Source organism: Microbacterium sp. Nx66 (genome assembly GCF_904066215.1).
GTDB classification, from domain to species: domain Bacteria; phylum Actinomycetota; class Actinomycetes; order Actinomycetales; family Microbacteriaceae; genus Microbacterium; species Microbacterium meiriae.
The window spans coordinates 2,030,977-2,257,913 of the sequence record NZ_LR880474.1 but is presented as its reverse complement, the minus strand read 5'-3'; the positions used below and the strand labels follow the sequence as shown (position 1 = coordinate 2,257,913).

General features: G+C 69.9%; 209 protein-coding genes, 3 tRNA genes, 3 rRNA genes and 1 riboswitch (2 of these 216 only partly in view). Of the genes, 162 read left to right on the top strand and 53 right to left on the bottom strand.

Translation table 11 applies throughout. The features are described 5' to 3' along the window. From pheT to argH, 11 genes are all read left to right on the top strand, one after another. A protein-coding gene (gene pheT, locus MICNX66_RS10745; RefSeq protein ID WP_187661874.1) for a phenylalanine--tRNA ligase subunit beta crosses the window boundary here: on the top strand, positions 1 to 1,385 show its 3' portion. Its footprint begins 1,162 nt before the window's first position; the window shows 1,385 of its 2,547 coding nt (coding positions 1,163-2,547); the start codon falls outside the window, past its left edge; its stop codon occupies positions 1,383 to 1,385. A 58-nt stretch (positions 1,386 to 1,443) separates the two neighbouring features. Beyond that, entirely contained in the window at positions 1,444 to 2,163 is a 720-nt protein-coding gene (locus MICNX66_RS10740) for a DUF402 domain-containing protein (protein ID WP_187661873.1), read from the top strand. A gap of 225 nt (positions 2,164 to 2,388) precedes the next feature. After that, positions 2,389 to 3,360: an NAD-dependent epimerase/dehydratase family protein gene (locus MICNX66_RS10735; RefSeq protein WP_187661872.1), complete on the top strand. Its 972-nt coding sequence runs from the start codon at positions 2,389 to 2,391 to the stop codon at positions 3,358 to 3,360. A gap of 7 nt (positions 3,361 to 3,367) precedes the next feature. Then, a riboswitch (TPP riboswitch) is annotated at positions 3,368 to 3,461 on the top strand. Continuing rightward, positions 3,453 to 4,301, top strand: a complete 849-nt coding sequence (thiM, locus tag MICNX66_RS10730) for a hydroxyethylthiazole kinase (protein WP_187661871.1) — start codon at positions 3,453 to 3,455, stop codon at positions 4,299 to 4,301. (Overlaps the previous riboswitch by 9 nt.) Next, complete coding sequence (locus tag MICNX66_RS10725; protein ID WP_187661870.1) at positions 4,298 to 6,445, top strand: bifunctional hydroxymethylpyrimidine kinase/phosphomethylpyrimidine kinase; 2,148 nt, start codon at positions 4,298 to 4,300, stop codon at positions 6,443 to 6,445. Before thiM ends, MICNX66_RS10725 begins: the two co-directional genes overlap by 4 nt. Before the next feature lie 239 nt (positions 6,446 to 6,684). Then, positions 6,685 to 7,782 (top strand): N-acetyl-gamma-glutamyl-phosphate reductase, encoded by a 1,098-nt coding sequence (gene argC / locus MICNX66_RS10720; RefSeq protein ID WP_187661869.1) that lies wholly within the window; start codon positions 6,685 to 6,687, stop codon positions 7,780 to 7,782. Further along, positions 7,779 to 8,936: a bifunctional glutamate N-acetyltransferase/amino-acid acetyltransferase ArgJ gene (argJ, locus tag MICNX66_RS10715; RefSeq protein ID WP_187661868.1), complete on the top strand. Its 1,158-nt coding sequence runs from the start codon at positions 7,779 to 7,781 to the stop codon at positions 8,934 to 8,936. The genes argC and argJ overlap by 4 nt, the downstream gene beginning before the upstream one ends. Further along, positions 8,933 to 9,850: an acetylglutamate kinase gene (argB, locus tag MICNX66_RS10710; RefSeq protein ID WP_187661867.1), complete on the top strand. Its 918-nt coding sequence runs from the start codon at positions 8,933 to 8,935 to the stop codon at positions 9,848 to 9,850. The genes argJ and argB overlap by 4 nt, the downstream gene beginning before the upstream one ends. After that, a complete protein-coding gene (locus MICNX66_RS10705; RefSeq protein ID WP_187661866.1) occupies positions 9,847 to 11,052 on the top strand; it encodes an acetylornithine transaminase in 1,206 nt (401 codons plus the stop codon). Before argB ends, MICNX66_RS10705 begins: the two co-directional genes overlap by 4 nt. Further along, positions 11,049 to 11,978, top strand: a complete 930-nt coding sequence (gene argF / locus MICNX66_RS10700; protein WP_187661865.1) for an ornithine carbamoyltransferase — start codon at positions 11,049 to 11,051, stop codon at positions 11,976 to 11,978. The genes MICNX66_RS10705 and argF overlap by 4 nt, the downstream gene beginning before the upstream one ends. After that, positions 11,978 to 13,405 (top strand): argininosuccinate lyase, encoded by a 1,428-nt coding sequence (argH, locus tag MICNX66_RS10695; RefSeq protein ID WP_187661864.1) that lies wholly within the window; start codon positions 11,978 to 11,980, stop codon positions 13,403 to 13,405. The genes argF and argH overlap by 1 nt, the downstream gene beginning before the upstream one ends. Before the next feature lie 22 nt (positions 13,406 to 13,427). On the opposite strand, the gene MICNX66_RS10690 is transcribed toward argH, so the two are convergent. Then, positions 13,428 to 14,012: a DUF1349 domain-containing protein gene (locus MICNX66_RS10690; RefSeq protein WP_187661863.1), complete on the bottom strand. Its 585-nt coding sequence runs from the start codon at positions 14,010 to 14,012 to the stop codon at positions 13,428 to 13,430. Between the two features lie 59 nt (positions 14,013 to 14,071). Between MICNX66_RS10690 and MICNX66_RS10685 the strand changes: the two genes are divergently transcribed. The 4 genes from MICNX66_RS10685 to MICNX66_RS10670 are packed head-to-tail and all read left to right on the top strand — an operon-like array spanning position 14,072 to position 17,680. Next, positions 14,072 to 14,716 carry a SatD family protein gene (locus MICNX66_RS10685; RefSeq protein WP_187661862.1) on the top strand — a complete coding sequence of 215 codons (645 nt, stop codon included), beginning with the start codon at positions 14,072 to 14,074 and terminating at the stop codon, positions 14,714 to 14,716. Further along, entirely contained in the window at positions 14,713 to 15,501 is a 789-nt protein-coding gene (locus MICNX66_RS10680) for a hypothetical protein (protein WP_187661861.1), read from the top strand. Before MICNX66_RS10685 ends, MICNX66_RS10680 begins: the two co-directional genes overlap by 4 nt. Positions 15,502 to 15,553: 52 nt before the next feature. Then, on the top strand, positions 15,554 to 16,855 hold the full coding sequence (tyrS, locus tag MICNX66_RS10675; protein ID WP_187661860.1) for a tyrosine--tRNA ligase: 1,302 nt from the start codon (positions 15,554 to 15,556) through the stop codon (positions 16,853 to 16,855). A 12-nt stretch (positions 16,856 to 16,867) separates the two neighbouring features. Continuing rightward, positions 16,868 to 17,680, top strand: coding sequence for a DUF4184 family protein (locus MICNX66_RS10670; protein ID WP_187661859.1), 813 nt, complete (start codon positions 16,868 to 16,870; stop codon positions 17,678 to 17,680). Positions 17,681 to 17,689: 9 nt separating this feature from the next. Here MICNX66_RS10670 and MICNX66_RS10665 read toward each other — a convergent pair whose 3' ends face one another. Next, positions 17,690 to 19,027, bottom strand: coding sequence for a CoA transferase (locus MICNX66_RS10665; protein ID WP_187661858.1), 1,338 nt, complete (start codon positions 19,025 to 19,027; stop codon positions 17,690 to 17,692). A gap of 592 nt (positions 19,028 to 19,619) precedes the next feature. Between MICNX66_RS10665 and MICNX66_RS10660 the strand changes: the two genes are divergently transcribed. The 20 genes from MICNX66_RS10660 to MICNX66_RS10565 all read left to right on the top strand — a co-directional run bounded on the left by MICNX66_RS10660 (position 19,620) and on the right by MICNX66_RS10565 (position 42,640). Then, positions 19,620 to 21,142: ribosomal RNA gene (locus MICNX66_RS10660) — 16S ribosomal RNA — on the top strand. Between the two features lie 415 nt (positions 21,143 to 21,557). Beyond that, a 23S ribosomal RNA gene (locus MICNX66_RS10655) occupies positions 21,558 to 24,659 on the top strand. Positions 24,660 to 24,770: 111 nt separating this feature from the next. Next, positions 24,771 to 24,887: ribosomal RNA gene (gene rrf / locus MICNX66_RS10650) — 5S ribosomal RNA — on the top strand. The 16S, 23S and 5S rRNA genes sit together here, the layout of an rRNA operon. A 1,443-nt stretch (positions 24,888 to 26,330) precedes the next feature. Next, a complete protein-coding gene (locus MICNX66_RS10645) occupies positions 26,331 to 27,152 on the top strand; it encodes a hypothetical protein (protein WP_187661857.1) in 822 nt (273 codons plus the stop codon). Next, positions 27,152 to 28,201, top strand: coding sequence for an HAD-IIA family hydrolase (locus tag MICNX66_RS10640; protein WP_187661856.1), 1,050 nt, complete (start codon positions 27,152 to 27,154; stop codon positions 28,199 to 28,201). Before MICNX66_RS10645 ends, MICNX66_RS10640 begins: the two co-directional genes overlap by 1 nt. 49 nt (positions 28,202 to 28,250) lie before the next feature. Beyond that, positions 28,251 to 28,430 (top strand): hypothetical protein, encoded by a 180-nt coding sequence (locus MICNX66_RS10635; RefSeq protein ID WP_187661855.1) that lies wholly within the window; start codon positions 28,251 to 28,253, stop codon positions 28,428 to 28,430. Further along, entirely contained in the window at positions 28,427 to 29,224 is a 798-nt protein-coding gene (locus tag MICNX66_RS10630; RefSeq protein ID WP_187661854.1) for a TlyA family RNA methyltransferase, read from the top strand. Before MICNX66_RS10635 ends, MICNX66_RS10630 begins: the two co-directional genes overlap by 4 nt. Further along, the gene (locus MICNX66_RS10625) at positions 29,221 to 30,141 is read left to right on the top strand and encodes an NAD kinase (protein ID WP_187661853.1); all 921 of its coding nucleotides are present in this window, start codon (positions 29,221 to 29,223) and stop codon (positions 30,139 to 30,141) included. Before MICNX66_RS10630 ends, MICNX66_RS10625 begins: the two co-directional genes overlap by 4 nt. After that, entirely contained in the window at positions 30,138 to 31,820 is a 1,683-nt protein-coding gene (gene recN, locus MICNX66_RS10620) for a DNA repair protein RecN (protein ID WP_187661852.1), read from the top strand. Before MICNX66_RS10625 ends, recN begins: the two co-directional genes overlap by 4 nt. A gap of 26 nt (positions 31,821 to 31,846) precedes the next feature. Next, positions 31,847 to 33,541: a CTP synthase gene (locus tag MICNX66_RS10615; protein ID WP_187661851.1), complete on the top strand. Its 1,695-nt coding sequence runs from the start codon at positions 31,847 to 31,849 to the stop codon at positions 33,539 to 33,541. After that, complete coding sequence (locus tag MICNX66_RS10610) at positions 33,534 to 34,130, top strand: NUDIX domain-containing protein (protein ID WP_232089047.1); 597 nt, start codon at positions 33,534 to 33,536, stop codon at positions 34,128 to 34,130. Before MICNX66_RS10615 ends, MICNX66_RS10610 begins: the two co-directional genes overlap by 8 nt. 2 nt (positions 34,131 to 34,132) lie before the next feature. Beyond that, positions 34,133 to 35,035: a site-specific tyrosine recombinase XerD gene (gene xerD / locus MICNX66_RS10605; RefSeq protein WP_187661850.1), complete on the top strand. Its 903-nt coding sequence runs from the start codon at positions 34,133 to 34,135 to the stop codon at positions 35,033 to 35,035. Between the two features lie 164 nt (positions 35,036 to 35,199). Continuing rightward, positions 35,200 to 36,033 (top strand): ParA family protein, encoded by an 834-nt coding sequence (locus tag MICNX66_RS10600; protein ID WP_164498181.1) that lies wholly within the window; start codon positions 35,200 to 35,202, stop codon positions 36,031 to 36,033. Next, positions 36,017 to 36,886, top strand: a complete 870-nt coding sequence (locus MICNX66_RS10595; protein ID WP_187661849.1) for a segregation and condensation protein A — start codon at positions 36,017 to 36,019, stop codon at positions 36,884 to 36,886. The genes MICNX66_RS10600 and MICNX66_RS10595 overlap by 17 nt, the downstream gene beginning before the upstream one ends. After that, positions 36,876 to 37,499: an SMC-Scp complex subunit ScpB gene (gene scpB / locus MICNX66_RS10590; protein WP_187661848.1), complete on the top strand. Its 624-nt coding sequence runs from the start codon at positions 36,876 to 36,878 to the stop codon at positions 37,497 to 37,499. The genes MICNX66_RS10595 and scpB overlap by 11 nt, the downstream gene beginning before the upstream one ends. Next, positions 37,496 to 38,293: a pseudouridine synthase gene (locus MICNX66_RS10585; protein ID WP_187661847.1), complete on the top strand. Its 798-nt coding sequence runs from the start codon at positions 37,496 to 37,498 to the stop codon at positions 38,291 to 38,293. The genes scpB and MICNX66_RS10585 overlap by 4 nt, the downstream gene beginning before the upstream one ends. Further along, the gene (locus MICNX66_RS10580) at positions 38,290 to 39,426 is read left to right on the top strand and encodes a prephenate dehydrogenase (protein WP_187661846.1); all 1,137 of its coding nucleotides are present in this window, start codon (positions 38,290 to 38,292) and stop codon (positions 39,424 to 39,426) included. The genes MICNX66_RS10585 and MICNX66_RS10580 overlap by 4 nt, the downstream gene beginning before the upstream one ends. Next, positions 39,419 to 40,117: a (d)CMP kinase gene (cmk, locus tag MICNX66_RS10575; protein ID WP_187661845.1), complete on the top strand. Its 699-nt coding sequence runs from the start codon at positions 39,419 to 39,421 to the stop codon at positions 40,115 to 40,117. Before MICNX66_RS10580 ends, cmk begins: the two co-directional genes overlap by 8 nt. Before the next feature lie 40 nt (positions 40,118 to 40,157). Then, positions 40,158 to 41,630, top strand: a complete 1,473-nt coding sequence (der, locus tag MICNX66_RS10570) for a ribosome biogenesis GTPase Der (protein ID WP_232089245.1) — start codon at positions 40,158 to 40,160, stop codon at positions 41,628 to 41,630. Positions 41,631 to 41,692: 62 nt separating this feature from the next. Next, positions 41,693 to 42,640, top strand: a complete 948-nt coding sequence (locus MICNX66_RS10565; protein ID WP_187661843.1) for an NUDIX domain-containing protein — start codon at positions 41,693 to 41,695, stop codon at positions 42,638 to 42,640. 178 nt (positions 42,641 to 42,818) lie between these two features. Here MICNX66_RS10565 and MICNX66_RS10560 read toward each other — a convergent pair whose 3' ends face one another. The 5 genes from MICNX66_RS10560 to MICNX66_RS10540 all read right to left on the bottom strand — a co-directional run bounded on the left by MICNX66_RS10560 (position 42,819) and on the right by MICNX66_RS10540 (position 46,463). Then, positions 42,819 to 44,258 carry an HNH endonuclease signature motif containing protein gene (locus tag MICNX66_RS10560; RefSeq protein ID WP_187661842.1) on the bottom strand — a complete coding sequence of 480 codons (1,440 nt, stop codon included), beginning with the start codon at positions 44,256 to 44,258 and terminating at the stop codon, positions 42,819 to 42,821. 39 nt (positions 44,259 to 44,297) lie between these two features. Beyond that, a complete protein-coding gene (locus MICNX66_RS10555; RefSeq protein ID WP_187661841.1) occupies positions 44,298 to 44,672 on the bottom strand; it encodes an RNA-binding S4 domain-containing protein in 375 nt (124 codons plus the stop codon). Then, positions 44,672 to 45,340 (bottom strand): lysoplasmalogenase family protein, encoded by a 669-nt coding sequence (locus MICNX66_RS10550; RefSeq protein ID WP_187661840.1) that lies wholly within the window; start codon positions 45,338 to 45,340, stop codon positions 44,672 to 44,674. Before MICNX66_RS10550 ends, MICNX66_RS10555 begins: the two co-directional genes overlap by 1 nt. 62 nt (positions 45,341 to 45,402) lie before the next feature. Further along, positions 45,403 to 45,858: a hypothetical protein gene (locus MICNX66_RS10545; protein WP_187661839.1), complete on the bottom strand. Its 456-nt coding sequence runs from the start codon at positions 45,856 to 45,858 to the stop codon at positions 45,403 to 45,405. Next, complete coding sequence (locus tag MICNX66_RS10540; protein ID WP_187661838.1) at positions 45,855 to 46,463, bottom strand: GNAT family N-acetyltransferase; 609 nt, start codon at positions 46,461 to 46,463, stop codon at positions 45,855 to 45,857. The genes MICNX66_RS10545 and MICNX66_RS10540 overlap by 4 nt, the downstream gene beginning before the upstream one ends. A gap of 108 nt (positions 46,464 to 46,571) precedes the next feature. On the opposite strand from MICNX66_RS10540, the gene MICNX66_RS10535 reads away from it, so the two are divergent. Then, positions 46,572 to 46,648: transfer RNA gene (locus tag MICNX66_RS10535), tRNA-Pro, on the top strand. Positions 46,649 to 46,748: 100 nt separating this feature from the next. Here MICNX66_RS10535 and MICNX66_RS10530 read toward each other — a convergent pair. Further along, positions 46,749 to 47,387, bottom strand: coding sequence for a TetR/AcrR family transcriptional regulator (locus MICNX66_RS10530; protein WP_187661837.1), 639 nt, complete (start codon positions 47,385 to 47,387; stop codon positions 46,749 to 46,751). Between the two features lie 72 nt (positions 47,388 to 47,459). Between MICNX66_RS10530 and MICNX66_RS10525 the strand changes: the two genes are divergently transcribed. The 12 genes from MICNX66_RS10525 to MICNX66_RS10470 all read left to right on the top strand — a co-directional run bounded on the left by MICNX66_RS10525 (position 47,460) and on the right by MICNX66_RS10470 (position 61,088). Continuing rightward, positions 47,460 to 48,503 (top strand): agmatine deiminase family protein, encoded by a 1,044-nt coding sequence (locus MICNX66_RS10525; protein ID WP_187661836.1) that lies wholly within the window; start codon positions 47,460 to 47,462, stop codon positions 48,501 to 48,503. Then, complete coding sequence (locus tag MICNX66_RS10520) at positions 48,500 to 50,221, top strand: amidase (RefSeq protein ID WP_187661835.1); 1,722 nt, start codon at positions 48,500 to 48,502, stop codon at positions 50,219 to 50,221. Before MICNX66_RS10525 ends, MICNX66_RS10520 begins: the two co-directional genes overlap by 4 nt. Further along, the gene (locus MICNX66_RS10515; protein ID WP_197971839.1) at positions 50,218 to 51,321 is read left to right on the top strand and encodes a C45 family autoproteolytic acyltransferase/hydolase; all 1,104 of its coding nucleotides are present in this window, start codon (positions 50,218 to 50,220) and stop codon (positions 51,319 to 51,321) included. Before MICNX66_RS10520 ends, MICNX66_RS10515 begins: the two co-directional genes overlap by 4 nt. A gap of 19 nt (positions 51,322 to 51,340) precedes the next feature. Continuing rightward, a complete protein-coding gene (locus MICNX66_RS10510; protein ID WP_187661834.1) occupies positions 51,341 to 52,984 on the top strand; it encodes an amidohydrolase in 1,644 nt (547 codons plus the stop codon). 69 nt (positions 52,985 to 53,053) lie between these two features. Continuing rightward, on the top strand, positions 53,054 to 54,517 hold the full coding sequence (locus MICNX66_RS10505; protein WP_187661833.1) for a purine-cytosine permease family protein: 1,464 nt from the start codon (positions 53,054 to 53,056) through the stop codon (positions 54,515 to 54,517). A gap of 162 nt (positions 54,518 to 54,679) precedes the next feature. After that, positions 54,680 to 55,033, top strand: a complete 354-nt coding sequence (locus tag MICNX66_RS10500) for a hypothetical protein (RefSeq protein WP_187661832.1) — start codon at positions 54,680 to 54,682, stop codon at positions 55,031 to 55,033. 37 nt (positions 55,034 to 55,070) lie between these two features. Next, positions 55,071 to 58,139: a hypothetical protein gene (locus MICNX66_RS10495; RefSeq protein WP_187661831.1), complete on the top strand. Its 3,069-nt coding sequence runs from the start codon at positions 55,071 to 55,073 to the stop codon at positions 58,137 to 58,139. Then, the gene (locus MICNX66_RS10490) at positions 58,129 to 58,581 is read left to right on the top strand and encodes a DUF6389 family protein (RefSeq protein WP_187661830.1); all 453 of its coding nucleotides are present in this window, start codon (positions 58,129 to 58,131) and stop codon (positions 58,579 to 58,581) included. Before MICNX66_RS10495 ends, MICNX66_RS10490 begins: the two co-directional genes overlap by 11 nt. Positions 58,582 to 58,640: 59 nt before the next feature. Then, the gene (locus MICNX66_RS10485) at positions 58,641 to 59,546 is read left to right on the top strand and encodes a LysR family transcriptional regulator (protein ID WP_187661829.1); all 906 of its coding nucleotides are present in this window, start codon (positions 58,641 to 58,643) and stop codon (positions 59,544 to 59,546) included. Positions 59,547 to 59,657: 111 nt separating this feature from the next. Next, entirely contained in the window at positions 59,658 to 60,443 is a 786-nt protein-coding gene (locus MICNX66_RS10480) for an SDR family NAD(P)-dependent oxidoreductase (RefSeq protein WP_187661828.1), read from the top strand. A 115-nt stretch (positions 60,444 to 60,558) separates the two neighbouring features. After that, complete coding sequence (locus MICNX66_RS10475) at positions 60,559 to 60,876, top strand: sugar ABC transporter ATPase (protein WP_187661827.1); 318 nt, start codon at positions 60,559 to 60,561, stop codon at positions 60,874 to 60,876. Next, positions 60,876 to 61,088, top strand: coding sequence for a DUF2188 domain-containing protein (locus MICNX66_RS10470; protein WP_187661826.1), 213 nt, complete (start codon positions 60,876 to 60,878; stop codon positions 61,086 to 61,088). Before MICNX66_RS10475 ends, MICNX66_RS10470 begins: the two co-directional genes overlap by 1 nt. A 14-nt stretch (positions 61,089 to 61,102) precedes the next feature. On the opposite strand, the gene helR is transcribed toward MICNX66_RS10470, so the two are convergent. Continuing rightward, positions 61,103 to 63,232: an RNA polymerase recycling motor ATPase HelR gene (gene helR, locus MICNX66_RS10465; protein WP_187661825.1), complete on the bottom strand. Its 2,130-nt coding sequence runs from the start codon at positions 63,230 to 63,232 to the stop codon at positions 61,103 to 61,105. A 125-nt stretch (positions 63,233 to 63,357) separates the two neighbouring features. Here helR and MICNX66_RS10460 point away from each other — a divergent pair, with 125 nt between their 5' ends. Then, positions 63,358 to 63,942 carry an NADPH-dependent FMN reductase gene (locus tag MICNX66_RS10460; RefSeq protein ID WP_187664183.1) on the top strand — a complete coding sequence of 195 codons (585 nt, stop codon included), beginning with the start codon at positions 63,358 to 63,360 and terminating at the stop codon, positions 63,940 to 63,942. Between the two features lie 15 nt (positions 63,943 to 63,957). Here MICNX66_RS10460 and MICNX66_RS10455 read toward each other — a convergent pair whose 3' ends face one another. Then, positions 63,958 to 64,821, bottom strand: coding sequence for a DUF72 domain-containing protein (locus tag MICNX66_RS10455; protein ID WP_187661824.1), 864 nt, complete (start codon positions 64,819 to 64,821; stop codon positions 63,958 to 63,960). 84 nt (positions 64,822 to 64,905) lie between these two features. Here MICNX66_RS10455 and MICNX66_RS10450 point away from each other — a divergent pair, with 84 nt between their 5' ends. Continuing rightward, positions 64,906 to 65,121 carry a hypothetical protein gene (locus MICNX66_RS10450; RefSeq protein ID WP_187661823.1) on the top strand — a complete coding sequence of 72 codons (216 nt, stop codon included), beginning with the start codon at positions 64,906 to 64,908 and terminating at the stop codon, positions 65,119 to 65,121. 387 nt (positions 65,122 to 65,508) lie between these two features. Beyond that, positions 65,509 to 65,889, top strand: coding sequence for a hypothetical protein (locus MICNX66_RS10445; RefSeq protein ID WP_187661822.1), 381 nt, complete (start codon positions 65,509 to 65,511; stop codon positions 65,887 to 65,889). Between the two features lie 33 nt (positions 65,890 to 65,922). On the opposite strand, the gene MICNX66_RS10440 is transcribed toward MICNX66_RS10445, so the two are convergent. From MICNX66_RS10440 to MICNX66_RS10430, 3 genes are read right to left on the bottom strand one after another with little or no spacing between them, the layout of a single operon-like run. After that, positions 65,923 to 69,378, bottom strand: a complete 3,456-nt coding sequence (locus tag MICNX66_RS10440) for an error-prone DNA polymerase (RefSeq protein ID WP_187661821.1) — start codon at positions 69,376 to 69,378, stop codon at positions 65,923 to 65,925. Continuing rightward, a complete protein-coding gene (locus tag MICNX66_RS10435) occupies positions 69,378 to 70,913 on the bottom strand; it encodes a Y-family DNA polymerase (RefSeq protein ID WP_187661820.1) in 1,536 nt (511 codons plus the stop codon). The genes MICNX66_RS10440 and MICNX66_RS10435 overlap by 1 nt, the downstream gene beginning before the upstream one ends. Beyond that, positions 70,910 to 71,695 (bottom strand): hypothetical protein, encoded by a 786-nt coding sequence (locus MICNX66_RS10430; protein WP_187661819.1) that lies wholly within the window; start codon positions 71,693 to 71,695, stop codon positions 70,910 to 70,912. The genes MICNX66_RS10435 and MICNX66_RS10430 overlap by 4 nt, the downstream gene beginning before the upstream one ends. 129 nt (positions 71,696 to 71,824) lie before the next feature. Between MICNX66_RS10430 and MICNX66_RS10425 the strand changes: the two genes are divergently transcribed. From MICNX66_RS10425 to MICNX66_RS10400, 6 genes are all read left to right on the top strand, one after another. Beyond that, complete coding sequence (locus tag MICNX66_RS10425; RefSeq protein ID WP_187661818.1) at positions 71,825 to 72,295, top strand: prepilin peptidase; 471 nt, start codon at positions 71,825 to 71,827, stop codon at positions 72,293 to 72,295. Positions 72,296 to 72,342: 47 nt separating this feature from the next. Next, on the top strand, positions 72,343 to 72,558 hold the full coding sequence (locus MICNX66_RS10420; RefSeq protein ID WP_187661817.1) for a response regulator: 216 nt from the start codon (positions 72,343 to 72,345) through the stop codon (positions 72,556 to 72,558). Further along, entirely contained in the window at positions 72,551 to 73,162 is a 612-nt protein-coding gene (locus MICNX66_RS10415) for a CYTH domain-containing protein (protein ID WP_187661816.1), read from the top strand. Before MICNX66_RS10420 ends, MICNX66_RS10415 begins: the two co-directional genes overlap by 8 nt. Positions 73,163 to 73,224: 62 nt before the next feature. Then, positions 73,225 to 74,382: a type III polyketide synthase gene (locus tag MICNX66_RS10410; RefSeq protein ID WP_232089045.1), complete on the top strand. Its 1,158-nt coding sequence runs from the start codon at positions 73,225 to 73,227 to the stop codon at positions 74,380 to 74,382. Then, positions 74,379 to 75,104 (top strand): methyltransferase domain-containing protein, encoded by a 726-nt coding sequence (locus tag MICNX66_RS10405; protein WP_187661815.1) that lies wholly within the window; start codon positions 74,379 to 74,381, stop codon positions 75,102 to 75,104. Before MICNX66_RS10410 ends, MICNX66_RS10405 begins: the two co-directional genes overlap by 4 nt. Continuing rightward, positions 75,091 to 76,212, top strand: a complete 1,122-nt coding sequence (locus MICNX66_RS10400) for an FAD-dependent oxidoreductase (RefSeq protein ID WP_187661814.1) — start codon at positions 75,091 to 75,093, stop codon at positions 76,210 to 76,212. The genes MICNX66_RS10405 and MICNX66_RS10400 overlap by 14 nt, the downstream gene beginning before the upstream one ends. A 52-nt stretch (positions 76,213 to 76,264) precedes the next feature. Here MICNX66_RS10400 and lpdA read toward each other — a convergent pair whose 3' ends face one another. Then, positions 76,265 to 77,662: a dihydrolipoyl dehydrogenase gene (lpdA, locus tag MICNX66_RS10395; protein WP_187661813.1), complete on the bottom strand. Its 1,398-nt coding sequence runs from the start codon at positions 77,660 to 77,662 to the stop codon at positions 76,265 to 76,267. Positions 77,663 to 77,671: 9 nt separating this feature from the next. After that, positions 77,672 to 78,322: a copper resistance CopC family protein gene (locus MICNX66_RS10390; protein ID WP_187661812.1), complete on the bottom strand. Its 651-nt coding sequence runs from the start codon at positions 78,320 to 78,322 to the stop codon at positions 77,672 to 77,674. Positions 78,323 to 78,422: 100 nt separating this feature from the next. Between MICNX66_RS10390 and MICNX66_RS10385 the strand changes: the two genes are divergently transcribed. The 3 genes from MICNX66_RS10385 to MICNX66_RS10375 all read left to right on the top strand — a co-directional run bounded on the left by MICNX66_RS10385 (position 78,423) and on the right by MICNX66_RS10375 (position 80,236). Continuing rightward, positions 78,423 to 78,905 carry an FHA domain-containing protein gene (locus MICNX66_RS10385; RefSeq protein ID WP_187661811.1) on the top strand — a complete coding sequence of 161 codons (483 nt, stop codon included), beginning with the start codon at positions 78,423 to 78,425 and terminating at the stop codon, positions 78,903 to 78,905. Further along, entirely contained in the window at positions 78,905 to 79,591 is a 687-nt protein-coding gene (gene ftsR, locus MICNX66_RS10380; RefSeq protein WP_187661810.1) for a transcriptional regulator FtsR, read from the top strand. Before MICNX66_RS10385 ends, ftsR begins: the two co-directional genes overlap by 1 nt. 99 nt (positions 79,592 to 79,690) lie before the next feature. After that, positions 79,691 to 80,236 (top strand): MerR family transcriptional regulator, encoded by a 546-nt coding sequence (locus MICNX66_RS10375; RefSeq protein WP_187661809.1) that lies wholly within the window; start codon positions 79,691 to 79,693, stop codon positions 80,234 to 80,236. Between the two features lie 68 nt (positions 80,237 to 80,304). Here MICNX66_RS10375 and MICNX66_RS10370 read toward each other — a convergent pair whose 3' ends face one another. Beyond that, a complete protein-coding gene (locus MICNX66_RS10370) occupies positions 80,305 to 81,117 on the bottom strand; it encodes a ParA family protein (RefSeq protein ID WP_025105105.1) in 813 nt (270 codons plus the stop codon). 92 nt (positions 81,118 to 81,209) lie between these two features. On the opposite strand from MICNX66_RS10370, the gene MICNX66_RS10365 reads away from it, so the two are divergent. The 3 genes from MICNX66_RS10365 to def all read left to right on the top strand — a co-directional run bounded on the left by MICNX66_RS10365 (position 81,210) and on the right by def (position 86,694). Continuing rightward, positions 81,210 to 84,617 carry a pyruvate carboxylase gene (locus tag MICNX66_RS10365; protein ID WP_187661808.1) on the top strand — a complete coding sequence of 1,136 codons (3,408 nt, stop codon included), beginning with the start codon at positions 81,210 to 81,212 and terminating at the stop codon, positions 84,615 to 84,617. A gap of 65 nt (positions 84,618 to 84,682) precedes the next feature. Then, positions 84,683 to 86,203, top strand: a complete 1,521-nt coding sequence (locus tag MICNX66_RS10360) for a MinD/ParA family ATP-binding protein (RefSeq protein WP_187661807.1) — start codon at positions 84,683 to 84,685, stop codon at positions 86,201 to 86,203. Further along, the gene (gene def, locus MICNX66_RS10355) at positions 86,203 to 86,694 is read left to right on the top strand and encodes a peptide deformylase (RefSeq protein ID WP_187661806.1); all 492 of its coding nucleotides are present in this window, start codon (positions 86,203 to 86,205) and stop codon (positions 86,692 to 86,694) included. The genes MICNX66_RS10360 and def overlap by 1 nt, the downstream gene beginning before the upstream one ends. A gap of 91 nt (positions 86,695 to 86,785) precedes the next feature. On the opposite strand, the gene MICNX66_RS10350 is transcribed toward def, so the two are convergent. Then, positions 86,786 to 88,618 carry an AMP-dependent synthetase/ligase gene (locus tag MICNX66_RS10350; RefSeq protein WP_187661805.1) on the bottom strand — a complete coding sequence of 611 codons (1,833 nt, stop codon included), beginning with the start codon at positions 88,616 to 88,618 and terminating at the stop codon, positions 86,786 to 86,788. 151 nt (positions 88,619 to 88,769) lie between these two features. Between MICNX66_RS10350 and MICNX66_RS10345 the strand changes: the two genes are divergently transcribed. After that, positions 88,770 to 89,459, top strand: a complete 690-nt coding sequence (locus MICNX66_RS10345) for a lysophospholipid acyltransferase family protein (protein WP_187664181.1) — start codon at positions 88,770 to 88,772, stop codon at positions 89,457 to 89,459. Positions 89,460 to 89,505: 46 nt separating this feature from the next. Beyond that, the gene (locus MICNX66_RS10340) at positions 89,506 to 90,846 is read left to right on the top strand and encodes a class II 3-deoxy-7-phosphoheptulonate synthase (protein WP_187661804.1); all 1,341 of its coding nucleotides are present in this window, start codon (positions 89,506 to 89,508) and stop codon (positions 90,844 to 90,846) included. Between the two features lie 60 nt (positions 90,847 to 90,906). Here MICNX66_RS10340 and pknB read toward each other — a convergent pair whose 3' ends face one another. Beyond that, complete coding sequence (gene pknB, locus MICNX66_RS10335; RefSeq protein ID WP_187661803.1) at positions 90,907 to 92,862, bottom strand: Stk1 family PASTA domain-containing Ser/Thr kinase; 1,956 nt, start codon at positions 92,860 to 92,862, stop codon at positions 90,907 to 90,909. A 76-nt stretch (positions 92,863 to 92,938) separates the two neighbouring features. Continuing rightward, positions 92,939 to 94,081, bottom strand: a complete 1,143-nt coding sequence (locus MICNX66_RS10330; RefSeq protein ID WP_232089044.1) for a LysM peptidoglycan-binding domain-containing protein — start codon at positions 94,079 to 94,081, stop codon at positions 92,939 to 92,941. Positions 94,082 to 94,210: 129 nt separating this feature from the next. Here MICNX66_RS10330 and MICNX66_RS10325 point away from each other — a divergent pair, with 129 nt between their 5' ends. Further along, positions 94,211 to 94,567 (top strand): Rv2175c family DNA-binding protein, encoded by a 357-nt coding sequence (locus MICNX66_RS10325; protein WP_327036728.1) that lies wholly within the window; start codon positions 94,211 to 94,213, stop codon positions 94,565 to 94,567. Positions 94,568 to 94,576: 9 nt separating this feature from the next. On the opposite strand, the gene MICNX66_RS10320 is transcribed toward MICNX66_RS10325, so the two are convergent. Further along, a complete protein-coding gene (locus MICNX66_RS10320) occupies positions 94,577 to 95,602 on the bottom strand; it encodes a polyprenyl synthetase family protein (RefSeq protein ID WP_232089244.1) in 1,026 nt (341 codons plus the stop codon). A 162-nt stretch (positions 95,603 to 95,764) separates the two neighbouring features. Here MICNX66_RS10320 and MICNX66_RS10315 point away from each other — a divergent pair, with 162 nt between their 5' ends. The 25 genes from MICNX66_RS10315 (at position 95,765) to MICNX66_RS10195 (ending at position 122,419) form a co-directional block, all read left to right on the top strand. Then, positions 95,765 to 96,139 (top strand): DUF3040 domain-containing protein, encoded by a 375-nt coding sequence (locus MICNX66_RS10315; protein WP_187661800.1) that lies wholly within the window; start codon positions 95,765 to 95,767, stop codon positions 96,137 to 96,139. A 262-nt stretch (positions 96,140 to 96,401) separates the two neighbouring features. Beyond that, a complete protein-coding gene (gene mraZ / locus MICNX66_RS10310) occupies positions 96,402 to 96,833 on the top strand; it encodes a division/cell wall cluster transcriptional repressor MraZ (RefSeq protein WP_025105095.1) in 432 nt (143 codons plus the stop codon). 103 nt (positions 96,834 to 96,936) lie between these two features. Next, positions 96,937 to 97,875, top strand: a complete 939-nt coding sequence (gene rsmH, locus MICNX66_RS10305; RefSeq protein WP_071329847.1) for a 16S rRNA (cytosine(1402)-N(4))-methyltransferase RsmH — start codon at positions 96,937 to 96,939, stop codon at positions 97,873 to 97,875. Beyond that, positions 97,872 to 98,444 carry a hypothetical protein gene (locus MICNX66_RS10300; RefSeq protein ID WP_187661799.1) on the top strand — a complete coding sequence of 191 codons (573 nt, stop codon included), beginning with the start codon at positions 97,872 to 97,874 and terminating at the stop codon, positions 98,442 to 98,444. Before rsmH ends, MICNX66_RS10300 begins: the two co-directional genes overlap by 4 nt. A gap of 26 nt (positions 98,445 to 98,470) precedes the next feature. Beyond that, positions 98,471 to 100,240, top strand: coding sequence for a peptidoglycan D,D-transpeptidase FtsI family protein (locus MICNX66_RS10295; protein ID WP_187661798.1), 1,770 nt, complete (start codon positions 98,471 to 98,473; stop codon positions 100,238 to 100,240). Positions 100,241 to 100,267: 27 nt separating this feature from the next. Further along, entirely contained in the window at positions 100,268 to 101,680 is a 1,413-nt protein-coding gene (locus tag MICNX66_RS10290) for a UDP-N-acetylmuramoyl-tripeptide--D-alanyl-D-alanine ligase (RefSeq protein WP_187661797.1), read from the top strand. Further along, complete coding sequence (gene mraY, locus MICNX66_RS10285) at positions 101,677 to 102,783, top strand: phospho-N-acetylmuramoyl-pentapeptide-transferase (RefSeq protein ID WP_025105090.1); 1,107 nt, start codon at positions 101,677 to 101,679, stop codon at positions 102,781 to 102,783. Before MICNX66_RS10290 ends, mraY begins: the two co-directional genes overlap by 4 nt. Beyond that, entirely contained in the window at positions 102,773 to 104,308 is a 1,536-nt protein-coding gene (gene murD / locus MICNX66_RS10280; protein WP_187661796.1) for a UDP-N-acetylmuramoyl-L-alanine--D-glutamate ligase, read from the top strand. The genes mraY and murD overlap by 11 nt, the downstream gene beginning before the upstream one ends. Continuing rightward, positions 104,277 to 105,482: a putative lipid II flippase FtsW gene (gene ftsW / locus MICNX66_RS10275; protein ID WP_187661795.1), complete on the top strand. Its 1,206-nt coding sequence runs from the start codon at positions 104,277 to 104,279 to the stop codon at positions 105,480 to 105,482. Before murD ends, ftsW begins: the two co-directional genes overlap by 32 nt. Then, the gene (locus MICNX66_RS10270) at positions 105,479 to 106,555 is read left to right on the top strand and encodes a UDP-N-acetylglucosamine--N-acetylmuramyl-(pentapeptide) pyrophosphoryl-undecaprenol N-acetylglucosamine transferase (protein ID WP_187661794.1); all 1,077 of its coding nucleotides are present in this window, start codon (positions 105,479 to 105,481) and stop codon (positions 106,553 to 106,555) included. The genes ftsW and MICNX66_RS10270 overlap by 4 nt, the downstream gene beginning before the upstream one ends. Positions 106,556 to 106,597: 42 nt before the next feature. Beyond that, positions 106,598 to 107,998 (top strand): UDP-N-acetylmuramate--L-alanine ligase, encoded by a 1,401-nt coding sequence (gene murC, locus MICNX66_RS10265; RefSeq protein ID WP_187661793.1) that lies wholly within the window; start codon positions 106,598 to 106,600, stop codon positions 107,996 to 107,998. A gap of 3 nt (positions 107,999 to 108,001) precedes the next feature. Then, positions 108,002 to 108,925, top strand: coding sequence for an FtsQ-type POTRA domain-containing protein (locus MICNX66_RS10260; RefSeq protein ID WP_187661792.1), 924 nt, complete (start codon positions 108,002 to 108,004; stop codon positions 108,923 to 108,925). 163 nt (positions 108,926 to 109,088) lie between these two features. Beyond that, positions 109,089 to 110,243 carry a cell division protein FtsZ gene (gene ftsZ, locus MICNX66_RS10255; RefSeq protein ID WP_187661791.1) on the top strand — a complete coding sequence of 385 codons (1,155 nt, stop codon included), beginning with the start codon at positions 109,089 to 109,091 and terminating at the stop codon, positions 110,241 to 110,243. Between the two features lie 2 nt (positions 110,244 to 110,245). Continuing rightward, positions 110,246 to 110,947: a YggS family pyridoxal phosphate-dependent enzyme gene (locus tag MICNX66_RS10250; RefSeq protein ID WP_187664179.1), complete on the top strand. Its 702-nt coding sequence runs from the start codon at positions 110,246 to 110,248 to the stop codon at positions 110,945 to 110,947. A 43-nt stretch (positions 110,948 to 110,990) separates the two neighbouring features. Continuing rightward, positions 110,991 to 111,464 (top strand): cell division protein SepF, encoded by a 474-nt coding sequence (locus MICNX66_RS10245; RefSeq protein WP_187661790.1) that lies wholly within the window; start codon positions 110,991 to 110,993, stop codon positions 111,462 to 111,464. Between the two features lie 3 nt (positions 111,465 to 111,467). Further along, positions 111,468 to 111,767 (top strand): YggT family protein, encoded by a 300-nt coding sequence (locus MICNX66_RS10240; protein ID WP_187661789.1) that lies wholly within the window; start codon positions 111,468 to 111,470, stop codon positions 111,765 to 111,767. Positions 111,768 to 111,948: 181 nt separating this feature from the next. Continuing rightward, on the top strand, positions 111,949 to 112,548 hold the full coding sequence (locus MICNX66_RS10235; protein ID WP_187661788.1) for a DivIVA domain-containing protein: 600 nt from the start codon (positions 111,949 to 111,951) through the stop codon (positions 112,546 to 112,548). 9 nt (positions 112,549 to 112,557) lie between these two features. Then, a complete protein-coding gene (gene lspA / locus MICNX66_RS10230) occupies positions 112,558 to 113,130 on the top strand; it encodes a signal peptidase II (protein WP_283398736.1) in 573 nt (190 codons plus the stop codon). A 2-nt stretch (positions 113,131 to 113,132) separates the two neighbouring features. Continuing rightward, entirely contained in the window at positions 113,133 to 114,053 is a 921-nt protein-coding gene (locus MICNX66_RS10225) for an RluA family pseudouridine synthase (RefSeq protein WP_187661787.1), read from the top strand. Positions 114,054 to 114,106: 53 nt separating this feature from the next. Next, positions 114,107 to 114,688, top strand: coding sequence for a GNAT family N-acetyltransferase (locus MICNX66_RS10220; protein ID WP_187661786.1), 582 nt, complete (start codon positions 114,107 to 114,109; stop codon positions 114,686 to 114,688). Between the two features lie 74 nt (positions 114,689 to 114,762). After that, positions 114,763 to 118,281 carry a DNA polymerase III subunit alpha gene (gene dnaE / locus MICNX66_RS10215; RefSeq protein ID WP_187661785.1) on the top strand — a complete coding sequence of 1,173 codons (3,519 nt, stop codon included), beginning with the start codon at positions 114,763 to 114,765 and terminating at the stop codon, positions 118,279 to 118,281. A gap of 67 nt (positions 118,282 to 118,348) precedes the next feature. Next, a complete protein-coding gene (locus tag MICNX66_RS10210) occupies positions 118,349 to 119,584 on the top strand; it encodes a hypothetical protein (RefSeq protein WP_187661784.1) in 1,236 nt (411 codons plus the stop codon). A 1-nt stretch (position 119,585) separates the two neighbouring features. Beyond that, on the top strand, positions 119,586 to 120,890 hold the full coding sequence (hisD, locus tag MICNX66_RS10205) for a histidinol dehydrogenase (RefSeq protein WP_187661783.1): 1,305 nt from the start codon (positions 119,586 to 119,588) through the stop codon (positions 120,888 to 120,890). Positions 120,891 to 120,900: 10 nt separating this feature from the next. Continuing rightward, a complete protein-coding gene (nrdR, locus tag MICNX66_RS10200; protein ID WP_187661782.1) occupies positions 120,901 to 121,371 on the top strand; it encodes a transcriptional regulator NrdR in 471 nt (156 codons plus the stop codon). 10 nt (positions 121,372 to 121,381) lie between these two features. After that, the gene (locus MICNX66_RS10195; RefSeq protein WP_187661781.1) at positions 121,382 to 122,419 is read left to right on the top strand and encodes a quinone-dependent dihydroorotate dehydrogenase; all 1,038 of its coding nucleotides are present in this window, start codon (positions 121,382 to 121,384) and stop codon (positions 122,417 to 122,419) included. Here the strand turns inward: MICNX66_RS10195 and MICNX66_RS10190 are convergent. Next, positions 122,394 to 122,966: a DUF3043 domain-containing protein gene (locus MICNX66_RS10190; RefSeq protein ID WP_060921218.1), complete on the bottom strand. Its 573-nt coding sequence runs from the start codon at positions 122,964 to 122,966 to the stop codon at positions 122,394 to 122,396. The genes MICNX66_RS10195 and MICNX66_RS10190 overlap by 26 nt on opposite strands. 45 nt (positions 122,967 to 123,011) lie before the next feature. On the opposite strand from MICNX66_RS10190, the gene MICNX66_RS10185 reads away from it, so the two are divergent. From MICNX66_RS10185 to MICNX66_RS10165, 5 genes are all read left to right on the top strand, one after another. Beyond that, complete coding sequence (locus MICNX66_RS10185) at positions 123,012 to 124,415, top strand: dipeptidase (protein ID WP_187661780.1); 1,404 nt, start codon at positions 123,012 to 123,014, stop codon at positions 124,413 to 124,415. 66 nt (positions 124,416 to 124,481) lie between these two features. Then, complete coding sequence (gene erpA / locus MICNX66_RS10180; protein ID WP_187661779.1) at positions 124,482 to 124,844, top strand: iron-sulfur cluster insertion protein ErpA; 363 nt, start codon at positions 124,482 to 124,484, stop codon at positions 124,842 to 124,844. 139 nt (positions 124,845 to 124,983) lie between these two features. Then, positions 124,984 to 125,880, top strand: a complete 897-nt coding sequence (ctaC, locus tag MICNX66_RS10175; RefSeq protein ID WP_187661778.1) for an aa3-type cytochrome oxidase subunit II — start codon at positions 124,984 to 124,986, stop codon at positions 125,878 to 125,880. 3 nt (positions 125,881 to 125,883) lie between these two features. Further along, complete coding sequence (gene ctaD / locus MICNX66_RS10170; RefSeq protein ID WP_187661777.1) at positions 125,884 to 127,617, top strand: aa3-type cytochrome oxidase subunit I; 1,734 nt, start codon at positions 125,884 to 125,886, stop codon at positions 127,615 to 127,617. Between the two features lie 3 nt (positions 127,618 to 127,620). Next, positions 127,621 to 128,055, top strand: a complete 435-nt coding sequence (locus MICNX66_RS10165; RefSeq protein ID WP_025105064.1) for a cytochrome c oxidase subunit 4 — start codon at positions 127,621 to 127,623, stop codon at positions 128,053 to 128,055. Between the two features lie 64 nt (positions 128,056 to 128,119). Here MICNX66_RS10165 and MICNX66_RS10160 read toward each other — a convergent pair whose 3' ends face one another. The 7 genes from MICNX66_RS10160 to ctaE form a co-directional block, all read right to left on the bottom strand. Then, positions 128,120 to 128,539 carry a rhodanese-like domain-containing protein gene (locus MICNX66_RS10160; protein ID WP_187661776.1) on the bottom strand — a complete coding sequence of 140 codons (420 nt, stop codon included), beginning with the start codon at positions 128,537 to 128,539 and terminating at the stop codon, positions 128,120 to 128,122. A gap of 77 nt (positions 128,540 to 128,616) precedes the next feature. Further along, positions 128,617 to 129,144 (bottom strand): GNAT family N-acetyltransferase, encoded by a 528-nt coding sequence (locus tag MICNX66_RS10155; RefSeq protein WP_187661775.1) that lies wholly within the window; start codon positions 129,142 to 129,144, stop codon positions 128,617 to 128,619. After that, positions 129,141 to 129,428, bottom strand: a complete 288-nt coding sequence (locus MICNX66_RS10150; RefSeq protein ID WP_187661774.1) for a Rid family hydrolase — start codon at positions 129,426 to 129,428, stop codon at positions 129,141 to 129,143. Before MICNX66_RS10150 ends, MICNX66_RS10155 begins: the two co-directional genes overlap by 4 nt. A gap of 78 nt (positions 129,429 to 129,506) precedes the next feature. Further along, positions 129,507 to 131,321 (bottom strand): cytochrome bc1 complex cytochrome b subunit, encoded by a 1,815-nt coding sequence (gene qcrB, locus MICNX66_RS10145; protein ID WP_187661773.1) that lies wholly within the window; start codon positions 131,319 to 131,321, stop codon positions 129,507 to 129,509. Next, complete coding sequence (gene qcrA, locus MICNX66_RS10140; protein WP_187661772.1) at positions 131,318 to 132,394, bottom strand: cytochrome bc1 complex Rieske iron-sulfur subunit; 1,077 nt, start codon at positions 132,392 to 132,394, stop codon at positions 131,318 to 131,320. The genes qcrB and qcrA overlap by 4 nt, the downstream gene beginning before the upstream one ends. A gap of 36 nt (positions 132,395 to 132,430) precedes the next feature. Beyond that, the gene (gene qcrC, locus MICNX66_RS10135) at positions 132,431 to 133,231 is read right to left on the bottom strand and encodes a cytochrome bc1 complex diheme cytochrome c subunit (RefSeq protein WP_187661771.1); all 801 of its coding nucleotides are present in this window, start codon (positions 133,229 to 133,231) and stop codon (positions 132,431 to 132,433) included. A 20-nt stretch (positions 133,232 to 133,251) separates the two neighbouring features. Next, positions 133,252 to 133,905, bottom strand: coding sequence for an aa3-type cytochrome oxidase subunit III (gene ctaE / locus MICNX66_RS10130; RefSeq protein WP_101845082.1), 654 nt, complete (start codon positions 133,903 to 133,905; stop codon positions 133,252 to 133,254). 192 nt (positions 133,906 to 134,097) lie between these two features. Here ctaE and trpD point away from each other — a divergent pair, with 192 nt between their 5' ends. Beyond that, positions 134,098 to 135,168: an anthranilate phosphoribosyltransferase gene (trpD, locus tag MICNX66_RS10125; RefSeq protein WP_187661770.1), complete on the top strand. Its 1,071-nt coding sequence runs from the start codon at positions 134,098 to 134,100 to the stop codon at positions 135,166 to 135,168. Between the two features lie 2 nt (positions 135,169 to 135,170). Further along, positions 135,171 to 136,157, top strand: a complete 987-nt coding sequence (locus MICNX66_RS10120; protein WP_187661769.1) for a PHP domain-containing protein — start codon at positions 135,171 to 135,173, stop codon at positions 136,155 to 136,157. Positions 136,158 to 136,169: 12 nt separating this feature from the next. On the opposite strand, the gene MICNX66_RS10115 is transcribed toward MICNX66_RS10120, so the two are convergent. The 3 genes from MICNX66_RS10115 to MICNX66_RS10105 all read right to left on the bottom strand — a co-directional run bounded on the left by MICNX66_RS10115 (position 136,170) and on the right by MICNX66_RS10105 (position 138,447). Beyond that, positions 136,170 to 137,120 (bottom strand): 5'-3' exonuclease, encoded by a 951-nt coding sequence (locus tag MICNX66_RS10115; protein WP_232089043.1) that lies wholly within the window; start codon positions 137,118 to 137,120, stop codon positions 136,170 to 136,172. 32 nt (positions 137,121 to 137,152) lie between these two features. Further along, entirely contained in the window at positions 137,153 to 137,653 is a 501-nt protein-coding gene (locus MICNX66_RS10110; protein WP_187661768.1) for a hypothetical protein, read from the bottom strand. 257 nt (positions 137,654 to 137,910) lie between these two features. Then, complete coding sequence (locus MICNX66_RS10105; protein ID WP_187661767.1) at positions 137,911 to 138,447, bottom strand: hypothetical protein; 537 nt, start codon at positions 138,445 to 138,447, stop codon at positions 137,911 to 137,913. Positions 138,448 to 138,682: 235 nt separating this feature from the next. Between MICNX66_RS10105 and rpsA the strand changes: the two genes are divergently transcribed. From rpsA to MICNX66_RS10070, 7 genes are all read left to right on the top strand, one after another. Continuing rightward, a complete protein-coding gene (gene rpsA, locus MICNX66_RS10100; protein WP_187661766.1) occupies positions 138,683 to 140,137 on the top strand; it encodes a 30S ribosomal protein S1 in 1,455 nt (484 codons plus the stop codon). Positions 140,138 to 140,280: 143 nt separating this feature from the next. Then, positions 140,281 to 141,129 (top strand): ABC transporter ATP-binding protein, encoded by an 849-nt coding sequence (locus tag MICNX66_RS10095; protein ID WP_187661765.1) that lies wholly within the window; start codon positions 140,281 to 140,283, stop codon positions 141,127 to 141,129. After that, positions 141,126 to 142,166, top strand: coding sequence for an aliphatic sulfonate ABC transporter substrate-binding protein (locus MICNX66_RS10090; RefSeq protein ID WP_187661764.1), 1,041 nt, complete (start codon positions 141,126 to 141,128; stop codon positions 142,164 to 142,166). Before MICNX66_RS10095 ends, MICNX66_RS10090 begins: the two co-directional genes overlap by 4 nt. Positions 142,167 to 142,267: 101 nt before the next feature. Then, positions 142,268 to 143,020 (top strand): ABC transporter permease, encoded by a 753-nt coding sequence (locus MICNX66_RS10085; protein WP_232089242.1) that lies wholly within the window; start codon positions 142,268 to 142,270, stop codon positions 143,018 to 143,020. A 2-nt stretch (positions 143,021 to 143,022) separates the two neighbouring features. Next, entirely contained in the window at positions 143,023 to 145,017 is a 1,995-nt protein-coding gene (gene acs, locus MICNX66_RS10080; protein ID WP_232089042.1) for an acetate--CoA ligase, read from the top strand. Continuing rightward, a complete protein-coding gene (locus MICNX66_RS10075) occupies positions 145,014 to 146,318 on the top strand; it encodes an O-acetylhomoserine aminocarboxypropyltransferase/cysteine synthase family protein (RefSeq protein WP_187661761.1) in 1,305 nt (434 codons plus the stop codon). Before acs ends, MICNX66_RS10075 begins: the two co-directional genes overlap by 4 nt. Beyond that, positions 146,315 to 146,887, top strand: coding sequence for a CoA-binding protein (locus MICNX66_RS10070; protein ID WP_187661760.1), 573 nt, complete (start codon positions 146,315 to 146,317; stop codon positions 146,885 to 146,887). Before MICNX66_RS10075 ends, MICNX66_RS10070 begins: the two co-directional genes overlap by 4 nt. 25 nt (positions 146,888 to 146,912) lie before the next feature. Here MICNX66_RS10070 and MICNX66_RS10065 read toward each other — a convergent pair whose 3' ends face one another. The 3 genes from MICNX66_RS10065 to MICNX66_RS10055 are packed head-to-tail and all read right to left on the bottom strand — an operon-like array spanning position 146,913 to position 148,551. Continuing rightward, the gene (locus MICNX66_RS10065; RefSeq protein ID WP_187661759.1) at positions 146,913 to 147,446 is read right to left on the bottom strand and encodes a hypothetical protein; all 534 of its coding nucleotides are present in this window, start codon (positions 147,444 to 147,446) and stop codon (positions 146,913 to 146,915) included. Then, positions 147,443 to 147,958, bottom strand: a complete 516-nt coding sequence (locus MICNX66_RS10060; protein WP_187661758.1) for a signal peptidase I — start codon at positions 147,956 to 147,958, stop codon at positions 147,443 to 147,445. Before MICNX66_RS10060 ends, MICNX66_RS10065 begins: the two co-directional genes overlap by 4 nt. 35 nt (positions 147,959 to 147,993) lie before the next feature. Continuing rightward, positions 147,994 to 148,551 carry a hypothetical protein gene (locus MICNX66_RS10055; RefSeq protein ID WP_187661757.1) on the bottom strand — a complete coding sequence of 186 codons (558 nt, stop codon included), beginning with the start codon at positions 148,549 to 148,551 and terminating at the stop codon, positions 147,994 to 147,996. Positions 148,552 to 148,677: 126 nt separating this feature from the next. Here MICNX66_RS10055 and coaE point away from each other — a divergent pair, with 126 nt between their 5' ends. The 3 genes from coaE (at position 148,678) to MICNX66_RS10040 (ending at position 151,777) form a co-directional block, all read left to right on the top strand. Further along, the gene (coaE, locus tag MICNX66_RS10050) at positions 148,678 to 149,277 is read left to right on the top strand and encodes a dephospho-CoA kinase (protein WP_187661756.1); all 600 of its coding nucleotides are present in this window, start codon (positions 148,678 to 148,680) and stop codon (positions 149,275 to 149,277) included. Between the two features lie 71 nt (positions 149,278 to 149,348). Next, the gene (gene uvrB / locus MICNX66_RS10045; RefSeq protein WP_187661755.1) at positions 149,349 to 151,421 is read left to right on the top strand and encodes an excinuclease ABC subunit UvrB; all 2,073 of its coding nucleotides are present in this window, start codon (positions 149,349 to 149,351) and stop codon (positions 151,419 to 151,421) included. Between the two features lie 11 nt (positions 151,422 to 151,432). After that, on the top strand, positions 151,433 to 151,777 hold the full coding sequence (locus MICNX66_RS10040; RefSeq protein ID WP_187661754.1) for a TfoX/Sxy family protein: 345 nt from the start codon (positions 151,433 to 151,435) through the stop codon (positions 151,775 to 151,777). 10 nt (positions 151,778 to 151,787) lie between these two features. On the opposite strand, the gene MICNX66_RS10035 is transcribed toward MICNX66_RS10040, so the two are convergent. After that, the gene (locus tag MICNX66_RS10035; protein WP_187661753.1) at positions 151,788 to 152,030 is read right to left on the bottom strand and encodes a hypothetical protein; all 243 of its coding nucleotides are present in this window, start codon (positions 152,028 to 152,030) and stop codon (positions 151,788 to 151,790) included. 45 nt (positions 152,031 to 152,075) lie between these two features. Between MICNX66_RS10035 and MICNX66_RS10030 the strand changes: the two genes are divergently transcribed. From MICNX66_RS10030 to MICNX66_RS09955, 16 genes are all read left to right on the top strand, one after another. Further along, positions 152,076 to 152,519: a MarR family winged helix-turn-helix transcriptional regulator gene (locus tag MICNX66_RS10030; RefSeq protein WP_187661752.1), complete on the top strand. Its 444-nt coding sequence runs from the start codon at positions 152,076 to 152,078 to the stop codon at positions 152,517 to 152,519. A 63-nt stretch (positions 152,520 to 152,582) separates the two neighbouring features. After that, positions 152,583 to 153,335, top strand: a complete 753-nt coding sequence (locus MICNX66_RS10025; protein WP_187661751.1) for a DUF4129 domain-containing protein — start codon at positions 152,583 to 152,585, stop codon at positions 153,333 to 153,335. Continuing rightward, positions 153,332 to 153,805, top strand: a complete 474-nt coding sequence (locus MICNX66_RS10020) for a hypothetical protein (protein WP_232089041.1) — start codon at positions 153,332 to 153,334, stop codon at positions 153,803 to 153,805. The genes MICNX66_RS10025 and MICNX66_RS10020 overlap by 4 nt, the downstream gene beginning before the upstream one ends. After that, positions 153,802 to 154,773 (top strand): AAA family ATPase, encoded by a 972-nt coding sequence (locus MICNX66_RS10015; RefSeq protein ID WP_187661749.1) that lies wholly within the window; start codon positions 153,802 to 153,804, stop codon positions 154,771 to 154,773. The genes MICNX66_RS10020 and MICNX66_RS10015 overlap by 4 nt, the downstream gene beginning before the upstream one ends. Continuing rightward, positions 154,770 to 156,077: a DUF58 domain-containing protein gene (locus MICNX66_RS10010; RefSeq protein ID WP_232089040.1), complete on the top strand. Its 1,308-nt coding sequence runs from the start codon at positions 154,770 to 154,772 to the stop codon at positions 156,075 to 156,077. Before MICNX66_RS10015 ends, MICNX66_RS10010 begins: the two co-directional genes overlap by 4 nt. After that, positions 156,074 to 156,649, top strand: coding sequence for a hypothetical protein (locus MICNX66_RS10005; protein ID WP_187661748.1), 576 nt, complete (start codon positions 156,074 to 156,076; stop codon positions 156,647 to 156,649). The genes MICNX66_RS10010 and MICNX66_RS10005 overlap by 4 nt, the downstream gene beginning before the upstream one ends. A gap of 9 nt (positions 156,650 to 156,658) precedes the next feature. Beyond that, positions 156,659 to 159,547, top strand: coding sequence for an excinuclease ABC subunit UvrA (gene uvrA, locus MICNX66_RS10000; protein WP_187661747.1), 2,889 nt, complete (start codon positions 156,659 to 156,661; stop codon positions 159,545 to 159,547). Beyond that, a complete protein-coding gene (gene uvrC, locus MICNX66_RS09995; protein ID WP_187661746.1) occupies positions 159,547 to 161,451 on the top strand; it encodes an excinuclease ABC subunit UvrC in 1,905 nt (634 codons plus the stop codon). Before uvrA ends, uvrC begins: the two co-directional genes overlap by 1 nt. A gap of 35 nt (positions 161,452 to 161,486) precedes the next feature. Further along, entirely contained in the window at positions 161,487 to 162,359 is an 873-nt protein-coding gene (gene rapZ, locus MICNX66_RS09990; protein ID WP_187661745.1) for an RNase adapter RapZ, read from the top strand. Between the two features lie 63 nt (positions 162,360 to 162,422). Then, a complete protein-coding gene (gene whiA, locus MICNX66_RS09985; protein WP_187661744.1) occupies positions 162,423 to 163,400 on the top strand; it encodes a DNA-binding protein WhiA in 978 nt (325 codons plus the stop codon). A gap of 155 nt (positions 163,401 to 163,555) precedes the next feature. Continuing rightward, positions 163,556 to 164,182 (top strand): superoxide dismutase, encoded by a 627-nt coding sequence (locus tag MICNX66_RS09980; RefSeq protein ID WP_025105027.1) that lies wholly within the window; start codon positions 163,556 to 163,558, stop codon positions 164,180 to 164,182. A 115-nt stretch (positions 164,183 to 164,297) separates the two neighbouring features. Further along, positions 164,298 to 165,308, top strand: a complete 1,011-nt coding sequence (gene gap, locus MICNX66_RS09975) for a type I glyceraldehyde-3-phosphate dehydrogenase (RefSeq protein ID WP_025105026.1) — start codon at positions 164,298 to 164,300, stop codon at positions 165,306 to 165,308. A gap of 10 nt (positions 165,309 to 165,318) precedes the next feature. Beyond that, positions 165,319 to 166,533 carry a phosphoglycerate kinase gene (locus MICNX66_RS09970; protein ID WP_187661743.1) on the top strand — a complete coding sequence of 405 codons (1,215 nt, stop codon included), beginning with the start codon at positions 165,319 to 165,321 and terminating at the stop codon, positions 166,531 to 166,533. Then, the gene (gene tpiA, locus MICNX66_RS09965) at positions 166,524 to 167,315 is read left to right on the top strand and encodes a triose-phosphate isomerase (protein ID WP_187661742.1); all 792 of its coding nucleotides are present in this window, start codon (positions 166,524 to 166,526) and stop codon (positions 167,313 to 167,315) included. The genes MICNX66_RS09970 and tpiA overlap by 10 nt, the downstream gene beginning before the upstream one ends. A gap of 80 nt (positions 167,316 to 167,395) precedes the next feature. After that, complete coding sequence (secG, locus tag MICNX66_RS09960) at positions 167,396 to 167,644, top strand: preprotein translocase subunit SecG (RefSeq protein WP_025105023.1); 249 nt, start codon at positions 167,396 to 167,398, stop codon at positions 167,642 to 167,644. Then, positions 167,644 to 167,997: an RNA polymerase-binding protein RbpA gene (locus tag MICNX66_RS09955; protein WP_025105022.1), complete on the top strand. Its 354-nt coding sequence runs from the start codon at positions 167,644 to 167,646 to the stop codon at positions 167,995 to 167,997. The genes secG and MICNX66_RS09955 overlap by 1 nt, the downstream gene beginning before the upstream one ends. Positions 167,998 to 168,053: 56 nt before the next feature. On the opposite strand, the gene MICNX66_RS09950 is transcribed toward MICNX66_RS09955, so the two are convergent. Then, positions 168,054 to 169,283, bottom strand: coding sequence for a hypothetical protein (locus MICNX66_RS09950; RefSeq protein ID WP_187661741.1), 1,230 nt, complete (start codon positions 169,281 to 169,283; stop codon positions 168,054 to 168,056). Positions 169,284 to 169,354: 71 nt separating this feature from the next. Beyond that, a tRNA-Gly gene (locus MICNX66_RS09945) sits at positions 169,355 to 169,428 on the bottom strand. A 94-nt stretch (positions 169,429 to 169,522) separates the two neighbouring features. Between MICNX66_RS09945 and MICNX66_RS09940 the strand changes: the two genes are divergently transcribed. The 11 genes from MICNX66_RS09940 (at position 169,523) to clpX (ending at position 179,475) form a co-directional block, all read left to right on the top strand. After that, positions 169,523 to 169,596 (top strand) — tRNA-Pro (locus tag MICNX66_RS09940). Between the two features lie 60 nt (positions 169,597 to 169,656). Further along, positions 169,657 to 171,135: a trigger factor gene (gene tig / locus MICNX66_RS09935; protein WP_187661740.1), complete on the top strand. Its 1,479-nt coding sequence runs from the start codon at positions 169,657 to 169,659 to the stop codon at positions 171,133 to 171,135. Positions 171,136 to 171,207: 72 nt separating this feature from the next. Then, entirely contained in the window at positions 171,208 to 171,702 is a 495-nt protein-coding gene (locus MICNX66_RS09930) for a tetratricopeptide repeat protein (RefSeq protein WP_187661739.1), read from the top strand. Positions 171,703 to 171,783: 81 nt separating this feature from the next. After that, the gene (locus tag MICNX66_RS09925) at positions 171,784 to 172,371 is read left to right on the top strand and encodes an ATP-dependent Clp protease proteolytic subunit (RefSeq protein WP_025105018.1); all 588 of its coding nucleotides are present in this window, start codon (positions 171,784 to 171,786) and stop codon (positions 172,369 to 172,371) included. Between the two features lie 17 nt (positions 172,372 to 172,388). Further along, complete coding sequence (locus tag MICNX66_RS09920) at positions 172,389 to 173,030, top strand: ATP-dependent Clp protease proteolytic subunit (RefSeq protein WP_025105017.1); 642 nt, start codon at positions 172,389 to 172,391, stop codon at positions 173,028 to 173,030. A 153-nt stretch (positions 173,031 to 173,183) separates the two neighbouring features. Continuing rightward, positions 173,184 to 174,119 carry a sugar-binding transcriptional regulator gene (locus tag MICNX66_RS09915; RefSeq protein ID WP_187661738.1) on the top strand — a complete coding sequence of 312 codons (936 nt, stop codon included), beginning with the start codon at positions 173,184 to 173,186 and terminating at the stop codon, positions 174,117 to 174,119. Next, the gene (deoC, locus tag MICNX66_RS09910; protein WP_187661737.1) at positions 174,116 to 175,117 is read left to right on the top strand and encodes a deoxyribose-phosphate aldolase; all 1,002 of its coding nucleotides are present in this window, start codon (positions 174,116 to 174,118) and stop codon (positions 175,115 to 175,117) included. The genes MICNX66_RS09915 and deoC overlap by 4 nt, the downstream gene beginning before the upstream one ends. A gap of 53 nt (positions 175,118 to 175,170) precedes the next feature. Beyond that, positions 175,171 to 176,613: an aldehyde dehydrogenase family protein gene (locus MICNX66_RS09905; protein WP_187661736.1), complete on the top strand. Its 1,443-nt coding sequence runs from the start codon at positions 175,171 to 175,173 to the stop codon at positions 176,611 to 176,613. Continuing rightward, entirely contained in the window at positions 176,610 to 177,461 is an 852-nt protein-coding gene (locus tag MICNX66_RS09900) for an aldehyde dehydrogenase family protein (protein ID WP_187661735.1), read from the top strand. The genes MICNX66_RS09905 and MICNX66_RS09900 overlap by 4 nt, the downstream gene beginning before the upstream one ends. A 103-nt stretch (positions 177,462 to 177,564) precedes the next feature. Then, a complete protein-coding gene (locus tag MICNX66_RS09895) occupies positions 177,565 to 178,089 on the top strand; it encodes a hypothetical protein (RefSeq protein ID WP_187661734.1) in 525 nt (174 codons plus the stop codon). Positions 178,090 to 178,206: 117 nt separating this feature from the next. Next, entirely contained in the window at positions 178,207 to 179,475 is a 1,269-nt protein-coding gene (clpX, locus tag MICNX66_RS09890) for an ATP-dependent Clp protease ATP-binding subunit ClpX (protein ID WP_187661733.1), read from the top strand. Positions 179,476 to 179,540: 65 nt separating this feature from the next. Here the strand turns inward: clpX and MICNX66_RS09885 are convergent, their stop codons facing one another. The 3 genes from MICNX66_RS09885 to MICNX66_RS09875 are packed head-to-tail and all read right to left on the bottom strand — an operon-like array spanning position 179,541 to position 183,051. Continuing rightward, positions 179,541 to 180,038 (bottom strand): GyrI-like domain-containing protein, encoded by a 498-nt coding sequence (locus MICNX66_RS09885; RefSeq protein ID WP_187661732.1) that lies wholly within the window; start codon positions 180,036 to 180,038, stop codon positions 179,541 to 179,543. Between the two features lie 19 nt (positions 180,039 to 180,057). After that, positions 180,058 to 182,109 (bottom strand): M3 family metallopeptidase, encoded by a 2,052-nt coding sequence (locus MICNX66_RS09880; RefSeq protein WP_187661731.1) that lies wholly within the window; start codon positions 182,107 to 182,109, stop codon positions 180,058 to 180,060. A 9-nt stretch (positions 182,110 to 182,118) separates the two neighbouring features. Continuing rightward, positions 182,119 to 183,051, bottom strand: a complete 933-nt coding sequence (locus MICNX66_RS09875; RefSeq protein ID WP_187661730.1) for a LysR family transcriptional regulator — start codon at positions 183,049 to 183,051, stop codon at positions 182,119 to 182,121. Between the two features lie 81 nt (positions 183,052 to 183,132). On the opposite strand from MICNX66_RS09875, the gene tdh reads away from it, so the two are divergent. Genes tdh through MICNX66_RS09855 form a run of 4 tightly spaced genes read left to right on the top strand, consistent with a single transcriptional unit; the run spans position 183,133 to position 186,239 of the window. Then, positions 183,133 to 184,176: an L-threonine 3-dehydrogenase gene (gene tdh / locus MICNX66_RS09870; protein WP_187661729.1), complete on the top strand. Its 1,044-nt coding sequence runs from the start codon at positions 183,133 to 183,135 to the stop codon at positions 184,174 to 184,176. Then, positions 184,176 to 185,354: a glycine C-acetyltransferase gene (locus MICNX66_RS09865; protein WP_187664176.1), complete on the top strand. Its 1,179-nt coding sequence runs from the start codon at positions 184,176 to 184,178 to the stop codon at positions 185,352 to 185,354. Before tdh ends, MICNX66_RS09865 begins: the two co-directional genes overlap by 1 nt. Before the next feature lie 55 nt (positions 185,355 to 185,409). Then, entirely contained in the window at positions 185,410 to 186,024 is a 615-nt protein-coding gene (locus tag MICNX66_RS09860) for an ArsR/SmtB family transcription factor (protein WP_187661728.1), read from the top strand. Next, positions 186,021 to 186,239, top strand: coding sequence for a hypothetical protein (locus MICNX66_RS09855; protein WP_187661727.1), 219 nt, complete (start codon positions 186,021 to 186,023; stop codon positions 186,237 to 186,239). Before MICNX66_RS09860 ends, MICNX66_RS09855 begins: the two co-directional genes overlap by 4 nt. A gap of 85 nt (positions 186,240 to 186,324) precedes the next feature. Here the strand turns inward: MICNX66_RS09855 and MICNX66_RS09850 are convergent, their stop codons facing one another. Together MICNX66_RS09850 and valS are read right to left on the bottom strand one after the other, a co-directional pair. Next, a complete protein-coding gene (locus MICNX66_RS09850) occupies positions 186,325 to 186,534 on the bottom strand; it encodes a hypothetical protein (RefSeq protein ID WP_025105004.1) in 210 nt (69 codons plus the stop codon). Continuing rightward, on the bottom strand, positions 186,534 to 189,128 hold the full coding sequence (gene valS, locus MICNX66_RS09845; protein WP_187661726.1) for a valine--tRNA ligase: 2,595 nt from the start codon (positions 189,126 to 189,128) through the stop codon (positions 186,534 to 186,536). The genes MICNX66_RS09850 and valS overlap by 1 nt, the downstream gene beginning before the upstream one ends. Positions 189,129 to 189,286: 158 nt before the next feature. Between valS and MICNX66_RS09840 the strand changes: the two genes are divergently transcribed. Continuing rightward, positions 189,287 to 190,336: a P1 family peptidase gene (locus MICNX66_RS09840; protein ID WP_187661725.1), complete on the top strand. Its 1,050-nt coding sequence runs from the start codon at positions 189,287 to 189,289 to the stop codon at positions 190,334 to 190,336. A 96-nt stretch (positions 190,337 to 190,432) separates the two neighbouring features. Here the strand turns inward: MICNX66_RS09840 and MICNX66_RS09835 are convergent, their stop codons facing one another. The 8 genes from MICNX66_RS09835 to MICNX66_RS09800 form a co-directional block, all read right to left on the bottom strand. Beyond that, positions 190,433 to 191,245 (bottom strand): serine hydrolase, encoded by an 813-nt coding sequence (locus MICNX66_RS09835; protein ID WP_187661724.1) that lies wholly within the window; start codon positions 191,243 to 191,245, stop codon positions 190,433 to 190,435. Further along, positions 191,242 to 192,075, bottom strand: a complete 834-nt coding sequence (locus tag MICNX66_RS09830; protein ID WP_187661723.1) for a serine hydrolase — start codon at positions 192,073 to 192,075, stop codon at positions 191,242 to 191,244. Before MICNX66_RS09830 ends, MICNX66_RS09835 begins: the two co-directional genes overlap by 4 nt. Next, positions 192,072 to 193,034, bottom strand: a complete 963-nt coding sequence (locus MICNX66_RS09825; protein ID WP_187661722.1) for a S66 peptidase family protein — start codon at positions 193,032 to 193,034, stop codon at positions 192,072 to 192,074. The genes MICNX66_RS09830 and MICNX66_RS09825 overlap by 4 nt, the downstream gene beginning before the upstream one ends. Further along, positions 193,031 to 194,680, bottom strand: a complete 1,650-nt coding sequence (locus MICNX66_RS09820; RefSeq protein WP_187661721.1) for an ATP-binding cassette domain-containing protein — start codon at positions 194,678 to 194,680, stop codon at positions 193,031 to 193,033. Before MICNX66_RS09820 ends, MICNX66_RS09825 begins: the two co-directional genes overlap by 4 nt. A gap of 1 nt (position 194,681) precedes the next feature. Continuing rightward, complete coding sequence (locus MICNX66_RS09815; protein WP_082758500.1) at positions 194,682 to 195,596, bottom strand: ABC transporter permease; 915 nt, start codon at positions 195,594 to 195,596, stop codon at positions 194,682 to 194,684. Beyond that, a complete protein-coding gene (locus tag MICNX66_RS09810; RefSeq protein WP_101845193.1) occupies positions 195,593 to 196,636 on the bottom strand; it encodes an ABC transporter permease in 1,044 nt (347 codons plus the stop codon). The genes MICNX66_RS09815 and MICNX66_RS09810 overlap by 4 nt, the downstream gene beginning before the upstream one ends. Before the next feature lie 72 nt (positions 196,637 to 196,708). Beyond that, complete coding sequence (locus tag MICNX66_RS09805) at positions 196,709 to 198,514, bottom strand: ABC transporter substrate-binding protein (protein ID WP_232089039.1); 1,806 nt, start codon at positions 198,512 to 198,514, stop codon at positions 196,709 to 196,711. Positions 198,515 to 198,828: 314 nt separating this feature from the next. Then, positions 198,829 to 199,977, bottom strand: coding sequence for a M20 family metallopeptidase (locus MICNX66_RS09800; RefSeq protein ID WP_187661719.1), 1,149 nt, complete (start codon positions 199,975 to 199,977; stop codon positions 198,829 to 198,831). Positions 199,978 to 200,070: 93 nt separating this feature from the next. Here MICNX66_RS09800 and MICNX66_RS09795 point away from each other — a divergent pair, with 93 nt between their 5' ends. The 11 genes from MICNX66_RS09795 (at position 200,071) to MICNX66_RS09745 (ending at position 211,947) form a co-directional block, all read left to right on the top strand. Further along, positions 200,071 to 200,847, top strand: a complete 777-nt coding sequence (locus MICNX66_RS09795) for a GNAT family N-acetyltransferase (RefSeq protein WP_187661718.1) — start codon at positions 200,071 to 200,073, stop codon at positions 200,845 to 200,847. Further along, entirely contained in the window at positions 200,844 to 201,533 is a 690-nt protein-coding gene (locus MICNX66_RS09790; RefSeq protein ID WP_187661717.1) for a MurR/RpiR family transcriptional regulator, read from the top strand. Before MICNX66_RS09795 ends, MICNX66_RS09790 begins: the two co-directional genes overlap by 4 nt. Next, positions 201,530 to 202,678 (top strand): o-succinylbenzoate synthase, encoded by a 1,149-nt coding sequence (gene menC / locus MICNX66_RS09785; RefSeq protein WP_187661716.1) that lies wholly within the window; start codon positions 201,530 to 201,532, stop codon positions 202,676 to 202,678. The genes MICNX66_RS09790 and menC overlap by 4 nt, the downstream gene beginning before the upstream one ends. Before the next feature lie 31 nt (positions 202,679 to 202,709). After that, on the top strand, positions 202,710 to 203,597 hold the full coding sequence (locus MICNX66_RS09780; RefSeq protein WP_187661715.1) for an aminotransferase class IV: 888 nt from the start codon (positions 202,710 to 202,712) through the stop codon (positions 203,595 to 203,597). Continuing rightward, positions 203,581 to 204,711, top strand: a complete 1,131-nt coding sequence (locus MICNX66_RS09775) for a dipeptidase (RefSeq protein ID WP_232089038.1) — start codon at positions 203,581 to 203,583, stop codon at positions 204,709 to 204,711. Before MICNX66_RS09780 ends, MICNX66_RS09775 begins: the two co-directional genes overlap by 17 nt. Then, positions 204,708 to 205,421 (top strand): type 1 glutamine amidotransferase, encoded by a 714-nt coding sequence (locus MICNX66_RS09770; RefSeq protein ID WP_187661714.1) that lies wholly within the window; start codon positions 204,708 to 204,710, stop codon positions 205,419 to 205,421. Before MICNX66_RS09775 ends, MICNX66_RS09770 begins: the two co-directional genes overlap by 4 nt. After that, positions 205,418 to 206,944: a serine hydrolase domain-containing protein gene (locus MICNX66_RS09765; protein ID WP_187661713.1), complete on the top strand. Its 1,527-nt coding sequence runs from the start codon at positions 205,418 to 205,420 to the stop codon at positions 206,942 to 206,944. The genes MICNX66_RS09770 and MICNX66_RS09765 overlap by 4 nt, the downstream gene beginning before the upstream one ends. Positions 206,945 to 207,028: 84 nt before the next feature. Next, the gene (locus MICNX66_RS09760; RefSeq protein ID WP_187661712.1) at positions 207,029 to 208,642 is read left to right on the top strand and encodes an ABC transporter substrate-binding protein; all 1,614 of its coding nucleotides are present in this window, start codon (positions 207,029 to 207,031) and stop codon (positions 208,640 to 208,642) included. A gap of 46 nt (positions 208,643 to 208,688) precedes the next feature. Next, positions 208,689 to 209,633, top strand: coding sequence for an ABC transporter permease (locus MICNX66_RS09755; protein WP_187661711.1), 945 nt, complete (start codon positions 208,689 to 208,691; stop codon positions 209,631 to 209,633). Further along, complete coding sequence (locus MICNX66_RS09750; protein ID WP_187661710.1) at positions 209,630 to 210,442, top strand: ABC transporter permease; 813 nt, start codon at positions 209,630 to 209,632, stop codon at positions 210,440 to 210,442. The genes MICNX66_RS09755 and MICNX66_RS09750 overlap by 4 nt, the downstream gene beginning before the upstream one ends. Then, positions 210,439 to 211,947 (top strand): ATP-binding cassette domain-containing protein, encoded by a 1,509-nt coding sequence (locus MICNX66_RS09745; RefSeq protein ID WP_187661709.1) that lies wholly within the window; start codon positions 210,439 to 210,441, stop codon positions 211,945 to 211,947. Before MICNX66_RS09750 ends, MICNX66_RS09745 begins: the two co-directional genes overlap by 4 nt. Here the strand turns inward: MICNX66_RS09745 and MICNX66_RS09740 are convergent. After that, positions 211,937 to 212,578, bottom strand: coding sequence for a pentapeptide repeat-containing protein (locus MICNX66_RS09740; RefSeq protein WP_187661708.1), 642 nt, complete (start codon positions 212,576 to 212,578; stop codon positions 211,937 to 211,939). The genes MICNX66_RS09745 and MICNX66_RS09740 overlap by 11 nt on opposite strands. A gap of 390 nt (positions 212,579 to 212,968) precedes the next feature. Between MICNX66_RS09740 and MICNX66_RS09735 the strand changes: the two genes are divergently transcribed. The 5 genes from MICNX66_RS09735 to ndk all read left to right on the top strand — a co-directional run bounded on the left by MICNX66_RS09735 (position 212,969) and on the right by ndk (position 219,759). After that, the gene (locus MICNX66_RS09735) at positions 212,969 to 213,820 is read left to right on the top strand and encodes an endonuclease domain-containing protein (RefSeq protein ID WP_232089037.1); all 852 of its coding nucleotides are present in this window, start codon (positions 212,969 to 212,971) and stop codon (positions 213,818 to 213,820) included. A 312-nt stretch (positions 213,821 to 214,132) separates the two neighbouring features. Next, a complete protein-coding gene (gene ileS, locus MICNX66_RS09730) occupies positions 214,133 to 217,579 on the top strand; it encodes an isoleucine--tRNA ligase (protein WP_187661707.1) in 3,447 nt (1,148 codons plus the stop codon). Continuing rightward, on the top strand, positions 217,576 to 218,928 hold the full coding sequence (locus MICNX66_RS09725; protein ID WP_187661706.1) for a bifunctional folylpolyglutamate synthase/dihydrofolate synthase: 1,353 nt from the start codon (positions 217,576 to 217,578) through the stop codon (positions 218,926 to 218,928). Before ileS ends, MICNX66_RS09725 begins: the two co-directional genes overlap by 4 nt. After that, a complete protein-coding gene (locus MICNX66_RS09720; RefSeq protein WP_232089036.1) occupies positions 218,925 to 219,341 on the top strand; it encodes a DUF4233 domain-containing protein in 417 nt (138 codons plus the stop codon). Before MICNX66_RS09725 ends, MICNX66_RS09720 begins: the two co-directional genes overlap by 4 nt. A gap of 1 nt (position 219,342) precedes the next feature. Continuing rightward, on the top strand, positions 219,343 to 219,759 hold the full coding sequence (gene ndk, locus MICNX66_RS09715; protein WP_071329548.1) for a nucleoside-diphosphate kinase: 417 nt from the start codon (positions 219,343 to 219,345) through the stop codon (positions 219,757 to 219,759). A 67-nt stretch (positions 219,760 to 219,826) separates the two neighbouring features. Here ndk and MICNX66_RS09710 read toward each other — a convergent pair whose 3' ends face one another. Beyond that, positions 219,827 to 220,438: a vitamin K epoxide reductase family protein gene (locus MICNX66_RS09710; RefSeq protein ID WP_187661704.1), complete on the bottom strand. Its 612-nt coding sequence runs from the start codon at positions 220,436 to 220,438 to the stop codon at positions 219,827 to 219,829. A 282-nt stretch (positions 220,439 to 220,720) separates the two neighbouring features. Here MICNX66_RS09710 and MICNX66_RS09705 point away from each other — a divergent pair, with 282 nt between their 5' ends. Beyond that, complete coding sequence (locus MICNX66_RS09705; RefSeq protein WP_187661703.1) at positions 220,721 to 223,288, top strand: Rne/Rng family ribonuclease; 2,568 nt, start codon at positions 220,721 to 220,723, stop codon at positions 223,286 to 223,288. On the opposite strand, the gene MICNX66_RS09700 is transcribed toward MICNX66_RS09705, so the two are convergent. Continuing rightward, positions 223,250 to 223,519, bottom strand: coding sequence for a DUF4031 domain-containing protein (locus MICNX66_RS09700; protein ID WP_187661702.1), 270 nt, complete (start codon positions 223,517 to 223,519; stop codon positions 223,250 to 223,252). The two genes, MICNX66_RS09705 and MICNX66_RS09700, sit on opposite strands and share 39 nt — an antisense overlap. A gap of 213 nt (positions 223,520 to 223,732) precedes the next feature. Here MICNX66_RS09700 and rplU point away from each other — a divergent pair, with 213 nt between their 5' ends. From rplU to MICNX66_RS09675, 5 genes are all read left to right on the top strand, one after another. After that, positions 223,733 to 224,041 (top strand): 50S ribosomal protein L21, encoded by a 309-nt coding sequence (gene rplU / locus MICNX66_RS09695; protein ID WP_187661701.1) that lies wholly within the window; start codon positions 223,733 to 223,735, stop codon positions 224,039 to 224,041. A gap of 18 nt (positions 224,042 to 224,059) precedes the next feature. Then, on the top strand, positions 224,060 to 224,317 hold the full coding sequence (gene rpmA / locus MICNX66_RS09690) for a 50S ribosomal protein L27 (protein ID WP_025104972.1): 258 nt from the start codon (positions 224,060 to 224,062) through the stop codon (positions 224,315 to 224,317). Positions 224,318 to 224,416: 99 nt separating this feature from the next. After that, a complete protein-coding gene (obgE, locus tag MICNX66_RS09685; protein ID WP_187661700.1) occupies positions 224,417 to 225,916 on the top strand; it encodes a GTPase ObgE in 1,500 nt (499 codons plus the stop codon). After that, positions 225,913 to 226,698 (top strand): glutamate 5-kinase, encoded by a 786-nt coding sequence (proB, locus tag MICNX66_RS09680; protein WP_187661699.1) that lies wholly within the window; start codon positions 225,913 to 225,915, stop codon positions 226,696 to 226,698. The genes obgE and proB overlap by 4 nt, the downstream gene beginning before the upstream one ends. 9 nt (positions 226,699 to 226,707) lie before the next feature. Next, positions 226,708 to 226,937, top strand: the 5' end (the start) of a protein-coding gene (locus MICNX66_RS09675; RefSeq protein ID WP_187661698.1) for a glutamate-5-semialdehyde dehydrogenase. 1,024 nt of this gene lie beyond the right edge of the window; 230 of the gene's 1,254 nt are visible here — the first part of the coding sequence; the start codon lies at positions 226,708 to 226,710; its stop codon lies beyond the right edge, outside the window.

Below are 226,937 nucleotides of genomic sequence, written 5' to 3'. Positions count from 1 at the left end.
CCCGCCGCGCAGCAGACCTCATGGTCGAGCTCGCCGGCGGCACGCTCACGGAGGAGGGCGGAGCGCTCTTCGCCGAGGTCTTCGTCGCCGAGATCGAGCTCCCGCGCGGCTTCGTGCAGGGGCTGATCGGCGTCGACTACACCGACGACGAGATCACCGGCGCGCTGACGACGATCGGGGCCGAGGTCAGCCCTTCGACAGGCTCAGGGACCCAGGCCGAAGGCTCAGGGACCCAGGGTGACTCCGGGTGGACGGTCATCCCGCCGACCTGGCGCCCCGACCTCACCGACAAGTGGACACTCGCCGAGGAGGTCGCCCGCATCCACGGGCTCGACCGCATCCCCTCCGTGCTGCCGACGCCGCCGTCCGGCCGCGGTCTCACGGCACATCAGCAGGGGCGTCGCCGCGTGGTGAACGCTCTCGCCGCCGCAGGATTCGTCGAGACCCCGGCGTTCCCGTTCACGACCGAGGCGCAGAACGATCTGCACGGCTCCGCGTCCGGTGAGCACCTGCCCAGCATCCGCCTCGCGAACCCGCTCGACGGGCAGGTGCCGTTCCTACGGCGCTCACTCATCCCCGGTCTGCTGCAGACCGCGCACCGCAACATCTCGCGCGGGCTCACCGACCTCGCGCTGTTCGAGACGGGCGCCGTGTTCGTCCCGGAGCCGGGCGTGGAGTACGGCACCGCCGAGGTCCCGCCGCTCGGCGTCCGGCCGTCGGATGAGGTGCTCGCCGCGCTCGACGCCTCCATCCCGCCGCAGGAGCGCCACGTCGCGGTGCTGCTGACCGGCAACGTGTCGCCGCGCCAGCCGGGTCGTGCCGCCGAGGCCGCCGGGCTCGTCGAGGCGCTCGACGCGGTTCGCGTGATCGGGGCCGCGGCGGGCATCGAGCTCGACGTCGTGCAGACGCAGCGCGCCGCGCTCCACCCCGGACGCACCGGTGCGCTCGTCGCCGCCGGCGAGGAGGTCGGCTACGTCGGCGAGCTGCATCCCGCCGTCGCCGAGGAGGCTGACCTGCCGGGTCGCGCCACCGTGCTGGAGCTCGACCTCGACCGGCTGCTCACGCTCGCCGGCGGACGCATCGTGGCGGCATCGCTCTCCACGTTCCCGGCCGCGACGCAGGACGTCTCGCTCACGCTCCCGGCCGAGGTGCCGGCGGGCGAGGTCCGCGCGGCTCTCGCGGAGGGCGCGGGTGCACTGCTGGAGTCCGTCCGGCTCGTGGACGACTACCGCGGCGAGGGCGTGCCCGAGGGATCGAAGTCGCTGACGTTCGCCCTGCGCTTCCGCGCCGACGACCGCACGCTGACCGCCGCGGAGGCCTCCGCGGCGAAGATGGCGGGCGTCGCCGTGGCCGCGGAGCGCTTCGGCGCCGCCCTCCGCGACTGACCGGGAGAGCGCACGGCCCCTTCCGGGGAGCCGTGCGCTCTCGCGATAGCGTGGCCGGATGACGAGCCTCCTCCTGCAGCCCACGCCACCCTCGGTCCCCGCCGGAGCGCGATCGCTCGGGGAGGGGCCGTTCCTCTCGCCGGGTGCGCAGCTCGACTGGCACTACCGCAAGCCGGGGTGGACCACGGGGGAGGCAGCGACCGTCACCCCCATGCGCGTCGTCCGTGACGATGAGCGCGGTCTCGTCGCGTGGCTTGCCGCCGGGACGCAGCAGGAAGGCCAGGGCACGCGGGACGGGGAGCGCATCCGGACCGTCCCGCTCGATCGGCGGTGGCGGGAGCCCCGGCGCCGGATCGTCGAGGAGTGGTGGGGCAACGGCATCCTGCGCATCGCGCCCGCGGGGGTGCCGTGGTCGGTCTGGCTGTTCTGGAGCGCGGCCACCGGGACGACGTGGGACTTCGCCGGCTGGTACGTCAACCTCGAGAACGCGCACCTGCGCACCGACAGTGCCACCTACACCTCCGATCACGTCCTCGACGTCGAGATCGCACAGGACGGGCGCGTGGCGATGAAGGACGAGGACGAGCTGGTCGCCGCCGTCGACCAGGGGCGGCTGACCGCCGCGCAGGCGGCGCAGATCGAGCGGCACGCGGTCGCGGCCATCGCGTCTTTCCATGCCGGCGACTGGCCGTTCGATCGGGAGTGGATCGACTGGCGACCGGACCCGTCCTGGAGCATCCCGGTGTTGGACGGCCTCGACGAGATCGTCGTCCCCTAACCGCTTCGGGGCCGCCCTCCGCGACGGCGCCGAGGCCGCGCGGGATCAGGCGTTCGCGCGGCATCAGGCGACAGCAGTGCCGGTGGCCTGTGTTCGCGTGATGGCCTGTGCTCGCGTGGTGGGCTGCGCTCGCGTGACGCCTGTACTCGCGTGACGGCCTGTCCTGCCGCTCCGCTCTGAGCGGAGGCCCTTCCCCCGAGTCGTCGATCCTGATGACATGGGCACATGACGGATGTGCTGATCCTCGGGGGAACCGGATGGCTGTCGGGGCGCATCGCCGCGCACGCACTCGGGGCGGGAGCGACGGTGACCTGCCTGGCCCGCGGCGGTCGGCCGGCACCGCCGGGAGCGACCCTCGTTCTCGCGGACCGCGATGAGGAGGCCGCCTACGACGTGGTGTCGCGCACGGACTGGGACCACGTCGTCGACGTCTCCTCCCGCGCCGATCATGTCTCCGGGGCGGTCCGTGCGCTTGGCGACCGTGCCGCTCGGTGGACGTACATCTCGTCGATGTCGGTGTACCGCGACGACGAGACGGTCGGGACCGACGAGTCGGCATCGCGGCACCCGGCGGCGCAGGCCGGTGAGGACGACGACTACGCGCGACAGAAGGTCGCGGCGGAGGATGCCGTGCAGGCGGGCGTCGGCGATCGCGCACTCCTCGTCCGGCCCGGCCTCATCGTCGGCGACGGTGACCCGAGCGATCGCTTCGGCTACTGGGCGGCGGCGTTCCTCCGTGCCCTGGATGAACCGGTGCTGCTTCCCCCGCTCGAAGGGCGCACGACGCAGGTCATCGACGTCGAGGACGTCGCTGCGTTCGTCGTGTCCGCCACCGTCACCGGTGCCGTGAACGCGATCGGCGACGTGCGCGACCTGGAGGACGTGCTCCGGACGGTGCGCGCGGCCGCGGGGCACGCTGGGCCGGTCGTCGTCGGCACGGAGGAGCGCCTCGTCGCCGAAGGCGTTGCGTACTGGGCGGGGCCGCGCTCGCTGCCGCTGTGGCTGCCGCCCGAGATGCGCGGATTCATGACCCGCTCGAATGCGCGGTACCGGCGCAGCGGGGGCCCGCTCCGCCCCCTCGACGAGACGGTGGAGCATGTCGTAGCGGACGAGCGCGAACGGGGCGTGGACCGGGAGCGCCGCGCCGGACTCACGCGGACGGAGGAGCGGGCGCTGCTCGACGCCCTCGCTCGCTAGACTGCGAGGCAGTGACACGGGGTGCCGCATCCGCGGCTGAGATCACACCCGTCGAACCTGATCTAGTTCGTACTAGCGAAGGGATGTCGCCGATGAGCGATCCTGTGCGTCCGCAATCCGTCCTCGACCTCGCCGTCACGGCGGGAAGGCTGCGGAAGGAGGTCCGGGCCACGCCGCCGTTGACGCACTGCATCACGAACGCCGTCGTGACGGGGTTCACCGCCAACGTGCTGCTGGCGCTCGGGGCGGCGCCGGCCATGGTCGACATCGTCGGCGAGGCCGAGCCGTTCGCCGCTGCCGCCTCGGGGCTTCTCATCAACCTCGGGACGCCGACCCCGGAGCAGCGGGCGGCGAGCAGGGAGGCCGTGGCGGGAGCGCTCGCCGCCGGCACGCCGTGGGTACTCGATCCCGTTGCGATCGGCACCCTCCCGGTGCGGACGGCGCTCGCGCACGAGCTCGCCGCGCTGCGCCCCACCGCCATCCGCGGCAACGCGTCGGAGATCCTCGCGCTGGCCGGACACAGCAGTGGCGGCCGCGGTGTCGACGCGACGGACGGGACCGAGGCGGCTGCTGCGGCGGCCCGCGAGCTCGCCCACCGGTACGGTTCCCTGGTCGCCGTCTCGGGCCCGGTCGACCTCCTCACCGACGGGGAGCGGGTGATCCGCATCGCCAACGGGCATGAGCTCCTCACACGGGTGACCGGCGGCGGGTGTGCCCTGGGCGCGGTGATGGCGGCGTTCCTCGGGGTGGCCCGTGGCTCCGCGACAGATGCGCTGACGGCGGTGGCCGCGGCGACCCTCGTCTACACGGTCGCAGCCGAGCAGGCAGCGGAGATCTCCCGCGGACCGGGCAGCTTCGCCGTCGCACTGCTCGACGCCCTGTCCGCCGTGACTCCGGCGGACCTCCGCGCCCGCGCCCGCGTCGAGGAGGAGGCCCGATGACCGTCGACCTGTCCCTGTACCTCGTCACCGATCGGGCGCTGTGCGGCGCACGCGGGGTGGTCGCGACCGTGCGAGAGGCCGTCGCCGGCGGCGTCCGCATCGTGCAGCTGCGCGACAAGGAGGCGACGGACGAGGAGACCGTCGTGCAGCTCCTCGCCCTGTCCGCGGCCATCGACGGTCGCGCGCTGCTCGTTGTGAACGATCGCCTCGATGCGGCCGTCGAGGCCCGTCGTCGCGGTGCCAGGGTGGACGGGGTGCACCTCGGCCAGGCGGATGCCTCGGTGCTCCGCGCGCGCGAGCTTCTCGGCCCGGAGGCGTTGATCGGGCTCACGGCGAACACCTCCGCGCACCTCGACGAGGTCGCCGCCCTGCCGCCGGGCACGGTGGACTACCTCGGGGTCGGCGTCATCCGCCCCACGCGCACGAAGCCCGACCATCCGGCGCCGCTCGGCATCGACGGCTTCGCCGCATTCGTGGCGCGCAGTCCGCTGCCGTGCGTCGCGATCGGTGGGGTGGACCTGGAGGACGCGGCGGCGTTGCGTGAGGCCGGCGCGTCCGGCATCGCGGTGGTCTCGGCGCTGTGCGCGGCAGAGGACCCCCGGGCCGCCGCCGCGGCCTTCCGGCGACACTGGTTCGCACGGGCGGTGCCGCACGTGCTCAGCATCGCCGGCAGCGATCCGTCCGGAGGTGCGGGCATCCAGGCCGATCTCAAGGCGATCGCCGCGAACGGGGGCTACGGCATGGCAGCCCTCACAGCCCTGACCGCGCAGAACACGCAGGGCGTCCGCGCCGTGCATGTCCCTCCCGCGGAGTTCCTGCGGGCGCAGCTCGACGCTGTCGCCGACGACATCCGCATCGACGCCGTGAAGATCGGCATGCTCGCGGACGGGGAGGTGATCCGCACGGTCGCCGCCTGGCTCCGGACGACGCAGCCCCCGATCGTCGTGCTGGACCCCGTCATGATCGCCACCTCGGGAGACCGACTGCTCGATCCCGACGCAGAGCGCGAGCTGCGGGGCCTGCTCTCCCTGGCGACCGTGGTCACCCCGAACCTCGCCGAACTCGCCGTCCTCGCGGGGCGCGAGGTGGCGGGCTGGGCGGACGCGCTCGCCGCGGCGCAGGAGCTGTCGGCCGATACGGGGACCGCGGTGCTGGTGAAGGGTGGGCATCTGCCCGGGGACGAGGCACCGGACGCCCTGATCGACACGGCAGCCGGTACGCACGTGGAGTTCCCCGGGGCGCGCATCATGACGGAGAACACCCACGGCACCGGCTGCTCGCTGTCCGCGGCTCTGGCCACACGACTGGCGCGGGGCGACGATCCCGCGACCGCGGTCCGCGCCGCGCGCGCCTGGTTGCGGGAGTCCCTCCGCGCGGCGGACGACCTGGAGATCGGGCGAGGACACGGCCCGATCCATCCCTTCGCGGGACTCTGGGCACGCGGCGGGGTCGAGACCCGGTCGACGCCGGAGGAGGTGGCCGTGGCCTGGTGGGATGAGACTGCCGCGATCCGCCGCGACATCGATGCGCTGCCCTTTGTGCGTGCGCTCGCCGACGGGACGCTCGACCGCGATGCCTTCGTCTTCTACCTCGCGCAGGACGCCCTGTACCTTCGCGAGTACGCCAGGGTGCTCGCGGAGGCGTCGCGCCTCGCCCCGACCCCGGACGAGCAGGCGTTCTGGGCCGAGGCAGCGCACGGCGCGATCCGCGGCGAGCTGGAGCTGCACGCGTCGTGGCTGACACCGGAGACCGGCGTGAGCGGCGCCACCTTCGCCACCGAGCCCGCCCCGGCGACGATCGCCTACCTCGACCACCTGCGCTCGGTCGCGTTCGGCGGCGACTACGCCGCACTGATCGCGGCCGTGCTGCCGTGCTTCTGGCTCTACACCGACCTGGGGGAGCGACTCCATGCCGGAGCGTTCGGCGCGGCGCCCCGCGACCCCCGGCATCCCTACGCGTCGTGGCTCGCGACCTACGCGGATCCGGCCTTCGCGGAGGGCACGCGGCAGGCCGTCGCGCATGTCGCCGCTGCGGCCGCGAGGACCGACGACATCGGCCGGGAACGGATGCGGCGCGCCTTCCTCACCTCGAGCGCACACGAACGCGCCTTCTTCGCCGCACCGGTCGCGCGCGCTGTCGTGTGACGCCCGGGATTTGCGGTGCCGGACGCGCTCGCGCTATCGTCGCCGCATGCCTTCGGTCGCCACCGCTCCTTCGACGCTCGTCCCGAGCGTCATCGCCGTGCGCCGACGTCGCGGCCGCCGATTCTAGGCGACCCCGCCCTTCTGCCTGCGTCCGCGCGGCGGTCGAGTGCCGGTGTCGCCGCCTCCGGCCCCGCCCCCGGTCCCGAGATCGTCGAGGACCCGACCGTTAAGGTAGAAGCATGACGTATTCCGTCGCCGTCTCCGGCGCCTCCGGCTACGCAGGCGGCGAGATCCTGCGCCTCCTGGCCGCACATCCCGACGTCGAGATCCGCACCGTCACGGCGCACTCGAACGCCGGACAGCCCCTCGTCGCCCATCAGCCGCACCTCCGCTCGCTCGCCCACCTCACGCTGCAGGACACCACGCCGGAGATCCTCGCCGGACACGACATCGTGTTCCTCGCCCTCCCGCACGGCCAGTCCGGACAGTACACGGACGCCCTCGGCGACACCCCGCTCGTGATCGACGCCGGGGCCGACCACCGACTCACCTCCTCGACGGAGTGGGACGCCTTCTACGGCGGGGCGTTCCACGAGCCCTGGACGTACGGCGTGCCCGAGCTCCTCGTCGGAGGGGGCAAGCAGCGCGAGGCGCTCCGCGGCGCGACCCGGATCGCCGCACCCGGCTGCAACGCCTCCACGGTGAGCCTCAGCCTGGCCCCCGGTGTCGCGGCCGGCGTGATCGACCCGGGCGACATCGTCTCCGTCCTGGCCGTCGGCCCGTCCGGGGCGGGCAAGAGCCTGAAGACGAACCTCCTCGCCTCCGAGATCCTCGGCTCCGCCAACCCGTATGCGGTGGGCGGCACGCACCGCCACATCCCGGAGATCCGACAGGCGCTCGCCGCCGCCCGCCCTTCGACAGGCTCAGGCCCTTCGACAGGCTCAGGCCCTTCGACAGGCTCAGGGACCCAGGACATCCGGATCTCGTTCACCCCGGTCCTCGTCCCGATGTCGCGCGGCATCCTGGCGACCTCCACGGCGCCGATCGTCGAAGGGGTGAGCGACGCCGAGATCCGCCAGGCGTGGGAGAGCGCCTACGGCGACGAGACCTTCGTGCAGCTGCTCCCGGAGGGCACCTTCCCCCGCACCGCTGATGTTCTCGGGGCGAACACGGCCTTCGTCGGCCTCGCGATCGACCGCGCCGCGAACCGCGTGACGGTGGTCACCGCCGTCGACAACCTCGTCAAGGGCACCGCCGGAGCTGCCGTCCAGTCCATGAACATCGCGCTGGGGCTTCCCGAGACCCGCGCCCTCTCAGTGAACGGAGTCGCCCCGTGAGCGTCACCGCCCCCGCAGGATTCGAGGCGGCCGGAGTCGCCGCCGGACTCAAGTCCACCGGCAAGCCCGATGTCGCCGTCGTCGTCAACCGCGGCCCCCGGAAGGTCGGGGCCGCCGTCTTCACGAGCAACCGCGCCAAGGCCAACCCCATCATCTGGTCCCAGCAGGCCGTCGCGGACCGCGTGGTCGAGGCCGTCGTCCTCAACTCCGGCGGGGCGAACTGCTTCACCGGCAGCTTCGGGTTCCAGACGACCCACCAGACCGCGGAGAAGGCGGCCGAGCTGCTCGGCATCAGCGCGGGCGACGTGCTCGTCTGCTCCACGGGGCTCATCGGGACGGGCGACGAGGTCTTCCGCGAGAAGGTCCTCGCCGGCACCGCGCAGGCGATCACCGAGCTGAGCTCGGACGGCGGGGAGAGCGCCGCGCACGCCATCATGACCACGGACACGGTTGCGAAGACCGCTGTGGTGACCCGCGACGGCTGGACAATCGGCGGCATGGCGAAGGGCGCGGGCATGCTCGCCCCGGGTCTGGCGACGATGCTCGTGGTGCTCACCACCGACGCCGTGCTCGAACCGCTCCAGGCCGACGAGGCGCTGCGTCGGGCGACGGGACGCACGTTCGACCGCCTCGACTCGGACGGCTGCATGTCGACCAACGACCAGGTGACGCTGCTCGCCAACGGCGCCTCCGAGGTCGCCCCCGATCTCGACGACTTCGCCGAGGCGCTCACCACGCTCTGCCAGGAGCTCGCGGTCAAGCTGCAGGGCGACGCGGAGGGCGCGAGCCACGACATCACGATCGAGGTGCAGCACGCCGTCTCCGAGCAGGATGCCGTCGAGGTCGGCCGCTCGGTGGCCCGCAACAACCTGTTCAAGGCCGCCATCTTCGGCAACGACCCGAACTGGGGACGCGTGCTCGCGGCGATCGGCACCACGGCCGCGCAGTTCGACCCGTACGACGTCGACGTGTGGATGAACGGCGTCCGCGTGTGCACCGCCGGTGGCCCGGACCGCCCGCGCGAGGAGGTCGACCTGACGCCGCGAGCGACGCACCTGATGATCGACCTCAAGGTCGGGGAGGCCACCGCCACGGTCCTCACGAACGACCTCACCCACGACTACGTGCACGAGAACAGCGCCTACGCCTCATGACCGACATCCAGGACACCACGCCGGACATCGCGGCCCAGAAGGCGACCACCCTCATCGAGTCGCTGCCGTGGCTGAGGAAGTTCCGCGACCAGATCGTCGTCGTCAAGTACGGCGGCAACGCGATGGTCTCGGACGAGCTGCAGGAGGCCTTCGCCCAGGACATCGCGTACCTCCGCTACGTCGGCGTGCAGCCGGTGGTCGTGCACGGCGGTGGGCCGCAGATCTCCGACATGCTCCAGCGGCTGGAGATCCCCAGCGAGTTCAAGGGCGGGTATCGCGTCACCAACACCGAGGCCATCGGCGTCGTGCGGATGGTGCTCACGGGCCAGGTGAACCCGCAGCTCGTGTCGAAGATCAACTCGCACGGCCCCATCGCCACCGGCCTCAGCGGTGAGGACGCCGGGCTCTTCGGCGGCCGCCGCCGCGGTGTCTTGATCGACGGCGAGGAGGTGGACCTCGGCCGCGTGGGCGACGTGGTCCAGGTCGACCCGACGCCGGTGCTCGATCATCTCGCCGCAGGGCGGATCCCGGTCGTGTCGAGCATCGCGCCCGACCTCGACCACCCGGGGCAGTCGCTCAACGTCAACGCGGATGCCGCGGCTGCTGCGCTCGCCGTGGCCCTCGGTGCGCGCAAGCTCGTCATCCTCACCGACGTGCCGGGGCTGTACGCCGACTGGCCCAACCGGGACTCGCTCGTGTCGCATCTGACGTCGGGCGCGCTCGTGGAGATGCTGCCGCGCCTGGAGTCGGGCATGATCCCGAAGATGCGCGCATGCCTCGATGCGGTCGAGGGTGGCGTCGACGCGGCCGCGATCATCGACGGACGGGTCCCGCACTCGGTGCTCGTCGAACTGTTCACCAGCAAGGGAATCGGGACCGAAGTGGTCCTGGGAGAGAAAGGGGCGACGGCATGACCGTCTGGCAGGACGACGCGGCACGTGATCTCGTGCTCAACGCGGGGGAGCGCCTCGCGCTGCTGACCCGCGGCGAGGGCTCGTACCTGTGGGACGCCGAAGACCGACGCTACCTCGACTTCCTCGCCGGCATCGCGGTGACCTCCCTCGGGCACGCGCACCCGGTGTTCGTCGATGCGGTGTCGCGGCAGGCCGCCACCCTCGCGCACGTCTCCAACTACTTCGCGACCCCGCCGCAGCTCGCGCTCGCGGCCCGGCTCAAGCGCCTCGCCGGCGCGGGGATCGACGGTCGGGTCTTCTTCTCGAACTCGGGTGCCGAGGCCAACGAGGCCGCGTTCAAGCTCGCCCGTCTGCACGGCGGCGCGGAGCGTCCCCGAATCCTGGCGCTGGAGAACGGCTTCCACGGCCGCACGATGGGCTCGCTCGCGCTCACGGCCAAGGAGTCCATGCGCGCGCCGTTCGCTCCGATGCCCGGAGGGGTCGAGCACATCCCGGCCACGATCGACGCGCTGGAGGCCGCGATGGATGACCGGGTCGCCGCCGTCATCGTGGAGCCGATCCAGGGTGAGGCCGGCGTCGTCGAGCTCCCCGAGGGCTACCTCGCCGCCGCGCGCTCGCTGACCCTCGCACACGGAGCCCTGCTCATCGTCGACGAGATCCAGACAGGGGCAGGACGGACCGGCGCCTGGTTCGGGTTCAGCCACGAGGGCATCACGCCCGACGCCATCACGCTCGCGAAGGGCATCGGCGGCGGGTTCCCGATCGGCGCCCTCGTCACCTACGGCGCCGCGAGTGCCCTGTTCACGCCCGGCTCGCACGGCTCCACCTTCGGCGGGAACCCGCTCGCGACGGCCGTGGCGGACGCGGTGCTGGCCGAGATCGAGCGCGCCGACCTCGTCGACAACGCCGCGCGCCGCGGAGCCGAGCTGCGGGAGATCATCCTGGGCATCGACTCCCCGCTGATCGAGGGCGTCCGCGGCCGCGGACTCCTCGTCGGCGTCGCGCTCACCCAGCCCGTGGCGGGTGCGGTGGTCGCCGCCGCCCAGGACCGCGGTCTCATCGTCAACGCCGCCAACCCCGAGACCGTGCGCGTCGCGCCGGCACTCACCATCGGCGACGCGGAGCTGGCGGAGTTCCGCGAGCTGTTCACCGCCGCTCTCTCCGACGTCCACTCCTCCGCCACTGGAAAGGTCCCCGCATGACCCGCCACCTGCTGCGCGACGACGATCTGACGCCCGCCGAGCAGGCGGAGATCCTCGATCTCGCCCTCGAGCTCAAGAAGGACCGCTGGGCGGACAAGAGCCTCGCCGGCCCGCAGACCGTCGCCGTGATCTTCGACAAGTCGTCCACCCGGACGCGCGTCTCGTTCGCCGTGGGCATCGCCGACCTCGGCGGCACCCCGCTCATCATCTCCACCGCGAGCAGCCAGCTCGGCGGGAAGGAGACGCCGTCCGACACGGCGCGCGTCCTCGAGCGCCAGGTCGCCGCGATCGTGTGGCGCACGTACGCGCAATCGGGCCTGGAGGAGATGGCCGCCGGCACCCGGGTCCCCGTGGTCAACGCACTGTCCGACGACTTCCACCCGTGCCAGCTCCTCGCCGACCTGCTGACGATCCGCGAGCACAAGGGCGATCTGAAGGGCCTCACGCTGACGTTCTTCGGCGACGGCCAGAGCAACATGGCGCACTCCTACGCGCTCGCCGGCGTCACGGCGGGCATGCACGTGCGCATCGCCTCTCCGGAGGATTACGCGCCGCGCGCCGACGTGATCGAAGCGGCCGACCGCCGCGCCGGGGAGACCGGCGGATCGATCACGCTCTTCACCGATCCGGTCGAGGCGGCCGCGGGCGCTGACGTCGTCGTCACCGACACCTGGGTATCGATGGGCAAGGAGGAGGAGAAGCTCGCGCGGATCCGCGACCTCGGCGGCTACAAGGTCACGCCGGAGACGATGGAGCTCGCGCACGACGACGCGATCTTCATCCACTGCCTCCCCGCCGACCGCGGCTACGAGGTCGACTCCGCCGTCATCGACGGTCCGCAGAGCGTGGTCTGGGACGAGGCGGAGAACCGTCTGCACGCCCAGAAGGCCCTGCTGGTCTGGCTCCTCGGGAAGAAGGACGCGTGATGGCCGGCTCGCACGAAGGCACCAACGAGGGCGCGCTCTGGGGCGCGCGGTTCGCCACCGGTCCGTCGCCGGAGCTCGTCGAGCTGAGCCGTTCGACGCACTTCGACTGGATCCTCGCGCCGTACGACATCGCGGGTTCCCACGCGCATGCCACGGCGCTGGCCGCGGCGGGGTACCTCGAACCGGATGAGGCCGCCCGCATGCACGAGGGCCTCGACGCCGTAGCGCGCAAGGTCGCCGACGGCACCCTGCAGCCGCTGCCCACCGACGAGGACGTGCACGGTGCGCTCGAGCAGGCGCTGATCGGCGAGCTCGGTCCGGAGCTGGGCGGACGCCTCCGCGCCGGACGCAGCCGGAACGACCAGATCGCCACTCTCGTGCGGATGTACCTGATCGATCACGCCCGGGTGATCGCCCGTGACCTGCTGCGCGTGATCGATGCGCTCGTGGCGCAGGCCGAGGCACACCCCGACGCGATCCTGCCCGGACGCACGCACCTCCAGCACGCGCAGCCGGTGCTGCTCGCCCATCACCTCCAGGCTCACGCGTGGCCGCTGGTGCGCGAGCTCGAACGTCTCGTCGACTGGCGCCGGCGTGCCGGTGTCTCGCCGTACGGCGGGGGAGCGCTGGCGGGATCGACGCTGGGCCTCGACCCCGCCCTCGTGGCGACGGAGCTCGGTCTCGACCGGCCGGCGGAGAACTCCCTCGACGGGACGGCCGCGCGGGACGTCGTCGCGGAGTTCGCGTTCATCGCGGCGATGACGGGCGTCGACCTCTCCCGACTCTCCGAGGAGATCATCCTCTGGAACACCCGCGAGTTCGGCTTCGTCACCCTCGACGACGGCTACTCCACCGGATCCAGCATCATGCCGCAGAAGAAGAACCCGGACATCGCCGAGCTCGCGCGCGGCAAGTCCGGGCGTCTCATCGGCAACCTGTCCGGCCTGCTGGCGACGCTCAAGGGCCTGCCGCTCGCCTACAACCGCGATCTGCAGGAGGACAAGGAGCCGGTCTTCGACTCCGTGCAGACGCTCGAGGTCGTGCTGCCGGCGTTCGCGGGGATGGTCGCGACGCTGCGCTTCCACACGGAGCGCATGGCCGAGCTCGCCCCCCAGGGGTTCTCGCTGGCGACCGACGTCGCCGAGTGGCTGGTGAAGCGGCGGGTGCCGTTCCGCGATGCCCACGAGATCTCCGGAGCACTCGTGCGCGCCTGCGAGGAACAGGGGATCGGGCTGGAGGACGCCTCCGACGAGCTGCTGCGGTCGGTGTCGCCCCACCTCGTCCCCGCGGTGCGCGAGGTGCTCACGATCGAGGGATCCGTCGCGTCGCGCACGGGCGTCGGCGGCACCGCGCCCGAGCGGGTGGCCGAGCAGCGCGCGGAGCTCGTCGCCCGCGCGCAGGCCGCCGCGCACGCGCTCGGCCTGTAGTCGTTCCGGCGGCGACCGCGCCTCAGTGCAGGTCGCCGTCGGCGGCCGAGCGCTCCCACCGGGTGAACCGGACGGTCAGGCCCGCCCGGGTGGGTGCTGCGAGGAACGGTCCTGCGGAGACGGCCGTGTCACCGGCGAAGGGAGCCACCCTGACGAGTCGCCACGGTCCGTCGTCCGCGCGGGCCCGCACGATCATCGCGTCCGCCCAGCGGCTGACCCGGACGGTGATCTCGCTCTCGCGCCAGTCGTCGACGTAGCCGACCGACCAGTCCGAGCGGCCGGCGGTCACGACGGCGCCCAGGCCGAGGTGGCCGTCGGCGAACTCGACTCCCGCCTTGATCCAGTGCTCGTCATCGGCGCGGACGAAGAGGCCCGCCTGGTCGAACTGCCCCTCCCACGGCGCGCGGAAGGCGACCTCGATCGCTTCACCGACCTCCAGCGGGGCGAGCAGTGCATGCTCGGAGTCGTGCACGAAGCCGTACGCGGTGTGACGCCAGGCATCGCTGCCCTCGATCGCGGTGGCGTCGAGATGCCCGTCGATGCGCGTCAGCGCGGGGGCGTGGGTCCAGGTGCCGTCGGTCCAGTCGATGATGCGTGAATCAGGCATATTTCCTATCTATAGCCATATGAGGCATAAACCTCGGATATTCGTGTTACGGTTATCCCATGGTCATCGCCGTGATCGCCGACATCGTGGGTTCCCGAGAGCTCGGGGACCGGAGCGCCGCACAGCGTGCCCTCGACGAGACCATCGCGCAGGTCGAACGCGACCGTCCGCTGGCGGTCCAGCCGCTCACGCCCACGGTAGGGGACGAGCAGCAGGGCGTCTACCGCGAGCTTCCCGACGCGCTCCTCTCCCTCCTCATGGTCCAGCTCCGGCTCCCTGAGGGCCTCGCGTTCCGCTTCGGCGTCGGCATCGGCGAGGTCCGACCGGTGGCGTCGGTGCACGGTGAGCTGGCCGACGGCCCCGGGTGGTATGCGGCGCGCGCCGCGATCGAGACCGTGCACGCCCGCGAACAGCGCGCCGTGCCGCGCACGCGCACCTGGATTGTCGGAGCCCCGGGCCAGGATGAGGTCATGGAGACCGTGATCGCCGCGTCCAACGCGTATGTCCTCGCGCGCGACGAGCTCGTCGGGGCGATGAGCACGCGCGAGCGCCACCTCACGTACGGGCGCCTGGTCGGCCGGTCCCAGCAGGAGCTCGCCGCCCAGGAGGGCATCTCGCAGCCGAGCGTGTCCAAATCGCTGCGGAGCGCGGGAGCCGCCGCTGTCATCGAGGGTGTGGCCGCGCTCCGGGGGGAGACCGCATGATCCTCGCGGGCTTCGTCCTCCTGGCCGTCGGCGCGACCGACCTCGTCCGCCAGTTCGTGCCTCGGCGGTGGATCGGCTACGTCGTGGCCGCGGCTGTGGTCCTCCTCCTCGGCATCGGCGGGGACGCGCTGCTGCCGGCCCTCCTCGGACTCGGTGCCGGAGCGCTGTGGGCCTGGAGCATGCCGGACGAGGGGCCGTCCCGTGCCGGGTTCTGGCCGGCCGTCGCGCTGGCGGCCCTCAGCATCGGCGCCGTGGTCTGGGGCGGATCGAGGAATGCCGCCGGTCTCATCGGCGAGCTCTGGACGCTCCGCTCGCCGTTCGGCGAGGTGCCGTTCGATCTGGCTGTGCTCGCTCTCGGCGCCGGTGTCTTCCTGCTCGAATCCGCCAACCTCGTCGTCCGCGCGGCTCTGGACGGCGAGCACACCTGGCGCCCCGCGGAGGTGGCGGAGCCGGTGCCTCCGGTCATCGCATCCGCACCGACCGACCAGCCTGCGGCCGATGCCCCTGCGGTGTCCGCCGTGATCCCCGCCGATCCGCGCCACGGCTTCAAGGGCGGGCGGCTCATCGGCCCGCTCGAACGCGTCCTCGTGATGATCCTCACCCTGGCCGTGGCGTACCCCGTGCTCGCGGCCATGCTCGCCGCCAAGGGCATCGTCCGCTTCCCGGAGATCTCCCGCGACGGGGAGACCGGGGCCCGCGCGGAGTACTTCCTCGTCGGCAGCCTCGTGAGCTGGGTCATCGGCCTCGGCGCCGCGTTCCTCGTGTGGTGGGCCGCGCACAGCTGACACCCCTCCGCGCGACGCAGCGGGGCGGTCGTCCGCTGCTAGCCTGGAGCGCGTGTCAACTCCCGCTCTGACGACCGCGCCGCAGGCGATCGACCCCACGTTCGAGAACGTGTGGGACGAGATCGTGTGGCGTGGCCTCGTCCACGTGTCCACCGACCAGGAGGCGCTGCGCGCCCTGCTCGCGGGAGATCCCGTCACGTATTACTGCGGCTTCGACCCGACGGCGCCCAGCCTGCACCTCGGGCACCTCGTCCAGCTGCTCCTGCTCCGCCGCCTCCAGCTCGCCGGGCACAAGCCGCTCGGTCTCGTCGGTGGGTCCACCGGTCTGATCGGCGACCCGCGGCCCACCGCGGAGCGCACGCTCAACACCCGCGAGACCGTCGCGGAATGGGTCGATCGCCTGCGCGGGCAGGTCGAGCGCTACCTCAGCTTCGAGGGCGAGAACGCCGCCCGCATGGTGAACAACCTCGACTGGACGGCGCCGCTCTCCGCGATCGACTTCCTCCGCGAGATCGGCAAGCACTACCGCGTCGGCACCATGCTGAAGAAGGACGCGGTGGCCGCGCGCCTGAACTCCGACGCCGGCATCAGCTACACCGAGTTCAGCTACCAGATCCTCCAGGGGCTCGACTTCCTCGAGCTCTACCGGCAGTACGACTGCGTGCTGCAGACGGGCGGCTCCGATCAGTGGGGCAACCTCACCAGCGGCACCGACCTCATCCACCGGGTCGAAGGGGCGTCCGTCCACGCGATCGGCACCCCGCTGATCACCAACAGCGACGGCACCAAGTTCGGCAAGAGCGAGGGCAACGCGATCTGGATCGACGCGGAGCTCACGAGCCCGTACGCGTTCTACCAGTTCTGGCTCAGCACGGCCGATGCCGACGTGATCGAGCGCCTCAAGGTGTTCACGTTCCTGACCAGGGCCGAGATCGAGGAGTACGCGGAGCTCGTGGCGACCGAGCCGTTCCGCCGTGCCGCCCAGAAGCGCCTCGCGCTCGAGGTCGTCGCGACGGTGCACGGCGTCGAGGCGACGGCGGCCGTGATCGCGGCGTCCGAGGCGCTGTTCGGGCAGGGCGACCTGACGACTCTCGACCCGGCGACCTTGCGCACGGCGCTCGACGAGCTTCCGCATGCGACGGTCGCAGCCGGAACTCCGGTCGTCGACGCCCTCGTCGCCACCGGTCTCGTGTCGAGCCTGTCGGAGGCGCGCCGCGCCATCGCGCAGGGCGGCGTCTCCCTCGATGGGGAGCGGGTGGAGGACGACTCCGCGACCGTGCAGGGCACCCTGCCCGGCGGTGTCTCGGTGCTGCGTCGCGGGAAGAAGACCCTCGCCGGCGTCTTCCTGGGCTGACCCCGGCCTCGTATGCCGTTCACTCCGAGCCACGCGATCGTCGCGCTGCCGTTCGTGCGCACGCCGCTCGTCCCCGCGGCGATCGCGATCGGAGCGATGACGCCGGACATCTCGCTGTTCCTGCGCAACGTCGGCCTCAACTACGGCTTCCTGCACGATCCGGTCAACCTCGTGTGGACGACGCTGCTCGCTCTCGGGCTGTTCCTCCTCTGGCGCGTCCTGCTGCGCCCGGCGACCCTGGAGCTGCTGCCGGGATGGGTGTCCGTGCGGCTGCCCGCCGGCTGGGGGGCGACCGGATACCGGGCGGCGATCGAGGCGCTGAGTCGCGATGACCGCCCGCGGTACGCGGGCTGGCGACCGCTGTATCCGTTCCTGCTCGTGTTCTCGACGATGCTGGGCGTGCTCTCGCACATCCTCTGGGATGCGTTCACGCACGACTCGCGGTGGGGCGTGGATCTGCTGCCCGCGCTCGCGGACTCCTGGGGTCCCTTCGACGGCTACAAGTGGCTCCAGTACGGCTCGAGTGCCCTCGGCCTGCTGGGCCTGGCGATCTGGGCTGCACTGCGGCTGCGCCGCGCGACGCCTCGAGCGGACGCGCGCCGAGTCCTTCCGACGTTCGTGCGGGTCGCGTGGTGGCTCTCGCTGCCGGTGATCCTCGTGATCGCGTGGGTCGGCGGTCTGCTCGCGTTCGGTCCGCTGTCCGCCGAGTTCACGGTGCAGCATCTCGCATATCGGGTGCTGCCGCCCGCCTGCGCGGTGTGGGGCGTGCTGACCCTGGTCCTCTGCGTCGTACTGGCGGTGCGGCGGCCGCGCGCTGCGGTCTGATCCCGCGCCTCACCAGTGCGGCGCGTCCGTGCCCCACCCGTGCGGGGCATCGAACGCCAGGCCGGGGAGTGCCGGGGCGGCCGTCACGATCGTTTCCCCGTCGACGTCGAAGCGGGCCAGGTGGCCGGATGCGTCCACCTCGGGGAGCGCCGACGCGCGGGGCGTCCGCGGCATCCCGAGCAACTCGGCGGCGATCCGACGCAAGGAGGTCCGCACGACTCGCGAGTGCCCGTCGCGGTGGCGGAGCAGTTGCGTGAGGGCGGCGGCGAGGAGGTAGCCGGCGCTGTGGTCCAATGCCTGAGCCGGAAGAGCGCCCGGCCGACCGCCGTCGCCCTCGATCAGTGCGATGCCGCTCTCCGCCTGGACCAGGCTGTCGAAGCCGGCGCGCTCGGGGTGAGACGTGCCCCAGGCGCTGAGCTGGGCGACGAGCAGGCCCGGATACCGTGCGGCGAGCGCGTCGGGGGAGAGGCCCAGGCGCTCCAGGGCCGCAGGACGATAGCCGAGCACGACGGCATCCGCGGTCTCCAGGAGGTCGTGCAGCGCAGCGCCTCGGGCATCGAGCAGCGCGGTGCGCTTGCCGTGACCGGTGTCGAGATGCTGCCACGGAAGCTCGGGGAGGTGCGGCGGGTCGATGCGGAGCACGTCCGCGCCGAGGAGCGCGAGGGTCCGGGTGCACACCGGACCGGCGATCACCCGCGTGAGGTCGAGGACGCGGACGCCGGCGAGGGGAGCCTGCCCCGCCGCACCGGGCGACGGGAGACGTCGGTCCTTCCCCCGTCGTCGGCCGATCGCCTCCGTGATCGCGACGTCCACGACGGGCGTCCGCCGCAGAGCCTCATCGGCCGCGCGGTCCTCAGGGCGGACGGCCACGGCGAGACCTCCGGCTTCGGAGATCCGGCGGACGGCCTCCGCGGTGTGCAGCGTCTCCAGCGTGCGGGCCACGGCCTCCGCTCCTGCCCTGTCGTCCAGGTCCAGCGCGGTGCGAAGCGCGCGGGCGTGGTGCGGGTAGTTGCCGTGTGTCCGGACCCATCCGTCCGCGCTCGCCCAGAACCCGGAGAGGGGCGCCCACACGGGAGGGGGAGTGCCGCCCACCTCCAGATACCTGTCGCTCCGGTAGGCGACGGCGACGCGGACGGGGTCGACGCGCGTGAGATCGATACCCGCGGCGAGGGCCACTGCTGCGACGCTGACGAGAGCGAGATCGCCGGTCGCCGTGCGCGAAGAGAGCGGGACGCCCCCGAGGGCACGGAGGGCCGGGTCCGCCGGGGCCGGCGACGCGTCCCCGCCCGCCTCGGTCACGACGCGGGCGAGCAGCTCAGCGGCGGAGGTGGGACGACCGGAGACCATGGCGAGATGCTACTCCCGGCCGCGAAGTGGCCGGAAACCCTGGCTGATCCGGGGGAATCAGGCGCATGAGGGCCTGCGACACGCCCGGGGGAGTGCGCCCGATTTGCCAGACCCCCGGAATCCACGTAACTTATTACTTGTTCGCCCCACAGGGAAGCGGAGAAGCCCAGAGCTTCACCCCCCTCAAGCGGAGAACCACTCCCAATCCTCTCTCACTTGAGAGATCAGACGCTTGCGTCTAGGATGGGAGATCCACCCCTTCTGCGGCTGTCACAGGCTGCGCAGCTGATCCGAGATCCGCACGGCGCGCCGATTTGACAAGCGGGTCGGGATGGCTAAGATAGAGAAGTTGCCCTGCGGGCCTGGTCGTGATGGCTGGGTCGTGGGAGCATCCGATCCTTGAGAACTCAACAGCGTGCACTTGTCAAATGCCAAATTATCCTCGTCTAGCTTCGGCTGGGTGAGAATTCCTTTGGATCAAAGACCAACCTCCTTGTGGGGTTGGCAACGGATAGTCAGCAATGATTTATCTCTTTGGTCAGCATCAAACTCGCTGCGTTCCGGTTTTTCCCCGGTTCGTATGCAATTTCTTTTTACGGAGAGTTTGATCCTGGCTCAGGATGAACGCTGGCGGCGTGCTTAACACATGCAAGTCGAACGGTGAACACGGAGCTTGCTCTGTGGGATCAGTGGCGAACGGGTGAGTAACACGTGAGCAACCTGCCCCTGACTCTGGGATAAGCGCTGGAAACGGCGTCTAATACTGGATATGTGACGTGACCGCATGGTCTGCGTTTGGAAAGATTTTTCGGTTGGGGATGGGCTCGCGGCCTATCAGCTTGTTGGTGAGGTAATGGCTCACCAAGGCGTCGACGGGTAGCCGGCCTGAGAGGGTGACCGGCCACACTGGGACTGAGACACGGCCCAGACTCCTACGGAGGCAGCAGTGGGGAATATTGCACAATGGGCGAAAGCCTGATGCAGCAACGCCGCGTGAGGGATGACGGCCTTCGGGTTGTAAACCTCTTTTAGCAGGGAAGAAGCGAAAGTGACGGTACCTGCAGAAAAAGCGCCGGCTAACTACGTGCCAGCAGCCGCGGTAATACGTAGGGCGCAAGCGTTATCCGGAATTATTGGGCGTAAAGAGCTCGTAGGCGGTTTGTCGCGTCTGCTGTGAAATCCCGAGGCTCAACCTCGGGCCTGCAGTGGGTACGGGCAGACTAGAGTGCGGTAGGGGAGATTGGAATTCCTGGTGTAGCGGTGGAATGCGCAGATATCAGGAGGAACACCGATGGCGAAGGCAGATCTCTGGGCCGTAACTGACGCTGAGGAGCGAAAGGGTGGGGAGCAAACAGGCTTAGATACCCTGGTAGTCCACCCCGTAAACGTTGGGAACTAGTTGTGGGGTCCATTCCACGGATTCCGTGACGCAGCTAACGCATTAAGTTCCCCGCCTGGGGAGTACGGCCGCAAGGCTAAAACTCAAAGGAATTGACGGGGACCCGCACAAGCGGCGGAGCATGCGGATTAATTCGATGCAACGCGAAGAACCTTACCAAGGCTTGACATATACGAGAACGGGCCAGAAATGGTCAACTCTTTGGACACTCGTAAACAGGTGGTGCATGGTTGTCGTCAGCTCGTGTCGTGAGATGTTGGTTAAGTCCCGCAACGAGCGCAACCCTCGTTCTATGTTGCCAGCACGTAATGGTGGGAACTCATGGGATACTGCCGGGGTCAACTCGGAGGAAGGTGGGGATGACGTCAAATCATCATGCCCCTTATGTCTTGGGCTTCACGCATGCTACAATGGCCGGTACAAAGGGCTGCAATACCGTGAGGTGGAGCGAATCCCAAAAAGCCGGTCCCAGTTCGGATTGAGGTCTGCAACTCGACCTCATGAAGTCGGAGTCGCTAGTAATCGCAGATCAGCAACGCTGCGGTGAATACGTTCCCGGGTCTTGTACACACCGCCCGTCAAGTCATGAAAGTCGGTAACACCTGAAGCCGGTGGCCTAACCCTTGTGGAGGGAGCCGTCGAAGGTGGGATCGGTAATTAGGACTAAGTCGTAACAAGGTAGCCGTACCGGAAGGTGCGGCTGGATCACCTCCTTTCTAAGGAGCATCTGACGCTTCGGCGTCCAGAACCCAGATCGAAGGCATACGTTCTTCGCTGGGAGCTCATGGGTGGAACATTTGACATGGCATCGAGATCTGATCTCGGGACTAGTACGCCGCTTCGGTGGTTGGAAGGTTCTGGGTGAGGGGACCGGTGCCTGCACGCTGTTGGGTCCTGAGGGACCGGATGCGGATCCTTCGGGGTCTGGTCTGAACCTCTGGACCTCTTTCTGTTTGTCCCTGTGGGGGCAGGTGGATGGGGGTTCCGCCCGTACTTTGAGAACTACACAGTGGACGCGAGCATCTTGCAGCCGGCTTTCGAGCTGGTTGCACAAGATGATCTTAAAGATCATTAGTCAATTTCTGATTCCATCTTCGGATGGGGTCGAGTTTTTGATTCAAACTCATGTGATTTCAAGTCTTTAAGAGCAAACGGTGGATGCCTTGGCATCTGGAGCCGAAGAAGGACGTAGCAATCTGCGATAAGCCTCGGGGAACTGATAAGCAAGTTTTGATCCGAGGGTGTCCGAATGGGGAAACCCCGCTGGGCGGCGTGCCGACCTAGTGACTCCCGCCTGAATATATAGGGCGGGTAGAGGGAACGTGGGGAAGTGAAACATCTCAGTACCCACAGGAAGAGAAAGCAACCGCGATTCCGTTAGTAGTGGCGAGCGAAACCGGATCAGGCTAAACCGAGTGTGTGTGATATCCGGCAGGAGTTGCATATTCGGGGTTGTGGGACTCACCAGTCAGTTCTGCCGAGCTGGCGACGTTACAGAAGCGTATAGACGAACGGTCTTGAAAGGCCGGTCATAGAGGGTGCCAACCCCGTAGTCGAAATGCGTGTTCTGGCGTGGAGAGTATCCCAAGTAGCACGGGGCCCGTGAAATCCCGTGTGAATCTGTCAGGACCACCTGATAAGCCTAAATACTCCCAGATGACCGATAGCGGACAAGTACCGTGAGGGAAAGGTGAAAAGTACCCCGGGAGGGGAGTGAAATAGTACCTGAAACCGTTTGCTTACAAACCGTTGGAGCACCCTGGTAGGTGTGACAGCGTGCCTTTTGAAGAATGAGCCTGCGAGTTAGCGATATGTGGCGAGGTTAACCCGTGTGGGGTAGCCGTAGCGAAAGCGAGTCTGAATAGGGCGATTCAGTCGCATGTCCTAGACCCGAAGCGAAGTGATCTATCCATGGCCAGGTTGAAGCGACGGTAAGACGTCGTGGAGGACCGAACCCACTTAGGTTGAAAACTGAGGGGATGAGCTGTGGATAGGGGTGAAAGGCCAATCAAACTTCGTGATAGCTGGTTCTCTCCGAAATGCATTTAGGTGCAGCGTTGCGTGTTTCTTGCCGGAGGTAGAGCTACTGGATGGCCGATGGGCCCTACAAGGTTACTGACGTCAGCCAAACTCCGAATGCCGGTAAGTGAGAGCGCAGCAGTGAGACTGTGGGGGATAAGCTTCATAGTCGAGAGGGAAACAACCCAGACCACCAACTAAGGTCCCAAAGCGCGTGCTAAGTGGGAAAGGATGTGGAGTTGCTCTGACAACCAGGAGGTTGGCTTAGAAGCAGCCACCCTTGAAAGAGTGCGTAATAGCTCACTGGTCAAGTGATTCCGCGCCGACAATGTAACGGGGCTCAAGCACGCCACCGAAGTTGTGGCATTGACATTATTGGTAGGCCTTCGTGGTCCAGCCGTGTTGATGGGTAGGAGAGCGTCGTGTGGCCAGCGAAGCGGCGGTGGAAACCAGCCGTGGAGGCTACACGAGTGAGAATGCAGGCATGAGTAGCGAATGACGTGTGAGAAACACGTCCTCCGAAAGACCAAGGGTTCCAGGGTCAAGCTAATCTTCCCTGGGTAAGTCGGGACCTAAGGCGAGGCCGACAGGCGTAGTCGATGGACAACGGGTTGATATTCCCGTACCGGCGAAGAACCGCCCAAGCTAATCCAGTGGTGCTAAACGTCCGAGCCTTCACATCGTCACCTTCGGGTGACACCGTGGAGGGGAGCACGTGACCCCATGCTGGTGCGGTTAGCGTATTAACAGGTGTGACGCAGGAAGGTAGTCCAAGCCAGGCGATGGTTGTCCTGGTGCAAGTGCGTAGGCCGAGTCGTAGGCAAATCCGCGACTCATACAGGCTGAGACACGATGCGGATAAAAAGTGGATGATCCTATGCTGCCGAGAAAAGCATCGACGCGAGGTTCTAGCCGCCCGTACCCCAAACCGACTCAGGTGGTCAGGTAGAGAATACCAAGGAGATCGAGAGAATCGTGGTTAAAGGAACTCGGCAAAATGCCCCCGTAACTTCGGGAGAAGGGGGCCTTCGACGTATTAGGACTTGCTCCGAAAGCGTTTGGAGGCCGCAGAGACTAGTGGGTAGCGACTGTTTACTAAAAACACAGGTCCGTGCCAAGTCGCAAGACGATGTATACGGACTGACGCCTGCCCGGTGCTGGAAGGTTAAGAGGACCGGTTAGCCGCAAGGCGAAGCTGAGAATTTAAGCCCCAGTAAACGGCGGTGGTAACTATAACCATCCTAAGGTAGCGAAATTCCTTGTCGGGTAAGTTCCGACCTGCACGAATGGCGTAACGACTTCCCAACTGTCTCAACCGCGAACTCGGCGAAATTGCATTACGAGTAAAGATGCTCGTTACGCGCAGCAGGACGGAAAGACCCCGTGACCTTTACTACAGCTTGGTATTGGTGTTCGGTGTGGCTTGTGTAGGATAGGTGGGAGACTTTGAAGCGGTGACGCCAGTTACCGTGGAGTCATTGTTGAAATACCACTCTGGTCACTCTGGATATCTAACTTCGAACCGTAATCCGGTTCAGGGACAGTGCCTGGTGGGTAGTTTAACTGGGGCGGTTGCCTCCCAAAAAGTAACGGAGGCGCCCAAAGGTTCCCTCAACCTGGTTGGCAATCAGGTGGCGAGTGTAAGTGCACAAGGGAGCTTGACTGTGAGACTGACAGGTCGAGCAGGGACGAAAGTCGGGACTAGTGATCCGGCAGTGGCTTGTGGAAGCGCTGTCGCTCAACGGATAAAAGGTACCTCGGGGATAACAGGCTGATCTTGCCCAAGAGTCCATATCGACGGCATGGTTTGGCACCTCGATGTCGGCTCGTCGCATCCTGGGGCTGGAGTAGGTCCCAAGGGTTGGGCTGTTCGCCCATTAAAGCGGTACGCGAGCTGGGTTTAGAACGTCGTGAGACAGTTCGGTCCCTATCCGCTGCGCGCGTAGGAAGTTTGAGAGGATCTGACCCTAGTACGAGAGGACCGGGTTGGACGAACCTCTGGTGTGTCAGTTGTTCCGCCAGGAGCACCGCTGATTAGCTACGTTCGGGATGGATAACCGCTGAAAGCATCTAAGCGGGAAGCCGGCCTCAAGATGAGACTTCCATACCTTCGGGTGAGAGGCTCCCAGCCAGACTACTGGGTTGATAGGCCAGATGTGGAAGCACGGTAACGTGTGCAGCTGACTGGTACTAATAAGCCGATGACTTGATAACACACCGTTTGTTGGTGCTTGCGTCCACTGAGTGGTTCTCGATGTACGGTCGAGAACTACCTTCAACAATGATTCATCATTGCTTTAGGTTTGATTGAAACATCAATAGTGTTTCGGCGGCCATAGCGTGAGGGAAACGCCCGGTCACATTCCGAACCCGGAAGCTAAGCCTCACAGCGCCGATGGTACTGCAGGGGGGACCCTGTGGGAGAGTAGGACACCGCCGGACTCCTTTTAGTCGAAATGGCCACCCATCGTTGGGTGGCCATTTTGCGTTTACGAGCGAAGAGAACAGAGAACAGGGAGCACCATGCCGGAAGAGGAAGAGCGCCGTCCACGTCGCAACGACGGGAACCAGCGCAACGAACGTCCTTCCGGAGGTCGCCCTGTGTACCGCGACGGCGGTTCTCGTGCCGACTCCGGCGACCGAGGCCCTCGGCGGGAGGGTGGCTACAGCCGTGATGGTGGTGCCCCGCGTCGTGAGGGTGGCTACAGCCGTGATGGTGGTGCCCCGCGTCGTGAGGGTGGCTACAGCCGTGATGGTGGTGCCCCGCGTCGTGAGGGCGGTTACAACCGTGATGGTGGTGCCCCGCGTCGTGAGGGTGGCTACAGCCGTGATGGTGGTGCCCCGCGTCGTGAGGGTGGCTACAGCCGTGATGGTGGTGCCCCGCGTCGTGAGGGCGGTTACAGCCGTGATGGTGGTGCCCCGCGTCGTGAGGGTGGCTACAGCCGTGATGGTGGTGCCCCGCGTCGTGAGGGTGGCTACAGCCGTGATGGTGGTGCCCCGCGTCGTGAGGGTGGCTACAGCCGTGATGGTGGTGCCCCGCGTCGTGAGGGCGGTTACAGCCGTGATGGTGGTGCCCCGCGTCGTGAGGGTGGCTACAGCCGTGATGGTGGTGCCCCGCGTCGTGAAGGTGGTTACAGCCGTGATGGTGGTGCCCCGCGTCGCGAGGGCGGTTACAACCGTGATGGTGGTGCCCCGCGTCGTGAAGGCGGTTACAACAACCGTGATGGTGCGCCTCGTCGCGAGGGCGGCTACAACCGTGATGGTGCGCCCCGTCGCGAGGGCGGTTACAACAACCGTGATGGTGCCCCGCGTCGCGAAGGCGGTTACAACAACCGTGATGGTGCGCCCCGTCGCGAGGGCGGCTACAACCGCGATGGTGGTGCCCCTCGTCGCGAAGGCGGTTACAACAACCGTGACAGCGCCCCGCGTCGCGAAGGCGGCTACAACCGCGACAGCGCTCCGCGTCGTGAGGGTGGGTACAACCGTGATGGTGGTGCCCCGCGTCGCGAGGGCGGGTACAACCGCGATGGTGGTGCCCCACGTCGTGAAGGTGGTTACAACCGCGACACTGCCCCGCGCCGTGAGGGCGGGTACAACCGTGACGGTGGTGCCCCCCGTCGCGAAGGCGGGTACAACAATCGTGACAGCGCTCCGCGCCGCGAGGGCGGATTCGACCGGGAGCGGGGGAGTGACCGGTCTCGGTCCTTCCCGCAGCGCGGCGGTGCGGGGCGGGAGCGTCCTGCCAACGCGGCGAGCGAGCGTCCGCGGTTCGACGAGCCCCGCGTCCCGGAGGATGTCACGGCGCGCGACCTGCACCCCTCCGCGCGCAACGAGCTGAAGACGCTCAGCAAAGAGAACGCGGAGTTCGTCGCTCGGCATCTGGCGATGGCTTCTCGGCTGATCGACGAGGACCCGACTCTGGCGCACGAGCACGCACTCGCAGCGTCGCGTCGTGCAGGGCGCATCGCGATCGTCCGGGAGACCCTGGGCATCACCGCCTACGCGACGGGTGACTTCGCCCTGGCCCTGCGGGAACTGCGCACCTATCGCCGGATCTCCGGCAAGGACGACCAGATCGCCCTCATGGTCGACAGCGAGCGAGGCATCGGACGTCCCGACCGCGCCCTCGAGACCGGCCGCGCCGTGGACCGATCGGCTCTGACCACCCCCGTGCGCGTGGCTCTCGCGATCGCGATGTCGGGTGCCCGGCTGGACCAGGGTGACCTGGAGCTGGCCCTCGGGGAGCTCGAGATCCCGGAGCTCAACCCGGATCGCGCGTTCGAGTGGAGCCCCGCGCTCTTCGCCGCGCGCGCTGCCGTCCTGGAAGATCTCGGACGCACGGACGAGGCGGAGTTCTGGGCGCACCGCGCCGAGGTCGCCGCGGAAGCTCTCGGTGTCGATGAGGCCGGCGACGAGGAGCTCTACGTCGAGGACGGTCTCGTCGAGGACGAGTTCTCCGACGAGCACGCTGTCTCCGTCGAGGATGTTGTGTCCGACAAGGAGGAGTACTCCGCCGACGACACCGTCACCGACTCCGACTCCGAGGAAGAAGAGGCTCTCGACGCGGAGACCGGAGACGACTCGTCCTCCTCCGACACGAACGAGCCCGCCGAGCCGTCCATCGAAGACGAGGTGCGCGAACTGCTCGGCGAGGACGACGAGACGGAGGACGACTCGCCCTCCGCATCCGAGAAGCCGGAGGCGTAGTGGGGCTCTTCACACCCAAGGCACGGAGGTCTCGAGCGGGACGGACGCCTCTCGAGGGCGTGGACACCGTCCTCGCCGATCTCGACGGCGTCGTCTACGCCGGTCCGGGGGCTCTGCCGCACGCGGTCGAGAGCCTGAACGCCGCGGCGCAGGCGGTGCGTCTCGGCTACATCACCAACAACGCTTCGCGCACGGACGCCTCCGTGGCCGCGCATCTGACCAGTCTCGGGCTCGACGTCGCTCCGCAGGACGTCGTCACGAGCCCGCAGGCCGCGATGCGTCTGCTGTCCGGGATCGTTCCCGCGCCGGCGACCATCCTCGTGGTCGGCGGCGACGGGCTCGTCGACGAGGTGCAGAAGGCCGGGTACACGGTGACGCGCAGCGCCGAGGACGCTCCGCAGGCCGTGGTCCAGGGGTTCGCGCCCGAGGTGGCCTGGACGGACCTCGCCGAGGCGGCGTTCGCGCTGAAAGTCCCTGAGGACGAGGGCGGCATCCCCTGGATCGCCACGAACACGGACTGGACGATCCCGCGCGAGCGCGGCGTCGCCCCCGGCAACGGCACCCTCGTCTCCGCCGTGCACACCGCGATCGGTCGCCTGGCGACGGTGGCGGGCAAGCCAGAGACCCCGATCTTCGAGGAGGCGCTCGCCCGCTTCGGTGCCGCGAAGGCTCTGTTCATCGGCGACCGCCTGGACACCGACATCATGGGCGCCAGCCGCGCCGGCATCGAGTCCGCGCTCGTGCTGACCGGCATCGACCGTCCCAAGCACGTCCTCGCCGCGCCGGAAGGTTCACGCCCGACCTACATCCTCGGTGATCTGCGCGGTCTGCACGAGCCGTATCCCGAGCCCACCGTGACCGACGGCGTGTTCGACGTGAACGGTGCCGCCGTCCGCGTCCACGGAGCGGACGTCGAGATCGTCGCCGAGTCCGGCGAGCAGCTCGACCTCCTCCGCGCCGGCGCCGCGGCCATCTGGGCGTCCGGTACGCCGGTGTTCGTGCTGCGGGTTCCCGAACGGCTGTACGCCGACCCGTTCCACCGCCCCTGAGCCACGCGTGGCGCCGTCGGCCGTCGGCGGCGCCGCGTACAGTGGAAGCGTGAGCGACGAGACGACGACCAGCGCGCCGACGGACGGCCTGTGGAGTCGTCTGCGCCTGATCGAAGGACAGCCGCTCTCCGCACGCGCGGACTTGTACTCGGCCCTGCACGATGAACTCTCTCGACGGCTCGAGAGCGGATCCCGGCTGGAACAGCGGGAGACTCCGGGACCACGATGACGCGACTCGACGCCGCCCTCGCCTCCCGAGGACTCGCCCGTTCGCGCACGCACGCCGCCACCCTCATCGCCGACGGTCTCGTGAGCGTCGACGGTCGCCCGGTCGTCAAAGCCTCGACCGCGGTCGGCGAGGAGAACACGATCACGGTGGCCGGCGCCGACCACTACGTCAGCCGCGGCGCGCACAAGCTCATCGCCGGGCTCGACGGCTTCACCATTCCCGTGCAGGGGCGCCTCGTGCTGGACATGGGAGCCTCGACCGGCGGCTTCACGCAGGTGCTGCGGGAGCGCGGCGCGCGGCGCGTGCTGGCTGTGGACGTCGGTCACGGCCAGCTCGCCCCGTCGATCGCGGCAGACCCCGGTGTCACCGCGGTCGAGGGCTTCAACGTGCGGCACATGACCCGTGACAGTCTCGCCGCGGCGACGGGGGAGTCCGCCTCGCCCGACCTGGTGGTGGGCGACCTCTCCTTCATCTCGCTCGAGCTCGTGCTCCCCGCGGTGGTCGCCGTCGCGGCGCCGGGTTCCGATGTCCTGCTGCTCGTCAAACCGCAGTTCGAGGTCGGCCGGACGGCGGTGCGCGGCGGTCTCGTCACCGACCCCGCCACCCGTGCCGATGCCGTCGCCCGGGTGGCGTGGAGCGCGTGGGACGCGGGGATGGGGATGGCGGGGATCGTCTCTTCCCCGATCCTCGGAACCCACGGCAATGCGGAGTATCTCGTCCACCTCGTGCCGGGCGGCGGCAGCAATCCGACAGAATGGATGGACACCATCAACCGGCTGGCAGGGGGACGATGAACGAGCGCAGGATCCTGGTCGTCGCCCACGCGGGTCGCGTCGACACCGTCGCGGCCGCCCGCCGGGTGATCGACGCCCTCCGCGGCGCGGGAGTGCGCCCCGTCCTGGCGGCCGACGACCACGCGGAGCTCTCCGCGGTCGATGCGTTCTTCGCGGACGTCGAGGTGCTGGATGCCTCCGCCGGTCCGGCGTCCCTCGAGCTCGCGATCGTGCTCGGCGGCGACGGCACGATCCTCCGTGCGGCGGAACTCGTCCGCGACAGCGGTGCCCCGGTGCTCGGCATCAACATGGGCCACGTCGGCTTCCTCGCGGAGATCGACCGGGACGACATGGACGACGCGATGCGCCGCGTCATCGCCCGCGACTACGAGGTCGAGGAGCGCCTGGCGCTGTCGGTGCGGGTGAAGGACGCCTCGGGCGACGTCGTCTTCGAGACCTGGGCTCTGAACGAGGCGACCGTCGAGAAGGCGAGCCGGGAGCGCATGATCGAGGTGGTGCTCGAGATCGACGGGCGGCCGCTGTCGAGCTTCGGCTGCGACGGCATGGTCGTCTCCACCCCGACCGGCTCGACCGCCTACAACTTCTCCGCCGGCGGCCCGGTCATCTGGCCGACGGTCGAGGCCATCGCCGTCGTCCCGCTGTCGGCCCATGCCCTCTTCGCCAAGCCGCTCGTGGTGAGCCCCGACGCGGCCGTGGCGATCGAGATGCTGGAGCGGACGGACGGCTCCGGCATCCTCTGGTGCGACGGCCGTCGTTCCCACGACCTTCCGCCGGGTGCCCGCGTCGTCGTCCGTCGTTCGTCGCGCCCGGTCCGCCTCGCGCGACTGCACCCCACCGCGTTCACGAATCGTCTCGTCCGCAAGTTCCAGCTGCCCGTCGAGGGATGGCGCGGACAGGAACGGAGGAGCGAGGCATGATCGAGGAGATGCGCATGCAGGGGCTCGGCGTGATCGCCGATGCCGTCCTGCCGCTCGGGCCCGGCTTCACGGCCATCACCGGCGAGACCGGAGCGGGCAAGACCATGGTGGTCACCGGTCTCGGCCTGCTTCTCGGACAGCGCGCCGACTCCGGCGCCGTGCGCAAGGGCGCGGCGCAGGCGTCGGTGGCCGGTGTGTGGATCGTGCCGGAGACCGGTGAGGTCGCCGACATCGTCGCCGAGGCCGGGGGAGAGCTGGAGCCGGCAGGCGCCGGGACTGCGGAGCTGTACGTCTCGCGCACCCTCAGCGCCGAAGGCCGCAGTCGTGCGAGCGTCGGCGGCCGCGCCGCACCGGCGGGTGTGCTGTCCTCGCTCGCCGACGAGCTCATCGTGGTGCACGGACAGTCCGAGCAGCTGCGGCTGCGATCGGCGGCCGCGCAGCGCGACGCCCTCGATCGCTTCGGCGGCGAGGCCATCGCCCGGGCGCTGGAGGAGTATCAGGCCGCGTTCGAGCACTGGCGCACGCTCGACGCCGAGATCGTCGACATCACCGCGAACCGCGACCGGCGCGCCGAGGAGGCCGCCCGGCTGCGGGAGGACCTGGCCCTGATCGAAGCCACCGCTCCCGAAGAGGGTGAGGATGAGGAGCTGACGGCCCGCGCCGAACGCCTCGCGAACGCGGAGGAGCTGCGGCTCGCGGCCGCCCTGGCCCACGGCTCCCTCTCGAACGAGGAGGGCGAGCCCGATGCGTCGGCGCTGGTCGCGGAGGCACGCCGGGCGATCGAGCGCGTGTCGGACCCGAAGCTCGCCGAGGTCGCCGAGACCCTGGCCGACATCGGCTACCGGATCGCCGACGCCGCCGGCGTGCTCTCCGGCTTCCTCGCCGACCTCGACGAGTCCGGCCCGCACGAGCTGGCAGCCGTCGAGGAACGCCGGGCCGCGCTCGGCGTCCTCATCCGTCAGCACGGTTCGCTGGCGGAGGCGCTGGCACTGTGGCAGACCGGTTCCGCACGGCTGGCCGAGCTCGACGATGACGGGGAGCGTCTGGAACGCCTCACCGCCGAGCGCGACGCGGCCAGGGCGGAGCTCGACGCCCGCGCCGACGCCCTCACCGCCGCCCGGAGCGAGGCCGCCGTCCGGCTCGGCGAGGCCGTGACCGCCGAGCTCCACGCGCTGGCGATGCCGGACGCACGCCTGGAGGTGTCCGTGGCGCCTGGTGCCGAGAGCACCCACGGGCGCGACGACGTCGCCATCCTGCTCGCGCCGCATCCCGGTGCCGAACCCCGCTCCGTCGCCAAGGGCGCGTCCGGCGGCGAGCTGTCGCGCGTGATGCTCGCGATCGAGGTCGTCATCGCGGCGACCGACCCGGTTCCCACCTTCGTGTTCGACGAGGTCGACGCCGGCATCGGCGGTGCCGCGGCCATCGAGGTCGGTCGGCGACTCGCCCGACTCGCCGAGAAGTCGCAGGTGATCGCCGTCACCCATCTCGCGCAGGTCGCCGCCTTCGCGAACAACCACCTGACCGTCGTGAAATCGAACGACGGCGCCGTCACCGCCTCCAGCGTGCGGCGGCTCGACGGGGAGGAGCGCGAGGCCGAGATGGCCCGTCTGCTCTCCGGACTCGCGGATTCCGATGCCGCACTCACCCACGCCCGTGAGCTTCTCAGCCTCGGCGTCTGAACGAACTGTTAGGATAGAAGCCCGTGATGAACTCTTCTTCTGCGGGGCCCAAGAACGACACGACCAAGCACATCTTCGTGACTGGTGGTGTCGTTTCGTCTTTGGGCAAGGGGCTCACCGCGGCCAGCCTGGGCAACCTCCTGACCGCCCGCGGACTCCGCGTGGTCATGCAGAAGCTCGACCCGTATCTGAACGTCGATCCGGGCACCATGAACCCGTTCCAGCACGGCGAGGTCTTCGTGACCGACGACGGTGCGGAGACCGACCTCGACATCGGTCACTACGAGCGCTTCCTCGACATCAACCTGTCCGAGGCGGCCAACGTCACGACCGGTCAGATCTACTCGCAGGTGATCGCGCGGGAGCGCCGCGGCGAGTACCTGGGCGACACCGTGCAGGTCATCCCGCACATCACCGACGAGATCAAGCGCCGCATGCGGCTGCAGGCCACAGAGGACCCGCGTCCCGACGTGATCATCACCGAGGTCGGCGGCACGGTCGGCGACATCGAGTCGCAGCCCTTCCTCGAGGCGGCCCGCCAGCTGCGTCACGAGCTCGGTCGCGACAGCGTGTTCTTCGTGCACGTCTCGCTCGTGCCGTTCATGGGGGCGTCCGGCGAGCAGAAGACCAAGCCGACCCAGCACTCGGTCGCCGCGCTCCGTCAGGTCGGCATCCAGCCGGATGCGCTCGTGCTCCGCAGCGACCGCCCGGTGAGCGCGAGCAACCGCAACAAGATCGCCCTCATGTGCGACGTCGATGTCGAGGGTGTCATCAACACCGTCGACCTGCCGAGCATCTACGACATCCCCTCCACCCTCAACGAGCAGGGCCTGGACTCCTACATCGTGCGCCGCCTCGGTCTCGACCAGAAGGCCGACGACGTCGACTGGACGCGCTGGAACAAGGTGCTGCACGCGGTGCACAACCCCAAGCACGAGGTCACGATCGGTCTGGTCGGCAAGTACATCGACCTGCCGGACGCCTACCTGTCCGTGACCGAAGCCCTCAAGGCCGGCGGCTTCGCGCAGGAGACCAAGGTCAACATCCGCTGGATCCCATCCGACCTCTGCGAGACGCCCGAGGGCGCGCAGGAGCAGCTGGCCGAGCTCGACGGCATCTGCGTGCCCGGCGGCTTCGGCATCCGCGGCATCGAGGGCAAGCTGGGCGCGCTGAAGTTCGCCCGGGAGCAGGGGATCCCGACCCTCGGCCTGTGTCTCGGCCTGCAGTGCATGGTCATCGAGTACGCCCGCGACGTGGCCGGTATCGCCGGAGCCTCGTCCAGCGAGTTCGATCCGGACACCGCGGAGCCCGTCATCGCGACCATGGCCGAGCAGATCGAGATCCTCGACGGCGGCGACCTGGGCGGCACCATGCGGCTCGGTCTCTACCAGGCCGCTCTCGCCGAGGGCTCGCTGGCGCGCGAGGTCTACGGCGCCGCCGAGGTGTCCGAGCGTCACCGTCACCGCTACGAGGTGAACAACGCCTACCGCGATCGCCTGTCGGAGGCCGGTCTGGTGTTCTCGGGCCTCAACCCGGAGCTGGATCTCGTCGAGTACGTCGAGCTGCCGCGCGACGTGCACCCGTACTACATCGCCACCCAGGCGCACCCGGAGCTGCGTTCGCGTCCGACCGACCCGCACCCGCTGTTCCGCGGTCTCGTCGGCGCGGCCATCGCCCGGCACCGCGCGAGCGAGCTGTTCGACGTGCCCGTCGATGAGTGAGCAGGGGATGGGCGCGACGGACGAGTCGCTGCGCGACGAGTCCTTCGAGCCGGAGGTCCTGAGCAGCGACCTCGTCTACGAGGGCTACGTCTGGGACGTGCGCTCCGACCGGGTCCGGTACGGCGACGGCGAGATCGTGCGGCAGTACGTCGCCCATCCCGGCGCCGTCGCGATCCTCGCGCTGGACGACGAGGGGCGGGTGCTGCTCATCCAGCAGTACCGCCACCCGATCCGCCACCGCGACTGGGAGCTGCCGGCGGGCCTCCTCGACATCGAGGGGGAGGAGCCGATGGTGGCCGCCCGTCGCGAGCTCGCGGAGGAGGCCGACCTCGTCGCCGCCCACTGGGAGCCGCTGGTGTCCTCGTGGACGACGCCCGGCGGCAACGACGAGCTCATCCGGGTGTTCCTCGCGACCGGGCTCTCGGCCGCCGAGACCGCGCACGACCGCGAGGACGAGGAGGCGGACATCCGGCTCGCCTGGGTGCCGCTGGAAGACGCCGTCGCGGGAGTGATGGCAGGACGCCTGCGCAACGGCATCCTCTCCATCGGCGTGCTGGCCGCGGCGCAGAGGCTGCGCGACCGAGGCTGAGGATGCTGCTCGATCGCGCTCTCGACGCGTATCTGCGTCACGTGACGATCGAACGCGGCCTGAGCGCGCACACGGTCGGCGCCTACCGGCGGGACCTCGAGGGCTACCGGGACTGGCTCACGGCGGAGGGGATCGACGACACCGCGGACATCACGTCCGTGGTGGTCGACCGTTTCGTCGCCGACCGTGCCTCGGCGGAGCCGCCGCCCGCGGCGACGAGCCTGGCGCGCCTGCAGTCCTCGGTGCGCGGCTGGCACCGGTTCCTCGCCCGGGAGGGCATCGAGGCGGACGATCCGACCGGACGCCTCCGCCCGCCGAAGACCCCGCGCCGGCTCCCGAAAGCCCTCACGATCGACCAAGTGGAGCGGCTGCTCGCCGCGCCGTCGGCCGAGGAGCCGCTCGGCATCCGGGACAGGGCGCTGCTGGAGCTTCTCTACGCGACGGGTGCCCGGGTGTCGGAGGCGGTCGGGCTCGACGTCGACGACATGGCGCACGGCGAGGTGCTGCGCCTGCGGGGAAAGGGCTCGAAGGAGCGCATCGTCCCCGTGGGGTCGTATGCCCGCGCCGCGGTCGACGCGTATCTCACCCGGGTCCGCCCGGGCCTCGCGGCGAAGGGACGTGCGTCGGCCCGGCTCTTCCTCGGCGCGCGGGGCGCTCCGCTCTCGCGGCAGAGCGCCTGGCTGGTGATCCGTTCCGCCGCGGAGCGCGCGCAGCTCACCGCCGAGGTCTCCCCGCACACCCTGCGGCATTCGTTCGCGACCCACCTCCTGCAGGGCGGTGCCGACGTGCGCGTGGTGCAGGAGCTGCTGGGGCATTCCTCGGTCGCGACGACGCAGATCTACACCCACGTGTCGGTGGACGCCCTCCGCGACATCTACGCGACCTCGCACCCCCGGGCACGCTGATCCCGCGCGGATCCGCGCCTCCTCCCGAGGCGGCCCGCCGCGCGCCGGGACGGCCGGGGAACGCATGGCCGCTACAATCGAGCAAGCACGAAGGAGCAGGAGAACCGGTGGCTGAGAAAGCGGCGAAGTCCAGGGCGAAGGCACAGAAGGCCGACGACACTCCCATGGGACCCACCGGCCGTCCGTATCAGGGCTTCCCGATCCCGGCGCCGCTGAAGTCGCACGGCCCCGCGCGCATCATCGCCCTCTGCAACCAGAAGGGCGGCGTCGGCAAGACGACGACGTCCATCAACCTCGCCGCCGCCCTCGCGGAGTACGGTCGCAAGGTGCTCGCGGTGGACTTCGACCCGCAGGGCGCCCTGTCCGCCGGTCTCGGCATCCAGACGCACGACGTGCCGACGGTCTACGACCTCCTGCTCGACACGAAGCGCGACGCCCACGACGCGATCGTGCACTCGAACGTGCCGGGTCTCGACGTCCTCCCCGCGAACATCGACCTCTCGGCCGCGGAGGTGCACCTCGTCAACGAGGTCGCCCGCGAGACGATCCTCGCCCGCGTGCTCCGGCAGGTGGCGGGGGAGTACGACGTCATCCTCATCGACTGCCAGCCGTCGCTGGGCCTGCTGACCGTGAACGCGCTGACGGCGGCGCACGGCGTCATCATCCCTCTCGAGTGCGAGTTCTTCGCGCTGCGCGGTGTCGCGCTCCTCATCGAGACCATCGACAAGGTGCGCGATCGCCTGAACCCCTCCATCGAGATGGACGGGCTGCTGGCGACCATGTACGACCCGCGCACGCTGCACTCGCGCGAGGTGCTCGAACGCGTCGTGGAGGCGTTCGGCGACGACGTGCTGGAGACCGTGATCGGCCGCACCGTGAAGTTCCCGGACGCGTCGGTCTCGGGTGTCCCGATCACCGAGTTCGCTCCGGAGCACGCGGCCGCACAGGCATACCTGCGGCTGGCCAGGGAGCTGGTCGCCCGTGGCGCCGTCGCCTGACGAGCTCGGAACCGCTGAGGGCCCGGCACTCGCCGACGCCGTCGACGCTGCGGAGGCTTCCTCCGCCGACGACGCCGGTTTCCGGGTCTCGCTGTCGAACTTCGACGGCCCCTTCGACCTCCTGCTGACCCTCATCTCCAAGCACGAGATGGACATCACCGAGGTGTCGTTGAGCGCCGTCACCAACGAGTTCATCGCGTACCTCGCCGACCTCGAGGACGAGGAGGAGCTGGACCAGGCGTCGGAGTTCCTCGTCGTCGCGGCGACCCTCCTCGACATGAAGGTGGCGGGTCTGCTGCCGCAGGGCGAGCTCGTCGATGCCGAGGCCGTGGCCCTGCTCGAAGCGCGCGATCTGCTCTTCGCCCGTCTGCTGCAGTACCGCGCGTTCAAGGAGGTCTCCGCGTGGTTCGCACGGTGCCTGCAGCGGGAGGACCGCCGCCACGTGCGCGCGGTGCCGCTGGAGGAGAAGCACCGGAAGCAGACACCCGAGCTCGTCTGGTCGCTCACGACCGACGACTTCGCGGCTCTGGCACTGCTGGCCTTCGCACCGAAGGAGATCCCGCACGTCGGGCTCGACCACCTGCACGCGCCCCTGGTCAGCATCCGCGAGCAGGCCGCGATCGTCGTCACGCTGCTGCGCGGCACCGAGTCGCTGAGCTTCCGCGAGCTCGTCGCCGGCGTCACCGAGCCGGGCATCGTCGTGGCCCGCTTCATCTCGGTGCTGGAGCTGTACCGGCACGCGGCGCTGTCCTTCGAACAACTGGAACCGCTCGGGGAGCTGACGCTCCGTTGGGCCGCCGACTCCTGGTCGGACGAGACACTCGCGACCCTGGGGGCCGACTATGACCGATGACATGACCGAGACGGAAACCGGGCTCCGCGAGGAGCCCGACGCCGTGACGGGTGCCGAGTTGCCCCTCAGCGAGCGCGTGGAGGCGATCCTCTTCATCGTCGACGAGCCGATCGGCCTGGTGGCTCTCGCCGCGGCGGTCGGCGCGCCGGTGCCCGCCGTCCGGCAGACGGTCGAGTCGCTGGTCGAGGACTACGACGGCCGGGGCGCGGGTCCGCGGCGCGGCTTCGAGCTGCGGGAGGTCGGCGGCGGATGGCGGCTCTACGTCCGCGAAGACCTGGATCCGGTCGTGGCGGAGTTCGTCGGCGGCCAGGCTCCGGCCCGGCTCTCGCAGGCCGCGTTGGAGACGCTCGCGGTGATCGCCTACAAGCAGCCCGTCACCCGCAGCCAGGTCGCCTCGATCCGCGCGGTCAACGTCGACTCCGTGGTCCGCACGCTCCTCGCACGAGGCCTGATCACCGAGCTCTTCGCCGACTCCGAGACCGGGGCGATCAACTACGGCACGACCGATGCGCTCCTCCAGCATCTCGGCATCAACTCTCTGGATGAGCTTCCGCCGATCTCGCCGCTCCTCGATGACGGCGCCGACGGCTTCGACGAAGGGACGGTCCGATGACCACCGACGCCCACGATTCCGCAGCCCCCGAGGGCGTCCGACTGCAGAAGGTGCTGGCAGCCGCCGGCGTCGCGTCCCGTCGGGTCGTCGAGCAGTACATCGTCGAGGGGCGTATCCGCGTGAACGGCCAGGTGGTCACCGAGCTCGGCCGCCGCATCGACCCGGAGCGCGACCTCGTCGACGTCGACGGCACCGCGGTGCAGCTCGACGTGTCCAAGCGCTACGTGATGCTGAACAAGCCGACGGGCGTGGTCAGCAGCATGCGCGACGAGAGCGGCCGTCCGGATCTCCGGCGCTTCACGAAGGACTACGAGGAGCGGCTCTACAACGTCGGGCGCCTGGACGCCGAGACCAGCGGCCTGCTGCTGCTCACCAACGACGGCGAGCTCGCGCACGTCCTCGCGCACCCGTCCTTCGGCGTCACCAAGGTCTACATCGCGAAGGTGGAAGGGACGGTGACGGCGCAGACCATCTCGAAGCTCACGAAGGGCATCGAGCTGGAGGACGGCCCCATCGCCGCCGACAGGGCCCGCCTGCTGGACACATCGGCGGGCTCGAGCCTCGTCGAGCTCACGCTGCACTCGGGACGCAACCGGATCGTGCGTCGCATGATGGCCGCGGTCGGTCATCCGGTCACCGAACTGGTGCGGCGGCAGTTCGGTCCGCTGCACCTGGGAACCCTCCCGGCGGGCCGGACGCGGGAACTGAGTAAAATCGAACTCGGCGCGCTGTTGACCCTCGCGCGCCGGGAATCCGGTGTCGCCGAGGCGCCAGGCGAGCAGGAGAGCGAATGACCCAGACGACGAGTGCGCCCGCGGCGCGGAAGGCCGGTGCCGTCGCGCCGCGCCTGTCCGGCACCGTGCGCATCGTCGGCGCCGGGCTGCTCGGTGCCAGCGTCGGCCACGCGCTCCGCGCGAAGGGCATCGACGTCGTCCTCACGGATGCGTCCCCCGCGCAGCTGCGCCTCGCCGTCGACTACGGCGCCGGACGCCTTCCGCAGGATGACGACGCCCCGGTGCTCGTCGTCGTGGCCGTGCCGCCGGATGTGACCGCCGACGTGATCCAGGCCGAGCTCGAGCGCTACCCCGACGCCGTCGTGACGGATGTCGCGAGCGTGAAGCTGGAGCCGTTCCGCACGCTCCGTGACCGCGGTGTGAACCTCGCCCGCTACATCGGCTCCCACCCGCTCGCCGGCCGGGAGCGCGGCGGGGCGATCTCGGCGCGAGCCGATCTGTTCATCGGACGGCCGTGGGTCGTGTGCCGCGACGAGGACACCACCGCGCGGGACCTCGCGCTGGTCGAGGCGCTGGCTCTCGATGTCGGCGCGATGCCGCTGGAGATGACCCCCGAGGAGCACGACCGCTCCGTCGCCCTCACCTCGCACGTGCCGCAGGTCGTCGCGAGTCTCCTCGCCGGGCGTCTCGCCGGGGCCGAGGAGGGCGCGCTCCGCCTGGCAGGGCAGGGCGTGCGGGACACCACGCGCATCGCCGCGTCCGCTCCCGAGCTGTGGGTGCAGATCCTCGGCGCCAACGCCGGTCCCGTGGTCGAGATCCTCGACGCGCTGGCGACCGATCTGAGCGAGGTCGCCGATGCGCTGCGCGCTCCGGGCGCACCGGGTGCCCGTCGCGTGCTCGCGGAGACCATCCGTCAGGGCAACGACGGCGTCGAGCGCCTCCCCGGCAAGCACGGACAGAACCGACGCTTCGAGACACTGGTCGTCATGGTCGACGACACCGCCGGTCAGCTGGGGCGCCTGTTCGGCGAGCTCGGCGAGCTGGGCGTCAACGTCGAGGACCTGCGGCTGGAGCATTCTCCCGGCGCGCAGTTCGGCCTCGCCGAGATCAGTGTCGACCCCGCGGCGCTGCACGGCGCGATCACCGGGCTCCAGGAACGCGGCTGGCGCATCGCAGGGAACACCAATGACTGACACCTCCACCGTCTCCGCCACGAAGTTCATCGCCATCGACGGTCCCGCCGGGTCCGGCAAGTCGAGTGTGTCCAAGGCGATCGCGCGTCGCGAGGGCTTCGGCTACCTCGACACCGGGTCGGCCTACCGGGCTCTCGCCTGGCACGTGCTCGATCGCGGCGCGGACACCGACGACGCGGAGGCCGTGCGCGCCGCGGCCGCCGACTTTCCCGTCCGCCTCGGCCTCGACCCGGATGACCGCACGGTACGTGTCGGCGACGTGGACGTGACGGAGGCGATCCGCGAGCCCCGCGTGTCCGGCGCCGTGAGCGGCGTGGCGCGGGTGCCCGAGGTGCGCACCCAGGTCAACGAGCTCTTCCGGGCACTGGTCGCTGAGGCGCCGTACCCGGCCGTGGTGGTCGAAGGCCGCGACATCACGACCGTCGTGGCACCCGATGCGCCCGTCCGCATCCTGCTGACCGCCGCACCGGAAGTGCGTGCCGCCCGCCGCGCGGGCGAGCTCGCAGGCGAGAACGCCGCCGCCGTCGCGGACGCCCTGCACAAGCGCGACGCCTCCGACAGCGCGGTCGTCGACTTCCTCAACGCCGCGGAAGGCGTGGAGGTCGTCGACTCGACCGCACTCGATTTCCCCCAGACCATCGACGCCGTTCTCTCGGTGATCGAACGACTCCGAGGAGCACACCGTGGCTGACGACGAATACGAAGGCGGTCCCGACCAGCTCGCCGAGAAGATGGACCAGCTCGACGAGCAGCTGGCCGAGCAGCGCGCGGAGACCCTGCGCGCCGGCCTCGCCGACTACGAGCTGGACGACGAGGACGCGGAGCTCCTCGCGGGCATCACCCTCGGCGAGGACGGCATCCAGTACAGCCCCGCGCTGCCCGTGGTGGCGATCGTCGGGCGGCCGAACGTCGGCAAGTCCGCGCTCGTGAACCGCATCCTCGGCCGTCGCGAGGCCGTCGTGGAGGACACCCCCGGTGTCACCCGCGACCGCGTCACGTACAAGGCCGAGTGGAACGATCGTCGCTTCACGGTCGTCGACACCGGCGGCTGGGAGCCCGACGCCCGGGGCATCGATCGGTCCGTCGCGGCACAGGCCGAGGTCGCGATCGACCTGTCCGATGTCGTGCTGTTCGTCGTGGACGCCATGGTGGGCGCCACCTCGACCGACGAGCACGTCGTGAAGCTGTTGCGCAAGAGCGGCAAGCCGGTCTTCCTCGTCGCCAACAAGATCGACGACGGGCGTCAGGAGCCGGAAGCGGCCGCCCTGTGGAACCTGGGTCTCGGGGAGCCGCACCCGGTCTCCGCGATCCACGGTCGCGGTGTCGCGGACCTGCTCGATGCCGTGCTGAAGAAGCTCCCCGAGGTCTCCGCCGTCGCGAAGCAGGAGATCGGCGGCCCGCGCCGTGTCGCGATCCTGGGGCGCCCGAACGTCGGCAAGTCCTCGCTGCTGAACAAGGCCGCGGGGGAGGAGCGCGTGGTCGTCAACGACCTCGCCGGCACGACCCGTGATCCGGTGGACGAGGTCGTGGAGCTCGGCGGCAAGATGTGGCGCCTGGTCGACACGGCCGGCATCCGTCGCCGCGTGCACATGGCGCAGGGTGCGGACTTCTACGCGTCGCTGCGCACCTCCGCCGCGCTGGAGAAGGCCGAAGTGGCCGTCGTGGTGCTCGACGTCTCCGAGACGATCAGCGAGCAGGACGTGCGGATCATCGACCTCGTTCTCGAGTCGGGCCGCGCGCTCGTCCTGGCGTTCAACAAGTGGGATCGCCTGAACGACGACGACCTGGAGAACGCCGACCGCCGCCGCTACCTGGAGCGCGAGATCGAGCAGGACCTCGCGCATGTCGCGTGGGCCCCCCGCGTGAACATCTCGGCGAAGACCGGCCGTCACCTCGACAAGCTGGTCCCCGCGCTCGAGACGGCGCTGGAGAACTGGGATCGCCGGATCCCCACCGGCAAGTTCAACGCGTTCCTCGCCGAGCTCGTCGCCGAGCACCCGCACCCGGTGCGCGGCGGGAAGCAGCCGCGCATCCTCTTCGGGACCCAGGCCTCGACCCGTCCGCCGACGTTCGTGCTGTTCACGACAGGTTTCCTCGACCCGGGCTACCGCCGGTTCATCCAGCGCCGCCTGCGGGAGCTGTATTCGTTCGAGGGCACTCCGATCGTGATCAACATGCGGGTGCGCGAGAAGCGTCAGCGCTGACTCGTTGCCGCGCATGTCGCGGCGGTGGCGCCGGAGCCCCGATGCTGTGAAAAGCTGAGGGGGTGACTGTCGTACCTCCCGCCGCCGGTGAACCGCGTCGCCCCGAGGGGCCTCGCGATCCGGGCGACGCCTGGGTGGTCGCCGACACGGGCGAGCGGTACTGGGGGCGCTTCGGTGCCGCAGGTCTCCTCGCCGTCGACGCGGAGCGCGGCATCCTGCTGCAGCATCGCGTCGCGTGGAGCCACTTCGGCGGCACCTGGGGTCTGCCCGGGGGAGCGCTGCACGAGGGTGAGGCGGCCATCGTCGGTGCCGTGCGCGAGGCGCAGGAGGAGGCGGGAGTGCCGGATGGTGCGATGCGGCCCCGCTTCACGAGTGTGCTCGATCTCGGCATCTGGTCGTACACCACCGTCGTCGCCGATGTGCGGACGCCGTTCGACCCCGTGATCAGCGACCCGGAGAGCGTCGCGCTGTCGTGGGTACCCGTCGAGGACGTGGACGCGCTGCCCCTGCACCCCGGCTTCGGTGCGGCGTGGCCGATGCTGCGGGCTCAACTGTCGGCGCATCCGGTGGTCGTGGTCGACGCCGCCAACGTCGTGGGGTCGGTCCCGGACGGTTGGTGGAAGGATCGCGCCGGAGCCGCGGCACGACTGCGCGATCGTCTGACGGGCCTCTCCGTGCCCGCGGACGACCTCGGACTCGCGGGGGATCACTGGTTCCCGGAAGTATCGCTCGTCGTGGAAGGTCGCGCGCGGGACATCGCCGAGGCCGCTGCGGCGGGATCACCCGCGCACGCCGCGGCCGCAGAAGCCGGAGTCGCGAGCTCGGCCCTGGACGTCGTGCGCGCGGAGGGCGCCGGTGACGACGCGATCGTGGCCGAGGTCGAACGCCGGGTCGCGAGCGGTTCGCCGGTTCTCGCGGTGACCAGTGACCGCGAGCTGCAGTCCCGCGTCGAGGCTGCCGGGGCCCAGGTGCGCTCGAGCGGCTGGCTCCTTCGTCTTCTCGACGCGTAGCGCGAGACGCGGGCGCTTCGCTCCGCGGATCCAGGTACTCGTGCAGTGCTGGGGCCTGGCACGGCTTGGTCCGACGTGGCGTGGCTTGGCGTGGCAGGGCTTGGCGCGGCCCGGCTTGGTTTGACGTGGCCTGCGTCACCGCTCGCGAATGACCCGCTGTCGTGATGACCCGCGAAGGTCAGACGAACGCGACCCGACGCGGGGCGTGATCGGTGTGGACCGCGCCGAGGGGACTTCGCCATTCGAGAACCCCGCCGGGATGCTGACGTACCGTCCAGCGCTGAGGCTCCGGGACATCGGGGTGCTTCAGCACATGGTGTCCGCGGCAGAGATGCGCGAGGTTGTCGACGCGGGTCGGGCCGCCCTTCGCATGATCCCGGGTGTGGTCGATGTCGCAGCGGTGTACCGGCTGGCGGCATCCGGGGAACCGGCAGTGCTGATCGCGGGCGCGGAGCAACCGGCGCATGCTCTCGGTCGGGCTGTAGGCGTCCGTTTCGACGACCTGCCCGTGTGGGTCGAGGAACAAGCGCGTCCATCCGCCGTCTCGTCCGGCCAGAGCGCGGGCGATATCCGGGTGGAGAGCACCGTGCCCGTCCAGTTCGCCGGGACGGTCGTCGAGTCCGGCGAGGGTTGTCGCCGCCACGGTCACCTGCAGGCGCCCGCGTACGCCGGCGAGGCCTTCGCCCTCGACGGCGCTCGGATCGGCGGTGAGGAGGAGATCGGTCAGAAGGTCGGCCTGCACCTGGCTCCAGGTGCGAGTGTCGGAGGGGGCCGATCCCGCCTCGGGGTCGAGGGCGTACGTGTCGCCGTCGGCGCTCGGGATCGTAGTCCCCGCCCGGGTGTCATCGCACGGGCGATCCGTTTCGACGCTGTGAGCAGTCAGTAGTTCGTGGTTCGCAGGAGCCAGGGGATGCGTCGCTTCGTCCGACCCCGCATCAGGCGCGGGAACCGCAGCGCGCGCCCGGAGCACCGTGCGGGTGAGCTGACTCAGCCGGTCGGCGATCGCCACCGCCGCCCACTCCGGGAGGATCGCCGTCAGGACCGCGAGGCCGTCGTCGACCGTTCGCACTGTGACGCAGCGCTCGTCCGCCGCTCGGCGGTGTCGCTCCGTGATGGTCTCGCCGACGAGAGCGGAGGCGACGCGGCGGGCATGCACCCGCGTGCGCGCCGCGGTCTCGGCTTCGGCGACGACGAGCACCGCCGTCTCGAACAGCGCCATCGTCTCCGGCGCGACGACGCGGTTGCGGATGGCCTCGTCCACGATGGCGCTCGCCCGTGCGACCTCCCGGACGTGTGCGGAGCTCAAAGTTCCCTCGTGGAAGGCCTGCCGCACGCGGGGGAGCGCCGTGCTCAGCGCAAGAGCGTCGGCGAACGCGAACTCCATGGTGCCGGTGGAAACGCGCCCCGCCGCGGCGAACTCGGCGACCATCGAGCGGTGGATGGCGTCACGGTGGTGCGAGGCTGAGGCGACGTCCTCGTCGTGGAAAGCGATCTGCGCGACCAACAGCTCCGCGGCCTCTGCCTCCAGCGCCGCGATGCGCCGGCGGGTCTCCGCCCAGGCGTCTCGCACGCGTCGCCGCTCCTCCAGGTCGAGGGGTGCGGTCGTGAGGTTCGTCATACTTCCATTTTAGAACGTATGTTCGAATCAAGGAAGGGTTCAGTCCTGTTGTATATCGCCTCGTCCGCGAAGGCGATCGATGTCTCGACGTTCCCGCTTCGTAGGTCGTCCGGCGCCGCGGTCCCGGACGCCGAGGGCTGCCTGCGGCTCGCGTTCCGGCGTTCGGTCTTCGTACGCGAGGGCGGCCAGCGGCGCGCCCACACGCTTGACGAGGATCTGGCGCACGATCAGGATTCGATCGAAGCCCGCGATGCGGATGCGGAGCTCGTCGCCCACGCGAACTGCCTGCGCGGCCTTCGCCTTGTCGCCGTTGACGCGCACATGCCCCGCGCGGCATGCGGTGGTCGCCGCTGACCGGGTCTTGTAGACGCGCACCGCCCAGAGCCAACTGTCCACCCGCGCGCTGTCGACCATCAGGCGGCCCTCCGCTGCAGGGAGACGAGCGCGCCCGCGACGATCAGCCCCTGGCCGAGCGTGTATGTCAGCATCACGGCGGGGCTGCTCCAGGCCGGGAGGGCGTCGGGGAGGAAGAGTCGGAAAGCGAGGATCGTGTCGCTCGCCAGGAAGAACGCGCCGCCCGTCACGACGAGCGGATGGCATCGTGCGGCGAACGCGGCGGTGCCCGCGAGGAGCAGGCCGTACAGCGCGACCCCGATGAGGAGCGGGCCCGTGTGCGGGCCGAGAAGGAGGATCATCGCGAGCCACCAGAGGGCATAGATCGCTGTCCACCACGGCAGGCGGCGGCGCGCCAGGTGGCGGGCGAAGAGGACGATGTAGGCGATGTGCGCGAGGCCGAAGAAGCCCAGCATGAGCGGAAGCTCGGGTGCCGCGGGGAACAGCGCACCCGCGCCGTCACCCAGCCAGGAGAACAGCAGGGCGACGAGGAGGAGGGCCACCGTCACGGGCGGGTGGATCCGTCGCGCCGCCACCAGGACCGGCACCGCGAGCAGCGGCATGAGCAGCAGCTTCGTCGGAGCCGCGAGATCGTGGTCCATTGCGAGAAGCACGACGTGCAGGGCGGAGACCACGGCGTACGGGACGAACGCCCACACGATCGCGGGAGGGAGGGTGCGGCGCTGCATCCCTCCATCGTATGACCGGAGGGGCATGTCGTCTCGAAGGCGGTCGATCGGACCGGCCCGACTCAGGACTCGACGGTGACCGTGGCCACAGCACCCTCGGCATCGAGGTGCACGGCGGGCCAGTAGCCCTCCGGGAAGTGCTCGCCGCAGGAGTCCGTGAAGTGGAGGACGACGGTGCCGTCGCCGGAAGCCTCGATGGTTTCGAGGTCCAGGTCGGCCGCTGCCTCGTCGAGCTCGGTGGGGTCCGGATCGCCGGTGCTGAACGTCGTGACCACGGCGTCCGAGGCGACGCGGCGGAGGTCCGGGAGGGCGGCGACGACCGTGCGCAGCCGCGGGAGCAGTGGAGCGACATCGCCTGGCGATGCGCCCTCGAGCATCAGCTCGTAGGTGCGGCCGTCGACTTCGACGCTGCCGACGAACCAGTTGTGGGTGAGGACGGAACCGTCGTCGAGTTCGGAGGTCGCCCGGTGGAGCGGTCCGAGGTCGGGATCATCGAGAGAGGAGTTCGCGGCGCTCATGCCTTCACGCTATCGCCCTGGTTCGGTGTGATTTCCAGGGCGACGAGCACGCGCCCCGGCTTCATCACCGCCTTCTCCGTGAAGCCGGCGCGGAGGAACGTCCCGAGTGTGCCGTGGTACAGATCGTTCGCCCGCTGCTTCTCGCCATGGGTGTCGACGGGATACCCCTCGATGAGGCGGGCGCCCGACTCCCGGGCGAACGCGATCGCGGCGTCGAGCAGCTCCGCGTTGAGCCCGGTGCCCCGATGCTCCCTGCGGACGACGAAGCAGGTGACCGCCCACACGGATTCGTCGTCGAACGGCTCGGTGCTCGACGCGGCGATCATGCGGGTGCGGGGGATCCGGGCCTGAGGGGTGCGCGGTCCGATCCGGATCCAGCCCGCGGCCTCGCCGTCGACGTACGCGACCAGTCCCGGAGGGGGACCCTCGTCGATCTCGGCGCGGAACATCTCGGTGCGCTGAGGCGTGGTGGTCTGATTCCAGTCCTTGTTCGGCAGCACCGGCCAGATGCACTGGCAGCTCGCCCCGTCACCGCCGCCGGTGAGCGCGTGCTGCACGTCATCCCAGTGGGCGGTCGTCGCCAGCGCGGTCGTGATCGTCGACATGCAGGCGACGGTACAAGCAGCTTCCGACACCCCGCAACGCCTCGGTTCGCGAGAGGGCCGCGGGTGCGGCTAAGATAGGGGAGTTGCCTGCGCGAGAGTGCAGAACAACGGGCTGTGGCGCAGCTTGGTAGCGCACTTGACTGGGGGTCAAGGGGTCGCAGGTTCAAATCCTGTCAGCCCGACCATTTGGGGGGCCGGGATCTCGCAAGAGGTTCCGGCCCTTCTGCCTTCCCGGGATCGCCGAGGGCACGAAGAGGGCACGCCTTATGTGGCCCTCCGCGGCCGTCAGCGCGTGGGAAGGAGCTCCGCGATCGTCCCCGGGGCCGCGCCGACCAGCGTCTCGCAGGCCTGTGCCAACCGAGCGGCGAACAGCGCGGCGTCGGTACGGCGGGTCAGCGCATGCGCTGCGATGCCGTCGATCATGGCGAGGATCTGCCAGGCCACGGCATCGGTGTCGTCGGTGCGGAACACGCCGGAGCGCCGGCCCTCCTCGATGAGCTGCGCGATGAACGACTGCCAGGCGCCCATCTGTTCGTCGATGGCCACCGACAGCGCCGTGCTGCCGCGGCCGAGGGACCAGGCATCCACCCACACGAGCGTGATGTCGTCATGATCGATGCTGAGTACCGTGGAGATCATCCGCGCCATCCGTGCCGCCGGCTCGCTCTCGGTCTCGGCCTGGGTGCGGACGTCGTCCAGTTCGGAGGCCGTCAGCTCGCGGAAGGTGCGCGCGACCAACTCGTCCATGCTGGATGCGTAGTGCGAGACGAGCCCCGGCGCCACCCCTGCCATGCTGGCGACCGCCCGCAGCGTCAGCGCGGACAGTCCCTTCTCCCTGGCTATCGCCATCGCGGCGTCGTTGATCTCGCCGGCGCGCTGCTCCGGCGTCTTCCTGGTCCGAGGATGCGTATCGGGTGTTGACATGGTGCCTCCAGTGTAGGAACATTCCTGTATTGGTCATGTGACCAACAAGCCGTTGTCGGCAAAGGAGATGACATGGGCTGGCGGATGCCGCACGAGGGCGAACGGCACGAACGCACCTGGATGGCGTTTCCGCGCGTGGGCGTCACCCTGGGCGACGGTGCTGCCTGGCGCGACACGGCGTACCGCGCGTGGACCGACGTCGCGCTGGCGATCGCCGAGTTCGAACCGGTCACGATGGTCGTGGACCCGACCGAGATGGCGCGGGCGCGGGACATGCTCGGCTCGGCCGTCGAGATCGTCGAGTCGCCGCTGGACGAGTTCTGGATGCGCGACTTCGGCCCGACCTTCGTCCTCGACGACGATCGGCCAGGCGTCCTCGGCGCAGTCGACTGGATCTTCAACGGCTGGGGTGCGCCCGCGTGGGCCGAGTGGCAGGTGTCGGCCGGCGTCGCACGCATCGTCGCCGCACACGTCGGAGCCGAGCACATCAGTTCGGTGCTCGTGAACGAGGGCGGCGGTATCCACGTCGACGGCGAGGGCACGGTGCTGCTCACCGAGACCGTGCAGCTCGACCCGAACCGCAACCCCTACGCCGACAGAGGCCGCGTCGAAGCCGAACTCGGACGCACGATCGGCGCGACCACAGCCATCTGGCTGCCGCGAGGCCTCACGCGCGACTACGACGAGTTCGGCACCAACGGACACGTCGACATCGTTGCCGCATTCGCCGCTCCGGGCCGGGTGCTGCTGCACCGTCAGGACGACGCGGGACACCCCGACCACGTCGTCACGCGGGAGCTGAAGGCGTTCCTGCAGGACCAGACGGATGCCGCGGGTCGCCCGCTCGAGATCATCGACGTCCCGGCCCCCGAGACCCTCCGCGACGACGAGGGCTACGTGGACTGGAGCTACATCAACCACCTCGTGGTGAACGACGCCGTGATCGCCTGCGGGTTCGGCGAGGACGCCGCCGATGCCCGTGCGCGGGACATCCTCGGAGCCGCGTACCCCGGGCGACGGATCGTGACCGTCGACGCGCGCCCGATCTTCGCGCGCGGCGGCGGCATCCACTGCATCACTCAGCAGCAGCCGGCCACGAGCGAGGTTCCCGCATGATCGACGTGGTCGAAGCATCCATCGCGGACCTGCGGCGAGCGCTCGAGACCGGTGCGGCTACCAGCGTCGCGCTGGTGCAGGCCTATCTCGCGCGCCTCGACGCGTACGACGCACCCGGCACCGAGACCGCCCTCAACGCGGTCGTCGTCCGCAACCCCGACGCCCTCGCTGAGGCCGCGGCGTCTGATGCCCGCAGAGCGGCCCGGCACTCGCTCGGCCCGCTGGACGGCATCCCGTACACGGCCAAAGACAGCTACCTCGTCGCAGGGCTCACCGCGGCATGTGGTTCCCCGGCGTTCGCGGATCTGGTCGCGCAGCGGGACGCGTTCACGATCGAACGGCTCAGGGCCGGCGGGGCGATCTGCCTCGGCCTGACCAATATGCCGCCGATGGCCAACGGCGGGATGCAGCGCGGTGTGTACGGACGGGCGGAGAGTCCGTACAGCGCCGACTGGCTGACCAGCGCATTCGGATCCGGCTCCTCGAACGGATCGGGCACCGCGACCGCCGCGAGCTTCGCTGCCTTCGGACTCGGCGAGGAGACCTGGTCGAGCGGTCGGGCACCGGCGTCGAACAACGCCCTCTGCGCATACACGCCCAGCCGCGGCGTCATCTCGGTGCGCGGCAACTGGCCGCTGGTGCCCACGATGGACGTCGTGGTGCCGCACACCCGTATGATGGCCGATCTCTTCGAGGTGCTCGACGTGATCGTCGCCGACGACGCCGACGTCCGCGGCGACTTCTGGCGCGCCCAGCCGTGGGTGCGTATTCCTGCCGCATCCGAGGTGCGTCCGTCGTCGTACCGAGACCTCGCCGCGGCCGACCCTCGTTCCGTTCTCGCCGGCCGCCGCTTCGGTGTGCCGCGCATGTACGTCAATGCCGATCCGGATGCCGGCACCGGCACCACCATCGGAGGCGCGACCGGGCAGGGCATCGTGACCCGGGCGTCCGTCATCGACCTCTGGGAGCAGGCGCGCCGAGACCTCGAAGACGCCGGCGCCCACGTGGTCGACGTCGACTTCCCGGTCGTCACCAACTACGAGGGCGACCGCGCCGGGGCGCCGACCCTGAGCACCAGGGGACTGGTGTCCGAGCGGTTCCTGCGCTCCGAGATCGAGGATCTCTCCGCCTGGGCGTGGGACGACTTCCTGCGCGCGAACGGCGACCCCGCGCTCGATCGGCTCGAACTCGTCGATGGCGCGCGCATCTTCCCGCATCCGGGAGGTGCCCTCCCGGATCGCTACACCGGCTTCGATGACGAGATCGCCGGGTATCCGGCCCTCGTCCGCGAGCGCCCGTACGCCTCATTCACCGACATCCCGCATCTCGAGGAGGGTGTGCGCGGGCTCGAGGAGACCCGCCGCGTCGACCTCGAGGAGTGGATGGACGCGCTCGGCCTCGACGCCGTGATCTTCCCCGCCGTCGCCGATGTCGGCCCCGCCGACATGGACGTGAACCCGGCATCCGCCGACGCGGGGTGGCGCAACGGCGTGTGGGTCGCGAACGGCAATCTCGCGATCCGTCATCTCGGCATCCCGACCGTCACGGTGCCGATGGGCACGATGGCAGACATCGGGATGCCGGTGGGTCTGACCATCGCGGGCCGCAGCTGGGACGACACCGCCCTGCTGCGCCTCGCCGCCGCGTTCGAGGCGACCGGCGATCGCCGCACCGCGCCGCCGCGCACTCCCGCTCTTCCCGGAGAGGAACTCTCGTGACGTCGCCCTTCCCGCGCCCGGAGCGGCGCCTGCAGATCACGGCCGATGCCGCGGATCCGCTCCGGCGCGGCGCCGAGCGAGGCATGCAGCTGCGCGCGACTCTGCCCGGCACGATCGCCGCGTATGATCGGCTCTTCCGCCTCGGCGCCGTCGACGAGAAGACCGTGCGCGACGACGCCGAGCGGCTGCTCGACGCGGTCGACGCCCACCGTCCGGCGCTGCGCGCGCAGATCGAGGGCATCGCCGCCGGTGCGGACGTCGAGATCTGGCGCGTCGCAGCATTGAACGGCCGCACGGAGATCCTGTCCCGCAGCGTCGCCGTACCGCCAGGAGAGTGCTCGACCATCGTGCGCTCGATCCGCGATGCGGACGGCCGCGCGCGCACCCTCGGCGTGCAGACGTGGGACTGGCACATGGAGATCGCGCCGTACTGGCACACGATCATCTCTCGCGGCGGTGTCCACGACTATGCCGGGCTCACCGAATGCGGCATCCTCGGCAAGATCGGCGTGAACAGCGCCGGCGTCGCGCTGCACTTCAACATCCTGGGGCATCGGTCCGACCGGCCCGAGGGCATCCCGATGCATGTGCTCGCCGCTCTCGTGCTCGAGGAGGCCTCCAGTGTCGCGCACGCCGTCGAACTGGTGCGCGAGGCGCCGGTCACGAGCTCCGGCTCGTTCGCGCTCTTCGACGCCGCGGGCGACGCCGTGCTGCTCGACATCAGCCCCGAAGGCGTGTTCTCCGCGCCCGCGATCACCGAGGGCACCTGGCTGCGCACGAATCACTTCCTCACCGAAGAACCAGCGGCGCACGAGAAGACCTGGCTGTACCAGCCCGACTCCGGTCAGCGCTGGGACTTCCTGCGGGGCCGACTGCTGTCGGCCGGCGCACTGACGGATGCCGAGCAGCTGCGCGCGATGCTCGTGACCGGCGACGGCGAGCCTCCGGTGACCTGCCTACCCGACCTCGCGCTTCCGATGGGACAGCGGTGGGCCAGCCTGGCCACTGTCGTGCTCGACCCCGTCGGTCGTCGGGCCGACGTGCTCGACGGCACTCCGGCTGAAACCGCCACCCGCCCGCATCTGACGCTCGCGCTCTGACCCGATCGAAGGGACCACCATGACCGACACCGCCACCGTCTATCGCAACGCCATCGTCTTCGACGGGCTCGCGGATGCTCCGGTGCAGTCCGCGTTCGCCGTGCGCGGCGATCGCATCCTCGCTGTCGGCACGGAGACGGAGGTCCGCTCCGCGGCAGGAGAGGGTGCCGCGGTCGTGGACCTTGACGGGGCCTTCGTGATGCCCGGTGTCATCGAGGCGCACGCGCACCTGGCGATGTTCGGCCACGCGCAGGGCAAGGTGCAACTCCGCGACTGCACCTCGGTGGCACAGATCCAGCAGCGGCTGCTCGAGGCACGGGCGATTAACCCGGACGCGACGATCATCGAGGGTGTCAGCTGGCTGTTCGACGCGCTGCCTGATGGCGTCACCCAGCCGACCGCGGCGATGATCGACGAAGTGATCGACGACATCCCGGTCTTCCTCGATGCGAACGACCTGCACAGCACCTGGGTGAACACAGCCGCGCTGCGCGCAGCAGGCATCGACCGCGATACCGTCGACCCGACCGGCGGCCAGGTCGTGCGGGACGAGGACGGAGAGGCGACCGGGTTCCTGCTCGAGACCGCGGCCATGGATCTGCTGGCGGAGTATCTCGACGGCATCCGGACCGAGGAGGAGGTCGACCGCCACCTCGACCTCGCCTTCAGCGCGTACCTGGCGGCCGGCGTGACCGGCGCCGCCGACATGGGGATGACAGAGCAGTCGATCGCGGCGCTGCGGCGTCGGCTCGACCGCGACGGTCGGCTGCCGTTCCCGGTCACCGCGCACTGGTGGCTGAGCTCCACCGGCGACCCGGCCGCCGATCTCGCGCAGGTCGAGCGTGCGGTGCAGCTGCGCGACGAACTCGCAGCCACGGGCACGCCGTGGCTGAAGGTCGTCGGGGTGAAGTTCATCCTCGACGGCGTGATCGACGCGTGCACCGCCGCGATGGTGCGTCCGTATGCCGACGGCTCGAACGCCGACCCGATCTGGAGCCGCGAGGCTGCGACGCCGGTCGCGATCGCCGCCGACCGCGCCGGCCTGCAGCTCGCGATGCACGCGATCGGAGACGCGGCGAGCGCACTCGCCGTCGACCTCGTCGAGGCCTGTGAGCGCGAGAACGGCACCGGCACCGGCCGCCGGCCGCGCATCGAGCATCTGGAGTCGGTCGCGCCCGAGACGGTCGCACGGATGCGCGCGCACGGCATCGCCGCCTCCATGCAGCCGGTGCACTGCGACCCCGCCATCCTGGACAACTGGATGGCGATGCTCGGTGATCAGCGCGCTCACGACGGCTTCCCGTGGAACTGGTTCCGCGACGTCGACGTTCCCGTCGCGCTGGGCACCGACGCCCCCACCGCACCCCACGAGGCGCTGCACAACCTGTTCATCGCGATGTCCGGGCGATCCTCGATCGACCGCACGCTGCCGCCGTACCACCCCGAGCGCGCGTTCACCGCCGCGCAGGCAGTCGCGGCGGCGACGTCCGGCGCGGCCTACGTCGGCGCGATCGACGACGCCTACGGCCGGATCGCGCCCGGTTTCTTCGCGAACGTCGCCGTGCTGGACATCGACCCGCTGTCCGCGCCGACCGACGACCTGCTCACCGGCGCCGTGCTGCTCACCCTCGTGCACGGCGAGGTCGCCTACCGGCGCCCATGAGCTTCCGCTCCTGAATCCCGAACGCCCCCTGCACTGACGCAGGTGGGTGCCCGTCCTGGAAGGACCGTCATGTCCGACACATCCGCCATCCCCGCTCCTGGTGCCGTCGCGCCCGGATCCGAGTCCGAGTTCATCGACTCCGCGAACACCCCCGAGACCCGAGGCATCGAACTCATCGACGACGCCCAACGGCACGGGAGAGCGCGCGATCTGTTCTTCGTCTGGAGCGCACCGGGCGTCAGCGTGCTGAACATCACGGTCGGCGCGTCGATGACGCTCGTGCTCGGCCTGGAGATCTGGCAGGCGCTGCTCGTGATTCTGGCGTCGAGCGTGCTCGCTCTGCTGCCGGGCATCGTCGCCATCTCCGGACCGGCAGCCGGCACGTCCGGCTCAGTGGTCCAGCGTGCGATCTACGGCATCCACGGCAACAAGATCGTCATCGCGTTCTACGGCTGGTTCATCTCGGGGGTCTTCCTCGCGCTGAACTGGGTGGCGGCGTCGTTCATCGGCGGCGAACTGCTCGTGCGGTGGGGCTTCCCCGATCCGATCGCGGCATCGATCCTGGTGGCGGTCGTGGTCTCGACGATCACCGTGATCGTCGCCGTGTACGGTCACGCCCTCATCCTGAAGGCCTACCTGGCGATCTCGATCGGGCTGTTCGTGATCTTCGCACTCGTCATCGGCTTCATCGCCCCCGCGCTGGATTGGGGGTTCGCGCAGCCCGAGCCGCTCAGCGGGCTGCCGCTGTGGGTGAGCGTCACGATCGCGTTCGCGCTGATGGCATCGTCGCCGCTGTCGTTCAGCAACAGCGCCGACATGGCCCGTTATCTGCCACGCGACACCACAGCGTCCGGCATCATCGGCGCGACCGCGCTGGGACAGCTCTTCCCCGCGGTGCTCATCACCGCCTTCGGCGTCGTGCTGGGCGGTTCCATCGGGCCGGACAGTCTCGCGAACGGCATCGAGTACTCCCTGCTCGAGAAGCTGCCGGTCTGGCTCGCCCCGCTGTTCGTGCTCGGCGTCCTGGTGAACTGCATCTCGCTCAACGGCATGACGACCTACACGGCCAGCATGGCACTGCAGTCGATCGGCGTGCCGATCCGCCGCATCCCCTCCGCGATCCTCATCGGTGCGCTCGGCTGCGCGTTCACGATCGTGCTCGTCGTCGCATCCGACCTGATCAGCGCCGTCAACCTGATGCTGCAGTTCCTGCTGATCATCTCCGTGCCCACGATGGGCGTCTACGTCGCCGACATCGTCCTGCGCCGCAACCGCTACTCCGGGACCGACCTGTTCGACGAACGTTCCGGCGGTAGGTTCTGGTATACCCGCGGCTTCGGCATCCCGGGTCTCGTCTCCGTGGTCGCCGGTGGCTTCGCCACCGCGATGTTCCTGTCGACGACGGTGTGGACCGGCCCGCTCGGCGCGGCGCTGGGCGGGCTCGACCTCTCGGTGCCGATCGGACTCCTGGTCTCGATCGGCCTGTACGCCGTGCTCGCAGGACGGACGGTGCGCACGCAGATCGGCGGCTGAGACCGGGGGTCTCCGCGGGTGCTCTCTTCGGCCACCCGCGCCAGATCACGTAGTGCCAGCAGCCCGACCGAGAAGGCCCGGAGACCCGCACGAGTCTCCGGGCCTCCTGCATCCCCCGTCAAGGGGGTACAGCACCGTCACTCCGCGTCCTAGCGTTCCCCCATGGCTATCGAACTGAACCGACCGGCGCTGAAGCTCGCGCGTTCCCTCGTCCGCGACGGCAAGGTCGTGCGGGATGAACGCGACGACTGGTCCGAGGCAGCGCCGAGCGCAGAGGACGAGAACCGCTTCATCGACGAGCACGGATGGACGGAGTTCTCCCACTGGCACCTCGGCATCGACAAGAGCGAGAACCCCGAGACGAAGAAGGCGTACAGCTTTCCCTTCGGCGACTTCCAGAAGGTCCGTCGCTCCGGCGTGATCTCGGGTGAGAGCCGCGCCGGGCAGTACGACCACACGGAGATCAGGGACGAGCTGCGGAAGCTCCTCGAGCTCATCGACTCCGAGGACGCCTGACGCCACGCGTCCGTATGCTCGTCCCAAGGCTGTTTCGATGACGACGGGGTGGGGCATGGTCGACGACACCGGCAGGGACGACGCGGACACGAGCGACGAGACGGAGGAGGACCTCCCGTACTACACACCGCCGTTCGGCAGGGAAGAGGTCCCCGGGTTCCTCGACCGGCTTGTCGCCCACCTGCTCGCGGGAGAGACGCGGGAGGCCTTCACGTTCGAGGGGGTGGAGGTCGAGGAGTCGCAGGGGGTCTGGCTGCTCCCGCTCGGCGGCTACGACCCCGACGCCGACGAGTCGCTGCAGCCGAACCCGCCCGCGGACCTCGTGGTCCCTGAGGGCGGATTCGCCGCCTACGCGGAGGAGTGGACGGAGGGCGTGCGCCGGACGCTGCACGAAGCGTGGGGCGCGCCGATGGTGCGCAAGCCGTCGCTCGTGGGGGAGAACCAGGATCCGGAGGGCATCCTCGACGTCGTCCTCGTCTCGGTCGGCATCCCGGAGGCGGAGATGTGGGACCGCGGCGATCTGTACTGCGTGCTGGTCACGAACTGGGACGCCGAACCGCGGCAGAGCATGCTGCGCCAGGCGATGGTCGTGCTGCCGCGGGAGTACGCCGTCGGCAGCCTCAGCGCGCTCCTGCCCGAGGAGGACATGCACAACGACCTCCTCATGAACGGCGAGCATCCGCTCGAGCTGCGGCGCCGCGCCTGGCTGCTGAGCACACTGTTCGGCGCCGGGGAGGTGCGGCTGCGCGACGTCGACACCCCGGCGTCCCGCTTCAGCCTGCAGTCTCGCAGCGGGGTGACGACGGTCTGGACGTTCACGGACGACGGCCGCATCCTCGTCCTCATCCAGGACCCGACGTCGACGTTCGCGGACGAAGCGCCGGCGCAGTTCCTCGCCGAGGTGGCGCAGCAGCACGGTGGCGAGGCGGCGGACGTCGTGGACTCCTCCGAACGGGAAGCGGATCTGGCGGAGGCGTGGCTGATTCTGGCCGCGCGCATGCTCGACAGGGTGCCGGACGACCTCCGTGCCCTCATCGCCGCCCGTGGCGAGGACGCCCGCGGCGCGGTCGCGGAGCACGACCTGGAGTTCCGCATGCTCGGCGACGAACCTGTGCCGGTCATCACCGGCGCGGTGTGGTTCGACGGAGCGCACTGGTGCGTCTCGCCCTCGCTCATGGAGATCGGCCGCCGCAACGACTTCGGCATGGACGACTTCGGTTTCGGCGCCGCGGTGCGGCAGCCGTATCGCCTCGGAGGCGCGCTCACCCTCGACGAGATGTCCCGGGAGGGCGACGAGCGGCGCGCCTGGTTCGAGCAGGTCTTCGCCGCGTGCCCGTACCCGGAGCAGGACCGCCCGTCCGACACGGACCGCCTCGGCTACGCGGTACCGACGAGCGGCGACCATCACGACCTCGTGGCGGACATCGAGCGCGTCACCAGAGCGTGGTGGGAGCGCTCGCCGGAGGACGCCGACTGGGCGGATCGGACGTTCGAGATCGGCGGACGCGGGCTCCGCGACGACCACGGTCGGGCGCTCCGCGTCGTGCTCGCCTCGGGGGAGCGCTGGACGGTCGATGCACTCCAGGCCTGGGCAGACGACCTCATCCGCATCATGGGCGAACGGTGGGGAGCGGCGGGGGAGATCCACGCCCGCAACGAGAAGACCGGAATCGATCGCCGCAGCCCGCTCACCCGTGTCATGCGCGCCACCGGACTGCTCACCGCGCCGCTCTGGTGGGTGAACGGCCACGCGGTGGCTGTCGTCGCCGGGACACCCGACCCCTCGTACGGCGACGACCCCGAAGTCATCATCGTCATCGCGCGACCGGACGCCGTGCTCGACCTCGCGCGGGGGAGCAGTCCCTGGGAGCTCCGCATCCGCTCCCGGATCATCTCCGACGTCTCCGCCCTCGTGGGTGGCGCCCCCGCGTCCGAACCCGTGCCGTGGAACGGCCCGCCGCTCGCGGGCGCATCCCTCGTCCCCGATGCGATGCGCGGCGGCTTCCGCACCGGCGACCACTTCTGGACGTGGCACTTCACCCACGACGGGCGCGGCCTCCTCCTGTCGCATCCGACGGGTCCCGACGCCGCCGCGCGACCCGAGCCCACCTTCGAGGAACAGCTTGCCCTGTTCGGCGGGGTGCCCGACGACCTGCTGTCGCTCGTGGTGGACCGAGACCAGGGAGGGTTCTTCCCAGTCGTGCATCGCGAGGCTTCGGCCCCTGGCCCCGCTGAGACCGGCGGCCTCCTCCCCGGCGCGACGACCCTGCCCGCCGTGCACGCCGTGTTCTGGCGAGATGACGTCGACTGGCGCGCCTCGGAAGGGATGCTGCGACGGGTGCGCTCTGCCCTCGACCCGGACGACGTGGACACGACGAACCCCCTGGAGACCATTTACGCCGAAGCCCTGGGGGTGCCGCAGCTCCAGTGGGCGCTGCGGATGGGGGACCGCATGGGGCCGCCGACCCTGCTGGATGCGCCGTACGCGAGCTTCGTCTTCGATCGGGTGCCCGAGCGGGAGGAGATCGAGCAGGTCTACGCGGGCCTCGGGGTGTTCCCCGATCTCGCACTCACGGGCACGCTCAACGATCTCCTCGACGTCGTCGTCGATGCTCCGGGATACCGGTTCCTCCTCGACGCCGCGCTCAGCAACCCGCATGCCGACCGCCGCCGCGAACTCGCGCTCTGGCTCTTGGACCAGCGCCTCGACGCGTCCTCCTCCCTGTCGTTCCTGAGCCCGGTCAACGTCCTCTTCGCCAACCCCACGCTGGACGCGGAGGACGAGCCGGTACTGCGACGCCTCCTCGAGAAGGGCGCGATCCCGGGCCCGACACCCGTCGCGACGCTCCCGGAGGGTCATCCGTTCGTGCAGCTGCTGGATCGCGACATGGAGGAGACCGCGCTGGCGCCGCTGGTGCGGACCCTCCTCGTGCACGGCGACGTCGACCCCGCGACGCCGGCTCTCCCCGACGGCCGCAGCTTGCTAACTTCGCAGCCGGCCCCTTCCCGCACGGACGGTCGAGGGACGCGCTCGCGTCGGCGATCCGCGAGATCGCCGTGGGCAGGAACCTCGACACCGAGACGGAGCCGGAGCGATGAGCGCTGAGCCCGGAGCGCGCGGGGATGATGCGGAATCGTACGCCCGTGCCCTGCGCACCGTGCTCGACACGGAGAGCGAGCGCGTCGCCGCCGCCCTGGGGGACCTGCACCGAGCCGCCGTCGAGGCGGAGAACGGTGTGGAGGCGATCCTCATCGACGTCTTCGTCGACCAGGACGGCGAGGGCCCGTTCGACGTCTGGGCGCGGTTCGAGGGGGCTGACGCCTTCGCGCTGGACCGACGTCTCGACGAGCAGCGCCATCTGTTCGGGGTCGAGTGGACCGCGGACGGCTGGGAGCCCGCGGTGCCCTCGCGCCCGCGCCGGTGGACGCGGGATCGCCTGGAGGAAGCCGTCCTCGTCATCGTCGCCGAGTGGATCGAAGGCCTCCTCCCCGCGGACGCGAAGGAGGGCCTCTTCTGGGTCGGAGCGCCGGACCTCGGCTACGCCTGACCGCGCGCGGGTTGCCGCGAACGGCCCGACCGCCCGTCGCGCGGTGATAACGTCGGGCTATGAGTGACCGCGTGAGCGTCGAAGCCCTCCGCTATGCCCAGGCCGTCTCGGAGACCCACTCCTTCGGTGCCGCCGCGCGTGCCTACGGCGTGACGCAGCCCGCTCTCTCGACCGGTATCTCCAAGCTCGAGGATCGTCTGGGAGAGCGCCTGTTCGAGCGCTCGCCCCGCGGAGTCGTCCCGACGGCCTTCGGTGCGCACCTGCTCCCGGTCATCGACCGCGCGCTCCTCGCCGTGGACCAGGTGGCCGCCGAGGCCGCGCGCTGGAACCGGTCGGCCGACGCACGGGTGCGGGTCGGCGTCTCCCCGCTCATGAACCCGGCCATCGTCGCTCGTGCCTACACGGCCGTGTGTGCACTTCCCGCTTCTCCGGCGCCGCGGCAGCTCGTCCTCCGCGAGGCGAACGTCGCCGACCTGCGGCGCGAGCTCTCCGCCGGGGAGCTCGACCTCATCCTCGTCCCGTCCGTCGCCCCCATGCCGCGGTTCCGGCACCGTATCGTCGACGCGGAGCCCGTGGTCGTCGTCGACCAGGAGCCGTCGCCGGACGGCCCCGTGGAGCTCAGCGACCTGACGGACGCACCCCTGATCCTGATGCCGGACACGTGCGGGCTGACGACCTTCACCACCGATCTCTTCGCTGCGAACGACGTTCCGCTGAGCGCCTACGACGGCGAGGCCGCGACCTACCGTGTGCTCGAGGAGTGGGCCAAGCTCGGCCTCGGCACGGCGGTGATCCCGCGATCGAAGCTCGCGTCCCCGGACGCGCCGCACCGCACGCTGCGTGAACGCGGCATGGACGTGGAGATCTTCTACGAGGCCGTCTGGGATCCTTCCTCCCCGCTCGCGGACGACCTGGCCGAGCTCACCGCCGCGCTCTCGCTGGATCCCGCCGCCGTCCGGTCATAAGCAGTCGTTATCACTCCATCATGCGCGCTCGTCTACTGCGGCGGGCTCTCGCTTCGTAGCGTGGAGACGAGACGGCTCTCGCCGTCCATGACGGAGAGGAGGAGCCGCACAATGGCCGAGCTCGACAGGGAATTCACCGGACGCACCGCGATCGTGATCGGGGGCACGAGCGGGATGGGTCTCGCCATCGCCGAGCGGATCGGACGGGAGGGCGCGACCGTCGTCCTCGTCGGCCGGCGCGGGGAGAAGCTGGAGGCGGCGCGGGCGTCTCTCGTCAGCCACGGCATCGACGCCATCACTGTGCAGGCGGACCTGACGGACCCCGCGAGTGTGGCGGCGCTCCGCGCCCGCCTCGCCGCGGAGCACGCCGACGCCGATCTCCTCGTCAACGCGGCGGGCGTCTTCGCGCCGAAGCCGTTCCTCGAGCACACCGAAGCCGACTACGACGCATATCTGGACCTCAACCGGGCGACCTTCTTCGTCACCCAGACGGTGGTCTCCGGCATGGTCGCGCAGGGCCGCGGCGGAGCCGTCGTCAACCTCGGTTCCATGTGGGCGCACCAGGCCATCTCCGCGACGCCGTCGTCGGCGTACTCGATGGCCAAGGCCGGCCTGCACTCGCTCACACAGCACCTGGGGATGGAGCTGGCGTCGCACGGCATCCGCGTGAACGCGATCGCCCCGGCGGTCGTGCGCACCCCCATTTACGAAGGCTTCATCCCGAAGGACGAGGTCGACGAGGTGGTGTCGAGCTTCGACGCCTTCCACCCGCTGGGCCGCGTGGGGACCCCGGAGGACATCGCCGAGGTCGCCGCGTTCCTGCTGTCCGACCGGGCCGGCTGGGTGACCGGAGCGGTCTGGGACGCGGACGGCGGCGTGATGGCCGGGCGCAACTGAACCCGCCCTCTCCCGACGCTCCGGGAACCTAGCTGCTCGGCGAGGTCTCCTCAAGCCCCTCGATGACAGCGGCTCCGGCGGGAAGACTGGGGCCAGCCCGATCGAAGGAGGAGATATGGAATCGACACCCGACGACGTCGGCGGTCAGCCGCTGCGCGACGGCGACGCGACCACCGAGGCCGACCCGAGCAACGATCCCGCTCAGGCGGAATGGGAGCGCACGGAAGCCCTCGACGAGGGTGCGACGCCGGAGGAGTTGGACGCGACCACCGCGACGGGCCGTGATCCGGACGAGATCCCGGACCCCGACGACCAGGTGCCGGCGGCGGACCTGCCGGGTTCCGCGCCGCAGCCGGAGAGCCAAGGGGAGGATCCGGTCCTCGCCGATCTCGGCGAAGAAGGCCAGGGCGACCTGGGACCGGGGGACGTCTGATGGCCATCACGTCGATCGTCACCCGCTCGAAGAACGGCCAGTGGGTCAACGAGGTGGAGGGCGCGCCGGAGCTCTCCCGCAGCTACACCAGCCGCGATGAGGCGATCGAGGAGGGTGAAGCGCTCGCCTCCGAGCACGGCGCCCGCCATGAGGTCGAGGAGAGCGAGCCGACCGGCACGATCACCGACGGCGGCGACCCGGACGACGTCTGAGACCGGACGGTCTCTCAGCGGAGGATGACGAGTTCGCGCGTCGTGCGGGTCATCGCCACATAGCGGTCGACCGCCCCCGTGCGCCCGGAGCCGAAGGCCTCCGGGCGCACGAGGACCACGAGGTCGAACTCCAGCCCTTTCGCTTCCTCCGGCGTCAGCGCGCGCACCCGGGGGCGCGGCACGGCACTCTCGTCGCCGATGACGGCGGCGACGCCCTCGGGGTTCGCCGCTGCCCACGTGTCCAGCACCGCGTCGAGCTCGGCCACCGCGCCGTAGCGGACCGGGATGCTGCTCTCCCGCACGGAGGTCGGGACGTTCGCGTCGGGCAGAGCCTCGCGGATCGTCGGTGCGGCCAGCGCCATGACCTCGGCCGGAGTGCGGTAGTTCACCCGGAGCGAGGAGACCCGCACGTTCCGCAGGCCGAGACGTTCGAGGCGGGCGGACCACGACTCGGTGAACTCCCTCCGCGCCTGGGCCCTGTCGCCCACGACGGTGAAGCTGCGGGAGGGGCACCGTGCGATCAGCATGCGCCACTGCGCATCGGTCAGCTCCTGGGCCTCGTCGACGACGATGTGACCGAAGGGGCCGGCGAGTTCGTCCGGCGGGAGCGGGGGAGGCACGTCCGCTCCGGCGAGAACGTTGCGCGCATCCTGACCTCGCAGGATCGACATCACCTTCATCTCGCTGTCGTCGCTCGCGACGAGGTGCTCGACCACCGCCGACATCTGCTCCTGCGCCGCGGCCGCCGCGCCCTGCCGACGGTGCTGCTCGCGGACGACCTCGGGATCGCCGATCCGGCGGTGCGCGGCGTCGAGGAGGGGAAGATCGGGATCGGTCCAGGGCGCCCCCTCGGCACGGTGCAGCAGGGCGAGCTCCTCGGGCGCGAGGTCGGGGGCGCACTGCGCGAGCAGCGTCGGGGACGCCCAGAGCGCGGCGACCACCGCTTCCGGCGCCAGCAGCGGCCACGCCCGTACGAAGGTCCCGGTGAGCTCGTCGTCCTGCCGCAGCCACCGGCGGATCGAGGACTCCGGAACGTCCTCGCCGTGCACCTGGTCGACGAGCAGTTCCAGCAGCTCCTCCCACACCTCGTCGCGGGCCTCGTTGAGCGGGGAGGCGGGATCGGCCGCGGCGAACAGCTCGCCCCAGTCGTCTCGGCTGATCCACAGATCGGCCCACGGCGTCTCGATGCGGAGCGCGTGCCTCGGTGGCCGGGTCAGGACGGCGACCGCCGCCTCGATCACCTGGTCCGGGTCGAGGCCCTGCTTCAGCTCGGCCACGCGGGGGTCCTGCTCTGCGACCGCGCCCGCGCCCTCGGGTGTGAGGTCGCGCAGGGTGCACAACCGCACCGTGTCCTCGCCGAGACTCGGCAGCACGTCCTCCACATAGCCGAGGTACTGCGGGTTCGGACCCACGAGGAGCATGCCGCCGGCGCCGTTCGTCAGCCGCGGCTCGGCGTACAGGAGGTGCGCCGCCCGGTGCAGCGCGACCACCGTCTTCCCGGTGCCGGGCCCGCCGTCCACCACGAGAGCGCCGGGGGAGGGGGCGCGAACGATGGCGTCCTGATCCGCCTGGATCGTCGCCAGCACGTCCCGCATCCGCCCGGTGCGGTGCGCCTCCAGGCTCGCGAGGAACGCGGACTGATCGTCGAGGGATGCCGCACCGTCGAGACCCTCCGGCGACAGGGCCTCGTCCCAGTAGTCCGTGATCCGGCCTGCGTTCCATCGGTACCGTCGCCGGGAGATGAGTCCCCGGGGGTCCTCCCAGGTCGCCGCGAAGTACGGTTCGGCTGCCGGAGCCCGCCAGTCGACCAGCAGACGGGTGCCGTCCGCGTCGGACACCCCGGCGCGCCCGATGTACACGGGCGGGCCCTCCGCAGGGGTCATCCGCCCGAGGCACATGTCGATGTCGAAGCGCTCCCGCAGGCGCAGGGTCGCACTGAGCCGTCGGATCTCGAGGTCGCGGTCGACCGCCGTCACACCGGCGTCCGCGGCCTGCCGACGGACGAGGGCGAGACGAGCGGTCAGGGCGTCCCGCTCCCGGGACAGCGCGGCGCCGAGACGCCGGAGGTGGGCACGATCGACGGCGATGAGGGCATCCGCGGATTTCGCCGCGTGGTCGTCGGGCAGGGTGAAGGGGTCGAGCACCGGAGGTCTCCTTCGCGAGAGCGGGCGGGGGCACGCGAGCCGTCGATTCTGCCTCGCGAGGGGGGCCTTGTGGCAAGCCCCCACCCCGGCGATATCCTGGAAGTGCAGGGAGACGAGGGGACCTCATCATGACCCATCGGATCGGCTACCTCATCGGCAGCCTCGCATCGGACTCGATCAACCGCGTCCTCGCCACGGCGCTCGTGCGGCTCGCCCCGCCCGACCTGGAGCTCGTGGAGATCCCCATCCGGGACCTCCCGCTCTACAACCGCGACGACGAGCTCGAACCCGTCGCCGCTGTCACCGCGTTCAAGAGTGCCGTCGAGGGGGCGGACGGTCTGCTGCTCGTGTCGCCGGAGTACAACCGCTCCATCCCCGGTGCGCTGAAGAACGCCATCGACTGGGGTTCGCGGCCGTGGGGGCACAACTCCTTCGCGCGGAAGCCCACCGGCATCATCGGCGCCTCGACCGGGGCGATCGGCACCGCTGTCATGCAGTCGTCGATGCGGAGCGTGCTGAGCTTCCTCAACGCGCCGCAGCTGAACGCCCCGGAGGCGTACATCGCGTTCCGGCCCGAGGTGTTCGGTGCCGACGGCACGGTGCACGACGCCGACACCGAGAAGTTCCTCGCGCACTACATGGAGGAGTACGCGGCGTTCGTCGAGCGGGTCCTCTCGCTCACCGCGCCGGGTCACGTCGGCGATCGGTAGGCCGTGCTCGCCGCGTCAGGAGGGCATGTCCGCGACGAGGGTGCTCAAGGCCATGGCGTCATGGGGCGCGTGCCCGCGGGCGTCGTTGTCGAAGTACACGTAGACGTCGCGCGGCTTCCCGTCGTCGGCTCCTGAGCCGTCCGCCCATCCGCGGATGAGGGCCGCCCACTCCCGCAGCTCCGCGTCCGTGTACCCGCTGTGATAGAGCATCTGCGCACCGTGGAGTCGGACGTAGACGAGGTCCGCGGTGAGGACGTCGAAGCGAGGCCACTTCCCGGCGGTGTCGGCGACGACGAGGGAGGTGCCGTGCTCCTGCAGAAGACGCAGGCTCGACGGATCGGCGAACGAGTCGGAACGCGGTTCGAGGGCGTACCGGAGTGGGCGGTCGGCATCGATCTCCAGCCACGCCCGGTCCTGCAGCCGCTCGTCATGACGTCGAGCGAGCGCGAGGGCCTCCGCCGTCGTCCGGGGAAGGGTGTCGAGGAACGACTCCAGGAGCTCGGCGTCGAAGCGTTGACGCTCGGGGAGCTGCCAGAGGATCGGTCCGAGGCGGGGACCGAGGGCGAGGACCCCCGACGCGAAGAAGTTCGCCAGCGCCTGCTCGACGTTCCGCAGCCGGAGCATGTGACTGACGTAGCGCGAGCCCTTGACCGCGAACACGAAGTCCTCGGGAACGCTCGCCGCCCACCGCCGGTAGCTGTCCGGCCGCTGCAGGGAGTAGAACGAGCCGTTGAGCTCGACCGTGGGGAACAGCGATCCGATGTGTTCGAGCTCTCGTCGCTGCGGCAGGCCGCGCGGGTAGAAGTCGCCGCGCCACCGGGCGTACCGCCATCCGGAGACGCCGATGCGGACCCGGCCTCCACCGCCCGTCCGCGTCATCGCCGCCTCCCTCGGGTCAAGCCCCTTGCCGCTGTCATCCGGCGTCGGCAAGCTGGAGACATCCACACCGAAGGAGGAGAAGCCATGTCCCTGAATGACCATCCGATCGACGATGTGAAGCCCGAAGCCGACCTGCAGGAGCAGGAGCGCCTCGCCGCGGAGACTCCCGAGGACCCGGAAGCGCCGACCCCCTCGGCACCGGAGCCGCACCCCATCGAGGCGGATCCCGCGGATGCCGCGGAGCAGCGGATCGAGGTGCCCCTGGACGAGGACGGCCTCGACGAGCCCGCCGACGACTGACCGCCTCCGGCGGTGTGCGCGCCGGAGTGGCGTCGGAGACTGCGGAGAGGCGTCATGGTGCACGACCGTAGTCCGGCGGGCGCGCGCGTTCGCCGGGGTTGACGCTCGGCGGGACGGCGGCTAGCCGCGGGGTATGCCCTCTCGACGGGACCGCCCCAACTCGGTGCTGCCGAGAGGGCTCACCGTCCTACCCGGACGGTTGGGGAGGCGGCGAAGTCTCGCTGTCTCTACGGCTGATCCCCCAGAGATTCAGCCGGTAGCCCCCGCTACGAGAGCAGGATATCCCTTAATCTCCTTGTCCGCCATTTGGGGGACAAAGATTTCTTCGAAAATTCTGCGCGGCTCCGATCCCTGTCGCCGATGCCAGCCGTTCCGTAGGGTGGGGGCATGGACAGGATGCTCGTCTTCGCCGGTCAGGTCGCGCTCCCGGTCGGGCACCGGGTCGAGGTCTCCGAACTCGTCGACCCGCAGACGGAGGAGCCGGTCGTCCTCTCGCTGCTCGACCTCGATACCGGTATCCGCTACCGTCGCGCCGAGGAGCCGCGGGCCGAGGTGACGCACTGGATCGGTCGCGTCCTCGACTGCACGGTAGCGGTGGGCGTCGCTCCGCGGACGTCGCTGCTCCTCGATCCCATCGGGCCCTCGGCCAGCGGCGCGGGCATCGCTCTGCGGGGCGCGGACGAGGCGGTCAACGCGGCCAAGGCCGAGGCTGATCGTTGGGGTGGATCGGATCGGCCCCCGCCGGAGGAGACCGAACGCTTCTGGTGACGGCCGGAAGCCGGGGCCCCTCGCGCACCGGGGTCATCGGAAGTCCCGCGAGCGGTGCATGACCCCCGTGCGGAGGTCTTCGAAGGCGTCGGCGAGCACATTGACGACCCCCTCCGGTGAGCGCTCGAGGATGCCGCGGATGATGAGCGCGGGGGACTCTCGGGCGATGCGACCGAACCGTCCCCAGACCCCCGTCGAGCAGATCACGTTCACCAACCCGCTCTCGTCCTCGAGGTTGACGAACGTGACGCCGGCGGCGGTGGCGGGTCGTTGTCGATGGGTGACGAGACCGGCCACCTCGACGCGTCGTCCGGTCTCGTGGCGCTGCAGGTCCGCGGCGGTCAGGACGCCGCGAGTCCGGAGGTCGCCGCGGAAGTGCGTCATCGGGTGGTCGTCGGTCGAGATGCCCGTGGCCCAGAGATCGGCCGAGAGGCGCTCGTAGCTGGTCTGGTCGGCGAACAGCGGCGGCTGCACCGCCATCGTGGTCCCCGGGAGGAACCGGGCGCGGTCTTCCGCGGCGGCCCCGGCGAGCCAGATGGCCTCCCGGCGCTCCAACCCGAGGCAGGCGAAGGCTCCGGCGGTGGCGAGGGCCTCCACCTGTGCGGCCGTGGCATCGGTGCGACGCACGAGGTCGTGCAGATCGCGGTAGGGACCGTGAGCCTCCCGTTCGGCGACGATGCGCTCCGCCATCGGCACCCCGATCCCGCGGATGCCGCTGAGGCCCAGACGCACCGCGAACCGTCCGTCCCTGCGGTGCGTCGCGGACTCGTCCGGTGCGTTCCTGTCGAACCGGTGCACGGGCGGCTGCGGGTCGGCCAGGCAGTCGTCCCTCCCGGTCGTGCCCGCCGCGTCCGGGGTGAGGGGTTCGAGGGTCTCGGTGGCGCCGGAGAGATGCAGATCCGGGCGGCGGACCTCCACGCCGTGCCGACGGGCATCCGCCGTGAGGGTCGCAGGGGAGTAGAAGCCCATCGGCTGCGAGCGCAGCAGACCCGCGAGGAAGGCTGCCGGGTAGTGCAGCTTCAACCACGAGCTCGCGTAGACGAGCAGCGCGAAGGACAGCGAATGGGACTCGGCGAACCCGAAGTTCGAGAACGCCTGGATCTGCGCATAGATCCGGTCGGCGGCCTCGTCGACGAGCCCGCGGCGGGCCATCCCCGCATACAGCTTGTCCCTGACCTTCTCGATCTTCTCCAGACCTCGCTTCGACCCCATCGCGCGGCGCAGCAGGTCGGCCTCATCGGCGGTGCAGTCGCCGACGGCCGTGGCCATCTGGATGAGCTGCTCCTGGAAGATGGGGATGCCCAGAGTCCGCGCGAGGATGTCCTCGAGGTCGCTGTGCGGGTACGGGATGGGGAAGTCCTCCGGGGGCTCGCCCCTGGCCTCCCGCTCCCGGTTCGCCTCGTCCACCCTGTCCTTCGCCATCTTGCGCCGGACGAACGGGTGCACGGCGCCGCCCTGGATGGGCCCGGGGCGGATGAGGGCGATCTGGATGGCGAGGTCGTAGAAGCGTCGCGGCTGCAGCCGGGGGAGCAGCCCGATCTGCGCGCGGGACTCCACCTGGAAGACGCCGATCGAATCGGCCCGGCAGAGCATGTCGTAGACGCCGGCCTCCTCCTTCGGCAGGGTCTCCAGCGTCCACTCCTCGCCCGTCGCCTCCCGGACCAGGTCGAAGCAGTGCTGCAGTGCCGCGAGCATGCCCAGGCCGAGGAGATCGAACTTCACCAGCCCCATGAAGGCGGCGTCGTCCTTGTCCCACTGGATGACGGTGCGGTCCTCCATGCGGGCGTGCTCGACCGGCACCACCTCACCGACCGGCCGGGCGGTGAGCACCATGCCGCCCGAGTGGATCCCCAGGTGCCGCGGAGCCTTCAGCAGCTCGGCCGCGTAGTCGAGCACGGTGTCGGGGATGTCGTGCCCCTCGACGGGTTCGAGTCCCGACCCCCAGCCGTCCACCTGCCGCGACCAGGAGTCCTGCTGCCCCGGCGAGTGCCCCAGGGCTCTGGCCATGTCGCGGACCGCGTTCTTCGGGCGGTACTGGATGACGTTCGCCACCTGAGCCGCCCGCTCCCTGCCATACTCCCGATAGACCCACTGGATGATCTCCTCCCGCCGCCGCGAGTCGAAGTCCACGTCGATGTCCGGCTCCTCCGTGCGGGTGGTGGCGAGGAAGCGCTCGAAGGGGAGGCGGTAGAGGATCGGGTCGACCGCGGTGATGCCCAGCAGATAGCAGACCGCGCTCGCCGCAGCGGAACCCCGGCCCTGGCAGAGGATGCCGCGTCGCCGTGCTTCCGCCACGATGCCGTGCACGATGAGGAAGTACCCGGGGAAGTCCTTCTCCTCGATCACGTCGAGTTCACGGGCGATGCGCCGACGGCCGTCTTCGTCCAGCCGCGGATACTTCGACGGGACCGCCTCCCAGACCAGGTGCCGCAGCCAGCTCATCGGGGTGTGCCCCGACGGCACGTCCTGGCGGGGGAGGGCGGGACGCGCCATCCGGAGCGGGAAGGCCGAGGCCGCGGCCAGCTCCAGACCGTGGGAGATCGCGCCGGGGTACCGTCGGAAGCGGGCGGTCATCTCCGCCCCGCTGCGCAGATGCGCACCCCCGTGGGCCGGCAGCCAGCCGTCGAGCTCGTCCATGCTCCGGACCGCGCGGACCGCGGCCACCGCTTCGGCGAGAGGGGCCTGGTCCGGGCGGGCGTAGTGCACGTTGTTGGTCGCCACGACGGGCAGCCGCATCCGACGGGCGAGGTCGGCGAGGGTGTCGTTGCGCCGGGTGTCCAGCGGATCGCCGTGGTCGAAGAGCTCGACGGCGATGTTGTCGCGCCCGAAGAGGTCGACGAGGTGACGCAGCGGCGCAGCGGCGTCTCCGGCCTCCAGCCCCTGCCGTACCGCCCCCTTGCGGCAGCCGGTGAGGATCGTCCAGTGCCCGTCGGCGGTCGCTGCCAGCTCGTCGAGGTCGTAGACCGGGCGCCCCTTCTCCCCGCCGCGCAGCTGGGCCGCGGTGATCGCCCCCGACAGACGGTGGTATCCCTCGAGGCCCCGGGCGAGCACGAGCAGATGCGTGCCCGGCGGATCGGCGGCCCCCTGCGGAGCGGAAGGGAGGTCGAGGGAGAGTTCGGCGCCGTAGACGGTCTGCAGGCGCAGCTCCATGAGCTCCGCCAGCTCGGCGAAGCGGGCGGCACCGTAGAACCCGTCGTGGTCGGTGAGGGCGAGCGCGCTCAGGCCGAGACGTTCGGCCTCCGCGAGCAGGTCGTCGGGGGAGGACGCCCCGTCGAGGAACGAGTAGGACGAGTGCGCGTGCAGCTCGGCATAGGGCACCGCCTCCTCTGGCCGCTCCGGGAGGGCCGGGGGGACGAGCTTCCGCGGGCGACTCACCGGCCCGGGATCCGGTCGGAGTCCCGGGGGTGCGGAGGCCGCTTCGGGGATGGGTTCCCCGCTGAGAGTGCGTTCGAGCTGATCCCAGGTCAACGGCGGATTGTGCCAGCCCATCAGCGGTACCTCCCCTCGGCCCACCAGCGCTCGCCGGCCAGGAAGACCAGCCAGGCGCGGTCGCGGTCGTCGACGATCTGGAGCCGGTGTCCTCGTTTGCCGCCGCCCGTGCTCCAGCGCCGTTCGTGCACGGGCCACGGGCCGGCCCAGGCCTGCACGGTCGCCCCGTCGATGCGGGCGGGATCGTGCGTGAGGGCGCCGCGGTCATCGACGTCGATCGTGCTCCCGTCCGCCGCGACGACGCCGATGGGACGCGGGGGCCGGAACACCTCGGAGGGGAGGGGATCCGGGAGGCTCCCCGGCCAGGGGGACCGCGGATCACGCGGAGGCACCGGACGCTCGCCCCATGGCGTGAGCACCTGGCGGTCGGCGAGCCAGCGCCCTCCGGAGAGGGCGGCGGTGACCACGCCCTGATGCCCCAGCATGGTCTGCACCCGCGAGACCGCGTGGTGCAGCCGCTCATCGGTACCCGAGCCGAAGAGCCCCGGTTGGTGGTGGGCGGCGTCGTCCACGGCGACGGGGAGGAGGCGGGCGGCCACGATGCCCCCGAATGCCCTCGCCTCATCGACGGGTTCGCGGGCGGTCAGGGCGGCCAGCGCCTCCAGCTGCCAGCGCACGCGGTCCACGAGGTCGGCGGCGTCGAAGCTCGTCGGATGCAGCCAGGTGCGGGAGTGGACGACGCCGTCGTCGTCGGTCAGGTCGATCCGCACCTCGGTGCACACGAGGGATGCATCCGCCAGGGCGAGCATCACGGCATCGGCGGTCTGCCGCACGGCGAAGGCCACCTGGTCGGTGCCGCCGAGAGGGGACTCGAACTCGATGGTCCTGGCCAGTTCGGGATCCGGCGGCCGAGGGGCCAGCGGGCGGGAATCGGCGCCGGCGGCGAGGGCCTGCAGGCGGGCGCCGTGCTCGCCGAAGCGGTCGCGGACGTCGAGAGGGGCGAGCGCGGTGAACTCGCCGAGGGTCCGCACGCCGAGGCGGAGGAGGAGATCGCTGATCTGCTCGTCGCGGAGTACCTGCACGGGATAGGGGGCCAGGAACTCGCGGGATCCGCCGGGCGGGACGACGGTGCAGGCGGCGGCGCCGCGGGCCGCGATCTCGGCGGTGAAGGGGCCGTCGGCGACGCCGACACGCACCTCGGGGAAGCCGGCCGCAGCGAGGACCGCGGACAGCGCCGCCGCCGCTTCGGCCTCTCCGCCGTGATAGCGGGCGATGCCGCGGGCGCGCAGGATCGCGAGGCCGGGGCGCAGGAGTGTGACGCCGGGGGCGTGCTTCTCGATGAGCTGCAGCACCGGGACGAAGGCGCGCTCGTCCTTCTCGGCGTCGTGGGGGAGGACCTGCAGCGAGGAGAGCAGGCCCTGGGCGACGCGGCGGCGCTGCCCGATGCGGACGCCGTGCGCCCGCGCCGAGGCGGTGCAGGCGACGACCGTGTTCGCCTGCACCAGGGCCGTCGGCGGATGCGGCCCTCCGCCCAGCACCGCCCGCAGTGGCCAGTCGGGGAACCAGAGCACGAGGACGCGGAGAGGAGCGTTCATCCCGCCTCCGCCCAGAAGAGGAGGTCGGAGGACGCGGACGCAGCGCTGTCCGTCGGGGAGGAAGCGAGCGGCGGCAGGGCGGTCAGCTCCGCGGCCGCGGTCTCCACGGCTCCGTGTCCGCCGGGAAGTCGCACGCGCACGCTCGAGGCGCGGGGGCTGTGCCTGGTCCGCGCGGTGACCGTCACCGTGCAGTCCGAGAGCAGCCCCCACCCCTCGCCGAGCCCGCGCCAATCAGGGTCGTGCAGTCGGATGGTCCCCTCGCTCTGCGCCCAGCGCCCGGCGCCCGGTTCCTCCGCCACGAGCAGTGTGGCCCCGCGGTCGCGCAGGCGGGCACTCAACCGGGAGACATCGGCGTCCCGTGCCCTCGTCGTCGGCTGCACGACGATCAGGGGCACCACCTCGGCCAATGCGGACGCCGCCGCGAGCCAGCGGTCTCCCGGGTCGGGGACGAGGATCAGCCGGCTCAGATCGATGCCGTAGGCGGCGGCGGCCTCGACCCCGAGGGTGGGCATGCCGATCACCGCGCACCAGTGGCCCCGACCGGAGGAGGCGCTGAGCAGCGCGAGCACGAGGGCGGGCGAGGGGGAGACGGTGTACGAGGTGCCCGTCTGCAGCCCTTCCTCCGGCAGCAGCGCCGCGAAGGCGGGATCGAGGGGGAGGAGCGTGTGCTCGCTGCGCCGTCGCTGCATCCGGCTGATCTCGCGGCGCAGTCGCAGCACCTCTCCGGCGCGGGTGTCGCTGGTCGGAGAGAGCGCGGTCATCGCATCGAGCCCGATCCCCATGTATCCATCCTCGAAGATATGTACGAATAAAGCAAGTGATGAGACTGACGCTAGTTCGTACATCCGACATCGCCGCCTGGTTGTCCACAGGGCGCTCCGCGCCGTCCCGGATCTCCCTACCCTGCCGGGATGGACATCCGTCTCGCCCTCCTCGGTCTCGTGCACGGCGCCCTCCTCGGGATCGGCATCCTGCTCGCCGTGATCGACGTCCGCACGCACCGACTGCCGAACCGCATCGTGCTGCCCACCCTGGCCCTGCTGGTCGTGGCGGTCTCCGTCGACGCCGTCGTCACCGCAGACGCGGCGCCGCTCGGCCGGGGCCTGCTCGGCTCCCTCGTGCTCGGTGGCTTCTACGCCGTGCTGCGGATGATCAGCCACGCGGGCATGGGAGGAGGAGACGTGAAGCTCGCCCTCGTGATCGGACTCCTCCTGGCGTGGCACGGCTGGGGCGCGTTCCTCCTGGGCGCGTCGTCCGCCTTCGTACTCGGGGCGGTCTTCGCGCTCGTGCTCCTCGCCGCGGGACGGGCCGACCGGAGGACGCGCATCGCCTTCGGGCCGTGGATGATCGCGGGGGCCGTCCTCGGAGTCCTCGGCGGCTGACCGTGCAGGTCGCACCGAATGGGGGAGGGCGGCGCTACCCTGGGCACATGGCACTCGCACGACTTCACGGCGGCCCGCTGGACGGGCAGATCATCCCCCTCGACGACGACGCGGACGACAAGCTGATCGTCCCCTACAGCGAGACGCAGGTGGTCTACAACCGCCGCGGCGAGCCGCAGAACACAGGCGAGGGCGACGGCCCCACCGAGGTCGACTACTGGTTCGAGGAGGCCCTCGAGGACCTCACGCTCGAGGATGACTGAGCCCTCTCGCACCGTCGAGGTCGAGCGCAAGTACGACGTCGACGAGGGGACTCCGCTGCCGGACTGGGCGGCGATCCCCGGTGTCGATGCCGTCTCGCCTGCCGAGCACCGTGCCCTCGACGCCCGCTATCTGGACACCGCGGACGGCGCGCTGGCCCGTGCTGGTGTCGCCCTGCGTCGTCGCTCCGGCGGACCGGACCAGGGGTGGCACATCAAGGGTCCGCGGCAGGGTGACGGCCGGGTCGAGCAGGGCTGGCCCCTCGGCGACGAGGAGATCCCGACGGCGGTGCGCGAGGCGATCGCCGCCTGGACGACCGCGCCGTTGGAACCTCTCGCCCGTATCGAGAACGACAGGACGGCGTACCTCCTCACCGGACAGGACGGCGTCGTGGCGGAATTCGTCGACGACCACGTCCAGGCGACCGACCTGCGCACCGGGGCGCGACGTGCGTGGCGCGAGTGGGAGGTCGAACTCGGGCCCGCAGGCCCCTCCGACGACGCCGGCCGCACGGCGTTCTTCGCGGCGATCGAAAGCGCCGTGCGCGCGGTCGGCGGCCGAGAGGCGAGCTCCGACTCGAAGCTCGCCCGCGCCCTCGGCTTCTAGGCCGCGGACTCTCCGGATGCAACCCCTTTCCGTGTCCGGCTCCGGGGTGGTTGAGTGACGACATGAGTCGACCGCCCGTGCTCCGATCGCTGCAGACGATCGTCCCCGAGACCGTCCTCGTGCAGGAGCAGGTACGCGACGTCTTCGCCGCCCAGCCCGATCTGGGACGGCTGGCGCAGCGCATCGTGGCGACGTCGTTCAACGTCTCCGGCATCGACACGCGGCACACCGTCATCGCGGAGCTGGCCGATGACGCCGACCAGGATGAGCCCTTGTTCTACGATCGCGCCTCCGGACGGCTGCTGGCGCCGGGAACGAAGGCGCGCAACGACGTCTACACGCGTGAGGCCTCCCGTCTCTTCGCCGAGGTCGCGCGCCGCGCCCTCGAGGCGGACCCCGACCTGGACCGGGCGGACGTGACGCACGTCATCACGGTCTCCTGCACCGGCTTCCATGCCCCGGGCCCCGAGTACGAGATCGTGCGCGGGCTCGGCCTGTCCGATGCCGTCCAGCGCTATCACCTCGGCTTCATGGGGTGCTACGCCTCGATGCCGGCCCTGCGCGCGGCCGCACAGTTCTGCGCGGCCGATCAGAACGCGGTCGTCCTCGTCGTCAGCGTCGAGCTCTGCACGCTGCATCTGCGCTCTTCCGAGGATCCGGACACCATCGTGGCCTCCTCCCTGTTCGCGGACGGGGCTGCCGCCGGGATCGTGACGGCTCGGGACCTGCCCACCGCCGTCCCCGCGCTCCGGCTGGACGGCTTCCACACCGCGATCGTGCCGGAGGGCGTGGACGACATGGCCTGGACGATCGGCGACTCGGGCTTCGAGATGATCCTCTCGACCGCCGTCCCACAGATCATCGGGGAGTCGATCATCGGGGCGCTCACGCCGCTCTACGGTCGCGAGGACGACCTGGCGGAGGCCTTCGCCGCCGGCCGGGTGGGCGAGCGGGTGCGCCACTGGGCGATCCACCCCGGCGGGCGCAGCATCCTCGACCGGGTACAGGAGCGGATGGCCCTGAGCGACGTGCAGTTGCGACCCGCGCGCGAGACGCTCCGGGAGTACGGGAACATGTCGAGTGCGACCGTGCTGTTCGTGCTGAAGCGCGTCCTCGAGCAGGAGGGCGCGGATCCCGGTGACCGCGTGGCGGCGATGGCCTTCGGCCCAGGGCTCACCGCCGAGAGCGCGCTGCTGACCGTGGTCGCGCCCGCACCGTGAGCCTGGACCTGTCGGCGCGTGCCGTCGACCTCGTCGAGCTCATGGACGACCCCGACGCGGATGAGGAGGCGCTCGGTCGCACGTATCGGCGCTTCAGCGCCGTCAACGCGGTCGTCTCGCGCCCCGGACGGCTGTATCGGCGGGACATCCGTCCCCGGGCGGCGGCCGGGCGTGTGCTGCGCATCCTCGACATCGGCGCCGGTGGTGGCGACCTGTGCCGCGATCTGGTCCGGAGACTGCGTCGCGACGGCCTCCGCGCCGATGTCACCGCCCTGGACGCCGACGAGCGTGCGATCCGCTGGGCCTCGGCACACGACGACGGTGCAGGGATCCGCTATCGCCACGCGTTCTCCGGGGACCTCGTGGCGGCGGGCGACACCTATGACGTCGTGCTCTCCAACCACGTCCTCCATCACCTCGACGCCGCAGCGCTGCACGCGGTGCTCGACGACTCCCGCGCCCTGGTCCGTGATCGCGGACTCGTCTCCCACCACGACATCGCCCGCAGCCGCCTCGCCTACGGGGCGTTCGCCGTGGGCACCCGGCCGTTCGCGGGAAACCTTCTCGCGGGCTCCTTCATCCGAGTCGACGGCCTCCTGAGCATCCGCCGCTCCTATACCCCGCGGGAGCTCGCGGCCGTCGCGCCGCCGGGCTGGGAGGTCCGGTCGCACCTGCCCGCTCGGCTCGAACTGCGCTGGGAGGGTGGCGATGGTCGACCATGATGTCCTCGTGGTGGGTGGCGGTCCGGTCGGGCTGCTCCTCGCCTGCCTCGTGGGGCAGGACGGTCGCCGGGTGCGGGTGTGCGAGCGTCGCCCCGAGCCGGGCACGCAGACGCGGGCGATCGGGATCCATCGACCGGGGCTCGATGCCCTCGACGCCGCGGGAGTGGGTACTGGCGTGCGCTCCGAGGCGCTCCGCCTGTCCGGCGGCGAGGTCCGCAGCCGCGGCCGGCGACTCGCCGCCCTGACCTTCACCACCGAGCGTCCGATCCTGACGCTCGCGCAGCCCCGCACCGAGGAGCTGCTGCGAGACCGTCTCCGGACGCTGCAACCGGATGCGCTGCAGTCCGGCTCCGTCGTCCGCTCGGTCCGCGACGAGGGGCCGTTCGTGCGGGTCGGGATCGACGGCGAGCACGGACGTCGGGAGGAGACGGCGTCGATCGTCGTCGTCGCCGAGGGCGTCCGGAGTCCCCTGCGGGAGGCGTTCGGTGCGGGGTGGCGGGCGCGCACCGGAACCGCAGGCTACGCGATGCTCGACGTCGATGATCCGCCGGCCGACGATCGCGCCGTGCTGTACTTCGAGCCGGACGGCCTCGTCGAGTCCTTCCCGTTGCCGGGCGGCCGGCGCCGCTGGGTGGTGCGCGAAGACCGTGGTCGGACGGTGTCCACAGCCGCCGAGCTGGCGGACATCGTCGGTCACCGGACCGGGGAGAGGCTCGAGGTCGACCCCACCGCGCCTGTCTCCTCGTTCCGCGCGGCCCAGCACGCGGCTCGACGGCTGCACCGCGGACGGATCGTGCTACTCGGCGACGCCGCGCACGAGGTGAGCCCGATCGGCGGCCAGGGCATGAACCTCGGCTGGGCGGATGCGCTCCGGCTGGTCGCGGCGCTGCGCCGGACCGACCGCGGCGCCGCCCCCGTCCTCGACGGCTTCGCCCGGGAGGTCCAGCGGGCGGCGCGGAAGGCGCATCATCGCTCCGCGTTCTTCATGGCGATGGGGGCTCCGGCGGTCGCCCCGGTCGTCGCCGTGCGGGAGGGGCTGGTGCGTACGCTCGGTTCCTCCGCGCTGCGCCCGTGGACGACCGGTCTCATCACCATGCGCGGCCTCTGACGCGAGAAGGCCCGGTCCGCCTGCGCGGACCGGGCCTTCTCGAGGCGTCGGATCAGAAGTTGATCATGTGGCCTGCGAGACCGTGGAAGCCCTCCTGCAGCGCCTCCGACAGCGTCGGGTGGGTGTGCACGTTGCGGGCCAGCTCGAGGGCCGTGAGGTCCCACTTCTGCGCGAGGGTGAGCTCGGGCAGCAGCTCCGACACGTCGGGGCCGATCATGTGGGCACCGATGAGCTCCAGGTGCTCGGCGTCGGCGATGAGCTTGACGAAGCCGACCGGCTCGCCGAGGCCGTGCGCCTTGCCGTTGGCCATGAAGGGGAAGGTCGCGACCTTGATCTCGCGCCCTTCGTCCTTCGCCTGCTGCTCGGTGAGCCCGAAGGACGCCACCTGCGGCGAGCAGAAGGTCGCCCGCGGCATCATGCGGTAGTCGCCCAGCGTCATGGTCTCGGCGCCGCCGATGGTCTCGGCCGCGACGACACCCTGTGCCTCCGCGACGTGCGCGAGCTGCAGCTTGGCGGTCACGTCGCCGATGGCGTAGATGCCCTCGACGTTGGTGCGCATGTGGTCGTCGATGTCGATCGCGCCGCGCTCGGTGAGCTTCACGCCCGTCTTGTCGAGCCCGAAGCCCTCGACGTTCGGCGCGAACCCGACCGACATGAGCACCTTGTCGGCCTCGATCGACGCCTGCTGGCCGTCCTTGCCCGTGTAGGAGACGGTCACGGAGGAGCCGTTGTCGACGACCGACTCGACCTTGGTGGAGGTGAGGATGTCGACGCCGTAGTTCTTGTACTGCTTCGTGATCTCCTTCGACACGTCGGCGTCCTCGTTGGGGAGGGCGCGGTCGAGGAACTCGATGATCGTGACCTTGACGCCGTAGTTCGTCATCACGTAGGCGAACTCCATGCCGATCGCGCCGGCGCCGACGATGACGATGGACTTCGGCAGCTCACGGGAGAGGATCTGCTCCTCGTAGGTCACGACGTTGTCGCTGAGCTGCACGCCGGGGAGCAGGCGGACCTTCGAGCCCGTGGCGATGATCGCGTTGTCGAAGGTGACCTCCTCGGTGGAGCCGTCCGACTTCGCCACCGAGATGGCCTTCGGGCCCGTGAAGGTGCCGCGGCCGTCGTACTCGGTCACCTTGTTCTTCTTCATGAGGAAGTGGATGCCCTTGACCCGGCCATCGGCGACGACGCGGCTGCGGTCGAACGCCTTGCCGTAGTCGATCGTGAACTCTCCGGAGATCCCGAAGAAGTCGGCCTTGTGGTTCAGCGTGTGCGCGATCTCCGCGTTCTTCAGGAGCGCCTTGGAAGGGATGCAGCCGACGTTGAGGCAGACACCACCCCAGTACTTCTCCTCGATGATGGCGGTGGACAGACCGAGCTGCGCGCTGCGAACCGCAGCGACGTATCCGCCAGGACCTGCACCAAGGATGACGACGTCGTAGTGTGGCATGCCTTAAGCCTATCGCTCCGAGGGGGTAGCGGAATCGGTCGGAGCCGGTCCCCGGCGGCGGCGCAGGACGAGCCAGACGACAAGGGCCAGCGCGGCGAGCACGAGGATCGCGAGCACCCAGATCCACCCCGAAGGGGCTCCCGCATCGTCTCCCGCGTCCGGTGCCGTCGTCGCGGTCGCCTCGGGGGCGGCGGTCTGCTCCGTCGGCGGCGCCGACGTCGGGGGAGCGGTGGTGGGCTCGTCCGACGGCGTGGCCTCGTCGCCGACCGTGACGGTGAAGGAGAACTCGCCGGAGGTCGGGTGGCCGTCGCTCGAGACGACCTTCCAGACGACGTGGTACTCACCGGCGGGCCCGGAGCCGAGCAGGGGCTGCGTCACGATGGCGCCCTCGACCGTGGGAGTGCCGTCGATGACGGACTGACCGGCCGGATCCGTGACGGTCAGCTCCGTCGCTCCTTCGCCGTCGATGAGCTCCGCGCTGAAGGTGAGGGTGAGCTCGGAGGGCAGCGTCTCCACGGAGCTGTCCGCCGCAGGCGACGACGACACGAGCGCGTCATGGGCGGACGCGGAGAGCGGGGAGAAGAGGACGAGGAATGCGGCGAGGAGGGTGGCTGCGAGGGCGATCGGGGCCGCCGGGCGGCGCAGAGCTGTGGTCTTCACGAGTCCAGCCTATGAATCCCCGGTATGGGACCGCTGAGTGTGAAAGCGGCCTCCCGCGCACCCCTCCGGATCGGATAGTCTGGACAGCCAGGAGGGCACAGTGACAGACAGCGACAGCCGACCGGCCGGTGAAGCCGCCATCCATCGCTCCGGCGAGCCGAGACACGACGTGACGCAGACGTTCGGACACGATTCCGATCTGTCGTTCGTGCCGTTCGGCGTGGAGTTGACCGATGTCGAGCAGTCGGCCATCGCGGCGCTGCCCTCGGGCTCGGCTCTGCTGCTCGTCCGTTCCGGTGCGCTCGCCGGTGCGCGGTACCTCCTCGACACCGACGTGACCACGGTCGGTCGTCACCCGGAGGCCGACATCTTCTTCGACGACGTCACGGTGTCCCGCCGTCACGCGGAGATCACCCGCAACGGGACGACGTTCGAGATCATCGATCAGCGCTCCCTCAACGGCACCTACGTGAACGGCGAGCGCGTGGACCGCAGCCCCCTGGCGGACGGCTCCGAGCTGCGCGTCGGCAAGTTCCGTCTGAACTTCTTCGCGTCCCCGCTCGACCGCGCGGCGAACGCCTGATGGCGGCAACTCCCGCCCGCGAACGCTCGGCGTCCGCGGGCCTGCTGAGTATCGGTCAGGTGCTCGCACGTCTCACCCCGGAGTTCCCCGACCTGACCTCCAGCAAACTGCGGTTCCTCGAGGTGCAGGGCATCGTCCGTCCCTCCCGCACCGAGTCCGGCTACCGGAAGTTCTCCTCCTCGGACATCGAGCGCCTCCGTCTGGGACTGACCCTGCAGCGGGATCACTACCTTCCCCTCAGCGTGATCCGCGAGCAGCTCGACGAGGCGGAGGCCACGGGCGAGACGGCCGCGCTCGCCCCGCCGCCCTCGATCGCCCCGGCGCCGCGGCGCTATCGTCGCGACGAGCTCCTGGCCGCTGCCGGCGCCGGACCGCAGCTCCTCAACGACGCGATCAGCACCGGCGTCATCACCGCACAGGAGACCTATTCGGAGTCCACGGTCGCGCTGCTCCGCGGGCTCGTGGCCCTCGACCGGCACGGCATCGAGCCGCGTCATCTCCGTTCCCTGCGGCAGGGCGCGGAGCGGGAGGTCTCGCTCATCGAGTCGGCGCTGTCCACGCTGCTGCGTCGCACCGATGCCACCTCGCGGGCCCGCGCCAACGAACTGGCGCCGGAGCTGGCCACTCGGATCGACGACGTCCGGACGTTGTTCGTGAAGGATGCGCTCACGCGGATCCTTTCGTAACGAACTGATTGCGACACACCTTCGGCGTCGCACGGATGTCGTTGCCGGTGCCGGGACCCTGCTCTACCGTGGAGATAACCGTTCCAGGGAGGATTTCAGATGAATGCGGATGAGCTCGCAGGCGACCCGCGGTTCGTGACCGAACTCCTCTTCACCGACGGTCTGCCCGCGATGGACGACGAGGTCGGCTATCGCGGCGCCGTGGCAGCCCGTGCGGCCGGCATCACCTACCGCCAGCTGGACTACTGGGCCCGCACCGAGCTCGTCGAGCCCACGGTGCGCGGCGCGAACGGCTCCGGCTCGCAGCGTCTCTACGGCTTCCGCGACATCCTCGTCCTGAAGCTCGTCAAGAGCCTGCTCGACACGGGCATCTCCCTGCAGCAGATCCGCACCGCGGTGGACGAGCTCCGTCGCGCCGGCATCCGCGATCTCGCGGGGACGACCCTCATGAGCGATGGCGCGTCCGTCTACCTCTGCACCTCGAACGACGAGGTGATCGACCTGGTCAGCCGCGGTCAGGGCGTCTTCGGGATCGCGGTCGGCAAGGTGCTGCGCGAGGTGGAGTCGACGCTCGTCGCCTTCGATGCCTCCGCGCCGGACCCCGTCGACGAGCTCTCCACCCGTCGCGCCAAGCGCTCCGCCTGACGCTCCACCCCCGCTTCACGAAGAACGGCCACCCTCGAAGAGGATGGCCGTTTCGTCGTTCCGCGGTGTCAGCTCTGCGGTCCGTTCTCCGGAACGGGGACGCGACCCGTGCGGATGATGCGGTCGAGGAGCTGGTCGAAGTCCGCGGCGAGCTCCTGAGCGGAGTCGCCGGGCCAGATGTGCAGCGGTTTCGCGGCGCCCTGCGCCTGCTGCAGCGAGGTGCGCTCCGGAAGCTGCGGCGAGAGCACGAGGGGGCCGAACATGTCTCGCAGCTCCTTGATGCGGAACTGGTGCTCGATCGACTGCGGGCGCACGCGGTTGACCACGATGCCCAGCGGCTGGAGGCGCGGTGAGAGACCGCGGCGGATCTCCTCGATCGCGCGCAGGGCACGGTCCGCGGCGGCCACGGAGAAGAGGCCGGGCTCGGTGACGACCATGACGCGGTCGCTCGCGGCCCACGCGGTGCGGGTGAGGGCGTTCAGCGACGGCGCGCAGTCGATGAGCACGAGGTCGTAGTCCGCCTCGACCGCTGCGAGCGCCTCCTCGAGCTTCCACACATCGCGGACGCTCGGGTGCGGGCCGTCGAAGTTGATGGCGGACGGGCTTCCGATCAGCACGTCGATCGTGCCGGGGTGGACCTTCGCCCAGCCGCTGGAGGTGATCGCCTGGCGGACGGTCTTCTCCTTCGGGTTCGCCAGCACATCGGCGATGTTGAGTCGTCCGGCGACCTGGATGTCCATCCCGGTGGAGACGTCGGACTGCGGGTCGAGGTCGACGACGAGCGTCCGGACACCCCGGGCGAAAGCCGCGGAGGCCAGCCCGAGTGTCACGGTCGTCTTGCCGACGCCCCCCTTGAGAGAGCTGACGCTGAGTACGTGCACGGACTCCACGTTACCTTCCCCTAGGCTGGGGGAACACTCAGCCCCGCCCCATGTGCGTGCCTCGGCCGTGCATCGAGCTCTCAGAGGTGTGCATGTTCCAGAAGATCCTTGTGGCGAATCGTGGCGAGATCGCGATCCGAGCATTCCGAGCGGCCGTGGAGGTGGGGGCGCGCACCGTCGCCGTCTTCCCGCACGAGGACCGCGGCTCGGTCCACCGGCTCAAGGCCGACGAGGCGTACGAGATCGGCGAGCGGGGCCATCCCGTCCGCGCCTACCTGGACGTCGACGAGATCATCCGCGTGGCCACCGAGTCGGGTGCCGACGCGATCTACCCCGGCTACGGCTTCCTCTCGGAGAACCCGGAGCTCGCGGAGAAGGCCGCCGCCCACGGCATCGTCTTCATCGGTCCTCCCGCGAAGGTGCTGGAGATGGCCGGCAACAAGGTCGAGGCCAAGCGGCACGCGGTCGAGGCGGGCGTCCCCGTGCTCCGCTCGACCGAGGCCTCCGACGACGTCGACGCGCTCGTCGCCCAGGCGGAGGAGATCGGCTTCCCCCTCTTCGCCAAGGCCGTCGCCGGTGGTGGCGGCCGCGGCATGCGACGCGTCGAGACGCTCGGCGACCTCGGACCGGCCCTCGCCGAGGCGATGCGGGAGGCCGGCAGCGCCTTCGGCGACCCCCGGATGTTCCTGGAGCAGGCCGTCGTGCGCCCGCGGCACATCGAGGTGCAGATCCTCGCGGACAAGACCGGTGAGACGGTGCACCTGTTCGAGCGGGATTGCTCCGTGCAGCGGCGGCATCAGAAGGTCGTCGAGATCGCTCCCGCCCCCAACCTCGATGACGACGTGCGCAGGGCCCTGCACGGCTATGCCGTCGCCTTCGCCCGCTCCATCGGCTACGAGAACGCCGGCACCGTCGAGTTCCTGCTGGAGACGGCGGGGGAGCGCGCGGGAGAGGTCGTCTTCATCGAGATGAACCCCCGCATCCAGGTCGAGCACACGGTGACCGAGGAGGTCACCGACGTCGATCTCGTGCAGAGCCAGATGCGCATCGCCGCGGGGCAGACCCTCGCCGATCTCGGGTTGCAGCAGGAGAACCTGCACCTGCGGGGTGCCGCGCTGCAGTGCCGCATCACCACGGAGGACCCGACGCAGGGCTTCCGTCCCGACACCGGGAAGATCACCACCTACCGCTCGCCCGGCGGTGCCGGGATCCGGCTCGACGGCGGCACCGTGCACCAGGGTGCCCAGATCAGCCCGCACTTCGACTCGATGCTCGCGAAGCTGACCTGCCGCGGCCGCGACTTCCCGGCCGCCGTGGCCCGCGCGCGCCGTGCCCTCGCCGAGTTCCGCATCCGCGGCGTCTCCACGAACATCCCCTTCCTCCAGGCGCTGCTCGATGACGAGGCCTTCATCCGCGGCGACGTCAGCACGTCCTTCATCGACGAGCGCCCGGAGCTGCTCCGCGGTCGCGCCTCGAAGGACCGCGGCACGAAGATCCTCAACTGGCTCGTGGACGTGACGGTGAACAAGCCGCACGGCGCGCACCCCGGCGTCATCGACCCCGCGACCAAGCTCCCGCCGATCGACCTCAGCACGGAGCCGGCGCCCGGCTCCCGGCAGCGGCTGCTCGAGGTGGGCCCCGAGGAGTTCGCCCGCGGCCTGCGCGCGCAGACCGCCCTCGCGATCACCGACACGACCTTCCGCGACGCGCACCAGTCGCTGCTCGCGACCAGGGTCCGCACGAAGGACCTCGTCGCCGCCGCCCCGTACCTCGCCCGTCTCACCCCGGAGCTGCTGTCGGTCGAGGCCTGGGGTGGCGCCACGTACGATGTCGCGCTGCGCTTCCTCGGCGAGGACCCGTGGGAGCGGCTCGACAAGCTGCGTGCCGCCCTCCCGAACGTCGCCATCCAGATGCTCCTGCGCGGCCGGAACACGGTCGGCTACACGCCGTACCCGACCGCGGTGACCGAGGCCTTCGTGGCGGAGGCAGCGGCAAGCGGCGTCGACATCTTCCGGATCTTCGACGCGCTGAACGACGTGGAGCAGATGCGGCCGGCGATCGAGGCGGTCCGCGCCACGGGGACCGCCGTCGCCGAGGTGGCGCTCTGCTACACCGGAGACCTGCTGGACCCGGCAGAGGAGCTCTACACCCTCGACTACTACCTGAAGCTGGCGGATCAGATCGTCGCGGCCGGCGCGCACATCCTCGCGATCAAGGACATGGCGGGCCTGCTCCGCCCCGCTGCGGCCGCGACGCTCGTCTCGGCGCTCCGTGAGCGCTTCGACCTGCCCGTGCACCTGCACACCCACGACACCCCCGGCGGGCAGCTCGCGACCCTGCTCGCCGCCAGCGCCGCCGGCGTGGATGCGGTGGACGCCGCCTCGGCGCCGCTGTCGGGCACGACCAGTCAGCCGTCGCTGTCGTCACTCGTCGCCGCCCTCGCCCACACGGAGCGGGACAGCGGGATCTCGCTCGCGGCCGTCTCGGATCTGGAGCCCTACTGGGAGGCGGTGCGTCGCCAGTACGCGCCGTTCGAGTCGGGGCTCCCGGGACCCACCGGCCGCGTGTACCACCACGAGATCCCGGGCGGGCAGCTGTCGAACCTCCGACAGCAGGCCAAGGCCCTCGGGCTCGCCGACGACTTCGAGCTCATCGAGGACATGTACGCCGCGGCCGACCGCATCCTCGGACGCGTGCCGAAGGTCACCCCGTCGTCGAAGGTGGTGGGCGATCTCGCCCTGCATCTCGCCGCCGTGAAGGCCGACCCTGCGGACTTCGAGGCGAACCCGGAGAAGTACGACGTGCCCGACTCCGTGGTCGGCTTCATGGCGGGTGAGCTCGGCGACCTCCCCGGAGGCTGGCCCGAGCCGTTCCGGTCCAAGGTGCTCGCCGGTCGTTCCGTGCGGACCGGGCTCACGGCTCTCACCGACCAGGACGAGGCCGAGCTGGCGGGGACGAGCGCGCAACGACGCTCCCGCCTGAACACTCTGCTCTTCCCGGCTCCGGCGGCCGAGTTCGCCGAACGACGGGAGCAGTACGGCGACCTGTCCGTGCTGGACACCGGCGACTACCTGTACGGGCTGGTCCCCGGCCAGGAGCACCTCATCGAGATCGATCGCGGCGTCCAGCTCTACGTCGGGCTCGAGGCGATCGGCGAGGCCGACGACAAGGGCATGCGGACGGTGATGACCACGCTGAACGGTCAGCTCCGCCCGGTGTTCGTGCGGGACCGCTCCATCTCGGTCGATGCGCACGAGGTCGAGAAAGCCGACACGTCCGTCCCCGGCCAGGTGGCGGCGCCGTTCTCCGGCGTGGTCACCCTCAAGGCCGAGGTGGGAGCGACGGTGCGCGCGGGCGAGCCGGTCGCGTCGATCGAGGCGATGAAGATGGAGGCCGCCATCACCGCCCCCGTGGACGGGGTCGTGGAGCGGCACGCCATCTCCGAGACGCAGCAGGTGGACGCGGGCGATCTTTTGGTCGTGATCCGACCGGCGCACTAATCTTGTGCGGGCGAGGCCGCGCACCCTGGGCGCATCCCGAGGCCCGCACAGGTTGGGAGTGACACGTGACCGCGAAGAACAACGCCGACCCCGAGGACAGTCCGCTGGGGGTGCTCGACGACGCCGCATCCGTCGACACCGCCGGCATCGGCATCCTCGGCGGAACCGCGCAGGTGCGGGTGACCCTGCCGGCGGAGGAGGATGACGACCTCGCCGACGACGGTGTCGTGGACGGGGAGGTCGGCATCGACCTCATCGTCGACGACCTCACCCTCCCCGCGGCGCCGAAGCCCGTCCTCGATGCTCCGCGACTCGACGAGGTGATCGACGCCGTCGTGGTGGAGGAGCCCGTGGTGGAGGATTCCGTGCCGGAGGATTCCGTGCCGGCTGCCGAGCCCGCGGCTGACCTGGTCGCGGAGGAGGAGGAGGAGGCGGCCGCCCGCTTCCTCGCGAAGGCCGGCGCCGACCGTGCGGAGGTCCCGGCCGCGAAACCGGCGCGTGCCCCTCAGGCGCCCGTGCAGAAGGAGACCACGATGCCCGAAGCCGACGACAAGCCCGTCGCATCCGCGCACGCACGTCCGGCGCCCCGGACCGACGTGACCCTCACCGCGAAGCGTCTGGGGGAGCTGGGCGAGTCCGCCCGCGAGTCCGCAGATCTCCTCACCTCCGATCGCCTCCTCGACCCGCACCGCGTGGCCAAGCCGGAACCCGAGGGCGGGTGGAGTCACCTGCTCTACACGCTGTCCGGACGCCGGTTGAACATCGGCGACGGCCGTCGCGCGCGCGAGCGCAAGGAGCTCACGGCGCGGATCGCCGCCCCGCTCGCCGGCGGTGCCCGGTTCGTGCCGGTGCTCTCGCGGAAGGGCGGCGTGGGCAAGACCACGGTCACCGCGCTCCTCGGCATGGCCCTCGCTGACGCGAGGGAGGACCGCGTCATCGCCGTGGACGCGAACCCCGACCGCGGAACGCTCGCCGACCGGGTGCAGCGCGCGCAGCATGGCAAGTCCGTGCGCGACCTCGTCCGCATCCGGGACGACGTGCGCGGGTTCCACGACATCTCCGCGATCGTGGCACGGGATGCGACGCGCCTCGACGTGCTCGCCTCGGACGCCGACCCGCGTGTCGCCGAGGCCTTCAGCGACGACGACTATCGCGACGTGGCCGATGTGGCCGCGCACTACTACTCCCTCGTCCTCACCGACACCGGCACGGGGATCGTCCACTCGGTGATGTCGGCGACCCTCGACCTCGCCGACCAGATCGTCATCGTCTCCGGACTCAGCGTCGACGAGGCGCGGCTGGCGTCCGAGACCCTCACGTGGCTGGAGTCCAACGGGTACGCGCAGCAGGCGCGCGACGCCATCGTGGTGCTCAACCAGTCCACGCCCGGGACGCCGCTCGTGCGGCTGGGTGAGCTCCAGGCGCACTTCGCGTCGCGGGCCCGCAGCGTCGTGCGCGTGCCGTACGACCCGCAGATCGCCGCGGGCGGGACGATCGTCTTCGCGAACCTCCTCCCCGAGACGCGGAAGGCGGCGAGGGAACTCGCGGCGCTCCTCGTCGAGGGCCTCCGGGCGAAGGCCGCCTGATGACGGTTCGCGAGATCCGCATCTTCGGCGACCCGGTCCTGCGGACGGTGTGCGCACCCATCGAGGAGATCGACGACGGCGTGCGTGCGCTCGTCACGGATCTCCTGGAGACCGTCGAGCTCCCGGGCCGCGCCGGCGTGGCCGCGCCGCAGATCGGCGTCGCGCTCCGCGCCTTCAGCTACAACGTCGACGGCGAGATCGGCTACGTGCTGAACCCCGTGCTGACCGAGGTCCGCGGCGAGCCCGAGCCGACGGGGGAGGGTTGCCTGTCGGTGCCGGGACTCTGGCACGACGCCCAGCGCCATCCCTGGGCCCGCGTCGAGGGGATCGACCTCGATGGACAGCCGGTGGTGCTCGAGGGGGACGGGCTGCTCGCGCAGGCGCTCCAGCACGAGACCGACCACCTCGACGGCAAGCTCTTCCTCTCCCGGCTCGACCCCGAGACCCGGAAGGTCGCGATGCGCGAGGTTCGCGAGAGCTCCTGGTTCTAGCCGCCGACCCACCCCTTCACGTACGAACCGGCCCCTTGCGCACGAGGGCAAGGGGCCGGTTCGGTCAGAAGGGGGTGGGTCGACGCGCGGGTCAGCCGCCGATGGCGACGTTGGTCGTGGCGACCGGCTCGTCGTAGATCGCGGAGATCTCGTCGGCGAAGTCGTTCATGATGATGTTCCGCTTGATCGACAGCTTCGGGGTGAGGTGGCCGGAGGCCTCCGTCCACTCCGAGTCCAGGATCGTGAACTTGCGGATGGACTCGGCGCGCGACACCCGCTCGTTCGCCGCGTCCACCGCACGCTGCACCTCGGCACGGACCTGCGCGTTCGTCGAAGCCTCCGCGAGGGTCATCTTCTCGTCGAGGCCGTTGTTCGCGAGCCAGGTCGGCAGCATCTCGGGGTCGAGGGTGACGAGGGCCGAGATGAACGGGCGCTGGTCCCCGACGACGACGACCTGCCCGACGATGGGGTTCGCGCGGATCGGGTCCTCGAGTGCGGCCGGAGCGACGTTCTTGCCACCCGCCGTGACGATGATCTCCTTCTTGCGCCCCGTGATCGTGAGGAAGCCGTCGGCGTCGAAGCTGCCGATGTCGCCGGTGTGGAACCAGCCGCCGTCGCTGAACGCCTCGGCGGTGGCCTCCGGGTTGTTCCAGTACTCCTTGAAGACGTTGATGCCGCGCACCTCGATCTCGCCGTCGTCGGCCAGACGCACCCCGACGCCGGGAAGGGCGGGACCGACCGTGCCGATCTTCGACTTCGAGGCGAGGTTCACCGTCGCGGGCGCCGTGGTCTCGGTCAGGCCGTACCCCTCGAGGATCACCACGCCGAGGCTGTGGAAGAAGTGACCGAGGCGCGCGCCGAGGGGAGCGGAGCCCGACACCGCGTAGACGACGTTGCCGCCCATGGCCTCGCGGAGCTTGGAGTAGACGAGCTTGTTGAAGAGCGCGAACTTGAGCTTCGTCCCGAACGGGATCTTCTTGCCCTCCTCGAGCAGCCGGGAGTGCTCGATCGCCACGTCGGCGGCGGCGCGGAAGATCTTGCCCTTGCCGCCCGCCTCGGCCTTCTGCTCGGCGGAGTTGTAGACCTTCTCGAACACGCGGGGGACCGCGAGGAGGAAGGTGGGCTTGAACGAGCCGAGGGCAGGGAGCAGCTGACGCGTGTCGGGCTGGTGGCCGGTGCGCACCCCCGCGTGCACGTTGAGGATGGAGATGAAGCGGGCGAACACGTGCGCGGTCGTGATGAACAGCAGCGTGGACGAGCCGGGCGTCTGCACGACCTCGTCGAGCGCCTTGGCGGAGTTGCGGGACAGCTCGACGAAGTTGCTGTGGGTGAGCACGCAGCCCTTCGGTCGTCCGGTGGAGCCCGAGGTGTAGATGAGGGTCGCGATGTCGGAGCCGACGGCGAGGCCGCGGCGACGCTGGATCTCCTCATCCGAGACGGATGCCCCCTGCGCGGTGAGCGTGTCGATCGCGCCCAGGTGCAGCTGCCAGACCTCTCGGAGGAGCGGAAGGTCGCCGCGCACCTCGTCGACGCGGGCGAAGTGCTCCGGTGACTCGACGAGGAGGGCGATCGCGCCCGAGTCCTCGAGGATCCACTGGATCTGCGACGGCGAGCTCGTCTCGTAGATCGGCACCATCACGGCACCGGCATAGAAGAGCGCGAAGTCGACGAGGCTCCACTCGTACGTGGTGCGGGCGAGGAAGCCCACCTTCTCGCCGGGCTGGATGCCGGCAGCGGCGAACCCCTTCGCCAGCGCGATGACCGCGGTCTCGAAGTCGGCGGCGGTGATGTCGCGCCATCCGTCGCCCTGCGGGACGGAGAACAGCGCCCGGTCGGGAGTCGCCTCCACACGCTTCGCAAGCAGGTCGGCGACGTTCGCGTCGGGATCGGCGGGGACGATCGCGGGGACTTCAAACTGGACCACGGCAGCTCCTTCGGTACCGGTCGGGCACGGGCGTTGGTCCGAGTCTAGGGCATGGCACCCGGTCGCGGTCAGGGTGGAACTCAGTCGCTTTGCGGGTCGCCCGACGAGGAACATGAGGGCGATCCGCGTCGCGGCGCTAGACTTCACCTCGATGTTCTACTGGCTGATGAAGTACGTCGTGATCGGCCCTGTGGTCAAGGCCGTGTTCCGTCCCTGGATCGTGGGGCGGAAGAACGTGCCCGCGACCGGGGCGGCGATCCTCGCCAGCAACCACCTCTCCTTCGCGGACTCGATCTTCCTTCCGCTCGTGATCGATCGGTCGATGTCGTTCCTCGCGAAGAGCGACTACTTCACCGGACGAGGCCTCAAGGGCTGGTCCACCCGCTTCTTCATGAAGGCGACGGGTCAGATCCCCATCGACCGCTCCGGGGGCAAGGCGTCCGAGGCCTCCCTCAACACCGGCCTCCAGGTGCTCGGGGGCGGCGACCTGCTGGGCATCTACCCCGAGGGCACGCGCAGCCCCGACGGCAAGCTCTACCGCGGCCGCACCGGCATCGCCCGGATGGCGCTCGAAGCCAAGGTCCCGGTCATCCCGGTCATCATGGTCGACACCGACACCGCCATGCCCATCGGCCGCCGTATCCCGCGGGTCATGCGGGTCGGGATCGTCATCGGCGAGCCGCTGGACTTCTCCCGCTATGCGGGCATGGAGAACGACCGCTACATCCTCCGGTCCGTCACGGACGAGATCATGGTGGCCCTCCAGCGCCTCGGTCAGCAGGAGTACGAGGACGTCTACGCGTCCACGGTCAAGGACCGTCTTCCGACGCGCGTCACATAGGCCCCCGGCGCGTCTCGGCGGTGGTGCCGCCCACTAGGCTGGACGCATGCTTCCGCACCACATCGACGCCCTTGATGCCTGGCGCTCGCTTCCCATCAAGCAGCAGCCGCAGTGGCCAGACGCCGACCGCGTCGCCGACGTCTCCCGGCAGATCTCGAGCCTTCCGCCGCTGGTCTTCGCCGGTGAGGTCGACAACCTCCGCGACCGTCTCGCCAGGGCGGCCTCCGGGGAGGCCTTCCTGCTGCAGGGCGGCGACTGCGCCGAGACCTTCGCCGGGGCCACGGCCGAGCAGATCCGCAACCGCATCAAGACGGTGCTGCAGATGGCCGTCGTGCTCACCTACGGCGCGTCCATGCCGGTCGTCAAGATGGGGCGCATGGCCGGGCAGTTCGCCAAGCCGCGCTCCAGCGACACCGAGACGCGCGGCGAGGTCACCCTGCCGGCGTACCGCGGCGACATCGTGAACGGCTACGACTTCACCGAGGGATCCCGTCAGGCCGACCCCGGTCGACTGCTGCAGGGCTACCACACCGCCGCTTCCACGCTGAACCTCATCCGGGCGTTCACGCAGGGTGGCTTCGCGGACCTCCGCGAGGTGCACTCCTGGAACAAGGGCTTCGCGCAGAACCCGGCGAACCAGCGGTACGAGCGCATGGCCGCCGAGATCGATCGTGCGATCAAGTTCATGGAGGCCGCCGGCGCCGACTTCGACGAGCTCAAGCGCGTCGAGTTCTTCACCGGTCACGAGGGTCTGCTCATGGACTACGAGCGCCCGATGACGCGGATCGACTCGCGGACGGACACCCCGTACAACACCTCCGCCCACTTCCTGTGGATCGGGGAGCGCACCCGCGAGCTCGACGGCGCGCACGTCGACTACTTCTCGAAGATCCGGAACCCGATCGGCGTGAAGCTGGGCCCCACCACCACGCCGGAGACGGCACTGGCACTCATCGACAAGCTCGACCCGGAGCGCGAGCCCGGCCGGCTGACCTTCATCACGCGTATGGGCGCCGGCCGCATCCGCGATGCGCTGCCCCCGCTGCTGGAGGCGGTCCGCGAGTCGGGTGCCCAGCCGCTCTGGGTCACCGACCCCATGCACGGCAACGGCATCACGACGCCGACCGGGTACAAGACGCGTCGCTTCGACGACGTCGTCGACGAGGTCCGCGGCTTCTTCGAGGCGCACCGGGCGGTCGGCACGTTCCCCGGCGGCATCCACGTCGAACTGACCGGCGACGACGTCACCGAGTGCCTGGGCGGATCGGAGCAGATCGACGAGGCGGCCCTGGGGACCCGCTACGAGAGCCTGTGCGACCCGCGCCTGAACCACATGCAGTCCCTGGAGCTGGCGTTCCTGGTGGCCGAGGAGCTCGAGAAGCGCTGAGCCACGGGCGGACGCACGAAGGGGCCGGAACGATGTTCCGGCCCCTTCGTCGTGTCGGCGTCAGCCGGCGAAGCTCATGGTGAGCGTGATGCTCGCGCCCTTCCGCTGCGGTTCGGATGGGCTGTACGACTCCACGCGCGTGTTCTCGTTCGCGAGGAGGTCCCACACGGAGTCCGGCAGACCCGTGCTGCTCGTGTAGCTCCAGGTGAATCCGGCGTCTCGCAACGCGCCGGTGGCCTCGTCGCGCGTCATCCCGGAGACATCCGGCACATCGAACAGCGGCGGGCCCTGCGAGACGATCAGCTGGATCGTCTCGCCAGGACGCCAGGATCCTTCCTCGGTGCGGTCCGCGTACCCGATGACCCGGTCCTTGCCGATGGAATCGCTCGGGCGGTAGATGTTCTCCTCCGCCACCTTGAGGCCTTTGCCGGTGAGCGTCTCGGTCGCCTGCTTGACGGTCATGTCCGTGACGTCGGGCACCGGCCCGCGCGACACCTGGATCGTGGCGGTGTCCTTCTCGTGGACGGTGCAGCCCTCATCGCAGCCGAAGGCATCGCCGCCGTCACGGGGAGTGATGCGGACGTTGATGACCGATCCGGCCGCGGCGTCGGTGAAGTACTCCTCGTCGTCGGTGATCTCGAGGTTCGCCGCCTGCAACGCGGCCCGGACGTCCTCGGCAGGCTGTCCGGCCACAGGGGCGAGGTCGTGGGAGGCGGGGCCGGCGGACACGACGACGGCGACGGTGGTGCCCTTGTCGATCCTGGTGCCCTCGCCGGGGTCCGTCTCGATGACGATGCCCTTCTCGACGTCGACGGAGAACTCGTCGCGTTGGGCGGGTTCGAAGCCGGCTTCCGTGAGGTCTGCCGCCGCCTCGTCGTACGTCTGGCCCGCCACGGCGGGCACCGCGATCAGCGAGCCGGGACCGGAGCCGAACCACCAGCCCACGCCGCCGGCGAGGACGGCGAGCAGGAGGACGAGGGAGAGGAGGAACGTGCCACGGGCGCGGCGCTTGGCGGCCCGCCGCCGGAGGATGGTGGCGTTGTCGATCCCGGGGGAGGTGGCCGTCGCCGGTTCCGGCAGGAGCATGGTGCCCGGCATGACCTTGGTGAGGTCGCCGGAGTCGGCCTGATCCCTGGAGGCGCCGGTGGTCCGGGTCACGGCGGGGGCGACACCGATCTCGCGCTCGATCTCCCGCAGGCGCTCCAGCATCTGCTGAGCGTCGTCCGGACGCTCGTCCGGGGACTTCTCGGTGGCCCACAGCACGAGCTCGTCGAGCTGCTCGGGTACCGACGGATTGCGGACGCTGGGTCGGGGGACCGACTCGGTGGCGTGCTGGAACGCGATCTGCATCGGCTGCTCGCCCTTGTAGGGCTGCTCTCCGACGAGCATCTCGTAGAGCATGATGCCGAGGGCGTAGATGTCGCTGCGGGCATCGGCGGTGCCGCGGGTGACGAGCTCCGGCGCGAGGTACGCGATCGTCCCGAGCAGCTGCTGCCCGGTCGCGGTGTTCGCGGTCGTTGCTCTGGCGAGTCCGAAGTCGCCGATCTTGATACGGCCGTCCTCCGCGAGCAGGACGTTCTCCGGCTTGACGTCGCGGTGGACGATGCCCGCGCGATGCGCGGCGGACAGCCCGGCGAGAACGGCATCCATGATCGTGATCGTCTGAGCGACCGTGAGGCGCTTCTGCTCTCGGAGGAGCTCACGCAGAGTGATCCCTGGCAGGTACTCCATGACGAGGTAGGCGAGTTCGCCGTCCTGGCCCTGATCGAAGACGTTGACGACGTGCGGGTCGGCGAGGCGGGCCGCGGCGCGGGCCTCCTGGATGAACCGGCTCTGGAATGCGGAGTCGTCACTGAGGTGCGCGTGCATGACCTTCAAGGCGATGCGGCGCTCCAGGCGGAGGTCGGTGGCGACGTAGACCGTGGCCATGCCGCCGCGGGCGATCCGCGCACGCACGCGGTACCGACCGTCGACAAGCCGCCCGATGAGGGGGTCGGCCTGATGATTGGTCGTCACGACAGAAGTCTATGGACGAATGGCTGAAAGCCCCGGGAACGCCTCACCCCTCGGGCCATCCGGATTTCCGGCCGCCTCACCCGTGCTGGGCGAGCCATGCGTACGCCTGGGCCTCCCACTGCCCGTAGCGATCGGGATAGGCGGAGATCTGCACGGCCTGTGCCGCGTCGGTGAAGGGCAGCGACTCCCAGCCCGCGATGTCGAGCAGTCCGCGGGTGATGTGTCCGTTCGGGTCGCCCGTGCCGCCGTAGAAGACCCGCGTGCTCCGCTCCGCGTCCATGATCTGCGCCGGGGTGCCCCAGCCGGTGCTCGGGCGCTGCTGGAAGATCCCGAGCGAGTCGCGATCCCCCCAGTCCAGGTTGCGGAGATCCGACTCCACCATGCCGGTGGCGAGGGCGATGGCGATCCCGCGGTCGGAGACTCCGAGTTCGCGGCCCACGCGGATGATGAGCGCGGCGTTGGCAGCCTGCTCGGCCGTCAGGGTCGCACTGCGCTGTCCGGTGGGCGCAGCGGCGGGCTTCGGGGCAGGCGCCTGCACGGCGAGGCGCTGACCCGGGTAGATGATCGACGACGGGCCGAGGCCGTTCCAGGCGAAGAGGGACTGCGTGGTGGTCCCGTACCGCTGAGCGATCGAGAACAGCGTCTCGCCCGCGGCGACGGTGTGGGCGCTGCCGCCGCTCTGCGGGGGCGTCGCGGGTGCCGCCGCGGGTGCGGCCGCGGGTGCCGGAGGGGAAGCGGAAGCCGCGCCTCCGGATACGACGATCTTCTGTCCCGGGTAGATGATGGCGCCGTCGGGAAGGCCGTTGGCGGCGAGGATCGCGCCGACCGAGGTGGCGTACTTCCGGGCGATGCCGAAGACGGTGTCGCCCGCCACGACCGTGTGGGTCTTCGTCGCCGCAGGCACCGACGTGGGCGCCGGCGCGGGTGCCGAGGCCGGGGCGCGCAGATGCAGGGTCTGCCCCGGATAGATGACCGAGCGCCAGGAGAGGCCGTTCCAGCCGAGGACGTCAGCGGTGCGCAGTCCGTGACGACCGGCGATGCCGGCGACCGTGTCCCCCGGCTGCACGACGTGCGAGGGCGGGATGTTCTGCGTCGGTGCGACGCGCATCGGAGCGATCCGATGCCGTTCGTGCGGCGCGACCGGCGGTGCGGGCGCGGCGGCGGGTGTCGCCGTCAGAGTGGCGGCGAGGGCGCCGGCCACGGCTGTCTGGAAGATCACGTCAGCCCCCTTTTCGAGCACTTCACGCTGACACGGATGTATAGAGATGTCAACAGAAGTGACAGGTGTGACGAATGTGACGGAAGTGATGGATATGCGCGTCGGGGGCCGAGGTGAGATAGTGGCAACGTGTCTGAGAACGTCGCTGCAACCCCTGACGCCGCCCTCGAGTGGCTGACCATGCCCGACCTCGTCGAGGTGCTCGGCGAGCCCCTCGGCCGCGTGCGTCGTCTGATCGACGAGCACTACCTCGTCGGCTCGCGGCGCAGCGGCGTCTTCGCCGTTCCTGCGGTGTTCATCGTGGACGGCGAGCCGCTGAGCTCCCTGCGCGGGACGATCATCGTCCTGCAGGATGCCGGCTTCTCCGATGACGAACTGATCGACTGGCTGCTCGCCGAGGACGAGACCCTCGGGCGTTCCCCGATCGCCTCTCTGCTCGCCGGGCACAAGAGCGAGGTCCGTCGGCTCGCGCGCACCCTCGCCTGAGCGACCTGTTCAGGAGGAGCGCACGGTCGCCGCTCGGCCGAGATCGCGGAGCTCGCCGACCGCGGCGTCCTCGAGCCGGGCTCCGGAGAGCGCGCGATCGGCCTCTCCGGCGTAGTCGGCGATCATCGTCTCGACCCGTTCGAGGGCTCCGGTCCCGGCGATCGTCTCCTGCAGGAACGAGACCTGCGCCGCCGTCAGGTCGGGGTCTCCGAGCATCTCGTCGAGCACCCGCCGGGCGGGTGCGTCGAGCTTCTCCCTGGTGAGCGCGATGAGAACGGTCCGCTTGCCCTCTCGGAGGTCGTCGCCCGCGGGCTTGCCGGTGACGGCGGCATCGCCGAACACGCCGAGCACGTCGTCACGCAACTGGAAGGCGAGGCCGAGAGGGTGCCCGAAGCGGCGCAGCGCCTCGGTCTGCCCGGCGTCGGCGCCGGCGAGGCTCGCTCCCAGGATGAGCGGCTGCTCGATGCTGTAGCGCGCCGACTTCAGCGAGGCCACGCGCAGCGCGCGCTCCGCATGCTCGCGGTCATCGCTGACGCTCCACGCCGACTCCTCGGCGATGTCGAGGAACTGTCCGGTCGTGACATCGCGACGCATGCGCGCGTACTCGGCGCGCACGGTCCGTGCCGCGCCGTGACCGTCGAGCGCCGACTCCAGGAGGTCGTCGCTCCACGCCACGAGGAGATCGCCGAGCAGCACGGAACCGGCGCGCCCGAAGGCAGCGGCGTCGCCCCACCATCCGGCGGAGCGGTGGGAGGCCTCGAGCGCCCGGTGCGCCGCGGGACGGCCCCGGCGGGTGTCGGAGTTGTCGATCAGGTCGTCGTGCACGAGAGCGGCGGACTGGAAGATCTCCAGCGCCGCGCAGAGGTCCCACAGGGCGTCGTCCTCGACGGCGAGACGGTCACGGAACCGGGAGACGGCGCGCCACCCTGCGTGGCAGAAGCGGGCGCGCAGCCTCTTCCCTCCGGAGAGGGTGTCGGACGCCGCATCGAGGAAGGCGGCGGCGTCGTCGCCGTACCCCGCCGACTCCGCTCGCATGCGGTCGAGGAACAGGTCCAGTCGCGCGGCCACGGCGTCGGCGACGGAGGGGGAGGGGGACGGCACGACTCCCAGCATACGTAAAGGATGAGACGCCCGAACCGCTAGCCCCGGACGCCGCTCGCGCGTAGACTGAAGGGCACCATACCCGAGGGGGACGAGATGCCACTCTCCGAACAGGAGCAACGTCTGCTCGACGAGATGGAACGCCATCTCCTGCACAATGACGCCGACGTCGTGAGCGCGCCGTCGGGCGATCGCACGCTCAGCTATCGCAATCTCGTCTACGGTGCTCTGCTCCTGCTGGCCGGCGTCGGCGGACTGGTCGTCGGTGTCATCCTCGGAGACATCTGGGGCATCGTCGTCGGGGTCATCGGTTTCGCGGCCATGCTCGGCGGCGTCATGCTGGCCGTCACCCCTGTCCGACGGTCCGGACCGGCAGAGCCCCGGACCCGCACCGCTCCGAAGCGGCAGGACTCCTCCTCCTTCATGGACCGCATGAACGATCGATGGGATCGGCGCCAGGACGGCCACTGACCTCCTCCCTTCCTCTCCACCACGAAGCCCGGATGCTGAGCATCCGGGCTTTTTCGTGCCTGCTGGGCATCCGGTCCCCACCGGCCCTCCACCGGCCCTCCACTGGCGCTCCACCTCGCTCCACCGCGGAATGTCGCGGAAGTAGGGCGAGGTCCGCGGAAGCACAGGGACGATACCCTGGATTCCTCGTAGGAATGTGGAGGAAAGTGGAGTAAAGTGGGGCGCACCTCGAGTTGGCCGGACGGAGAGGGGGTGATGGCCGATGCTGCTGGGCACGCACTCACCGAAGCTGGACGACAAGGGACGGGTCATCCTTCCCGCGAAGTTCCGCGAGGACCTGGGCGGCGGCATCGTCGTCACCCGGGGCCAGGAGCGCTGCCTCTACGTCTTCAGCACGGCCGAGTTCGAGGCGATGCACGAGCGGATCCGTCAGGCCCCGCTCGCCAACAAGCAGGCGCGTGACTTCATGCGCATGTTCCTCTCCGGTGCCAGTGCGGAGATGCCCGACAGCCAGAACCGCATCACCATCCCCGCCCACCTGCGCCAGTACGCGGGTCTTCAGAAGGAGCTCATCGTGACCGGAGTCGGCGCCCACGCCGAGATCTGGGACGCGGAGAGCTGGAACGCGTACCTCGCCGCCGGCGAGGAGTCCTACGCCGAGCTGGAGCAGGAGGTGATTCCGGGACTGTTCTGACCACGGCTGTGATGCCCCGCCGCTCCCGCCCCGACACACTTCCCCGGTGCCGGGTCGAGATGCGGAGGGGGATCAGAGCCGAAGGTCGGACCCGAGAGAGATCATGAACCTCCGCGACATCCACACCCCCGTCCTGCTCGACCGCTGCGTCGAGCTCCTCGCACCTGCCCTTCAGGAGGACGGCGCCGTGCTCGTCGACGCCACGCTCGGGATGGGCGGGCACTCGGAGGCGCTGCTCGAGCGGTTCCCCGGCATCCGTCTGATCGGTCTCGACCGTGACACCGACGCGTTGAAGATCGCGGGGGAGCGGCTCGCTCGGTTCCGCGATCGCGTGACCCTCGTCCACACGGTCTACGACGAGATCGGCCTGCACGCGCAAGGGGCGGCCGGAATCCTGTTCGACCTGGGCGTCTCGTCGCTGCAGCTCGATGAGGCCGAACGTGGCTTCGCATACTCCAAGGACGCTCCGCTCGACATGCGGATGGACCAGACGAAGGGCATCACCGCCGCCGAGGTCATCGCCACCTACAGCGAGGGCAACCTGCGGCGCATCTTCGAGCGGTACGGAGAGGAGAAGCTCGCCGGACGGTATGCGCGCTTCATCATCGACGCCCGTCAGAAGCAGCCGATCACGCGATCGGGCGAACTCGTCGACATCCTCGTGGCCGCCACCCCCGCGGCCGCGCAGCGATCCGGGCACCCGGCGAAGCGCGTGTTCCAGGCCCTCCGGATCGAGGTCAACGCCGAGCTGAACGTCCTCGCGGACGCGATCCCCGCCGCGATGGACGCACTCGCGGTCGGAGGCCGCATCGTCGTGATGTCGTACCAGTCCCTCGAGGACCGGCTGGTCAAGCAGGCCTTCGCGGCCGCCTCCTCCTCGACGGCGCCCGCCGGGCTGCCGGTCGAGCTGCCGGAGCACGCCCCCCGATTCCGCATCCTCACCAAGGGCGCGGAACTCGCCGATGACGAAGAGCGCGCACGCAACCCGCGTGCGATACCGGTGCGCCTGCGCGCCGCCGAGAAGGTGCGGGAGAGCGCATGAGCATGAACGCAGTCCGCAAGCCGACCCTGCCGCTGCAGCCGGTCGCTCCGGAGACGACGCCCGAGCGGCGCCTGCGACCGGTGACGGCGCCCGCACGGCGCCGCAAGCCGAAGCTCGCCTACGCGCTCGTCGCGCTGGGCGGCGCCCTGGCCATCGGTGCGGGGCAGGTCGGGCTCTCGCTGGCCATCACACAGGACTCGTTCACCCTCGCCGGGCTCACGTCCCAGCAGCGCGAACTCGACCTCCGGACCGACGCGCTGCAGGAGGAGCTGACGGGGCTGAGTTCCCCGCAGGTGCTCGCGAGCAGCGCCGCCGACCTCGGCATGGTCGTGGCGGGCGCCCCGTCCTACCTCCGTCTCAGCGACGGCGCCGTCTTCGGGACGGGCGCCGGGGCGGAAGGGGTCTCCACGATCGATCCCAACGGGAAGGCGGCCGTCGGCAACGTCCTCGTCACGGAGGAGACCCCGCCGGCGGAGAACGCCGGGGACGACGCGACCGGCGGTACACCGCCCGCGCAGGACCTGCCGCCCGCCATCACCGACGGCCTGCCCAGCCCCACGACGCACTGACCATCCCCGATCGACGGAGAGATCCCATGACGACACGAGCCACGCGCGGACCGCGGCGACGCACCGTCGTCGCACTGGCGGTCATCCTTTCGATCCTGGTGGCGTTCGTCGTCCGCCTCATCGACATCCAGGTGGTGAGCGCCGACGAGCACGTCAACCAATCCCTCGAGCACATCGGCGACGGCTCGACGATCCCCGGACAGCGGGGATCCATCGTCGACGCCGAGGGCACAGTCCTCGCGTCGAGCGTGATGGTCTACGACGCGCAGCTCAGTCCTCAGGTCATCAGGCTCACGGAGGAGAAGGATCCTGCGCTGCCCTGGGCCGAGGCCTCAGAGAAGATCGCCGCGATCACGGGGGTACCGGGAGACGAGATCCGCACACGCGTCTCCGATGCCCTCGCCGAGAACCCGAACAGCCAGTACGCACCCCTGAAGACGGGGCTCAACACCGAGCAGTTCATCGCGCTCCGCGACCTCGGCCTGGGGTCGTACCTCGCCCTGACGCCGCGCGAGACCCGGGTCTATCCCAACGGCGCGGTCGCCGGGAACGTGCTGGGCTTCCTCGACAACACCGGGGAGGCCAAGGCCGGCGTCGAGCAGCTCGAGGAATCGTGCCTCGCGCCGATCGATGGGGAGAAGACGTATCGCAAGGGCAAGGACGGCGTCGTGATCCCGGGGAGCGAGTCGGTCACCGACGCCGTCGACGGCGGCACCGTGCAGCTCACGATCAACAGCGACCTGCAGTGGTACCTCCAGCAGATGATCGGCGAGGAGGCCCAGAAGCAGGGCGCGAAGGGCGGAACCGTCACGGTCGTCGAGGTGGGCACCGGCAAGATCCGGGCCGCGGCCGAATGGCCGGCCATGGACCCGAACGACCTGGACTCCTCGACTCCGGAGACGCGATACAGCCAGATCTTCCACCGCGACTTCGAGCCCGGTTCGACGTTCAAGGCGATCACCGCGGCGGCGGCGATGGAGGGTGCGGGCCTCACCCCGCTCAGCACCGTGACGGCCTCCTCGCGCGAGACCTTCCCGAACGGCGCCGTGGTCAACGACGCGTTCAGCCACCCGGCCTACAACTACACGCTCGCGGGCGGACTGATCGACTCCTCCAACACCGCGCTGTCGAAGTTCGGCACGATGGTCGCCCCCGAGGTCCGCTACGACTACCTGCAGCGCTTCGGGGTCGGGCAGAAGACCCTGGACTTCCCCTCCGAAGTGGGAGGCATCCTGCACCCGGTGAGCGACTGGGACAGCCAGTCCCTCTACACGACGACGTTCGGCCAGTACTTCACGGTGACGGCCCCGCAGCTCGCCGGCGCGTACCAGGCCATCGCCAACGGCGGGGAGAAGATCGACCTGTCGATGGTGGAGTCCTGCACGGCGCCCGACGGGACGGTCACGGAGACGCCGAAGCCGAAGCACGAGCAGATCGTGAAGGAGCAGACCGCCGCCGATCTGACCCGCATGCTCGAGAACGTCGCCGTGCAGGGCGGGAACGCCGATCGCATCCAGGTTCCCGGATACCGGGTGACCAGCAAGACCGGTACCGCGCAGGTCTCGGACGGCAAGGGCGGCTACAAGGCAGGCGTGTACTACACGAGCATGGTGGGCTTCGCGCCCGTCGACGACCCGCAGTACGTCGTCGTGGTCACCCTCGACGAGCCGACTAAGGTTGTATCGTCCGCGGCCACCGCTTCCGCCTTCCAGAAGGCGATGACGCAGGTGATGAAGACCTATCGCGTGATGCCGTCCTCTGTCCCGATGGACGCGCTCCTCCCCAAGTTCGGATAGCCGGCGAGAGCCGCGCATGGAGATGACATGATCGCCTTGACGCTCGCTGAGATCGCCGCCGCCATCGGTGGTGAACTGCGCGTGGCCGGAGAGCACACGCCGGAGACGGTGGTCGACGGGATCGTCGACACCGATTCGCGCACCATGGAGGCCGGGTCGATCTTCGTCGCCAAGCCCGGCGCCGAGACCGACGGGCACCGCTTCGTCGGTGCCGCCGCCGAAGCCGGTGCGGTCCTGGCGATCGTCGAGCACCCCGTCGACGTCGATGTCTCGCAGATCGTCGTGTCCGATGCCGTGGTCGCCCTCGGCGAGCTGGCGCGCGAGGTCGTGGCGCGCGTGCGCGCCGGGGGGAACCTGCGCATCGTCGGCATCACCGGCTCGAACGGCAAGACGACCACCAAGAACTTCCTCGCCCGCATCCTCGAGGACGAGGGCGAGACCGTCGCCCCGGTGAAGTCCTTCAACAACGAGGTCGGCGCCCCGGTGACGATGCTCCGCGTCACGCACGACACCCGATTCCTGGTGAGCGAGTTCGGGGCTGCCGCGCCGGGCAGCATCGCGCGGCTCGCCGGTCTCGTCGAGCCGGACCTGGTGGTCGTGCTGATGGTCGGCATGGCGCACGCGGGCGGCTTCGGCGGCATCGAGGCCACGGCGAAGGCCAAGTCCGAGCTCGTCGCCGCGGCCCGCGTGCCCGGCATCGCCGTGCTCAACGCGGACGACGCCCGGGTGTGGGCGATGCGCGAGCTCGCGGAGAGCCGCGGCCTCCGGGTCGTCGGCTTCGGCCAGTCGGCTGCGGCTGTCGTGCACGCGCGGGAGATCGAGGTCTCGGCCTCCGGCACGCAGTGCGTGATCGAGGTCGCAGGGGAGCGGCTGCCACTGCGCCTGCGCGTCCTCGGCGCCCACCACGTCAGCAACGCCCTCGCCGCGATCACCGCCGCCGTCGAGCTCGGCGTGGCCCCGGCCGATGCCGTCTCCCGGTTGGAGACCGTCGAGATCGCCGAGCGGTGGCGGATGCAGCCGCTGGGCAACGACCGCGTCCGCATCATCAACGACGCGTACAACGCCAGTCCCGACTCGATGGCGGCCGCCCTGCGGACCCTCGCCCAGATCACCGGCCCCGACGAGCGCACGGTCGCCGTCCTCGGCGCGATGAGCGAGCTCGGCGAGAGCGCAGGGGAGGAGCACGATCGCATCGGCCTCCTCGCCGTGCGTCTCAACATCCGACGCATCGTCGTCGTCGGCCCGGAGGCACGGCGGCTCTACCTCGCCGCCGTCGGCGAGGGGTCATGGGACAGCGAAGCCGTGCATCTGCCGGACCAGGACGCTGCGTTCGAGTACCTCCGTACCGAGCTGCGTGACGGAGACCGGGTCCTGGTGAAGTCGTCCAACTCCGTGGGCCTCCGGCATCTCGGCGATCGTCTGGGAGAATTGTTCTCGTGAGGTCCCTCATCATGGCGGCGGCCATCTCGCTCGCCTTCACTCTCTTCCTGACTCCCGTCTTCCTCCGGCTCTTCCGCAAGTGGGGCTGGGGGCAGGTCATCCGTACCCCGGAGGCTGCGGGCAACCCGAGCCACGAGGCGAAGCGCGGCACCCCGACCATGGGTGGTGTCATCTTCATCCTCGGCTCGATCGTGGGCTACTTCACCGGGGTCCTCGTCAGCGGCGAGACGCCGGCGCTGTCCGCCATCCTGGTGATCTGGCTCATGGTCGGCTTCGGTGTGGTCGGATTCATCGACGACTACATGAAGGTGCGCAGCCAGCGCAGCCTCGGGCTGTCGGGGTGGCGGAAGGTGATCGGTCAGCTCATCGTCGTGATCCCCTTCGGCATCGTGGCACTGAACTTCCCGAACAAGTGGGGGCAGACGCCGGCCAGTGCGTCGATCTCCCTCTTCCGGGACATCACCTGGCTGAACCTCTTCGCGTTCGGCGTCATCCTGGGCTGGATCCTCTACCTCGCCTGGATCTCGATCATCGGGGTCGCGACCTCCAACAGCGTCAACCTCACCGACGGCCTCGACGGCCTCGCCGCCGGCGCGGGCGTGATCGTCGTCGGCGCCTACAGCCTCATCGCGTTCTGGCAGTTCAAGCAGCCCTGCATCGGCGGTGATCCGGGCTCGCTCGGCGGCTGTTACGAGGTGCGCGACCCGTTCAACCTCGCCATCATCTCGGCCTCTTTCGCCGCCAGTCTCATCGGGTTCCTGTGGTGGAACGCGCCCAAGGCGAAGGTGTTCATGGGAGACGTAGGCTCGATGGCCATCGGTGGCGTCATCACCGCGATGGCGGTCATGACCCGCACCGAACTGCTGCTCCTCATCATCGCCGGCGTCTTCGTGCTCGCCTCCGGATCCGTGATCCTGCAGCGCGCCTACTTCAAGATCACCCGCGGCAAGCGGCTGTTCCTGATGAGCCCGTTCCACCACCACCTCGAGATGCGGGGCTGGTCGGAGGTCACCATCGTGGTGCGCATGTGGATCATCGCGGGTCTTCTCGCGGTGTCGGCCGTCGGGCTCTTCTACGTCGAATGGCTGACCCGTGTCGGCTGAGCGTCTGGCCGGGCTGACGAGCTGGCACGCAGACTGGAGCGGCCTGCGCGTCGCCGTCCTCGGCCTCTCCATGACCGGCTTCTCCGTGGCCGACACCCTCGCCGAGCTCGGTGCCGACGTCCTCGTGCTCAGCGAGTCCGCGGAGGAGGAGTACGCCCGCCTGCTCCCCGTCATCGGTGCCCGGTTGGAGCTCGGTCCGCTGGACGCCGTGCCCGAGGCGCTGAGGGCGTTCGGGCCCGAGGTCGTCATCGCGTCCCCTGGCTTCGCCCCGGCGCACCCGGTCATCCGTTGGGTTCAGGACGAGGGCATCGCGCTCTGGGGTGACGTCGAGCTCGCCTGGCGGGTGCGCGACAAGGTCCTCCGCGCGGACGGCACGCCGGCGGACTGGGTGCTCATCACCGGGACCAACGGCAAGACGACGACGACCCAGCTCACGGCGACGCTGCTCGTCGCCGGTGGCCTGCGCGCCGCGCCGTGCGGCAACATCGGCGTCCCCGTGCTCGACGCGGTCCGCGACCCCGCCGGCTTCGACGTGCTCGTCGTCGAGCTCTCCAGCCACCAGCTCTGGTACCTCGGACTGTCGCGTTCGGAGGGGGAGCTGTTCCCGCACGCCGCAGTCTGCCTGAACCTCGCCGACGATCATCTCGTCTGGCATGGCAGCGCTCAGGCTTACCGGGACGCGAAGGCGCTGGTGTACCGCAACACGCGGGTCGCCTGCGTCTACAACAAGGCCGACGAGGCGACGCGCCGGATGGTCGAGGAGGCCGACGTCGTCGAGGGCGCCCGCGCCATCGGCTTCGATCTCGGCATCCCCGGCCCGAGCGATCTCGGCGTCGTGGAGGGGCTGCTCGTCGACCGGGCGTTCCTCGACGATCGAGCCCGCAGCGCCCTGGAACTGACCACGGTCGCCGACCTGGAGGCCGCAGGGCTGTCGGCACCGCACATCGTTCAGAACATCCTGGCCGCCAGTGCCCTCGCCCGTTCTCTCGGGGTCGAGCCCGAGGCCATCCACGGGGCGCTGCAGACCTTCCGCCTGGACGCGCACCGCATCGAGGTGGTCGCGCGCCACGCCGGCATCACCTGGGTCGACGACTCCAAGGCGACGAACCCGCACGCGGCCGCGTCGTCACTGCGCGCGTACCCCGGTGCGGTGTGGGTCGTCGGCGGTGATCTCAAGGGCGTCGACATCGCCGATCTCGTCGCGGACGCGGGCTCCACCGCGCGCGCGGCGGTCGTCATCGGAGCGGACCGCACAGCCGTCGTCGCGGCATTCGAGCGACACGCGCCGACGGTGCCGGTCTTCGAGGTCGAAGCTGGCGACACTGGACAGGTCATGAACCGCGTCGTGGAGATCGCGGCGGGGATCGTCGACGGGGAGGGCACTGTGCTCCTCGCTCCCGCCGCCGCGTCCTTCGACCAGTTCTCCAGCTATGCGGATCGCGGCCACCGCTTCGCCGAAGCGGTGCGGGAGTGGATCGATCGGGGGAGCGCCGATGACGCAGGTGGCTCGCCCTCCGCGGTCTGAGTCGGGTGGCCTCGCCGCGCGGGTCTCGCTCGGACGCCGGTTCACCCCGGTGTCGACCGAGTTCCTGCTGATCGCGTCGACCGCCCTGCTCCTGACGATCTTCGGTCTCGTGATGGTGCTGTCCGCGACGAGCGCGACGGCGGTGGCCAAGGCGCAGAACCCGTTGGACGGCGCTCTCCGGCAAGGTGTGTTCGCCCTGCTCGGTATCCCGATGATGTTCCTCATCAGCCGCTTCCCTGTGGCGTTCCTCAAGCGAATGGCCTGGCCGGCGCTGTTCGGAGCCATCGCCCTCCAGCTCCTCGTGTTCACACCGCTCGGCATCGCCGACGGCGGAAACCGGAACTGGATCCAGGTGGCGGGTTTCCAGATGCAGCCGTCCGAGTTCCTCAAGCTGGCCCTCGCCCTGTGGATCGCCGCGGTCCTGCTGCGCAAGCAGACCATGCTCGGGACCTGGCATCACGTCTTCATCCCCGTGATCCCGGTCGGGGCGCTGGCCATCGGCACCGTCCTCGCCGGCAAGGACCTCGGGACCGCGATGGTGATGGTCCTCATCCTGCTCGGCTGTCTCTTCTTCTCGGGCGTGAAGCTGCGCCTCTTCATCATCCCGATGATCCTGGGCGTGGTCGCGGTGCTCGCCTACGCGCTCTCCAGCGAGGACCGCATGCGTCGCATCACCGCGACGTGCGATGACATGGCGCTGTACTACACCGACTGCTACCAGTCGATCCATGGCATCTGGGGCATGGCCTCCGGCGGGATCTTCGGACTCGGCCTCGGCAACTCCCAGGAGAAGTACGGCTGGCTCCCCGCCGCGGGCAACGACTTCATCTTCGCGATCGTCGGCGAGGAGCTCGGGCTGATCGGCTGCATCGTCGTCCTCGCCCTGTTCACGTTCTTCACGGTCGGTGCGTTCCATGTGATCCGTAAGACGTCGGATCCCTTCATCCGCGTCGCCGCGGGTGGGATCACGGTCTGGATCGTCGGTCAGGCCGTCCTGAACGTCGGCGTCGTCATCGGCGTGTTCCCGGTGATGGGTGTGCCCCTGCCGTTCATGTCCCAGGGGGGAACGGCACTCTTCGCCGTGCTCGTCGCCTGCGGCGTCCTGCTGGCCTTCGCGCGGACCATCCCGGTCGCCGAGAAGCAGTCAGCCGAGCGGGGTAGGGTCGCGAGGTGACTTCGTACCTCCTCGCCGGCGGTGGCACCGCCGGCCATGTCAATCCGTTGCTCGCGGTCGCCGATGCGCTGCGTGAGCGTGACCCGTCGGCGACGATCCTCGTGCTCGGCACGGCGGAGGGCCTGGAGTCCCGTCTCGTCCCCGAGCGTGGTTACGAGCTGCTCATCGTCGACAAGGTGCCGTTCCCGCGGCGCCCGAACGCGCAGGCCGCCGCGTTCCCCGCGCGGTTCCGCCGGGCGATCGCCCAGGTGCGTGCGCACATCCGGCAGCACGGGATCGACATCGTGGTGGGCTTCGGCGGCTACGCCTCCGCACCCGCCTACGTCGCCGCGCGTCGCGAGCGCGTGCCCTTCGTCGTCCACGAGGCCAATGCGAAGCCCGGGCTGGCGAACGTGCTCGGTGCCCGTGCGGCCGCGGGTGTGGGAGTCGCGTTCGCCGGGACGCCGCTCCGCGGGAGCGAGGTGGTCGGCATGCCGCTGCGGCGCGAGGTCATCACGCTCGACCGGGCGGCTCGACGCGCCGAGGCCGCCGAGTACTTCGGGCTCGACGCCGATCGTCCTGTCCTTCTCGTCTTCGGCGGCTCGCTCGGAGCGCAGCGGTTGAACGACGCCCTGGCGGACTCCTGGCGCGACATCCTCGCCGCCGGTTGGCAGCTGCTGCATGTCACCGGGGAGCGCAGCGACCTGCCGGATCCTGGAGTGCCCGGGTACGCCCTCCGCCGGTACATCGACCGCATGGACCTCGCGTTCGCGCTGGCCGATCTCATCGTGTCGCGTTCGGGGTCGGCCACCGTGAGCGAGATCAGCGCGCTCGGGATTCCCGCGCTGTACGTGCCGTACTCGGTGGGCAACGGAGAGCAGCGGTTGAACGCAGGATCCGCCGTGGCCGCCGGTGCCGCTCAGCTCCTCGATGACGCGACCTTCGACGGCGATGCGGTCCGACGTATCGTGGTGCCGCTGCTCGGCGACCGTGACCGCATCCGGCGGATGGCGGAGGCGGCGGAGACCGCGGGCACCCGCACCGGCACCGAGAACGTCGTCGCGATGATCGACCGTGCCCTCGGTGCGGCGTGACGCCGCCGTCCGGACGAGAACGAAAAGTAGACTGAAGCGGACATGATCAGACCCGACCTCTCCCTCCCCATCCCCGACACGATCACCTCCGCGCACTTCATCGGCATCGGTGGATCCGGGATGAGCGGACTCGCGAAGATGTTCCTCGACGCGGGCATCCGTGTCTCCGGCAGCGACCGCGCCGACAGCGACAACCTACGGGCGCTGGCCGCCGCGGGGGCGACCGTCCACGTCGGTCATGACGCCGCCCACCTCGGCGACGCCGACACGGTCGTGCACACCGGTGCCATCTGGCCGGAGAACCCCGAGTTCGTCACCGCCAAGGAGCGCGGCCTCCACGTCATCCACCGCTCTCAGGCCCTGCACTGGCTGATCGGCACCCGACGCCTCGTCTCGGTGGCCGGCGCCCACGGCAAGACCACCTCGACGGGCATGATCGTCACGGCTCTGCGCGCGCTCGGCGCCGATCCGCACTTCGTCAACGGCGGCGTGATCGAGCAGCTCGGCACCTCCAGCGCGACCGGGAACGGCGACCTGTTCGTCATCGAGGCCGACGAGTCGGACGGGACCTTCCTGCTCTACGACACCGCGGTCGCGCTCATCACGAACGTCGACCCCGATCATCTCGATCACTACGGCTCCGATGAGGCCTTCCACGACGCCTTCGTGCGCTTCGCGGACGCGGCATCCGAGGCGGTCGTCATCTCCAGCGACGACCCCGGCGCGCTCCGCGTGCTGGCCGGGTTGTCGCACCCGCGCATCCTCACGTTCGGGCAGGCCGAGGACGCCGACGTCCGCGTCAGCGAGATCGTCACCTCGGGCCCCGTCGCCGCCGCCGTCTCGCACGGCGGCGAGACCGAGCGCATGCAGCTCGCGGTCCCCGGCGTGCACAACGCGATCAACGCGACCGGCGCCGTCGCCGTCCTCCTCGCGCTCGGCCACCCGCTCCGCGACGCCGTACGTGCCGTCGAGGGCTTCGCGGGGACGATCCGTCGTCTCGAGCGCCACGGCGAGGAGCGCGGGGTCACCGTCTACGACGACTACTCGCACCACCCGACCGAGGTGCGTGCGGCGCTCGAGGCCATGCGCAGCATCGCCGGGTCCGGCCGGCTGATCGCCATCCAGCAGCCGCACACGTATTCGCGGACGCAGCACATGTACCAGGAGTTCGCAGACGTCCTGGAGGAGCTCGCCGACCACACCGTGATGCTGGACGTCTACGGTGCCAGGGAGGACCCGGTGCCCGGCGTGACCGGCGAGCTGGTGAGCGGGGCGTTCGACGACCCGTCCCGAGTGCACTTCGTCGCCGACTGGCAGGAAGCGGCCGACTACACGGCGTCTGTCGCGAAGGACGGCGACTTCGTCGTGACTCTCGGCTGCGGCAACGTCTACCAGATCATCCCGCAGGTGCTGGAGTCGCTGCGCCGGACCCACGGGGCGTAGCCCATGCGCCGGCCGCCCCCGCTCCCGAGCGCTCCGGACACTCCGGGGGAGACGGACGTCGCCTCCGAGCGGATCCTCCGCCGGCGTCCCGCGCCTCAGGCGGCTCCGGACGAGGGTGCCGTCGCCGCGCCCGTCGAGCCCGACGACGCGGAGACGGAGGAGGAAGCGGGCCCTCGTTCCTCGATGGACGTCTGGCGCGCGGCACGCGCCCGCCGCAAGGCGCTCAGGGCGGAGATCCGTCGGTTCACCCACCGATCGCGGCGGCGCCGCATCGTCTGGCTGAGCGCTGTGGGGGCCGTCGTGCTGCTGATCGGGGGGAGTGTCGCTGCCGCTTACAGCCCGCTCTTCGCCGTGCAGCGCATCACGGTCACCGGCACCACGACGATCGATCCCGCGGTGATCGAGGGGGCCCTGGCGGATCAGCTCGGGACGCCCCTCGCCCTGGTCGACACGAGCGAGGTCAAGGCGGCGCTGCTGACGTTCCCGCTCATCGAGACCTATGCCCTGGAGGCTCGACCGCCGCACGATCTGACCGTGCGCATCGTGGAGCGCACGCCGATCGGGGTCGTCGAGTCGGGTGCCGGCTTCACTCTCGTGGATGCCGCAGGTGTCGCCCTCTCGACGACGGCGGAACGCCCGGCAGGGCAGCCGCTGGTGGAGGTCGAGGGGGGAATGGACTCGCCGGCGTTCCGCAGCGCGGGACTCGTGGTCCGCGCTCTCCCTGCCGACATCCGCAGTGCGCTGACCGGCGTCCGCGCCTCGACGGCGGACGACGTGACCTTGACCCTCGACTCGGGCCTCACGGTCGTGTGGGGGAGCCAGGAGGACTCCGGGTTGAAGGCGCTCGCGCTCTCCGCCGCGCTCGTGAAGAACCCCGACGCCTCGTCGATCGACGTCACCTCACCCGACGTCGCGGTGGTCGGCTGATCTGTTTCGACGGGAATGGCGCGACACGCCCATGTCGCTGCGCGCGCAGGGGCAGGCGGCGCTTACCTTCGATCTGAGAGAACGCAATACCGGGAAATACTTTACACCTCTAGTTGAGGTTTAAGGTTCGCCCCTTCCAGGCTCTACTAATCGGAGGCCGGCCATGAGCCAGAACCAGAACTACCTCGCCGTGATCAAGGTCGTCGGCGTCGGCGGTGGCGGCGTCAACGCCGTCAACCGCATGATCGAGCTCGGTCTCCGCGGAGTCGAGTTCATCGCCGTCAACACCGACGCCCAGGCGCTGCTCATGAGCGACGCCGACGTCAAGCTCGACGTGGGCCGTGAGCTCACCCGCGGGCTCGGCGCCGGAGCGGACCCGGAGGTGGGCCGCCGCGCGGCCGAGGACCACGCGGAGGAGATCGAGCAGGCGCTGACCGGCGCCGACATGGTCTTCGTCACCGCGGGTGAGGGCGGCGGCACGGGAACCGGCGGTGCCCCGGTGGTCGCCCGTATCGCGAAGTCGATCGGTGCCCTGACCATCGGTGTCGTCACGAAGCCGTTCTCCTTCGAAGGTCGCCGCCGCCAGAGCCAGGCCGAGGCAGGCGTCGCGAAGCTGAAGGAAGAGGTCGACACCCTCATCGTCGTCCCGAACGACCGTCTGCTCGAGATCAGCGACCGCGGCATCTCGATGATCGAGGCGTTCGCGACCGCCGACCAGGTGCTCCTCGCCGGTGTGCAGGGCATCACGGACCTCATCACGACCCCTGGTCTCATCAACCTCGACTTCGCCGACGTGAAGTCGGTCATGCAGGGAGCAGGGTCCGCGCTGATGGGCATCGGGTCGGCGCGCGGCGCCGACCGCGCGATCAAGGCCGCCGAGCTCGCCGTCGAGTCGCCGCTGCTCGAGGCCTCGATCGAGGGTGCGCACGGTGTGCTGCTGTCGATCCAGGGTGGCTCGAACCTCGGCATCTTCGAGATCCACGATGCGGCTGACCTCGTCAAGGAGGCTGCGCACCCGGAGGCCAACATCATCTTCGGTACCGTCATCGACGACACGCTGGGCGACGAGGTCCGAGTGACGGTCATCGCCGCCGGCTTCGATGGCGGCGAGCCCTCGCTGCGGCTGGACCCGATGGTCGTCTCGCGTCCTTCGACCGCGTCGCTTCCCGAGGTTGCGCTGTCGGAGACCACCGAGCCCGCGACGGAGAAGAGCGCGCCGGAGCCCACCGCGGCGCCGTCGGCGCCTCGCACGCCGGCGACGAGCATCGAGCCGGCCTTCGCCGACGACGACATCGACATCCCCGAATTCCTGAAGTGACGATGCCGGTCGGCGCTTCGGCGCCATCGGACCTGGCCGCGCGGCTGTCGGCGATCGACGAGAGGATCGCCGACGCCGCGCGTGCCGCCGGCCGTTCGCCGGCGGAGATCACCCGGATCGTCGTCACGAAGTTCCACCCCGCCTCCCTGGTGCGCGATCTGCACGCCCTCGGAGTGCACGCGGTGGGGGAGAACCGACAGCAGGAGCTCACCGCCAAGGAGACCGAGCTCGCCGGTCTCGACCTCGAGTGGCACTTCATCGGACAGGGCCAGACGAACAAGGCCTCCGCGATCAGGCGGAGTGCCGACGTGGTCCACTCCGTCGACCGTGACCGCTTCGCCGATGCCCTGCACCGAGCCGCCGTGGACGACGACGTGCTCGACGTGCTCGTGCAGGTGAATCTGACGGAGGACGAAGGGCGCGGAGGCGTCGCCCCGGCCTCCGCGGTGGCGTTGGCCGAGCACGTGCTCACCCTGCCCTCACTGCGCCTCCGCGGCGTCATGGCGGTGGCTCCTCTCGATGAGGAGCCCACGGCCGCCTTCGACCGCCTGCGGCGGATCGCCGACGACGTGCGATCGGTCGCCCCCGAGGCGACCTGGATCTCCGCCGGGATGACCGGCGATTTCGCCGAGGCGATCGCCGCCGGCGCGACACACCTGCGGATCGGTTCCGCAATCACGGGCCCGCGCCCCGCCCGGGGCTAACCTGTGACAAGACCAGCCCGAAACGTTCGAACCGGAGGACACGATGGGTAACCCGCTGAAGAAGACCATGGTGTATCTCGGCCTCGCCGATGAGGAAGAGGTCTACGAGGAGGAGACGCCGGCGCCCGCCCGTGCCCAGCGCGAGCGTGAGCGTGACCGCGAAGAGCCGGCTCCGGCTCCCGTCACGCCGCTCCGTCGTCCCGTCGCCGTCCGCCAGCCCGCAGCAGGAGCCGTGAACGAGATCCTCACCGTCCACCCGAAGCAGTACCGCGACGCCCAGCTGATCGCGGAGAGCTTCCGCGAGGGCGTCCCGGTCATCATCAACCTCTCCCAGATGAGCGACGCCGATGCGCGCCGCCTCATCGACTTCGCGAGCGGTCTCTCCCTCGGCCTCTACGGTCGCATCGAGCGGGTGACCTCGAAGGTCTTCCTGCTGTCGCCGGAGAACATCGCGGTGTCGGGTCACGGGGGCATCGCCCACGCAGACGCCGAGTCTGCGGGCTTCGACCACTCCTAGACCGTGCAGCTGGTCTCGGTCCTCGCCAGCATCGTCCATCTGATGCTGCTGGTGTACATCCTCGTGCTCTTCGCGCGGCTTATCCTCGACTACATCCCGATGTTCAATCGGGAGTGGCGTCCGAAGGGTTTCGGCCTCGTGGCCGCTGAAGCGGTCTACACCGTCACGGATCCGCCCATCCGGTTCTTCCGGCGGATCATCCCTCCGCTGCGCATCGGCCAGCTGTCGCTGGATTTCGGCTTCGCGCTGACCCTGCTGGTCGTGCTGATCCTGATGAACATCGTCCGGTTGTTCATCCGCTGACCACCCCGCGTGTCGCACCGGGGAACCGCCGCGAGTTGTCCGAGCCTGGGTGTCGTGGCATCGCGACGCCAAGGCTCGGGGGCTATGCTGGCACCCAGGTGCGCGCCCCGGGTTCGCGCCACATCACGAACACGCCATACATCGGTACTGGCAATCGAACTCATCGAAAGAGGAGCCACCCATGGCACTTACCCCGGATGACGTCGTCACCAAGCAGTTCCAGCACGTCCGCTTCAAGGACGGCTTCGACCCGGACGAGGTCGACGACTTCCTCGACGAGATCGTCATCGAGTGGCGCAAGGCCCTCGAGGAGAACGCCGAGCTGAAGGCGAAGCTCGCCGCGTACGAGTCGGGTTCCACCCCCGCTCCCGCCGCTGCCGAGCCGGCTGCCGCCACTCCCGCTCCGGCCCCCGCGGTCGAGGCACCCGCCGCCGACGCCGCACCGACCGGCTCCGCGACCGCCACCGCCGGCATCATCGAGCTCGCGCAGCGTCTGCACGACGAGCACGTCGCCGAGGGTGAGGCGAAGCGCAACCAGCTCATCTCCGAGGCCGAGGCCGAGGTCGCCCGCATCCGCACGGAGGCCGAGGCGAAGCAGCGCGAGGAGACCGCACGTCTCGAGCGCGAGCGCAACACGCTGGAGGCCCGCATCACCGAGCTGCGCAACTTCGAGCGCGACTACCGCTCGCAGCTCCGCGGCTACATCGAGGGCCAGCTCCGCGAGCTCGACGAGAAGTCGGCGTCCACGGACTCCACCCCGGTCTCCGCGATCGGTCTGTAAGGCGCCCTCTTGTCAGGACGTCGTCCCCTTCGTCGGTCGGCGGCCGGTGCGATCGTTGCGATTCTCGCAGCGGTCGTGCTGGCCGCCGATCAGTTTGTGAAGTACCTCACGATCGAGAACCTGCCGCTGCACGAGGCGGTCCCGGTTCTCGGAGAGTTCCTGCAGCTCTACTACGTGCGCAATCCCGGCGCGGCGTTCTCCCTCGGCTCCGGCGTGACCTGGATCTTCACGATCGCTCTCGCGGTGGTGGCGGGTGTCATCGTCTGGAAGGCGTTCGGGCTGCGTTCGCGCCTCTGGGCGGTCGTCCTCGGCTGCCTGCTCGGCGGCGTGCTGGGCAATCTGTCGGACCGACTGTTCCGCGAGCCCGGTTTCCCCGTCGGCCACGTGGTCGACATGATCTCGATGCCGTGGATGATGCCGGCCATCTTCAACGTCGCCGACATCTTCATCGTCACCGGGATGATCTCGGTCGCCTTGCTCGTCGTGTTCGGACTGCGCTTCGACGGCACGCGGGAGAAGGACCACGCCCCGGTCGAGACCGACGAGGACGCCGAGGCGGCCGCCGCGTCCGAGGGGCGCTGAGCGTGGAGTCCCGGTCGCTGCCCGTCCCGGACGGGCTCGATGGCACGCGCGTCGACGCCGCCCTCGCCAAGCTCCTCGGGTTCTCGCGGACCTTCGCGGCCGAGGTGGCCGGGTCGGGCGGCGTCCGCCTGGACGGCGTCACCCTCGACAAGTCGGACCGCCTGCGTGGCGGTGCCTGGCTCGACGTCGAGTGGGAGCCGAAGGAAGGGCCGAAGATCGTCCCGATCGCGGTGCCCGAGCTCGGCATCGTGTACGACGACGACGACATCGTCGTCGTCGACAAGCCGACCGGCGTCGCCGCCCATCCCTCGCTCGGGTGGGAGGGCCCCACGGTCGTCGGTGCTCTCGCCGCCGCCGGGTTCCGCGTCGCCACGAGCGGCGCGCCGGAGCGTCAAGGCGTCGTGCACCGGCTGGACGTGGGGACGAGCGGGCTCATGGTCGTCGCCAAGAGCGAGGCCGCCTACACCGCTCTGAAGAGGGCGTTCAAGGAGCGCACGGTCGAGAAGATCTATCACGCGGTGGTGCAGGGGCATCCGGACCCGCTCGTGGGTACGATCGACGCCCCGATCGGTCGGCACCCGAACCACTCCTGGAAGTTCGCGGTCGTCCCGGACGGCAAGCCCTCCGTGACGCACTACGAGACCCTCGAGGCGTTCCCCGGTGCCTCCCTGCTCGAGATCCACCTGGAGACGGGCCGCACCCACCAGATCCGCGTGCACATGGCCGCGCACCGCCACCCGTGTGTCGGCGATCCGCTGTACGGTGCCGACCCGACGCTGTCCGCCCGGCTCGGTCTCACCCGGCAGTGGCTGCACGCGCATCAGCTCGCCTTCGCGCATCCGACGACGGGGGACTGGGTGCAGTTCACCTCGCCCTATCCGGACGACTTCCAGCACGCACTGGACGTGCTCCGCGGAGAATAGGTCCCGCGGAGCGTCGCTTCCGCGGTGTCGGTGGTCTCCGCCACACTGACCGCATGAGCATCGTGGTGCGTCCGGCGACGGTCTTCGACGACGTCGCGGCGGTGGTGGGACCGAAGAAGCCGACGTCGAACGTCTGCTTCTGTCTGAGCTACCGGATCGGCAACAAGGAGAACGTCTCCCTGCGCGGTCCCGCGCGTGCCGACCGGGTGCGCGAGCTCTGCCACCAGGATCCCCCTCCCGGTGTGCTCGCCTACCTCGACGACGAGCCGGTCGGCTGGGCGGCGCTGCACCCTCGACGCGACACGAGTTTCGCGCGCAACCGCCTCATCCCGCACCTCGACGACCTCGACGTGTGGTCGCTGTGGTGCTTCCGAGTCCGGCCGGGGCACCGCAAGCAGGGCGTGTCGCATGCGCTCATCGAGGGAGCCGTCGCCTACGCCAGAGAGCGCGGCGCCCCCGCCGTCGAGGGGTACCCGGTCGACAACGCCGGGGCGAAGGTGAACCTGACGATGGCGTACGTGGGCACGCGGCGTCTCTTCGAGAGCGCGGGATTCCGCAAGGTCGCGGACACGGGCTCGGTGCTCGACGGGTTCCCCCGCGTGCTCATGCGGCTGGACCTCCGCGAGGACGCGTGAACCGGGTTCCGCGGCGCGCTCGCTGGGGGAGCGCGACGCATGCCGGTGTCCGGGGCCGAACGTAGACTCGAAGCATGGCATCCGACTCCTTCGTCCACCTGCACGTGCACAGCGAGTACTCGATGCTCGACGGGGCCGCGAAGATCAACGCGATGACCCAGGCGGCCGCCGATTACGGCATGCCGGCGATCGCGGTGACGGACCACGGGAACACCTTCGCGGCGTTCGAGTTCTACAACGCCGCGCGCAACGCCGGCATCAAACCCATCGTCGGTCTCGAGGCCTACGTCACCCCGGGCACGCACCGCAGCGACAAGACCCGGGTGCAGTGGGGCTCGGCGGACCAGCGCAGCGACGACGTCTCGGGTTCGGGCGCCTACACCCACATGACCATGTGGAGCCAGAGCACCGAGGGCATGCACAACCTCTTCCGGCTGAGCTCGCTGTCGAGCATGGAGGGCTACTACTTCAAGCCCCGCATGGACCGCGAGCTGCTCCAGACCTACGGCAAGGGTCTCATCGCCACGACGGGGTGCCCGTCGGGGGAGGTGCAGACCCGGCTCCGGCTCGGCCAGTACGACGCCGCCAGGGCCGCGGCGGCGGAGTTCCAGGACATCTTCGGCAAGGAGAACTACTTCGCCGAGATCATGGACCACGGTCTCTCCATCGAGCGCCGTGTCATGACCGACCTGCTGCGGCTCGCGAAAGACCTCGGCATCCCGCTCGTGGCCACCAACGACTCGCACTACACCCACCAGCACGAAGCCGACGCCCACGCCGCCCTGCTGTGCGTGCAGTCCGGCTCCACGCTCGACGACCCGAACCGCTTCAAGTTCGACGGCGACGGCTACTACATCAAGACCGCCGCCGAGATGCGGCAGCTCTTCCGGGACCACCCGGAGGCCTGCGACAACACGCTCCTGATCGCCGAGCGCTGCGAGGTCGAGTTCAACACCTCGGCGAACTACATGCCGCGGTTCCCGGTCCCGGACGGCGAGACCGAGGACAGCTGGCTGATCAAGGAGGTCGAGAAGGGCCTCCACTACCGGTACCCCAGCGGCATCCCGGACAAGGTGCGCAAGCAGGCCGAGTACGAGACCGGGATCATCCTGCAGATGGGCTTCCCCGGCTACTTCCTCGTCGTCGCCGACTTCATCAACTGGGCGAAGGACAACGGCATCCGCGTCGGCCCGGGTCGTGGCTCCGGTGCCGGCTCGATGGTCGCCTACGCTATGAAGATCACGGATCTCGATCCCCTCGAGCACGGTCTGATCTTCGAGCGCTTCCTCAACCCCGACCGCGTCTCGATGCCCGACTTCGACGTCGACTTCGACGATCGTCGCCGCGGCGAGGTCATCGAGTACGTGACCCGGAAGTACGGCTCCGAGCGCGTCGCGCAGATCGTCACCTACGGCACGATCAAGTCGAAGCAGGCCCTCAAGGACGCCGGTCGCGTGCTCGGGTTCCCGTTCAGCATGGGGGAGCGGCTCACCAAGGCGATGCCCCCGGCGGTGATGGGCAAGGACATGCCGCTGGACGGCATGTTCGATTCCGCGCACCCCCGCTACAAGGAGGCCAGCGAGTTCCGCGCCCTCATCGAGACCGATCCGGAGGCGAAGACCGTCTTCGACCGGGCTCTCGGGCTCGAGGGGCTGAAGCGGCAGTGGGGCGTGCATGCCGCCGGCGTCATCATGTCGTCCGAGCCCCTGCTCGACATCATCCCGATCATGCGCCGGGAGCAGGACGGCCAGATCGTCACGCAGTTCGACTACCCGTCGTGCGAGTCCCTCGGCCTCATCAAGATGGACTTCCTGGGCCTCCGGAACCTGACGATCATCTCGGACGCGCTGGACAACATCCGGATGAACCGCGGCGAGGAGCTCGATCTGGAGCACCTCGGGCTCGATGACCCCGCCGTCTACGAACTGCTGGCCCGTGGCGACACCCTCGGCGTGTTCCAGCTCGACAGCCCGCCGCTGCGCTCGCTCATGCGACTCATGAAGCCGGACAACTTCGGCGACATCTCGGCCCTCATCGCGCTGTACCGTCCTGGACCGATGGGAGCGAACTCCCACACCAACTACGCGCTGCGCAAGAACGGTCAGCAGGAGATCTCCCCGATCCATCCCGAGCTGGCGGAACCGCTCGCGGAGATCCTGGAGGAGTCCTACGGACTCATCATCTACCAGGAGCAGGTCATGGCGATCGCGCAGAAGGTCGCCGGATTCAGCCTCGGTCAAGCCGACATCCTGCGCCGCGCGATGGGCAAGAAGAAGAAGTCCGAGCTGGACAAGCAGTACGCGGGGTTCGCGGCCGGAATGACCGAACGCGGCTTCGGCGAGGGGGCGGTCAAGGCGCTCTGGGACATCCTCCTGCCGTTCTCCGACTACGCCTTCAACAAAGCGCACTCCGCTGCGTACGGTCTCGTGTCGTACTGGACCGCGTACCTCAAGGCGCACTACCCGGCCGAGTACATGGCCGCGCTCCTGACGAGCGTCGGCGACTCGAAGGACAAGATGGCGCTCTACCTGAACGAGTGCCGCCGGATGGGCATCAAGGTGCTGCCGCCGGACGTCTCCGAGTCGATCAACTTCTTCGCGGCCGTCGGCGACGACATCCGCTTCGGTCTCGGCGCGGTCCGCAACGTCGGCACGAACGTCGTCGACGGCATCGTGCAGTCCCGCAAGGACGAGCGGTTTACGTCCTTCCATCACTTCCTCGACAAGGTTCCCCTGCACGTCGCCAACAAGCGCACGGTCGAATCGCTCATCAAGGCCGGTGCCTTCGACTCGATGGGGGACACCCGTCGCGCGCTCCTCGAGATCCATGAAGACGCCGTGGAGGCGGCGGTCGACAGGAAGCGGAACGAGGCGCAGGGCGCCATCGGCTTCGATTTCGACAGTCTCTACGACGGGATGGAGGAGGCGGCGCCCGCGAAGGTGCCCCCACGTCCGGAATGGATCAAGAAGGACAAGCTCGCGTTCGAGCGCGAGATGCTCGGCCTCTACGTCTCGGATCATCCGCTCGCCGGTCTCGAGGTGCCGCTCGCGAAGCACGCCTCGATCTCCATCCACGACCTCAACAACTCCGAGGATCTGCAGGACGGCGATCAGGTCACCGTGGCCGGCCTCGTCACCAGCGTGCAGCATCGTGTGGCGAAGGCGAGTGGGAACCCGTACGGCATGATCACCGTGGAGGACTTCAACGGTGAGGTCACCGTGATGTTCATGGGCAAGACCTACCTCGAGTTCCAGCACACCCTGCAGCAGGACGCCATCCTCGCGGTGCGTGGACGGGTCTCGCGCCGTGACGACGGGCTGAACCTGCATGCGCAGTCCGCGTTCGCACCCGACGTCGGCTCCTTCGACGCTGCAGGCCCGCTGTCGCTCGTCCTCGCCGAGCAGCGCGCCACCGAGCGGGTCATGACGGAGCTGGCCGAGGTCCTCCGGCGGCACAGCGGGGACACCGAGGTGCTGCTCCGCGTGCACCGCGCGGGCACGGCGAAGGTGTTCGAGGTGCCCATGCCGGTGAAGGTCTCGGCCGACCTCTTCGGTGACCTCAAGTCTCTGCTCGGACCAACCTGTCTGGGGTGAGCGAGTAGGATCGGGAGCCGTCGAGAGCACCGGAAAGTCGTGGTGCGCCGATGAGGAAAGGACGACTATGAGCACGGATCTTCCCGAGCCGGACGCCGAAGCGGTGTTCAGCGATGAGGACGGCGTCCTCTACGACGACGAGGTCACGCCGGAGTACGGCATCCTCGGCTTCACGCTGCGCGAGCTGCTGATCGTGGGCGTCTGGCTGGTCTCCTTCCTCGTCTCCTTCTTCCCGCTCAGCGGCGGCATCTCCCTGTGGGGCATCGGCATCCAGTGGATCCTGCCGATCGGCGTGCCCACGGTGGCCGTCTTCCTCCTCGTCCTCCGGCGCTTCTCGCCGGACGGCATCCGTCGCGTCGGTTCGCTGGGCATCGACCAGTTCGCCTCCGTGGCGTTCTCGGTCGCGGCCTGCGTGTGGGCCGGCAACCTGTGGCTCGCCCTCTCGGCGGTCATCTCCACGGGGAACTGGGGGCTGCCCTGGAACGCGGTCGTGCAGGTCATCACCTCCACCGCCCTCGTCGTCCTCACCGTCTTCGCGCCTCTCATCCCGGGGCTCAAGGAGGATTTCCAGGGGCGGCTCGTCACGCTCGCCCACCGCAACGCGAACCCCGTGCGCCCGGTGATCGCACGCCCGCGTCCCGAGGCGACGCCGAGTGGATCGGCGGCCGAGGCGTCTGCGGACGCCGTCCTCCCGAGCTCTCCTGCGGCGGATGAGACGGCCGTGATCGCCGATGCCGACCTCGAGCCGACCCCCGCGGACCAGGAGGACGCCGTCGACGTCCGTGAGACGGCCACCGCCGACCGCGGCGCCTCCGTGGACGACGCGGATCGCGTTCCGCTCACCGCACACGCCTCGGGTGGGGGGACCGGAACCGTCCCTGTCACCTCGGAACCCGAGTACACCCCGGTCTACTCGCGGCGTTCCCGCGGGGAGCAGCCCGAGATCGTGTCCGACACCGGCAGCATCGAGTCGCTGCTCGGCGCCAAGGCACTCTCCGAGGAGGAGCTCGCCGCCGCCCAGGAGCCGACACCGGACGACGCGACCGCTGTGCACCCGGTGATCAGCGACCACGCCGATCCGCAGGCTGCCGCTCAGCGACAGAGTGCTGTTGAGGCGCAGCCCTTCTGGATCCTCGCCCCGACGGAGCGCGACGTGCACGACGAACGCGGAGAGCCGATCTTCCGCATCGGCCCGACCGCCTGGGCACTCGTGATCGAGGACCGGGGCGGCGCCTTCGTCGTGCGTCACGACGACGGCCGTATCGGCTACCTCCACGACATCGCCGGCATCACGAAGGGCTGACATGCGCACGATCGATCTGCGGGGGCGCGAGCTCTCGCCCGCTGACATGCTCGCCGCCGTCCCGCGCGCGACCCAGGCTCGGGCCGAGGCGCTCGACACCGCGGCGCGCCTCGTGGACGACGTGCGGGAACGCGGCGAGGACGCGCTGCGCGAGCAGGCGGAGCGCTTCGACCGCGTCGTCGGTCACGCGGTTCGTGTTCCGGAGTCCCACCTCGCGGAAGCCCTGTCGGATCTCACTCCCACGGTCCGCGCAGCGCTCGAGGAGGCCATCCGCCGTGTGCGTCTCGCCTCGGCCGCGCAGGTCCCCGCCCCGCAGGTGACGCGGATCGGCGAGGGAGCGACCATCACGCAGCGGTGGCAGCCGGTGTCTCGCGTCGGGGTGTACATCCCCGGAGGCAAAGCCGTCTACCCGTCCAGCGTGGTCATGAACGTCGTCCCCGCGCAGGTCGCCGGGGTGCAGCAGATCGCCCTCGCCTCGCCGCCGCAGGCGGATCAGGACGGCCGTGTCCACCCGACGATCCTCGCCGCGGCGGCGCTGCTCGGCGTCTCCGAGGTCTATGCGATGGGCGGGGCCGGAGCCATCGGAGCACTCGCCCACGGCGCCGCGAGCCTGGGACTCGATCCGGTCGACGTGGTATCCGGACCGGGCAACAACTACGTCGCGTCGGCGAAGCGTGCCGTGGCCGGGGTCGTCGGCACGGACTCCGAGGCCGGCGCGACCGAGATCCTCGTCGTCGCGGACGCCGCGTCCGACCCCCGTCTCATCGCCGCCGACCTCGTCAGCCAGGCCGAGCACGACGAGCAGGCCTCGGCCGTCCTCGTGACCGACGCGGTGGAGATCGCCGAGCAGGTCAGGGCCGAGGTCGAACGGCAGGCTGCGCGCACCCGGCACAGCGAGCGCGTCGCGGCGGCGTTGTCCGGGCCGCAGTCGGCGATCGTGCTCGTGGACGACAGGGCGGCGGCGATCGCGTTCAGCAATGCCTACGCCCCGGAGCACCTGGAACTGCACCTCGCCGACGCGGAGGAGGCGGCCACCGTCTTCACGAGCGCGGGTGCCGTGTTCGTCGGCGATCAGACGCCGGTCAGTCTCGGCGACTACATGGCCGGCAGCAACCACGTCCTGCCGACGGGCGGTCAGGCGCGCTACGCCCCGGGCCTCGGTGCGTACACATTCCTCCGCCCGCAGCAGGTCGTGTCGTACGACCGCGACGCCCTCGCCGCCGTCCGGGACGGCGTCGTCGCGCTGGCCGACACCGAGGTGCTCCCCGCCCACGGCGAGGCGATCGAGGCCCGTTTCACCGCGTAGGATCTGTCAGATGCACTGCCCCTTCTGCCGTCACCCCGATTCCCGGGTCATCGACTCGCGCACCAGCGACGACGGGCTCTCCATCCGTCGTCGTCGCCAGTGTCCGGAATGCGGGGGACGTTTCTCGACGACGGAGACCGCGAGCCTGAACGTCATCAAGCGCTCGGGCGTCATGGAGCCGTTCAGCAGGGAGAAGGTCATCTCCGGAGTGCGGAAGGCCTGTCAGGGGCGTCCCGTGACCGAGGCAGACCTCGCGATCCTCGCGCAGCGCGTGGAGGAGGCGGTCCGGCAGACCGGTGTCTCCCAGCTCGACACGAACGAGATCGGCCTCGCGATCCTCGGACCGCTCCGGGAGCTCGACGAGGTCGCGTTCCTCCGCTTCGCGAGCGTCTATCAGGCGTTCGACTCGCTCGAGGACTTCGAGTCCGCCATCGGCGACCTCCGGGCCGACCACGCCAAGGCGGAGGCGGCGGACCGGTAATCTGGCAGGGATGTATCCGCTGCTCTTCCGCGCCGTCCTCTCGCGCTTCGATCCCGAGTTCGCCCACCACGCCGGTATGGCGGTGATCCGCGTGCTCGGTGTGCCGCCGTTCTCGTGGGCCACGCGCGCGATGACCCGGCCCGACCCCTCCCTGCGGGTCGAGGCGCTGGGGCTGACGTTCCCTTCGCCGTTCGGCGTCGCGGCCGGGTTCGACAAGAACGCCGTCGGCGTCCGTGGCCTGGCAGCGCTCGGCTTCGGGCACGTCGAGGTCGGAACGGTCACGGCCGTCCCGCAGGAGGGCAATCCGAAGCCCCGGCTGTTCCGACTGGTCGAGGACCGCGCGGTGATCAACCGCATGGGCTTCAACAACCGTGGTGCGGATGCCGCAGCCCGTCGTCTCGCACGGCTTCGTCGTGGCGCGCCCGACACGGTGATCGGCGTCAACATCGGCAAGAGCCGTGTGGTGGACGTCGAGGACGCCGTGGCGGACTATGTCGCGTCGGCCACCCGACTGGCCCCGCTCGCCGACTACCTCGCCGTCAACGTCTCGTCGCCGAACACCCCTGGACTTCGCGGTCTGCAGGCCGTCGAGACGCTGGCGCCGTTGCTGCGGGCCGTCCGCGAGGCAGCCGGGGCGACCCCGCTGCTCGTGAAGATCGCCCCCGATCTGCCGGATGACGAGATCGCCGCGATCGCGCGCCTCGCCGTCGAGGAGGGGCTCGCGGGCATCATCGCGCACAACACGACGATCAGCCGGGACGGGCTCTGCACCGATGCGGCCGCTGTCGAGGCGGCCGGCGCGGGCGGTCTCTCCGGTGCTCCGCTCAAGAAGCGGTCGCTCGAGGTCCTCCGGGTCGTCCGCACCGCGGTCCCCGAGGACTTCTGCGTGATCGCGGTGGGCGGTGTCGAGACGGCGGCGGATGTGCAGGAGCGTCTGGATGCCGGGGCCACCCTGGTCCAGGGCTACACGGCGTTCCTCTACCGCGGACCGTTCTGGGGCCGCGAGATCAACCGGGGACTGGTCAGTCCGGGTACTGCCCGCGCTTGACCTGCGGCTTCGGCAGGCGCATGAAGCGCATCTGCAGGGCACGCATACCCGCGTACCAGCCGAGGCCCTTCTCGACGCGGTCCTTGCCGAACTTCGCGGCCGCCTTGCGCTTGACCCGCATGCCGAGGAGGATCATGCCGCCGATCGCGATGACGAGGTACGCCATCATGAACAGGTACGCGTAGAACGAGATCATCATGTTCGTCGGCAGCAGCGAGGCCAGGATGACGAGCACCATGACCCCCATGACGAACTCGGCGGGGTGCCAGCCGGCGTCCACGTAGTCGCGCACCCACCGACGCTGCGGGCCCTTGTCGCGCGCGGGGAGGTACTTCTCCTCGCCTGCGGCCATGCCCGCCTGCGCCTTCGCGCGGCGCTCGTTGAGCTCGGCGCGGGCCGCGGCCTTGGCCTCCTTGGTGTTCGCCACGAGGGGGCGGCGACGGGCGGCCTCCTGCTCGGCGCGGGTCGGCGTCGCGCGTCCCTTGCCGACGGCAGGCGTCTGGGGGGCGTCGTCGTTCGTCGAAGGGGAGGCGGGGGTAGTGGCCACGAGGTTCCTCGGTTCGCTGGGGTGGGTCGCCTTAAGATTACTCGCATGACCTCACCTGCTCTTCCCAGCGAGTCCGACGCCGCCGTCCTCGAAGCCGTCGCCACCGGTATCCCCTCCGCGCTGTCGGACCTCGGGAACCTCGTGCGCATCCCCGGCATGGCCTGGCCTGCCTTCGATCAGACGCAGCTGGAGCGCAGCGCCGACGCCGTTGCCACCCTCGCGCGTGGCACCGGCGTCTTCGACGAGGTGACCGTGCTCCGTGCCGACATCCCCGGCACCGACGAGCAGGGTCAGCCCGCGGTGCTCGCGACGCGCGCGGCACGGAACGGCAAGCCGACGATCCTCCTCTACGCCCACCACGACGTGCAGCCTCCGGGGGACGACGCCCTGTGGGAGACGCCGCCGTTCGAGCCCACCGTGCGGGACGGCCGCCTGTACGGCCGCGGCGCCGCAGACGACAAGGCGGGGATCATGGCGCACATCGGGGCGATCCGCGCGGTCGCGGAGGTGCTCGGCGACGACCTCGACCTCGGCATCGCGATGTTCGTCGAGGGGGAGGAGGAGTACGGTTCGCGGTCCTTCGCCCAGTTCCTCTCCGACAACAAGGACGCCCTCCGCGCCGACGCGATCGTGGTCGCGGACTCCGGCAACTGGGACTCGGTCACGCCCGGCCTGACCGTCTCGCTCCGTGGCAACGCGCGCTTCACCATGAAGGTGCGCACGCTCGACCACGCCTCGCACTCCGGGATGTTCGGCGGAGCGGTGCCCGACGCCATGATGGCGACCGTGCGGCTCCTCGCCACACTGTGGCACGAGGACGGCTCCGTCGCCGTCGAGGGGATGACGGCGCGGGACGCCGAGACCCCTGAGTACACCGAGGAGACGCTGCGCGACGAGGCCGGGCTCCTGCCGGGGACCACGCCCATCGGCGACGGCACGATCCTCAGCCGCATCTGGAACAAGCCCTCCGTCACGGTCATCGGCATCGATGCGACGAGTGTCGCCGCGGCCTCGAACACGCTGCTCCCTGAGGTGACCGTGGTCATCAGCGCCCGTGTGGCCCCCGGCCAGTCCGGCCAGGACGCGTACGAGGCTCTCGAGCGTCACCTCCGCGCACACGCGCCCTTCGGCGCCGAGCTGACCTTCTCCGACGTGGACCTCGGCAACCCTTTCCTCGTGGACACGAGCGGGTGGGCCGTCGCGCTCACCAGGGATGCCATGCGGGACGGGTACGGTGTGCCCCCGGTGGATCTCGGTGTCGGCGGGTCGATCCCGTTCATCGCGGATCTCGTGCGGGAGTTCCCCGAGGCGCAGATCCTCGTCACCGGCGTGGAGGATCCGCACTCCCGCGCGCACAGCCCCAACGAGTCGCTGCATCTGGACACCTTCCGGCACGCCGTGGCGACCGAGGCGCTGCTGCTCGCCCGTATGAACGCGCGTGAGATCTGAGCCTTCCGTCCCCACCGGCGGTAGAATCGTCCAAGAGCCCGTACCCGGCCCGTCATGAGGAGCGACATGAGCGACACCATCCTGTCCGCAGAGACCACCAGCGCACACGGCGTCAAGCTGACGGACGCCGCCGCCACGAAGGTGAAGAACCTCCTGGAGCAGGAGGGCCGCGACGACCTGCGTCTGCGCGTCGCCGTGCAGCCCGGCGGCTGCTCGGGCCTGATCTACCAGCTCTACTTCGACGAGCGTTTCCTCGAGGGTGACGAGACGGTCGACTTCGACGGCGTCGAGGTCATCGTCGACAACATGAGCGTTCCCTACCTCGACGGCGCCTCGATCGACTTCAAGGACACCATCTCGGAGCAGGGCTTCACGATCGACAACCCGAACGCGGCGGGCAGCTGCGCCTGCGGCGACAGCTTCCACTGACACGTTCTTCCCGCGAACGGCCGTCGTCACCTCGCGTGACGGCGGCCGTTCCGCTTCTCAACCTGCATGGTTGGCATGAATCAGGTGTGAGGTTGCTCTAGACTTGAACATGCCTTGTCCGCGATCTGAAAGGTGCATCGTGCCCTCGAAACGCCGCCTTCGTTGGGCCGCACTCCCTGTGGGAGTTGTGGCAGCTGTGGCTCTGGCGGGATGTACTCCCACCGAGCTGAACGGCTTTCTTCCGGGCTTCGTGGACGGTGGTCCGGCAGCAACCAACCAGACGGAGCGCGTCTCGTCCCTCTGGGTGAACTCCTGGATCGTTCTCCTCGCGGTCGGCGTCGTCACCTGGAGCCTCATGGCCTGGGCTGCGATCGCGTACCGCCGGCGCAAGGGCCAGACCGGCCTCCCGGTGCAGATGCGCTACAACATGCCGATCGAGATCTTCTACACGATCGTGCCGCTCATCCTCGTGCTCGGCATGTTCTTCTTCACGGCTCGCGATCAGACCGAGATCGAGACGAAGTGGGATGACCCCGACGTCGAGATCACCGCGATCGCCAAGCAGTGGGCATGGGACTTCCAGTACAACGGTGAGACCGAAGAGGACACCGTCTGGACGATGGGCATCCAGGCCCAGCCGGACGCGGCAGGCAACATCGACCAGTCCGAGCTGCCGACGCTGGTGCTCCCGGTCGACCAGAAGGTCACGATCAACCTCCAGTCGCGCGATGTCATCCACTCCTTCTGGATCATCGACTTCCTCTACAAGAAGGACATGTTCATCGGGAAGGACAACTCCTGGTCCTTCATCCCCACCCGCGAGGGCGAGTACGCCGGCAAGTGCGCCGAGCTCTGCGGCGAGTACCACTCGATGATGCTCTTCAACGTGAAGGTCGTCTCGCAGGACGAGTACGACGCCTACCTCGAGTCCCTCGAGGAAGAGGGCAACACCGGGGACATCACCGACGCGTACGACCGTCTCTCGAACCTCCCCGGCACCTCCGGGAAGACCGAAACCGAGGAAGGAGAGGAGTAAGCCATGTCGACCACTGAAGCTCCTCGCACCGACGAGGCACCCCGCTCCCGTCCCACCACCCTGCCCGCGCGTCAGGCCGCTCTGATGAGCTCCTCGCGTGTGGAGCAGAAGGGCAACATCGTCGTCAAGTGGATCACCTCCACTGACCACAAGACGATCGGGTACATGTACCTCATCGCCTCGGTGATGTTCTTCCTCCTCGGTGGCGTGATGGCGCTTGTCATCCGTGCTGAGCTCTTCGCGCCGGGGATGCAGATCGTCCCGACGAAGGAGCAGTACAACCAGCTGTTCACGATGCACGGCACGATCATGCTGCTGATGTTCGCGACGCCGCTGTTCGCCGGCTTCGCCAACGCGATCCTGCCGCTGCAGATCGGTGCTCCGGACGTCGCCTTCCCGCGTCTGAACGCCTTCGCGTTCTGGCTGTTCCTGTTCGGCTCGACCATCGCGGTCGCCGGCTTCCTCACCCCGCAGGGTGCGGCCTCGTTCGGGTGGTTCGCCTATCAGCCGTTGGCCAACGCGTCGTTCTCGCCAGGAGCGGGCGGAAACCTGTGGATGCTCGGTCTCGGCATCTCGGGCTTCGGCACGATCCTCGGTGCAGTGAACTTCATCACGACGATCATCACGATGCGCGCGCCCGGCATGACGATGTGGCGCATGCCGATCTTCAGCTGGAACACGCTCATCACCAGCCTGCTGATCCTGATGGCCTTCCCGGTCCTGGCCGCGGCGATCTTCGCCGCCGCCGCCGACCGTGTGCTCGGTGCCCACATCTACGATCCGCAGAACGGCGGAGTCCTGCTCTGGCAGCACCTGTTCTGGTTCTTCGGCCACCCCGAGGTCTACATCATCGCGCTGCCGTTCTTCGGCATCGTCTCCGAGATCTTCCCGGTGTTCAGCCGCAAGCCGATCTTCGGATACAAGACCCTCGTCTACGCGACGATCGCCATCGCCGCGCTGTCCGTGGCCGTGTGGGCGCACCACATGTACGTCACCGGCTCGGTGCTCCTGCCGTTCTTCGCCCTGATGACGATGCTCATCGCGGTGCCGACGGGTGTGAAGATCTTCAACTGGATCGGCACGCTCTGGCGAGGTTCGGTGACTTTCGAGACGCCGATGGTGTTCGCACTGGGCTTCCTCGTCTCGTTCGTCTTCGGTGGTCTCACCGGTGTGATCCTCGCGGCCCCGCCGCTCGACTTCCACCTCAGCGACTCGTACTTCGTCGTGGCGCACTTCCACTACGTGGTGTTCGGCACGGTGGTGTTCGCCATGTTCGCCGGCTTCTACTTCTGGTGGCCGAAGTGGACGGGCCGCATGCTCAACGAGCGCCTCGGCTACGTGCACTTCTGGATGCTGTTCGTGGGCTTCCACATGACCTTCCTCATCCAGCACTGGCTCGGTGTCGACGGCATGGTCCGGCGCTACGCGGATTACTCCGCGGCGGACGGTTGGACCTGGCAGAACCAGGTCTCGACGATCGGCGCGATCATCCTCGGTGCCTCGATGCTGCCGTTCTTCCTGAACGTCTGGATCACGGCACGCAAGGCGCCCAAGGTCACGGTGAACGACCCGTGGGGTTACGGCGCCTCGCTCGAGTGGGCCACCTCGTGCCCGCCGCCGCGGCACAACTTCACGTCGATCCCGCGCATCCGCAGCGAGCGTCCGGCCTTCGACCTGAACCACCCGGAGGCCGCGGAGTTCGCGACCACCGCACCCGGCGAGCGAGAGGGCCACTGAGTCATGCGCGACAACGTCATCATCTGGTGGGTCCTGACCGCGTTCTTCGCCCTCGTCGGCGTCGTCTACACCGGCTGGAACATCCTGGCTCACCCCGGCCTTCCGCTCGTGAACCAGATCGAGTGGGTCGGCACGGTCGCCCTGTTCTTCTCGGCCTTCATGGGCGCCATGGTCGCGTTCTACCTGGACCGGACGCACAAGGCGCAGAACGGCGAGCTGCCTGAGGACATCCTCACGTCGGACATCGACGACGGCGACCCCGAGCTCGGCGAGTTCAGCCCGTGGTCCTGGTGGCCGCTGGTCCTCGCGGCATCGGCCGGCGTGTTCGTCGTGGGCCTCGCGGTCGGGCACTTCCTCCTCCCGATCGGTCTGGCCATCTTCGTGGTCGCCATCGTCGGCTGGGTCTACGAGTACTACCGCGGCAACTTCGCCCGCTGAGTCCCCGCACACGAAGGAAGGCCCCCGGATCACTCCGGGGGCCTTCCTCGTTTGGGTGCCGTGGTCAAGCCCGGGTACGGATCCGGGGGATGCCGGTGAGCGGGTCGATCGGGCGATGGTGCACGCCGTCGGCGTCTTCGACGGGGTACCCCTCGCGGACCCAGTACTCGAAGCCGCCGATCATCTCGCGCACGCGATAGCCGAGGCGCGCGAACTCGAGCGCACCGCGCACACCACCGTTGCACCCCGGGCTCCAGCAGTACACGACCACGTCGGCGTCGCGGGGGATCTCTCGCGGCGCCCTGTCCGCGATCTCGCTGTGGTGCATGTGGACGGCTCCGGCGACGCGCCCTTGAGCCCATGCTTCGGTCGAGCGCACGTCGACCACGACGAGGGGGCGGCCAGCGGCGCGATCAGCATGGACGTCGCTCGGGTCGGTCTCATAGGCGAGGCGGGCAGCGAAGTAGTCGGCACGGTCGATCATGAGTTCAGATTACGGAACGTGGGCGTCGCACGGATGAGTGTTCCCGTCGCGCATCGCACGAATCCTGCCGATCCTCCTCAGAGCGGTGCGGTCATCTGGATCCGTCGGCCGTGGACGGAGAGGTTCAGCCGTTCTTCGACGCCGACGAGCGCGCGCAGGAAGTCGGTGTCCGGCGCGGACTCCTCGAAGCCGCACCGGGCGTAGAAGGGGGCGTTCCACGGCACGTCCGCGTAGGTGCGCAAGGTGAGGCGCCGATGGCCTCGACGTCGCGCCTCCTCCTGAGCGGCCACCACCAGCGCGCGTCCGACGCCGCGGCGGGCGTGCTCCGGGCGCACGGAGAGCTGCTCCAGGTGCGCCTCCCCGTCCACCTCGAGGACGTGCGCGAAGCCGACGGGCGTCGCGGGATCGCCGGCATGCTCGTCGGCGGGGGAGGGGAGAGCCGCCACAAGGACGAACCCCGGGGCATCCTGGCGTTCCTCGTTCGAGGTGGGGGGTGGCCACGACCGCGCCCCGAAATGCTCGATCAGGATGAGGTCGGCGGCGCGCTCGAGTTCTTCGAGAACGACGTGGTCGGCGGCGGTCGCGAACCGGATGAGTGGCCTCATCGGGCGGTGACGAGCTCGCGCTGCGCGGAAGAGGCCACCAGGACCCGCGTGCTGATGACATCCATCAGGGTGGCGCCGGCGGCCTGGAGAGCCTGCTCCACGGTCTCCACGCACCGCGCGGCCCGCGCTGCGTCGTCGCCCGGAGCCGTGGCCGTGCCGTCATCCTCGAGGGGGCAGGCTCCGGCGAGGAAGACGAGACGGGCGTCCGCGGGTGCGGTGGCTGCATAGGCGTCGGGGGCATCGGCGAGCTGGGGTGCGTGGAGGAGACGGACGACGGATGACATGATTCGATCCTCTCATCGGGGCGAAGACGACGAAGGCCCCGTCCGAGCGGACGGGGCCTTCACGAGGGGGGGTGACGATTACTCGTCGTCCTCCGACTTCTTCTTCCGAGGCTTCTTGACCGGCTCGGTGGAGATCACCGTGCTGGGCGTGTTCGGAGTCTCATCGACGTGCGTCTCGTCGACAGTGAGCGGGGCGTCGGGGAAGCCGGCACGCTCATGAGCGCCCTGGATCTCTGCGACCTCCGCCGCCTCGTTGCCCTCGGTGACGTGGTGCTGGTGAGCGTCCGCGGCATCGATCTCGGCCTGCGTGAGCGGGGCGAGGCGATCCTCGAAGAACCAACGCGACATCGCCGAGCGGAGGTTCTCCGTCCACGGGATGCGGCCCTTCGCGTTCGGACGGACGACGAGCGGCTCGTAACCGTCGATGTCGATGAGCTTCCAGCGGTCATACTTGTCGACCGGCTGGTGCACCTCGATGAACTCGCCGCCGGGGAGACGCACGATGCGGCCCGACTCGAAGCCGTGCAGGACGATCTCGCGGTCCTTCTTCTGGAGCGCGATGCAGATGCGCTTCGTGACGAAGTAGCCGATGATCGGGCCGAGGAACAGCAGCGCCTGCAGCGTGTGGATCACGCCCTCCATGGTGAGCATGAAGTGCGTCGCGATGAGGTCGGAAGAGGCCGCCGCCCACAGGACCGCGTAGAAGATGACGCCGGCGACGCCGATCGCGGTGCGGGTGGCCGCGTTGCGCGGGCGCTGGGCGATGTGGTGCTCACGCTTGTCACCGGTGACCCACGCCTCGATGAAGGGGTAGATCGCGACGATGACGATGAACAGGCCGAGCACGGCGACCGGGGCCAGGATGCCGAACGACCAGGTGTGGTCGAGGAACACGATGTCCCAGTTCGACGGCGCCAGACGGAGCGCGCCGTCTGCGAAGCCGATGTACCAGTCGGGCTGCGTACCCGCCGAGACGGGGGAGGGGTCGTACGGTCCGTAGTTCCAGATCGGGTTGATCTGGAAGAACGTCGCGATCAGCACGATGGTGCCGAAGACGATGAACAGGTAGCCGCCCATCTTGGACATGTAGACCGGCATCATCGGGTAGCCCACGACGTTGTCGTTCGTCCGGCCGGGGCCGGCGAACTGCGTGTGCTTGTTGATGATCATGAGCATCAGGTGCACGGCGATGAAGGCGATGACCAGCATCGGCAGCAGCAGGATGTGCAGCGTGTACAGGCGTCCGACGATGTCGGTACCGGGGAACTCGCCGCCGAAGAGGAGGAACGAGGTCCAGGTGCCGATCAGCGGGAGACCCTTGATCATGCCGTCGATGATCCGGAGGCCGTTACCCGAGAGCAGGTCGTCGGGGAGCGAGTAGCCGGTGAAGCCCTCCGCCATCGCGAGGATGAACAGCACGAAGCCGATCACCCAGTTGAGCTCGCGCGGCTTGCGGAACGCACCCGTGAAGAACACGCGGAGCATGTGCACACCGATGCCGGCGATGAACACCAGCGCGGCCCAGTGGTGGATCTGGCGGACCAGCAGACCGCCGCGGAGGTCGAACGAGATGTGCAGCGTCGACTCGAGGGCCGACGACATCGCGATGCCGCGCATGGGGGCGTACGCGCCGGTGTAGTGGGTCTCCACCATGGAGGCCTGGAAGAAGAACGTCAGGAAGGTTCCGGACAGGAACACGACGACGAAGCTCCAGAGCGCGATCTCACCGAGCATGAACGACCAATGGTCGGGGAAGATCTTGCGACCGAGCTCCTTGACGAAGCCCGAGAGGCTGGTGCGCTCATCGATGTAATTCGACGCGGCGCCGACGAAACGGCCGCCGAGAGGCGCCTTGGTGTCCTTCTCGTCCTTGGACAGCGTTGCGGTGCTCAATGGCGCTCCCAGAAGCTCGGGCCGACGGGTTCGGTGAAGTCGCTGCGTGCGATGAGGTAGCCCTCGTCGTCCACGGTGATGGGCAGCTGGGGCAGCGGCCGGGCGGCCGGGCCGAAGATGACCTTCGCGTGGTCCGTGACGTCGAACTGCGACTGGTGGCACGGGCACAGCAGGTGGTGGGTCTGCTGCTCGTACAGCGCGACGGGGCAGCCGACGTGCGTGCAGACCTTGGAGTAGGCGACGATGCCGTCGTAGGACCAGTCCTTGCGGTCCTCGGCCTCAGTGAGCTGCTCGGGGCGGAGGCGCATCATCAGCACGATGGCCTTGGCCTTCTCCTCGAGGTAGCCCTCGTCGTGCCCGAGCTCCGCGAGGTCCTCGGGGATGACGTGGAAGGCGGAGCCGAGCGTCACGTCCGCTGCGCGGATGGGGGTGCCGTCCGGGTCGCGCACCAGGCGCATGCCCTCGTCCCACATCGTGTGCTTCAGCAGCGCGACCGGGTCGCCCGCGGTGGGGTCGTCCGGCGTCGAGTGCGGAGCGAGGCCGCGGAACAGCGTCACGCCGGGGATGATCGACGCCACGATCGCGGCGAACAGCGAGTTGCGGATCATCGTGCGGCGTCCGAACCCGGACTCCTCGTTCGCGTCGGAGAACGCCTTGATGGCGGCCTCACGCGTGGAGTCCTTGCCCCGGGTGGGGTGGCGGTGCTCGATGAACTCCTTGTCGGACATCAGCGCCTTGGACCAGTGGATGGCACCGATTCCGAGGGCCAGCAGCGCGAGCGCGATGCCGAGACCGATGAAGAGGTTGTTCTGACGGATGTCGATGAGCGCGCCGCTCTCGATCGGGAACAGCATGTAGGCGGCGACCGCCCAGATGCTCCCGGCGAGGGACAGGTAGAACAGCGTGTAGACGGTGCGGACCGCGGTCTTCTCGGCGCGCGGGTCCTTGTCGGTCATCCGCTCACGGTGCGGCGGAAGACCCGGGTTCTGCACGGGATCGCTGACTGCGACACCCAGCCCCGGAGAGGGCTGGTAGGCCCTGTCAAGAGCCTGCGAGTCGTCGTCGTGTGCCATGGTGCTCCTCGTACGTTCCTCTTCGATGAATAAGCGTCAGTTGGACTTCGCCGTGATCCACACGGTGATGGCGACCAGAGCGCCGATACCGAAGATCCACACGAACAGGCCCTCGGAGACCGGTCCGAGCGAGCCGAGGGAGAAGCCGCCGATCTGGACGGACTGCTGCTGGAAGAGCAGAGCCGAGATGATGTCGCGCTTGTCCTCGTCGGACAGGTTCATGTCGCCGAAGACCGGCATGTTCTGCGGGCCGGTGACCATGGCGGCGTAGATGTGCAGCGCGCTGGTCTCGGTGATCGCCGGAGCGTACTTGCCCTCGGTCAGTGCGCCACCGGCGGCGGCCACGTTGTGGCACATCGCGCAGTTGACGCGGAAGAGCTCGGCGCCGTGCGCCACGTCGCCCTCGCCGTCGAGGATCTTCTCGGAGGGGAACTCCGGTCCGGGGGCCTCGGACTGCACGTAGGCCGCCATCGCGAGGATCTGCTCCTCGGTGAACTGCGGCTCCTTCTGGGGGGCCTGCGGTCCCTGCATCTGCAGCGGCATACGGCCGGTCGACACCTGGAACTCGACCGCGAGCTCGCCGACGCCGTAGAGGCTCGGGCCGTTGGGGGTGCCCTCCAGGTCGAGGCCGTGGCAGGTGGCGCAGTTGGCCGTGAACAGCTTCTCGCCGTCCTCGACCGTCAGCTGCGTCGATGCCGTGGGCGCGTCGTTGGCGGCGAATGCCGCGGTCGCACCCGCGTACACAGCGCCGGTGATCATGAGGCCTGCTCCGATGAGCGCGGCCGCCGCCAGTGGGCTGCGACGACCGCTCGAACGGCGCTTCTTCTCTCGTGCCATCTCGGGGATCAGCTCCGCTCTTATTTCAGGAAGTAGATAACGAAGAACAGCACGATCCAGACGACGTCGACGAAGTGCCAGTAGTAGGACACCACGATCGAGGAGGTCGCCTCCTTGTGCCGGAAGTTCTTGACGGCGTACGCGCGGCCGATCACCAGGAGGAACGCGACGAGTCCGCCGGTGACGTGGAGGGCGTGGAAGCCGGTGGTCAGGTAGAAGGCCGAGGCGTAGGCGTCAGCCTGGATGGGCATGCCCTCCGCGACCAGCTGTGCGTACTCCCAGACCTGGCCGGAGACGAAGATCGCGCCCAGGGCGAAGGTGAGGAAGAACCACTCGACCATGCCCCAGCCGAACAGGCGACGGCGGCCGGCGCCGTTCTTCTGTCCCTTGCCGATCTTGTACGGCTGCAGGTCCTCCGCCGCGAACACACCCATCTGGCAGGTGAACGAGGAGAGCACGAGGATCGCCGTGTTCACTGCCGCGAAGGGGACGTTCAGGAGCTCGGTACGGTCGGCCCACAGCTCGGGTGAGGTGCTGCGGAGGGTGAAGTAGATCGCGAAGAGTCCCGCGAAGAACATCACCTCGCTGCCGAGCCACACAATGGTGCCGACAGCTACCGGGTTGGGCCGCTTGATGGTTCTCGCCGCCGGGGCATACGTCGCTGAGGTCGTCACCCCTCCATTATGGCCGATCCGCGAGCGTGATTCTTGCACCCCCGGCCCTCGATTCGCCCGTCGGTGACTTAGGGGACCCTAAGAAAACACTGCGAATACCCGGTGAATACGCGGGAAACGCCGCACGTTCGGTGTCTGCGCGCCCGCTCGGATCGCACTGCACGTTTTCTCCGCGCCGATAGGATCGCACACATGGCTGATTCCCTGACCTGGTCCGACGTGCTCACCTCTCTCCTGGAGCGTCGCGACCTCAGCGTCTGGGAGTCCACCTGGGCCATGCGGCAGATCATGCAGGGTGGGGTCTCCGAGGCGCAGCTTGCGGGGTTCCTCGTGGCGCTGCGCGCGAAGGGCGAGACGATCGATGAGATCGTCGGCTTCCGTGACGCCATCCTCGAAGCGGCCGTGCCGCTTCCGGTCTCCCCGAATGTGCTGGACATCGTCGGCACGGGTGGGGACCGCGTGGGTACGGTGAACGTCTCGACGACGGCGGCCGTGATCATCGGCGCGACAGGCATCCCGGTGGTCAAGCACGGGAATCGGGCGGCGAGTTCCGCGTCCGGCTCCTCCGACGTCCTCGGTGCGCTCGGCCTCGAGCTCTCGCTCGACCCGGCGGCCGTCGCCTCGATCCTCGACCGGACAGGCATCACCTTCGCCTGGGCCGGGGCCTTCCATCCCGGGTTCAAGCATGCGGGTGCCGTCCGGTCGCAGCTCGGCGTGCCGACCGTGTTCAACATGCTCGGTCCGCTGTGCAACCCGGCGCGCGCGGAGGCGAACGCGGTCGGCGTGGCACAGATGGAGCGGGTGCCGCTGATCACCGGCGTCTTCCGCACGCGGGGGGCCACGGCGCTGGTGTTCCGCGGCGACGACGGCCTGGACGAGCTGACGACCACAGGGCACAGCAGGATCTGGGAGGTCACCCGCGGGGACATCCATGAACACGATCTCGACCCGCGCGACCTGGGCATCCCCCTCGCCGACCTGTCCGACCTCATCGGCGGGTCTCCCGCCCACAACGCGGACGTGCTCCGGCGGACGCTCGCGGGGGAGCAGGGGCCCGTCCGGGACATCGTGCTCCTGAACGCCGCCGCCGGGATCGTCGCCTTCGAGCTCTCCCAGGACGCGACCCAGGTGCAGCGGCCGATCCTCGAGCGCCTCCGCGACGGGCTCGCCCGTGCATCCGCTGCCGTGGACGACGGGAGTGCACTGGCCAAGCTCGACCAGTGGATCGGCGTGAGCCGCGAGCTGGCGGCCCCTCAGGAGTGACCATGGATCCGGTCGACGCGCTGCTCGAGATCGCCTCGCTGCTGGAGCGGGAGCGGGCGTCGCGCTACCGGGCCAAGGCCTTCCGTCAGGCGGCCGCGACATTCCAGGACCTCCCTGCCGATGTGCAGGACGACCCGACGCGTCTTCGGGCGGCCAAGGGCATCGGCGAGTCGACCTTCGCCGTCATCCGGCAGGCTCAGGCCGGCGACGTGCCGGAGTATCTGATCGAACTGCGCGGGGACGTCGAGCCTGAGCGGGTGTCTGCGCTCCGTGGAAAGCTGCGCGGAGACCTGCACGCTCACACCGAGTGGTCAGACGGGACGACCTCCATCGAGGTGATGGCCGCCGCAGCCCGCGCGCAGGGGCACGAGTACCAGGCCATCACGGATCATTCGCCGCGCCTCCGCGTGGCCCGAGGTCTCTCGGTGGAACGGCTGCGTGAGCAGATCCCGCAGGTGCGGGCGCAGTCGGGGGACGGATTCACGTTGCTCGCCGGCATCGAGGTGGACATCCTCGAAGACGGCGCCCTCGATCAGGACGACGCCGTGCTCGCTGAGCTGGATGTGGTCGTCGCCTCCGTGCACTCGAAGCTGCGCATGGACGGCCGGGCGATGACGAAGCGGATGATCGCCGCGGTGTCGCATCCGCGGGTGAACGTCCTCGGGCATTGCACGGGTCGTCTCGTGCAGGGGGACCGTGGCACGCGCCCGCCTTCGGCCTTCGACGCCGCCGCCGTCTTCGCGGCCTGTGCGGAGAACGGGGTCGCCGTGGAGATCAACTCCCGTCCCGAGCGTCAGGATCCGCCGGACGAGCTCATCGCGATCGCGCTCGACGCCGGTTGCCTGTTCTCCATCGATTCCGACGCACACGCCCCCGGCCAGTTGTCGCTCCTGGACCACGGTGCCGAGCGGGCGGAGCGTGCCGGGGTGCCGGCGTCACGCATCGTCACCACGTGGGGCCTGTCGCGTCTGCTCGCCTGGGCGGAGTGAGGGACGCCCTCGTCAGGCGTCCGCGACCGCCTTCGCCGCCTCGGTGACCGCGGTGACGGCGCGGGTCATGGAGCTGCCGAGGTTCCAGCGCTCGGCGAGGGCCGTGGCCGCCTCGGCCTCGTCCGGCGTGAGGGCATGCAGGGCGACACCCGGGGCGGTGATCGGGAGCGACGTGGCGACGGCGACGACGGTCGGAGCGACGTCCAGGTAGGCCTGCGCGTCGAGGATCTTCGCGCGGATGCCCGCGCTCATGCCCTCACCCGCGTCCGCGGCCTCGCGGATACCGAGCAGATCGCCGTGCTTCTGCAGGAGCGTGGCGGCCGTCTTCTCGCCGATGCCGGCGACACCGGGCAGCCCATCCGACGCGTCCCCGCGCATCGTCGCGAAGTCCGCGTACTGCGTCGGCAGGACACCGTACTTCGTGACGACCGTCGCGTCCGTGACGAGTTCGAGATTGCTCATGCCGCGGGCCGTGTAGATCACCCGGACGTCCCGGGCATCGTCGACGAGCTGGAAGAGGTCGCGATCGCCGGTCACGATGTCGACAGGCATCGTCGCGTTCGTCGCGAGGGTGCCGATCACATCGTCCGCCTCATGCTCGGCGACGCCGACGATGGGGATGCCGATGGCGGCGAGCGTCTCCCGGATCAAGGGGATCTGCGCCTCCAGCGGGTCGGGGACCTCCTCGACGTCCGGCGCACCGGTGACGACCTCGACCACGCGGTGCGTCTTGTAGCTGGGGATGAGGTCGACCCTCCACTGCGGACGCCAGTCGTCATCCCAGCACGCCACGACGTGGGTCGGCTGGTAGGTCGTCACCAGCTTGGCGATCATGTCCAGCAGGCCGCGTGCGGCGTTGATCGGGGACCCGTCCGGGGCTGTGACCTTGTCGGGCACCCCGTAGAACGCGCGGAAGTAGAGGCTGGCGGTGTCGAGCAGCATGAGGCGTTCGGCGCGGGTCATGGATTCAGGGTAGAGCGTGTCCCATCGGGCGCTCAGCAGCCGACCGCCGCGGGTCGTTCCTCGCACGTCCGCGCCACGAGCGCGGTGGTCGCCTCGTAGATGCGGATGTCCTGGGACGCTCCCTCTATCGACAGCTCACCGGGAACCGCGAACCAGCCGCCGCCGACGTCGACCTGCGCCGTGTACGCGACCGTCGTCCTCGTCGAATAGGTGCCCCGTCGCGTATAGGTATGGCTCGTCTCGGTCGGCGTGAACGGCGCCTGCCCGAGCGTCGACCAGGTGCGACCGCCGTCGGGCGTCACCGCCGTCGTGCCGTCGCCGTGGTCGAAGACGACGCGAACGGGCGTGAAACGCACCGTCACGGGCCGGTCGAGGAGTGTGCCGGTCGCCGTGTGTGCGGCGACGGTCGCCACGAAGTTGGTCGGCATCCCCACGACGCCCACGTTGCCCGGCTCGGCCGTCGTGGTCACGGGGGCGGGTGCGAACTGCGCGACATCCTCGATCGTGAGCGGCCTCCCGGATTCCTCCGTCACCCGCACCGCGTACATCCCGCACGACCGGCTCAGCACCGTGTCGGTCCGGCACGCCTTGCTTTCCGCCTCGGGGACCGCAGGGGATCTGGGAGGCTCGTGACTTGGGGCGTTCGGCGTTGAGCGCTTCTCGGCCGCGACAATCGTCAGACGGTTTCCGGTGGTGGAGCACCCGGTGACGAAGGACACCGCCGCGTTGCAGCCACTGCTTAATGGAGCAATGAAGCCGGGCATTGAAAGTGCGATCGCGACGACCGCGGCTAAGAGGCGCACGTAAACCCCTCGGAGTTCTGGAGGTCGGAGATCGTCGAGGCGGCGTTGGCGGTAGCTGCAAAGGTAACCACTGTGGGTTGCAGAGATGGTCTATCTGGAGCGACGATCGAAGCACCGTCGGAGTCGACGACTTCCACTTCACCCACGTCTATGCAAACCCGAGCCTGGACCTCGCCCGAGTCGGCGTCGGCGGACAGTCCGCTCACCCATGTGAACCGCGTCGCGCCTGAGGTGCGGACTCCTTCGGCATGAAACTGGCTGAATGCGCGCCTCGTGGATTCGGCCGCCTGCCCCGATAGATGGCTGAAGACGCCCTCGAAGGTTGCTGGGTCAGAGAAATCGACGCGATTGAGGGCGTCGATGTAGTCGGAGAAGGTGGCCTCGGCGGCGGCGAAGGCCTCTTCTTCGGACGAGAACGCGGGGGAGGGAGTCGGCGTGGGCTCCGCAGTGGGGGTACACCCGGAGAGCATCGAGACGCCGACTGCCAGCGTGGCGAGCAGGCGGAAAGCGGTGGGCGAGATCACCGGGCCACCGTATGCGGAATGCCGAGCTCGCTGCCGACGTTATCCACAGAGCGGCTGCGAGGAATCGGCTCCTTCAGAGGGCGGCAACTTCTGGTAGCCTGAACTGTCACTCGTGGCGTGTACACGCATGCCCAGGTGACGAACACACCACAATCCACCTGCTGCGAAGCACATCCCGACCGTGCGCGGTCTTGCTCCGCAGCCCGAGTATCCATTCACAAGGACAACCCACTACATGACTACCGCAACGACCGCCCCGGCCACCAAGCAGGTCGCCATCAACGACATCGGATCTGCTGAGGACTTCCTGGCCGCGGTCGAGAAGACCCTGAAGTTCTTCAACGACGGCGACATCATCGAAGGCACGATCGTCAAGATCGACCGCGATGAGGTCCTGCTCGATGTCGGCTACAAGACCGAGGGTGTCATCCCCTCGCGCGAGCTCTCGATCAAGCACGACGTCGACCCCAACGAGGTCGTCAAGGTCGGCGACGAGGTCGAGGCCCTCGTCCTCCAGAAGGAGGACAAGGAAGGCCGCCTGATCCTCTCCAAGAAGCGTGCGCAGTACGAGCGCGCCTGGGGAGACGTCGAGAAGATCAAGGAGAACGACGGCGTCGTCACCGGTACGGTCATCGAGGTCGTCAAGGGTGGACTCATCGTCGACATCGGCCTCCGTGGCTTCCTCCCGGCCTCGCTCATCGAGCTGCGCCGCGTCCGCGACCTCACGCCGTACCTCGGCCAGGAGATCGAGGCGAAGATCCTCGAGCTCGACAAGAACCGCAACAACGTCGTCCTCAGCCGCCGTGCGCTCCTCGAGCAGACGCAGTCGGAGTCGCGCACCACGTTCCTGAACAACCTGCACAAGGGTCAGGTCCGCAAGGGTGTCGTGTCGTCGATCGTCAACTTCGGTGCGTTCGTCGACCTGGGCGGCGTGGACGGCCTCGTGCACGTCTCCGAGCTGTCCTGGAAGCACATCGAGCACGCCTCCGAGGTCGTCGAGGTGGGCCAGGAGGTCACCGTCGAGATCCTCGAGGTCGACCTCGACCGCGAGCGCGTCTCCCTGTCGCTGAAGGCGACGCAGGAGGACCCGTGGCAGGTCTTCGCCCGCACCCACGCGATCGGTCAGGTCACGCCGGGTAAGGTCACCAAGCTCGTTCCGTTCGGTGCGTTCGTCCGCGTCGCAGACGGCATCGAGGGCCTCGTCCACATCTCCGAGCTCTCCAGCAAGCACGTCGAGCTGGCCGAGCAGGTCGTTTCCGTCGGCGAAGAGGTCTTCGTCAAGGTCATCGACATCGACCTCGAGCGTCGTCGCATCTCGCTGTCGCTGAAGCAGGCCAACGAGTCGGTCGACCCCAACGGCACCGAGTTCGACCCGGCCCTGTACGGCATGCTCGCCGAGTACGACGAGAACGGCGAGTACAAGTACCCGGAGGGCTTCGACGCCGAGACCGGTGCGTGGAAGGAAGGCTTCGACGCCCAGCGCGAGGCATGGGAGCAGGAGTACGCTGCGGCCCAGGCTCGCTGGGAGGCGCACAAGGCTCAGGTCGCGAAGGCGGCCGAGGCCGAGGCTGCGGCCGGCGACGACTTCGGCGGCCAGTCCTTCTCGAGCGAGACGGCCGGCGCCGGCACGCTCGCCGACGACGAGGCTCTCGCGGCTCTGCGCGAGAAGCTCTCGGGCGGCAACTCCTAAGTAACACTCCGAAAAGGGTCGTCACCCCGCTTCACGGCGGGTGTGACGGCCCTTTTCGCATGCCCGGACCCCCGGAAACCGCTGCGTGACGCAACGTTACGGCCGCATTCGTAACAATCCAGAGCCTCCGACACGATGGGGACATGACCGCCCTCCTGCCCGCTGCGTCGCGCACTGCCGAGGCCCCGAAGGGGTCGGGTTCCGCGCAGCCCGTCCGCCTCGACGGCATCGCGCGCTCGTTCCCGCTCGCGCAGGGCCGGCGAGAGGTGCTCCGCGGCATCGACCTCGACATCGCCGCCGGGGAGATCGTCGCCGTCGTCGGCCCGTCGGGGTGTGGGAAGTCCACGTTGCTGCGCCTCATCGGCGGCCTCGACGCTCCCACCACGGGCACGATCCGGCTCGACGGTTCGGGCGTCGCCGACGTGGACGAGCGCACCGCTGTCGCGTTCCAGGAGCCGCGGCTGCTTCCATGGCGCACGCTCGCCCAGAATGTCGAACTGGGACTGCCGCGCGGCACCGGCCGGGTCGCCGGACGGACACGTGTGCGTGAGCTGCTGCAGCTCGTCGGACTGGAGCACGCCGCCGACCAGCGCCCTCGTGAAGTCTCCGGCGGCATGGCCCAGCGCGCCTCGCTCGCCCGCGCTCTCGCCCGCAACCCCGGGGTGCTGCTGCTGGACGAGCCGTTCGGCGCGCTCGACGCCCTCACCCGTCTGCGCATGCACGACCTGCTGCTCAAGATCCACGCCGCCGAGCCCACCACGGTGCTGCTCGTGACCCACGACGTGGAGGAGGCCCTCTACCTCGCCGACCGCGTGCTGCTGCTGCGCACCGTCGGCGCGGGAGACGACGAGTCGTCCGTCGCGCGGACGGTCGACGTCCCCGGCGTCCGCCCCCGAGACCGCGCCGACCGCGGCCTCGCCGACCTGCGCGCCGAGCTCCTCGAAGGGCTCGGCGTCGACACGCACCACCACACCCTCAAGGAGACCCGATGAGCACCATCACCCGCCGCATCATCCCTGCGATCGCCGTCGCCGGGACGATGATGCTCGTCGCCACCGGCTGCGTCGCCGGCGAGAACGCGACGGCCGACGCCGAGTCCACGCCCGCCGGGAGCGGCGAGTGGTCCGCCGACACGCTGTCCATCGACTTCGCGACCTACAACCCGCTCAGCCTCGTGATCCGCGACCAGGGCATCCTCGAGGACATCCTCGGCGACGACGTGACCGTCGAATGGGTGCAGTCCGCCGGGTCCAACAAGGCCAACGAGCTGCTGCGTTCCGGCTCGGTCGACGTGGGTTCGACGGCGGGCTCGGCCGCGCTGCTCGCTCGCGCCAACGGTTCCCCCATCCAGGTCATCGACATCTACTCCCAGCCCGAGTGGTCGGCCATCGTCGTCGGTCCCGACAGCGACATCACGTCGGTGGAGGACCTCAAGGGCGCGTCCGTCGCGGCCACCAAGGGCACCGACCCGTACTTCTTCCTCCTGCAGGCGCTGGAGGAGGGCGGGCTGTCGCTCGCGGACGTCGAGGTGCAGAACCTCCAGCACGCGGACGGGCGGGCCGCGCTCGACGGCGGGTCCGTCGACGCGTGGGCGGGTCTCGACCCCATCATGGCCGCTGCGGAGCAGGAGTCGGGCGACAAGCTCATCTACCGCAACGTCGACTTCAACACCTACGGTTTCCTCAACGCGACCGAGGACTTCATCGACAACCACCCGGATCTCGCACAGGCCGTCGTCGACGCCTACGAGGAGGCGCGCGTCTGGGCGATCGAGCACCCGGAGGAGACGGCCGCCCTGCTCGCCGACGTCGCGGGCATCGACCTCGAGGTCGCGACAACGGTGATCCAGGAGCGGTCGAACCTCGACGTGAGCGGCGTCCCCGGTGACGACCAGCTCGCCGTTCTCGAGAAGATCGCGCCGGTGCTCGTCGAGTCCGGCGATGTGCAGGGCGGTCAGGCATCGGTCGACAAGGCGCTCTCCAGCATCATCAACGACACCTTCGCGACGAAGGCGGGCGCAAGCGAGTGACCGGTTTCGAGGAGCGGGTGGTCGTCCCGGCGGAATCGCGGGACGCGCTCGAGTTCGCGAAGGGTGCTCCCCGCGGGAGGCCCGGGGGAGCACGGCTTGGCCTGCCGCCTGTCGTGCGGATCCTCGGGGGCTTCCTGCTCCCCGCCGTGATCCTCATCGCCTGGCAGGTGGTCACGACGGCCGGGCTCATCGAGCCGTACCGACTCCCGACGCCCGGATCGGTCTTCCAGGCCGGAGTGGAACTCGCCGAGACCGGACAGCTCTGGACCCACATCGCCATCTCCGTCCAGCGGGTGCTGCTCGGATTCGCGATCGGCTCGGTCATCGGGCTCGCCGCGGCCGGCATCGTCGGACTCTCGCGGTGGGGTGACGTTCTGCTCAGTCCCACCCTCGCCGCCGTTCGCGCCGTCCCGTCGCTCGCCTGGGTGCCGCTGCTGATCCTGTGGATGCAGATCGGCGAGGAGTCCAAGGTGACCCTCATCGCGATCGGCGCGTTCTTCCCGGTCTACACGACGGTCGCCTCGGCACTGCGTCACGTGGACCCGCAGCTCGTCGAGGCGGGACGCTCGTTCAGCCTGCACGGCTGGTCGCTGTTCCGCACGGTCCAGCTCCCGGCCGTCGTGCCCTCCGTCGTCGCGGGGCTGCGTCTCGCGCTCGCGCAGGCATGGCTGTTCCTCGTGGCCGCCGAGCTCATCGCTTCGTCCATGGGGCTCGGGTTCCTGTTGACGGACTCGCAGAGCACCGGGCGTGTCGACCGTATCCTGCTCTCCATCGTGCTGCTGGCGCTGCTCGGCACGATCACCAACGGCGTGCTCGCACTGCTGGAGAAGTACCTGTTGCGGCGATGGACGTGACGATGACCGAGGCTCGGCTGCTGGAGGAACGGGTCTATCCTCCGTCGCCCGCGTTCCCCGATGCCAACGTGACCGCAGAAGCCTATGCTCGCGCGGCCGCTGATCCTGTGGCCTTCTGGGAAGATGCGGCCCGCCGGCTGGACTGGGTCGAGCCGTGGGGCCGCGTGCACGAGTGGGAACCGCCGGTCGACGGTGCGGTCCCCGCGGCGCGATGGTTCCTCGGCGGGCAGCTGAACGTCGCGGTGAACTGCGTCGACCGGCACGTGGACGCCGGACGCGGAGACAAGGTCGCCCTCCACTTCGAGGGGGAGCCGGGCGACCGCGTCTCGGTGACCTACGCCGACCTGCAGCGTCGTGTGGCCCAGGCGGCGCACGCGCTCGAAGACCTCGGCATCCGACCGGGCGATCGCGTCGTGATCTACCTCCCCGTGCTCGTGGAGACCGTCGTCATCACGCTCGCGTGCGCGCGGATCGGAGCCGTCCACTCGCTCGTCTTCGGAGGGTTCTCGGCGGAGGCCGTGCGGTTCCGGCTCGAGGACACCGGGGCGAAGCTGCTCGTGACCAGCGACGGCCAGTTCCGGCGGGGGACGGCGACCGAGGTCAAGTCCGCCGCCGATGCCGCCGCTGCGGGACTGCCGGACCTCGAACACGTCCTCGTGCTCCGTCGTACCGGACAGGCCGTCCCGTGGACCGACGGTCGGGACGTGTGGTGGCACGACGTCGTCGACATAGCACCCACCGCGCATCAGGCTGAGGCTTTCGACGCCGAGCACCCGCTGTTCATCATCTACACCTCCGGCACGACAGGGAAGCCGAAGGGGCTTGTGCACACCTCCGGCGGCTACCTGACGCACGCGAGTTGGGCGCACTGGGCGCACTTCGACGCCAAACCGGATGACGTTCACTGGTGCACGGCCGACCTCGCCTGGGTCACCGCGCACACGTATGAGATCTACGGACCGCTGTCGAACGGGCTCACCCAGGTCATCTACGAGGGCACGCCGGACACTCCGCGTCGCGAGCGGCACCTGGAGATCATCGAGCGCTACGGCGTGACGGTCTACTACACGGCGCCGACGCTCATCCGGACGTTCATGACCTGGTTCGGCGACGAACTGCCGGGCGGACACGACCTGTCGAGCTTGCGGCTGCTCGGCACGGTGGGCGAGGCGATCAACCCGGAGGCCTGGGTGTGGTTCCGCCGGAACTTCGGGCGGAATGAGCTCCCCGTCATCGACACATGGTGGCAGTCGGAGACCGGTGCCGCGATGATCGCCCCCTTGCCCGGCATCACGCCCCTGAAGCCCGGCTCCGCGTCGGTCCCGCTTCCGGGCATCGACGTCGCCGTGGTCGACGAGAACGGTGACGAGGTGGCGCCGGGCCGATCCGGGACCCTGGTCGTCCGGCGCCCGTGGCCGGGGATGGCGCGGACCGTCTGGGGAAACCCGGAGCGCTACCGCGACGCGTACTGGTCCGCGTACGCCGGAGTGGGGGCGCATGGCGGCTACTACGTCGCGGGAGACGGGGCGACCCGCGACGCCGATGGCTTCATCTGGATCCTGGGGCGGCTCGACGACGTCGTGAACGTCTCCGGTCATCGCCTCTCGACGATCGAGATCGAGTCGGCGCTCGTGGCGCACGAGACGGTCGGCGAAGCCGGGTCCGCCGGTGTGGCGGACCCGGTCACCGGGCAGGCGGTCGTGGCGTTCGTCACCCCGTCCGGCCGGGCGGAGATCGACGCGCACGCGCTGCGCGCTGAGGTCGCCCGCTCGATCGGTCCGGTCGCGAAGCCGAAGCACGTCGTCGTCGTGCCCGATCTGCCCAAGACGCGCTCGGGGAAGATCATGCGCCGCCTCCTCGCGCAGCTCTGGGACGCGGAACAGGATCGGCGGGCGGGACGGACCCCGCAGGCGCTCGGCGACACGACATCACTGCAGAACCCCTGGGCCGTCGACGACATCGCCGGCGCTCTCGCCGCAGAATCGAGGACATCATGACCGACGACCATCGCTTCGGGTTCCGCACCCGCGCCCTTCACGCCGGGGGCACCCCGGACGCCGCCACCGGGGCGAGGGCGGTGCCGATCTATCAGACGACGTCGTTCGTCTTCGACGATGCGGCCGACGCCGGAAACCTCTTCGCGCTGCAGAAGTACGGCAACATCTACTCGCGTATCGGCAACCCCACGGTCGCCGCCCTGGAGGAGCGCCTGGCTTCGCTGGAGGGCGGAATCGGTGCGGTCGCGACCGCCTCCGGCATGAGCGCGGAGTTCATCACGTTCGCCGCCCTCGTGGGCGCGGGCGATCACGTCGTCGCCGCCGCGCAGCTCTACGGGGGCACGGTCACGCAGCTCGACGTGACACTGCGTCGCTTCGGCGTGGAGACGACCTTCGTCCGCTCCTCCGACCCGGCGGACTTCGCCGCGGCCGTCCGTCCCGAGACCAAGGTCGTCTACGTCGAGATGATCGGAAACCCCTCGGGCGAGATCGCCGACATCGAGGGTCTCGCCGCTGTCGCCCACGAGGCAGGCGTGCCGCTCGTCGTGGACGCCACCCTGGCCACCCCGTACCTCGCGCGTCCGCTGGAGCACGGGGCGGACATCGTCATCCACTCGGTCACGAAGTTCCTCGGCGGTCACGGGACGACCCTCGGCGGAGTGGTCATCGAGAAGGGCACCTTCGACTGGGGCAACGGCAAGTTCCCCCAGATGACCGAACCGGTGGCCTCCTACGGCGGCATCTCCTGGTGGGGCAACTTCGGGGAGTACGGGTTCCTCACCAAGCTGCGCTCCGAGCAGCTGCGCGACATCGGCCCGGCGCTGAGCCCGCAGTCGGCGTTCACGCTCCTGCAGGGCGTGGAGACGCTGCCCCAGCGCATCGACGCTCACCTCGCCAACGCCCGGGTCGTCGCCGAGTGGCTGGCGGCAGACCCCCGCGTGTCCTACGTCACCTGGGCAGGGCTCGAAGGCCATCCGCATCATGAGCGTGCCGCCCGGTACCTGCCGCTGGGACCGGGATCCGTGTTCGCGTTCGGGGTCGCTGCCGAGGACGGCCGCGCTGCGGGGGAGGCGTTCATCGAGAACCTGCAGCTCGCGTCCCATCTCGCCAACATCGGCGATGCCCGCACCCTGGTCATCCACCCGGCCTCCACGACGCATCGCCAGCTCACCGAGGAACAGCTCGTCGCCGCCGGCGTGCGCCCCGACCTGATCCGCATCTCCGTCGGCCTGGAGGACGCGGAGGACATCATCTGGGACCTCGATCAGGCCCTCACCCTCGCGACGGGAGCCCACCGATGAGCACGACCTCCGCCGGCGACGCCTGCACCCTTCCTGCGACCACGGACGCGGCCAGCTGCGCGCTTCCCGTCACCGTCGAACCGGGCCGCACGTGGACCGGACCCTCGCAGCCGCAGCGGTTCGGGCTGCTGCGCCGGGCACGATCCATCGCGATCGTCGGTGCCTCCGGGAATCCGTCACGGGCCTCGTACTTCGTGGCGACCTACCTGCTGTCCAGCACGGACTACGACGTCTATCTCGTGAACCCGAGGGAGACCGAGATCCTCGGCCAGCCGGTCTACCCGTCGTTGAGCGCCCTGCCCGTGCGGCCTGACATCGTGGACGTGTTCCGTCGTCACGACGACCTCCCGGGGGTCGCGCAGGAGGCCATCGACAGCGGGGCGAAGACCCTGTGGCTCCAGCTCGGCTCCTGGAACGAGGAGGCCGCTGCGCTCGCCGAGGCGGCCGGCCTCTCGGTCGTCATGGACCGCTGCATCAAGATCGAGCACGCCCGCTTCCACGGCGGACTGCACCTCGCCGGCTTCGACACCGGCGTGATCAGCTCCCGACGGCAGCTGCTCGCGCGCTGAGGGAGCTGCGCCGCGCCCAGGAGGCTCAGGTGCAGATCGTGTCCGCCGTGGTGCGGTGCAGCGTCACGGGAACCTGAAGGTCGGTGAGGTGCCAGTCGAGGCTGCGTCCGGTGAGCCGGGGCAACGAGGAGCACGTCCACGCGGGGTCCGGCGTGACGTGACTGCCCGGGAGCACCCCCGCAGCGTTCCACGAGGTCCACGTCCGGGGAAGGCCCGTCGCCTTCTTCAGATCCACGTCGACGTCGACGTGGTGCGACCCGCCCGGGGCGTTCGTGCTGATGTAGAAGTGGCCGGAGGTGTCGCTGATCTCCTCGTAGCGGATCGCCGTGATCGCGCAGGTGGTGGGGGCGGCCGTGGGGCTGCTGTACGCCTTGCACGTGTTCCCCGTGAACGGGGACAACCAGGCGGATGCCGCCGTCACCGTTCCCTTGACGACCGCGCGGTCCGTCCACGCCGCGCTGGTGGTGGGAACGCTCGCCTGTGCGAGCGACACGAAGACGACCACCACCGCGAAGGCGAAGCCGGCCAGCGGGACCACCAGTCGTCGCGCCGGGGTCACGTCGTCAGGGGCTTCCGCGCCGGGTGCTCCACGGGGCTCATCATGCTGAGACCGAGCAGCCCCAGGAGCCCGAGGAGCAACGGGAGGGCGACAGCGGGCGTCGTCATCCGCATGATCGCGGTTCCCCACCCGGGAAGCTGCACCGCCGGCTTCCACACGTCGCCGCTCACCGGATAGTCGAGAGCGTCGGAGAACTCGTTGGCGTCGCCCTTCATGGTGATGGTGCGCGCGCCATCGGCGGCTTCGATGGCGGTGATGCGATGGGTGACCAGGGAGTCGGTCAGCGCGCTGGGCAGGCTGACGACGTCACCCACCTCCAGAGAGTCGGCGGGGACCTTCGTGGCGATGAGGAGATCGCCCGTCATGATCTCGGGCTCCATCGAGCCCGAGATCACGACGAGCGGCTGGAGGACTCCGATGGCCGTGGCGCCCCAGACGACGCCGCAGCCCACCCCCATGACGGCCAGCGTCCAGAGAACGGGCAGGGCGAGCCGGCGGAGGAGCTGCACCACGATTCGTCCTTCGTCTCGGCTGCGGCGGTGGGTGGTCAGTTGGTCGCGGTCGCGGAGACCGTGACGAGGATCGTGCCGGTCTTGCCCTGGTTGCTGGTCGCCCAGTCCGCCGGAGTGGTGACGACGAGCTCGAACTCATCGGCGGCGGTGGACCCCGAGGAGGTCAGCGACGCCGCGAGTCCGGTGATCGTGGCGGTCGGCTTGACCGTGAAGTCGGTCGCCGTGGTGCCGGGGGCGTACTCGACGGTGGAGGTGAGCGCGGCGTTGACGGAACTGACGTTCTTCACCCAGAGCTTGATGGTGCGGGTCTCGCCGGGAAGCAGGTTCGCCAGCTTCTCGGCGGGGACGACGAGCTCGATGCTGTTCTTGGCCGCCGACTCCTTCCAGGTGGTTCCGTCGACGGAACCCTGGAGGTTGAAGGTGGCTCCCGCGGCGGGGGCGCTGAAGAAGGTGTTGTCCGTCCACGCGGCGCTGGTGAGCGCCGCGCCGATGCCGCCGGTCGCGAGCACGGCCAGCGCGAACGCCATGATCGGGCGTCGCCGGGAGCGTCGCTCGGTGCGGTGAGGGCGTGTGGAGGCATCCGTGTTCGTCATGGTTTCGACGTTACGCAGCACACCTCAGGGGACTGTCAAGTCTTCCTCAAGAGGGGCCGAAGCTTTCCCGATTGTTCCGTTTCCGCGTCGTGCGGCCCCGGGCCCGGAGCGTGGCAGGATGGTCGGATGCCGCTCATCGCTCTCACCGGAGGCATCGCGTCGGGGAAGTCCACCATCGCGAACCGGCTCACCGAGCTCGGCGCGGTCGTCGTCGACGCGGATCAGATCGTGCGCGAGGTCCAAGCTCCGGGATCCGAGGTGCTCCGCACGATCGCGCGGACGTTCGGAGACACCGTCATCGCCGAGGACGGATCCCTCGACCGGGCTGCCCTCGGGTCGACCGTGTTCGCCGACCCGGACCGGCTCGCTCAGTTGAACGCCATCGTGCACCCTGCGGTGCGGGCAGAGTCCCAGCGCCGTTTCGACGCGGCGTTCGCCGCCGACCCGGAGGCTGTCGTCGTGTACGACGTTCCGCTCCTGGTGGAGGCTCGTGTCGATGACCCCTGGGATGAGATCGTCGTCGCGCATGCGCCGGAGGACGTCCGTCTCGAGAGGCTCGTCGGCCTGCGCGGAATGACCCCCGAGGCCGCGCGCGACCGGATCGCCGCCCAGGTCTCCGACGAACGGCGGCTCGCGATCGCCGATGTCGTGATCGACACCTCGGGGTCGATCGAGCACACCCTGGTTCAGACGGACGCGCTCTGGGACCGGCTCCGCGCGCGCTGAAGGACAGCCGCCCACCGGAGGCTTCCGACCCCGCCGGCCCCGATGTCGGAGGGGCGGCATACGCTTGATGTATGCAGCCCACCCGCAGTGTCCGCCCTTTCGAGGTCATCAGCGAGTACGCCCCTGCCGGTGATCAGCCGCAGGCGATCGCCGATCTGGCTTCCCGCATCAACGCGGGCGAGACCGACATCGTGCTGCTCGGCGCCACCGGAACAGGCAAGTCCGCGACCACGGCCTGGCTCGTCGAGCAGGTGCAGCGCCCCACGCTCGTGCTGGCGCACAACAAGACCCTCGCCGCTCAGCTCGCCAACGAGTTCCGTGAGCTCATGCCGAACAACGCCGTCGAGTACTTCGTCTCCTACTACGACTACTACCAGCCCGAGGCCTACGTCCCGCAGACGGACACCTTCATCGAGAAGGACTCCTCGATCAACGCGGAGGTCGAGCGCCTTCGCCACTCGACGACGAACTCCCTGCTGAGCCGCCGCGATGTGGTCGTGGTGTCGACCGTGTCCTGCATCTACGGCCTGGGGGCGCCGGAGGAGTACCTGCGCGCCATGGTCGCGCTCCAGGTGGGGGAGCGGTACGACCGCGACGCCCTGATCCGTCAGTTCATCGCGATGCAGTACAACCGCAACGACGTCGACTTCTCGCGGGGCAACTTCCGGGTCCGCGGCGACACGATCGAGATCATCCCGGTGTACGAGGAGCACGCCATCCGCATCGAGCTCTTCGGCGACGAGATCGAGGCGCTGTACTCGCTGCATCCGCTGACGGGCGAGGTCATCGAGAAGCTCGACGCCGTGCCGATCTTCCCCGCCTCGCACTACGTGGCGGGCACCGACGTCATCCAGCGCTCGATCGGCACGATCGAGCACGAGCTGGAGGAGCGGCTCAAGGAGTTCGAGCGGCAGGGCAAGCTCCTCGAGGCGCAGCGCCTCCGGATGCGGACGACGTTCGACCTGGAGATGCTGCAGCAGCTCGGCTTCTGCTCCGGTATCGAGAACTACTCGCGCCACATGGACGGGCGCATGCCGGGGGAGCCGCCGCACACGCTCCTGGACTTCTTCCCCGACGACTTCCTGCTCGTCATCGACGAGTCGCACGTGACGGTGCCGCAGATCGGTGCCATGTACGAGGGTGACGCCTCCCGCAAGCGCACGCTCGTCGACCACGGCTTCCGCCTGCCGAGCGCGATGGACAACCGACCGCTGCGCTGGGACGAGTTCAAGAACCGCGTGGGGCAGACCGTCTACCTGTCGGCGACCCCGGGCAAGTACGAGATGGGCATCGCGGACGGTGTGGTGGAGCAGATCATCCGCCCGACGGGACTGGTCGACCCGGAGATCATCGTCAAGCCGTCGAAGGGACAGATCGACGATCTGCTCGAGGAGATCAGGCTTCGCGTGGAGCGGGACGAGCGCGTCCTCGTCACGACCCTCACGAAGAAGATGGCCGAGGAGTTGACCGACTTCCTCGGGGAACACGGCGTGCGGGTGCGCTACCTGCATTCCGACGTCGACACCCTGCGCCGCGTCGAACTGCTCAGCGAGCTGCGCGCCGGTGTGTACGACGTCCTGGTGGGCATCAACCTGCTGCGAGAGGGACTCGACCTCCCGGAGGTGTCGCTCGTCGCGATCCTCGACGCCGACAAGGAAGGGTTCCTCCGCTCCGGGACGTCACTCATCCAGACCATCGGCCGGGCAGCGCGTAACGTCTCGGGCGAAGTGCACATGTACGCGGACAACATGACCGACTCCATGGCCAAAGCCATCGAGGAGACCGACCGTCGGCGCGAGAAGCAGATCGCGTACAACAAAGAGCACGGGATCGATCCGCAGCCGCTGCGCAAGCGCATCGCCGACATCACCGAGGTGCTGGCGCGCGAGGGGCAGGACACGGCGGAGCTGATGTCCGGGCGAGGCCGTGCGTCGGGCAAGGGCAAGTCGCCCACGCCGAACCTGCGGCGCACCGGCATCGCTGCCGAGGGAGCGCAGCAGCTCGAAGCCACGATCCAGGACCTCACCGATCAGATGCTCGCCGCTGCCGCGGAGCTGAAGTTCGAGCTCGCCGGGCGCCTGCGTGACGAGGTGCAGGATATGAAGAAGGAGCTCCGCTCGATGGAGCGGGCCGGGCACGCGTAGACGGAGACCAGATGGACGCGGCAGGAGAGGAACTCGCGGACCGAGTCCGGGCGCTGCTCGGCGCTGACCCCTCGATCGAGGAGAGGCGGATGTTCGGAACCAGGGCATTCCTCGACGAGGGCCGCATCCTCGTCGGAGCACGGAAGGACGGCACGCTCCTCGTCCGCGTGGATGAGGAGAACGGGGCCGTCGCCGTGACCCAGCCGGGAGCTTCTCGGGCCGTGATGGGGTCGCGCACCATGGGGTCGGGCTGGATCGACGTCGCCGCGTCCGCGATCACCGATGATGCGGCGCTGATGATGTGGATCGACATGGCCCGAGAGTCCGTGGGGGCCGCCACCGCGGACGGCGACTGACCCGAGCGGTTTACGGGCAGTGCACCAGGGTCTTCGGCCCGGAGCGGTCGATCTCGTGTTCCGTCATCGGTGCTCCGCAGAGCGGGCAGGCGCGTTCGGCGCGTTCCGCGGCGCTCGGCGGCGGCGTCTTCTCGTAGGGCCCGACGGAGGCAGGGCCCGCCAGACGCACGAGGTTGGTGTTCACCCAGGCATAGAGGCCCCCCGCTTCGCGGATGCGGGTGCGAAGAGGGGGCCGGCTGGAGTCGCGTGACATGTTGATTAGTGTACTAATGATTCGTGCAGATGTATAGTCGGGATCGTGACCGACACCGATGATCTGCTCCGCCTCGAGAACCAGCTCTGCTTCGCCGTGGTCACGGCGGCGCGGAACGTGGTGGCGATCTACCGGCCGATCCTCGAGCCGCTCGGGCTGACCCATCCGCAGTACCTGGTGATGCTCGCCCTCTGGGAGCGGGCTCCGCGAACCCTCAACGACCTCGCCGCCGACCTCGCGCTGGAGCCCGCGACGGCGTCGCCCCTCGTCAAGCGACTCGAAGCCGACGGCCTGGTGGCCCGCCAGCGCAGCAGCGAGGACGAACGCCGACTCGAGATCACGCTCACGGACGCCGGTGCCGCCCTGCGTGCCAGGGCGGTGGACGTGCCGCGGCAGGTGATGGCCGCCGTGGGGATGGACATCGACGAGGTGGCAGCACTGCGGGACGGACTGGGCGCCTTCGCGGGGCCCCGCCCCGCCCACCCCTGACCGTTCAGCGGCATCCCGATATGAAGCGCGGGTGCTCGCCTGCGCACCCCTAGGGTGGGAGGCATGTCGCGCCCCGAGCCTCCGGTCCCCGCGCCGGAGCGCGTGCGTCGACCGGGGCCGCCGATGCTCCTCGGCCTCGCCGCCGTCGCCGGACTGTTCGGTCTCCTCATGTTCGCCGCGGCCGTGCAGGGCACCCCGCAGTTCGCGTCGACGGAGGCCGAGAGCACATCGCCGCCCCAGGAGAACGTCGTGCTCCCCGCCCCGACGGCGACGGAGACACCGCTGCCTCCGGAATCGTGGGGGGATCCGGTTCTCGCGCAGGTGCTCGGCATGGTCTTCGGTCTCGTGCTGGGGCTGGCCGTCCTCGCGCTCGTCGTCGTGGTCGTTCGCCAGCTCCTCCGATTCCTCGTGCGGCTGTGGCGGGACCGTCCGCTCGCACGCCGCGATGCCGCGGCTGCCGGGCCGGGTGCCAGCCCCACGTCGCCGGATATCCTCCCTGACGAGGTGACCATCCGCCGCGGGGTCTCCGATGCGCTTCGCACGGTCAGCGAACGACCAGTACCCGGTGACGCGATCGTCGCGGCGTGGATCGGCTTGGAGGAATCCGCCGCGGACGCCGGTCAGGGGCGCGCTCCGACGGAGACGCCGGCAGAATTCACCGCCCGGGTGATCGGCGGGCGCCACGGCATCGCCGCGGACGTCGCGGTCCTGCAACGCCTCTATGAGCGGGTGCGCTTCGGCGGGCTGATCGCAGACGAAGGCGACCGGCGGAGCGCCGCCGACGCGCTTCGCGGCATCAAGGCGGGGTGGCGATGAGAGGGAGGATCGTCCTGGGTCTCCTCAGCGCCCTCGTCGCCGCTGGTCTTCTCGTCGTGATGCTCACCTTCGGAGTGCCCGCCCCCTTCGCCGTCGCATGGACCCTCATCCTGCTCGCGATCGTCGCGGCCACCCGCCAGGCCTTCGTCGACGAGGTGGTCGTGTGGCCGCCGGAGGCGCCACGAGCGGAGGGCCGTGGCTCGGACGTGTCGCGGTTGGCGTGGGCGATCAACACCCGCACCGGCGTCGCGGGCCATGTCGTCGTCCGACGCGTGCAGGGCGTGGTCCGTCGGCGCCTCGCGCATCTCGGCCTCGACCTCGATGACCCTCAGGACCACCCGCGTATCGACGCGGTGCTGGGAGACGGTGTCCGCGCCTCCCTGCATGCGCGAGAAGTGCAACGCGTGGACATCGAGCGCGTCCTCGACGCCCTCGACCGCATCCCCATCGACACGGAGGAGACAACATGACCACCGACGAAACCACGCAGATCGCCGATGTCGGACGCCGCGTGCTCGCGGGCGTCAAGACGGCCGTCGTCGGGATGGACGAGCCCCTGACGATCGCGCTGGCCGCGATCCTGGCGGGCGGCCACGTGCTCTTCGAGGACGTTCCCGGCCTCGGCAAGACGCTCGCCGCGCGCAGCCTCGCGGGTGCGCTCGGGTTGGACTTCCGGCGGCTGCAGTGCACACCCGACATGTTGCCGGGCGATGTCACCGGTTCCTACGTCTACGCGCCTTCCACCGGGGACTTCGCCTTCCGCTCCGGTCCGATCTTCACGGGACTGCTGCTTGCGGACGAGATCAACCGGACGACGCCGAAGACACAGTCGGCGATGCTCGAGGCGATGGCCGAGCACCAGGTGACGGTGGAGGGCAACAGGTTTCCGCTCCCGCGTCCGTTCCACGTGATCGCCACATCGAACCCGATCGAGTACGAGGGGACGTACGCGTTGCCGGAGGCGCAGCTCGATCGCTTCATGGTGCGGCTCGCGGTGGGGTACCCGCAGCCGGAGGAGGAAGCGCGGATCATCCTCGACCGTATGGAGCGGCAGAGCCCGGATATCGAGGTCGAGCCCGTGGTGGACGCCGACGGCCTGCGGCGGATCCAAGCAGCGGTCGAGGGCATCCACGTCGACCGCGATGTCGTGCGATACGGCGTCGAGCTCACGCGGGCGACACGCGAGGCGGCGACGGTGGCCGTCGGCGCCTCCCCGCGTGGTTCGCAGGCGCTCGTCCTCCTCGGACGCGCGCTCGCCGCGCTGGACGGTCGGGCATATGTACGGCCGGACGACCTCAAGCGCGTCGCGGTGCCGGCCCTCGCGCATCGATTGACCCTGACGCCGCAGGCCTGGGCACAGGGAGTGGACCCGCGGACGGTCGTCGACGCGGCCCTGGCGCGGACGGCCGTGCCTCCGACCGTCGCGGCGGCCCCGTGACGGACGAGGCGGCGGTGCAGACGGCGACCGCGGTCGCCTGGCGGCGGACGCCGGTCATCGCTCTCGGCATCGGCGGCGCGGCGATCATCGCCGCGGTGGGGCTCGCCTTCTCCCGTCCGGATGTCGTCGCCATCGGCCTGCCGCTGGCGCTGGCCGCCGCGTGGGCGCTCCTCCGCCGCCCGAGCCCCGGAGAAGCGCGAATCGCTCTGCGCGCGCACGCCGCCGGCAGCGTCGATCGCCCGGAAGTGCAGACCGCCGCGGATGTGGTGCTGGCGGCGGATGCGGTGCAGATCGCCGTGGATCAGGACGGGCGGCGAACCGGTCTCGTGGATGTCCGACCGGGAACGGCCTGTCTCACGGCGCGCGGTGTGCTGCAGCATTCGGGTCCGAGTGAGCCGCTCGCCGTGACCCTGCGGGGGTCGAGTCTCGAAGGCGCGTGGGTCTCCGATGTCGTCCCTCGGACGGCGCTCGCCTGGAACGCGCCGCCGCGCGCGGTGCGGATCGGCAGCCTCCCGGTGGCGCTGCGGCTCACCGGACTGCACGGGTCGCATCCGGGTTCCCGCCCGGGGCAGGGTGGCGACTTCCGGGACATCCAGCCCTTCGTCCCCGGAGACGAGCTCCGTCGGGTCGACTGGCGCGCGACCGCCCGCGCCGCACGTCGACCAGGAGATCTCCTGGTGCGGAGGGACGACGCGCTGAGCGACTCGTCGGTCGTGCTCGCGATCGACACCGCCGAAGATCTCGGCGCCGCCGTGGCCGCGTGGGGGAGCGGCGACCCCGATCGCTCCGGAGTGACCTCACTCGATCTCGCGCGGGAAACGGCCCTCGCCATCGCCACCGCGGCGATCGGCGTGGGCGACCGCGTGGCCTATCACGCGCTCTCTCCGGACGGCCTCTCGCTGCCCTCCGGCGGTGGCGCCCGACACCTCGCCCGTGTGCGCCGCGCGATCGCCGCGACCGGCATCGGCACCGATCCGTCCTATCGGCGGTCCCCGGCCGTGCCGCCAGGGTCGATCGTCTTCGTGCTCTCGACGTTCGTCGACGGGGTGGCGGCACGGATGGCGACCAGCTGGCGCGCCGCCGGCCACGCCGTCATCGCCGTCGATGTGCTTCCGACTCCCGAGGAGAGCCGCCTCAGTCGCGAGCAGCGGATCGCCCTGCGCACTCTGCTCGCCGAGCGCACCGACGTCCTGGCCGAGCTGAGACATGCCGGCATCGAGGTGGTGCCGTGGTCCGGTGGTGTCGATGCCGCGATGCGCCGTGCCGCCCGCCGTCTTGCGCGTCGCGGGACGGGGCGCCGATGACTCGCGCCGTCCGCTCTTTCCGCGCCGGTGTCGCGGTCCCGGGGGCCGTCCTCCGGCTGGCAGTGGTCGCCCTGGCCGCCGGGGGAGCACTGCTCCTGATCCCCTTCCCGCTGTGGCAGGGCATCGCGGTGCTCGCCGCTGCCGTCGCCGTCGCGATCCCCCGCAGTCTCGCCGCCTGGGTGGCCCTGGCCTGCCTCCCGTTCGGCGTGATCCTCTCGGAACCGGATCCCTCCCGGACCGCGCTGGCTCTGCTGTTCGTGCACGCCCTGCATGTCTGCGCGTCGCTGAGCCTCGTGGTGCCGCTCTCCTCGCGCGTGGCCCTGTCCGTCCTGCTTCCGAGTGCCGGCCGCTTCCTCGCCGTTCAGCTGATCGCGCAGCCGCTGGCGTTCGGCGTCTGGCTGCTCGCCGAGCGGCCGGACACCCCCGAGGTCGTGATCCTGGCTCCGTTCGCCGCGGCGGCGCTGCTCGGCGGGATCCTGGTCGCCCTCCGTGCGGCGAGACGGGCGGGCGCGGCGGCGTCCGCACCAGGCGCGTACGGCGTTCTCGGAGCCGATGTCCGTGGCCCCTCGTAGACTTGTTCGGTGCCCATCGTCCCCGTTGCTTCCCCAGGAAAACTCAGTGTCCGCGGCGCCCGCGTACACAATCTCAAGAACGTCGACATCGACATCCCCCGCGACTCGCTGGTGGTCTTCACCGGCCTCTCCGGATCGGGGAAGTCCAGCCTCGCCTTCGACACGATCTTCGCCGAGGGGCAGCGCCGGTACGTCGAGTCGTTGAGCGCCTACGCCCGGCAGTTCCTCGGCCAGGTCGACCGGCCGGACGTCGACTTCATCGAGGGGCTGAGCCCGGCGGTGTCGATCGATCAGAAGTCGACGAACCGCAACCCGCGGTCGACGGTCGGCACCATCACCGAGATCTACGACTACATGCGCCTGCTCTGGGCGCGTATCGGCGTGCCGCACTGCCCGGTCTGCGGCGAGAAGATCCAGCGCCAGACGGTGCAGCAGATCGCCGACCAGCTCATGGAGCTTCCGGAGCGCACCCGGTACCAGGTCGTGGCGCCGATCGTCTCGCAGAAGAAGGGCGAGTTCGTCGACCTCTTCCGCGAGCTGGGGGCGAAGGGCTACTCGCGCGCGATCGTCGACGGCGAGCTCATCCAGCTGGCCGAGCCGCCGACGCTCAAGAAGAGCTACAAGCACGACATCGCCGTGGTCGTCGACCGTCTCGTCGCCTCGCCGGACATCCTCGGGCGCGTCACCGACTCCGTGGAGACCGCCCTCGGGCTCGCCGGCGGCGTCGTGCAGATCAATTACGTGGACGGCGAGGGCGACGACGCGTGGCAGACCTTCTCGGAGAAGCTGGCGTGCCCCAACGGACACGCGCTCACCCTCACCGAGATCGAGCCGCGCACGTTCTCCTTCAACGCGCCGTTCGGCGCCTGCCCCGCATGCTCGGGCCTCGGCACGCGCATGTCCGTCGACGTGGACCTGATGCTCGGTGACGAGGACCTCTCGATCCGCGAAGGCGTCATCATCCCCTGGACCACCCAGGGCAAGGGGCTCTTCCAGTACTACGAGCGGCTGCTCGAGGGACTCTCGCGAGACCTCGACTTCTCCCTCGACACCCCGTGGCGGGACCTGCACTCCGACGTCAAGGAAGCGGTGCTGCGCGGAGAGAACTACAAGGTCACCGTCAAGTGGAAGAACCGCTACGGCCGTGAGATGCGGTACGCGTCCGGCTTCGAGGGCGTGGTGCCCTACATCGAGCGTCAGTACCTGCAGGCCGAATCCGACACGCAGCGCAGCCGGTGGGGCGAGTACCTCCGCGAGGTTCCGTGTCCGGTGTGCAACGGCGACCGCCTGAAGCCCGAGGTGCTGGCCGTGCAGGTGCACGGTCACTCCATCGCCGAGGTCTCGCACCTCAGTCTCGCGGACGCCCGGGCGTTCATGGAGAAGCTGCAGCTCACCGAGCGCGAGGCCAAGATCGCCGCCCAGGTGCTCCGTGAGATCCGCCTGCGTCTCGACTTCCTCCTCCAGGTGGGGCTGTCGTACCTCAACCTGAGCCGCTCCGCAGGCTCCCTGTCGGGTGGTGAGGCGCAGCGCATCCGGCTCGCGACGCAGATCGGCTCCGGCCTGACCGGGGTGCTCTACGTGCTGGACGAGCCCTCCATCGGCCTTCATCAGCGCGACAACCGTCGACTCATCGAGACACTGCTCACTCTGCGCGACCTGGGGAACACCCTGATCGTCGTCGAGCACGACGAGGAGACGATCGAGGCGGCGGACTGGGTGGTCGACATCGGTCCGGGCGCCGGCGTGAACGGCGGCGCCGTGGTCCACTCCGGGCCCTACTCCGCGCTGCTCGCCGACACCGACTCCATGACCGGCGACTACCTCTCCGGCCGTCGGGAGATCCCGATGCCGGCGAAGCGCCGGAAGATCGACAAGAAGCGCATGCTGAGCGTCGTGGGCGCACGCGCCAACAACCTCCGCAACGTCACGGCCGACTTCCCGCTCGGCGTGCTCACGGCGGTCACGGGCGTCAGCGGATCCGGGAAGTCGTCCCTCGTGAACGACATCCTGTACCAGGTGCTCGCCTCGCGACTCAACGGGGCGCGGACGGTGCCGGGCAAGCACACGCGCGTGACCGGGCTCGACAACCTCGACAAGGTCGTGCACGTCGACCAAGCGCCGATCGGCCGCACCCCGCGCTCGAACCCGGCGACCTACACCGGCGTCTTCGATCGCATCCGCACGCTCTTCAGCGAGACGCCCGAGGCGAAGGTCCGCGGCTACCAGCCCGGGCGCTTCAGCTTCAACGTCAAGGGCGGACGCTGTGAGGCCTGCTCCGGTGACGGCACGATCAAGATCGAGATGAACTTCCTCCCGGACGTGTACGTGGACTGCGAGGTGTGTCACGGCAAGAGGTACAACCGCGACACCCTTGCTGTGCACTACAAGGGCAAGAACATCGCCGAGGTGCTGGAGATGCCGATCGAGGAGGCGGCCGAGTTCTTCGAGCCGATCCAGGCCATCCACCGCTACATGAAGACCCTGGTCGATGTGGGGCTGGGATATGTCCGCCTCGGGCAGTCGGCGACCACGCTCTCCGGCGGTGAGGCGCAGCGCGTGAAGCTCGCGACCGAGCTCCAGCGCCGCAGCAACGGTCGGAGCATCTACGTGCTCGACGAGCCGACGACGGGTCTGCACTTCGAAGACGTGCGCAAGCTCCTCGAGGTGCTGAACGGTCTGGTCGACAAGGGCAACACGGTCATCGTGATCGAGCACAACCTCGACGTGATCAAGTCGGCCGACTGGGTGATCGACCTCGGTCCCGAGGGCGGCTCCGGCGGCGGCACGATCCTCGCCACCGGCACGCCGGAGCAGATCGCGCGGGTCGAGGAGAGCCACACCGGCCAGTTCCTCGCCGAGATCCTGGGTGAGGGGCGCTCTGCGCGGAAGGCCAGCTGATGGCCGACGTCCTGCCGTACAAACCCCGGGCCGGCGAGATACCGACCGACCCGGGGGTGTACCGGTTCCGTGACGCCAACGGCCGCGTGCTGTACGTCGGCAAGGCGAAGAACCTCCGTCAGCGGCTGTCGAACTACTTCGCTCCGCTGCGGACGCTGCACGAGCGCACGCGCCGGATGGTGACGACCGCGGCGTCGGTGGAGTGGACGGTCGTGCCCACGGACGTCGACTCGCTGCAGCTCGAGTACATGTGGATCAAGGAGTTCGATCCGCCGTTCAACGTCAAGTACCGGGACGACAAGTCGTACCCTTTCATGGCCGTGACGATGGGGGACGAGGCGCCGCGCGTGCTCGTGACCCGGAACCGGAAGATCCCCGGCGCCCGCTACTTCGGCCCGTACCCGAAGGTCTGGGCGGTGCACGAGACCATCGACCTGATGATCAAGGCGTTCCCGATCCGCACGTGCAGCGACGCGAGCTACAAGCGGGCGATGCAGACGGGACGCCCGTGCTTCCCGGGGCAGATCGGCAAGTGCGGCGGGCCGTGTTCGATGACGGTGTCGATCGAGGAGCACCGGGCCATGGTCGACGACTTCGTCGCCTTCATGGCGGGTGGCGACGAGCGGTTCACCCGGGAACTCACCCAGCGCATGCTCGCCGCGTCGGCCGCCATGGACTACGAGGCGGCGGCGAAGTACCGCGACAAGCTCTCGGCGATCGAGGCCGTGCTCGGCAAGAGCGCTCTCGTGCTGCCCGCGGACGAGGACGCGGACCTGTTCGGTATCGCCGAGGACGAACTCGCGGCCGCCGTGCAGCATTTCGTCATCCGCGGAGGTCGTGTCCGCGGCGTGCGTGCTCTGACGATCGAGAAGGAGATCGACATCACGGGCGGAGAGCTCGTGGAACAGGTTCTCCAGCAGGCGTACGGGGAAGCTCAGGACGTGCCGCGTCGCATCCTGGTGCCCGTGCTCCCCGACGATGCGTCCGAGCTCGAGGTGTGGCTGCGGGAACGCCGAGGCCGGAAGGTCGAGATCGCGGTGGCGCATCGTGGTCAGCGTGCTGATCTCATGCGCACGGCCACGCTGAACGCCCAGCAGGCGCTGATCCGGCACAAGACCCGGCGTACCAGCGACTACGTCGCCCGTACCCAGGCGCTCACCGATCTGCAGGAGGCGCTGGGTATGGAGGAGGCGCCGCTCCGGATCGAGTGCTTCGACATCTCGCACCTCGGCGGCACGAACGTCGTGGCGTCCATGGTCGTGTTCGAAGATGGTCTTCCGCGGAAGGACCAGTACCGCACCTTCAACATCGCGGAGACGACCGACGACACCGACTCCATGTACCAGGTGCTGCGTCGTCGGCTCGCCTACCTCGACCGCCCGGAGGAGCAGGAGACCGTCGATCCCACCACCGACGAGGTGGTCGCGGAAGACGTCGGCGAGGCGGGGGTACGCCGCAAGCCTCGCTTCGCCTATCCGCCGCAGCTGCTGCTCGTGGACGGCGGGCAGCCCCAGGTCGAGGCCGCCGCGCGGGCCCTCCGCGACGCCGGGCACACCGAGATCGCCGTGTGCGGCATCGCCAAGCGCCTGGAGGAGATATGGCTCCCCGGCGACGACTTCCCCGTCATCCTTCCGCGGACCAGCGAATCGCTCTACCTGCTTCAGCGGCTTCGTGACGAGGCCCACCGCTTCGCCATCGTCCATCAGCGGAAGAAGCGCAAGAAGGACATCACGACGGTGCTCGCCGAGGTCCCCGGTCTCGGGGCCTCACGGATCAAGGTCCTCCTCAAGCACTTCGGCTCGGTCACCGCGCTGCGCGCCGCCGAACCCCACCAGATCCAGGAGGTCCAGGGGATCGGCCCGGTGCTGGCTCAGAACATCCATACGCACCTGTCCACTCGCTAGGCTGGGAGGCCGAGGGGGAGAAGGAGCAGTGAGTCATGTCTGACGGGGAGAAGGGCGAGTTCCTCATCGTCACCGGGATGTCCGGCGCCGGTCGCACCACGGTCGCGAACGCGCTGGAGGACCTCGGCTGGTACGTCGTGGACAACCTGCCGCCGCAGATCCTCCGACCGCTGCTCGACCTCACCGGCATGGGCGGGGATTCGCTGCCGAAGGTCGCCGCGGTCGTCGATGTCCGCGGTCGCAACCTCTTCGACGACTTCCCCGGCGTGGCGCGAGTGCTGCGCACCCGTGGATCGATCCGCGTGCTCTTCCTCGACGCCTCCGACGACGTGCTCGTCCGACGCTTCGAGGCGGTGCGTCGTCCGCACCCTTTGCAGGGCGACGGGACGCTTCTCGACGGCATCCGCATCGAGCGCACCCGGCTGGCGCCGATCCGCGAGGCCGCAGACCTCGTGATCGACACGACGGCGTTGAACATCCATCAGCTGGCGACGAAGGTGTCCGACATCTTCTCCGAGGAGGGCGAGGCCCGGCACCGCGTCACGCTTCTCAGCTTCGGGTTCAAATACGGGCTTCCCACCGATGTGGACGTCGTGGCGGACATGCGCTTCCTGCCGAATCCGTACTGGAATGAAGACCTGCGCGGTCTCACCGGACAGGATGAGACGGTGCGGGAGTACGTGCTCTCCCGCGACGGCGCGGAGGAGTTCCTCGACGCCTACGCGAAGGCTCTCGTGCCGGTCCTCGAGGGGTACCAGCGCGAGAACAAGAGCCACTCCACGATCGCCATCGGGTGCACGGGCGGCAAGCACCGTTCGGTCGCCATGTCCGAGGAGCTCGCCCGTCGACTGGCGGGAATCCCGGGCGTCGCGGTCAACGTCCGCCACCGTGACCTCGGCAGGGAATAGGCCCCCGACCGAGTAAGCTGGAGGTTTGCGTCGCGACCCGGCGCGTGAACGTGAAGGAGTCTCGTGGCACTAACCACCGACGTCAAGGCTGAGCTCGTCAGCATCCGCAATGCACCCCCCACGGTGCGCGTCGCTGAGGTGACGGCCATCCTCCGGTTCGCCGGTGGCCTGCACTCCATCGCCGGCCGGGTGGCGGTGGAGGCGGAGGTGGATGCCGAGACCCTCGCCCGTCGTGTGGCCCGAGACCTCGCCGAGATCTACGGCGTCCGTCCGGAGATCGCCCAGGTGCAGTCGAGCACCGCCAACGACGGCGCCCGGTGGGCCGTCCGCGTCATCGCGCAGGGGGAGACGCTGGCCCGCCAGACGGGGCTTCTCGACCAGCGACGCCGCCCGGTCCGCGGGCTCCCGAACCGCCTCACCACGGGTTCCCGCGCCGAGGTCGCCGGACTCTGGCGCGGTGCCTTCCTCGCCGCGGGCTCGCTCAGCGAGCCGGGCCGCTCCGCCATGCTCGAGGTCGCCTGCCCGTCGTCCGAGGCGGCCATGGCGCTCGTGGGCGCGGCTCACCGCCTCGGTGTCGCCGCGAAGGCGCGTGAGGTCCGCGGGCTTCCTCGCGTCGTCGTGCGCGAGGGGGAGGCCATCCGCACCATCCTCAGCGAGATGGGTGCCCAGCGCACCGCTCTCGCGTGGGAGGAGCTGCGGCAGCGCCGTGAGGTGCGCGCCGGTGTGAACCGTCTCGTCAACTTCGATGACGCGAACCTCCGCCGTTCCGCGCAGGCCGCCGTGGCGGCATGCGCCCGGGTCGAGCGCGCCCTCGAGATCCTGGCGGATGAGGTGCCCGATCACCTCCGCGTGGCCGGCGAGCTCCGCCTCGCGCACCGCGACGCCAGCCTCGACGAGCTCGGCCACCACGCCGACCCTCCGCTCACGAAGGACGCCGTGGCCGGCCGCATCCGCCGCCTGCTGGCGATGGCCGACAAGCGCGCGCAGCAGGAGGGCATCCCGGGGACCGAGGCCGCCGTCCCCGCGGGCCTCGACGTCTGACCGGTCGACGCGCACACGCGTGTCAACCCCCGGAAGGATCCGGACACCCGGTGCGTTGTCGTCAGTAGGATGAAAGTCGTCCGCTCTCCGTCGCACATCGGCGACGCGGAGCATCGGCAAGCGCCGCGGCGCGGCGCGGATTGGATGAATGCGATATGGCAACCTACACGCTCCCCGACCTTCCCTACGACTTCGCCGCTCTCGAGCCGCACATCAGCGGCAAGATCATGGAGCTGCATCACGACAAGCACCACGCGACCTACGTCGCGGGCGCCAACACGGCCCTGGAGCAGCTCGCCGAGGCCCGCGAGAGCGGCAACCTCGCGAACGTGAACAAGCTCGAGAAGGACCTCGCCTTCAACCTCGGCGGGCACGTCAACCACTCGATCTTCTGGACCAACCTCTCGCCGAACGGCGGCGGCCAGCCCGAGGGCGAGCTCAAGGCCGCCATCGACGAGTACTTCGGCTCCTTCGAGAAGTTCCAGGCGCACTTCACCGCCGCTGCCACCGGCATCCAGGGTTCCGGCTGGGCAGTGCTGAGCTGGGACTCGATCGGCTCGCGCCTGATCATCCAGCAGCTCTTCGACCAGCAGTCGAACACCGCGCAGGGCACCATCCCGCTGTTCCAGCTGGACATGTGGGAGCACGCCTTCTACCTCGACTACCTCAACGTGAAGGCCGACTACGTCAAGGCCGCGTGGAACATCGCCAACTGGGAGAACGTCGCCCAGCGCCTCGAGGTCGCCCGTCAGCAGACGAACGGCCTGCTGGTACTGTCGTAATCGGGTCGCGTCCCGGCGGGCCCACGGCTCGTCGGGGCGCCATCTCAGCCAAAAAACCCGCGCATGGCGCACGCTCGACGGCGGCGCTCGGCGCATGAGAAACAGGGAGACCTGAGTGTCTGTCAAGATCGGTATCAACGGCTTCGGCCGCATCGGACGCAACTACTTCCGCGCAGCTCTCGCGCAGGGAGCAGACCTTGAGATCGTCGCGGTCAACGACCTCACCGACAACAAGACCCTGGCGCACCTGCTGAAGTACGACTCGGTCAGCGGCGTCCTCGACGCCGAGATCACGTACGACGACGACAGCATCACCGTCGACGGCAAGGAGATCAAGGCTTTCGCAGAGCGCGACCCCGCCAACCTCCCGTGGGGCGAGCTGGGCGTGGACATCGTCATCGAGTCGACCGGCTTCTTCACCAACGCCGACGCCGCGCGCAAGCACATCGACGCCGGTGCGAAGAAGGTCCTCATCTCGGCTCCGGCCACCGGTGACGACCGCACCATCGTCATGGGCGTGAACGAGGAGACGTACAACCCGGAGACGGACCACATCATCTCCAACGCCTCCTGTACCACGAACTGCCTCGCGCCGCTGGCCAAGGTGTTCAACGACGCCTTCGGCATCGACCGCGGCTTCATGATGACGGCGCACGCGTACACCGCGGACCAGAACCTGCAGGACGGCCCGCACAAGGACCTCCGTCGTGCCCGCGCCGCCGCGATCAACATCACGCCGGCCTCGACGGGGGCTGCGAAGGCCATCGGCCTCGTGCTGCCCGAGCTGAACGGCAAGCTCAGCGGCTCGTCCTACCGCGTGCCGGTCCCCACGGGCTCGATCGTCGACCTGACGCTCATCACGGACCGCGAGAACCTGACGGTGGACGAGGTCAACGAGGCCTACAAGAAGGCTGCGGCCGAGGGTCGTCTGGCCGGGTACCTGCAGTACAACGAGGACCCGATCGTGTCGAGCGACATCGTGCACAACCCGCACTCGTCGATCTTCGACTCCACGCTCACCAACGTCAGCGGCAACCTGATCAAGGTGTCGAGCTGGTACGACAACGAGTGGGGCTACTCCAACCGTCTCGTCGACCTGACCGAGTACGTCGCCGAGCGCATCTGAGCTCCGACACATGACTCTGCGCACCCTGGACTCACTGGGTTCGCTCGAGGGCAAGCGCGTCATCGTCCGTTGTGATCTGAACGTCCCCCTTCGGGACGGGATCATCACGGACGATGGCCGTGTCCGCGCCTCGCTGCCGACCCTGAAGACCCTCATCGACGCGGGCGCCCGCGTCGTCGTCTGCTCGCACCTCGGACGCCCCGAGGGCGCGCCCGATCCGCAGTTCAGCCTGGAGCCGGTCGCGCAGCGACTGTCCGAGCTGCTCGGCGCACCGGTCGCCTTCGCGGGCGACACGGTCGGCGAAGCCGCGAAGGACGCCGTGGCGTCCCTCGAGAACGGCCAGGTCGTCGTGATCGAGAACCTCCGGTTCAACCCGGGGGAGACCTCGAAGGACGAGGCCGAGCGTGGTGCTTTCGCGGCCCAGCTCGCGGAGCTGGGCGACGTGCTCGTGTCCGACGGCTTCGGCGTCGTGCACCGCAAGCAGGCGAGCGTCTACGACCTCGCGAAGCTGCTGCCCTCGGCGGCCGGCCTCCTGATCGCGACCGAGCTCGACGTGCTCGACCGCTTGACGGAGAATCCGGAGCGGCCGTACGCGGTGGTGCTCGGCGGGTCCAAGGTGAGCGACAAGCTCGGAGTCATCTCGCACCTGCTCCCGCGGGTCGACCGCATCCTGGTCGGCGGCGGCATGCTCTTCACCTTCCTGAAGGCGCAGGGGCATGCCGTCGCGTCGAGCCTCCTCGAGGAGGACCAGCTCGAGACCGTGCGCGGATACATCGCCGAGGCGGCCGAGCGCGGCGTGGAGCTCGTGCTCCCCACCGACGTGGTCGTCGCCGCGTCCTTCGGCGCCGACGCGGACCACGAGGTGGCCCCCGCGGACGCGATCGACGAGACGGCGTTCGGTTCGTCGGGCATCGGCCTCGACATCGGGCCGGACACCGCGGCGCGCTTCGCCGAGGTCATCCGCGGATCGAAGACCGTGTTCTGGAACGGCCCGATGGGCGTGTTCGAGTTCGCGGCCTTCGCCGCAGGGACGAAGGCGGTCGCGCAGGCGCTGACCGAGGTCGACGGCCTCAGCGTGGTCGGTGGCGGCGACTCCGCCGCAGCCGTCCGTCAGCTCGGATTCACCGACGACCAGTTCGGGCACATCTCGACCGGCGGCGGCGCGAGCCTCGAATTCCTCGAGGGCAAGAAACTACCTGGGCTGGAGGTCCTCGGATGGGCGTGAGCTCCCGTACCCCGCTGATCGCGGGCAACTGGAAGATGAACCTGGATCACCTGCAGGCGGTGGCGTTCGTGCAGAAGCTGCACTGGACGCTGAAGGACGCCAAGCACGAGGACGGATCCGTGGAGGTGGCGGTCTTCCCGCCCTTCACCGACATCCGCAGCGTGCAGACGCTGATCGACGCGGACAAGATCCCGTTCGCGTTCGGTGCGCAGGACGTCTCGGCGCACGACTCCGGGGCGTACACCGGCGAGATCTCCGGCGCGTTCCTGGCGAAGCTCGACGCGAAGTACGTCATCATCGGGCACTCCGAGCGTCGCGAGTACCACGCCGAGTCCGACCAGATCGTGGCCGGCAAGGTGAAGGCTGCTCTCAAGCACGGCCTCTCCCCGGTGATCTGCGTCGGTGAGACGGCGGAGGACCTGGAGAAGTTCGGCGCCAGCGCGGTTCCGGCCGGACAGCTCGAGGCCGCGCTGCAGGGCGTCTCGCCCTCGGCCGACATCGTCGTCGCGTATGAGCCGGTCTGGGCCATCGGGTCGGGTCAGGCGGCCACGCCGCAGCAGGCGCAGGACGTGTGCGCGGCGCTCCGCGGTGTGATCGCGAAGGTCCTCGGCGACGAGGCGGCCGCGCGCACCCGCATCCTCTACGGCGGCTCCGTCAAGGCGGCGAACATCGCCAGCTTCATGCGCGAGCCCGACGTGGACGGCGCTCTGGTCGGCGGCGCGAGCCTCGTCGTCGACGAGTTCGCGGCGATCATCCGTTTCGAGAAGCACGTCGGCGTGTGAGTGCGGCGGGGCTCCGGCCCCGCTGCACCGTATACTTGACCGTTACGGGGGCGCTCCGGCCCCAGCGAAAGGCTCTTTCCGTGGCAATTCTCGAGTTCGTCCTGCAGGTCGTGCTGGGCATCACCAGCGTCCTGCTGACTCTCCTCATCCTCTTGCACAAGGGTCGCGGTGGCGGCCTGTCCGACATGTTCGGCGGCGGCATGACCACTGCGGTCGGCTCCTCCGGTCTCGCGGAGCGGAACCTGAACCGCTTCACCGTCGTCCTGGCGCTCACGTGGTTCATCGCCATCGTGGCGCTCGGCCTCATCACGAAGTTCGAGGTGATCTGATGGCTACCGGTGGAAACGCGATCCGCGGTACCCGTGTCGGTTCCGGTCCCATGGGCGAGCAGGACCACGGCTATCACGCCGACCGCATCGCGGTGTCGTACTGGGACGGCCTCGGCAACGAGACGGTGCGCTACTTCGCCGCCGGCCTCCCCGAGGAGGAGATCCCGGAGATCATCGACCACCCGCAGTCGGGTCTCCCGGCCGGGCGCGACAAGGAGAACCCTCCCGCCGTCGCGAAGGCCGAGCCGTACAAGACGCACCTCGCTTACGTGAAGGAGCGCCGGACGGACGAAGAGGCCGTCCAGCTCCTGGAGGACGCCCTCACTCAGCTGCGCGAGCGTCGGGGTCAGTGACCGCCGACTGAGCGAGAGGAGAAGCCGCCGTGATGATCACGGCGGCTTCTTCCGTCTCAGCGGCAGCCGGCCGCGGCGTCGATGTAGTTCTGCGGGGGATACCCGTAGGCCCATACGCCGTTGGCGTCGTCCGTGAAGCCCATGCTGATGGCCCAGGCCGTCGCCCACTTCTCGATGCTGTCCTGCGTGGACGAGTCGTACATGTCCTGACACTTCACGCTGATGGCATGACCCACCTCGTGGGCGACGAGCGCTCTGCTGCGCTCTGCGGGCCACTGCTCCGCGACCGAGTTCGACAGCTCGATGACCGCGCGTCCCGGCTCGTCCCACCACCAGGTGGTGTAGCCGCCCATGCTGCCGTTGTACCCGGCGCCGTTGACGACGGGTGCCCAGTCGAACTCCAACAGGACGCCGGGCGCGAGCGAGCGGGCGAAGGCCTCGATCTCGAGCCGGGCGTTCCGCAGTGGGCCCGCCTTCTCCGCGAGCTCCGCGTCCTCGGCCGCGACGACATCGGTGGCCGCCTTCTGCAGGGCGACGTAGGCGGCCGCAGCCGCGTCGTCGACCTCAGTGACGGCGAGAGCATCCGCGGCGGCTCCGCGCAGAGCGATCACGGCGGCGTTGCGGGTCGACGGATGCGCGCTCTCGAAGGCGCCGGCGGCCTCGGCCGCGGTGGTGAGCACGGCCACGCCGTTCGTCCGGACCGCGTCCACGCTCGCGGCGGCGGACGTGGAGGCGCTGTCCATCGACTCGGCGACGTCGCGCAGGGTGCTCTGGTCCTCGGCGAGACGGCTCGTCGCGGCGAAGAGGTCCCAGAACCAGCCGGGTTTCGTCTCGTCGGCCGGGAGCCGCGTCGCGAGGACGTCCTCGGCCTCGCCGCCCGTGGTCTCGCCCTCCGCCACGGCGGAGTCCAGGGCCGCCCAGAGGTCCTCGGGAACGGCGAGGGCGGGCGCGCCGGTGTCGATGATGACATGCCCGGCGTCCGTCGCCGCGATCAGATCGGCGGTCCGCTGTCGGAGTTCCGTCTGCTGGGCGGTCACCGATCGAGTGGCGTCCTCGACCCCGCTGGCGGCCTCGTCGTATCCCTGGTTCGCCACGAGTTGCGTGATGCCGAGACCGGTCAACACCACGACCGTGCCGATGGCGCCGACGAGGATGCCCTTCAGCCTTCGCCGGTCGCGCGGCGGCCGGGGGACGCCGGACGCGGAGGAGAGGACGGGCGGGAGACGATGCCCACCCGGTGCCGGCCCCGTGGCGGTCGCGGCAACCGACGGCGGAGGGGCGGTCACGAGGCGCTCATCTCGGCAGGCCTTCCGGTCGGGAGCTGATCCTGTCAGCGTATTCGACCGAGGTGACGACGTGGAGGGGGTGACGGGAATCGAACCCGCGCAATCAGTTTGGAAGACTGAGACTCTACCATTGAGCTACACCCCCGGAACCGGAGTCCGGACTCCATCGATCATAGCGGACGGTCGGGCGTGCTCCTGTCCGTTAGACTCGATGGGGCTGAATCTGCGTGCGGATTCCCCGGGGCGTAGCTCAGCTTGGTAGAGCGCCCGCTTTGGGAGCGGGAGGTCGCAGGTTCAACTCCTGTCGCCCCGACTCGACCCCACGACCTTTCAGCCGCGTTCCGCGCGGAAACCACAAGGAGAACACACCAGCATGGCGAACAGCACCGTCGAGAAGCTGACCCCGACCCGGGTCAAGCTCACCATCACGGTCACCCCGGACGACCTCAAGCCGAGCATCGCGCACGCCTACGAGCACATCGCGCAGGACGTCCAGATCCCCGGCTTCCGCAAGGGCAAGGTGCCGGCTCCGATCATCGACCAGCGCATCGGCCGTGGCGCCGTCATCGAGCACGCCGTCAACGAGGGCCTGGACAAGTTCTTCCGCGAGGCGACCGCCGAGCACAAGCTCCGCATCGTCGGTCGTCCGTCGGCCGAGATCACGCAGTGGCCCAACGAGAAGGACTTCTCGGGCGACCTGCTCGTCGACGTCGAGGTCGACGTGCGCCCGGAGATCGAGCTCCCCGACTACGCGGGCATCACCCTCGAGGTCGACGCCGTGGAGGCCGACGAGGCCGCCCTCGACGCCGAGCTGGAGAACATGCGCGCCCGCTTCGGCACGCTCATCCCCGTCGACCGCCCCGCAGCCAAGGGCGACTTCGTCGAGCTGGACCTCGTCGCCACCATCGACGGCGCCGAGATCGATCGCGCCGAGGGCGTCTCCTACGAGATCGGCTCCGGCGAGCTCCTCGAGGGCATCGACGACGCGATCGAGTCGCTCACCGCCGGTGAGGACACCACCTTCCGCTCCGCCCTCGTCGGTGGCGACCACGCCGGCAAGGAGGCGGAGGTCTCCGTCACCGTCAAGGCCGTCAAGGAGCGCGAGCTTCCCGAGGCCGACGACGAGTTCGCGCAGATCGCGAGCGAGTTCGACACCATCGCGGAGCTGCGCGACAGCCTGCGCGAGCGCGTCGAGCAGCAGGGCGTCTTCACGCAGGGCTCCGCCGCCCGCGACAAGCTCGTCGAGACGCTGCTCGCGCAGATCGAGATCCCGGTCCCGCCGCAGCTCATCGAGGACGAGGTGCACAACCACCTCGAGGGCGAGGGTCGTCTCGAGGACGACGTGCACCGCGCCGAGGTGACCGAGGCCAGCGAGAAGCAGTTCCGCACGCAGGTGCTGCTCGACACGATCGCCGAGCAGGCCGACGTGCAGGTCTCGCAGGAGGAGCTCTCGCAGTACCTCATCCAGTCCGCCGCGCAGTACGGCATGGCGCCGCAGGAGTTCGTCGAGGCGCTGCAGTCCTCGAACCAGCTCCCGGCCCTGGTCGGCGAGGTCGCCCGTAACAAGGCACTCGCGATCGCCCTGGGCAAGGTCAAGGTCGTGGACACCAACGGCAAGGCCGTCGACCTCTCCGACTTCGTCGTGACCGACGACGAGGCCGAGGCCGAGGGCGAGAAGGCCGCCGAGGCTGACGAGAAGCCCGCCGCGAAGAAGAAGGCTCCGGCCAAGAAGGCGGCCGCCAAGAAGGACGCCGACGCGGACGAGAAGCCCGCCGCGGCGAAGAAGCCCGCCGCCAAGAAGCCGGCTGCGAAGAAGGCTCCGGCCAAGAAGGATGCCGACACCGCCGAGTGATCGGCACGGTCGAGTGAAGAGGGCGGGTGCTGCGGCATCCGCCCTCTTTCTCATCGAGGGAAGGACGACAGGATGACGAGCTGGGACGACCGCATCGATCAGGTGTGGGCGGACGCCTCGGGAGAAGAGGTCGGCGACGAGACGATCGCGCGCATCGACGCCCTCGCCGCGGAACGGGGCGCGGACGACGCCCGGGCCGAGTTCGAGCGCGCCGGTGCCCGCGATTCCGCCGGACGCCCGGCGGAGGCCGTGGAGCTCTACCGTCGCGCCCTGGCGCTCGGCCTCGATGAGGAGCATCGCCCGCAGTGCGTGATCCAGCTCGCGAGCTCGCTGCGCAACCTCGGCGACTACGACGAGGCGCTGCGCGTCATCCGCGCCGAGGAGGAGATCGCGGCGGACGGACCGTATCGCGACGCGGTCGCGGTGGTGCACGCCCTCATCCTCGCCAGTGCCGGCCGGCCCGCGCAGGGCCTGTCGGTGGCCATCCTCGCGCTCGTCCCGCACCTGCCGCGCTACCACCGATCCATGACGGCGTATGCGCAGGAGATCGCCGGCAGCGACACCTGATATGCCGACGGCGAACACGACCTAGGGGCTGTGCGCGCGCCGGTAGATTCGAATCACTGAAACACGGAAGCAGGAGCTGACATGGCTGAACCCCTCGTCGCGACAAGCGTCTTCGACAGGTTGCTGAAGGACCGCATCATCTGGCTCGGCTCGGAGGTGCGAGACGACAACGCCAACGAGATCTGCGCGAAGATCCTCCTTCTCGCCGCCGAAGACTCCGAGAAGGACATCTACCTCTACATCAACTCGCCCGGCGGCTCGATCACCGCGGGCATGGCGATCTACGACACGATGCAGTTCGTGCCGAACGACATCGTCACCGTCGGCATCGGCATGGCCGCGTCCATGGGTCAGCTGCTGCTGACCAGCGGCACCAAGGGCAAGCGCTACATCACCCCGAACGCCCGCGTGCTGCTGCACCAGCCGCACGGCGGCTTCGGCGGCACCGCGAGCGACATCCAGACCCAGGCGCAGCTCATCCTGTCGATGAAGAAGCGCCTCGCCGAGATCACCGCGTCGCAGACCGGCAAGCCCGTCGAGCAGATCAACGCCGACGGCGACCGCGACCGCTGGTTCACGGCGGAGGAGGCCCTCGAGTACGGCTTCGTCGACCACATCCGCGAGCACGCCAGCGACGTCACCGGCGGCGGCGGCACGGGCGTCGAGTAAGGATTCGAGAGGACACCATGTACACACCCACGTTCCAGTCCGCCGGAAACCTGCCCTCCAGCCGTTATGTGCTGCCGCAGTTCGAAGAGCGCACCGCCTACGGCTTCAAGCGCCAGGACCCGTACAACAAGCTGTTCGAAGACCGCGTGATCTTCCTCGGCGTGCAGGTCGACGACGCGTCGGCCGACGATGTCATGGCGCAGCTCCTCGTCCTGGAGAGCCAGGATTCCGAGCGCGACATCACCATGTACATCAACTCGCCCGGTGGCTCCTTCACCGCGATGACGGCGATCTACGACACGATGCAGTACGTCGCGCCGCAGATCCAGACCGTCGTGCTCGGCCAGGCGGCCTCGGCCGCCTCCGTGCTGCTCGCGGCGGGTGCCCCCGGCAAGCGTCTCGCGCTGCCGAACGCCCGCGTGCTGATGCACCAGCCGGCGATGGGAGAGGCCGGGCACGGTCAGGCCTCGGACATCGAGATCCAGGCGGCGGAGATCCTCCGCATGCGCACCTGGCTGGAGGAGACCATGGCCCGTCACACCGGCAAGCCGGTCGAGCAGGTCAACCGCGACATCGATCGCGACAAGATCCTCTCGGCCAACGAGGCGCTGGAGTACGGCATCGTCGACCAGGTGCTCACCTCGCGCAAGCGCGCGTAATCCGCACCCGCAGAAGAGGACGCCCGTCGAGCGACGGGCGTCCTCTTCGCGTCTCCGGCGGATGCGCGCGGGAGGATGGCGCGAATGCGCATATGAGCAGATGGGTGCGCGAACGCTGAATCCGGCCTACCCTGGAGGAGGAAGGAGGACACCGTGGAAGAAGATCTGCTCATGGTCCGGGTCGCCGAGCTGTACTACGACGAGGACAAGACGCAGGACGAGATCGGTGGTCTCCTGAAGATCTCCCGGTGGAAGGTCGGGCGCCTCCTCACGCAGGCGCGGCAGCGCGGCATCGTCCGCATCGAGATCGTCCACCCGCGCGCCCGTCGGCTCGGCCTCGAGCGCGAGCTCGTGGAGCGCTTCGGCCTCACCGATGCCGTGGTCGTCCCCTCACCCGAAGGCGACGAGGGCACTCTGGAACGCGTCGCCCAGGCGGCAGCGGACTTCCTGACCGCCCTCCGCCCTGTCCCGCGCACCCTCGGGGTGAGCTGGGGCAAGACGCTCCGCGCCGTGGCCGAGGCCCTGCCGGATGGCTGGGCGAACGGTGTCACGGTCGTGCAGCTCAACGGCGGCGTCAGCCTGAACCGGCGCTCGGGCGGGGCCGCGGGACTCGCGGTGACCATCGCCCAGCGCGCCTCCGGCCAGGTCTCCCTGCTGCCGAGCCCCGCGATCCTGGAGCACGTCGAGACGAAGCAGGCGATCGAAGGGGACCGCACCGTCGCGGCCGTGCTGGAGGAGGCCGCGGACGCCCAGGCGTTCCTGTTCACCGCCGGCCCCTGCGATGCGACCTCCGCCCACGTCGAGAACGGCTATCTCACCGCCGACGATGTGGAGGAGCTCGCACGCCGCGGCGCCGTCGGCGACGTCCTCGGGCGCTACGTCGACGCCGAGGGCAACATCGTCGACCCGCAGTTGGACGCCCGCACGGTCGGCGTCTCGCTCGACCGCCTGCGCGGCGCCGCGCGGGCCATCTTCGTGACGGCGGGCCCCGCCAAGCACGACATCGCGCGCACGGTCGTGACCAGCGGCCTGTGCGGGGTCCTGGTGACCGATGAGACCACAGCACGAGCATTGTTGGAGGAACAGTGACGACGACAGAACTCAGCCGCAGGACGGCGGTGGACGTCCTCGGCGGTGAGCCGGACGACGCGACCCTCCGTCGCTTCCTGCACGGCCTCCCCGGTGTGGACGCCGTCGGGCTGGAGCAGCGCGCTGCCGGCCTCGGCACCCGCTCCATCAAGACGACGTCGAAGGCGTGGGCGCTGGACACGATCATCAAGCTGATCGACCTGACCACCCTGGAGGGCGCGGACACTCCCGGCAAGGTACGGTCCCTCGTCGCCAAGGCGAAGAACCCCGACGCCGCCGACCCCTCGACGCCCCGCGTCGCCGCGGTCTGCGTCTACGGCGACATGGTCGCCGGCGCGGTCGAGGCCCTCGGCAGCCTGCACGGCGACCCCGACGACGGCCTCATCTCGGTCGCCGCCGTGGCCACCGCCTTCCCGAGCGGCCGGTCCTCCCTCGCGATCAAGCTCGCCGACACCGCGGAGGCGGTCGCGGCCGGTGCGGACGAGATCGACATGGTCATCGACCGGGGCGCGTTCCTGTCCGGCCGCTACGGGCTGGTGTTCGACCAGATCGCCCAGGTCAAGGAGGCGTGCCGCCGCGAGGACGGCTCGTACGCCTCGCTCAAGGTGATCCTCGAGACCGGCGAGCTGAACACGTACGACAACATCAAGCGCGCCTCCTGGCTCGGCATCCTCGCCGGCGGTGACTTCATCAAGACCTCGACGGGCAAGGTGCAGCCGGCGGCGACGCTGCCGACCACGCTGCTGATGCTGGAGACGGTGCGCGACTGGTACCGCGGCACGGGGGAGCGCATCGGCGTGAAGCCCGCCGGCGGCATCCGCTCGTCCAAGGACGCGGTCAAGTACCTGGTGACGGTCGCCGAGACCGTGGGGGAGGAGTGGCTCCAGCCGCACCTGTTCCGCTTCGGCGCCTCGAGCCTGCTCAACGACGTGCTCCTGCAGCGTCAGAAGCTCGCCACCGGCCACTACTCCGGCCCCGACTACGTCACGATCGACTGACTTCTTCGGCCGGTCCCTGAGCCGGTCGAAGGGCAGCAACCCAAGGGATTGAAATGAACTTCCTGGAATACGCTCCGGCTCCGGAGTCCACGGCGGTGCTGAACCTCAAGGGCAGCTACGGGCTGTTCATCGACGGCGAGTTCGTCGACGGCTCCGGCACCCCCTTCCGCACCATCTCCCCGGCGACGGAGAAGGAGATCGCCGAGGTCGCCTCCGCCGACGACGCGGACATCGACCGCGCCGTCGCCGCGGCACGTCGCGCCTACGACAAGGTCTGGTCGCGGATGAGCGGCCGCGACAGGGGCAAGTACCTGTTCCGCATCGCCCGCCTCGTGCAGGAGCGTGCCCGTGAGCTGGCCGTCGCCGAGAGCCTCGACAACGGCAAGCCCATCAAGGAGAGCCGCGACGTGGACGTGCCGCTCGTGGCGTCCTGGTTCTTCTACTACGCGGGGTGGGCCGACAAGCTCGACTACGCCGGTCTCGGCGCGAACCCGCGCGCCCTGGGCGTCGCCGGGCAGGTCATCCCGTGGAACTTCCCGCTGCTGATGCTCGCGTGGAAGCTGGCGCCCGCGCTGGCGGCCGGGAACACGGTCGTGCTCAAGCCCGCCGAGACCACGCCGCTGACGGCACTGATCTTCGCCGAGATCCTGCAGCAGGCCGATCTCCCCGCCGGTGTCGTGAACATCGTCACGGGGGCCGGGCCGACCGGTGCCGCCCTGGTCCGTCACCCCGACGTCGACAAGGTCGCGTTCACCGGCTCGACGGGTGTCGGTCGCGACATCGCCCGGGCCGTCGCGGGGACGAACAAGAAGCTGACCCTGGAGCTGGGCGGCAAGGCCGCGAACATCGTCTTCGACGACGCGCCGATCGACCAGGCGGTCGAGGGCATCGTCAACGGCATCTTCTTCAACCAGGGCCACGTGTGCTGCGCCGGGAGTCGTCTGCTCGTGCAGGAGTCGATCCACGACGAGGTCGTCGACCGGCTGAAGAACCGGCTGTCGACGCTGCGTCTCGGCGACCCGCTCGACAAGAACACGGACATCGGCGCGATCAACTCCGCGGCGCAGCTCGCCCGCATCCGCGAGCTGAGCGACATCGGCGAGGCCGAGGGTGCCGAGCGCTGGACCGCCGACTGCGCGATCCCGGAGCAGGGCTTCTGGTTCGCCCCGACGATCTTCACCGGGGTCGAGGCCTCGCACCGCATCGCCCGAGACGAGGTCTTCGGCCCGGTGCTGTCGGTCCTCACCTTCCGGACGCCCGCCGAGGCGATCGCGAAGGCCAACAACACGCCGTACGGCCTCTCGGCGGGCATCTGGTCGGACAAGGGCTCGCGCATCCTCGCAGTCGCGGATCGGCTGCGTGCGGGCGTCGTGTGGGCCAACACGTTCAACCGTTTCGACCCGTCGAGCCCGTTCGGCGGCTACAAGGAGTCCGGATTCGGCCGCGAGGGCGGTCGCCAGGGGCTCACCGCCTACCTCAAGGGAGCCGCAGCATGAGCAAGCGACTGACCGTTCCGAAGACCTACAAGCTCGCCATCGGCGGGGCCTTCCCCCGCAGCGAGTCCGGACGCACGTACGAGGTCGTCTCCCGCAAGGGCGCCTTCCTCGCCAACGCCGCCAAGGCCTCCCGCAAGGACGCCCGTGATGCGGTCGTCGCCGCGCGCGCCGCCGTCAAGGGCTGGTCGGGGGCGACGGCCTACAACCGCGGCCAGGTGCTCTACCGCGTCGCCGAGGTGCTCGAGGGACGTCGCGCACAGTTCGTCGACGAGATCGTGGCGCAGGAGGGCATCTCGTCCTCGGCGGCCACGGCGCAGGTCGACGAGGCGATCGATCTCTGGGTCTGGTACGCCGGGTGGTGCGACAAGTACGCCCAGGTGGCGGGCAACGCGAACCCCGTCTCCGGTCCGTACTTCAACATCTCGGTGCCAGAGCCCACCGGTGTGGTCGCCATCGTGGCGCCGCAGGACTCGGCGCTGCTCGGCCTGGTCTCTGTCGTCGCCCCGGCCCTTGTCGCCGGGAACACCGTCGTCGTGGTCGCGAGCGAGCAGTACCCGCTCTCCGCGATCAGTCTCGCCGAGGTGCTCGCGACCAGCGACGTCCCCGGCGGCGTGGTGAACGTGCTCACCGGTTCGCCGGCCGAGATCGCCCCCTGGCTCGCCTCGCACCAGGATGTGAACGCCCTCGACCTCGCCGGCGCCGGTGCGCTGGAGTGGGTCGACATGCAGATCGCCGCAGCGGACACGCTGAAGCGCGTCGTCGCCCCCGGCGACGTGGTCGCGTCGCCGGAGCGGATCGCCGCCTTCACCGAGGTCAAGACGGTCTGGCACACGAAGAGCATGGTCTGACGACACGTCAGGATGGCTGAGGGCCCTGTCGCGTACCGCGCGGCGGGGCCCTCGTCGTTCGAGCAGCGTGCGCGTGACGCCGGTGCTGTGGTTTCATGGCGGCATGATGGCGACCTCCGGCGTCCGCGCCCGCCCCGGGCGAGTGACGCTCGTGCTGGCGGCGATCCTGCTTCTCGGCGGCTGCGCAGCGGCGCCGGCCGACGTCACCGCCGGAGAGCCGACGCCGACCGTGACCCCGACCGTCGCCTGCCCGCAGGTGGACGGCGCGGAGCTTCCGCCGGAGTGTGCGCCGTACGACCCGGAACACGCGATGGAACAGAACGACCGGCATCGTGAGCGGATGGAGACGTCGGCCGAGGCGCGGGCGGCCGCCGAGCAGCCGGTGGCGGACCTCCGCGTGCGTCTCGAAGCACTGCGCACGGAGAGCACGATCTCTGTGGCCTCCGTCGAGGACGCCTTGCGCGAGGTCGGCCTCGTCCATCACGTCGCCCGGGGGGATGCGCGCGCGGTGGCGTTCGGTGCCGACGGTCCCGAGGGCGGCTGCGTCTTCGGGGAGGTGCGTCCGGACGACGTCCGGATCGATGTCGGGGGATACATCATGGACGGCGGCTGCCTCCCCGCGGAATGACCGCGGAGACACCGTCATCCGCCGGACCCGCCGAACGACTCGTCGCCAATGCGGCCCGGTGTCGTATGCAGCGGTTAGGCTCGAAGAACGATCCTGATCCCCCCGAGGAGGACGCGCATGGCCCGCATCGGTGAAAGCGCTGACCTGTTCAAGTGCTCGTTCTGCGGAAAGAGCCAGAAGCAGGTGCAGCAGCTCATCGCCGGACCCGGCGTGTACATCTGCGACGAGTGCGTCGAGCTCTGCAACGAGATCATCGAAGAGCGCATGGCGGAGTCGTCCGCTGAGGGCGTCGCCGAGTTCGAGCTTCCGAAGCCCCGCGAGATCTTCACGTTCCTCGAGGAGTACGTCGTCGGACAGGAGCCCGCGAAGCGCGCCCTCTCCGTCGCCGTCTACAACCACTACAAGCGCGTCCGCGCCCACGGCACGCTGCAGCCGGCCGAGCAGAAGGCCGAAGAGATCGAGATCGCGAAGAGCAACATCCTGCTCATCGGCCCGACGGGCTGCGGTAAGACCTATCTGGCGCAGACGCTCGCCAAGCGCCTCAACGTGCCGTTCGCCGTCGCCGACGCGACCGCGCTGACGGAGGCCGGCTACGTCGGCGAAGACGTCGAGAACATCCTCCTCAAGCTCATCCAGGCCGCGGACTATGACGTGAAGCGCGCCGAGCAGGGCATCATCTACATCGACGAGGTCGACAAGATCGCCCGCAAGGCCGAGAATCCGTCGATCACCCGCGATGTGTCGGGCGAGGGTGTGCAGCAGGCGCTGCTGAAGATCATCGAGGGCACGGTCGCCTCGGTGCCGCCGCAGGGCGGTCGCAAGCACCCGCACCAGGAGTTCCTGCAGATCGACACCTCGAACGTGCTCTTCATCGTGGCCGGTGCCTTCGCCGGGCTGGAGGACATCGTCTCGGCGCGCGTGGGCAAGCACGGCGTCGGCTTCGGCGCTCCGCTGCACGACAAGGGCAAGGACCTCGACCTTTTCAGCGAGGTGCTCCCGGAAGACCTCCACAAGTTCGGGCTCATCCCGGAGTTCATCGGTCGCCTGCCTGTCGTCACCAACGTGTCGCCGCTCGACCAGGCCGCGCTCATCGACATCCTCACGGGGCCGCGCAACGCGCTCGTGAAGCAGTATCAGCGCATGTTCGAGCTCGACGGCGTCCAGCTGGAGTTCGAGGAGGACGCGCTGCGGTCGATCGCGGATCTGGCGGTCGAGCGCAAGACGGGTGCCCGTGGTCTCCGTGCCATCCTGGAGGACGTGCTCGGTCCGGTGATGTTCGAGATCCCGTCTGCGGAGGACGTCGCGAAGGTGATCATCACCCGCGCCGCCGTCGACGAGGGTGCCCCGCCCACCATCGTGATGGAGCGCAAGCGCAAGAGCGCCTGAGCGCCGGGCCCCGGCGGGTCAGACACCCCCCGCGGACGCGGTGAGCAGCTCGCAGGCGTGCCTGCTCACGCCACCGGCATGAGCAGGTCCGTGCGGAGCTCGTCCGGATCGATGCCGGGGTCCGAGACGTACACCTCGATCCAGAGGCCGCGTGGGTGCAGCCCGGCCTCCGCCGCGCGTGCGACCAGCCCGGCCCATCCGGTGCCGAGACCGTCGTAGGAGCCGAAGACGGTGGTCGCGACGGCCTGCCCGGTCGGCAGGGCCGACGCCACGATGGCGGTTCCGTCGCCGGTGGCGATCGGGTCGGACGGTGCGGCCTGCACCGGGAAGCCGAGCTCCAGATCGAACACGCCCATCGGATCGCCGTGATAGATCGCGAGCGCCGGGCCGGTGGGGATCAGCCTGCCGGCGGCGAAGGCCGCGGCGATCGCCCCGTAGCCGGTGTCGAAAGCGTCACGGAGGTCGGCGAGGCGGATACCCTTGTGCTGGATGACGGCGAGGGGAACGGCGTCCAGCTCCAGGCTGTCCGCCGGGCCGAAGGGAGCGTCGGGGAATGCGTCCATGCGCTCAGGGTCTCACGACTCAGGAGTCCAGTCCACGGCGTTTCAGGAGCGGCTCGATCTCCGCATCCCGTCCGCGGAAGTCGCGGTAGGCGGCCAGCGGGTCCTTCGAGCCGCCGGCCCCGAGCAGCCGGTCGCGGAAACGGTCCCCATTGGATCGGGTGAGCCCGCCGTTCTCCCGGAACCACTCGACGGTGTCGGCGTCGAGCACCTCGCTCCAGATGTACGAGTAGTACCCTGCGCTGTAACCGCCGGAGAAGACGTGCGCGAAGTACGTGGAGGAATACCGGGTCGGCACGGCGGGGTCATCCAGCCCGATGTCGGCCAGCGCTGCGGCCTCGAACGCGGCGACATCCTCCACCGCGTCCTCGGTGGAGAGCCGGTGCCACGCCTGATCCAGCCACGCTGCGGCGAGGTACTCGCTGGTCGCGTGCCCTTGATCGAACGTCGCAGTCGCCCGCAGCCGCTGCACGATGGCGGGATCCAGCGGCTCGCCGGTCTCGTGGTGCCGGGCATAGTGGTCCAGGACCTCCGGCCAGAGGATCCACATCTCGTTCACCTGACTGGGGAACTCGACGAAGTCGCGGAACACGTTGGTCCCGGCGAAGTGCGGGTAGGTGACCGTGGCGAACAGGCCGTGCAGGGCGTGCCCGAACTCGTGGAACAGCGTCGTCACCTCGTCGAGCGTCAGCAGCGTGGGCTCGCGGTCCCCGGGCTGCGGGACGTTGAGGTTGTTCACCACGACCGGGGCGCTGCCGCGCAGCCGGGACTGGCTGACGATCGCGTTCATCCATGCCCCGCCGCGCTTGGAGTCGCGGGTGTAGAGATCGAGCACGTAGAGGCCCAGGGGAGAGTCGTCGGCGTTGCGCACCTCGAACACGCGGGCCTGCGGGTGATAGGCCGCGAGGTCGTGCCGTTCGTGGAACGTCACCCCGTACAGGCGGGTCGCCGCGAAGAACACGCCGTCCTGCAGCACGCGCTCCGCCTCGAACCAGGGGCGCAGGGCGGCGGTGTCGATGTCGTAGCGGGCAGTGCGCACGCGCTCGGTGTAGAACGCCCAGTCGTGGGCCTCCACGGGGAAGGGCTCCAGCTCGGTCTCGTCGACGATCGCCTGGAGCGCGTCCCGTTCGGCGCGACCGTTCCGGGCGGACGGCGCAGCCAGCCGGCGCAGCATCCGCTCGACGGCCTCGGGGGAGCCCGCCGTCTCGTCGGCGGTGATGTACGCGGCATGCGACGGATATCCGAGGAGGCGCGCGCGCTCGGCGCGGAGGCGCACGATCTCGCGCAGCACTGGGCGGTTGTCGTTGCCGTTGTCGCGCGAGCCCCGCGCGCGCGACGCCGCCATGATCCGGCGACGGGATTCCCGCACCGCGAGCCGGGCGAGGGCCGGATGGCCGGTGAACAGCGGCAGGGTGAGGAGGTAGCGGCCGTCGAGCCCACGGTCGGCCGCGGCGCGCGCCGCGGACGAGAGCTCGCCCGCACTCAGGCCCCCCAGCTCGGCGGCGGAGTCGAAGACCACGGCGAGGTCGTTCGTATCGCCCAGCAGGTTCCGCTCGAACGTGTTCGTGAGCACGGACAGCTTCTGGTTCAGACCCGTGAGCTGCGCCTTCGCGTCGTCGTCGAGCCCGGCGCCGGCATGCGTCATCTCGCGGTGGTAGCGCTCCACGAGATACCGCTGCTCGGAATCGAGGCCGAGCGCCTCACGCTGGTCGTACACGTGAGCCACGCGGGCGTAGAGCGCCGCATCCAGCGTGATCGCGTCCTCATGGGCGGCCATGAGCGGAGCGAGCTCTTCATCGATCGCCTGGATCTCCGGCGTGGCGTCGGCGGAGCTCACGGTGTAGAAGGCGTGCGCCACCCGGTCGAGGAGCTCGCCCGACCGCTCCAGCGCCTCGAGCGTGTTCTCGAACGTCGGCATCGACCGCACGCGGGTGATGTTCGCGACCTCCGCGAGCTGCTCCGCGAAACCGGCTCGGAAGGCGGGGAGATAGTGCTCCGGGCGGATGGCCTGATAGTCCGGGAGCCCGAAGGGAAGGGTCGACGGCTGCAGCAGCGGATTCGTGGCGTCGCTCATCCTCCGAGCCTAGCCACCGCCATCCCCGGAACGTTCCGTGCTCAGACGGGTCATCACCTCTCGCAGGGCGTCGACGACGACACGGACCGAGCGGCGGCGCAGGTTCTCCGGGCGCGCGAGGACGTCGATCATGCGGTGCGTGCTCACGCCGCGCAGGGGGATGCGTACGATGTCGCGATCGTCGACGCTGCGCGAGGTGAACCGGGGGAGCATTCCCAGGACGCCGCCGGCCGCGACAACCGCCGACACCGCGCCGTAGTCGTTGATGCGGTGGCGGACCTCGACCGGGCGGCGGGCGACGGCGGCGACGGCACGGAGCACGTCGTCGGGGGAGTACCCCACGCGGCTCGTCACCCAGTGCTCGTCGGCGACCTCGTCCGGCGAGAGGGTGCGGCGACCGGCGAGAGGATGTGCGGCGGCGACCGCGACGTCCAGCGGCTCGCGGACGAGACCGACAGCGCGGATGCCTGCGGTCGGCCACGGCGCGGAGTGCTCCATCCGATGCGCGAGGACGAGGTCGTACCGCGCGGTGAGCCCGGGGAACTCGCTCTGCGCGACGTCTTCGTCCGTCAGGCGTACCGTCGGCGCGTGCTCCTTCCCGGAGAGCTCCCGCACGAGCGGGCCGAAGAGCGCCTGACCGACGCTGTGGAACCCGCTGATGCTCACCTCTCCGGTCGCCGCGCCCTCGAAGTCGTCCAGCGCGTGCCGCGCTGCGGCCATGGCATCGATGGCTTCGGCGCCGGCCGCCGCGAGGACCTCGCCGGCAGAGGTCAGCACGAGCGTGCGGCCCTGGCGACGGGTGAGCGGGGCGGGGAAGGAGCGCTGCAGCGCGGCGAGCTGCTGCGAGACGGCGGACGGGGTGACACGGAGCGTGTCGGCGACAGCCGTCACGCTGCCTAAGGCTCCGAGTTCGCGGAGGATCTGGAGCTGATGGAGTTCCACGTCTATAGTTTAGACCTGGCTATAGAGACGATGCAGAAGCTGCCGATTGTTCTACAGCGACGTATGCGATGAGATCGGAGCATGAAGGCTCTGTTCAAGGAGGAACCCGGCGCCGGCCTCGCGCTCGTGGAGCGCCCCGATCCCACCGCCGGCCCCGGCGAGGTCGTCATCCGCGTCCTCCGCACCGGCATCTGCGGGACCGATCTGCACATCCGGCGATGGGACGACTGGGCGGCCTCCGCGATCTCCGCGCCCCTCATCCCGGGACATGAGTTCTACGGCGAGGTCGTCGAGGTCGGATCGCTCGTCCATGACATCGCCGTCGGCGACCGGGTCTCCGGCGAAGGACACATCGTCTGCGGCACCTGCCGGAACTGTCGTGCCGGACGGCGGCAGATGTGCATCCGCACCATCGGGCTCGGTCTGCAGCGCGACGGTGCCTTCGCCGAGTACCTCTCGCTGCCGGCGACCAACGTGTGGGTCCACCACGCCGAGGTCGCTCCGGAGCTCGGCGCGATCTTCGACCCGCTCGGCAACGCCGTGCACACCGCCCTCCGCTTCCCTCTGGTCGGCGAAGACGTCCTCGTCACCGGCTGCGGCCCGATCGGCCTGATGGCGATCGCCGTCGCCCGGCATGCCGGTGCCCGCTTCATCGTGGGGACCGACGTGAGCGGCCCGCGCCTGGAGATGGCGCGAGGGATGGGAGCAGACGACGTCGTCGACGTCTCCCGCCAGGAGATCCGCGACGCGCAGCGTGCGCTCGGCATGCGCGAGGGGTTCGACATCGGCTTCGAGATGAGCGGCGCGGCATCGGCGCTCCCGGCGATGATCGACAACATGAACCACGGCGGACGGATCGCCATGCTTGGGCTGCCGTCGACGGGGTTCGACATCGATTGGGGCAAGCTAGTCACGCATATGCTCACCATCACCGGCATCTATGGTCGCGAGATGTTCGAGACCTGGAACGCCATGGGGGCGATGCTGCAGACGAGTGCGACACTGCGGGCGGCCATCGGTCGCGTGATCGCCGAGGTCGTGCCGGCGCGCGACTGGGAGCGCGGATTCGCGGCGGCGGAGTCCGCCGGCACGGGCAAGATCATCCTCGACTGGACGGAGCTGTGATGTACGCGACCTTCAAGGACCATGTGGCGCGGGAGCTGGCGGGGATCGAGGAGGCCGGGCTCACCAAGCACGAGCGCGGCATCCGCGGTCCGCAGCGGGCGGAGATCACGGCCGACGGCGCCGAGGTGCTCAACTTCTGCGCGAACAACTACCTCGGGCTCGCCGACGACCCCCGCATCCTCGCTGCGGCCCGGACAGCCCTGGACGAGTGGGGGTACGGGCTCGCGAGCGTGCGCTTCATCTGCGGCACGCAGGAGCAGCACCTCGAACTCGAGCGTCGGCTGGCGGACTTCCTCGGCACCGACGACGCGATCCTCTACTCGTCCTGCTTCGACGCCAACGGCGGTGTCTTCGAGACGCTGTTCTCCGCGGAGGACGCGATCATCTCGGACGAGTTGAACCACGCGTCCATCATCGACGGCATCCGCCTGTCGAAGGCGCGCCGACTCCGGTACCGCAACCGCGACATGGCGGATCTGGAGGAGCAGTTGCGGGCGGCCGCCGATGCCCGGTTCCGCGTGATCGTGACCGACGGCGTCTTCTCGATGGACGGCTACATCGCCCCGCTCGCTGAGATCTGCGACCTCGCCGAGCGGTACGACGCCCTCGTCTTCGTGGACGACTCGCACGCGGTCGGCTTCGTCGGGGAGAACGGGCGGGGGACGCCGGAGCTGTGCGGCGTCGCAGATCGTGTCGACATCTACACCGGCACCTTCGGCAAGGCACTGGGCGGCGCCTCCGGCGGCTACGTCGCCTCCCACGCGGAGATCGTCGCGCTGCTGCGTCAGCGTTCCCGTCCGTACCTGTTCTCGAACACCCTCGCTCCGGCCATCGTGGCCGGTACCCTGACCGCACTCGACCTCGTCGAGGGATCGGCGGACCTGCGGGCGCGGCTGCGGGACAACGCCGCCCTGTTCCGCACCCGGATGGCGGAGGAAGGCTTCGATCTGCTTCCCGGAGAGCACCCGATCGTGCCGGTCATGTTCGGTGATGCCGCGCTCGCAGCCCGGATCGCCGCGGCGATGCAGGACCAGGGCGTCTACGTGACGGCGTTCAGCTTCCCGGTGGTGCCGCGGGGGAAGGCGCGCATCCGGGTGCAGCTCTCCGCCGCGCACTCCGCCGAGCAGGTCGAGCGCTGTGTGACGGCCTTCGTCGCGGCGCGGGGTGCGGTGAGCTGACCGCGTTGCAAAGAAAAGCTTGCAAAGAATTGTTTGCAAGCGTAGCTTTGCATGCATGACGAACGAGACGCAGGTACGGACGCTGGATGCGGGAGCGCTCAAGGCGCTGGCGCATCCGCTGCGGGTCAAGATCTTCGATCTGCTCGCCTCTCGTGGTCCTCAGACGGCCAGCTCTCTCGCGGCCCTCGTCGGGGAGACCTCGGGATCCACCAGCTACCACCTCCGCGCCCTCGCCGCCCACGATCTCATCCGCGAAGTGGAAGGTCGTGGCACGGCGCGGGAGCGGTGGTGGGAGCGCCCGAAGGGCCGCATCGACGTGCCGGGACCGGACGAGCAGATGTCGCCGGCCAACCGTGCCGCGGCGCAGATCGTGACATCGGAGTTCTTCCGGCTCCGGCACGAGACGCTGATGCAGTACCTCAACCGCTCGGATGCCGACATCCCCGAGGGGTGGCGTGACGTGGGGCTGACCATCACCACGCACCTCGACATGACCGCGGAGCAGGCGATGTCGCTGCGGGCGGAACTGGAGGCCGTCGTGGAGAAGGCGATCGCGCAGTACCGCGGTCAGGAGGGCCCGGACGTGCGCCGTGTCTCCCTCCGTGCCGAGATCTTCGACCTCCCCACGCCTGGCGGCGCCGCCACGGCCGAGACGACGGACGCATCATGACCGCCGCCACCCTGCACCTCGTCAGTCCCACGCGGACGGAGCGCGGCCTGCTGCACCTCGCCGACCGGGTCACCGCCATGATCGAGCACCGGATCGAGCGTCGCGCACAGCGGCGGGTCCTCGCCCTCGACCTCCTCCGCGAACAGCAGGCCCGCCGGCATGACCCGCACGCCGTCGACCACCTCCTCGCGCAGCTCGGAGCCCCGCGCCGCTGACGCCGAGACCCCGGATACTCGTCGAGACCCCCTCCTATCCGCGCGGGGAGGAGGGGGTCTCGACGATGAAGCGGGGTCTCGGCGATCAGAAGGGGCGGGCGATGACCTCGCCGGAGGGGGTCTGGAGGACCTCCCAGCCGGCGTCGAGCTCCGCGATCGCGCGGCCTTCCAGCCAGGTGAGGGTCCAGTGACCGGTGAGGCCCTGGGACTCGACCTCGGCGATCGCGGGGCGCAGCGCCTCGGGGACGGACGCGGGGGGCTGCGCCCCCGTGGCCCAGCGCGTGCCGAGCTGCATCAGGAAGCCTCGACCGGGGCGAGCTCGATCGCGGTGACCGCGAACTCCTCCGCCTCGGAGATCTCGAGCTCGGCGATGCGGCCGACAGCGCGGAGGTCGTCCGCCGCGGCGCGCAAGGCCTCGACCTTCGCGGCGGGTGCGGCGATGGCGGCACGGGAGACCGGGGTCTTCTGCGACGCCTTCGCCTCGGTCTTCGCGCGCCGGATGCCGATGAGCGCCTCGCTGGCGGCGGCCAGCACGGCCGGGTCGCCCTCGATGCCGAGCTTCTCGGGCCACGCTGCGGTGTGCACGGAGCCCTCCTCGAACCACGACCAGGCCTCCTCCGTGGCGAAGGAGAGCACCGGTGCGAGCAGGCGGAGCAGCGTGGACAGCGCCAGACGCAGCGCGAGGGCGGCCGAGGCCTGGCCCACGTCGTTCTGGTTGTAGGCGCGCTCCTTCACGAGCTCCAGGTAGTCGTCGCAGAACGTCCAGAAGAACGCCTCGGTCAGCTCGAGCGCCCTGGCCGCGTCATACCGGTCGAAGGCCGCGGTCGCCTCGGCCACCACCGCGTCGAGCGCCGTGAGCATCGAGGCGTCGAGCGCGTGTGTCACCTGAGCGCCCGCGGGCACCGGGAACGACAGCACGAACTTCGCGGCGTTGAGCACCTTGATCGCCAGACGCCGACCGATCTTCACCTGGGTCGGGTTCTGCGGGTCGAAGGCCGCGTCCATGCCGAGGCGGCTGGAAGCCGCCCAGTACCGCACCGCGTCCGAGCCGTGGGCGTCGAGCACGTCGGCAGGGGTGACCACGTTGCCCTTCGACTTCGACATCTTCTTGCGGTCGGGGTCGACGATGAAGCCGGAGATGGCGGCGTTCTTCCACGGGGCGCGGCCGTCTTCGAGCGTGGAGCGCAGCATGGTCGAGAAGAGCCAGGTGCGGATGATGTCCTGTCCCTGCGGGCGCAGGTCGAACGGCGCGGTGAGCTGCCACAGCTCCTCGTCGCGCTGCCAGCCGCCCGCGAGCTGCGGGGTCAGGGAGGATGTCGCCCAGGTGTCGAGGATGTCGGCCTCGGCGTCGAACCCGCCCGGCACGCCGCGCTGGGCCTCGGTGTAGCCCGCGGGGACGTCCGTGGTCGGGTCGATGGGCAGCGCGGCCGCGTCCGGGGTGAGCACGCGGTCGTAGTCGCGCTCGCCGTTCTCGTCCAGCGCGTACCAGAGCGGGATCGGCACACCGAAGAACCGCTGCCGGGACACGAGCCAGTCGCCGGTGAGGCCGCCGACCCAGTTCTCGTAGCGGACCCGCATGAAGTCGGGGTGCCACGCCAGCTCGGTGCCGTGCGCGAGGAGCTGCTCGCGCAGCTCGCCGTCGCGGGCGCCGTTGCGGATGTACCACTGCCGGGTAGAGACGATCTCGAGCGGGCGGTCACCCTTCTCGAAGAACTTCACGGCGTGCTGGAAGGGCTTGCCGACGGCGGTCATGTCGCCGGTCTCCTGCAGCTTCTCGACGATCGCCTTGCGGGCGCTGAAGACGGTCTTGCCGGCCACGTTCTCCGCGTACCAGGCGCGGGCGTCGGCGTCGGCCACGATCGACGGGGCCTCGGGGAGGAAACGGCCGTCGAGACCGATCGTGGTCATGTTCGGCAGGGACTCGCCGGCAGCGGTGCGCAGCTCGCGCCACCAGATGATGTCGGTCACGTCGCCGAAGGTGCAGACCATGGCGGCGCCGGTGCCCTTGTCGGGCTGGGCGAGGTGGTGGCCGTGGATCTCGATCTCGGCGCCGAAGTAGGGCGTGCGGACCTTCGTGCCGATGAGGTGCTTGTGCGGTCCCTCGGGGTGGGTCACGATCGCGATGCACGCGGGGAGGAGCTCCGGGCGCGTGGTGTCGATCGCGATGGAACCGGAACCGTCCGCGAAGGGGAACTCGATCGTGTGGTACGCCGCCTGCTGGTCGCGGTCCTCGAGTTCGGCCTGCGCGATCGCGGAGCGGAAGTCGATGTCCCACAGCGTCGGTGCCAGGGCCTGATAGGCCTCGCCGCGCTCGATGTTGCGGAGGAAGGCGAGCTGGCTCTGCCGGATCGTGTCGTCGGAGATGGTGCGGTAGGTCTGCGTCCAGTCGACGCTCAACCCGAGCTGACGGAACAGCGCCTCGAACTGCTTCTCGTCCTCGATCGTGAGGCGCTCGCACAGCTCGATGAAGTTGCGACGGCTGATCGGCTGCTGGTCGGCGGCGCGGCTCGACTTGTTGTCGCCGCCCTCAAACGGCGGGGTGAAGTCGGCGTCGTAGGGGAGCGACGGGTCGCAGCGCACACCGTAGTAGTTCTGCACACGGCGCTCGGTGGGAAGGCCGTTGTCGTCCCAGCCCATCGGGTAGAACACGGTCTTGCCGCGCATGCGCTCGTACCGCGCCTTGACGTCGGTGTGCGTGTAGGAGAACACGTGACCGATGTGGAGGCTGCCGGAGGCGGTGGGCGGCGGGGTGTCGATCGAGTAGACGCCCTCACGGCCGAGCTCGGCGGCGCGCAGACGGTCGAACAGGTACGTACCCTGCTCCGCCCAGGCGGCGTCCCACTTCGCTTCGAGACCTTCGAGTGCGGGCTTGTCGGGAATGGCGGACATGGAGGTCTCCTCGAGCGATGTATGCGGCACTGTGTGAGCGTGCCTGAGTGTGGGTGGTGCCGCCCAGTCTACCGAGCGCACGGGAGGGGCGCTCGACCGGGGGGGAGCGTCCGGCGCGGCACTGCGGCCGGCCCCTCCGACGCTGGGAGGATCGGAGCATGACACCGCCGTCGTCCTCGTCCTCCCGTCCCCGTCTCGCCGACCTCGGTGTCCCGTCCGGCGCCTTCGCGCGCGGCCCGGCGAACGCCGTCACCGACGTCCCCGGCGTGCGGGTAGGGCACGCCACGATGCAGGGCGACGGCCTGCACACGGGCGTCACGGCGATCGTCCCGGACGCGCTCACCGCCGAGCGTCGCAGCCTTCCGGCGAACCTCTCGGTCGGCAACGGCTACGGCAAGCTCGTGGGTGCCACGCAGCTCCGCGAGCTCGGGGCTCTGGAGACGCCGATCCTGCTGACCTCGACGCTGTCCGTGTTCCGCGTCGCGGACGCTCTGCTCGGGCACCTGCTGACGACGCCGGCGCACGCGCGGACGACGACCCTGAACCCGGTGGTGGGCGAGACGAATGACGGGTTCCTCTCCGACATCCGCCGGCGGGCCGTGGGCGAGGAGCAGGTGACGGCGGCCCTGGCCGCGGCGGCACCGGGTCCGGTCGCGGAGGGGTGCGTCGGTGCCGGTGCCGGAACCGTCGCCCTCGGGTACAAGGGCGGCATCGGCACGGCGTCCCGTCTGGTCGATGTCGCGGGGAGCGCGTCCACGGTCGGGGCTCTCGTGCAGACGAATTTCAGCGGCACGTTGCGGATCGCGGGGGTGCCGCTGCCCGCGGAGGAGCTGCTCGCCGAGGAGCCGGCACAGCCCGTCGGCAACTCGTGCATGATCGTCGTCGCGACGGATGCGCCCGTCGACGGCCGTCAGCTCGGCCGGGTGGCCCACCGCGCCGTGTTCGCGATGCGGGGCGTGGGCGCCGACTACGCACAGGGAAGCGGCGACTACGCGATCGCCTTTTCCGTGCACGACCCGGCGTCGGGCGGTCCTGCGGCGGATGACGACCTCTCGCCGATCTTCGCCGCGACGATGGACGCTGTCGAGGAGGCGCTGATCAACTCGGTGCTCGCCGCGGAGACCACCGTGGGCCCCGAGGGGCGGACGGCGCACGCGGTGCCGATCGACCGGGTGCGGGAGCGTCTGACTCGTGCCGGGGCCGTCTGACGCGCGTTCACAACTCAGGAGAAACCGGGTCGGCGGCGCCGCGGGAGCGGCGCGTCGTACCGACCGACACCGGATGTCCTGAGTTGTGAACCGTGGTCAGTCGGCGAGCGCGGCCTGGATGCCCTCGCCGATGCGGCGCATCGCGGCCAGCACCGGACCGCGTCCGTCGGCTCCTCTGTCCCAGTTGGCCAGCACGGCGTAGGCGATCCGGCGGGTGGGGGACATCGCGATCCCGGTGTCGGCGCGGACGCGGGAGATCGTGCCGGTCTTGTTCAGCACCCAGACGCCGCGGTCGAAGCCCCAGTGCGCGAGCGGGTCGAGGTCGAACGCCGAGGCGACCATCGACAGGTCCATGCCCGCGCCCAGCCAGCGGCGCAGCGTGTCGGCCGAGGCGGGGGAGAGGTCGGTGCCGTCGGCGAGCCGCGACATGAAGCGCACGAGTTCCGCGGCGTTCGCGTGCGACAGCGTGCGGGGTGCACCGGGCGGGATCGGCCACCGCACGATGTCGTCGAGGGCGGAGGCGGTGTAGCCGAGCGCGCGGGTGTGCTCCTGCACGGTCGGGATGCCGATGACGCGACCCAGCGTGTTGGTCGCGGCGTTGTCGCTCACCGCTCCGATGAGAGCGGCCACGTCGTACAGCGACAGCTCGGATGCCTGGAGCAGGTACCAGAGACCGGAGTCCTCGATGGCCTCGACCGGCCGCCGGGTGACCCGGTCCTCGAGGGTGCGCGTGCCCGCGTCGACCTCGGTGAGGAGCCGGTGCAGGAGGAAGATCTTGCCCACGCTCGCGGTGTCCTGCACCGTCTCCGGGTCATGGCGCAGCAGCACCTCGCCCGAGTCGATGTCCTGGACGAGCGCCGACCACACGGTGCCGTTCTCGTCGGGGAGCTCCACGTCGATCGCGCTCATGCGTCCTCCTCGTCCCGTGCACGCCCGGTCACGTGCGCACGGATGAGCTCGCCGACGGCCCGCATCCCGTCGAGCACCGGGGCGCGGAGATCCGCCGGGGAGTCCTTCCAGTTCGCCGCCACCGCGTAGGCGACAGCGGCCTCCGGGCCCCGCAGCAGTCCGACGTCGACGCGGGCGAAGCCCACGCTGCCCGTCTTGTGGCGCAGCACCATGCCCTGATACTCGGCCTCGACGTGGGCGAGGGGATCGAGGAGGAAGGCGTCGGCGGTCATCGACGTGTCGGTGTCGGCGGCGAGCCAGTCCAGCACCCGGGCGCTCACGCCAGGCGAGAACGCCTCGCCGGCGCCGAGACGGCGCATCACGTCGGACAGCTCGGCCGCGGTGCCGAACGACGGCGTCCAGGGCAGGTCGGGGGTGCGCTCGTTGCGGATGTAATCGTGCAGCGCGGTGTCGCGGTACCCGAGGGCCGGGGCGACGGCCCGCACCTCCTCCAGGCCGCAGAGATGGATCAGCGCGTTCGTGGCGAGGTTGTCGCTCACCGCACCGACGAGGAGCGCCGCGTCGTGCACCGTGATGCGCTGATCGTGCATGCGGTACAGGAGGCCGGAGTCCTCGACGCGGTGCTCGTCCGGGATCTCGATCCGGTCGTCCTCGGCGAGCGTGCCCGCCTCCAGCCGGCGCGCGACCTCGAGGAGCAGGAAGATCTTGCCGATGCTCGCGGTCTCGCACTGCGTGTGCGGCTCGTGCTCGGCCAGGGTCTCCGCGGTGCCGGCGTCGACGAGCCGGATCGACCAGGTGACACGGGGGTCGAGGGGAGGAAGCGCGATCATGGCCGTCCCACCGTGAGGCGCGGCTCGTCGCCGGTCGCGTCCAGCACCCCATCCACACCGAGCGGGATGGTGAGGGCGTGCGGGTCATGGCCGAAGCCCTGCTCCCACAGCACGGGGACGCCGGCGTCCTGGAACTCGTCCCGCATGAGCGCGTGGACCAGGTCGAGGTCGCCGCACTCATGCCAGGAGCCGAGCACGATGCCCGTCGCCTGCGCCAGACGGCCTGCCCGACGCAGCTGCGTCACGAAGCCGTCGAGGCGGTACGGCTCCTCGGTGATGTCCTCCAGGAAAAGGATGCCGGGGGCGGGGACGTCCGCCTCCGGGGCGCCGAGTCCGGCGGCGAGCAGACTGAGGTTGCCGCCCGTGAAGCGTCCCTCGGCGCGACCAGGCGTCATGATCTCGGTCTTCGGGCCGATGAGCTCGCGTCCGCGCCATGGTTCGAAGAGCCAGCGCTGCACGTCGTCGCGCACCTGCTCCGAGTCGCGGAAGACGTTGTTGCCCGCCATCGGGCAGAAGAGCGTCGCGACGTCGAGATGCGCGCGCCACGTCTCGTGCAGGGCGGTCACATCGGACGAGCCCGTGAGGAGCTTCGGTCGTCCGTCCTTGCGCAGCGCGCCTCGGCGCATGTCGGCCCAGTCGATGCCGTCGAGGAGGCGCAGGGCCCCGTAGCCGCCCCGGGCCGTGACGACGGCGTCCACCTCGGGGTCGAGCCAGGCGTCGACGAGGTCGGCGCGGCGGAGGTCGTCGGGCCCCGCGAGGTACGACGCGCGCGGGTGCGGCGTGAGGACATGCTCTCCCACCCGGACCTTCAGGCCCCAGGACTCGTAGTAGCCGACGGCGCGCTGGGTGTTCTCCTCGTTACCGGGACCGGAGGGCGAGACGATCGCCACGGTGTCGCCGGGCTGCAGGGGCGCTGTGTCGAGATAGGGCGACACCGCCGCCTCCGTCGTGACGCTCATGCCGTCTTCTCCTCGATGCGCGGCGCCGCGGACAGCAGGTGCCTGGTGTACTCGTGCTTCGGGTTCAGCAGCACCTCTTCGGTGGGGCCGTGCTCGACGATCTGCCCGTGGTACATCACCGCGACGGTGTGGGCGATGTTCCAGGCGAGACCGAGGTCGTGCGTGATGACGAGGGCGGAGAGCCCGAGGCGGCGGCGCAGCTCCAGCAGGAGTCCGAGGATCTCCCCGCGCACGGACGCGTCGAGCGAGGCGACGGGCTCGTCCGCGATGAGCATCTGCGGCTGCACGGCGAGGGCCCCCGCGATGACGACGCGCTGCCTCTGCCCGCCGCTGAGCTCCTGCGGGATGGCGCCGAAGTAGCGCTCCGGCGGGGTGAGTTCCGCGTCCGCGAGGCTTTGCGCCACCCGCTCGCGCTCGTCGCCGGCGAAGCGCTGCACCCGCAGCCCCTCGGCCACGGACTCGTACACGCTGTGCTTCGGGTTCAGCGCGGCCCACGGGTCCTGCAGCACGAGCTGCACCTGCGAGCGGAATCGCGCGAGGTCGCGTCCCTTCGACGGAAGGGGTGCGCCGTCGAAGCGGATCTGCGACCCGGGGTCGGCGGGCTGCAGCCCCATCAGCGCGCGGGCGAGGGTCGACTTGCCCGAGCCCGACTGGCCGACGAGCGCGACGATCTCGCCCTTGCGCACGGAGAGGTCGACATCGCGGACCGCGTGCACGGGGCGTCCGCCGGAGCGGTAGGTGACGTTGACGCCGCGGGCCTCCAGCAGCACCTCGTCGCCGTGCGTGATCTCCGGCACCTCGTCCGCGCCACGACCGTGCCGGGTCACCGGGGCCATCCGGGAGGCCGGGTCGCCGATCGTGGGGAAGGCGTCGGCGAGCTGACGCGTGTACGCCTCCTGCGGGCTGGTGCAGACCGCGTAGCTCTCGCCGACCTCGACGAGCTCCCCGTCGCGCATGATGGCGATCCTGTCGCAGGCCGTGGCGAGCACCGACAGGTCGTGGCTGATCATGAGCATCGAGATGCCGCGCTCCGCCACGAGCCGGGAGATCATGTCGAGGATCTGCTTCTGCACGATCACGTCGAGCGCGGTGGTCGGCTCGTCCGCGATGATGACCTCGGGATCGCAGGCGAGGGCCATAGCGATCATCACGCGCTGCTTCTGGCCGCCGGAGAGCTCATGCGGGTACGACTCGCTCTTCTGCTGCGGCAGGTCGACGATGTCGAGCAGTTCGCGCACGCGTTCTTTGCGTGCCTTCTCGCCCTTCCAACGCTCCGAGGCGTGCAGCTCGAGCGCCTCCAGGAGCTGCCAGCCGACGGTGCGCACCGGGTTGAGCGAATGCATCGCGCCCTGGAACACGATGGACGTCTGCGCCCAGCGCACGGCGCGCAGCTGCCCGAAGGACAACGAGGCGACATCCTCGTCGCCCAGCAGCACACGGCCGCTGAGACGGGCGTTGCGCGGCAGGAGCCGGAGCACGCTCATGGCGAGCGTGGACTTCCCGGACCCGGACTCGCCGGCGATGCCGAGGGTCTGCCCTGCCGGGAGGGTGAGCGAGACGTTGCGCACGGCCGCCACCTCGTCCCGACCGGACCGCCCGGAGGTGCGGTACGTGATGGAGACGTCGTCGAAGATCAGGTCGGGCATCTCAGCGGCTCCTCAGCGTCGGGTTGGTGATGTTCTCGACGGCGCGGCCCATCAGGGTGAACGACAGCACGACGAGGACGATGGCGATGCCCGGCACGAGCACGTACCACCAGTAGCCGCTGGTCGCCGCGGAGACGTCCATCGCGTTCTTCAGGATCGAGCCCCAGGACTGCAGCGTGGTGTCGCCGAGGCCGAGGAACGCCAGGGTGGATTCGGAGATGATCGCCGAGCCGACCGTGAGCGTCGTGTTGGCGAGCACGAGCGGCAGCACCCCGGGGAGGAGGTGCTTCATGATGATGTGCCAGTGCCCGGCGCCGAGGGCCCGCGAGCGTTCGATGTAGTCGCGCGACTCCACGGAGAGGGTCTGCGCGCGGACGACGCGGGCGGTACCGGCCCACGAGGTCAGGCCGATCGCGATGATGATGGTCCAGACGCCGCGGCTCAGCACCGACGACAGCACGATCGCGAGGATCAGCGACGGCAGCACGAGGAAGAAGTCGATGATGCGCATCATCAGCCCGCCGAAGAAGCCGGTGAAGTGGCCCGCCGAGAGCCCGACGAGAGTGCCGATGATCATCGACATCGCCGTGGCGGCGAGGCCGACGAGCAGGGACACCCTGGCGCCCCACACCATGCGGACCCAGATCTCGCGACCCTGATGATCGGTGCCGAGGGGATGCTCCCAGGACGGCGGCGCGAAGCGCTGCACGTCGACGAGTTTCGTGACGTCGAGCATGCTGGCGGGGGCGATCACGGGGGCGAAGATCGCGATGAGCGCGACGATCACGAGGAAGACGAGGCCCACCATGCCCGCCCGGTGCTGGGCGAACTGCCGGCAGAAGTCGACGAACGCGGTGCCGCGGCGGTGCCACGCCAGAGCACGGGGTGAACGGATGGTCGGGGATGCCGTGGTCATGCGCGCCTCACCCTCGGGTCGAGCTGACGGTAGATGAGGTCCGCGATGAGGTTCATCGCGATGATGATCGTGGAGAACACCACGAAGGTGCCCTGCAGGAGCGGGAGGTCGGGTCCGGAGATGGCCTCGAAGGTCAGCTTCCCGAGCCCGGGCCAGGAGAACACCGTCTCCACCGTGACCGCCCCGGCGATGAGGCCGCCGATGTGCATGAAGACGAGCGTCACGGTCGGCAGCAGGGCGTTGGGGACGGCGTGCCGACGGCGGACGAGGTCTTCCCTGAGGCCCTTGGCCCGCGCGGTCGTGAGGTAGTCGGCGCCCATTTCCTCGAGGAGCGAGCTGCGCATCACCATCAGGTACTGCGCGTAGACGACCGCGACCATCGTGATGACCGGGAGCACCATGTGCGAGATCACGTCCAGGACCGCGCCGACCGGATCGGTGGGCGGGTTGGGGGAGACCATGCCTCCGGTCGGGAACCAGTGCAGCGTGCCGCCGAAGATCATCAGGAGCAGCAGCGCCAGCCAGAAGGTCGGTACCGACCAGAACACGAGCGAGGTGCCGGAGACGATGCGGTCGAAGGTGGAGCCGTGCTTCCAGGCCGCCTTCTGCCCGAGCCAGAGACCGAGCGCGATCGCGATGATCGCCGCCGTGCCGGTGAGGAGGATCGTGTTCCAGAAGTACTGGCCGATGAGCTCGGACACGGAGGTGCGGTAGACGTAGCTCGTGCCGAAGTTCAGGGTGAACACGTTGCCGAGGTAGTCGACGAACTGCTGCCACAGGGGCTTGTTCAGGCCGAGCTGCTCGCGTAGCTGGTCGGCCTGCTCGGCGCTCATGCCGCGCTCACGGGCGATCGAGGCGACCGGATCGCCCGGCAGGATCTTGAAGGCGAAGAATCCGAGGAGGATCACCATCGCCAGGCTGATGGCCGCGCCGCCGAGCTTGACCAGGAAGTAGCGGAGGGCGCCGACGCCCTTCGGCTGCTCCTCGGCCGCGGCGCTCGTCGCGATGGCGGAGGTGGACGGGGGAACCGCGTTGGACATGGGGGTCTCCTTACAGCGGACCGGGAGACGCCGCGGGGGCGGAAGCCCGCCACCCGCGGCGTCTCGCCGGACTCATTCGACGTCGGCGATGTTGCGGCGACGGATCAGGAAGAAGATGAGTCCTCCGATCAGGACCACCCCCACCACGACGCCTCCGATGATGAGTCCGGTGTTCGTGCCGGTGCCGCCGGCGGTCGCCCCCTCGACGGGCTCGACGGTCAGGTAGCCCCAGTAGCCGGCCTGGTTGGCGATGATGCCGCCGTCCTTCGGCTGCAGGGTGAAGCCCGTGAAGCGGTCGGAGCGGTAGGCCTCCAGCGAGTTGGCGTACCAGGTCGCGACCTGCGCGGTGTCGGTGTAGTTCAGCGCGAGCATGTCGTGCACGATCTCCTGGCGCTTCTCCGGGTCGATCTCGGAGCGCTGCGCGGCGTACATCTCGTCGAACTCCGGGTTGCAGTACCCGTCCTGCGTGGTGCCGCCGGTGCCGTCGGTCGCGGTCGGCAGATTCATGCAGGTGTTGATGCCCAGCTGGTAGTCGGGGTCGGGATTGACCGACCAGCCGCTGAAGTACAGGTCGTAGTCGCCGGACGTGGCCTTCGCGCTGATCGTGTCGGAGTCGGTGGACTCGACCGTGATCTCGATCCCGATGTCCTTCATCCACGGGACGAAGAAGTCGGAGATGGACTGCTCGTTGGCATCGTCCGCATCCGTCAGCAGGCGCAGGCTCAGGCGCTGACCGTCCTTCTCGCGGATGCCGTCCGCGCCGGGAACCCAGCCGGCCTCGTCGAGCTTCGCCTGTGCGGCCTCGGAGTCGAAGCCGACGATCACGTCGTCGTCGTCGGAGAGGTGCCACTTCGGGAAGGACGCCGGGATGAAGCTCGTGGCGAGCGTGCCCTCGCCGTCCAGCACCTTGTCGAGCAGGGTGGCCGTGTCGGTGCCGAGGCGGATGGCCTGGCGGACCTCGAGCTCCTTCAGCGCGGCATTGCCGGTGCCGTAGGGCACGTTGTCGCGCGTCTGCTGACCGACGTTGATGCTGATCGAGTGGTAGCGGCGGCCCTCGCCCGAGTGCGTGGTGACGCCGTCGACGCCGTCGAGCGCCGAGAACTGCGTCGGGGTGAGGCCGGTGACGAGGTCGACGTCGCCCGCCTTGAGCGCCTGCACCTGGGCGTCCGAGTTCGTGTAGTACACGTACTGGATCGCGTCGATCTTGGGGGCGCCGCGCCAGAAGTTCTCATTCGCCTTCAGCACGATGGACTGGTTGGCCGAGTAGCTGTCGAGGAGGAACGGGCCGGAGCCGACGACGTCGGCGTCGTTGGTGAAGGTGGTGGGGTCGTCGACCGCCTCCCAGATGTGCTTCGGGACGATCGGGATCTCCGAGCCGGGGTTCGGGGCCTGCGGCGTCTTCAGGGTGATCACGACGGTCTTGTCGTCGGGGGTCTCGACGGTGTCGAAGTTCGAGACGAGGTTGCCGTTGGCGGTGCCGAGGGCGGGGACCGTCATCATCTGGTCGTACGTGTACTTCACATCGGCGGAGGTGATGGGCTCACCGTCCGACCAGACGAGGTCGTCCTGGAGGGTGAAGGTCCACGTCTGGCCGCCGTCCGTCGCCTCCCAGGAGTCCGCGAGGCCCTTCGTGGGGGAGCCGTCCTCGGCGTCGTTCTGCACGAGCGACTCGTAGACGTACCGGATGATGTTCGTCGGCGTCAGATAGATCGAGATGAACGGGTTGAACGTGTCCACGAATCCGGAGGTGGCGATCCGGAGCGTCGTCTCGGACGCCGGGGACTCGGTGGCCGCGCTGACGGACTGCGCCTGGGCGGCACCGACCGGAGCGGCGATGAGGAGCGCGGAGGCGATCGCGGCGGCGGTCAGACTTCGCACGGTTCTGGAGCGGGGGGCAAGACGCATGGAAGGTCCCTTCGGGCGCCGCCCGGATCCACAGTGAAGCCGGGTCGGTGCTGACCATGCAAGCGGAAGACGGCCGCGCGGTCAAGACATTCGATGCGTATCGCGGAAGAAAAGTGCCGACACCCGGAAAGATCGCCGGCCGTCGAGGGGGTGTAACACGGCGGAAACACGCGGATGCCAGGATGCGCCGGGAGAGATCGCCGAGGCGGACGGTGGTCACACGTCCCAGACATCCGGAACGTATCCCGGGTCGGTTCCGCTCGGGCGCGGGAACCGGAATCGTATCGTCACTCCGTCGGGATGGTGAGCACGGCGCGCAGGAGCGCGATGCGTTCGTGCAGGGAGGAACGCAGGAAGTGCTCGTCCACCGCGTGCGCGCCGCCACCCCGCGGGCCGAAGCCGTCGACCGTCGGGAGCCCGCGGCCGCCGAGGAGGTTGGTGTCGCCCGCGCCGGCCGCGGGGCGGCCGTCGACGTGCTGGCCGAGCGCGGCCCCTTCCTCGGCGATCCGCGCGAGGAAGGTGGCGTCCGCCGCGGAGGCACGCCAGGCGGGTCGGGCGCTGAGCACGGCGACCTCGACGTGGGCGCCAGGGCGCACGGGGGTCAGACCGCGGAGAGCGGCGAGGACGCGCTCCTCGGAGTCCGGGTCGAGGAAGCGGAGTCCTATCTCGGCCGCGGCCTGCGCCGGCACCACGTTGGTGCGCGCCCCGCCGTCGATGACCCCGACGTTGCAGAGCACCGGGCTCGGCAGATCCGGGTCGGCGACGATCGCGCGGACCCGCAGGAGCTGGTCGACGAGTTCGTCGATCGCCGAGACGCCGTGCTCCGGGTCGAGCGCGGCGTGGGCCGCACGTCCGGTGACGGCGATGCGCACCCGGGCACTGCCACGGCGGCCGACCTTGAGGGCGCCGTCGGGATGCGGGGACTCGAATCCGATGGCGCAGGCCGCACCTCGAGCCCGCTCCGCGAGCAGGGGGCCCGAGACCGGCGAGCCGATCTCCTCGTCCGCGACCAGCACGATCCGCACCGCGCGCCGCTGTGCGAGCGGCAGGGGCTGCAGGCGGCGCAGCGTCTCCAGCATCACGACGATGCCGGCTTTCATGTCGTAGGAGCCGGGGCCGCGCACGACATCGCCCTCCTCGCTCCATGGCAGGTCGTCCGCCAGCGTGCCGACCGGCCACACGGTGTCGGTGTGGCCGATGAGGAGCACCGGGTCTCCGGTGCCGGGGACGTCGATGACGAGGTCTGTCCCGAGCTCGTGCGGGACCCGCTGGACGGTGCCGCCGACGCCGGCGAACCACGCGGACAGCAGGTCGGCGATACGGCCGCTCGCCTCGACGTCGCGGCTCGGCGTCTCGAGCAGCACGAGTTCGCGCACGAGTGCGATGATGTCGTCGGAAGGATGGTCCGCGTCGCGCACTGCCGAAGGAGTCGTCACGGTTACGAACCGTATCTTGCCCCTTGATCACCCCGCAACCCGCCGATAGCATCGCTCAGAGCAGCAGGACTTCTCGATCTTAGGAAACGTATCGTGCCTCTTTCTTCGGTGGCCGCCGGTGTCGCCCACGGCTGCCGCGAACTCACCCAGTACGCCGAGTTCCGTGAGGCCGCCGCGCTGTACGCCCGCGTCTTCGCCTACACGGAGAACGAGTACGCGCTCAACGCCAACCTGCTCACCGCCCTCGCCCGCAACGGCGGTTCCGCGGTCGGCGCCTTCGCCGACGACGGAACGCTGATCGGATTCGCCTACGGCTTCGCCGGCTGCGACACCGCCGGTGCGTCGTTCCACTATTCGCAGGCGGCGGCCGTCGACGCCGCGCACCAGGGGCGGGGCGTCGGCCAGGCACTCAAGTTCGCGCAGCGCGCGGTGGCTCTGCGCTGGGGGCAGCCGACGATGCGGTGGACGTTCGATCCGCTGCTCTCGCGCAACGCCCATTTCAACCTGAGCTCGCTCGGCGCCGTCGGCATCGCGTACGAACGGGACTACTACGCCCGTCCCGACACCGACCGCCTGGTGGTCTCCTGGGATCTGGACGCCGCCGATCACCGGACCCGCCGCACCCTCCCGGTCCCGCCTGAGCTCGGGCCGGACGACTGGGGGCGGGCCGTGGCGGCGGACGGCGGCACCTGGATCGCGATCCCGACCCGCCCCGGCGAGCTCGACGCCGAGGATCGTGCGGTGCTGCGGCGGGATCTGGAGCGGACGATGACTGCGGCGTTCCGCCGCGGGGACGTCCTCGTCGGGGCCGTGCGCCTCGACGACGACACGGCGGTCTACCGCGCGACACCCGGGGAGGGCACGGCATGAACGACCACGACCACGACCAGGAGGATCGCGACCTCGTCTCTCCGCGGGACCGCTACGGCGAGCGCATCCGTACCAACCTCTCCGCCGAGAGCATCCAGGCGCGGATCATCGAGACCGAGCAGCGCACGCTCGCCCAGACCTTCGAGGAGCTCAGCCGATCGGCCCAGGTCCCGCAGGCCGCCGCGCTGCTGCTCGGTGCCCGACGACGGTATGTGGCAGGCGAGGGCAAGGCGGCGGCGTACGCGCAACTGCTCAATGCGGATCTCTCGGCGACGCTGTCGAACGTGTTCCTCGTCGACGGGCACGCGCTGCAGCCGCTCACCGTGCTCACGGACGTGCGGGCCAGCGACGTGCTCATCGCGTTCTCCCTGCGGCGCTACCGCGAGGAGACCGTGCGGCTCGGGCGGCTCTTCCATGAAGCCGGGGGTCAGCTCGTCGTCATCACGGACAGTGAGGACGCCCCGCTCGCATCGATAGCGACCTCGCTCATCCGGGTGCGCACCGGATCCGCCTCGTATGCCGACTCCCCGACCCCGGTCGCGGCGGTGTGCCACCTGCTCAGTGCGCTCACCACCGCGAGCGCGAAGGGCGCGCGGAGGCGGCTGGCCGAACGGGACCGGCTGGTGGCACGGCTGGGTCTCTACGGCCCCGAGACGCCGCGCCCCCGCACCGAGGAGGACAAGTGAGGGTCGTCCGCGTCCGGCTGTTCGCCCTGCGACAGCCGCTGCGTCACAGCTTCGAGACGAGTTCGCACCGCAAGTCCGGCATCGAGCACGTGCTCGTCGAGGTCACCGATGCCGACGGGCAGACCGGCTGGGGGGAGATCGCGTCGCCGAGCGATCCGTTCTACGGCGCGGAGACCACGGCCACCGCGTGGGAGATCGCCACGCGCTACCTCGTGCCCGCGCTGCTCCGTGCGGACGGGGACGAGCCGGCGGCTCTGGAGGCGTCGTGGGCACGCGTCCGCGGGCATGAGTTCGCGAAGGCCGGGTTCTCCGGAGCGGTGTGGGACCTGTCCTCCCGGATGCGCGGGATCGCGCTCGCCGCGGCCCTGGGCGGGACGCGCGACGAGGTCGTCGCCGGGGTGTCGCTGGGGATCGAGCCGTCGCTCGACGAGCTGCTCGCCCAGGTCGAGCTGCAGCGCGCGGCCGGCTACCCGCGCGTCAAGCTCAAGATCGCTCCGGGGTGGGACGTGGAGCCCGTGCGCGCGGTGCGCGGTGCCTTCCCCGACCTCGACCTCCACGTGGATGCGAACGGAGCCTACGCGGATGACGACCGGGCGGCCGAGGTGTTCAGGCGCCTGGACCGTGAGGCGCTCACCATGATCGAGCAGCCCTTCGCGCCGCGGGATCTCGTGGCCCACGCCGATCTGCAGGCGCGGCTCGACACGGACGTGTGCCTGGACGAGTCGGTCGTCGACCTCGGCGACCTGCGGACCATGATCCGGCTGGGTGCAGGGCGGGTCCTCAACATCAAGGTGTCGCGGATGGGCGGGCTGACCGTCGCCCGCGCCGCGCACGACATGGCACGCGATGCGGGCATCCCGGTGTGGTGCGGGGGGATGCACGAGTTCGGCGTCGGGCGGGCCGCGAACGTCGCGCTGTCCTCGCTCCCGGGCTTCCTGCTCCCGTCGGACGTGTCGGGTTCGGACAAGTACTACGAGTCCGACATCATCACCCCTCCGGTGACGGCCGTCGCGGGCCGGGTCACGGTCCCCACCGGACCGGGGATCGGACACGAGGTGCTCGCCGAGCGCATCGCCCGTGACGCGTCCCGGGTCTTCGACTCCTCCGCGGCCGAGGCCCCCGAGGCCGTCCTGACCGCGGGCTGACCGGCCCCCGAACCTGCGAGAGCGGAATCCCATGCGTGCACTGCTGCTGTACCGGCTCGATCTCGCCGACGAAGGCGAGGAGGGCGGGATCCACCCGGTCGACCCGCGGGAGCCGATCATCCGGGCGACCGACCTCGGCGTGACCCGCGGCGACGGTGTGTTCGAGACCGCCGTGGTGCGCGGGGGCAGGCCGCAGGCGCTGGACGCGCACCTCGCGCGGCTGGAGCGTTCGGCGCAGCTCCTGGGGCTGCCCGCGCCACGCCGCGAGCGGTGGGCACGGGCGGTGCGCCGCGCGACCGCCGAGGTCTCCCGCCCCGGAGTGCTCCGCGAGGGGGAGATCGCCTCGATCAAGTTCGCGATGACCCGCGGGGACGAGATCGACCCGGCCGGGCCGACGGGGTGGGTGCTGGGCTTCGCGGGCGAGGACCCGGAGGCCGTCCGCGCGCGGGGCGTCTCCGCGGTGGTCCTCGACCGCGGATATAGGCACGACGTCATGGCGACGGCGCCCTGGCTGCTGCAGGGGGCGAAATCCCTCGCGTACGCGGTGAACCAGGCGGCCCTGCGGGAGGCGCGGAGCCGGGGCGCGGACGATGTCATCTTCGTCAGCGCCGACGGTTTCGTGCTCGAAGGGCCGCGGTCGACGCTGATCGCGCTGCTCGACGGGACGCTGGTCACGCCACCGCCCGAGCACGGGGTGCTCCCCGGGACGACCCAGGCCGACGTCTTCGCAGGACTCGCCGACATGCCCTCCCGCATCGGTCCGCTGGTGCGGGACGATCTGGAGCGGGCGGAGACGCTGTGGCTCTGCTCCAGCACGCGCGGCGCCGTGCCCGTGCGGGAGCTGGACGGCGTCGCGCGCCGCGTGGACCCCGCTCTCACCGCGCGGATGAACGCGGTGCTGGATGGACGAGAGGACTGAGATGGTCGACGAGGACCTGCCGATCGATCGGGTGATCGACGGCCACAACGATCTCGCCTGGGCGAGCAGGACGCTGCTCGGCTACCGGGTCGCGGAGCTCGCCGGGTCGGTGGCGGCCACGCAGACCGACCTGCCGCGACTGGTCGCCGGCGGGGTCGCCGGCCAGTTCTGGTCGGTCTGGGTCGATCCCGTGCTGGAGGGGGCGGAGCAGGTCGTGGCCACGCTCGAACAGATCGACTTCGTGCACCGGCTCGTCGACGCCCACCCGCAGCGCTTCGCGATCGCTCGGACGGCGGCCGACGTGCGTGCGGCGATGGCCGAGGGGCGGATCGCCTCGCTCATCGGCATCGAGGGCGGCGACCAGCTCGGCGGATCGCTGGCCGTGCTGCGGCAGTTCGCGCGTCTCGGCGCTCGGTATCTCACCCTCACCTGGTCGCGGACGATCGCCTGGGCGGACTCCGCGACCGACGAGGCGCGCCACGGCGGTCTGACGGACTTCGGACGCGAGGTGGTGCGCGAGATGAACCGCATCGGTGTGCTCGTCGACCTCTCGCACGTCGCTCCGACGACGATGCGGCACGCGCTCGAGGTCACGACGCGCCCGGTGATGGTCAGCCACTCCGGCGCCTTCGCCCTGTGCGACCACCCCCGCAACGTGCCAGACGACGTGCTCGCCGCGATCGGGGGGCAGGGCGGCGTCGTGATGGTGCCGTTCGTGCCCACGTTCGTCTCGCAGGCCCGCCGCGACTGGTGGGAGGCCGGGGGAGAGGGAGAGGCCCCGCGCGTCGGTGTCGCGGACGTCGCCGATCACCTCGATCATGTGCGGCGCGTGGCCGGCGCGCATGCGGTCGGGATCGGTGCCGACTTCGACGGCTCCGATGCGATGCCGGACGGTCTCGGCGACGTCTCGGGGTACCCGGCCCTGTTCGCCGAGCTGCGGCGTCGCGGCTGGTCGGAGGACGACCTCCGGGCGGCGGCCCACGAGAACGTCCTCCGCGTGCTGGAGGCCTCCGACCCCGACCACGAGGCCTTCCTCGCGGGCAGCGCAGGAGAGCCGACCGACGCCGCACTCGCGCCGGCGGTCGACACGACGATGCGGGAGGGGGCGCTGTGACCTCGCGCGTCCTCGTGATCGTGAACTCCGCGAGCTCCGGCCCGCGTCGCCTCGGCACCTGGCTGCGGGAGAAGGCGATCGACGTCGACGAGATCGTGGGAGCCGAGCAGCCGCTGCCCACCTCCCTGGACGGCTACGCAGGACTCGTGATGCTGGGCGGCGGGCTCATGCCGGACGACGATGACCGTGCACCGTGGCTCGCGGCAGAGCGGGCGCTCGCCGCGGAGGCCATCGCCCGCGACCTCCCCACGCTCGGCATCTGTCTGGGCGGTCAGCTGCTCGCACACGTGGCCGGCGGCGAGGTCGCCGAGAAGACCGGACCCATCGAACGCGGCGCGACCCCCATCCGTCCGACCCCGGCCGGACGCACGGACGCCGTGTTCGCGGCGCTGGGTGACGAGGCTCCGATGATCGAGAACCATCAGGACATGATCACGCGGCTGCCACCCGCGGCGGTGCTGCTGGCGTCGAGCGCGGCCGTCGAGAACCAGGCCTTCCGTCTAGGAGCGCGGGTGCGCGGCGTGCAGTTCCACCCCGAGGCCTCCGCCGCCGACCTCGCGCGGTGGGACGACGCGGCGCTGCGGGGAGAGGGACGCTCGCTTCCCGCGCTCATCGCCGCCGCCGAGCGCGTGCACGACCACAACACCGCGGCCAGCCGCGCGCTCATCGAGGCCTTCGCCGACGAGGTGCGCGCCGAGGTACAGGCGTGACGCCTGCGGATGCGGGTCTCCTCGTCACGACGGATACCGCCGCGGAAGCTCTCCAGCACGGCCTGGACGAGCGCGCGCGTCGTGCCGCCCCGGCCGCCATCGCCGCGGTGGCCGAACGGGGGCGCGTCCGCGCAGTGCTCACCCACGGCCATCCCCGCGCCGATGAGTCCCCGACGACGCGGGACACCGTCTTCCGCATCGCGTCGATGTCCAAGAGCTTCCTCGCCGCCACCGTGCTCTCGTTGCGCGACCGCGGTCTGCTCGACCTCCACGCGCCGATCCGCACCTACCTGCCCGATGTCCGACTGCGGCACCGCGGTGCCGACGTCGAGGTCACCGGCGACCTGCTGCTCTCCAACCGCTCGGGTCTAGGGGAGGACAACGCCTGGGTGGATCGGCACCTCGGCGCCTCGCGGGCCGAGATCGCCGCCCTGTTCGCGGGTGGGGTGCCTCTCGCGGCCGTGCCGGGAACCGTCTACCAGTACTCCAACCTCGGACAGTCGCTGCTCGGCCGCGTCGTGGAAGCGGTGACCGGGCGGACGGTGGAGGACGTGATCCGGGAGAGCATGCTGGAGCCGCTCGGGCTGCGCCGGACGGCACACGTGTCGGACGGCTTCGCGCCGGAGACGCTGGCCGGCGGGTTCCGGACGTTCGACGACGGCACCACGTTCCGCCCCGAGCCGTTCGTGGGGTCCGGCGCGCTCGGCTGCATCGGCAGCATGTTCAGCACCGTCGACGACATCGCGAGATGGATGTGGTTCCTCGGCTCGGCCTTCACCGACGACCCGCTGGCGCCCGACGTGCTGGCTCCGGCGTCGCGACGGGAGCTGCAGCAGGCCCGCACCCCGATCCCGGTGCCGTCGGCGATGTTCGACGGGCGCGACCTTGCGGGGGCCGGCTACGGCTACGGCCTCTTCGTCGAGGACGACCGGCGGTTCGGGCGGATCGTGCAGCACTCCGGCGGGCTTCCCGGATTCTCGGCGCACATGCGCTGGCACGTGGCCAGCGGCATCGGCGTCGTCGCCTTCGGGAACTCCGACGAGTTCGGCGCCCGGCGGATCGCAGGCGCCGCGCTCCAGCTGCTGCTCGAACGGACGGACGCCCCCTCCGCCGTCCTGCACCCGTGGGAGGAGACGGTCGCCGCCGCGCAGGCTCTCGACGTCGCGATCCGCTCGGGACGGCCCGCCGCCACGTACCCGTTCCTCGCCGACCATGTGCTCGATGACATCCCGGCCGACGTCCGCGATGCCCGGCTGGCGGCACAGGTTCAGGAGATCGGCGGATTCCGCGCGGAGCAGGACCCGTTCCCCGATCGCGTGGTGGCCGCGGCGACGGAGGCCGAACTGCGCTGGCGGATCGCGGGGAACCGCGGCGACCTCCTCGTCGACGTGCGGCTGGTCGGGCTGCCGGAGCCTCGCGTGCAGGGGCTCAGCGCGGCGGTCGTCGCGCCAGGGCAGACACGTGTCGAGGGGGAGCGAGCCGGAGCGACCGAGCGGCACCTGGTCGTCCTGCCGTCGTTCTGATAGCGCGACCTGCACAGATCGACCGGGTCCAAAAAACCGCCCTAGGATGGAGGCATCCCGACCCGTCCGTTCTGAGGAATCCTCATGCCCGCCACCCCTGTGCGTCGCCTCCTTCCCCTCGCCGCGCTCGCCGCCGCCACCGCCCTGGTGCTGACCGCGTGCGCCGGCCCGTCCACGGAGAGCGACGGCGGTGAGCTCGTCTGGTCGATCGAGGGCGCGAACCTGTCCGCGGGGCACATGGACCCACAGGTGAGCCAGCTCGACGTCTCCGGCATGGTGCAGCGCGCGGTGCTCGACTCCCTGGTGTTCCAGGAGGACGACGGCACGTTCAGCCCGTGGCTCGCGACGAGCTGGGACGTCTCGCCGGACAGCACGGAGTACACCTTCACGCTGCGCGACGACGTGACCTTCACGGACGGCGAGCCGTTCGATGCGGAGGCCGTCAAGGCGAACTTCGACCGGATCGTCGACCCGGAGACGGCGTCGGCGCAGGCATCGAGCATGCTCGGTGCAGACTTCTACGCCGGCACCGAGGTCGTCGACGACCACACGGTGAAGGTCTCGTTCACGCAGCCGTATGCGCCGTTCCTCCAGGCGGCCAGCACCCCGCAGCTCGGCTTCTACTCGCCGGCCGTGCTCGCCGAGTCGGCCGATAAGCTCAAGGCGGGCGGCCCCGACGTCACGGTCGGCACCGGGCCGTTCGTGCTCACCGAGTACACCGCCGACCAGGAGATCGTCTACACGCGCAACGATGACTACGCCTGGGGCCCGCACGAGGCGAAGGCGCCGGCGTTCGAGACGCTGCGCGTGCAGATCCAGCCGGAGGCGTCGGTGCGTACCGGAGTGATCGAGAGCGGCGAAGCCGACCTCGCCAGCAACATCCCGCCGAACCAGGTCGCCGGTCTCGACGACGCCGGCGTCACGGTCGACTCAGTGGAGTACCCGGGACTGCCCTACTCGCTCTACCTGAACGAGAAGTACGGCGTCTTCGCCGACGAGAAGGTGCGGCAGGCGTTCGCCCGCGGCATCGACGTCGACGCGGCGGTCGAGGAGATCTACTTCGGGCAGTTCCCGCGGGCGTGGAGCGTCCTCGGCAGCACGACCCCGGGCTACGACGCGTCGCTGGAGGACTCCTGGCCGTTCGATCAGGACGCCGCGAACGCCCTGCTCGACGAGGCCGGCTGGACGGAGCGCGACGCGGACGGCATCCGCATGAAGGACGGCGAGCGCCTGTCCGTGCGGTGGATCGCCTGGACCCCGGTCCCGGATGACCGCGCGGCGCTGGCCAACGCGATCCAGTCGGACCTCAAGGCCATCGGCTTCGAGGTGGAGCGCGAGGAGCTGGAGCCCGGCGCCTACAACGCCCAGTACGAGCCGAAGACGTTCGACCTCACCGACTGGGGCTTCTCCGGCGTGGACGCCGACTTCCTCCGTGCGCACCTGCACACCGACGGCTTCCAGAACGCCTCGCAGGTGAGCGATCCGGAGATCGACGCGCTCCTGGAAGAGGCCGTCGCGTCGAGTGATCAGGACGCCCGCAACGAGCTCTACACGCAGCTGCAGCAGTGGAACGCGGAGTACACGGCCATCGTCCCGCTCTACAGCCCCTCGGCGATCACGGCGGTCGGCGAGCGCGTGCAGGGTCTGGACTACGACCTCTACGGGCGGCCGCTCTTCTACGATGTGAGCCTCGGCTGACATCCGGCGGCCGTCGTTTCGAGGGAGCGGGCGGAGTGATCGAACCGTGAAGGCGGTGCTCGGCCGCGCCCTCGGGCTCGTGGCCTCGGTGGTCATCGTGCTGTGGGGGGCCGCGACCGTCGCATTCCTGGCCTTCCGGGTGATCCCCGGCGACCCGGTCTCGGTGATGCTGGGCCCGCAGGCGCAGGTGAGTGAGGCCGTCAAGGACGGCATCCGCGCCGACCTCGGCCTCGACCGTCCGCCGTTGGAGCAGTATGTCGGCTTCATCGGGCAGCTCGCCCGCGGCGACCTCGGCGAGTCGTACCAGCTGCGGCTTCCGGTGTCGGAGGTCATCGGACGGCAGCTCGGGGCGACCGTGCAGCTGTCCGCCCTCGCCCTGGTGATCGCCGTCGTGCTCGCTCTCGCGGTCGCCCTCTTCGTGCGGGGTCGTGTCGGGCGCACCATCGCCGCCGGCGTCGAGCTCGTGGTGCTCTCCTCGCCGGTGTTCTGGATCGGGCTGCTGCTGCTCAGCGTCTTCGCGTTCGGACTGGGGTGGTTCCCCGTCTCGGGCACCCGCAACCCGGCGACCATCGTGCTGCCGGCGATCACGCTCGCCCTCCCGGTGGCGGCGCTGCTGAGCCAGGTGCTGCGCGACGGGTTGATGCAGGCGGAGCGGATGCCGTTCGCGGAGACGGTCCGCGCGCGTGGCGCGGGGCCGACCTGGTTCACGCTGCGGCACGGGGTACGGCACGGCGCCGCGTCGGCGGTCACCCTCGCGGCCTATCTCACCGGCTCGGTGCTCGGCGGCGCGGTTCTCGTCGAGACCGTGTTCGCCCGCCCCGGCCTGGGGCGGGTGACCCTCGCCGCCATCAACGACCGGGATCTCCCGGTCCTCACCGGCATCATCCTGCTGAGCGCTCTCGTCTTCGTCGTCATCAACGTGGTGGTGGAGCTCGTGCACCCGCTGATCGACCCGCGCGTCGCCGCGCCCCGGTCGGGAGGCGCCGTATGAGTCGGGGCCAGCGGCTCCTGCTCGGGTCCGCCGCAGCCGTGCTGGCCGTGATCGCCGTCGCCGCCCTGTGGCCGGGACTGCTCGCCACGCACGATCCGTTGCAGACCGAGGTGCGGGCCGCGCTCCTGCCGCCGAGTGCCGAGCATCTCTTCGGTACCGACCAGAGCGGCCGTGACGTGTACTCCCGCGTGGTGTTCGGCGCGGGGCGCTCGGTCGGGATCGGGTTGCTCGCCACCGCGATCGCCCTCGCCGCCGGCCTGCTCGTGGGGGCGCTCGCCGGCATGTCTCCGCGCGGTGTCGACGTCACGCTCATGCGCATCAACGACGTCCTCATGGCGTTCCCCGAGTTCCTGGTGGCGCTCGTCGTGGTGGCCGTGCTGGGACCGGGGCCGGTGAACATCGCGATCGCGGTGACCCTGGCGGCCGCGCCCGTGTACGTGCGGCTCGCCCGCGTGCAGACCAGGACGCTGCGCGTGGCCGAGCACGTCGAGGCCGCCCGCATCCTGGGCGTGCCGCCGCTGCGGGCGTTCCGCCGCCATGTCGTGCCCGGGGTGCTGGGATCGCTGAGCGTGCTGGCGACCATCGGCATCGGATCGAGCATCCTCGCCGCCGCCGGACTGAGCTTCCTGGGTCTCGGGCCGTCCGAGCCGACCCCGGAGTGGGGCCTCATGCTCGCCGGCGGTCGCAATGTGCTCGGACAGGCGTGGTGGGTGTCGGTCTTCCCCGGTCTCGCGATCACACTGACGGTGGTGTGTGCGACCGTGATCGGACGGATCCTCCGGGCTCGGGCGGACGGGAGGGACGCATGAGTGCGGCGCTGGAGGTCGAGGAGCTGCGGATCGCCTTCGCGGGGACTACCGTCGTGGAGGGCGTGTCGTTCGCTGTGGAGGCCGGCGAGTGCGTCGCGATCGTGGGGGAGTCGGGGGCCGGGAAGTCGCTCTCGGCCCGCGCTCTGCTCGGCCTCACTCCGCCGGCGGCCGATGTCGCCGTCGACCGACTCCGCATCGACGGGGTGGACGCCGCCGCCCTGACCGAGCGCGGCTGGCGGCGGATACGAGGGACCGGGATCGGCCTCGTCTCCCAGGACGCGCTGGTGTCGCTGGACCCGCTGCGGCGGATCGCGGACGAGATCGCGGAGCCGCTGCGGCTGCACCGCCTCGCGCGCGGCCGGGCGGTCGTCGCCGCGCGCGTCCGGGACCTCCTCGCGCGGGTCTGGATGCCCGACCCCGACCGCCGTGCACGGCAGCGTCCGCAGGAGCTCTCCGGAGGATTGCGGCAGCGCGCACTCATCGCTTCGGCGCTGGCCGGGAACCCCGCCGTGCTCGTCGCGGATGAACCCACCACGGCCCTGGATGCGACGGTGCAGGCCCGCATCCTCGTGCTCCTGCGGGAGATCGTCGACGACGGCACCGCCGTGGTCTTCATCAGTCACGATTTCGCCGCCGTGCGGCGGGTGGCGGACCGGGTGCTCGTGATGAAGGACGGCCGGATCGTGGAATCCGGGCCGGTCACGGAGGTGCTCGCTGCCCCGCAGCACCCCTACACGCAGCAGCTCATCGCGGCGACGATGCACGAGCCACGGGAGGAGCGTGCGGCGCCCTCCGAGGCCGTACTCGTCGCGGAGGGCGTATCCAAGGCGTTCGGCGGGGTGCCGGCCGTCGTCGACGCGTCGTTCACGGTGCCCACCGGCCGCACGCTGGGCATCGTCGGCGAGTCCGGGTCGGGCAAGACGACCCTTGCACGGATGATGGTGGGCGTCGAGACGCCGAGCTCCGGAGAGCTGCGCTGGGCCGGGGCGCCGCGGGTGCAGCTCGTGCATCAGAACCCGCTCGGGGCGTTCGACCCGCGGTGGACGGTCGGGCGGTCGCTGGAGGAGGCGCTGGAGGCGGGAGGCGTGCCACGCGGCGCGCGTCGATCACGGGTGCGTGCGCTGCTCGCCGAGGTCGGGCTCGAGGAGAGTCTGGCGGGACGACGACCGGCGGCGCTGTCGGGCGGGCAGCGGCAGCGGGCGGCTCTGGCCCGAGCGCTGGCCGCCGACCCGGACGTGCTGGTGCTGGACGAGCCCGTCTCCGCCCTCGACCCGTCGGTGCGGGAGCGGGTGCTCCGGCTCCTCGCACGGGTGCAGGAGGAACGGCGGCTGACGATGGTCTTCGTCTCGCACGACCTCGATGTCGTCGGCGCGGTCGCGGACGACGTCCTGGTCATGCAGGACGGCCGGATCGTGGAGCAGGGGCGCACGGCTGAGGTGTTCGCCGCCCCGCAGCATCCGTTCACCAAGGAGCTGCTCGCCGCGAGCGGCCCCGTCAGTCCGTGACGGCGATGCCCAGTCCCGCTGCCATCACCGGCGCGAGCTGCTGCACCTGCAGGGACGAGAGGGTCGCGCCGCGGAGGCTCTGGACGTCGAGGTAGGAGAGCGCGTCGAGGCCGCGGAGATCGAGGTCTTTCGCGCGCAGGCCCCGGGGGTCGACCTCGTCGCTGCGCGTGGCCTGGAACCGGACGCGCGTGAGTTCCGACTGCGGGATGTCGATCGTGCGGACGGCGCATCCCACGACATCGACGTCCTCGGCGCGGGCGGCGCCCAGGTTGAGATAGTCGATGCGCACGTCCCGCAGTTCGAGCTCCGCCACGCGGGCGTCGCTGAGATCGAGGGTCCCGATGCGGCCGCCCGTGATCCGGAGCCGACGGATGCTCGCGTTCCGCATCCGGAGCGACGCGATGCGCGGGTCGGGGAGGTCGACGTCGAGGAGCGTGGCCCCGGTGAGGTCGATGCTGTCGGCGTCGGCCTGCACCGCGCACTGCTCGAGCGTGGCGTAGGAGAGATCGACGGTGCCGGTCAGCTCCAGCGCGGCGGCGAGGAGATCGGCGCGGCGGGCGGCCACGCGCGGCTCCAGCACCGGTGGCAGGTCGGGCGCGGACACTCGGGGTGCACTCGGGGACTTCGGCATCCTCCGAGGCTATGTCCTCCCTCCGACACCCCCGCTCCTGCTCCGTGCTCCCGCTCCGGTGCGAGGTCGCAGATCCTCGCTGCCTCGCACTCTCCCTCGCAGCCCCTGCGACGGGAGTCCCGATCTGCGACCTCACCCCGGCCTTGCCTCGCCCCTGCCTCGGCTCCGGGGCTCTGGGACTCGCCCTGTAGGAGCTCGCTGATCTGCGCTGTGTCGCAGGTTCTCCGCGGGAACGTCCGACATGGGCGCGAATCTGCGACGTCGGACGGGGCCGGGGAGGAGAGGGACTCGGGCTGCACAGGAGGGGGAGTGGGGGAGTTGTGCACAGGGCATGGGAGGAGCTGGCCGAGGCAGGGAACGAGGGAGGGGGCCGGAAGCAGTATCAGGGGCATGAACGGGATGAGGCGGGCGCGGCTGCTGCAGGCGATGCGCGAGGTCGACGGAGTCGCGAGGGTCGAGCGGCTCCGGGAACGCGGGGTCAGCCGGTACGACCTCGAGACGGCGGTGGCGGAGCGGATCATCCACCGGGTGCGGGTCGGGTGGGTGGCGCTGCCCGATGCGGATCCGCTTCGGGTGACCGCGGCGCAGCACGGTGTTCTGATGACGTGCGTGACGCAGGCGCGGCGCCTCGGGATCTGGGTGCACGACGAGAGACCGCGCCTTCACCTGGCCGCCAGCCCGGGCAGCAGGGGCGGGAAGCCACCGGAGGCGCGCGTGCACTGGGCTCGGCCCCTGGTCCCGCGACATCCTGATGTCCTGGAGGACCCGATCGAGAACGTGCTGAGCCTGGTGTCCACGTGCGAGCCGTACGAACAGGCGCTCGCGACCTGGGAGTCGGCATTGAACAAGGGACTCGTCGATCGAGAGAGGCTGCTCCGCCTCCGCTGGGGACCGCGCGGGCGGCGGCTCCTGGCCGAGGCGTTGCCGTTCGCGGATGCGGGACTCGAGACCTACCTGCGCGTGCGACTGCGCTGGCTCCGTCTGCCGCTGCGCTTCCAGACGTGGATCGCCGGGCATCGGGTGGACGCCCTGATCGGCGAGCGGCTCGTGCTGCAGATCGACGGCGGCACCCATGTCGGAGCCCAGCGCGACCAGGACAACGCTCACGATGCGGAGCTGAAGCTGCGCGGCTTCCACGTCATCCGTCTCGGCTATCACCAGGTGATGGACGAGTGGCCCGCGGTGCAGGACCTCATCATGCGCGCCGTCGCCCAGGGACTGCATCGTGCCCGCACGGCGTGATGTCGCAGATTCCGCCCCTGGTCGCAGGGTTGGCTCCGGTCCCTGCGACGTCGAAGAGAATCCGCGTGGGGAGGAGCACGCGTACAATGGGCACACGAGCATCGATCCGGCCATCACCGGGGAGCTCTCGGAAGAACGGTCCGGCGACGGACTCAGTAGAACCGAGCGGGGCAGGCCCGTCACAGCCGCAGTGAGAGTGGTCCGTGGGTCTCTGAGCTTGTCGAGGGGACGCAGGGGCACGCGAGGTGGTACCGCGGTCCGCGAGGATCGTCCTCGCAGCAGCATCCGCCACGACGACCACTGCGAGAGACCATGACCTACCCGCGCTCCTCCTTCGGCCCCGCTGCCGACCCTTCGACCAGCTCAGGTACCCAGGGGTCTGTGGCGCCGAGCCCCCGCTTCCCGCAGATCGAGGAGGAGGTGCTCGACTTCTGGAAGACCGACGACACCTTCCGCGCCTCCATCGAGCAGCGCGAGGGTGCCCCCGAGTGGGTGTTCTACGACGGCCCTCCCTTCGCGAACGGCCTGCCGCACTACGGCCACCTGCTCACGGGCTACGCGAAAGACGTGTTCCCGCGCTTCCAGACGATGATCGGGCACAAGGTCGACCGCGTCTTCGGGTGGGACACCCACGGGCTCCCGGCCGAGCTCGAGGCGATGAAGCAGCTCGGGATCACGGAGAAGAGCGAGATCGAGGAGATGGGGATCGACGTCTTCAACGAGAAGGCACGCTCCTCGGTCCTGAAGTACACGCGGGAGTGGGAGGACTACGTCACCCGCCAGGCCCGGTGGGTGGACTTCGAGCGCGGCTACAAGACGCTCGACCTCGGCTACATGGAGAGCGTGCTGTGGGCCTTCAAGACCCTGTACGACAAGGGACTCGCCTACGAGGGCTACCGGGTCCTTCCGTACTGCTGGCGCGATGAGACGCCGCTGTCCGCCCACGAGCTCCGCATGGACGACGACGTCTACCAGATGCGACAGGACCCGTCGGTCACCGTCACCTTCCCGCTCACCGGCGCGAAGGCCGAGGCGCTGGGCCTCACCGGCGTGCGCGCCCTCGCCTGGACGACGACCCCGTGGACCCTGCCGACCAACCTCGCGCTCGCCGTGGGCCCGGACATCGAGTACGTCGTGCTGCCCGCCGGTCCCGCCGGCGCCTCCGACGTGCACCAGGGCCGCGCCGCTCCCTCGGCAGACCAGCTCGCGGTTGAGGCCTCCGCGCACCGCTACCTGCTCGCGAAGGACCTGCTCGGCGGCTATGCCAAGGATCTCGGCTACGAGAGCCCGGAGGACGCGCTCGCCGCGGTCGACGCCACGCTCCGCGGCGCAGATCTTGCCGACGTCACCTACGACCGTCTGTTCGACTACTACGCGGACGAGGAGACCTACGGCACCGGGAACGCGTGGCGCATCCTCGTCGACGACTACGTCACCACGACCGACGGCACCGGCATCGTCCACCAGGCACCCGCCTATGGTGAGGACGACCAGCGCGTCGCCGGAGCGGCCGGCATCCCGACGATCCTGTCCCTCGACGACGGCGGGCGCTTCCTCCCGAACGTCACCGATGTCGCTGGCGAGCTGTGGATGGACGCGAACACGCCGCTCGTGCGCATCATCCGCGACAACGGCCGCCTGGTCCGGCTGCAGAGCTACGAGCACTCCTACCCGCACTGCTGGCGCTGCCGGAACCCCCTGATCTACAAGGCGGTGTCGAGCTGGTTCATCCGGGTCACCGACATCAAGGACGACCTCCTCGCGAACAACGAGCAGATCACCTGGGTGCCGGAGAACGTGAAGGAGGGTCAGTTCGGCAAGTGGCTCGAGGGCGCCCGCGACTGGTCGATCAGCCGCAACCGCTACTGGGGCTCACCCATCCCGATCTGGAAGAGTGACGACCCGGAGTACCCGCGCGTCGACGCCTACGGCTCGCTGGAGGAGCTGGAGCGCGACTTCGGCACGCTGCCGCGCAACCCCGAGGGTGAGGTGGACCTGCACCGCCCGTACATCGACGACCTGACGAGGCCGAATCCCGACGACCCCACGGGCAAGAGCACGATGCGGCGCATCGGCGACGTCTTCGACGTGTGGTTCGACTCCGGCTCGATGCCGTACGCCCAGGTGCACTATCCGTTCGAGAACCAGGAGTGGTTCGACTCGCACTCGCCGGCGGACTTCATCGTCGAGTACATCGGTCAGACCCGCGGCTGGTTCTACGTCATGCACGTGCTCTCGACGGCGCTGTTCAACCGCCCGGCGTTCACGGGCGTCAGCTGCCACGGCATCGTGCTCGGCAGCGACGGCTACAAGATGTCGAAGTCGCTGCGGAACTACCCGGATGTGTCCGAGGTGCTGGATCGCGACGGATCCGACGCGATGCGCTGGTTCCTGATGTCCAGCGCGGTGCTCCGCGGCGGCAACCTCATCGTCACCGAGGAGGGCATCCGATCCGGCGTGCGGGAGTTCCTGCTGCCGCTGTGGAACTCGTGGTACTTCTTCGCGACGTACGCGAATGCTTCGACAGGCTCAGCACCCCAGGGAGGAGCAGGCTCGGCAACCCAGGGAGGCGGGTACGAGGCGTCGTGGCGCACCGACTCGACCGACGTCCTCGACCGGTACATCCTCGCGCGACTGGGCGATCTCGTCCGCGAGGTCCGCGCCGACCTGGAGGGTCTGGACTCGACCACCGCGTCCGCGCGACTCCGGGACTTCGCCGAGGTGCTGACGAACTGGTACATCCGTCGTTCGCGCGACCGGTTCTGGGTGGGTGTGACGGATGACCCGAAGAGCCGCGAGGCCTTCGACACGCTCTACACCGTGCTGGAGACGCTGTGCCGCGTGGCCGCGCCGCTCGTCCCGCTCATCAGCGAGCGCGTGTGGCAGGGCCTCACCGGCGGGCGCAGCGTGCATCTGCAGGACTGGCCGGATCCGGAGCAGTTCCCGGCGGCCGACGAGATCCGCGACGCCATGGATGCCGTCCGTGAGCTGTCGAGCGTCGGCAACGCGCTGCGCAAGAAGGAGAAGCTGCGCGTGCGCCTGCCGCTCGCACGGCTCACGGTGGTCTCTCCGCTCGCGGCCGACCTCGGCCAGTTCGAGGACATCCTCCGCGAGGAGCTCAACGTGAAGACCGTCGAGCTCGTCCCGCTGACCGACGAGGCGGCAGGGGAGTACGGCATCAGCCACCGGCTGAGCGTGAACGCCCGCGCGGCGGGTCCGCGCCTCGGCAAGGACGTGCAGAAGGCCATCCAGGCCGCGCGCTCGGGTGACTGGTCCGAGACCGACGGCGTCGTCACCGCCGGCGGCATCGCGCTGGAGCCCGCGGAGTACGATCTCGTGCTGGAGACCACGGGTCGCCCCGAGGGGGAGGCCCTGGCCATCGTCCCGTCCGGCGGGTTCGTCCTGCTCGACACCGACACGACGCCGGAGCTGGAGGCCGAGGGCATCGCCCGCGACGCCATCCGCGTCGTGCAGGAGGCGCGCAAGAACGCGGGCCTCGACGTCAGTGACCGGATCGTGCTGGCGCTCAACGCCGCCCCCGCGGAGGCGGCGGCGCTGGAGACCCACGCCGACCTCATCGCCGCCGAGACGCTCGCCGTGGCCTTCGCCGTGCAGCCGACCGATGACCTCGACCGGCTCGTCGACGAGGTCACGAGCCCCGGAGACGGCGTGCATCGGAGCGGGGCGAAGGCCCTCGGGGCCGGGAAGGCACCGCTCCTCGTCACGATCGACACGAACCTGGAGAAGGTGGGCGCATGAGTGCGAGAGACCGGGCCGACGCCGTCTATGAGACGCTGCTGAGCCGTGCCGGGGAACGCTGGGTGCAGCCGCGCAAGGAGCGCACGGCCCGCATCCTCGAGTACCTCGACGACCCGCAGCGCACCTACCGCGTCATCCACATCACCGGCACCAACGGCAAGACGTCGACCGCGCGCATGATCGAGAGCCTGCTGCGTGCCCATGACCTGCGCACCGGCCTGTTCACGAGCCCGCACCTGGAGCGCTTCACCGAGCGCATCATGATCGACGGTGAGCCGATCGCCGACGAGGCCGTGGCCGACGCCTGGGACGAGATCGAGCCGTTCGTGGCGATCGTCGACGCCGAGCTCGAAGCGGCGGGGGAGGCCCCGCTGACGTTCTTCGAGCTGCTCACGGTGCTCGCCTTCGTCGCCGTCGCCGATGCCCCCGTCGACGTGCTCGTGCTCGAGGTCGGCATGGGAGGGGAGTGGGACTCCACGAACACCGCGGACGGCGACGTGGCGGTGTTCGCTCCGATCGACATCGACCATGCGGACCGCCTGGGAAGCACCATCGCGGAGATCGCCCAGGTCAAGGCCGGCATCATCAAGGAAGGCGCTGCCGTCGTCTCCGCCCAGCAGCCGGCTGAAGCCGCCGAGGTCCTGCGTCGCGTGGCCGCGGAGCGTCATGCCACCATCGCCTTCGAGGGCGAGGATTTCGGGCTCTCCGAGCAGAAGCTCGCCGTCGGCGGTCAGCTCCTCACCATCCGCGGCCTCGCCGGGCAGTATGAGGAGGAGTACCTGCCGCTGTACGGCGCGCACCAGGGTCACAATGCGGCCCTCGCCGTCGCCGCCGTCGAGTCGCTGATCGGCGGGGCCGGCCGGGCCATCGCGGGCGGAGTGATCTCGGACGGCCTGCAGGGCAGCACGTCTCCCGGCCGTCTGCAGCTCCTCGGCATCGCCCCCACCGTCATCGTCGACGCCGCGCACAATCCGCACGGCGCCGCAGCGCTCGCCCAGGCGCTGGACGACAGCTTCGACTTCGACGAGTGGGGACTCGTGCTCGGCGTCCTCGCGGACAAGGACGCCGCAGGCATCGTCGCGAGTCTCGCGCCCGCCGCCGCGCACGTGTTCGCGACCGCGCCGGAGTCCGACCGCGCCAGCGATGCCGACCTCATCGCCGACCTCGTCGAACAGGCCGGACAGCGCGCCACCGTGCACCCGTCGCTCGCGGATGCCGCGGACGCGGCGCGGGAGTGGGCGGCCTCGTCGGATCGTCGGGCCGTGGTCATCGCCGGCTCCGTCGTGCTCGCGGGCGAGGCGATCGCGCTCTCCGAGGAGGAGGACTGGAAGTCGGGGTGGCGCGCGTGAGCGCCTCCGCTGCCCCGCGTCGACCGCGCGCGCCGCGCACCCTCGTGCAGAAGCTCGCCCCGGTGGTGCTCGGCTTCGAGGCGATCGTCGTCTTCCTCGTCGGGCTCACCATCTTCGGCTTGAAGGCTCTTCCGGCGGGCATCGAGCAGTGGTGGGGGATCGTGGGCGGTGCCGTCGTCGCGGTGGCCTGCGTCGTCATCGCCGGCATGATCACGAAGCCGTGGGCGATCGCCGCCGGCTGGATCGTGCAGATCGTCGTGGCCCTCTCGGCCATCGCGGTCCCCGCCGTGCTCCTCGTCGTCCTGATTTTCGGCGGCATGTGGGCGTATGCGACCATCATGGGGGCCCGCCTGGACGCACGACGCCCGAGCGGGGCTCCGACCGCGCAGAACGCAGACACAGAGAGTGAATGACATGGCCACCGAAGAAACCCTCGTCCTCGTCAAGCCGGACGGTGTCGCCCGCGGCCTCACCGGCACGATCCTCGCCCGCATCGAGGCGAAGGGCTACGCGCTCGTCGACATCCGTCTCGTCGAGCCCGACCGCGACCTCCTCGCCGCGCATTACGCCGAGCACGAGGGCAAGCCGTTCTACGAGCCCCTTCTCGAGTTCATGATGTCCGGTCCCTCCGTGGCGATCCGTCTCGCGGGCAACCGCGTCATCGAAGGGTTCCGCTCCCTCGCCGGCACGACCGACCCCACGACCGCCGCGCCCGGCACCATCCGCGGCGACTTCGGCCGCGACTGGGGCCTCAAGGTGCAGCAGAACCTCGTGCACGGCTCGGACAGCCCCGAATCGGCGGCCCGAGAGCTGGGCATCTGGTTCGACTGACCCCAACTTCACGACGAAGCCCGTCCGCCGGAATGGCGGACGGGCTTCGTCGTTCGAGGAGAGGCGCTCAGAAGAGGATCTTCGCCATCTCGCCGAGGAAGTCGAGGCCCTGCAGCTGTGCCAGGAAGATGATCAGCGCGTACGCGATCACGGTCGCCAGCGGCACCCACGGCATGAGCTTGTCCGCCGTGGCGCGGACCTTCGCGTTGCCCGTGAAGGTGCCGTTGCGGGCGAGGTGGACCATGGTCGCGAAGAAGGTGGGGATCGTCACCGCCCAGGTGACCATGCACCAGGGGCACAGCACGAAGAGGTCGTAGAGGCTCTGGGCGATCAACCAGCACACGAGGCCGAACGCGAAGGTGATGCCCACCCCGAACGCCGCCCAGAACCACCGGGGGAATCGCGCCCCGGCGAGGATCGCGACGCCGACGACGAGCGGCGCCATCCAGCCGGTGAGGCCGATGATCGGGTTCGGGAATCCGAACACCGATCCCTGCCACGACTGCAGGTTGGTGCTGCACTGGATGAAAGGACTGAGATCGCAGCCGAGCGCTTCCTTCGGGTGCTCCAGCAGTGCGAACTTCTCCACGGTGAGCTGGAAGGCGGCGTACCAGCCGATGACGCTCGCGATGATCAACCACACGGCATAGACGACGGGGCGGGTGCGCTGCTCGCTCATGCTCAGGATTATCCCAGCGACGGCTATGGAAAGGGCGAGAACCGCCCGGAGAAAACGGTCGCGGGCCGAGGGGATGCCGCGATCGGACCGATGTGGTGCGATAATGACCTGTGATGCGATGAACGGCGTTGCCGCGACACGCGTCGAGCAGACTTCGGGGCCCATGCCCCACGCGACCAGAGCCATGAGCCGGTCGCAGGCCGATTGAGTTCGCAGCACCCGCGGGTGCCGCATGAGATTTCACGGGACACGCAGTGGACCGTGCCAGGGAGCACGCCAGAGATGGCCGATGAGAACAATGACAACAACGCCCCCGCCCTCGACGCCCCGGCTGACGCCGCGGAGCCGCTGACGGCGCCCACCGCTCTCGCCGCGGAGGAGTCGGAGGACACCTCGCGGGATCAGGAGGACGCGGACGACGCGGCGGCGGAGGCCGCGGCGGACGACCGCGCTGCCGAGAACGCGGCGGCCGATGACGCCGCTGCGGCGGCGGACGATGCGGCTGCGGCCGCTGTCGAGGACGCTGCCGCCGCAGACGAGGCCGCCGCCGACGCGATCGACGCGGCGGCACAGGTCGAGGAGGCCCCTGCGGAGCAGGGACCCGTCGAGCCGGCCCCGGCCGAGGAGACTCCCGCGGAGGAGGCTCCCGCCGAGGAATCCCCCGCCGAGGAAACCCCTGCGGAAGAGGCTTCCGCTGAGGCGGCGCCTGCGGACAAGACCCCCGCCGAGCCCGAGAAGCCCGCGGCCGTCACCGCCGTGTCGCTCGGTCTGCTGCCCGAGGTGTTCGTGTCGCAGGTGTCGACGCAGCTGCACTTCTACGCGCCGGAGGTCGTTCCGCTGCCCGCGCGCCCCGGTCGTGACGACCGTGCGCCGGAGCGCGACCAGGACGAGCCCGGTGCCGGTCGCCGCGGTCGTCGGCGCCGCGGCGGATCCGAGGGCGACGAGCAGCGGGAAGAGCCGCGGCAGCGTCAGCGGGTCGTCGAGTACATCACCGAGCCGAAGGCCATCAAGGGCTCGACGCGCCTCGAGGCCAAGAAGCAGCGCCGTCGTGACGGACGTGACGCCGGCCGTCGTCGTCCGGTCGTGACCGAGGCCGAGTTCCTCGCGCGCCGCGAGTCCGTCGACCGCAAGATGGTCGTGCGCTCCAAGAACGGCCGCACGCAGATCGGTGTGCTGGAGGACGGCGTGCTCGTGGAGCACTACGTCGCCCGCAACCAGGACGCCTCGCTGATCGGCAACGTCTACCTCGGTCGCGTGCAGAACGTGCTTCCCAGCATGGAGGCCGCGTTCGTCGACATCGGCCGCGGCCGGAACGCCGTGCTCTACTCGGGCGAGGTGGACTGGGACGGCGTCGAGACCGGCAACCAGCCCCGCCGCATCGAGCTCGCTCTGAAGCCGGGCGATCGCGTGCTCGTCCAGGTCACGAAGGACCCGGTGGGTCACAAGGGTGCCCGCCTCACGAGCCAGATCTCGCTGCCCGGCCGCTACCTGGTGTACGTGCCCGGCGGTTCCATGAACGGCATCAGCCGCAAGCTGCCCGACAACGAGCGTGCCCGCCTCAAGCGCATCCTCAAGGAGGTGCTGCCCGAGTCGTCCGGCGTGATCGTGCGCACGGCCGCGGAGGGCGCGACCGAGGATCAGCTGACCCGCGACGTGCAGCGCCTCACCTCCCAGTGGGAGCACATCCAGAAGCAGGTCGAGAGCCAGCAGGCTCCGGCGCTCCTGCACGCCGAGCCCGATCTGCTCGTGAAGATCGTCCGTGACGTCTTCAACGAGGACTTCACGAAGATGCTCATCCAGGGCGAGGAGTCGCAGCGCACCATCCGGGCGTACCTGGAGAGCGTCGCCCCCGACCTGCTCGAGCGTGTCGAGGCGTACGAGGACGACGTCGATCCGTTCGACGCGTTCCGCATCACGGAGCAGATCGAGAAGGCACTGGACCGCAAGGTCTGGCTGCCCTCCGGCGGTTCGCTCGTGATCGACCGCACCGAGGCCATGACGGTCGTCGACGTCAACACCGGCAAGTTCGTCGGATCCGGTGGCAACCTCGAGGAGACGGTCACGAAGAACAACCTCGAGGCCGCCGAGGAGATCGTCCGCCAGCTGCGTCTGCGCGACATCGGCGGCATCATCGTGGTCGACTTCATCGACATGGTGCTGGAGTCCAACCGCGACCTCGTGCTGCGCCGACTCATCGAGTGCCTGAGCCGCGACCGCACGAAGCACCAGGTGGCCGAGGTCACCTCGCTCGGTCTCGTGCAGATGACACGCAAGAAGCTCGGTCTCGGGCTGCTGGAGACCTTCAGTGAGGCGTGCGAGGTCTGTGCCGGTCGCGGCGTGATCGTGCACCACGACCCGGTCGTGAAGCACCGTGCGAACGGCAGCAACAACGGCAACAACGGCGGTAACGGCAACGGCGGACGCCGTCAGCGCGGGAACGGCGGCAGCAACAACGGCAACGGCGGTGGCAACAACACCTCCGCACCTGCCGCGCCGCCGGTGACCCACAGCATCACCGAGGGGGCGAAGTCGGCCCTCGCGCAGATCGCCGCCTCCACGATCGTGCCGTCCGGCGAACCGGCCGCCGAGGCACCGGCGGCCGAGTCCGCGCCCGTCCCCGCTTCCGAGCGCCCGAAGAAGGCCCGGAAGAAGCGCGGTGACCGGAAGGGGCCGAAGACGCCCACCGAGGAGCTGCTCGACTCGGTGCTGGATGCGCTTCCGGAGCCCAAGGCGCCCGGCCAGGGTCGTGGACGGCGCCGGGTCACCACCGCCGCCCTCTCCGGTACGCCGGTGTCGGTGAACTCGGAGGCGTCAGTGCCGCCGGTCGCGTCCGCGGACCCGGAGGCCTGAGGAGATCAGGCGCCGGACCAGCTCCTTGCCGGGGACGTGCTGCGCACCACCGGCGATGAGCCGGGGGACGGCGTCCTCGGGGACGTCGTAGTGGTCGAGGTCGAAGGCCCGGGCGGGGATCCCGTGTGCGCGCGCGAAGGCGTGCAGCTCGTCGAGGTTGTCGTCGCTGACCAGGTGCGCCCACAGGCGTCCATGGGCGGGCCAGCGGGGGTCGTCGACGAGTACGGTCACTCCGTCAGCCTACGACCGGCCCCGTCACCCGGCTCACTTTGCGAGGTCAGCCGGCATCCGGTAAAGTAGTCCCTTGGTGCGCATGCCGCGTCGTCCTCGACGGCCGAAGCGGAGAGTCTTGCATTCGCGCCCGTCGTACCAGCGACGCATGCAAGCAACAGTCTTCCCGTGAGATTCTCGGAGCCGCGTGCTCCCCAACGAAACAGGTATGAAGTGGTTTACGCAGTAGTGCGCGCCGGTGGCCGGCAGGAGAAGGTCGAGGTCGGCACCATCGTTCAGCTCGACCGTGTTCAGGCTGCCCAGGGCGACGAGATCCAGCTGCCCGCCGTGCTGCTCGTCGATGGCTCCACGGTGACCACCGACGCCGACGCGCTGGCGAAGGTCACCGTCACGGCTGAGGTCGTCGGCAACCTCCGCGGCCCGAAGATCGTCATCCAGAAGTACAAGAACAAGACCGGCTACAAGAAGCGTCAGGGCCACCGCCAGGAGCTCACGCGCGTCAAGATCACCGGCATCAAGTAAGACCGAGGAGACCAGGACATGGCACACAAAAAGGGCGCAAGCTCCACCCGTAACGGTCGTGACTCCAACGCACAGCGCCTCGGCGTGAAGCGCTTCGGCGGTCAGCAGGTCCTCGCCGGCGAGATCATCGTCCGCCAGCGCGGCACGCACTTCCACCCCGGCGCCAACGTCGGCCGTGGGGGCGACGACACGCTGTTCGCTCTGGCCGCCGGTGCGGTCGAGTTCGGCGCGAAGGGCGGCCGCAAGGTCGTCAACATCGTCGCCGCTGCTGAGTGATCACAGCACCACGCTAAACATCCGGTTCGGGGCGGGCTTCGGCTCGCCCCGTCCGCGTATCTGCCGTCAGGCACCCCGAGCACACCGAAGGACTCGCACATGGTCACGTTCGTCGACACCGTCACACTGCACCTGCGTGCAGGCAAGGGCGGCAACGGCTGCGTCTCGGTGCACCGCGAGAAGTTCAAGCCCCTCGGTGGCCCCGACGGCGGCAACGGCGGCGACGGCGGCGACATCGTGCTCGTCGCCGACACGCAGACCGGCACGCTGCTGTCGTACCACCACTCGCCGCACCGGTCCTCTGGCAACGGCGGACCGGGCATGGGGGACCACCGCTCCGGTTTCGACGGCGAGACACTAGAGCTGCCCGTCCCGGTCGGTACCGTGGTCAAGAGCCCGAGCGGCGACGTCCTGATCGACATGATCGAGCCCGGTGAGCGCTTCGTCGTGGCGGCGGGCGGCCAGGGCGGCCTGGGCAATGCGGCCCTGGCGACTCCGAAGCGCAAGGCTCCCGGCTTCGCCCTGCTCGGCACCCCCGGCTTCGAGGGCGATGTCATCCTCGAGCTCAAGACGGTCGCGGACGTGGCGCTCGTCGGCTACCCGTCCGCCGGGAAGTCGAGCCTCATCGGCGCGATCTCGGCCGCGCGGCCGAAGATCGCCGACTACCCGTTCACGACGCTGCACCCGAACCTCGGCGTCGTCCAGGTGGAGGACTTCCGCTACACCGTCGCCGACGTGCCGGGCCTCATCGAGGGCGCGAGCGAGGGCCGCGGCCTCGGACTCGAGTTCCTGCGGCACGTGGAGCGCTGCTCCGCGCTGCTGCACGTGCTCGACTGCGCGACGCTGGAGCCGAACCGTGACCCGATCTCCGACCTCGAGGTCATCCTCGCCGAGCTCGCCGCGTACGAGGTGCCGGAGGGGCAGACGCCCCTGCTGGAGCGCCCGCAGTTCGTGGCGCTGAACAAGGTCGACGTGCCGGAGGCCCGTGACCTGGCCGATCTCGTGCGTCCTGATCTGGAGGCCCGCGGATTCCGGGTCTTCGAGATCTCCACGGTCTCGCACGAGGGGCTGCGCCCGCTCACCCTCGCCCTCGGCGAGCTCGTCGAGAAGCACCGCAAGGAGACCGCGGTCGAGGCCCCGCGCGAGCGCGTCGTCATCCGCCCGAAGGGCTCCGTGAAGCCGTTCACGATCCGCGTCGAGGGCGGCACGTACGGCAACGTCTACCGCATCCTCGGTGAGAAGCCGGTGCGCTGGGTGCAGCAGACCGACTTCCAGAACGAGGAGGCCGTGGGCTACCTCGCCGACCGTCTGGAGAAGTTGGGCGTCGAGGACGAGCTTTTCCGCCTCGGCGCCGTCCAGGGTTCGACCGTCGTCATCGGCGAGGGCGACAGCATCGTCTTCGACTGGGAGCCCACGATGAGCTCCGCCGCCGAGCTCATGTCGGCGCCCCGCGGCACCGACCCGCGTCTGGCTCCGAACGCCCGCCGGACCACGTCCGAGCGTCGCGAGAAGTACTACGAGCGCATGGACGCCAAGGCGCAGGCGCGCGCGGAGTTGGAGGCGGAGCGCCTCGCCACGTACCGCGAGGACGAGGCGTGACCGCACGCACGCGCGCCGATCTCGCGACGGCGACGCGGATCGTCGTGAAGGTGGGCTCGTCGTCCATCAGCGGCGAGTCGTCCTGGCGCATCCCGGTGATCGTCGAGGCGCTGGCGGCGGCGCACGCCCGCGGGGCCGAGGTCGTGCTCGTGTCGTCGGGAGCGATCGCCTCCGGCATCCCGTTCCTCCGTCTGGATGCGCGGCCCACCGATCTCGCCACGCAGCAGGCCGCGGCCGCGGTCGGCCAGAACATCCTCGTCTACCGGTACCAGGAGGCTCTGCGCCCCTTCGACATCGTCGCCGGCCAGGTGCTGCTCACGACCGGAGACCTCGAGAACCCGACGTCGCGCTCGAACGCGCGGCGGGCCATGGAGCGCCTCCTGGGGCTGCGCACGCTGCCGATCGTGAACGAGAACGACACGGTCGCGACACAGGAGATCCGCTTCGGCGACAACGACCGGCTCGGCGCCCTCGTGGCCCAGCTCATCGAGGCGGACGCCCTCGTCCTGCTCAGCGACATCGAGTCCCTCTACACGCGGCCTCCGAGCGATCCCGGCGCCGAACCCATCGACGTCGTCGCCCCCGATGCGGACCTCTCCGGGCTGGAGTTCGGTGCGACCGTGGTCAACAGCGTCGGCACCGGGGGAGCGGCCACGAAGGTCTCCGCTGCCCGACTCGCGGCGGCCTCGGGCATCGGGGTGCTGGTCACCAGCGCCGACCTCGTGGCGCAGGCCCTTGCAGGCGCCGACATCGGGACCTGGTTCGAGCCCGCCACCTCCTAGACTGGGCGGATGACCGACCTCACCCCTCAGACGCGCCTGGAGCGGGCCAAGGAGGCCTCGCGGACGACCGCCGCCCTCACGAGCGACGACAAGGCACGGGCGCTCGACGCCGTCGCCGTCGCCCTCGAGGAGAACGCCGCCCGCATCATCGAGGCCAATCAGCGTGACGTCGCGCGCGGTCGGGACGACGGCATCGGCGAGTCCCTCGTCGACCGCCTCCGCCTCGACGAGAAGCGGGT

What these genes read in the sequence shown, in the direction of transcription:
- MICNX66_RS09970 (WP_187661743.1), top strand. Translation starts at nt 165,319, where the DNA reads ATGACTCTGCGCACCCTGGACTCACTGGGTTCGCTCGAGGGCAAGCGC.
- MICNX66_RS09790 (WP_187661717.1), top strand. Translation starts at nt 200,844, where the DNA reads ATGAACGACCACGACCACGACCAGGAGGATCGCGACCTCGTCTCTCCG.
- MICNX66_RS09900 (WP_187661735.1), top strand. Translation starts at nt 176,610, where the DNA reads ATGAGCAAGCGACTGACCGTTCCGAAGACCTACAAGCTCGCCATCGGC.
- MICNX66_RS10580 (WP_187661846.1), top strand. Translation starts at nt 38,290, where the DNA reads ATGACCCAGACGACGAGTGCGCCCGCGGCGCGGAAGGCCGGTGCCGTC.
- scpB (WP_187661848.1), top strand. Translation starts at nt 36,876, where the DNA reads ATGACCGATGACATGACCGAGACGGAAACCGGGCTCCGCGAGGAGCCC.
- MICNX66_RS09865 (WP_187664176.1), top strand. Translation starts at nt 184,176, where the DNA reads ATGTACGCGACCTTCAAGGACCATGTGGCGCGGGAGCTGGCGGGGATC.
- MICNX66_RS10055 (WP_187661757.1), bottom strand. Translation starts at nt 148,551, where the DNA reads ATGACGAACACGGATGCCTCCACACGCCCTCACCGCACCGAGCGACGC.
- MICNX66_RS09725 (WP_187661706.1), top strand. Translation starts at nt 217,576, where the DNA reads ATGAGTGCGAGAGACCGGGCCGACGCCGTCTATGAGACGCTGCTGAGC.
- MICNX66_RS09830 (WP_187661723.1), bottom strand. Translation starts at nt 192,075, where the DNA reads ATGATCGCGCTTCCTCCCCTCGACCCCCGTGTCACCTGGTCGATCCGG.
- tdh (WP_187661729.1), top strand. Translation starts at nt 183,133, where the DNA reads ATGAAGGCTCTGTTCAAGGAGGAACCCGGCGCCGGCCTCGCGCTCGTG.
- MICNX66_RS10300 (WP_187661799.1), top strand. Translation starts at nt 97,872, where the DNA reads ATGAGCATGAACGCAGTCCGCAAGCCGACCCTGCCGCTGCAGCCGGTC.
- argH (WP_187661864.1), top strand. Translation starts at nt 11,978, where the DNA reads ATGGCCGGCTCGCACGAAGGCACCAACGAGGGCGCGCTCTGGGGCGCG.
- uvrC (WP_187661746.1), top strand. Translation starts at nt 159,547, where the DNA reads ATGGCCGACGTCCTGCCGTACAAACCCCGGGCCGGCGAGATACCGACC.
- MICNX66_RS10585 (WP_187661847.1), top strand. Translation starts at nt 37,496, where the DNA reads ATGACCACCGACGCCCACGATTCCGCAGCCCCCGAGGGCGTCCGACTG.
- MICNX66_RS10645 (WP_187661857.1), top strand. Translation starts at nt 26,331, where the DNA reads ATGGCTTCTCGGCTGATCGACGAGGACCCGACTCTGGCGCACGAGCAC.
- argC (WP_187661869.1), top strand. Translation starts at nt 6,685, where the DNA reads ATGACGTATTCCGTCGCCGTCTCCGGCGCCTCCGGCTACGCAGGCGGC.
- MICNX66_RS10495 (WP_187661831.1), top strand. Translation starts at nt 55,071, where the DNA reads ATGACGACGGGGTGGGGCATGGTCGACGACACCGGCAGGGACGACGCG.
- MICNX66_RS10735 (WP_187661872.1), top strand. Translation starts at nt 2,389, where the DNA reads ATGACGGATGTGCTGATCCTCGGGGGAACCGGATGGCTGTCGGGGCGC.
- MICNX66_RS10195 (WP_187661781.1), top strand. Translation starts at nt 121,382, where the DNA reads ATGTATCCGCTGCTCTTCCGCGCCGTCCTCTCGCGCTTCGATCCCGAG.
- MICNX66_RS10520 (WP_187661835.1), top strand. Translation starts at nt 48,500, where the DNA reads ATGATCGACGTGGTCGAAGCATCCATCGCGGACCTGCGGCGAGCGCTC.
- MICNX66_RS10075 (WP_187661761.1), top strand. Translation starts at nt 145,014, where the DNA reads ATGACCGACGACCATCGCTTCGGGTTCCGCACCCGCGCCCTTCACGCC.
- MICNX66_RS10610 (WP_232089047.1), top strand. Translation starts at nt 33,534, where the DNA reads ATGAGTGAGCAGGGGATGGGCGCGACGGACGAGTCGCTGCGCGACGAG.
- uvrB (WP_187661755.1), top strand. Translation starts at nt 149,349, where the DNA reads ATGCAGCCCACCCGCAGTGTCCGCCCTTTCGAGGTCATCAGCGAGTAC.
- MICNX66_RS09885 (WP_187661732.1), bottom strand. Translation starts at nt 180,038, where the DNA reads ATGGACGCATTCCCCGACGCTCCCTTCGGCCCGGCGGACAGCCTGGAG.
- MICNX66_RS10210 (WP_187661784.1), top strand. Translation starts at nt 118,349, where the DNA reads ATGAGCACGGATCTTCCCGAGCCGGACGCCGAAGCGGTGTTCAGCGAT.
- erpA (WP_187661779.1), top strand. Translation starts at nt 124,482, where the DNA reads ATGAGCGACACCATCCTGTCCGCAGAGACCACCAGCGCACACGGCGTC.
- MICNX66_RS10690 (WP_187661863.1), bottom strand. Translation starts at nt 14,012, where the DNA reads ATGCCTGATTCACGCATCATCGACTGGACCGACGGCACCTGGACCCAC.
- MICNX66_RS10295 (WP_187661798.1), top strand. Translation starts at nt 98,471, where the DNA reads ATGACGACACGAGCCACGCGCGGACCGCGGCGACGCACCGTCGTCGCA.
- obgE (WP_187661700.1), top strand. Translation starts at nt 224,417, where the DNA reads ATGGTCACGTTCGTCGACACCGTCACACTGCACCTGCGTGCAGGCAAG.
- MICNX66_RS10090 (WP_187661764.1), top strand. Translation starts at nt 141,126, where the DNA reads ATGAGCACCATCACCCGCCGCATCATCCCTGCGATCGCCGTCGCCGGG.
- MICNX66_RS10425 (WP_187661818.1), top strand. Translation starts at nt 71,825, where the DNA reads ATGGACATCCGTCTCGCCCTCCTCGGTCTCGTGCACGGCGCCCTCCTC.
- MICNX66_RS10545 (WP_187661839.1), bottom strand. Translation starts at nt 45,858, where the DNA reads ATGAGCGCCGCGAACTCCTCTCTCGATGATCCCGACCTCGGACCGCTC.
- MICNX66_RS09710 (WP_187661704.1), bottom strand. Translation starts at nt 220,438, where the DNA reads ATGAGCGAGCAGCGCACCCGCCCCGTCGTCTATGCCGTGTGGTTGATC.
- MICNX66_RS10680 (WP_187661861.1), top strand. Translation starts at nt 14,713, where the DNA reads ATGATCCTCGCGGGCTTCGTCCTCCTGGCCGTCGGCGCGACCGACCTC.
- MICNX66_RS10315 (WP_187661800.1), top strand. Translation starts at nt 95,765, where the DNA reads ATGCCACTCTCCGAACAGGAGCAACGTCTGCTCGACGAGATGGAACGC.
- recN (WP_187661852.1), top strand. Translation starts at nt 30,138, where the DNA reads ATGATCGAGGAGATGCGCATGCAGGGGCTCGGCGTGATCGCCGATGCC.
- hisD (WP_187661783.1), top strand. Translation starts at nt 119,586, where the DNA reads ATGCGCACGATCGATCTGCGGGGGCGCGAGCTCTCGCCCGCTGACATG.
- MICNX66_RS10260 (WP_187661792.1), top strand. Translation starts at nt 108,002, where the DNA reads ATGCGCCGGCCGCCCCCGCTCCCGAGCGCTCCGGACACTCCGGGGGAG.
- MICNX66_RS09895 (WP_187661734.1), top strand. Translation starts at nt 177,565, where the DNA reads ATGATGGCGACCTCCGGCGTCCGCGCCCGCCCCGGGCGAGTGACGCTC.
- valS (WP_187661726.1), bottom strand. Translation starts at nt 189,128, where the DNA reads ATGTCCGCCATTCCCGACAAGCCCGCACTCGAAGGTCTCGAAGCGAAG.
- MICNX66_RS10445 (WP_187661822.1), top strand. Translation starts at nt 65,509, where the DNA reads ATGGACAGGATGCTCGTCTTCGCCGGTCAGGTCGCGCTCCCGGTCGGG.
- xerD (WP_187661850.1), top strand. Translation starts at nt 34,133, where the DNA reads ATGCTGCTCGATCGCGCTCTCGACGCGTATCTGCGTCACGTGACGATC.
- MICNX66_RS10365 (WP_187661808.1), top strand. Translation starts at nt 81,210, where the DNA reads ATGTTCCAGAAGATCCTTGTGGCGAATCGTGGCGAGATCGCGATCCGA.
- ctaD (WP_187661777.1), top strand. Translation starts at nt 125,884, where the DNA reads ATGTCGACCACTGAAGCTCCTCGCACCGACGAGGCACCCCGCTCCCGT.
- MICNX66_RS10510 (WP_187661834.1), top strand. Translation starts at nt 51,341, where the DNA reads ATGACCGACACCGCCACCGTCTATCGCAACGCCATCGTCTTCGACGGG.
- MICNX66_RS10480 (WP_187661828.1), top strand. Translation starts at nt 59,658, where the DNA reads ATGGCCGAGCTCGACAGGGAATTCACCGGACGCACCGCGATCGTGATC.
- MICNX66_RS10155 (WP_187661775.1), bottom strand. Translation starts at nt 129,144, where the DNA reads ATGAGGCCACTCATCCGGTTCGCGACCGCCGCCGACCACGTCGTTCTC.
- MICNX66_RS10470 (WP_187661826.1), top strand. Translation starts at nt 60,876, where the DNA reads ATGGCCATCACGTCGATCGTCACCCGCTCGAAGAACGGCCAGTGGGTC.
- MICNX66_RS10625 (WP_187661853.1), top strand. Translation starts at nt 29,221, where the DNA reads ATGAACGAGCGCAGGATCCTGGTCGTCGCCCACGCGGGTCGCGTCGAC.
- MICNX66_RS09925 (WP_025105018.1), top strand. Translation starts at nt 171,784, where the DNA reads ATGGCTGAACCCCTCGTCGCGACAAGCGTCTTCGACAGGTTGCTGAAG.
- MICNX66_RS10345 (WP_187664181.1), top strand. Translation starts at nt 88,770, where the DNA reads ATGTTCTACTGGCTGATGAAGTACGTCGTGATCGGCCCTGTGGTCAAG.
- MICNX66_RS10670 (WP_187661859.1), top strand. Translation starts at nt 16,868, where the DNA reads ATGCCGTTCACTCCGAGCCACGCGATCGTCGCGCTGCCGTTCGTGCGC.
- MICNX66_RS10665 (WP_187661858.1), bottom strand. Translation starts at nt 19,027, where the DNA reads ATGGTCTCCGGTCGTCCCACCTCCGCCGCTGAGCTGCTCGCCCGCGTC.
- qcrA (WP_187661772.1), bottom strand. Translation starts at nt 132,394, where the DNA reads ATGGCACACGACGACGACTCGCAGGCTCTTGACAGGGCCTACCAGCCC.
- tig (WP_187661740.1), top strand. Translation starts at nt 169,657, where the DNA reads ATGGCGAACAGCACCGTCGAGAAGCTGACCCCGACCCGGGTCAAGCTC.
- MICNX66_RS09860 (WP_187661728.1), top strand. Translation starts at nt 185,410, where the DNA reads ATGACGAACGAGACGCAGGTACGGACGCTGGATGCGGGAGCGCTCAAG.
- MICNX66_RS09740 (WP_187661708.1), bottom strand. Translation starts at nt 212,578, where the DNA reads ATGCCGAAGTCCCCGAGTGCACCCCGAGTGTCCGCGCCCGACCTGCCA.
- MICNX66_RS09955 (WP_025105022.1), top strand. Translation starts at nt 167,644, where the DNA reads ATGGCTACCGGTGGAAACGCGATCCGCGGTACCCGTGTCGGTTCCGGT.
- MICNX66_RS09980 (WP_025105027.1), top strand. Translation starts at nt 163,556, where the DNA reads ATGGCAACCTACACGCTCCCCGACCTTCCCTACGACTTCGCCGCTCTC.
- MICNX66_RS10705 (WP_187661866.1), top strand. Translation starts at nt 9,847, where the DNA reads ATGACCGTCTGGCAGGACGACGCGGCACGTGATCTCGTGCTCAACGCG.
- MICNX66_RS10410 (WP_232089045.1), top strand. Translation starts at nt 73,225, where the DNA reads ATGAGTCGACCGCCCGTGCTCCGATCGCTGCAGACGATCGTCCCCGAG.
- MICNX66_RS10420 (WP_187661817.1), top strand. Translation starts at nt 72,343, where the DNA reads ATGGCACTCGCACGACTTCACGGCGGCCCGCTGGACGGGCAGATCATC.
- MICNX66_RS10165 (WP_025105064.1), top strand. Translation starts at nt 127,621, where the DNA reads ATGCGCGACAACGTCATCATCTGGTGGGTCCTGACCGCGTTCTTCGCC.
- def (WP_187661806.1), top strand. Translation starts at nt 86,203, where the DNA reads ATGACGGTTCGCGAGATCCGCATCTTCGGCGACCCGGTCCTGCGGACG.
- MICNX66_RS09820 (WP_187661721.1), bottom strand. Translation starts at nt 194,680, where the DNA reads ATGCCCGACCTGATCTTCGACGACGTCTCCATCACGTACCGCACCTCC.
- MICNX66_RS10530 (WP_187661837.1), bottom strand. Translation starts at nt 47,387, where the DNA reads ATGTCAACACCCGATACGCATCCTCGGACCAGGAAGACGCCGGAGCAG.
- MICNX66_RS10525 (WP_187661836.1), top strand. Translation starts at nt 47,460, where the DNA reads ATGGGCTGGCGGATGCCGCACGAGGGCGAACGGCACGAACGCACCTGG.
- MICNX66_RS10440 (WP_187661821.1), bottom strand. Translation starts at nt 69,378, where the DNA reads ATGGGCTGGCACAATCCGCCGTTGACCTGGGATCAGCTCGAACGCACT.
- MICNX66_RS09775 (WP_232089038.1), top strand. Translation starts at nt 203,581, where the DNA reads ATGGACGAGAGGACTGAGATGGTCGACGAGGACCTGCCGATCGATCGG.
- MICNX66_RS10005 (WP_187661748.1), top strand. Translation starts at nt 156,074, where the DNA reads ATGACTCGCGCCGTCCGCTCTTTCCGCGCCGGTGTCGCGGTCCCGGGG.
- MICNX66_RS09920 (WP_025105017.1), top strand. Translation starts at nt 172,389, where the DNA reads ATGTACACACCCACGTTCCAGTCCGCCGGAAACCTGCCCTCCAGCCGT.
- cmk (WP_187661845.1), top strand. Translation starts at nt 39,419, where the DNA reads ATGACTGACACCTCCACCGTCTCCGCCACGAAGTTCATCGCCATCGAC.
- MICNX66_RS10245 (WP_187661790.1), top strand. Translation starts at nt 110,991, where the DNA reads ATGGGTAACCCGCTGAAGAAGACCATGGTGTATCTCGGCCTCGCCGAT.
- MICNX66_RS10040 (WP_187661754.1), top strand. Translation starts at nt 151,433, where the DNA reads ATGGACGCGGCAGGAGAGGAACTCGCGGACCGAGTCCGGGCGCTGCTC.
- MICNX66_RS10095 (WP_187661765.1), top strand. Translation starts at nt 140,281, where the DNA reads ATGACCGCCCTCCTGCCCGCTGCGTCGCGCACTGCCGAGGCCCCGAAG.
- MICNX66_RS09705 (WP_187661703.1), top strand. Translation starts at nt 220,721, where the DNA reads ATGGCCGATGAGAACAATGACAACAACGCCCCCGCCCTCGACGCCCCG.
- coaE (WP_187661756.1), top strand. Translation starts at nt 148,678, where the DNA reads ATGCCGCTCATCGCTCTCACCGGAGGCATCGCGTCGGGGAAGTCCACC.
- MICNX66_RS10235 (WP_187661788.1), top strand. Translation starts at nt 111,949, where the DNA reads ATGGCACTTACCCCGGATGACGTCGTCACCAAGCAGTTCCAGCACGTC.
- MICNX66_RS10070 (WP_187661760.1), top strand. Translation starts at nt 146,315, where the DNA reads ATGAGCACGACCTCCGCCGGCGACGCCTGCACCCTTCCTGCGACCACG.
- MICNX66_RS10400 (WP_187661814.1), top strand. Translation starts at nt 75,091, where the DNA reads ATGGTCGACCATGATGTCCTCGTGGTGGGTGGCGGTCCGGTCGGGCTG.
- argF (WP_187661865.1), top strand. Translation starts at nt 11,049, where the DNA reads ATGACCCGCCACCTGCTGCGCGACGACGATCTGACGCCCGCCGAGCAG.
- MICNX66_RS10630 (WP_187661854.1), top strand. Translation starts at nt 28,427, where the DNA reads ATGACGCGACTCGACGCCGCCCTCGCCTCCCGAGGACTCGCCCGTTCG.
- trpD (WP_187661770.1), top strand. Translation starts at nt 134,098, where the DNA reads ATGGCTGATTCCCTGACCTGGTCCGACGTGCTCACCTCTCTCCTGGAG.
- MICNX66_RS10725 (WP_187661870.1), top strand. Translation starts at nt 4,298, where the DNA reads ATGACCGTCGACCTGTCCCTGTACCTCGTCACCGATCGGGCGCTGTGC.
- MICNX66_RS10430 (WP_187661819.1), bottom strand. Translation starts at nt 71,695, where the DNA reads ATGGGGATCGGGCTCGATGCGATGACCGCGCTCTCTCCGACCAGCGAC.
- MICNX66_RS09850 (WP_025105004.1), bottom strand. Translation starts at nt 186,534, where the DNA reads ATGCAGCTCGGCACGCGCTGGGCCACGGGGGCGCAGCCCCCCGCGTCC.
- MICNX66_RS10220 (WP_187661786.1), top strand. Translation starts at nt 114,107, where the DNA reads ATGAGCATCGTGGTGCGTCCGGCGACGGTCTTCGACGACGTCGCGGCG.
- rpsA (WP_187661766.1), top strand. Translation starts at nt 138,683, where the DNA reads ATGACTACCGCAACGACCGCCCCGGCCACCAAGCAGGTCGCCATCAAC.
- MICNX66_RS09855 (WP_187661727.1), top strand. Translation starts at nt 186,021, where the DNA reads ATGACCGCCGCCACCCTGCACCTCGTCAGTCCCACGCGGACGGAGCGC.
- MICNX66_RS10600 (WP_164498181.1), top strand. Translation starts at nt 35,200, where the DNA reads ATGGGACCCACCGGCCGTCCGTATCAGGGCTTCCCGATCCCGGCGCCG.
- MICNX66_RS10375 (WP_187661809.1), top strand. Translation starts at nt 79,691, where the DNA reads ATGAATGCGGATGAGCTCGCAGGCGACCCGCGGTTCGTGACCGAACTC.
- ileS (WP_187661707.1), top strand. Translation starts at nt 214,133, where the DNA reads ATGACCTACCCGCGCTCCTCCTTCGGCCCCGCTGCCGACCCTTCGACC.
- rsmH (WP_071329847.1), top strand. Translation starts at nt 96,937, where the DNA reads ATGAACCTCCGCGACATCCACACCCCCGTCCTGCTCGACCGCTGCGTC.
- tpiA (WP_187661742.1), top strand. Translation starts at nt 166,524, where the DNA reads ATGGGCGTGAGCTCCCGTACCCCGCTGATCGCGGGCAACTGGAAGATG.
- MICNX66_RS09835 (WP_187661724.1), bottom strand. Translation starts at nt 191,245, where the DNA reads ATGAGCGCGATCGACGTGGAGCTCCCCGACGAGAACGGCACCGTGTGG.
- MICNX66_RS09760 (WP_187661712.1), top strand. Translation starts at nt 207,029, where the DNA reads ATGCCCGCCACCCCTGTGCGTCGCCTCCTTCCCCTCGCCGCGCTCGCC.
- MICNX66_RS10035 (WP_187661753.1), bottom strand. Translation starts at nt 152,030, where the DNA reads ATGTCACGCGACTCCAGCCGGCCCCCTCTTCGCACCCGCATCCGCGAA.
- MICNX66_RS10340 (WP_187661804.1), top strand. Translation starts at nt 89,506, where the DNA reads ATGCTTCCGCACCACATCGACGCCCTTGATGCCTGGCGCTCGCTTCCC.
- der (WP_232089245.1), top strand. Translation starts at nt 40,158, where the DNA reads ATGGACCAGCTCGACGAGCAGCTGGCCGAGCAGCGCGCGGAGACCCTG.
- MICNX66_RS10020 (WP_232089041.1), top strand. Translation starts at nt 153,332, where the DNA reads ATGAGAGGGAGGATCGTCCTGGGTCTCCTCAGCGCCCTCGTCGCCGCT.
- MICNX66_RS09735 (WP_232089037.1), top strand. Translation starts at nt 212,969, where the DNA reads ATGAACGGGATGAGGCGGGCGCGGCTGCTGCAGGCGATGCGCGAGGTC.
- argB (WP_187661867.1), top strand. Translation starts at nt 8,933, where the DNA reads ATGACCGACATCCAGGACACCACGCCGGACATCGCGGCCCAGAAGGCG.
- rapZ (WP_187661745.1), top strand. Translation starts at nt 161,487, where the DNA reads ATGTCTGACGGGGAGAAGGGCGAGTTCCTCATCGTCACCGGGATGTCC.
- MICNX66_RS09825 (WP_187661722.1), bottom strand. Translation starts at nt 193,034, where the DNA reads ATGAGCGTCACGACGGAGGCGGCGGTGTCGCCCTATCTCGACACAGCG.
- MICNX66_RS10450 (WP_187661823.1), top strand. Translation starts at nt 64,906, where the DNA reads ATGTCCCTGAATGACCATCCGATCGACGATGTGAAGCCCGAAGCCGAC.
- MICNX66_RS10120 (WP_187661769.1), top strand. Translation starts at nt 135,171, where the DNA reads ATGGATCCGGTCGACGCGCTGCTCGAGATCGCCTCGCTGCTGGAGCGG.
- MICNX66_RS09930 (WP_187661739.1), top strand. Translation starts at nt 171,208, where the DNA reads ATGACGAGCTGGGACGACCGCATCGATCAGGTGTGGGCGGACGCCTCG.
- MICNX66_RS09840 (WP_187661725.1), top strand. Translation starts at nt 189,287, where the DNA reads ATGACACCGCCGTCGTCCTCGTCCTCCCGTCCCCGTCTCGCCGACCTC.
- MICNX66_RS10740 (WP_187661873.1), top strand. Translation starts at nt 1,444, where the DNA reads ATGACGAGCCTCCTCCTGCAGCCCACGCCACCCTCGGTCCCCGCCGGA.
- MICNX66_RS09780 (WP_187661715.1), top strand. Translation starts at nt 202,710, where the DNA reads ATGCGTGCACTGCTGCTGTACCGGCTCGATCTCGCCGACGAAGGCGAG.
- MICNX66_RS10250 (WP_187664179.1), top strand. Translation starts at nt 110,246, where the DNA reads ATGCCGGTCGGCGCTTCGGCGCCATCGGACCTGGCCGCGCGGCTGTCG.
- murC (WP_187661793.1), top strand. Translation starts at nt 106,598, where the DNA reads ATGATCAGACCCGACCTCTCCCTCCCCATCCCCGACACGATCACCTCC.
- MICNX66_RS09745 (WP_187661709.1), top strand. Translation starts at nt 210,439, where the DNA reads ATGAGTGCGGCGCTGGAGGTCGAGGAGCTGCGGATCGCCTTCGCGGGG.
- acs (WP_232089042.1), top strand. Translation starts at nt 143,023, where the DNA reads ATGACCGAGGCTCGGCTGCTGGAGGAACGGGTCTATCCTCCGTCGCCC.
- MICNX66_RS10455 (WP_187661824.1), bottom strand. Translation starts at nt 64,821, where the DNA reads ATGACGCGGACGGGCGGTGGAGGCCGGGTCCGCATCGGCGTCTCCGGA.
- MICNX66_RS10115 (WP_232089043.1), bottom strand. Translation starts at nt 137,120, where the DNA reads ATGACCCGCGCCGAACGCCTCATGCTGCTCGACACCGCCAGCCTCTAC.
- ftsW (WP_187661795.1), top strand. Translation starts at nt 104,277, where the DNA reads ATGACGCAGGTGGCTCGCCCTCCGCGGTCTGAGTCGGGTGGCCTCGCC.
- MICNX66_RS10560 (WP_187661842.1), bottom strand. Translation starts at nt 44,258, where the DNA reads ATGACGAACCTCACGACCGCACCCCTCGACCTGGAGGAGCGGCGACGC.
- MICNX66_RS10500 (WP_187661832.1), top strand. Translation starts at nt 54,680, where the DNA reads ATGGCTATCGAACTGAACCGACCGGCGCTGAAGCTCGCGCGTTCCCTC.
- MICNX66_RS10290 (WP_187661797.1), top strand. Translation starts at nt 100,268, where the DNA reads ATGATCGCCTTGACGCTCGCTGAGATCGCCGCCGCCATCGGTGGTGAA.
- MICNX66_RS10485 (WP_187661829.1), top strand. Translation starts at nt 58,641, where the DNA reads ATGAGTGACCGCGTGAGCGTCGAAGCCCTCCGCTATGCCCAGGCCGTC.
- MICNX66_RS10550 (WP_187661840.1), bottom strand. Translation starts at nt 45,340, where the DNA reads ATGCAGCGCCGCACCCTCCCTCCCGCGATCGTGTGGGCGTTCGTCCCG.
- MICNX66_RS09815 (WP_082758500.1), bottom strand. Translation starts at nt 195,596, where the DNA reads ATGACCACGGCATCCCCGACCATCCGTTCACCCCGTGCTCTGGCGTGG.
- MICNX66_RS10540 (WP_187661838.1), bottom strand. Translation starts at nt 46,463, where the DNA reads ATGTCGACGATCACGACCGCGCTGGCGACGACCGCCCACTGGGATGAC.
- MICNX66_RS10025 (WP_187661751.1), top strand. Translation starts at nt 152,583, where the DNA reads ATGTCGCGCCCCGAGCCTCCGGTCCCCGCGCCGGAGCGCGTGCGTCGA.
- ndk (WP_071329548.1), top strand. Translation starts at nt 219,343, where the DNA reads ATGGCCACCGAAGAAACCCTCGTCCTCGTCAAGCCGGACGGTGTCGCC.
- MICNX66_RS10490 (WP_187661830.1), top strand. Translation starts at nt 58,129, where the DNA reads ATGAGCGCTGAGCCCGGAGCGCGCGGGGATGATGCGGAATCGTACGCC.
- MICNX66_RS10555 (WP_187661841.1), bottom strand. Translation starts at nt 44,672, where the DNA reads ATGGTCGACAGCGCGCGGGTGGACAGTTGGCTCTGGGCGGTGCGCGTC.
- MICNX66_RS10615 (WP_187661851.1), top strand. Translation starts at nt 31,847, where the DNA reads ATGAACTCTTCTTCTGCGGGGCCCAAGAACGACACGACCAAGCACATC.
- MICNX66_RS10415 (WP_187661816.1), top strand. Translation starts at nt 72,551, where the DNA reads ATGACTGAGCCCTCTCGCACCGTCGAGGTCGAGCGCAAGTACGACGTC.
- MICNX66_RS10320 (WP_232089244.1), bottom strand. Translation starts at nt 95,602, where the DNA reads ATGCGAGCGGAGTCGGCGGGGTACGGCGACGACGCCGCCGCCTTCCTC.
- nrdR (WP_187661782.1), top strand. Translation starts at nt 120,901, where the DNA reads ATGCACTGCCCCTTCTGCCGTCACCCCGATTCCCGGGTCATCGACTCG.
- MICNX66_RS10160 (WP_187661776.1), bottom strand. Translation starts at nt 128,539, where the DNA reads ATGATCGACCGTGCCGACTACTTCGCTGCCCGCCTCGCCTATGAGACC.
- MICNX66_RS09810 (WP_101845193.1), bottom strand. Translation starts at nt 196,636, where the DNA reads ATGTCCAACGCGGTTCCCCCGTCCACCTCCGCCATCGCGACGAGCGCC.
- ftsZ (WP_187661791.1), top strand. Translation starts at nt 109,089, where the DNA reads ATGAGCCAGAACCAGAACTACCTCGCCGTGATCAAGGTCGTCGGCGTC.
- clpX (WP_187661733.1), top strand. Translation starts at nt 178,207, where the DNA reads ATGGCCCGCATCGGTGAAAGCGCTGACCTGTTCAAGTGCTCGTTCTGC.
- dnaE (WP_187661785.1), top strand. Translation starts at nt 114,763, where the DNA reads ATGGCATCCGACTCCTTCGTCCACCTGCACGTGCACAGCGAGTACTCG.
- MICNX66_RS10150 (WP_187661774.1), bottom strand. Translation starts at nt 129,428, where the DNA reads ATGTCATCCGTCGTCCGTCTCCTCCACGCACCCCAGCTCGCCGATGCC.
- thiM (WP_187661871.1), top strand. Translation starts at nt 3,453, where the DNA reads ATGAGCGATCCTGTGCGTCCGCAATCCGTCCTCGACCTCGCCGTCACG.
- lpdA (WP_187661813.1), bottom strand. Translation starts at nt 77,662, where the DNA reads ATGCCACACTACGACGTCGTCATCCTTGGTGCAGGTCCTGGCGGATAC.
- MICNX66_RS10185 (WP_187661780.1), top strand. Translation starts at nt 123,012, where the DNA reads ATGACCTCACCTGCTCTTCCCAGCGAGTCCGACGCCGCCGTCCTCGAA.
- MICNX66_RS10015 (WP_187661749.1), top strand. Translation starts at nt 153,802, where the DNA reads ATGACCACCGACGAAACCACGCAGATCGCCGATGTCGGACGCCGCGTG.
- MICNX66_RS10435 (WP_187661820.1), bottom strand. Translation starts at nt 70,913, where the DNA reads ATGAACGCTCCTCTCCGCGTCCTCGTGCTCTGGTTCCCCGACTGGCCA.
- ftsR (WP_187661810.1), top strand. Translation starts at nt 78,905, where the DNA reads ATGGCGGCAACTCCCGCCCGCGAACGCTCGGCGTCCGCGGGCCTGCTG.
- rpmA (WP_025104972.1), top strand. Translation starts at nt 224,060, where the DNA reads ATGGCACACAAAAAGGGCGCAAGCTCCACCCGTAACGGTCGTGACTCC.
- MICNX66_RS09750 (WP_187661710.1), top strand. Translation starts at nt 209,630, where the DNA reads ATGAGTCGGGGCCAGCGGCTCCTGCTCGGGTCCGCCGCAGCCGTGCTG.
- MICNX66_RS09880 (WP_187661731.1), bottom strand. Translation starts at nt 182,109, where the DNA reads ATGAGCGACGCCACGAATCCGCTGCTGCAGCCGTCGACCCTTCCCTTC.
- MICNX66_RS09905 (WP_187661736.1), top strand. Translation starts at nt 175,171, where the DNA reads ATGAACTTCCTGGAATACGCTCCGGCTCCGGAGTCCACGGCGGTGCTG.
- MICNX66_RS10505 (WP_187661833.1), top strand. Translation starts at nt 53,054, where the DNA reads ATGTCCGACACATCCGCCATCCCCGCTCCTGGTGCCGTCGCGCCCGGA.
- mraZ (WP_025105095.1), top strand. Translation starts at nt 96,402, where the DNA reads ATGCTGCTGGGCACGCACTCACCGAAGCTGGACGACAAGGGACGGGTC.
- MICNX66_RS10475 (WP_187661827.1), top strand. Translation starts at nt 60,559, where the DNA reads ATGGAATCGACACCCGACGACGTCGGCGGTCAGCCGCTGCGCGACGGC.
- qcrC (WP_187661771.1), bottom strand. Translation starts at nt 133,231, where the DNA reads ATGGCACGAGAGAAGAAGCGCCGTTCGAGCGGTCGTCGCAGCCCACTG.
- MICNX66_RS10685 (WP_187661862.1), top strand. Translation starts at nt 14,072, where the DNA reads ATGGTCATCGCCGTGATCGCCGACATCGTGGGTTCCCGAGAGCTCGGG.